General features: G+C 68.8%; 217 protein-coding genes, 1 tRNA gene and 1 pseudogene (2 of these 219 only partly in view). 119 read left to right on the plus strand and 100 right to left on the minus strand.

Translation table 11 applies throughout. The features are described 5' to 3' along the window. From rlmKL to FHW12_RS00805, 6 genes are all read left to right on the plus strand, one after another. A protein-coding gene (gene rlmKL, locus FHW12_RS00780; RefSeq protein WP_182529085.1) for a bifunctional 23S rRNA (guanine(2069)-N(7))-methyltransferase RlmK/23S rRNA (guanine(2445)-N(2))-methyltransferase RlmL crosses the window boundary here: on the plus strand, positions 1-112 show its 3' portion. 2,081 nt of this gene lie to the left of the window's left edge; 112 of the gene's 2,193 nt are visible here — the last part of the coding sequence; the start codon falls outside the window, past its left edge; it ends in the stop codon at positions 110-112. Between the two features lie 77 nt (positions 113-189). After that, positions 190-645, plus strand: a complete 456-nt coding sequence (locus FHW12_RS00785) for a hypothetical protein (protein ID WP_182529086.1) — start codon at positions 190-192, stop codon at positions 643-645. 478 nt (positions 646-1,123) lie between these two features. After that, positions 1,124-1,705, plus strand: a complete 582-nt coding sequence (locus FHW12_RS00790; protein ID WP_182529087.1) for a class I SAM-dependent methyltransferase — start codon at positions 1,124-1,126, stop codon at positions 1,703-1,705. Between the two features lie 118 nt (positions 1,706-1,823). Then, positions 1,824-3,080, plus strand: a complete 1,257-nt coding sequence (gene phaE / locus FHW12_RS00795) for a class III poly(R)-hydroxyalkanoic acid synthase subunit PhaE (RefSeq protein ID WP_220484274.1) — start codon at positions 1,824-1,826, stop codon at positions 3,078-3,080. A 14-nt stretch (positions 3,081-3,094) separates the two neighbouring features. Then, positions 3,095-4,162: a class III poly(R)-hydroxyalkanoic acid synthase subunit PhaC gene (locus FHW12_RS00800; RefSeq protein WP_182529089.1), complete on the plus strand. Its 1,068-nt coding sequence runs from the start codon at positions 3,095-3,097 to the stop codon at positions 4,160-4,162. Between the two features lie 99 nt (positions 4,163-4,261). Then, positions 4,262-4,591: a lipid-A-disaccharide synthase N-terminal domain-containing protein gene (locus FHW12_RS00805; RefSeq protein WP_182529090.1), complete on the plus strand. Its 330-nt coding sequence runs from the start codon at positions 4,262-4,264 to the stop codon at positions 4,589-4,591. Positions 4,592-4,774: 183 nt separating this feature from the next. On the opposite strand, the gene metH is transcribed toward FHW12_RS00805, so the two are convergent. The 3 genes from metH to FHW12_RS00820 are packed head-to-tail and all read right to left on the minus strand — an operon-like array spanning position 4,775 to position 9,542. After that, the gene (metH, locus tag FHW12_RS00810) at positions 4,775-7,468 is read right to left on the minus strand and encodes a methionine synthase (protein WP_182529091.1); all 2,694 of its coding nucleotides are present in this window, start codon (positions 7,466-7,468) and stop codon (positions 4,775-4,777) included. 59 nt (positions 7,469-7,527) lie between these two features. Beyond that, on the minus strand, positions 7,528-8,619 hold the full coding sequence (locus tag FHW12_RS00815) for a homocysteine S-methyltransferase family protein (RefSeq protein ID WP_182529092.1): 1,092 nt from the start codon (positions 8,617-8,619) through the stop codon (positions 7,528-7,530). Further along, the gene (locus tag FHW12_RS00820) at positions 8,616-9,542 is read right to left on the minus strand and encodes an ArsR/SmtB family transcription factor (protein ID WP_182529093.1); all 927 of its coding nucleotides are present in this window, start codon (positions 9,540-9,542) and stop codon (positions 8,616-8,618) included. The genes FHW12_RS00815 and FHW12_RS00820 overlap by 4 nt, the downstream gene beginning before the upstream one ends. Before the next feature lie 252 nt (positions 9,543-9,794). On the opposite strand from FHW12_RS00820, the gene FHW12_RS00825 reads away from it, so the two are divergent. The 3 genes from FHW12_RS00825 to FHW12_RS00835 all read left to right on the plus strand — a co-directional run bounded on the left by FHW12_RS00825 (position 9,795) and on the right by FHW12_RS00835 (position 12,608). Then, the gene (locus FHW12_RS00825) at positions 9,795-10,457 is read left to right on the plus strand and encodes a hypothetical protein (protein ID WP_182529094.1); all 663 of its coding nucleotides are present in this window, start codon (positions 9,795-9,797) and stop codon (positions 10,455-10,457) included. Between the two features lie 178 nt (positions 10,458-10,635). Next, a complete protein-coding gene (locus FHW12_RS00830) occupies positions 10,636-11,796 on the plus strand; it encodes an acyl-CoA dehydrogenase family protein (protein WP_182529095.1) in 1,161 nt (386 codons plus the stop codon). Between the two features lie 11 nt (positions 11,797-11,807). Further along, the gene (locus FHW12_RS00835; protein ID WP_182529096.1) at positions 11,808-12,608 is read left to right on the plus strand and encodes a glycosyltransferase family 2 protein; all 801 of its coding nucleotides are present in this window, start codon (positions 11,808-11,810) and stop codon (positions 12,606-12,608) included. Positions 12,609-13,113: 505 nt separating this feature from the next. Here the strand turns inward: FHW12_RS00835 and FHW12_RS00840 are convergent. From FHW12_RS00840 to FHW12_RS00880, 9 genes are all read right to left on the minus strand, one after another. After that, a complete protein-coding gene (locus FHW12_RS00840; RefSeq protein ID WP_182529097.1) occupies positions 13,114-13,956 on the minus strand; it encodes a glycosyltransferase family 2 protein in 843 nt (280 codons plus the stop codon). A 57-nt stretch (positions 13,957-14,013) separates the two neighbouring features. Beyond that, positions 14,014-15,726, minus strand: coding sequence for a hypothetical protein (locus tag FHW12_RS00845; RefSeq protein WP_182529098.1), 1,713 nt, complete (start codon positions 15,724-15,726; stop codon positions 14,014-14,016). 78 nt (positions 15,727-15,804) lie between these two features. Beyond that, the gene (locus FHW12_RS00850) at positions 15,805-16,155 is read right to left on the minus strand and encodes a GFA family protein (protein ID WP_182529099.1); all 351 of its coding nucleotides are present in this window, start codon (positions 16,153-16,155) and stop codon (positions 15,805-15,807) included. 304 nt (positions 16,156-16,459) lie between these two features. Next, a complete protein-coding gene (locus FHW12_RS00855; protein WP_182529100.1) occupies positions 16,460-16,780 on the minus strand; it encodes a hypothetical protein in 321 nt (106 codons plus the stop codon). A gap of 42 nt (positions 16,781-16,822) precedes the next feature. Continuing rightward, entirely contained in the window at positions 16,823-17,578 is a 756-nt protein-coding gene (locus tag FHW12_RS00860; protein WP_182529101.1) for a class I SAM-dependent methyltransferase, read from the minus strand. 85 nt (positions 17,579-17,663) lie between these two features. Next, the gene (locus FHW12_RS00865) at positions 17,664-18,449 is read right to left on the minus strand and encodes a lytic transglycosylase domain-containing protein (RefSeq protein WP_182529102.1); all 786 of its coding nucleotides are present in this window, start codon (positions 18,447-18,449) and stop codon (positions 17,664-17,666) included. A 1,009-nt stretch (positions 18,450-19,458) separates the two neighbouring features. Beyond that, the gene (locus FHW12_RS00870; protein ID WP_182529103.1) at positions 19,459-20,448 is read right to left on the minus strand and encodes a DUF3187 family protein; all 990 of its coding nucleotides are present in this window, start codon (positions 20,446-20,448) and stop codon (positions 19,459-19,461) included. Beyond that, positions 20,441-23,626 carry an efflux RND transporter permease subunit gene (locus FHW12_RS00875; RefSeq protein WP_182529104.1) on the minus strand — a complete coding sequence of 1,062 codons (3,186 nt, stop codon included), beginning with the start codon at positions 23,624-23,626 and terminating at the stop codon, positions 20,441-20,443. Before FHW12_RS00875 ends, FHW12_RS00870 begins: the two co-directional genes overlap by 8 nt. Before the next feature lie 111 nt (positions 23,627-23,737). Then, entirely contained in the window at positions 23,738-24,928 is a 1,191-nt protein-coding gene (locus tag FHW12_RS00880; protein ID WP_182529105.1) for an efflux RND transporter periplasmic adaptor subunit, read from the minus strand. A 479-nt stretch (positions 24,929-25,407) separates the two neighbouring features. Between FHW12_RS00880 and FHW12_RS00885 the strand changes: the two genes are divergently transcribed. From FHW12_RS00885 to FHW12_RS00900, 4 genes are all read left to right on the plus strand, one after another. Next, the gene (locus tag FHW12_RS00885) at positions 25,408-30,357 is read left to right on the plus strand and encodes an NAD-glutamate dehydrogenase (protein ID WP_182529106.1); all 4,950 of its coding nucleotides are present in this window, start codon (positions 25,408-25,410) and stop codon (positions 30,355-30,357) included. Positions 30,358-30,623: 266 nt separating this feature from the next. Then, positions 30,624-31,388 carry an NAD kinase gene (locus tag FHW12_RS00890; protein WP_182529107.1) on the plus strand — a complete coding sequence of 255 codons (765 nt, stop codon included), beginning with the start codon at positions 30,624-30,626 and terminating at the stop codon, positions 31,386-31,388. Then, positions 31,389-32,492: an aminopeptidase gene (locus FHW12_RS00895; RefSeq protein ID WP_182529108.1), complete on the plus strand. Its 1,104-nt coding sequence runs from the start codon at positions 31,389-31,391 to the stop codon at positions 32,490-32,492. Between the two features lie 112 nt (positions 32,493-32,604). Continuing rightward, positions 32,605-32,922: a YXWGXW repeat-containing protein gene (locus tag FHW12_RS00900; RefSeq protein WP_182529109.1), complete on the plus strand. Its 318-nt coding sequence runs from the start codon at positions 32,605-32,607 to the stop codon at positions 32,920-32,922. Positions 32,923-32,985: 63 nt separating this feature from the next. Here the strand turns inward: FHW12_RS00900 and FHW12_RS00905 are convergent, their stop codons facing one another. Further along, on the minus strand, positions 32,986-33,291 hold the full coding sequence (locus FHW12_RS00905) for a hypothetical protein (RefSeq protein WP_182529110.1): 306 nt from the start codon (positions 33,289-33,291) through the stop codon (positions 32,986-32,988). Positions 33,292-33,451: 160 nt separating this feature from the next. On the opposite strand from FHW12_RS00905, the gene FHW12_RS00910 reads away from it, so the two are divergent. The 7 genes from FHW12_RS00910 to FHW12_RS00940 all read left to right on the plus strand — a co-directional run bounded on the left by FHW12_RS00910 (position 33,452) and on the right by FHW12_RS00940 (position 41,733). Beyond that, the gene (locus FHW12_RS00910; RefSeq protein WP_182529111.1) at positions 33,452-34,624 is read left to right on the plus strand and encodes a DUF4124 domain-containing protein; all 1,173 of its coding nucleotides are present in this window, start codon (positions 33,452-33,454) and stop codon (positions 34,622-34,624) included. A gap of 219 nt (positions 34,625-34,843) precedes the next feature. Beyond that, a complete protein-coding gene (locus FHW12_RS00915) occupies positions 34,844-35,053 on the plus strand; it encodes a cold-shock protein (RefSeq protein ID WP_182529112.1) in 210 nt (69 codons plus the stop codon). Between the two features lie 120 nt (positions 35,054-35,173). After that, positions 35,174-36,049: a pirin family protein gene (locus FHW12_RS00920; RefSeq protein ID WP_182529113.1), complete on the plus strand. Its 876-nt coding sequence runs from the start codon at positions 35,174-35,176 to the stop codon at positions 36,047-36,049. A gap of 136 nt (positions 36,050-36,185) precedes the next feature. Continuing rightward, complete coding sequence (locus FHW12_RS00925; protein ID WP_182529114.1) at positions 36,186-36,488, plus strand: DUF962 domain-containing protein; 303 nt, start codon at positions 36,186-36,188, stop codon at positions 36,486-36,488. A gap of 10 nt (positions 36,489-36,498) precedes the next feature. Then, a complete protein-coding gene (locus FHW12_RS00930; protein ID WP_182529115.1) occupies positions 36,499-37,674 on the plus strand; it encodes an acyltransferase family protein in 1,176 nt (391 codons plus the stop codon). Between the two features lie 112 nt (positions 37,675-37,786). Then, positions 37,787-38,530, plus strand: a complete 744-nt coding sequence (locus FHW12_RS00935; RefSeq protein ID WP_182529116.1) for a hypothetical protein — start codon at positions 37,787-37,789, stop codon at positions 38,528-38,530. Beyond that, entirely contained in the window at positions 38,527-41,733 is a 3,207-nt protein-coding gene (locus FHW12_RS00940) for a VPS10 domain-containing protein (RefSeq protein WP_182529117.1), read from the plus strand. The genes FHW12_RS00935 and FHW12_RS00940 overlap by 4 nt, the downstream gene beginning before the upstream one ends. A 94-nt stretch (positions 41,734-41,827) precedes the next feature. Here FHW12_RS00940 and FHW12_RS00945 read toward each other — a convergent pair whose 3' ends face one another. The 5 genes from FHW12_RS00945 to FHW12_RS00965 all read right to left on the minus strand — a co-directional run bounded on the left by FHW12_RS00945 (position 41,828) and on the right by FHW12_RS00965 (position 46,851). Next, positions 41,828-43,381 carry a DHA2 family efflux MFS transporter permease subunit gene (locus FHW12_RS00945; RefSeq protein ID WP_182529118.1) on the minus strand — a complete coding sequence of 518 codons (1,554 nt, stop codon included), beginning with the start codon at positions 43,379-43,381 and terminating at the stop codon, positions 41,828-41,830. A 9-nt stretch (positions 43,382-43,390) separates the two neighbouring features. Next, on the minus strand, positions 43,391-44,584 hold the full coding sequence (locus FHW12_RS00950) for an HlyD family efflux transporter periplasmic adaptor subunit (RefSeq protein WP_182529119.1): 1,194 nt from the start codon (positions 44,582-44,584) through the stop codon (positions 43,391-43,393). 15 nt (positions 44,585-44,599) lie between these two features. Continuing rightward, positions 44,600-46,069, minus strand: coding sequence for an efflux transporter outer membrane subunit (locus FHW12_RS00955; protein ID WP_182529120.1), 1,470 nt, complete (start codon positions 46,067-46,069; stop codon positions 44,600-44,602). A gap of 186 nt (positions 46,070-46,255) precedes the next feature. Beyond that, positions 46,256-46,648 carry a hypothetical protein gene (locus FHW12_RS00960; RefSeq protein ID WP_182529121.1) on the minus strand — a complete coding sequence of 131 codons (393 nt, stop codon included), beginning with the start codon at positions 46,646-46,648 and terminating at the stop codon, positions 46,256-46,258. A gap of 5 nt (positions 46,649-46,653) precedes the next feature. Continuing rightward, positions 46,654-46,851, minus strand: coding sequence for a DUF6116 family protein (locus FHW12_RS00965; protein ID WP_182529122.1), 198 nt, complete (start codon positions 46,849-46,851; stop codon positions 46,654-46,656). 125 nt (positions 46,852-46,976) lie between these two features. Here FHW12_RS00965 and tcdA point away from each other — a divergent pair, with 125 nt between their 5' ends. Then, the gene (tcdA, locus tag FHW12_RS00970) at positions 46,977-47,771 is read left to right on the plus strand and encodes a tRNA cyclic N6-threonylcarbamoyladenosine(37) synthase TcdA (RefSeq protein WP_182529123.1); all 795 of its coding nucleotides are present in this window, start codon (positions 46,977-46,979) and stop codon (positions 47,769-47,771) included. A gap of 1 nt (position 47,772) precedes the next feature. Here the strand turns inward: tcdA and FHW12_RS00975 are convergent, their stop codons facing one another. The 7 genes from FHW12_RS00975 to FHW12_RS01005 all read right to left on the minus strand — a co-directional run bounded on the left by FHW12_RS00975 (position 47,773) and on the right by FHW12_RS01005 (position 53,807). Further along, the gene (locus tag FHW12_RS00975; RefSeq protein ID WP_182530099.1) at positions 47,773-48,546 is read right to left on the minus strand and encodes a TatD family hydrolase; all 774 of its coding nucleotides are present in this window, start codon (positions 48,544-48,546) and stop codon (positions 47,773-47,775) included. After that, positions 48,543-50,063 (minus strand): trypsin-like serine peptidase, encoded by a 1,521-nt coding sequence (locus tag FHW12_RS00980; RefSeq protein ID WP_182529124.1) that lies wholly within the window; start codon positions 50,061-50,063, stop codon positions 48,543-48,545. Before FHW12_RS00980 ends, FHW12_RS00975 begins: the two co-directional genes overlap by 4 nt. A gap of 126 nt (positions 50,064-50,189) precedes the next feature. After that, the gene (locus FHW12_RS00985; RefSeq protein WP_182529125.1) at positions 50,190-50,537 is read right to left on the minus strand and encodes a hypothetical protein; all 348 of its coding nucleotides are present in this window, start codon (positions 50,535-50,537) and stop codon (positions 50,190-50,192) included. A gap of 41 nt (positions 50,538-50,578) precedes the next feature. Further along, on the minus strand, positions 50,579-50,920 hold the full coding sequence (locus FHW12_RS00990; protein ID WP_182529126.1) for a hypothetical protein: 342 nt from the start codon (positions 50,918-50,920) through the stop codon (positions 50,579-50,581). Between the two features lie 16 nt (positions 50,921-50,936). Next, a complete protein-coding gene (locus FHW12_RS00995; protein ID WP_182529127.1) occupies positions 50,937-52,355 on the minus strand; it encodes a radical SAM protein in 1,419 nt (472 codons plus the stop codon). Further along, positions 52,340-53,071, minus strand: coding sequence for a prolipoprotein diacylglyceryl transferase (locus FHW12_RS01000; RefSeq protein ID WP_182529128.1), 732 nt, complete (start codon positions 53,069-53,071; stop codon positions 52,340-52,342). The genes FHW12_RS00995 and FHW12_RS01000 overlap by 16 nt, the downstream gene beginning before the upstream one ends. A 10-nt stretch (positions 53,072-53,081) precedes the next feature. Further along, on the minus strand, positions 53,082-53,807 hold the full coding sequence (locus FHW12_RS01005) for a 2OG-Fe(II) oxygenase (RefSeq protein WP_182529129.1): 726 nt from the start codon (positions 53,805-53,807) through the stop codon (positions 53,082-53,084). A gap of 204 nt (positions 53,808-54,011) precedes the next feature. Between FHW12_RS01005 and carA the strand changes: the two genes are divergently transcribed. The 6 genes from carA (at position 54,012) to prfB (ending at position 62,374) form a co-directional block, all read left to right on the plus strand. Further along, entirely contained in the window at positions 54,012-55,151 is a 1,140-nt protein-coding gene (carA, locus tag FHW12_RS01010; protein WP_182529130.1) for a glutamine-hydrolyzing carbamoyl-phosphate synthase small subunit, read from the plus strand. 5 nt (positions 55,152-55,156) lie between these two features. Then, positions 55,157-55,609, plus strand: a complete 453-nt coding sequence (locus tag FHW12_RS01015) for a hypothetical protein (RefSeq protein WP_182529131.1) — start codon at positions 55,157-55,159, stop codon at positions 55,607-55,609. Then, entirely contained in the window at positions 55,593-58,832 is a 3,240-nt protein-coding gene (gene carB, locus FHW12_RS01020; RefSeq protein ID WP_182529132.1) for a carbamoyl-phosphate synthase large subunit, read from the plus strand. The genes FHW12_RS01015 and carB overlap by 17 nt, the downstream gene beginning before the upstream one ends. Continuing rightward, positions 58,829-59,308, plus strand: a complete 480-nt coding sequence (gene greA / locus FHW12_RS01025) for a transcription elongation factor GreA (RefSeq protein WP_182529133.1) — start codon at positions 58,829-58,831, stop codon at positions 59,306-59,308. Before carB ends, greA begins: the two co-directional genes overlap by 4 nt. A 15-nt stretch (positions 59,309-59,323) precedes the next feature. Beyond that, on the plus strand, positions 59,324-61,090 hold the full coding sequence (gene recJ / locus FHW12_RS01030) for a single-stranded-DNA-specific exonuclease RecJ (RefSeq protein ID WP_182529134.1): 1,767 nt from the start codon (positions 59,324-59,326) through the stop codon (positions 61,088-61,090). A 180-nt stretch (positions 61,091-61,270) separates the two neighbouring features. Continuing rightward, positions 61,271-62,374, plus strand: coding sequence for a peptide chain release factor 2 (gene prfB / locus FHW12_RS01035; RefSeq protein WP_182529135.1), 1,104 nt, complete (start codon positions 61,271-61,273; stop codon positions 62,372-62,374). Positions 62,375-62,429: 55 nt separating this feature from the next. Here prfB and FHW12_RS01040 read toward each other — a convergent pair whose 3' ends face one another. After that, entirely contained in the window at positions 62,430-63,215 is a 786-nt protein-coding gene (locus FHW12_RS01040) for a hypothetical protein (protein ID WP_182529136.1), read from the minus strand. 209 nt (positions 63,216-63,424) lie between these two features. On the opposite strand from FHW12_RS01040, the gene lysS reads away from it, so the two are divergent. The 3 genes from lysS to FHW12_RS01055 all read left to right on the plus strand — a co-directional run bounded on the left by lysS (position 63,425) and on the right by FHW12_RS01055 (position 68,323). Next, the gene (gene lysS, locus FHW12_RS01045) at positions 63,425-64,942 is read left to right on the plus strand and encodes a lysine--tRNA ligase (protein WP_182529137.1); all 1,518 of its coding nucleotides are present in this window, start codon (positions 63,425-63,427) and stop codon (positions 64,940-64,942) included. A gap of 148 nt (positions 64,943-65,090) precedes the next feature. Continuing rightward, positions 65,091-66,140: a response regulator gene (locus FHW12_RS01050; protein ID WP_182529138.1), complete on the plus strand. Its 1,050-nt coding sequence runs from the start codon at positions 65,091-65,093 to the stop codon at positions 66,138-66,140. Between the two features lie 32 nt (positions 66,141-66,172). Next, positions 66,173-68,323 (plus strand): ATP-binding protein, encoded by a 2,151-nt coding sequence (locus FHW12_RS01055; RefSeq protein WP_182529139.1) that lies wholly within the window; start codon positions 66,173-66,175, stop codon positions 68,321-68,323. Between the two features lie 31 nt (positions 68,324-68,354). Here FHW12_RS01055 and FHW12_RS01060 read toward each other — a convergent pair whose 3' ends face one another. After that, entirely contained in the window at positions 68,355-69,275 is a 921-nt protein-coding gene (locus FHW12_RS01060; protein WP_182529140.1) for a crotonase/enoyl-CoA hydratase family protein, read from the minus strand. A gap of 406 nt (positions 69,276-69,681) precedes the next feature. Between FHW12_RS01060 and FHW12_RS01065 the strand changes: the two genes are divergently transcribed. After that, positions 69,682-69,987 carry a PilZ domain-containing protein gene (locus tag FHW12_RS01065; protein ID WP_259392791.1) on the plus strand — a complete coding sequence of 102 codons (306 nt, stop codon included), beginning with the start codon at positions 69,682-69,684 and terminating at the stop codon, positions 69,985-69,987. A 135-nt stretch (positions 69,988-70,122) separates the two neighbouring features. Here the strand turns inward: FHW12_RS01065 and FHW12_RS01070 are convergent, their stop codons facing one another. Beyond that, positions 70,123-71,805: a long-chain-fatty-acid--CoA ligase gene (locus FHW12_RS01070; RefSeq protein ID WP_182529142.1), complete on the minus strand. Its 1,683-nt coding sequence runs from the start codon at positions 71,803-71,805 to the stop codon at positions 70,123-70,125. A gap of 144 nt (positions 71,806-71,949) precedes the next feature. On the opposite strand from FHW12_RS01070, the gene FHW12_RS01075 reads away from it, so the two are divergent. Continuing rightward, on the plus strand, positions 71,950-72,375 hold the full coding sequence (locus FHW12_RS01075) for a hypothetical protein (protein WP_182529143.1): 426 nt from the start codon (positions 71,950-71,952) through the stop codon (positions 72,373-72,375). Positions 72,376-72,628: 253 nt separating this feature from the next. Here the strand turns inward: FHW12_RS01075 and acnA are convergent, their stop codons facing one another. The 4 genes from acnA to FHW12_RS01095 all read right to left on the minus strand — a co-directional run bounded on the left by acnA (position 72,629) and on the right by FHW12_RS01095 (position 77,922). After that, positions 72,629-75,379, minus strand: a complete 2,751-nt coding sequence (gene acnA / locus FHW12_RS01080; protein WP_182529144.1) for an aconitate hydratase AcnA — start codon at positions 75,377-75,379, stop codon at positions 72,629-72,631. 264 nt (positions 75,380-75,643) lie between these two features. Then, the gene (gene hflD / locus FHW12_RS01085; protein WP_182529145.1) at positions 75,644-76,267 is read right to left on the minus strand and encodes a high frequency lysogenization protein HflD; all 624 of its coding nucleotides are present in this window, start codon (positions 76,265-76,267) and stop codon (positions 75,644-75,646) included. Beyond that, positions 76,260-77,372 (minus strand): tRNA 2-thiouridine(34) synthase MnmA, encoded by a 1,113-nt coding sequence (gene mnmA / locus FHW12_RS01090; protein ID WP_310735107.1) that lies wholly within the window; start codon positions 77,370-77,372, stop codon positions 76,260-76,262. The genes hflD and mnmA overlap by 8 nt, the downstream gene beginning before the upstream one ends. 58 nt (positions 77,373-77,430) lie before the next feature. Further along, positions 77,431-77,922 (minus strand): NUDIX hydrolase, encoded by a 492-nt coding sequence (locus tag FHW12_RS01095; RefSeq protein WP_182529146.1) that lies wholly within the window; start codon positions 77,920-77,922, stop codon positions 77,431-77,433. 122 nt (positions 77,923-78,044) lie between these two features. Here FHW12_RS01095 and clpS point away from each other — a divergent pair, with 122 nt between their 5' ends. Then, the gene (gene clpS, locus FHW12_RS01100) at positions 78,045-78,371 is read left to right on the plus strand and encodes an ATP-dependent Clp protease adapter ClpS (RefSeq protein WP_182530101.1); all 327 of its coding nucleotides are present in this window, start codon (positions 78,045-78,047) and stop codon (positions 78,369-78,371) included. Positions 78,372-78,485: 114 nt separating this feature from the next. After that, entirely contained in the window at positions 78,486-80,765 is a 2,280-nt protein-coding gene (gene clpA, locus FHW12_RS01105) for an ATP-dependent Clp protease ATP-binding subunit ClpA (RefSeq protein WP_182529147.1), read from the plus strand. 73 nt (positions 80,766-80,838) lie between these two features. Here the strand turns inward: clpA and infA are convergent, their stop codons facing one another. Both infA and aat read right to left on the minus strand, forming a co-directional pair. Then, positions 80,839-81,057: a translation initiation factor IF-1 gene (gene infA, locus FHW12_RS01110; protein WP_131997832.1), complete on the minus strand. Its 219-nt coding sequence runs from the start codon at positions 81,055-81,057 to the stop codon at positions 80,839-80,841. A 107-nt stretch (positions 81,058-81,164) separates the two neighbouring features. Then, positions 81,165-81,887 (minus strand): leucyl/phenylalanyl-tRNA--protein transferase, encoded by a 723-nt coding sequence (gene aat / locus FHW12_RS01115; protein WP_182529148.1) that lies wholly within the window; start codon positions 81,885-81,887, stop codon positions 81,165-81,167. Between the two features lie 171 nt (positions 81,888-82,058). On the opposite strand from aat, the gene FHW12_RS01120 reads away from it, so the two are divergent. Continuing rightward, positions 82,059-83,579: a DUF2341 domain-containing protein gene (locus FHW12_RS01120; protein WP_182529149.1), complete on the plus strand. Its 1,521-nt coding sequence runs from the start codon at positions 82,059-82,061 to the stop codon at positions 83,577-83,579. Between the two features lie 44 nt (positions 83,580-83,623). On the opposite strand, the gene FHW12_RS01125 is transcribed toward FHW12_RS01120, so the two are convergent. Next, entirely contained in the window at positions 83,624-84,787 is a 1,164-nt protein-coding gene (locus tag FHW12_RS01125; RefSeq protein ID WP_182529150.1) for a GNAT family N-acetyltransferase, read from the minus strand. 123 nt (positions 84,788-84,910) lie between these two features. Further along, positions 84,911-85,861, minus strand: a complete 951-nt coding sequence (gene trxB / locus FHW12_RS01130; protein ID WP_182529151.1) for a thioredoxin-disulfide reductase — start codon at positions 85,859-85,861, stop codon at positions 84,911-84,913. A gap of 222 nt (positions 85,862-86,083) precedes the next feature. Here trxB and ald point away from each other — a divergent pair, with 222 nt between their 5' ends. The 8 genes from ald to FHW12_RS01170 all read left to right on the plus strand — a co-directional run bounded on the left by ald (position 86,084) and on the right by FHW12_RS01170 (position 93,849). Then, positions 86,084-87,145, plus strand: coding sequence for an alanine dehydrogenase (ald, locus tag FHW12_RS01135; RefSeq protein WP_182529152.1), 1,062 nt, complete (start codon positions 86,084-86,086; stop codon positions 87,143-87,145). 108 nt (positions 87,146-87,253) lie between these two features. After that, entirely contained in the window at positions 87,254-89,581 is a 2,328-nt protein-coding gene (locus FHW12_RS01140; protein ID WP_428993603.1) for a DNA translocase FtsK, read from the plus strand. Positions 89,582-89,645: 64 nt separating this feature from the next. After that, positions 89,646-90,296, plus strand: coding sequence for an outer membrane lipoprotein chaperone LolA (lolA, locus tag FHW12_RS01145; protein WP_182529153.1), 651 nt, complete (start codon positions 89,646-89,648; stop codon positions 90,294-90,296). A 101-nt stretch (positions 90,297-90,397) separates the two neighbouring features. Further along, positions 90,398-90,583 (plus strand): hypothetical protein, encoded by a 186-nt coding sequence (locus FHW12_RS01150; RefSeq protein ID WP_182529154.1) that lies wholly within the window; start codon positions 90,398-90,400, stop codon positions 90,581-90,583. A gap of 137 nt (positions 90,584-90,720) precedes the next feature. Beyond that, on the plus strand, positions 90,721-91,131 hold the full coding sequence (locus FHW12_RS01155) for a ketosteroid isomerase-related protein (protein ID WP_182529155.1): 411 nt from the start codon (positions 90,721-90,723) through the stop codon (positions 91,129-91,131). Beyond that, the gene (locus FHW12_RS01160; RefSeq protein WP_182530103.1) at positions 91,107-92,372 is read left to right on the plus strand and encodes a TIGR03862 family flavoprotein; all 1,266 of its coding nucleotides are present in this window, start codon (positions 91,107-91,109) and stop codon (positions 92,370-92,372) included. Before FHW12_RS01155 ends, FHW12_RS01160 begins: the two co-directional genes overlap by 25 nt. Beyond that, on the plus strand, positions 92,369-92,965 hold the full coding sequence (locus FHW12_RS01165) for a GNAT family N-acetyltransferase (protein WP_182529156.1): 597 nt from the start codon (positions 92,369-92,371) through the stop codon (positions 92,963-92,965). Before FHW12_RS01160 ends, FHW12_RS01165 begins: the two co-directional genes overlap by 4 nt. Before the next feature lie 2 nt (positions 92,966-92,967). After that, positions 92,968-93,849, plus strand: coding sequence for a carbon-nitrogen hydrolase family protein (locus FHW12_RS01170; protein WP_182530104.1), 882 nt, complete (start codon positions 92,968-92,970; stop codon positions 93,847-93,849). 1 nt (position 93,850) lies between these two features. On the opposite strand, the gene FHW12_RS01175 is transcribed toward FHW12_RS01170, so the two are convergent. Beyond that, positions 93,851-94,381, minus strand: coding sequence for a phosphatase PAP2 family protein (locus FHW12_RS01175; protein ID WP_182529157.1), 531 nt, complete (start codon positions 94,379-94,381; stop codon positions 93,851-93,853). Continuing rightward, positions 94,378-95,523 (minus strand): glycosyltransferase family 4 protein, encoded by a 1,146-nt coding sequence (locus FHW12_RS01180; protein ID WP_182529158.1) that lies wholly within the window; start codon positions 95,521-95,523, stop codon positions 94,378-94,380. The genes FHW12_RS01175 and FHW12_RS01180 overlap by 4 nt, the downstream gene beginning before the upstream one ends. Positions 95,524-95,663: 140 nt before the next feature. On the opposite strand from FHW12_RS01180, the gene FHW12_RS01185 reads away from it, so the two are divergent. The 5 genes from FHW12_RS01185 (at position 95,664) to FHW12_RS01205 (ending at position 100,173) form a co-directional block, all read left to right on the plus strand. Further along, positions 95,664-96,743 (plus strand): ABC transporter permease subunit, encoded by a 1,080-nt coding sequence (locus FHW12_RS01185; protein WP_182529159.1) that lies wholly within the window; start codon positions 95,664-95,666, stop codon positions 96,741-96,743. Then, positions 96,740-98,005 carry a PstA family ABC transporter permease gene (locus tag FHW12_RS01190; RefSeq protein WP_182529160.1) on the plus strand — a complete coding sequence of 422 codons (1,266 nt, stop codon included), beginning with the start codon at positions 96,740-96,742 and terminating at the stop codon, positions 98,003-98,005. Before FHW12_RS01185 ends, FHW12_RS01190 begins: the two co-directional genes overlap by 4 nt. Before the next feature lie 4 nt (positions 98,006-98,009). Beyond that, positions 98,010-98,831 carry a phosphate ABC transporter ATP-binding protein PstB gene (pstB, locus tag FHW12_RS01195; protein ID WP_182529161.1) on the plus strand — a complete coding sequence of 274 codons (822 nt, stop codon included), beginning with the start codon at positions 98,010-98,012 and terminating at the stop codon, positions 98,829-98,831. 98 nt (positions 98,832-98,929) lie between these two features. Then, complete coding sequence (gene phoU / locus FHW12_RS01200; RefSeq protein ID WP_182529162.1) at positions 98,930-99,640, plus strand: phosphate signaling complex protein PhoU; 711 nt, start codon at positions 98,930-98,932, stop codon at positions 99,638-99,640. A 47-nt stretch (positions 99,641-99,687) separates the two neighbouring features. After that, positions 99,688-100,173, plus strand: a complete 486-nt coding sequence (locus FHW12_RS01205) for a GNAT family N-acetyltransferase (protein ID WP_182529163.1) — start codon at positions 99,688-99,690, stop codon at positions 100,171-100,173. Positions 100,174-100,186: 13 nt separating this feature from the next. Here the strand turns inward: FHW12_RS01205 and FHW12_RS01210 are convergent, their stop codons facing one another. Beyond that, a complete protein-coding gene (locus tag FHW12_RS01210; RefSeq protein WP_182529164.1) occupies positions 100,187-102,235 on the minus strand; it encodes a 3-hydroxyacyl-CoA dehydrogenase NAD-binding domain-containing protein in 2,049 nt (682 codons plus the stop codon). A gap of 196 nt (positions 102,236-102,431) precedes the next feature. Here FHW12_RS01210 and FHW12_RS01215 point away from each other — a divergent pair, with 196 nt between their 5' ends. From FHW12_RS01215 to recO, 12 genes are all read left to right on the plus strand, one after another. Continuing rightward, a complete protein-coding gene (locus FHW12_RS01215; RefSeq protein ID WP_182529165.1) occupies positions 102,432-102,920 on the plus strand; it encodes a hypothetical protein in 489 nt (162 codons plus the stop codon). Next, positions 102,917-105,505 (plus strand): EAL domain-containing protein, encoded by a 2,589-nt coding sequence (locus FHW12_RS01220; RefSeq protein ID WP_182529166.1) that lies wholly within the window; start codon positions 102,917-102,919, stop codon positions 105,503-105,505. The genes FHW12_RS01215 and FHW12_RS01220 overlap by 4 nt, the downstream gene beginning before the upstream one ends. An 83-nt stretch (positions 105,506-105,588) precedes the next feature. After that, the gene (rpoE, locus tag FHW12_RS01225; protein WP_182529167.1) at positions 105,589-106,182 is read left to right on the plus strand and encodes an RNA polymerase sigma factor RpoE; all 594 of its coding nucleotides are present in this window, start codon (positions 105,589-105,591) and stop codon (positions 106,180-106,182) included. Further along, on the plus strand, positions 106,179-106,856 hold the full coding sequence (locus tag FHW12_RS01230; protein ID WP_182529168.1) for a sigma-E factor negative regulatory protein: 678 nt from the start codon (positions 106,179-106,181) through the stop codon (positions 106,854-106,856). Before rpoE ends, FHW12_RS01230 begins: the two co-directional genes overlap by 4 nt. Positions 106,857-106,890: 34 nt before the next feature. After that, positions 106,891-107,853, plus strand: coding sequence for a MucB/RseB C-terminal domain-containing protein (locus tag FHW12_RS01235; RefSeq protein WP_182529169.1), 963 nt, complete (start codon positions 106,891-106,893; stop codon positions 107,851-107,853). 120 nt (positions 107,854-107,973) lie between these two features. Further along, positions 107,974-109,416, plus strand: a complete 1,443-nt coding sequence (locus FHW12_RS01240) for a DegQ family serine endoprotease (protein ID WP_259392792.1) — start codon at positions 107,974-107,976, stop codon at positions 109,414-109,416. A gap of 148 nt (positions 109,417-109,564) precedes the next feature. Next, positions 109,565-111,355: a translation elongation factor 4 gene (gene lepA, locus FHW12_RS01245; protein ID WP_182529170.1), complete on the plus strand. Its 1,791-nt coding sequence runs from the start codon at positions 109,565-109,567 to the stop codon at positions 111,353-111,355. Between the two features lie 99 nt (positions 111,356-111,454). Beyond that, a complete protein-coding gene (gene lepB / locus FHW12_RS01250) occupies positions 111,455-112,279 on the plus strand; it encodes a signal peptidase I (protein ID WP_182529171.1) in 825 nt (274 codons plus the stop codon). 46 nt (positions 112,280-112,325) lie between these two features. Beyond that, on the plus strand, positions 112,326-112,715 hold the full coding sequence (locus tag FHW12_RS01255; protein ID WP_259392793.1) for a DUF4845 domain-containing protein: 390 nt from the start codon (positions 112,326-112,328) through the stop codon (positions 112,713-112,715). Then, entirely contained in the window at positions 112,708-113,373 is a 666-nt protein-coding gene (gene rnc / locus FHW12_RS01260) for a ribonuclease III (RefSeq protein ID WP_428993604.1), read from the plus strand. The genes FHW12_RS01255 and rnc overlap by 8 nt, the downstream gene beginning before the upstream one ends. Beyond that, positions 113,370-114,272, plus strand: a complete 903-nt coding sequence (era, locus tag FHW12_RS01265; protein WP_182529172.1) for a GTPase Era — start codon at positions 113,370-113,372, stop codon at positions 114,270-114,272. Before rnc ends, era begins: the two co-directional genes overlap by 4 nt. A 15-nt stretch (positions 114,273-114,287) precedes the next feature. Next, the gene (gene recO / locus FHW12_RS01270; RefSeq protein WP_182529173.1) at positions 114,288-115,004 is read left to right on the plus strand and encodes a DNA repair protein RecO; all 717 of its coding nucleotides are present in this window, start codon (positions 114,288-114,290) and stop codon (positions 115,002-115,004) included. On the opposite strand, the gene FHW12_RS01275 is transcribed toward recO, so the two are convergent. Next, entirely contained in the window at positions 114,996-115,763 is a 768-nt protein-coding gene (locus FHW12_RS01275; RefSeq protein ID WP_182529174.1) for a response regulator, read from the minus strand. The genes recO and FHW12_RS01275 overlap by 9 nt on opposite strands. Before the next feature lie 41 nt (positions 115,764-115,804). On the opposite strand from FHW12_RS01275, the gene FHW12_RS01280 reads away from it, so the two are divergent. The 8 genes from FHW12_RS01280 to FHW12_RS01315 all read left to right on the plus strand — a co-directional run bounded on the left by FHW12_RS01280 (position 115,805) and on the right by FHW12_RS01315 (position 124,013). Next, on the plus strand, positions 115,805-118,621 hold the full coding sequence (locus tag FHW12_RS01280) for a hypothetical protein (protein WP_182529175.1): 2,817 nt from the start codon (positions 115,805-115,807) through the stop codon (positions 118,619-118,621). A gap of 28 nt (positions 118,622-118,649) precedes the next feature. After that, positions 118,650-119,240, plus strand: coding sequence for a YdbL family protein (locus tag FHW12_RS01285; RefSeq protein WP_182529176.1), 591 nt, complete (start codon positions 118,650-118,652; stop codon positions 119,238-119,240). Positions 119,241-119,303: 63 nt separating this feature from the next. Beyond that, on the plus strand, positions 119,304-120,599 hold the full coding sequence (gene rlmD, locus FHW12_RS01290) for a 23S rRNA (uracil(1939)-C(5))-methyltransferase RlmD (RefSeq protein ID WP_182529177.1): 1,296 nt from the start codon (positions 119,304-119,306) through the stop codon (positions 120,597-120,599). A gap of 107 nt (positions 120,600-120,706) precedes the next feature. Continuing rightward, entirely contained in the window at positions 120,707-121,210 is a 504-nt protein-coding gene (locus tag FHW12_RS01295) for a CYTH domain-containing protein (protein ID WP_182529178.1), read from the plus strand. A gap of 13 nt (positions 121,211-121,223) precedes the next feature. Next, positions 121,224-122,243, plus strand: a complete 1,020-nt coding sequence (gene nagZ, locus FHW12_RS01300) for a beta-N-acetylhexosaminidase (protein WP_182529179.1) — start codon at positions 121,224-121,226, stop codon at positions 122,241-122,243. Beyond that, a complete protein-coding gene (locus tag FHW12_RS01305; RefSeq protein ID WP_182529180.1) occupies positions 122,240-122,782 on the plus strand; it encodes a hypoxanthine-guanine phosphoribosyltransferase in 543 nt (180 codons plus the stop codon). The genes nagZ and FHW12_RS01305 overlap by 4 nt, the downstream gene beginning before the upstream one ends. Next, entirely contained in the window at positions 122,779-123,525 is a 747-nt protein-coding gene (locus tag FHW12_RS01310; RefSeq protein WP_182529181.1) for an S-methyl-5'-thioinosine phosphorylase, read from the plus strand. The genes FHW12_RS01305 and FHW12_RS01310 overlap by 4 nt, the downstream gene beginning before the upstream one ends. Before the next feature lie 281 nt (positions 123,526-123,806). Continuing rightward, positions 123,807-124,013: a cold-shock protein gene (locus tag FHW12_RS01315; RefSeq protein WP_131997747.1), complete on the plus strand. Its 207-nt coding sequence runs from the start codon at positions 123,807-123,809 to the stop codon at positions 124,011-124,013. Positions 124,014-124,174: 161 nt separating this feature from the next. On the opposite strand, the gene FHW12_RS01320 is transcribed toward FHW12_RS01315, so the two are convergent. The 3 genes from FHW12_RS01320 to FHW12_RS01330 are packed head-to-tail and all read right to left on the minus strand — an operon-like array spanning position 124,175 to position 128,327. After that, on the minus strand, positions 124,175-125,917 hold the full coding sequence (locus tag FHW12_RS01320) for a tetratricopeptide repeat protein (RefSeq protein ID WP_182529182.1): 1,743 nt from the start codon (positions 125,915-125,917) through the stop codon (positions 124,175-124,177). Then, positions 125,917-127,683 (minus strand): ABC transporter transmembrane domain-containing protein, encoded by a 1,767-nt coding sequence (locus FHW12_RS01325; RefSeq protein ID WP_182529183.1) that lies wholly within the window; start codon positions 127,681-127,683, stop codon positions 125,917-125,919. Before FHW12_RS01325 ends, FHW12_RS01320 begins: the two co-directional genes overlap by 1 nt. Positions 127,684-127,736: 53 nt before the next feature. Next, entirely contained in the window at positions 127,737-128,327 is a 591-nt protein-coding gene (locus tag FHW12_RS01330) for an IMPACT family protein (protein ID WP_182529184.1), read from the minus strand. 101 nt (positions 128,328-128,428) lie between these two features. Here FHW12_RS01330 and FHW12_RS01335 point away from each other — a divergent pair, with 101 nt between their 5' ends. Beyond that, positions 128,429-129,466: a choice-of-anchor Q domain-containing protein gene (locus tag FHW12_RS01335; protein WP_182529185.1), complete on the plus strand. Its 1,038-nt coding sequence runs from the start codon at positions 128,429-128,431 to the stop codon at positions 129,464-129,466. A gap of 64 nt (positions 129,467-129,530) precedes the next feature. On the opposite strand, the gene FHW12_RS01340 is transcribed toward FHW12_RS01335, so the two are convergent. Together FHW12_RS01340 and FHW12_RS01345 are read right to left on the minus strand one after the other, a co-directional pair. Further along, complete coding sequence (locus FHW12_RS01340; RefSeq protein ID WP_182529186.1) at positions 129,531-130,403, minus strand: hypothetical protein; 873 nt, start codon at positions 130,401-130,403, stop codon at positions 129,531-129,533. Further along, a complete protein-coding gene (locus tag FHW12_RS01345) occupies positions 130,400-130,951 on the minus strand; it encodes an RNA polymerase sigma factor (protein WP_182529187.1) in 552 nt (183 codons plus the stop codon). The genes FHW12_RS01340 and FHW12_RS01345 overlap by 4 nt, the downstream gene beginning before the upstream one ends. A gap of 162 nt (positions 130,952-131,113) precedes the next feature. Here FHW12_RS01345 and FHW12_RS01350 point away from each other — a divergent pair, with 162 nt between their 5' ends. From FHW12_RS01350 to FHW12_RS01365, 4 genes are read left to right on the plus strand one after another with little or no spacing between them, the layout of a single operon-like run. Further along, positions 131,114-131,674 carry an RNA polymerase sigma factor gene (locus tag FHW12_RS01350; protein WP_182529188.1) on the plus strand — a complete coding sequence of 187 codons (561 nt, stop codon included), beginning with the start codon at positions 131,114-131,116 and terminating at the stop codon, positions 131,672-131,674. A 4-nt stretch (positions 131,675-131,678) separates the two neighbouring features. After that, entirely contained in the window at positions 131,679-132,434 is a 756-nt protein-coding gene (locus FHW12_RS01355) for a hypothetical protein (RefSeq protein WP_182529189.1), read from the plus strand. 23 nt (positions 132,435-132,457) lie between these two features. After that, a complete protein-coding gene (locus tag FHW12_RS01360) occupies positions 132,458-133,696 on the plus strand; it encodes a HEAT repeat domain-containing protein (protein ID WP_182529190.1) in 1,239 nt (412 codons plus the stop codon). Next, entirely contained in the window at positions 133,693-134,706 is a 1,014-nt protein-coding gene (locus FHW12_RS01365; protein WP_182529191.1) for a HEAT repeat domain-containing protein, read from the plus strand. Before FHW12_RS01360 ends, FHW12_RS01365 begins: the two co-directional genes overlap by 4 nt. A gap of 6 nt (positions 134,707-134,712) precedes the next feature. On the opposite strand, the gene FHW12_RS01370 is transcribed toward FHW12_RS01365, so the two are convergent. Further along, positions 134,713-135,567, minus strand: a complete 855-nt coding sequence (locus FHW12_RS01370) for a DoxX family membrane protein (RefSeq protein WP_182529192.1) — start codon at positions 135,565-135,567, stop codon at positions 134,713-134,715. Positions 135,568-135,746: 179 nt separating this feature from the next. Between FHW12_RS01370 and FHW12_RS01375 the strand changes: the two genes are divergently transcribed. From FHW12_RS01375 to FHW12_RS01390, 4 genes are all read left to right on the plus strand, one after another. After that, complete coding sequence (locus FHW12_RS01375) at positions 135,747-138,104, plus strand: winged helix-turn-helix domain-containing protein (RefSeq protein WP_182529193.1); 2,358 nt, start codon at positions 135,747-135,749, stop codon at positions 138,102-138,104. Between the two features lie 207 nt (positions 138,105-138,311). After that, positions 138,312-141,248, plus strand: coding sequence for a DUF4394 domain-containing protein (locus FHW12_RS01380; protein ID WP_182529194.1), 2,937 nt, complete (start codon positions 138,312-138,314; stop codon positions 141,246-141,248). Between the two features lie 132 nt (positions 141,249-141,380). Further along, positions 141,381-145,055 (plus strand): S8 family serine peptidase, encoded by a 3,675-nt coding sequence (locus FHW12_RS01385; protein WP_182529195.1) that lies wholly within the window; start codon positions 141,381-141,383, stop codon positions 145,053-145,055. A 223-nt stretch (positions 145,056-145,278) separates the two neighbouring features. Then, positions 145,279-145,584, plus strand: a complete 306-nt coding sequence (locus FHW12_RS01390; RefSeq protein WP_182529196.1) for a hypothetical protein — start codon at positions 145,279-145,281, stop codon at positions 145,582-145,584. A 33-nt stretch (positions 145,585-145,617) separates the two neighbouring features. Here FHW12_RS01390 and FHW12_RS01395 read toward each other — a convergent pair whose 3' ends face one another. The 3 genes from FHW12_RS01395 to FHW12_RS01405 are packed head-to-tail and all read right to left on the minus strand — an operon-like array spanning position 145,618 to position 146,370. Next, positions 145,618-145,806, minus strand: a complete 189-nt coding sequence (locus tag FHW12_RS01395; protein WP_182529197.1) for a hypothetical protein — start codon at positions 145,804-145,806, stop codon at positions 145,618-145,620. Next, positions 145,803-146,075, minus strand: coding sequence for a hypothetical protein (locus FHW12_RS01400; protein ID WP_182529198.1), 273 nt, complete (start codon positions 146,073-146,075; stop codon positions 145,803-145,805). Before FHW12_RS01400 ends, FHW12_RS01395 begins: the two co-directional genes overlap by 4 nt. Next, positions 146,059-146,370, minus strand: a complete 312-nt coding sequence (locus FHW12_RS01405; RefSeq protein WP_182529199.1) for a hypothetical protein — start codon at positions 146,368-146,370, stop codon at positions 146,059-146,061. The genes FHW12_RS01400 and FHW12_RS01405 overlap by 17 nt, the downstream gene beginning before the upstream one ends. 157 nt (positions 146,371-146,527) lie before the next feature. Here FHW12_RS01405 and FHW12_RS01410 point away from each other — a divergent pair, with 157 nt between their 5' ends. Then, a complete protein-coding gene (locus FHW12_RS01410; RefSeq protein WP_182529200.1) occupies positions 146,528-147,586 on the plus strand; it encodes a DNA topoisomerase IB in 1,059 nt (352 codons plus the stop codon). Here FHW12_RS01410 and FHW12_RS01415 read toward each other — a convergent pair. The 6 genes from FHW12_RS01415 to FHW12_RS01440 all read right to left on the minus strand — a co-directional run bounded on the left by FHW12_RS01415 (position 147,561) and on the right by FHW12_RS01440 (position 160,400). Then, entirely contained in the window at positions 147,561-156,026 is an 8,466-nt protein-coding gene (locus FHW12_RS01415; protein ID WP_182529201.1) for a GH36-type glycosyl hydrolase domain-containing protein, read from the minus strand. The two genes, FHW12_RS01410 and FHW12_RS01415, sit on opposite strands and share 26 nt — an antisense overlap. Positions 156,027-156,162: 136 nt before the next feature. Further along, the gene (locus FHW12_RS01420) at positions 156,163-156,972 is read right to left on the minus strand and encodes an alpha/beta hydrolase family protein (RefSeq protein WP_182529202.1); all 810 of its coding nucleotides are present in this window, start codon (positions 156,970-156,972) and stop codon (positions 156,163-156,165) included. After that, entirely contained in the window at positions 156,956-158,107 is a 1,152-nt protein-coding gene (locus tag FHW12_RS01425; RefSeq protein WP_182529203.1) for a DUF3182 family protein, read from the minus strand. Before FHW12_RS01425 ends, FHW12_RS01420 begins: the two co-directional genes overlap by 17 nt. Positions 158,108-158,122: 15 nt before the next feature. Continuing rightward, positions 158,123-158,497, minus strand: coding sequence for a hypothetical protein (locus tag FHW12_RS01430; protein ID WP_182529204.1), 375 nt, complete (start codon positions 158,495-158,497; stop codon positions 158,123-158,125). Between the two features lie 20 nt (positions 158,498-158,517). Continuing rightward, a complete protein-coding gene (locus FHW12_RS01435; protein WP_182529205.1) occupies positions 158,518-159,432 on the minus strand; it encodes an SDR family oxidoreductase in 915 nt (304 codons plus the stop codon). Positions 159,433-159,770: 338 nt separating this feature from the next. Then, positions 159,771-160,400: a MarR family winged helix-turn-helix transcriptional regulator gene (locus tag FHW12_RS01440; RefSeq protein WP_182529206.1), complete on the minus strand. Its 630-nt coding sequence runs from the start codon at positions 160,398-160,400 to the stop codon at positions 159,771-159,773. A gap of 15 nt (positions 160,401-160,415) precedes the next feature. On the opposite strand from FHW12_RS01440, the gene FHW12_RS01445 reads away from it, so the two are divergent. Together FHW12_RS01445 and FHW12_RS01450 are read left to right on the plus strand one after the other, a co-directional pair. Continuing rightward, positions 160,416-161,309 (plus strand): CPBP family intramembrane glutamic endopeptidase, encoded by an 894-nt coding sequence (locus tag FHW12_RS01445; RefSeq protein WP_182529207.1) that lies wholly within the window; start codon positions 160,416-160,418, stop codon positions 161,307-161,309. Positions 161,310-161,517: 208 nt separating this feature from the next. Continuing rightward, positions 161,518-162,813 carry a tyrosine-type recombinase/integrase gene (locus FHW12_RS01450; protein WP_259392796.1) on the plus strand — a complete coding sequence of 432 codons (1,296 nt, stop codon included), beginning with the start codon at positions 161,518-161,520 and terminating at the stop codon, positions 162,811-162,813. Here FHW12_RS01450 and FHW12_RS21735 read toward each other — a convergent pair. The 31 genes and pseudogenes from FHW12_RS21735 to FHW12_RS01600 form a co-directional block, all read right to left on the minus strand. Next, positions 162,770-162,949: pseudogene (locus FHW12_RS21735) on the minus strand (hypothetical protein); the annotation flags it as partial. The gene FHW12_RS01450 and the pseudogene FHW12_RS21735 overlap by 44 nt on opposite strands. Next, entirely contained in the window at positions 162,877-163,092 is a 216-nt protein-coding gene (locus tag FHW12_RS01455) for a hypothetical protein (RefSeq protein WP_182529209.1), read from the minus strand. The pseudogene FHW12_RS21735 and the gene FHW12_RS01455, both read right to left, overlap by 73 nt. After that, positions 163,061-164,662, minus strand: coding sequence for a DEAD/DEAH box helicase (locus FHW12_RS01460; RefSeq protein WP_182529210.1), 1,602 nt, complete (start codon positions 164,660-164,662; stop codon positions 163,061-163,063). Before FHW12_RS01460 ends, FHW12_RS01455 begins: the two co-directional genes overlap by 32 nt. Beyond that, positions 164,659-164,955, minus strand: coding sequence for a hypothetical protein (locus FHW12_RS01465; RefSeq protein ID WP_182529211.1), 297 nt, complete (start codon positions 164,953-164,955; stop codon positions 164,659-164,661). Before FHW12_RS01465 ends, FHW12_RS01460 begins: the two co-directional genes overlap by 4 nt. A 696-nt stretch (positions 164,956-165,651) precedes the next feature. Beyond that, the gene (locus tag FHW12_RS01470) at positions 165,652-166,203 is read right to left on the minus strand and encodes a hypothetical protein (protein WP_182529212.1); all 552 of its coding nucleotides are present in this window, start codon (positions 166,201-166,203) and stop codon (positions 165,652-165,654) included. Beyond that, positions 166,200-166,454: a hypothetical protein gene (locus tag FHW12_RS01475; RefSeq protein WP_182529213.1), complete on the minus strand. Its 255-nt coding sequence runs from the start codon at positions 166,452-166,454 to the stop codon at positions 166,200-166,202. Before FHW12_RS01475 ends, FHW12_RS01470 begins: the two co-directional genes overlap by 4 nt. Beyond that, positions 166,451-166,642: a hypothetical protein gene (locus FHW12_RS01480; protein WP_182529214.1), complete on the minus strand. Its 192-nt coding sequence runs from the start codon at positions 166,640-166,642 to the stop codon at positions 166,451-166,453. Before FHW12_RS01480 ends, FHW12_RS01475 begins: the two co-directional genes overlap by 4 nt. Then, positions 166,639-167,601, minus strand: coding sequence for a hypothetical protein (locus FHW12_RS01485; RefSeq protein WP_182529215.1), 963 nt, complete (start codon positions 167,599-167,601; stop codon positions 166,639-166,641). The genes FHW12_RS01480 and FHW12_RS01485 overlap by 4 nt, the downstream gene beginning before the upstream one ends. Further along, the gene (locus FHW12_RS01490; protein ID WP_182529216.1) at positions 167,598-167,750 is read right to left on the minus strand and encodes a hypothetical protein; all 153 of its coding nucleotides are present in this window, start codon (positions 167,748-167,750) and stop codon (positions 167,598-167,600) included. The genes FHW12_RS01485 and FHW12_RS01490 overlap by 4 nt, the downstream gene beginning before the upstream one ends. After that, a complete protein-coding gene (locus tag FHW12_RS01495) occupies positions 167,747-168,553 on the minus strand; it encodes a hypothetical protein (RefSeq protein WP_182529217.1) in 807 nt (268 codons plus the stop codon). Before FHW12_RS01495 ends, FHW12_RS01490 begins: the two co-directional genes overlap by 4 nt. After that, the gene (locus FHW12_RS01500) at positions 168,546-168,737 is read right to left on the minus strand and encodes a hypothetical protein (protein ID WP_182529218.1); all 192 of its coding nucleotides are present in this window, start codon (positions 168,735-168,737) and stop codon (positions 168,546-168,548) included. The genes FHW12_RS01495 and FHW12_RS01500 overlap by 8 nt, the downstream gene beginning before the upstream one ends. Next, positions 168,734-169,234: a hypothetical protein gene (locus FHW12_RS01505; protein ID WP_182529219.1), complete on the minus strand. Its 501-nt coding sequence runs from the start codon at positions 169,232-169,234 to the stop codon at positions 168,734-168,736. The genes FHW12_RS01500 and FHW12_RS01505 overlap by 4 nt, the downstream gene beginning before the upstream one ends. Beyond that, complete coding sequence (locus FHW12_RS01510) at positions 169,231-169,500, minus strand: hypothetical protein (protein ID WP_182529220.1); 270 nt, start codon at positions 169,498-169,500, stop codon at positions 169,231-169,233. Before FHW12_RS01510 ends, FHW12_RS01505 begins: the two co-directional genes overlap by 4 nt. 26 nt (positions 169,501-169,526) lie before the next feature. Then, the gene (locus FHW12_RS01515) at positions 169,527-169,697 is read right to left on the minus strand and encodes a hypothetical protein (protein ID WP_182529221.1); all 171 of its coding nucleotides are present in this window, start codon (positions 169,695-169,697) and stop codon (positions 169,527-169,529) included. Next, positions 169,694-171,676 carry a DNA cytosine methyltransferase gene (locus tag FHW12_RS01520; RefSeq protein WP_182529222.1) on the minus strand — a complete coding sequence of 661 codons (1,983 nt, stop codon included), beginning with the start codon at positions 171,674-171,676 and terminating at the stop codon, positions 169,694-169,696. The genes FHW12_RS01515 and FHW12_RS01520 overlap by 4 nt, the downstream gene beginning before the upstream one ends. 287 nt (positions 171,677-171,963) lie before the next feature. After that, positions 171,964-173,040: a hypothetical protein gene (locus tag FHW12_RS01525; protein ID WP_182529223.1), complete on the minus strand. Its 1,077-nt coding sequence runs from the start codon at positions 173,038-173,040 to the stop codon at positions 171,964-171,966. A gap of 6 nt (positions 173,041-173,046) precedes the next feature. Continuing rightward, positions 173,047-173,196 carry a hypothetical protein gene (locus FHW12_RS01530; RefSeq protein ID WP_182529224.1) on the minus strand — a complete coding sequence of 50 codons (150 nt, stop codon included), beginning with the start codon at positions 173,194-173,196 and terminating at the stop codon, positions 173,047-173,049. 118 nt (positions 173,197-173,314) lie between these two features. Then, on the minus strand, positions 173,315-173,803 hold the full coding sequence (locus FHW12_RS01535; protein WP_182529225.1) for a hypothetical protein: 489 nt from the start codon (positions 173,801-173,803) through the stop codon (positions 173,315-173,317). A 63-nt stretch (positions 173,804-173,866) separates the two neighbouring features. Next, positions 173,867-174,418 carry a DUF669 domain-containing protein gene (locus tag FHW12_RS01540; protein ID WP_182529226.1) on the minus strand — a complete coding sequence of 184 codons (552 nt, stop codon included), beginning with the start codon at positions 174,416-174,418 and terminating at the stop codon, positions 173,867-173,869. 41 nt (positions 174,419-174,459) lie between these two features. Beyond that, positions 174,460-175,224, minus strand: coding sequence for an ATP-binding protein (locus FHW12_RS01545; RefSeq protein WP_182529227.1), 765 nt, complete (start codon positions 175,222-175,224; stop codon positions 174,460-174,462). 137 nt (positions 175,225-175,361) lie between these two features. After that, the gene (locus FHW12_RS01550) at positions 175,362-175,586 is read right to left on the minus strand and encodes a hypothetical protein (RefSeq protein ID WP_182529228.1); all 225 of its coding nucleotides are present in this window, start codon (positions 175,584-175,586) and stop codon (positions 175,362-175,364) included. 3 nt (positions 175,587-175,589) lie between these two features. Further along, a complete protein-coding gene (locus FHW12_RS01555) occupies positions 175,590-175,991 on the minus strand; it encodes a DUF7173 family protein (protein WP_182529229.1) in 402 nt (133 codons plus the stop codon). Between the two features lie 328 nt (positions 175,992-176,319). Further along, positions 176,320-176,535 carry a hypothetical protein gene (locus FHW12_RS01560; protein ID WP_182529230.1) on the minus strand — a complete coding sequence of 72 codons (216 nt, stop codon included), beginning with the start codon at positions 176,533-176,535 and terminating at the stop codon, positions 176,320-176,322. Continuing rightward, entirely contained in the window at positions 176,532-176,825 is a 294-nt protein-coding gene (locus FHW12_RS01565; RefSeq protein ID WP_182529231.1) for a hypothetical protein, read from the minus strand. Before FHW12_RS01565 ends, FHW12_RS01560 begins: the two co-directional genes overlap by 4 nt. Positions 176,826-176,848: 23 nt before the next feature. Further along, positions 176,849-177,232, minus strand: a complete 384-nt coding sequence (locus FHW12_RS01570) for a hypothetical protein (RefSeq protein ID WP_182529232.1) — start codon at positions 177,230-177,232, stop codon at positions 176,849-176,851. Beyond that, positions 177,229-177,438, minus strand: coding sequence for a hypothetical protein (locus FHW12_RS01575; protein WP_182529233.1), 210 nt, complete (start codon positions 177,436-177,438; stop codon positions 177,229-177,231). The genes FHW12_RS01570 and FHW12_RS01575 overlap by 4 nt, the downstream gene beginning before the upstream one ends. Before the next feature lie 226 nt (positions 177,439-177,664). Beyond that, positions 177,665-177,898 (minus strand): hypothetical protein, encoded by a 234-nt coding sequence (locus tag FHW12_RS01580; protein ID WP_182529234.1) that lies wholly within the window; start codon positions 177,896-177,898, stop codon positions 177,665-177,667. Next, the gene (locus tag FHW12_RS01585) at positions 177,898-178,191 is read right to left on the minus strand and encodes a hypothetical protein (protein ID WP_182529235.1); all 294 of its coding nucleotides are present in this window, start codon (positions 178,189-178,191) and stop codon (positions 177,898-177,900) included. Before FHW12_RS01585 ends, FHW12_RS01580 begins: the two co-directional genes overlap by 1 nt. Continuing rightward, positions 178,188-178,472, minus strand: coding sequence for a hypothetical protein (locus FHW12_RS01590; protein ID WP_182529236.1), 285 nt, complete (start codon positions 178,470-178,472; stop codon positions 178,188-178,190). The genes FHW12_RS01585 and FHW12_RS01590 overlap by 4 nt, the downstream gene beginning before the upstream one ends. Beyond that, the gene (locus FHW12_RS01595) at positions 178,469-178,750 is read right to left on the minus strand and encodes a hypothetical protein (RefSeq protein WP_182529237.1); all 282 of its coding nucleotides are present in this window, start codon (positions 178,748-178,750) and stop codon (positions 178,469-178,471) included. Before FHW12_RS01595 ends, FHW12_RS01590 begins: the two co-directional genes overlap by 4 nt. Positions 178,751-178,902: 152 nt before the next feature. Then, a complete protein-coding gene (locus FHW12_RS01600) occupies positions 178,903-179,292 on the minus strand; it encodes a helix-turn-helix domain-containing protein (RefSeq protein ID WP_182529238.1) in 390 nt (129 codons plus the stop codon). 109 nt (positions 179,293-179,401) lie between these two features. Here FHW12_RS01600 and FHW12_RS01605 point away from each other — a divergent pair, with 109 nt between their 5' ends. The 20 genes from FHW12_RS01605 (at position 179,402) to FHW12_RS01700 (ending at position 193,342) form a co-directional block, all read left to right on the plus strand. Further along, positions 179,402-179,653, plus strand: coding sequence for an XRE family transcriptional regulator (locus FHW12_RS01605; protein ID WP_182529239.1), 252 nt, complete (start codon positions 179,402-179,404; stop codon positions 179,651-179,653). 49 nt (positions 179,654-179,702) lie between these two features. Next, a complete protein-coding gene (locus tag FHW12_RS01610; RefSeq protein WP_182529240.1) occupies positions 179,703-180,020 on the plus strand; it encodes a helix-turn-helix domain-containing protein in 318 nt (105 codons plus the stop codon). Beyond that, positions 180,017-182,344, plus strand: a complete 2,328-nt coding sequence (locus tag FHW12_RS01615) for a bifunctional DNA primase/polymerase (RefSeq protein ID WP_182529241.1) — start codon at positions 180,017-180,019, stop codon at positions 182,342-182,344. The genes FHW12_RS01610 and FHW12_RS01615 overlap by 4 nt, the downstream gene beginning before the upstream one ends. 231 nt (positions 182,345-182,575) lie before the next feature. Next, positions 182,576-182,971: a RusA family crossover junction endodeoxyribonuclease gene (locus tag FHW12_RS01620; RefSeq protein WP_182529242.1), complete on the plus strand. Its 396-nt coding sequence runs from the start codon at positions 182,576-182,578 to the stop codon at positions 182,969-182,971. After that, entirely contained in the window at positions 182,968-183,318 is a 351-nt protein-coding gene (locus FHW12_RS01625) for a hypothetical protein (RefSeq protein WP_182529243.1), read from the plus strand. Before FHW12_RS01620 ends, FHW12_RS01625 begins: the two co-directional genes overlap by 4 nt. Positions 183,319-183,410: 92 nt before the next feature. Next, positions 183,411-183,782, plus strand: coding sequence for a hypothetical protein (locus FHW12_RS01630; RefSeq protein ID WP_182529244.1), 372 nt, complete (start codon positions 183,411-183,413; stop codon positions 183,780-183,782). Beyond that, a complete protein-coding gene (locus FHW12_RS01635) occupies positions 183,779-184,279 on the plus strand; it encodes a lysozyme (RefSeq protein WP_220484279.1) in 501 nt (166 codons plus the stop codon). The genes FHW12_RS01630 and FHW12_RS01635 overlap by 4 nt, the downstream gene beginning before the upstream one ends. Then, complete coding sequence (locus FHW12_RS01640; RefSeq protein ID WP_182529245.1) at positions 184,276-184,452, plus strand: hypothetical protein; 177 nt, start codon at positions 184,276-184,278, stop codon at positions 184,450-184,452. The genes FHW12_RS01635 and FHW12_RS01640 overlap by 4 nt, the downstream gene beginning before the upstream one ends. 112 nt (positions 184,453-184,564) lie before the next feature. Then, a complete protein-coding gene (locus FHW12_RS01645) occupies positions 184,565-185,434 on the plus strand; it encodes a hypothetical protein (protein ID WP_182529246.1) in 870 nt (289 codons plus the stop codon). Positions 185,435-185,528: 94 nt separating this feature from the next. Further along, a complete protein-coding gene (locus FHW12_RS01650; RefSeq protein ID WP_182529247.1) occupies positions 185,529-185,891 on the plus strand; it encodes a hypothetical protein in 363 nt (120 codons plus the stop codon). Between the two features lie 68 nt (positions 185,892-185,959). Then, positions 185,960-186,139 (plus strand): hypothetical protein, encoded by a 180-nt coding sequence (locus FHW12_RS01655; protein WP_182529248.1) that lies wholly within the window; start codon positions 185,960-185,962, stop codon positions 186,137-186,139. After that, complete coding sequence (locus tag FHW12_RS01660) at positions 186,136-186,312, plus strand: hypothetical protein (protein WP_182529249.1); 177 nt, start codon at positions 186,136-186,138, stop codon at positions 186,310-186,312. Before FHW12_RS01655 ends, FHW12_RS01660 begins: the two co-directional genes overlap by 4 nt. Beyond that, positions 186,309-186,590, plus strand: a complete 282-nt coding sequence (locus FHW12_RS01665; protein ID WP_182529250.1) for a hypothetical protein — start codon at positions 186,309-186,311, stop codon at positions 186,588-186,590. Before FHW12_RS01660 ends, FHW12_RS01665 begins: the two co-directional genes overlap by 4 nt. A gap of 61 nt (positions 186,591-186,651) precedes the next feature. Then, positions 186,652-187,347 carry a phosphoadenosine phosphosulfate reductase gene (locus tag FHW12_RS01670; RefSeq protein WP_182529251.1) on the plus strand — a complete coding sequence of 232 codons (696 nt, stop codon included), beginning with the start codon at positions 186,652-186,654 and terminating at the stop codon, positions 187,345-187,347. 10 nt (positions 187,348-187,357) lie between these two features. Beyond that, positions 187,358-187,804, plus strand: coding sequence for a hypothetical protein (locus tag FHW12_RS01675; protein ID WP_182529252.1), 447 nt, complete (start codon positions 187,358-187,360; stop codon positions 187,802-187,804). Positions 187,805-187,810: 6 nt separating this feature from the next. Continuing rightward, positions 187,811-187,948, plus strand: a complete 138-nt coding sequence (locus FHW12_RS01680; RefSeq protein WP_182529253.1) for a hypothetical protein — start codon at positions 187,811-187,813, stop codon at positions 187,946-187,948. A 47-nt stretch (positions 187,949-187,995) separates the two neighbouring features. After that, positions 187,996-188,514, plus strand: coding sequence for a hypothetical protein (locus tag FHW12_RS01685; protein ID WP_182529254.1), 519 nt, complete (start codon positions 187,996-187,998; stop codon positions 188,512-188,514). Next, positions 188,511-190,943: a hypothetical protein gene (locus FHW12_RS01690; protein ID WP_182529255.1), complete on the plus strand. Its 2,433-nt coding sequence runs from the start codon at positions 188,511-188,513 to the stop codon at positions 190,941-190,943. The genes FHW12_RS01685 and FHW12_RS01690 overlap by 4 nt, the downstream gene beginning before the upstream one ends. A gap of 11 nt (positions 190,944-190,954) precedes the next feature. Then, entirely contained in the window at positions 190,955-192,358 is a 1,404-nt protein-coding gene (locus FHW12_RS01695) for a DUF4055 domain-containing protein (protein WP_182529256.1), read from the plus strand. Between the two features lie 3 nt (positions 192,359-192,361). Further along, the gene (locus tag FHW12_RS01700) at positions 192,362-193,342 is read left to right on the plus strand and encodes a hypothetical protein (protein WP_182529257.1); all 981 of its coding nucleotides are present in this window, start codon (positions 192,362-192,364) and stop codon (positions 193,340-193,342) included. Here FHW12_RS01700 and FHW12_RS01705 read toward each other — a convergent pair. Further along, positions 193,339-193,605, minus strand: a complete 267-nt coding sequence (locus tag FHW12_RS01705; RefSeq protein ID WP_182529258.1) for a hypothetical protein — start codon at positions 193,603-193,605, stop codon at positions 193,339-193,341. The genes FHW12_RS01700 and FHW12_RS01705 overlap by 4 nt on opposite strands. Before the next feature lie 184 nt (positions 193,606-193,789). On the opposite strand from FHW12_RS01705, the gene FHW12_RS01710 reads away from it, so the two are divergent. The 15 genes from FHW12_RS01710 to FHW12_RS01780 all read left to right on the plus strand — a co-directional run bounded on the left by FHW12_RS01710 (position 193,790) and on the right by FHW12_RS01780 (position 210,666). Beyond that, positions 193,790-194,548, plus strand: coding sequence for a DUF6651 domain-containing protein (locus tag FHW12_RS01710; RefSeq protein WP_182529259.1), 759 nt, complete (start codon positions 193,790-193,792; stop codon positions 194,546-194,548). A gap of 59 nt (positions 194,549-194,607) precedes the next feature. Next, complete coding sequence (locus tag FHW12_RS01715) at positions 194,608-195,756, plus strand: P22 phage major capsid protein family protein (protein ID WP_182529260.1); 1,149 nt, start codon at positions 194,608-194,610, stop codon at positions 195,754-195,756. Positions 195,757-195,821: 65 nt separating this feature from the next. After that, positions 195,822-195,998, plus strand: coding sequence for a hypothetical protein (locus FHW12_RS01720; RefSeq protein ID WP_182529261.1), 177 nt, complete (start codon positions 195,822-195,824; stop codon positions 195,996-195,998). 4 nt (positions 195,999-196,002) lie between these two features. Beyond that, complete coding sequence (locus FHW12_RS01725) at positions 196,003-196,506, plus strand: DnaT-like ssDNA-binding protein (RefSeq protein WP_182529262.1); 504 nt, start codon at positions 196,003-196,005, stop codon at positions 196,504-196,506. Then, the gene (locus FHW12_RS01730) at positions 196,503-196,838 is read left to right on the plus strand and encodes a hypothetical protein (protein ID WP_182529263.1); all 336 of its coding nucleotides are present in this window, start codon (positions 196,503-196,505) and stop codon (positions 196,836-196,838) included. Before FHW12_RS01725 ends, FHW12_RS01730 begins: the two co-directional genes overlap by 4 nt. Beyond that, positions 196,835-197,329 carry a phage virion morphogenesis protein gene (locus tag FHW12_RS01735; protein WP_182529264.1) on the plus strand — a complete coding sequence of 165 codons (495 nt, stop codon included), beginning with the start codon at positions 196,835-196,837 and terminating at the stop codon, positions 197,327-197,329. The genes FHW12_RS01730 and FHW12_RS01735 overlap by 4 nt, the downstream gene beginning before the upstream one ends. Further along, the gene (locus FHW12_RS01740) at positions 197,326-197,766 is read left to right on the plus strand and encodes a phage tail terminator protein (protein ID WP_182529265.1); all 441 of its coding nucleotides are present in this window, start codon (positions 197,326-197,328) and stop codon (positions 197,764-197,766) included. The genes FHW12_RS01735 and FHW12_RS01740 overlap by 4 nt, the downstream gene beginning before the upstream one ends. Positions 197,767-197,780: 14 nt before the next feature. Next, positions 197,781-198,008 (plus strand): hypothetical protein, encoded by a 228-nt coding sequence (locus tag FHW12_RS01745; RefSeq protein ID WP_182529266.1) that lies wholly within the window; start codon positions 197,781-197,783, stop codon positions 198,006-198,008. A gap of 43 nt (positions 198,009-198,051) precedes the next feature. Then, positions 198,052-199,308, plus strand: a complete 1,257-nt coding sequence (locus FHW12_RS01750; RefSeq protein WP_182529267.1) for a hypothetical protein — start codon at positions 198,052-198,054, stop codon at positions 199,306-199,308. A gap of 138 nt (positions 199,309-199,446) precedes the next feature. Continuing rightward, complete coding sequence (locus FHW12_RS01755) at positions 199,447-199,794, plus strand: hypothetical protein (protein WP_182529268.1); 348 nt, start codon at positions 199,447-199,449, stop codon at positions 199,792-199,794. Between the two features lie 203 nt (positions 199,795-199,997). Then, on the plus strand, positions 199,998-200,141 hold the full coding sequence (locus FHW12_RS01760) for a hypothetical protein (protein ID WP_182529269.1): 144 nt from the start codon (positions 199,998-200,000) through the stop codon (positions 200,139-200,141). 8 nt (positions 200,142-200,149) lie between these two features. Beyond that, positions 200,150-205,261, plus strand: a complete 5,112-nt coding sequence (locus tag FHW12_RS01765; RefSeq protein WP_182529270.1) for a phage tail length tape measure family protein — start codon at positions 200,150-200,152, stop codon at positions 205,259-205,261. Next, entirely contained in the window at positions 205,261-207,075 is a 1,815-nt protein-coding gene (locus tag FHW12_RS01770) for a hypothetical protein (protein ID WP_182529271.1), read from the plus strand. The genes FHW12_RS01765 and FHW12_RS01770 overlap by 1 nt, the downstream gene beginning before the upstream one ends. 1 nt (position 207,076) lies before the next feature. Next, positions 207,077-209,776 (plus strand): hypothetical protein, encoded by a 2,700-nt coding sequence (locus FHW12_RS01775; protein ID WP_182529272.1) that lies wholly within the window; start codon positions 207,077-207,079, stop codon positions 209,774-209,776. After that, positions 209,776-210,666, plus strand: a complete 891-nt coding sequence (locus tag FHW12_RS01780; protein WP_182529273.1) for a hypothetical protein — start codon at positions 209,776-209,778, stop codon at positions 210,664-210,666. Before FHW12_RS01775 ends, FHW12_RS01780 begins: the two co-directional genes overlap by 1 nt. On the opposite strand, the gene FHW12_RS01785 is transcribed toward FHW12_RS01780, so the two are convergent. From FHW12_RS01785 to FHW12_RS01820, 8 genes are all read right to left on the minus strand, one after another. Then, positions 210,663-210,986 (minus strand): hypothetical protein, encoded by a 324-nt coding sequence (locus FHW12_RS01785; protein ID WP_182529274.1) that lies wholly within the window; start codon positions 210,984-210,986, stop codon positions 210,663-210,665. The genes FHW12_RS01780 and FHW12_RS01785 overlap by 4 nt on opposite strands. 277 nt (positions 210,987-211,263) lie before the next feature. After that, positions 211,264-211,647, minus strand: coding sequence for a hypothetical protein (locus FHW12_RS01790; RefSeq protein WP_182529275.1), 384 nt, complete (start codon positions 211,645-211,647; stop codon positions 211,264-211,266). A gap of 610 nt (positions 211,648-212,257) precedes the next feature. Next, complete coding sequence (locus tag FHW12_RS01795; protein ID WP_182529276.1) at positions 212,258-212,563, minus strand: hypothetical protein; 306 nt, start codon at positions 212,561-212,563, stop codon at positions 212,258-212,260. A gap of 239 nt (positions 212,564-212,802) precedes the next feature. Further along, the gene (locus FHW12_RS01800; protein ID WP_182529277.1) at positions 212,803-213,204 is read right to left on the minus strand and encodes a hypothetical protein; all 402 of its coding nucleotides are present in this window, start codon (positions 213,202-213,204) and stop codon (positions 212,803-212,805) included. A gap of 84 nt (positions 213,205-213,288) precedes the next feature. Then, complete coding sequence (locus FHW12_RS01805) at positions 213,289-213,765, minus strand: hypothetical protein (protein WP_182529278.1); 477 nt, start codon at positions 213,763-213,765, stop codon at positions 213,289-213,291. Beyond that, entirely contained in the window at positions 213,762-214,346 is a 585-nt protein-coding gene (locus tag FHW12_RS01810; RefSeq protein WP_182529279.1) for a hypothetical protein, read from the minus strand. The genes FHW12_RS01805 and FHW12_RS01810 overlap by 4 nt, the downstream gene beginning before the upstream one ends. Before the next feature lie 216 nt (positions 214,347-214,562). Beyond that, positions 214,563-214,979, minus strand: coding sequence for a hypothetical protein (locus FHW12_RS01815; RefSeq protein WP_182529280.1), 417 nt, complete (start codon positions 214,977-214,979; stop codon positions 214,563-214,565). 180 nt (positions 214,980-215,159) lie between these two features. Next, a tRNA-Ser gene (locus FHW12_RS01820) sits at positions 215,160-215,249 on the minus strand. A gap of 753 nt (positions 215,250-216,002) precedes the next feature. Between FHW12_RS01820 and FHW12_RS01825 the strand changes: the two genes are divergently transcribed. Beyond that, positions 216,003-216,656: a response regulator gene (locus FHW12_RS01825; protein ID WP_182529281.1), complete on the plus strand. Its 654-nt coding sequence runs from the start codon at positions 216,003-216,005 to the stop codon at positions 216,654-216,656. A gap of 96 nt (positions 216,657-216,752) precedes the next feature. Here FHW12_RS01825 and FHW12_RS01830 read toward each other — a convergent pair whose 3' ends face one another. Beyond that, complete coding sequence (locus FHW12_RS01830; protein WP_428993612.1) at positions 216,753-219,875, minus strand: Rne/Rng family ribonuclease; 3,123 nt, start codon at positions 219,873-219,875, stop codon at positions 216,753-216,755. Between the two features lie 487 nt (positions 219,876-220,362). Between FHW12_RS01830 and FHW12_RS01835 the strand changes: the two genes are divergently transcribed. After that, on the plus strand, positions 220,363-221,322 hold the full coding sequence (locus FHW12_RS01835) for an RluA family pseudouridine synthase (protein WP_310735112.1): 960 nt from the start codon (positions 220,363-220,365) through the stop codon (positions 221,320-221,322). On the opposite strand, the gene FHW12_RS01840 is transcribed toward FHW12_RS01835, so the two are convergent. After that, positions 221,308-222,213, minus strand: coding sequence for a DMT family transporter (locus FHW12_RS01840; RefSeq protein ID WP_182529284.1), 906 nt, complete (start codon positions 222,211-222,213; stop codon positions 221,308-221,310). The genes FHW12_RS01835 and FHW12_RS01840 overlap by 15 nt on opposite strands. A gap of 97 nt (positions 222,214-222,310) precedes the next feature. On the opposite strand from FHW12_RS01840, the gene FHW12_RS01845 reads away from it, so the two are divergent. After that, positions 222,311-223,759: a PLP-dependent aminotransferase family protein gene (locus FHW12_RS01845; RefSeq protein WP_182529285.1), complete on the plus strand. Its 1,449-nt coding sequence runs from the start codon at positions 222,311-222,313 to the stop codon at positions 223,757-223,759. Further along, complete coding sequence (locus FHW12_RS01850; RefSeq protein ID WP_182529286.1) at positions 223,756-224,472, plus strand: HAD family hydrolase; 717 nt, start codon at positions 223,756-223,758, stop codon at positions 224,470-224,472. Before FHW12_RS01845 ends, FHW12_RS01850 begins: the two co-directional genes overlap by 4 nt. Positions 224,473-224,539: 67 nt before the next feature. On the opposite strand, the gene FHW12_RS01855 is transcribed toward FHW12_RS01850, so the two are convergent. The 3 genes from FHW12_RS01855 to FHW12_RS01865 all read right to left on the minus strand — a co-directional run. Continuing rightward, a complete protein-coding gene (locus FHW12_RS01855; RefSeq protein ID WP_182529287.1) occupies positions 224,540-225,208 on the minus strand; it encodes a ChrR family anti-sigma-E factor in 669 nt (222 codons plus the stop codon). Next, positions 225,205-225,825, minus strand: a complete 621-nt coding sequence (locus FHW12_RS01860; protein WP_428993605.1) for a sigma-70 family RNA polymerase sigma factor — start codon at positions 225,823-225,825, stop codon at positions 225,205-225,207. The genes FHW12_RS01855 and FHW12_RS01860 overlap by 4 nt, the downstream gene beginning before the upstream one ends. A 135-nt stretch (positions 225,826-225,960) precedes the next feature. Beyond that, positions 225,961-226,246: the 3' portion of a lipocalin family protein gene (locus FHW12_RS01865; RefSeq protein ID WP_182529288.1), read on the minus strand. The gene runs 284 nt beyond the window's last position; only the last 286 of its 570 coding nucleotides appear in the window; the start codon falls outside the window, past its right edge; the stop codon is at positions 225,961-225,963.

Below are 226,246 nucleotides of genomic sequence, written 5' to 3' on the forward strand. Positions count from 1 at the left end.
CGAGGTGCGCGACATCACGCCGTCGACGATCCCGTTCGACTTCACCCGCAACGCGCGGATCCACGTTTGTTACGAACTGCGACAGCGCTCCGCGCGGCCAGCGAATTCTTAACGCGGGGTGGAGTAATTTCAGGACCGATTCAGGGGGTGGGCCGCAGCATGCGTCCCATACCTGAGGAGGGTGTGGAGATGCGCAAGTCCATTCGTTCGTTCGTCATGGGTGTCCTGGTCGCCGTGGGTGTGGCGCTGGCGCCGTCGGCGTTCGCTCGCAGCCACTGGAACGTCGGCATCGGCATCGGCCTGCCGGGTATCAGCATCGGCTACTCCGACTGCCGCCACTGCGGTCGCGGCTGGGGCGGCAACTACTATTACGGCGGCGGCTACTACGGCGGCTACAGCTCGTACTACGCACCGGCGTACTACGGCCCGGCCTATTACAGCCCTTCGTACTATGACGCCGGTTACTACGGTCCGTCGTACTACTACCCGAGCTACGGCGTGCGCTACTACGACCGTCCGTCGCACCGTTACTACGGCAATGGCTATCGCGACCACGGCTATCGTGACGGTGGCTACCGCCACCACGACCACGGCGACTACGGTCACCGTGCTTCCTACTACGATCGAGACGGCTATCGTCATTGACGCCTAGTCACGATCACCAGTCAGCGTCGGCGGCCACCCCTCCCCCTTCCTGCCGCCGGCGTCTCCGCCCCGCGACGATTTCCCCTGATCGTCGCGGGGTTTCTTCTTTTTTGATCCCGAAAACGCGGCCGTCCCGGCCTTGTTTCGTGTCGCCGAGTCCGGAGTGAATCCGGACTCGGCTCCGTCGTCCGAGCTCGCGCTCGAACGACGGGCGGCACATCCCTGTGCCGCAGCAGCCGCTGCGGCCGATGCGCTCCTGAGTGCTCGCGAAAACGCGGCCGGGCGGCACATCCCTGTGCCGTAGCAGCCGCTGCGGCCGATGCGCTCCTGAGTTCGCCGCCGGTCGGACTTCCGGTTTGCCGTGCAGCGGGTTCGTCGCGCGACTTTCGGCCTGTCCGTCCGGCGCGGTCGGCAGGTTATGATTGGCCGACATATGGCCGACGAAGCGTGCATGAGCGAGCAGAGCAGACGAACCGGAATGCCGGCGCAACGGCAGGTTCCGGGCGCATGGACGTTCTTTCGCCAGTGGCTGCGCAATCCGCGCGCGATGGCCGCGCTGTCGCCGTCGGGTCGCCAGTTGACCCAGGCGATGATCGCCCAGCTGCCGGCGGGTACGCAGCGCGTGGTCGAACTCGGCGCAGGCACGGGCGTGTTCACGCGAGCGCTGCTCGCGCAGGGCATCCGTGCGCGCGACCTCCTCGTGGTCGAACTCAACGAAGAGCTCCACGGCCTGCTGCAGGCGGAGTTCCCCGAGGCACGTGTCGTGCACGGCAACGCCTGCGACCTCGCGGCGATCGCCGCGCGCACGGGGTTCGAAGGCGCCGACGCGGCAATCAGCGGGCTCGGTTTCCTGGCGATGCCGCGCGAGGTGCAGAAGGGCATCCTGTCCGCGGTGTTCTCGGTGCTCGGGCCGGGGCGGCCGCTGATCCAGTTCACCTACGGCCCCGCGGGCCCGATTCCGCGCGACCTGCTCGACGAGCTCGGCCTGTCGGTCCGCCGCGGCGGCATCGCGCCGATCAACCTGCCGCCTGCATTCGTGTTCGTCTACACGCGCGACTGAGGTGGCACGACGACGGCGCGCGCGTCGTGCGCCGCCATTTCGCAACGACGCTCGCGGTATCATGGTTGCCCCAGACTTGCGAGGCCGCGCCGTGGGCGAATCGTCGATTCCCGATTGGATGAAGCAATGGCAGGCGCTGTCGCAGCAGTCCGTCAATGCCTGGACCGAGGTCGCGCGTGACGCGATGAACCAGGCCGGCAAGGGGCGCGTCGACGGCTTCGAGCAGTGGTCGCGTTCGTTCGCGGCGGGACCGGGCACGGGCGGGCAGGCACAGACGATCGAGCGGCTCGTCGACGGTGCGAAGAACTACGTCGCGTTCATGCAGTCGCTGATCGCCGCCGCTGGCGCGAACGCACCGAACGGCGTGCCGTCGTGGGGCGACGCGTTGCGCCAGGCCTTCACGATGCCGGGCGGTCCCGCGCTGTTCGAGCATCCGCTCACGCGGCTCTGGAAGGAGCACGCGACGGCCGGCAATGCGCAGGCCGCGTTCGGCAAGCTGTTCGGCGCGATGCCGGGCGCCGGCAATCCGGTCGACGAGGTGAAGGCGTGGCTGCAGCTGCCCGCGTTCGGCTACCTGCGCGAGCACCAGGAACACCAGCAGAAGAGCGCGGTCGCCTGGGTCGAATACCAGGAACAGCTCGTGCGCTACAACGCGAAGATGCTCGAGGCCGCGCGCCGCGGGTTCGAATTGTTCGAAGGCAAGCTGACCGAGCGCGAACAGCCGGGGCGGCAGATCGAGTCGCTGCGCGCGCTGTACGACCTCTGGGTCGACGCGGCCGAGGAAGGTTACGCCGAGATCGCGCTGTCGCAGGAATTCCGCGAAATCTACGGCGAGCTCACCAACGCGCAGATGCGCCTGCGTTCGCAGATCCACCAGGAGATCGAGCGCCTCAGCGTCGACCTCGGCATGCCGACGCGCAGCGAACTCAACAACATCGGTGAACGCCTGCAGGCGCTGCGGCGCGAGGTGCGCGCGCAGCGCGGCGGCGACGCGCTCATCGACGAGATCGCGGCGTTGCGCGGCGAACTCGACGAACTGAAGGCGGCCGTCGGCGGTGCCCGCAGGGCCAGCCGCGAAGCGCCGGCGAAGGCGGTCGTCGCCGAGGCGGCCGTGGCGCCGCCCGCGCGCAAGGCTGCTCGCAAGCCGGAAGGCAAGAGCGAGGCGGTCGCGCCGACGCCGGTGAAGGCGAAGGCACCCAAGCGTCACGCGCGCAAGGCGCGCGCAGAGCGCGCGGTGGCCGCGGTTGCACCGGGCAACTTCGCATCGCGCATCGCGAAGTTCGCCGATGCTTCGCTCGGTTCGCGCGGCACGCGCAAGGCGGACGCATCCGGCAAGGCTGAAAAGCCCGGCAAGGCCGACAAGAAGAAGCGCTGAAACGAGGAAGCGACATGGGCCCGATCAAGATCGAACCGACCAAGGCGCTCGACGAGGCGCTGACCACCCAACGCAAGCTCGCCGCGGCGATCGACACGCTGCGCAAGGTCGACGACGTCGACTTCGGCGTGACCAGCAAGGAAGCGATCTACCGCGAGGACAAACTCGTCGTCTATCGCTTCCGCGGCGACCGTCCGCCGACCGCGAAGGTGCCTATCCTCATCGTCTACGCGCTGGTCAACCGGCCTTACATGGTCGACCTGCAGGACGACCGCTCGCTCGTGAAGAACCTGCTCGCGAAGGGCGAGGACGTGTACCTCATCGACTGGGGTTACCCCGACCTCGCCGATCGCTGGCTCACGCTCGACGACTACATCAACGGCTACATCGCACGCTCCGTCGACGCGGTCGCGCGCCACGCGCGCGTGCGCAAGGTGAACCTGCTCGGCATCTGCCAGGGCGGCGCGTTCTCGCTGTGCTTCGCCGCGATGCACCCCCACAAGGTGCAGAACCTCATCACGATGGTCACGCCGGTCGACTTCCAGACGCCGGAGAACATGTTGTCGAACTGGGTGCAGAACCTCGATGTCGACCTCTTCGTCGACACGCTCGGCAACGTGCCCGCCGACCTCATGAACCTCTGCTACCTCATGCTCAAGCCGGTGCGGCTGAACCAGCAGAAGTACATCGGCCTCGTCGACATCCTCGACGACAAGGCCGAGATGGAGAACTTCCTGCGCATGGAGAAGTGGATCTTCGACTCGCCCGACCAGGCCGGCGAGGCGTTCCGCCAGTTCATCAAGGATTTCTACCAGGGCAACAAGCTGGTCAAGGGCGGCCTGAAGATCGGCGAACGCGAAGTGAGCCTCGGCAACGTGACGATGCCCGTGCTCAACGTGTTCGCCGAACAGGACCACCTCGTGCCGCCGTCCGCCTCGCGCGTGCTCGGCGAGCACGTCGGCACCGACGACTACACGCAGATCGCGTTCCGCGGCGGCCACATCGGCATCTACGTGTCGGGCCGCGCGCAGCGCGAGGTGCCGTCGGCGATCCACGACTGGCTCGCCGCGCGCAGTCGCTGAGGAGGCGCCCCGGGGAAGCAGGCTTTTCGGCGTGAAACCACGCCGAAAGCCCGTTTGCGGCATGCTGTCGGCCCTTTCGAGCCGCCGCGCGAGTCCGCCATGAGCGACGTCCTGTTCAACCTGTACGGTCTCACGATCACGCCGTGGAAACTGGTCGGCCTGCTCGGCACGTTCCTGTTCACCGCACGCTGGTTCGTGCAGTTCTACGCGACGAAGAAGTCCAGGCGCGTGGTCATGCCGATGTCGTTCTGGTACCTGTCGATCGTCGGCAGCGTGATGACGCTCGCGTACTTCATCTGGGGCAAGAACGATTCGGTCGGCATCCTGCAGAACGCGTTCCCGATGTTCGTGTCGGTCTACAACGTCTACGTGCACGTGCGCCACCACGAACCGGAAGTCGTGAGCCCCGGCGGATCCGAAGAGACCTGATCGGCGCGGCACTGCCGATGTGGGAGCGGCGGAAGCCGCGATGCTCTTCGCCATGGATAGATAAAGCGTCGCGGCTTCCGCCGCTCCCACAGGGGGGGCTTCTCTCGCCATCCGTACCGGTGCGCGGTAGGGCGGTACGCGCGAAGCGCGTGCCGCCGCTGCCACGCGACGTGGCGCGTGCAACTACTCCGGATCGTAGTCGAGGTTCGGCGCGAGCCAGCGCTCGGCTTCCGCGAGCGACCAGCCCTTGCGCCTGGCGTAGTCCTCGACCTGTTCCTTGGTGAGGCGGCCGACGACGAAGTACTGGCTCTGCGGATGCGCGAAATACCAGCCCGACACCGCTGCGGTCGGGAACATCGCGTAGCCGTCGGTGAGTTCAATGCCGGCGTTCTTCGTCGCGTCGAGCAGGCGGAACAGCGTCGCCTTCTCGGTGTGGTCGGGGCAGGCGGGGTAGCCGGGTGCGGGGCGGATGCCGCGGTACTTCTCGGCGATGAGTTGGTCGTTGCCGAGCGCTTCGTCCGGCGCGTAGCCCCAGAACTCGCGCCGCACGCGTTCGTGCAGGCGTTCGGCGAACGCTTCGGCGAGGCGGTCGGCGAGCGCCTTCAGCATGATCGACGAGTAGTCGTCGTGGTCGCGCTCGAAGCGCTCGATGTGCGCCTCGATGCCGATGCCCGCGGTGACTGCGAATCCGCCGACCCAGTCGGGCCGCCCGGACGCCTTCGGCGCGACGAAATCGGCGAGGCAGAAATCCGGGCGTTCCACCGGCTTGTCCGCCTGCTGGCGCAGGTGATGCAGCGTCGCGATGCGCCGGCCGGCGTCGTCGCGGAGCTCGACGTCGTCGCCGACCGCCTGCGCCGGCCAGAAGCCGATCACGCCGCGCGCAGTGAGCCATTTCCCGGCGACGATACGCTCGAGCATCGCGAGCGCGTCGCGATGGAGTTCCTTCGCCTGCGCGCCGACCACCGCGTCGTCGAGGATCGCCGGGTAGCGTCCCGCGAGTTCCCATGCGTTGAAGAACGGCGACCAGTCGATGCACTCGACCAGTTCGGCGAGCGGGTAGTCGTCGAACACGGTGACGCCGGGCTGCTTCGGCACCGGTGGATCGTAGTCGGCCCAGCCGCCGTCGAAACGCTGCGCACGCGCCTTGTCGAGCGGCACGAGCCGCTTGGCGCCGCTGCGATCCTTGTGCCGCTCGCGGATCTCCGCGTAGTCGGCGCGCACCTTGTCCATGAACGCGTCGACGAGTTCCTTCGAGACGAGCGACTGCGCCACGCCGACCGCGCGCGAGGCGTCCTTCACCCACACGGTCGGCGACTTGTAGTGCGGTTCGATCTTCAGCGCCGTGTGCGCGCGCGAGGTCGTCGCACCGCCGATCAGCAGCGGGATGCGCAGGTCCTGGCGCTGCATTTCCTTCGCGACATGGCTCATCTCCTCGAGCGAGGGGGTGATCAGGCCCGACAGGCCGATCATGTCGGCCTGCTCGGCGACCGCGATGTCGAGGATCTTCTGCGCCGGCACCATCACGCCGAGGTCGATGACGTCGAAGTTGTTGCAGCGGAGCACGACGCCGACGATGTTCTTGCCGATGTCGTGCACGTCGCCCTTGACCGTCGCCATGACGATCTTGCCGTTCGACTTGCCGGTGTCGCCGGTGCGCGCCTTCTCCGCCTCGATGTACGGCAGCAGGTAGGCGACCGCCTTCTTCATCACGCGTGCCGACTTCACCACCTGCGGCAGGAACATCTTGCCGGCGCCGAACAGGTCGCCGACGACGTTCATGCCGTCCATCAGCGGCCCTTCGATGACGTCGAGCGGGCGCGTGCTCTGCGCGCGCACCTCCTCGGTGTCGCCTTCGACGAACGCGTCGATGCCGTGCACGAGCGCGTGCGCGAGCCGTTCGCGCACCGGCAGCGTGCGCCAGGCGAGGTTCTCGACGACGACTTCGCCCTTCTTCGCCTTGTAGCGTTCGGCGATCTCGAGCAGGCGCTCGGTCGCGTCCTTGCGCCGGTTGAGCACGACGTCCTCGACGCGCTCGCGCAGTTCCGGGTCGAGGTCGTCGACGATCGGCAGCGCGCCCGCATTGACGATGCCCATGTCCATGCCGGCGGCGATCGCGTGGAACAGGAACACCGCGTGGATCGCCTGGCGCACGGTCTCGTTGCCGCGGAACGAGAACGACACGTTCGACACGCCGCCCGAGACGTGGCAGCCGGGCAGGGTCGCGCGGATGAGGCGCGTCGCCTCGATGAAGTCGACTGCGTAGTTGTCGTGCTCCTCGATGCCCGTGGCGATCGCGAAGATGTTCGGATCGAAGATGATGTCCTCGGGCGGGAAGCCGACCTGCTCGGTGAGGATGCGGTAGGCGCGCGTGCAGATTTCGACCTTGCGCGCGCAGGTGTCGGCCTGGCCCTGCTCGTCGAACGCCATCACGACCGCGGCGGCGCCGTAGCGCAGCACCTTGCGCGCGTGTTCGACGAACAGCGCCTCGCCTTCCTTGAGCGAGATCGAGTTGACCACGCCCTTGCCCTGCAGGCAGCGCAGGCCGGCCTCGATCACGCTCCACTTCGACGAGTCGACCATCACCGGCACGCGCGCGATGTCCGGCTCGGACGCGATGAGGTTGAGGAAGCGCACCATCGCCGCTTCCGAATCGATGAGACCCTCGTCCATGTTGACGTCGATGATCTGCGCGCCGCTCTCGACCTGCTGGCGCGCGACCTCGACCGCCTCGCCGTAGCGCTCTTCCTTGACCAGCTTGCGGAACTGCGCGCTGCCGGTGACGTTGGTGCGCTCGCCGATGTTGACGAACAACAGCTCGGGCGTGAGGACGAGCGGCTCGAGGCCGGAGAGGCGGGTGTAGCGGGGCGTAGCCGTCATCGTGATCGCAGTCTTTCCGTGTGGCCGTCGTGGCATGCGGGCGACGCGCGCCCGTCGGCTCAGGCGGCGGCGTCGAGGGTGGAACGCAGCGCGCGCGGCGCGACGCCGGCGACCGCGTGCGCGATCGCCTCGATGTGCGCCGGCGTCGTGCCGCAGCAGCCGCCGACGAGGTTGAGCAGGCCGCTGCGCGCGAACTCGCCGATCAGCGTGGCCATGTCCGCGGGCGTCTCGTCGTACTCGCCGAACGCGTTCGGCAGGCCCGCGTTGGGGTGCGCGCTCACCTGGCAGTCGGCGACCTGCGACAGCACGTCGACGTACTGGCGCAGTTCCTTCGCACCGAGCGCGCAGTTGAGGCCGACCGACAGCGGCCGCGCGTGCGCGACCGATGCGTAGAACGCTTCAGCGGTCTGTCCCGACAGCGTGCGACCGGACAGGTCGGTGATCGTGCCCGAGATCATCACCGGCAGGCGCCCGCCGCGTGCGTCGAATTCCTCCTCGATCGCGAACAGCGCGGCCTTCGCATTGAGCGTGTCGAAGATCGTCTCGACCATGAGCGTGTCAGCGCCACCGTCGATGAGGCCGCGCGTCGCTTCGCGATAGGCGAGGCGCAGTTCCTCGAAGCTCGTGTTGCGGAAGCCGGGATCGTTGACGTCCGGGCTGATCGAAGCGGTGCGGCTGGTCGGGCCGAGCACGCCGATGACGAAGCGCGGGCGCGACCGATCCTTCGCCTCGACCGCGTCGCAGCACGTGCGTGCGAGGCGCGCGCCTTCGCGGTTGAGTTCGTACACGATGTGTTCGAGGTGATAGTCGGCCTGGCTGACCGAGGTCGCGTTGAACGTGTTCGTCTCGACCAGGTCCGCGCCGGCGTCAAGGTAGGCCGTGTGGATCGCGCCGATCACGTCCGGACGCGTGAGCACGAGCAGGTCGTTGTTGCCCTTGAGGTCGTGGCCCGGCTGGAGCGCGGGATCGCGTCCTGGTTCGTGCTGCGAATCGAAGCCGTGCACGAAGCGCGTGCCGCGATAGTCGGCCTCGTCGAGCCGGTAGCCTTGCACCATCGTGCCCATCGCGCCGTCGATGACGAGGATGCGCCGCGCGAGCGCGTCTTCGAGCGCGCGCACGCGCGCGGGATTGAGATAGGGAAGATGGCTCATGGCTTCCTCGCGAGCAGGCTCATGACTTCGAAATGCGGCGGTCGGCGTTCGCGCGTGAGGCGTTCGCAGGCGAGCACCTCGAGGCCGGCCGTGCGCGCGAAGCCGGCCAGGTCGTCGGTCGCGAAACCGAGGTTGCGGTGCTCGAACGGCTCGACCGCGGTGCGGTGCGCGTGGCGACCGAGCGTCGCGGCGAGCAGGCGGCCACCCTTGCGCAGCACGCGTGCGGCTTCGGCGACGACCTGCGCCGGGCGCTCGCTGTAGGTGAGCGCATGCATGAGCAGCACGAGGTCGAAGCGTTCGGCCGGGAAGTCGAGCGCGTGCATGTCGCCGATGCGGACATCGACGTTCGCGCAGCCCTTCAGGCGCTGGCGCGCTGCCTCGACCACGCGCGGGCCGGCGTCGACGCAGACGATCGAGCGTGCGCGCGGCGCGAGCAGTTCGGCGAGCACGCCGTCGCCGGACGCGACGTCGAGCACGTCGCCGGTCTCGACGAGCTGGGTCATGCCGCGCGCGAGCGTCTCCCAGGTGCGACCCGGGGAATAGTGGCGCTCCATGTCGCCGGCGACGCTGTCGGCCCAGCCTTCGGCGCGCGCGCGCTTGGCGAGCACGCCGGGCAGGCGGCGTTCGTCGTCGCGCAGCAGCGCGTCGTCGACGTTGTCCTTGAGCGCACGCAGCAGCGCGCCCTCGCGCACGTCGAGCTCGCCGTTGTAGCGGTAGTACGACGACACGCCTGCACGGCGGTCGCGCACGAGATCGGCTTCCTTGAGCTTGGCGAGGTGGGTCGAAACGCGTGGCTGCGCCAGCCGCAGCACGGCGGACAGTTCGGCCACGGTGAGTTCCTCGCGTTCGAGCAGGGCGAGCAGGCGGACCCGGGTCGGGTCGGACAGCAGCCGCAGCAACGCCGAGGTGGCGGCCAGATCCACGATTTATCCTTTCATCTTGATTGAAAGATGGAAGCGGCTAGCGTAGCGGTTGGGGCACGCAGCGTCAATGGAGAGCGGCGCGCCGGGCGGCCGCGCGGTTATGCTTCGCGGATGCCTTTCCGTGATCGTGCGAGGCGTTTCGCCCTCGCGTTGCATGCCTGCTGCGGCGTCGCCTTCGCCGTCCACGCCCCCCGAGCGGTTGCGCTCGAAGATGCCGAGCTCGGCAAGTACTGGAGCGCGGACGCCTCGCGCGTGCCGTACCGCGCCGTGGTCACGGACGGTCGCCGCGACGGCGAGAAGCTGCCGCTGGTCGTGTTCCTGCACGGCGACTGGCAGGACGGCACCGACAACGAATCGCAGCTCGCCGGCGATGGCAACGGTTCGTTCGAGCTCGTCGACGCGGCGCGCGAAGGCGGCATCCCGCTCGTCTACGTCGCGCCGCAGACGACCGGAGCGTACTGGCCGCCCGCGCGCGTCGCTGCGGTCGTGCGCGACGCGTTGCAGCGCTGGCCGATCGATCCGCGCCGGGTCTACCTCACCGGCATTTCCGACGGCGGCACCGGCGTCTGGGACGCGCTCAAGACCTGGCCGCGCTGCTTCGCCGCCGGCGTACCGATGTCGGGCATGACCGAACTCGCCGGGCTCGGCCCGATCCGCGACGTGCCGCAGTGGGTGTTCCACGGCAGCGACGACGACGACACCGACGTCGAGAAGGGATACGACGGCGCGATGGTCGGTTCGCGCGCGGTCGTGCGCGCGCTGCGCGCGATGGGTGGCCGGCCGCGCTACACCGAATACGCGGGCGAGAAGCACGTGATCTGGGCGCGCGCCTACGCCGAGGACGCGCTGCTGCCGTGGATCCTCGACCAGAAGCTGCCCGGCAAACCCTGCGATTTCGCGGCCCCCGCCCGTTGACGCGGTGGACCCGCTAAAATCCCGTCCCTGACCTTTCGCGTCGTCATTCCCGTGCAGGCGGGAATCCATTCGCTCGGACCGGCCAGCGTCGATCCTTGCGAAAGCCGGCCCCGTGGATTCCCGCGTGCGCGGGACTGACGTCCCGATGCCTCATTCGATCGTTTTCCGAGGAGTTTCCATGGACTTCCGCTACACCGACGACCAGTTGTCGATCCAGGCCATCGCGCGCGACTTCGCGCAGAAGCGCATTGCGCCGGTCGCGGCCGAGCTCGACAAGTCCGGCGAGTTCCCGCTCGACAACATCCGCGAGATGGGCCAGCTCGGCCTCATGGGCATCGAGGTGCCGCACGAATACGGCGGCGCCGGCATGGACACGATCGCCTACGCGCTCGCGATGATCGAGATCGCCGCGGCCGACTGCGCGCATTCGACCATCATGTCGGTCAACAACTCGCTCTACTGCAACGGCATCCTCAAGTACGGCACCGAGGAGCAGAAGCAGAAGTACGTGCGCGCGATCGCCACCGGCGAGGCGATCGGCGCGTACGCGCTGACCGAGCCGCAGTCGGGTTCCGACGCGTCGGCGATGCACACGCGCGCGGCGAAGAACGCGAGCGGCGACTGGGTCATCAACGGCAAGAAGAGCTGGATCACCTCCGGTCCGGTCGCCAGGTACATCGTGCTGTTCGCGATCACCACGCCGGGCATCGGTGCGAAAGGCGTGTCGGCGTTCATCGTCGACACGACGCGCCCGGGCTTCCTCGCGGGCAAGACCGAGCCGAAGCTCGGCATCCGCGCGTCGGCGACCTGCGAGATCGAGTTCAGCGACTACGTCTGCCCGGCCGCCGACATGCTCGGCCCGGAAGGCAAGGGCTTCGCGATCGCGATGGGCGTGCTCGACGCGGGCCGCATCGGCATCGCCTCGCAGGCGGTCGGCCTGTCGCGCGCGGCGTACGAGGCGAGCCTCGCCTGGGCGCGCGAGCGCAAGGCGTTCGGCAGCCCGATCGGCTCGTTCCAGATGATCCAGGCGAAGATCGCCGACATGAAGTGCCGCCTCGACGCGGCGACCCTGCTCGTGCTGCGCGCCGCGTTCGCGAAGACGCAGACCGAAGCGAACGGCGGCCGCTTCAGCACGGAAGCGTCGGTCGCCAAGCTGTTCGCGTCGGAAGCGGCGATGTTCATCACGCACCAGGCGGTGCAGATCCACGGCGGCATGGGCTACTCGAAGGAAATGCCGCTCGAGCGCTACTTCCGCGACGCCAAGATCACCGAGATCTACGAAGGCACGAGCGAAATCCAGCGCCTGGTGATCGCGCGCAACGAAACCGGCGTGCGCTGAGCCGCGGACGGATGGCCGCGCCGACGTCCGTGGCGACGCCCGGTCCGCGGCCGTTGCCGCTCGCCGGCGTCGTCATCACGCGCAACGAGGCCGACCGCATCGCGCGGTGCGTGCGCTCGCTCGCCGAGGTGTGCGCCGAAGTGTGGGTGCTCGATTCCGGTTCGACCGATGCGACAGCGGAGCTCGCGCGCGCCGCGGGTGCGCAGGTGCGCGAGCAGGCCTGGCTCGGCTTCGCCGCGCAGAAGAACGCGGCGATCGCACTCGCGACGCAGCCGTGGGTGATCCTGCTCGACGCCGACGAATGGCTCGCTGATGGTGCCGCGGAACGCCTGCGCGCGCTGTTCGCGGGCGAGGTCGAGCGCGCCGACGTGTGGGAATTGCGCCGGCGCACGCACTACCTCGGTGCCGTGCTGCATTTCGGCGGCTGGGGCAACGAGAAGGTGAAGCGCCTGTTCCGCAACGACCTGCGCTTCAAGCCGGGCCACGTGCACGAGAAGATGGACGTCGGCGGCCGCCGCGTGCGCACCAGCGGCGTGCGCATGGAGCACGACACCGCGCGCAGCGGCGCGGAATACCGCGCCAAGCTCGATCGCTACGCGCGCCTGTTCGCCGAACAGGCGCACGCGCAAGGACGCCGCGCGTCGCCGCTCGCGCCGGGCCTGCACGCAGCCGCCTATCTCCTGAAGACCGTGCTGCTGCGCGGCGGGTTCCTCGACGGTCCGGGTGCGTGGCGCTATCACGCAGAACACGTGCGCTACGTGCGGGCCAAGTACCGCTACCTACGCGCACTCGGAAGCGCAGCGGCGCGCTGAAGCCGCCAGCGCGCGGATATCGGGCATCGAGCGCGCGACTCGATGCGCGAGTCGCCGCGATTCAAGCGCCACTGCCGTCGCATGACGCGCGAGTGCGGTCGTTCGCGCCGCGAGTACCAACGCATCGGACGCCAGTAGCCGCGCCTCGGGTGCGAATGCGGCCGACTCGCGCGCCAGCGCCCGGGTGTCGCGCGCGAGTGGTCTTCACTGGCGCTCGAGTGCGGCCGCGTGGCGTGCCGATGCGCCGTGCTGGCGGTCGACAGCGGCGGATTCGCGGCCCGGTCGGCGCGATCGACCGCTCGGGCGGCACGGGCGATCGCCGACGGAGGCGCGCCGGCAGTCCATCAGCGCCCGGTCGCCCGACGGGGAAAATACCGGTTCGCCGAGGCTTCGACGCCTCGCGTTCGAGCGGCAAGCATTGGGCAGCGAGTCCGCGGGCGACACGGGCGGGCTCGCAAGGCTCATGTGGGACGCCTGTCGCCTCGCGACTCCGGCGGCTCGCGCGTCAGTCGGCCCGATTGGTTTCCTGCAGGTGCGTGTCGATGCCGTACGGCGTCCACGCGGCGCGGTCGCGGCGCGTTTCGGCACGGATGCGGTCGTTCTTCTCGCGCATCTCCGGTTTCATGTAGCCGCGCTTGTGTTCGAGGTGCACGCAGATCGCCGAATAGCGGATCGTCTTGCCGCGGATGCCGAGGTGGTTGAGGCGCTCGCCGAGCTCGAGGTCCTGGCCGCCGTACTGCATGCGCTCGTCCCAGCCGTTCACGCGCACGACGTCGTCCTTCCACGCCGACGCGTTGTGGCCGTGCAGGCGCGGCTTCACCGGCGTGATCGCGTCGAACAGGCGGCGCTGCCATTCGCGCTTCACGCGCAGCTTGAGCGTATGGCGTTCGAGGCCGTTGGCGGCGAGCCAGGCGTAGTCGGTCGCGCGGCCTTCGAGGATGTCCTCGCGCGTGATCCGCTGCGACAGTTCCAGCGGAAGCTTGCAGTAGCCGCCCGTGAGGTAACGACCGCGTTCGCGCAGGGCGAGGTGGCGCGCGACGAAGTCCGCGCGCGGGATGCAGTCGCCGTCGGTGAAGATGAGGTAGTCGGATTCGGCGAGCAGGATGCCGCGGTTCATGCCCTTGCACTTCTGGTAGCCCTCGTCGGGCTGCCAGAAATGGCGCAGGCGGTAGGGCATCTGCGGGCGCAGCGCGTCGATGCGCGCGCGCGTGTCTTCGCGCGAGCCGTCGTCGACGACGATGACCTCGAACGCGCGATGCGTCTGCGTCGCGTAGCCCCACAGCACCCACTCGAGCCATTGCGGCTCGTTGTAGGTCGCGAACATCACGGTCACGTCGGGCGCCGCCATCGCATTTCCGTCTCGGGATCCGGGGCGGAATTTTACGGCATGCGGCGCCGGAGCGCGTCAATCGAAGCCGTTGGCGAAGATCGTGTCGGTCGTGCTCAGCTCGACCATGTAACCGGTGGTGCCACCGTGCACGTCGAGGCGCCAGCCCGAGTTGAAGGTCTCGTTCTCGTCGCTCTGCGTGGTCCAGTCGAGCGTGCTGAGGGTCGCGTTCGCGGGCGAGATCACGCGGATCTTCAGCGGCCCCGCCGTCGCGACGAGGCCGTTGACGACCGGCTGCACGGGCGTGTTGACCTGGAACGTCGCGGTCGTGCCGGCGCCGAGCGTGAACGCGTCGGTGACGGTGAGCGTGCGCGCGGCGAAGTCGATCGTGCGATGCCACGCGCCGACGGCGGCGTCGCCGTCGTAGGCGGGCGTGAGGTCGGCGACCGCGTGCACCGCGCCGCCGGCGCCGGGCGTGACGGTCATCGTCGAGGTCGTGCCTTCGCGTTGCGGCACGGTCGCGCCGTCGTGGTCGAAGCGCACGACGTTGTTGGTGTCCGTGCCTTGCTGGATGCCGCTGTGCGTCCACATGTTCTCGGTCGCGGCGAGCCAGTCGCCTTCGAACAAGGTGAACGCGCCCTGGTCCTGGTGCGCGTGGCTCTGCACGTACGGCCCGGCCGAGAACGCGAGCCACATCGCGCCGGTGTCCCAGCCGGTGCGCGCGAACAGCTGGCCGGTGCCGGTCGCGTGGTAGACGAGTTGCGCGGGCGGCGTGCCGGCGGGGCCTGCGGGCAGCAGGTTGTGCCGGTAATTGAAGCCGCTTTCCATGTCCTGGTCGGAAATGGTGTGCAGCCACCACGAGGCGTTCGCCTGCGCGGTCGCGTCGTTCGACACGCGGCGCGCTTCGAGCACGAGGTGGCGGTGGTAGTCGTAGATCACCGGTTCCGACACGCGTGCCTGGTCGCCGATCGGCGCGACGCGGTCGCGCGTCGGCACGGTCGAGTGCAGCCACCACGCGATGCTGTCGGTCACGTGCGCGTTGGCGTTGCCGATGTCGCTGCCGGTCGAGTCGTGCCAGACGCGGTAGAGCATGAACAAGGTGCCGTGCGAGAGGCCGTAGGCGGTGCCTTCCTCGCTGCCGCCGCCGGGAATCGTCGCGGTGTAGGCGAGCTGTTCCGGCCAGCGCACGTTCTGCAGCAGGTCCTTCCAGGTCGTGCTGTTCGAGGCGAGTCCCCAGTACATCGTCGCGCGCAGGAAGCTGTAGTGGTAGTTGTTGGCCGGATCGTCGACACCCCAGCCCGGCCACGCGTGCGGATGGCCGCCCCATTGCGCCTGGTCGTGGTGCCAGACGTTCCAGACGGCCTGTTCGGCGTAGTTGCCCCAGCGCGTGCGCTGCGCGGGCGTCACGTGGCCCGCGCACCAGTCGTAGGTGAGCGCGAGGTCCTCGATCATCGGCCCGACTTCGAGGTACTGGTCGCCCGCGATGTCGGGCGCGTCGCCGCCCGCGATCGCGGCTTCCGCCGCGGCGACCTGCGCCTCGACCGTCTGCACCGCGAGCGTCGCGTACTGCGCCTGCGCGGTGAGCTTGTACATGTAGGCGGCATCGGCTGCGGAGAAGCCGTAGCCGGGATTGCCCGCGACGGCATCGTCGACGAAGCCCTTGAAGCGCTGGTATTCGACCGACTGCAGATCAACGAACGAGAGGTCGACGACGATCGCCGCGTGCGCGTTGCCCGCGAGCAAAGCCGTAGCGAGCGCGACGCCGCGCCAGCGATGGAATCCTTTCATCATGCACGCCTCCCCGTTGCGATGCGGGCGCATCCTACGCCGAGGAACGACGGAGTGTTGCGAATTGCGACACGCAGGGATTCAGAGCGATCGCCCGTCGAAGTGATGTACGGGAATCTTCGACAGATCCAGGCCCTCGATGCAGCGCAGGTTGATCGCGGCCATCGGCTGGCCCTCGCGATTCGTCGCCTCGGCATAGGGGTGGATGCCGCACTCGGGGCAGAAGCGGTGCCGGATCGCGTGCTTGTTGAACACGTACGTCTTCGCGGCGTCTTCGGGCGTCCTGAGTTTCAGGTTCGCGCGCGGAACGAACCAGAGCAGCGACGCCTTGCGCGCGCAGATGGAACAGTTGCAGGCGAGCCCGCCGTCGATTTCGCCTTCGACATCGAAGGACACGTTTCCGCAGTGGCAGCTTCCGGTGTAGATGGTCATGGTCCCAGTCCGTTCGTCGGCGGCGCGAATGCGTTGCCCGTGGAGTCAATCTACCCCGCGCGCATCCGCAGGGGGAGTAACAAGCTCGTCGCGATGCGATTCGATCTTGGCAGGGAGCCCGGGAGCCGGATCAGGCGACCTGCTCGCGATGGAGTTCGTGTTGCCCGCGCGTCGAGTGCGCGGCCTTAGGCAGCTGCGACGCCCTGCGGAACTGGAGATAGGAACGGCTCATACCCTGCACGACGTGACGGGTGATCGACAACCAGCCGAGCGGGGCGAGGAAGGCGCGATATACGACGAACTGCTAGTCGCGTGTCGACAAATGCGGTCCGCGGTCGATCTCCGCATACCGCTGCAATGCGATTTCGAGCGCCTTGGCCGCGATGCCCCGCGCAGTATCCACCGGCAACGAGAACACGGCGAGATAGCCCATCCGCATGAACGAGCACAACTGATGGCCGCGATCGCATTCGGCGACGCAGTTCTCCATCATGATCGGCAAGCGCTCGTGGTAGTCGTGAACCGAAAAGGCCAGCGACTGCACCTGCTGCAGGATCGACGGGAAGGAGTCGGGAAACTCCCGACCCGCGGCGGGCTTTGACAGGCGGTCGTCAAGCAGCGCCATGGGAAGGGATCCGATGTGCCGCTCGAGGCGGCGCCGTCGTCGTCAGTCGACGTAACCCGCCACCATCACGCGCTTGCCGTGGCGCAGCTGCTCGTACGCGTCTTCCGGCGGCGGCACGAGTTCGACGCGGCTGAAGCCGACCTTGCGCATGATCCAGAACAGCGCTTCGAGGCTCGGCACGAGGCAGATGCCGGTCGTGCTCGCTTCGGGGCCGTGCGTGTCGTCGGTTTCGTCGATGATGCCGAACGAGCCCTTGAGCGGGCGCACGAAGCGGTAGCTGCCGTAGTCGACCATGCCGCTCATGCCCGGCACGACCTGCGTCTCGACCACGCACATGTGGCGCGTCAGCGCGCGCGCCTGGCGCAACGCGCCGATCGGGTTCTCGAGGTGGTAGATGAGGCCGAGCATGAGCACGAGGTCGAACTGGCCGAGGCCGCGCTGGTCGAGCACGTGCACGTCCGACTGCAGCACCGACAGCTTCGACAGGCCGAGCGCGTCGCGGATCGTATTCGTGTCGGCGACGTGTTCGGCGCGTGCATCGACCGCGACGACGCGGTCGGCGCCCCATTCGAGCAGCTTGGTCGAGAACCAGCCCTGGTGGCAGGCGATGTCGACCGCATCGTGACCCGCGAGCGAGGCGCCGAAGCGCTCGCCGACGACCCGTCGCAGCATCTCCAGGCGGCTCTCGTGGATCTGGTCGAGCGCGCCGTCGTCGTAGGTGTCGGTGACGCGCCCGCTCGGCAGCGTGAAGCGGTAGAACCAGGTCTTGTCGAGGATGCGTTGTTCGTCGGCGCTCATGGCGGCAGGGTCGCGGAAAAGAACGCGATTCTAGCAGGCCGGGGGCAACGGTCCGTCGCGGCGGTCGCCGCGCGCGACGGCCGCGTCACTGCGCCGGTTGCAGTTGCGCCGGCCGGGGCTTCAGGCCCATCGCCTTGCGATAGCGCGCGTAGAGCGCTTGCACCTTGGCGACGTACTCCCGCGTTTCGACGTACGGCGGCACGCCGGCGTACTGCGTGACTGCGCCGATGCCCGCGTTGTACGCGGCCGCGACGAGGGTCAGGTCGCCTTCGTAGCGGTTCTGCAGCGCGCGCAGGTGGCGTGCACCGGCGAGGATCGACTCGCTCGCCGACAGGGGGTCCTTCACGCCGTAGTCGCCGATCACGTCGGGCATCAGCTGCATCACGCCGCGTGCGCCCTTGTCCGACACCGCCTGCGGATCGTAGTAGCTCTCCGCGTGCGCGATCGCGCGCAACCAGGCTTCCTCGACCCCGGTCTTCTTCGCCGCGCTGCGGAACTCGCGCGGGAATGCATCCATGCGCGGCGCGCCGACCTCGCCGAGGCCCGCGTGCGCAGGCGAACCCGCCGGCGTCGCGACGGTGAACGCGAGCACCGGCGTCGAGCCGGGCAAGTTGCGCGTGCTGTAGACGGTGCGACCGTCCTGCTCGCGCTGGTAGAGCGTGCCGTGGAATACGCCCATCTGCCCCCACAGGTTCGGCAGCGCGGCTGCGTCGTCGTCGAGCTCCTTCGCGAAGCATTGCGAACCCGGCTCGGGTGCGGTCGCGAGGCTCACGGTGCCGTCGCGGATGCAGCGGTAGACGGTGCGTGCGCTCGCGTGTGCGATCGGGAGCAGGGCGATGGCGAGCGCGATGAGGGGGCGCGAGGGGCTCATTCGGGGCGATTGTAGGGGGAAGGGGTGAATGATCGCGGTATCGGGGGCTTTTTCGCTTGCGGGAGAAGGTAGGGTGAGGGCGCTTGTGCGGTGCGCTTATCGTTGATGTTGTTCTTTAGAACGGCAACGCAGAGCTTCCTTCGCGAAAACCGACCCGCGTCCCTGCGTGTTCGTCCCGCATCCCTGCGGGCCGGTCACTTTCTCTTGCTTGCCCAAGAGAAAGTAACCAAAGAGAAGGGCACCCCTGCAGCGGCGCCCTCCGGGCATCCTGCCCTACGGGTGCGTGAACGGCAGCCGGGGTTCGCCGACGGCGCTTCCTGCGCCGACGGCGAACGCGCGCACATCCCTGTGCGCGCCCCCGCGGGCTGATCGGACCGCCGTTCACCGCCGCTGAAGGGGCCCGAAGAGCGGCGCGCTCCTGCGCGCAGAAGCCGAAGCGAGAGCACAGCGATGCGGGCGCATCGTCTCGGTGCTGGCGCTCGAAGAGCATCGCGACTTCCGTCGCTCCCACACCAGCGCGCACGCGCGTCGTCATCGCTTTCTTGTGGGGGCGGCGGAAACCGCGACGCATCTCCTTGATGCTGCGATGTCCTGCCGCTCTTGCTTCTGCGCGCAGGAGCGCGCTGCTTTTTATCCGGGTCCCCGTGCGGCCCGGCGAGCGGGCGGAGGAAAAGCCCGCAGGGGCGCGCGCAGGAAGCGCGCGCGTTCGTTGCCGGTACATGGATGTACCGTCAACGAACCCCGCAGCCCGCTCGCGCAGTCAGCGGGCAAGGAAGCCCGCTGACCGGGCCGCCCGGGGTGCCCTTCTCTTTGGTTACTTTCTCTTGGGCAAGCAAGAGAAAGTAACCCGCTCGCAGGGATGCGAGCGGAAAACGCAGGGATGCGGGTCGGTTATCGCGAAAGAAGAGAAGCGTCGCGCGCCGTCGTTCAAGAAGAACGACGGACACCACGCGCCAGAAGGGCTCCCGCAAGCGGGAGAGGGGAAATGAGCGCGAAGCGCCAATCGCGCTCAAAGGGTCAACGACAGAAAAAACGTCACATCCTGCGCATGTTTCGCGATCGCGTCCTCCACGAGGCCCGCGCGCAGCGTCCACCCGGCCTTCGCGTGCCACGCGGACGAGAGCGCGAGCGTCGCGGCATCGTCGAGCAGCGGGATCGCGCTGTCGTAGAGCGCGCCGTGCCATTGCAGCTGTGCGGCGACGTCCCAGCCGGGACGCAGCACGTAGCCGAACGTCGCGTCGGCGAACGGGACGACGTCGTTCGCGCGGTTGGGCAGCAGCTCGGTGTCGCCGCGGCGCATCGCGCCGGCGCGTACGCCCCACGGCAGGCGCGTCGTCGCGTCGGTCGACTGCGCGGCGAGCCAGAGGCTCGCGTCGACGGCGCGGTCGTCGACGAGCGGGCTCGCGTGCGTGGTCGGCAGCTTCAGGGTCGCGCCGACCTGCCACTCGTGCGTGCCCGTGGGCAGGCGCCAGGCGACGTCGACGAGCAGCGGCGTCGCGGCGTGCAACGTGCGGTCGAGCGTGATGCGGTCGCCCGCACCGTCGTCGTAGGCGATGACGTGGCCGCTGCTCGCGATTTGGCCGCGGTCGCCGTTGTCGAGGCCGAAGGCACGGTGCCAGTCCTCGATGAAGTCGTCGAGGAAGCCGTCGTCGAAGGCGATCGCGCCGATCGTCGCGCGCGCGATCCAGCGGTCGCCGAACGCATGCGTGACCGCGATGCGCGCTTCATGGAACTCGCCGTCGTAGAGCAGGTGCTCGCTGCCGCGGTCGAACGCGAGCTCGGTGTTGCTCGCGCTCGCGACGACGTCGACGCGCCACGCGTCGGCCGCCGCCGACGCCGGCGCGAACGGCAGGCCGCTCGCGGCGGCGAACGGGTTCGCGTCGCGATACAACAGCCAGGGCGCGCCCTCGTCGGCCGCCGCGATCGCGGGCGCGAACGCAGCGAGCAGCGCGAACCGGGCCGCCGTGCGGCGGTCCGGTCGCAACGTCGCGTCAACCATGCGGGTGCGGCGACGAGGTCGCGGCGAGCGTCTCCTCGGGCGGCTCCATCTTGTCGCCGAGCAGGCGACGCACGATCACGTAGAAGATCGGGATGAACAGCACGCCGAGGAAGGTCGCGAAGATCATGCCGCCGATCACGCCGGTGCCGATCGCGTGGCGCGCGTTGGCGCCGGCGCCGGTCGAGATCGCCAGCGGCAGCACGCCGAGGATGAAGCAGAACGAGGTCATCAGGATCGGGCGCAGTCGCAGGCGCGCGGCGTCGACCACCGCGGTCGCGAGCTTGCGCCCGGCGCGTTGCTCCTCGACCGCGAATTCGACGATCAGGATCGCGTTCTTCGCGGCGAGGCCGATGATCGTGATGAGGCCGATCTTGAAGAAGATGTCGTTGTTGAGGTTCGCGTCGAAGGTGTGGCGCATGAGCGTGGCGATCAGCGCGCCCGTGATGCCGACCGGCACCACCAGCATCACCGCGAACGGGATCGACCAGCTCTCGTACAGCGCGGCGAGGCAGAGGAACACGACGAGGATCGACAGCGCGAACAGCAGCGGCGCCTGGTTGCCGGAGATGATCTCCTGCAGCGACTGGCCCGACCACTGGTAGCTGAAGCCGCTCGGGAAGTCCTTGCCGCCGATGATGTCCTGCATCGCCTGCATCGCTTCGCCGGAGCTGTGGCCCGGCGACGGACCACCGTTCATCTGGATCGCGGAATAGCCGTTGTAGCGCGTGAGGCTCGGCGAACCCATGCTCCATTCGGTGCGCACGACGTTCGACAGCGGCACCATCGGGCGCGTGCCGTCGGACGACGCGCCGGCGGCGGCCGCGCTGCTCGGCACGTAGAAGTGGCCGACCGCGTCGGGCGACATGCGGTACGGCGCGTCGGCCTGCATGATCACGCGCTGTACGCGGCCCTGGTGGAAGAAGTCGTCGACGTAGACGGGCGCGAGCATGAGCTGGATCGCCGAGTAGACGTCGGTGAGCGAGATGCCCATCGACTGCGCCTGCACGCGATCGACCGTCATCTTGACCTGGGTGCTGTCCTCGAGGCCGTTCGGGCGCACGCCGGCGAGCTGCGGCGACTTGCCCGCCGCGCCGAGCAGCGCGTTGCGCGCGGCGATCAGCGCGTCGTGGCCGGCACCGCTGCGGTCCTGCAGGTACATCTCGAAGCCACCGAACTGCGACAGGCCCGGGATCGTCGGCAGGTTCAGCACGAACACCTGCGCGTCCTTGATCTGCATGAAGTTCGCGCCGTTGAGCTGCTGCGCGAGCGCGCTCGACACGTGCGGGCGCTCCTTCCATGGCTTGAGCCGGTAGAACGCCATGCCGACGTTCTCGCCCTGGCCGACGAAGCTGAAGCCGGACACGGTGACCACGCCTTCGACGTCGGGGTTCTTGCGGCCGATCGAGCGCACCTGCTCCATGACCTTGTTGGTGCGGTCGATGGTCGCGCCCGGCGGCAGCTGCACGATCGCGAGCAGGTAGCCCTGGTCTTCCTCCGGCACGAAGCTGCCCGGCAGGCGGGTGAACAGGAAGCCGCACAGCACCGCGATCGCGAGGAACACGACGAACCACGACGGCGAATGGCGCACCGCGCTGCGCACGTGGCCGGTGTAGACGTTCTGGGTCCAGTTGAAGCTGTCGTTGAACCAGCGGAACACAACGTTCTTCTTGGTGTCGTGCATCGGCTTGAGCATGCTCGCGCACAGCGCGGGCGTGAAGGCGAGGGCGAGGAACGCCGAGAAGCCCATCGACACCGCGATGGTCAGCGCGAACTGGCGATAGATCGCGCCCGCGCTGCCGCTCTGCATCGCGCTCGGGATGAACACCGCGGCGAGCACGACCGCGATCGCGATGACCGCGCCGGTGATCTGGCTCATCGCCTTGCGCGTCGCCTCCTTCGGCGACAGGCCTTCCTCGGCCATGATGCGTTCGACGTTCTCGATCACCACGATCGCGTCGTCGACGACGATGCCGATCGCGAGCACCATGCCGAACAGGCTCAGCTGGTTGATCGAGAAGCCGAGCATCCACATGCCGAGGAAGCCGCCCATCAGCGCGACCGGGATGACCAGGGTCGGGATCAGCGTGATGCGGAAGTTCTGCAGGAAGATCAGCATGACGAGGAAGACCAGCACGATCGCCTCGAACAGCGTCTTGACCACTTCCTCGATCGAGATCTGGATGAAGTCGGAGGTGTCGTACGGGATGAACCACGACACGCCCTTCGGGAAGCCGGGCTGCAGCTCGGCGAGCTTGGCCTTGACCGCCTTGGCGACGCCGAGCGCGTTCGCGCCGGTGAGCAGCTGCACGCCGAAGCCGGCGGTCGAGGTGTCGTTGTACTTCAGCGCGAAGCCGTAGCTGCCCGGGCCGATCTCGATGCGCGCGACGTCCTTGAGGCGCACGGTGGTGCCGTCGCTGTTCGTGCGCAGCAGGATGTTCTCGAACTGCTCGGGTTCGCTGAAGCGGCCCTCGGCGCGCACGGTCGCGGTGAAGCTCGCGCCGCCCGCGGACGGCTCGGCACCGACAGAACCCGCGGCCACCTGCACGTTCTGGCCGCGCACCGCGGCGAGTACTTCGGTCGCCGACAGGTTGAAGCCGTGCAGCTTGTCCGGGTCGAGCCAGATGCGCATCGCGAACTCGGAGCCGAACTGGAACGCGCTGCCGACGCCGGGGATGCGCTGGATCTGGTCGAGCACCTGGGTCGCGACGACGTTGTTGAGCGCGTAGGTGTCCATCGAGCCGTCGTCGGACTTGAGCATGCCGACCATGAGGAAGCCCGGGTTCACCTTCGACACGGTGATGCCCTGCTGGATCACCTCGGTCGGCAGGCGCGGCTGCGCGAGCGAGACGCGGTTCTGCGTCTGCACCGCGGCGATGTCGGCGTCGGTGCCCGGCTCGAACGTGAGCGTGATCGACGCCGAGCCGCTCGAGCTCGAGCTCGAGCTGAAGTAGAGCAGGTGGTCGACGCCGGTGAGCTGCTGCTCGATGACCTGGGTCACGGTCTTCTCGACCGTGCTCGCGTCCGCACCCGGATAGACCGCATTGACGGCCACCTGCGGCGGCGCGATCGTCGGATACGCCTCGACGCCGAGCTGGCTGATCGCGATCACGCCGCCCAGCGTGATGAGGATCGCGATGACCCAGGCGAAGATCGGACGCTCGATGAAGAAACTGGGCATGGTGATGGTCCCGGAATTGGCTGGAATCGCGAACGCCGGCCACGCGGGCCGCCGTTCGTGTGCCGCATCCCGCCCACGGACCGCGAGGTCCCGAGCGGGAGGCGTGCGTGCCTAGTGCTTCTCGCCCGCGGCGGCGGCCGGCGCGCCGTTCGGCGCCTGGCCGTTCGCCTCCGGCTGCCACGGCACGGCCTTCGCCGGCGCATCCGGATGCACCATCTGCACGCCGGAGACGACGATCTGGTCGCCGTCGGCGATACCGCCGGTGACGATCCAGCTGTCGCCCTTGAGCGTTTCGGTTTCGATGCGCTTCTGCGCGACCTTGCCGTCCTGGCCGACCACGAACACGTACGCGCCCTGGCCGTCGCGCTGCACCGCGCGCTGCGAGACGAGCCATGCGTGCTTGAGTTCGCCGAGGCTGAGGCGAACGTTGACGTACATCCCCGGCAGCAGGCGGTGCTGCGGATTGGGCACGGTGCCGCGCAGGGTGACCGCACCGGTCGCCGCGTCGACCGCGGTGTCGGAGAAATCGAGCGTGCCGGCCTGATCGTAGGCGCTGCCGTCGGACATCGTCAGCTCGATCTTCGCCTTGCCCTGTTCGTACAGTTGCACGTCGCCCTTCGCGGCGGCGCGGCGCATCTCGTCGAGCGAGCCGACCGCCTGGCTGAAGTTGACGTAGACCGGATCGATCTGCTCGACCGTGGTCAGCAGGGTCGCGTCGCCCTGGCCGACGAGCGCGCCTTCGGTCACCTGCTGCTTGCCCGCGCGTCCGGCGATCGGTGCGGTCACGTTGGCGTAGCCGAGGTTGATCTTCGCCGCCTCGACGTTGGCCTGCGCCTGCTTGACCGCGGCGGCGGCGGTGCGTTCGGCCGCGTTGGCGGCGTCGACGTCGGCCTTCGACAGCAAGCCCTTCTGCGCGACCGAGCGCGCGCGTTCGGCGGCGACGTGGTTGTTCTGGTAGGTCGCCTGCGCCGCGGCGAGGTTGGCGAGCTGTGCATTCAAGGTCGCACGCAGCGGAGCCGGGTCGATCTCGAACAGCAATTGGCCTTCCTTGACGTCGGTGCCTTCGGTGTAGACACGCTTCTGCAGCACGCCGGCGACGCGCGCACGCACGTCCGCCGTGCGTACCGCGGTGAGGCGCCCGACGAGTTCCTGCACCAGCGGCACCACGCCCGCCTTGGCGGTGATCACGCCGACTTCGGGCGGTGGCATCTGCTGTTGCTGCTGCGCCGACTTGCCGCAACCGGCGGCCAGGGCGGCGAGGGTTGCGACGGCGACAGGGGTCAATGCGCGATGCAACTTCATCGTGGAGCTTCCTGTTCTCGGATGCGTAGGGGCGGCGGCCGATCGAAGACAACGGCGTGCGCGAGCGTCGCGCGAGCCGCGTCGGCAGCGACCGGACTATACCGCCGGGTACAGGAACATGCATCCTCACCGCGGCGGTTTTCGCCCAGGTCGAATGGCACTGTCGCGATCGCGAGCCTCGTGGGCACATCGCAGCCAGCCGGCTCCGCCACGACATGTCCGCCGTCGCACGGCGCGCGATCGCTGCCGCGCTTCAGCTCGCGTATAGGAAGCTCGGATGCGCCCGGACATTCGCGTTGCGCATGGACGGCGCGGAAACACGCGTGAAAAGGCGAGTCATCGACGTGGCCGCGAAGCCACGCGCAGCGGACCACGACGCATTCGTCGCGAGCCTTCGCCCACGCCCGCGCGTATGGATTCGCCGCGCCCTGCGGCGTATCCTTGCGGACCCGCATTTTTCCCCACTTTCGGACCTTTTCATGACCGCACAAGGCGCCGTGTCCACGCACGTCGATCCGATCCTCGTCCATCTTTCGACCCAGCTCAGCGGCACGGCTCTGGCGGACGCGCAGTCCTTCGCGCGCGAGTTCCTGCGTCGCATCGCCGCGGACGAGATCGCGGAGCGACCCGCGGCGGAATGGTCGGCGCTGGCCCAGGGCTCGTTCGATTTCATGCGCGAACGGCAGCCCGGCGTGGCCAAGGTGCGCGTCTCCAATCCGGTCGTCGGCACCGGCCGTGCCCGCACGGTCGTCGACGTCGTCACCGACGACATGCCGTTCCTCGTCGATTCGGTCGGCATGGCGTTGACTGCGTCGGGGCACGCGATTCATTCCGTGGTGCATCCCGTCTACCGCGTCGAACGCGATGCGAGCGGTCGCCTCGTCGCGCTGGCCGCGGCCGACTCGGACAAGGGCGCCGGCAAGGCCGAATCGATCATGCATTTCGAGATCGATCGCGTCGCCGATGCCGCCGAGCTCGACCGCCTGCAGCAGCAGGTCGCCGACGCGCTCGACGACGTGCGCGCGAGCGTCTCCGACTGGCAGGACATGCGCAAGCGCATGCTCGACCTCGCCGACTCGCTGGCCGCCAAGCCGATGCCGGTCGACGCGGCCGGCGTGGCCGAGGCGCAGGATTTCCTGCGCTGGGCCGCGAACGACAACTTCACGTTCCTCGGCTGCCGCGAATATGCGGTGGTTGATACCGGCAACGACGAGGTGCTGCAGGCGGTCGACGGTTCCGGCCTCGGGATCCTGCACGGCTCCGAGCGCTCGCTCGCGCCGCGCTCGCTGCGCACGCTCGTCGCGAAGGAGCTGCCGCAGTCGGGTTCGATGGACGCGATCATCCTGACCAAGACCAATGCGCGCTCGCACGTGCACCGGCCCGGCTACATGGACTACATCGGCGTGCTCGGCTTCGACAAGAACGGCGTGCCGGTGATCGAGCAGCGCTTCCTCGGCCTGTTCACCACCAACGCGTACATGGCGCGCCCGCAGGACGTGCCGCTGGTCCGGCGCAAGGTCGAGACGGTCATGCAGCGGTCCGGCCTGCGCCGCGACTCCCATTCGGGCAAGGCGCTGCGCCACGTCCTCGAACTGCTGCCGCGCGACGAGCTGTTCCAGGCCAGCGAGGACGAACTGTTCGCGACGGCGACCGGCATCCTCGCGCTCGGCCAGCGGCCGCGCACGCGCGTGTTCATCCGCCGCGACAAGTACGGCCGCTTCTACTCCTGCCTCGTGTTCCTGCCGCGCGACCGCTTCGACACCGAAGTGCGCGAGCGCATCGAGGGCACGTTGAAGGCCGCGCTGCGCGGCGAACGCGTCGATTCGTCGATCCAGCTCGGCGAGTCGCCGCTCGCGCAGCTGCATCTGGTGGTGCGACCGAAGCCGGGCGACCTCGTCGCCTACGACGTCGCCGCGCTCGAGGCGCAGATCGGCCAGATCGTGCGCAACTGGCACGACGAGCTGCGCGACGCGCTGGTCGCGCAGCACGGCGAAGCCGACGGCCTGCGCCTCGCCGCGCGCTACGCGCGCGCGCTACCGGCGTCCTACATCGAGGAGGCGACGCCGCGCGTCGCCGCCGAGGATCTCGCGCTCGCGACGGCGCTGCGCGACGGCAGCGACATCAAGCTGAGCCTCGCGCCGTCGATCCGGCGGCCCGAGACGCTGCAGTTCAAGGTGTTCCGCCAGGGCGGCGCGATCGCGCTGTCGGAAGTGATCCCGCTGCTCGAGAACATGGGCCTCAAGGTGCTCACCGAGCAGCTCAGCGAAATCAAGCTGCCCGAAGCGACCGTCTACGTGCAGGACATCGCGGTGCAGGCGGCGACGCGCTGCGCGTTCGACATCGAACAGGTCGGCGACGCGTTCGAGGACGCATTCGCGAGCATCTGGCGCGGCGACGCCGAGAACGACGCCTTCAACAAGCTCATCCTCGGTGCGCGGCTCGATTGGCGCCAGGTGAGCGTGCTGCGCGGCTACTGCAAGTACCTGCTGCAGACCGGCGTGACCTTCTCGCAGAGCTACATGGAAGAGACGCTCAACCGCTATCCGGCGCTCGCCGGTCTGCTGGTGGAGCTGTTCGAAGCGGGCTTCGATCCGGCACGCGAGAGTGGCGGTGCCGCCGCGGCCAAGGCCGCCGGCGAACGCCTCGGCGGCGAACTCCAGGCGCTGGTGCCGGCCGACGTGCTGAAGAAGCTGACGCCGAAGTTCGTCGACGACCTCGCCGCGATACGCACGAAGGCGCGCATGGACCAGGTCGGCGCGGTCATCGGCGCGATCAAGGCGCTGCTCGAGCACGTCGCGAGCCTCGACGAGGATCGCATCCTGCGCGCCTACCTCGGCGTGATCGGCGCGACCCTGCGCACGAGCTATTTCCAGCGTCGCGACGGCGCGCCGCGCCACACGATCAGCTTCAAGTTCGATTCGGCCAAGGTGCCCGACCTGCCCAAGCCGCGGCCGTACCGCGAGATCTTCGTCTACGGCCCGCGCATCGAAGGCGTGCACCTGCGCTTCGGCCCGGTCGCGCGCGGCGGCCTGCGCTGGTCCGATCGCCGCGAGGACTTCCGTACCGAAGTGCTCGGCCTGGTCAAGGCGCAGATGGTGAAGAACACGGTGATCGTGCCGGTCGGCTCGAAAGGCGGCTTCTTCGTCAAGCATCCGCCTGCGGGCGGCGATCGCGACGCCGTGCTCGCCGAGGGCATCGCCTGCTACAAGATGTTCATCAACGGCCTGCTCGACATCACCGACAACCTCGTCGAAGGCGAGGTCGTGCATCCGCAGGACGTCGTGCGCCACGACGGCGACGATCCCTACCTCGTCGTCGCCGCCGACAAGGGCACGGCGACGTTCTCCGACATCGCCAACGGCGTCAGCGCCGAACACGGCTTCTGGCTCGGCGACGCGTTCGCCTCCGGCGGCTCGGTCGGCTACGACCACAAGAAGATGGGCATCACGGCGAAGGGCGGCTGGGAGTCGGTCAAGCGCCACTTCCGCGCGATGAATCGCGACAGCCAGAACGCCGACTTCACCTGCGTCGGCATCGGCGACATGTCGGGCGACGTGTTCGGCAACGGCATGCTGCTGTCGAAGCACATCCGCCTCGTCGCCGCGTTCGACCATCGCCACATCTTCCTCGACCCGAACCCCGACGCCGCAATTTCGTTCAAGGAACGCGAGCGCATGTTCGCGCTGCCGCGCTCGTCGTGGGACGACTACGACAAGTCGCTGATCTCCGCCGGCGGCGGCGTGTTCGCGCGCGGCGCCAAGACGATCCCGCTGTCGCCGGAAGCCTGTCGCGCGATCGGCATCGCCGAGGGCACGACGCAGCTCACGCCGACCGAACTCATGAGCGCGATCCTCAAGGCGCCGGTCGACCTGCTCTGGAACGGCGGCATCGGCACCTACGTCAAGGCCGAGGCCGAGACCAACGCCGACGTCGGCGACCGCGCCAACAACGCGCTGCGCATCAACGGCCGCGACCTGCGCTGCAAGGTGATCGGCGAGGGCGGCAACCTCGGCTTCACGCAGAAGGGCCGCATCGAGGCGGCTCAGCACGGCGTGCTGCTCAACACCGACTTCATCGACAACTCGGCCGGCGTCGACACCTCCGACCACGAAGTCAACATCAAGATCCTGCTCAACGACGCCGTGCAGCGCGGCGAGCTGTCGCTCGACCAGCGCAACACGCAGCTCGCGGCGATGACCGACGAAGTCGAGCGCCTCGTGCTGTCGGACAACTACCGGCAGAACCAGGCGATCACCGTGATGGAGCACATGTCGGTGCACCGCCTCGGCTCGAACGCGCACTTTATCCGCACGCTCGAAGCGGAAGGCCTGCTCGACCGGCAGATCGAATTTCTGCCGTCGGACGCCGAACTCGCCGAGCGCAAGGCGCGCCGCCAAGGCCTGACGCGTCCGGAACTGTCGGTGCTGCTGTCGTATTCGAAGATCAAGCTGTACCAGCAGCTGCTCGATTCCGACGTGCCGGAAGACCCGTTCCTGTCGAAGGAGCTCGTGCGCTACTTCCCCGAGCCGCTGCGCGACCACTACGCGGCGCACATGCAGCGCCACCGCCTCAAGCGCGAGATCATCGCGACGGTGGTGACCAATTCGATGGTCAACCGCATGGACGCGACCTTCGTGCTGCGCATGCAGGAAGACACCGGCCAGTCGCCGGCGTCGATCGCGAAGGCGTATTCGGCGGTGCGCGAAATCGTCGACGCGCGCGGCATCTGGGCCGAGATCGAGGCGCTCGACGGCAAGGTCGGCGAGACGGTGCAGATCGACGCGCTGCTCAAGCTGTGGGACCTGTTGCGCAACCTCACGCGCTGGCTGCTCAACCAGCGCGGTGCGGGACTCGACATCGCGGGCCTGGTCGAGCGTTACGCGCCGGGCGTCGCGCAGCTGTCGGCGGCGCTGCCGCGCGTGCTGACCGCGAACAGTCGCGCCGACTACGACGTCGACGTCGAGAAATGGCAGGGGCTCGACATTCCCGAGGCGCTCGCGCAGCGCCTCGCCAAGGTCGCCGAGCTCAATGCCGCGTTCGACATCGTCGAGATCGCGCTCGAGACGGGGCAGAAGGTCGAACGCGTCGCCTTGGTGTTCTTCGAACTCGGCCAGGCGCTCGACATCGACGGCCTGCGCCGGCAGATCGAGAACCTGGCGGTCGAGAGCCGCTGGCATGCGCAGGCACGCGGCTCGCTGCGCGACGAACTCGCGGCGCAGCACCGCGCGCTCACGCGCCAGGTGCTCGCGGGTGCGGCCACCGGCGACGCGCACCCGGTCGCGCGCTGGCTCGAACGCGACGATCCGACCCTGAAGTTCACGCTCGGCCTGCTCGAGGAGATCCGCACGCAGTCGGTCGACTACCCGATCGCGTCGGTCGCGCTGCGCCGCTTCGCGCAGCTCGTGCAGGCGGCCGCGAAGGCCTCGTAGGCCCACGCTTCGCCTGCCAGCGCCACGCAGGGTGGGCCTCGGCCCACCGCTTCCTCGTGCCGGTCTCGTACGGTGGGCCTTGGCCCACCGTCCCAATGGCGGGCCAGGCGTGCGCGACGCGGAACGGCGGGCCAGGGCACACCCTGCGATGATGCGATGCGGTGCGGGCGAGGGCGTCGTGTCCGTCGTTCCGGTCACGACCGTGGTTGCGCAGGTCTCGCCGCGCAGCCGAGAATCGCGCTGACGCCCCTTTCCGGCCTGCCCGCATGTCACGACGCATCGCTTTCGTCGCCGCCCAGACCGAAGAAGCGACCAGCGCGCGCGCCGCGCTCGTCGCGCGCTACGGCGACGTGCCGATCGACCAGGCCGACGTCATCGTCGCGCTCGGCGGCGACGGCTTCATGCTGCGTTCGCTGCATCGCCACATGGCGCGCGCGCTGCCCGTGTACGGCATGAAGCTCGGCACGGTCGGTTTCCTCATGAACCAGTACAGCCTCGACGAGCTCGACGCGCGCATCGAGCATGCGCAGCCGACGGTGCTGCGGCCGCTGCTGATGGAAGTGGTGACCGAAGCGGGCAACAGCACGACGTCGCTCGCGTTCAACGAAGTATCGCTGCTGCGCCAGACCAAGCAGGCCGCGCACGTGCGCGTCCTGCTCAACGGCGTGACAAAGATCGACGAGCTCGTCTGCGACGGCGTGCTCGTCTCGACGACGGCCGGCTCGACCGCGTACAACCTGTCGGCGCACGGGCCGATCCTGCCGCTCGGTTCGCAACTGCTCGCGCTCACGCCGATCAGCCCGTTCCGGCCGCGTCGCTGGCGTGGTGCGATCCTGCCGGCGATCACCGAAGTGAAGTTCGAGATCCTCGATCCGTACAAGCGGCCGGTCAGCGCCACCGCGGACTCGCACGAGGTGCGCGACGTCACCGAAGTGCACATCCGCGAATCGCGCGAGCAGACCGTGACGCTGCTGTTCGATCCCGAGCACAACCTCGAGGAGCGCATCCTCAACGAGCAGTTCGAGCTGTAGATGGCGCGGCCGCCGACGGCTGCGCGTCGCTTCGCTGCGCGCGTCGCGCCGGGCCTGGCGCGGCTGCTGCTGCTGTTCGTGGTCGCCGCCGCGGGTGGCTGCGCCTCGCTGCGTTACTACGCGCACGTCGCGCACGGGCAGGTCGCGCTGCTCGCCGGGCGCGAACCGATCGAGCGCGCGATCGGCGACGCGCGCCTCGACGGCACCGTGCGCGAACGCCTGCGCGGTGCGCTCGCGGCGCGCCGTTTCGCGAGCGACCGCCTCGCGCTGCCGCGCAATCGCAGCTACACGAGCTACGTGCAGCTGGATCGGCCGTTCGTGACGTGGAGCGTGTTCGCGGCGGCGGAGTTCTCGGTCGAGCCGCTCACCCACTGCTTTCCGTTCGCGGGCTGCGTCGCCTACCGCGGATATTTCGATCGCGCGCACGCGGACCGCGCGGCGAAGGAACTCGGACGGCAAGGCTACGAAACCGCCGTGCGCGGCGTCGCGGCGTACTCCACGCTCGGCTGGTTCGCCGACCCGATCGTCTCGAGCATGTTGCGCGGCGGCGACGACGAACTGGATCGCGTGGTCTTCCACGAGCTCGCGCACCAGTTGCTCTACGTGCCGGGCGACACCGCGTTCAACGAGTCGTACGCGAGTTTCGTCGCCGACGAGGGCCTGCGCGAATGGCGGCTCGCGAACGGCCGCTCCGCCGCGGACGACGAAGCCGCCCACGACGACGCGTTCACGCGGCTCGTGCTCGGCCTGCGCGAGCAATTGCGGACGCTCTATGCGTCGTCGCAAGACGATGTCGCGAAGCGCCAGGGCAAGGCCGCGGCGATCGACGCATTCCGGCGGCACTACGCCGAGCTGCGTGATCGCGAATGGAACGGCGACCACAGTTACGACGCCTGGGTCGCTGCGCCGATCAACAACGCGAACCTCGTCCCGTTCGGCCTCTACGATCGCTGGCTCGGCGCGTTCGCCGCGCTGTTCGCCGACAGCGGCAATGACTGGACGGCGTTCCATGCGCGCGTGCGCGACCTCGCGCGCGTGCCGCAGAACGAGCGCGATCGGCGGCTCACGGCGTTGCAGGTGCGGCCCGACGAGCGCGTGCACTGAATCCGCTGGACGATCCCTGAATTCACGTGCCGTCCGCGTCAACCGCCGGCGTGCGCCATCGTTCCTCCGCGATGACGGGCAATGTCGCCCGGATCGACGGGAGGAATGCATCATGGGTATCCGCAGACTCGCCGGTGCCTGCTTCGCGGCCGCGCTCGCGTGCGTGGCGGTGTCCGCCACGCCGGCGCGGGCGCGTGCGGTCGTCGGTGTCTCGATCGGTGTCGCGCCGCCGCCCCTGCGCGTCGAACGCTTCGGCGTGCGCGCGGGCTACGTGTGGGCGCCGGGCTATTGGCGCTGGAATGGCGCGCGGCACGTCTGGGTCGGCGGCACGTGGGTCGTCGCACGGCCGGGCCATCGTTACGTCGGGGCAGGCTGGGTCCGGGTCGGACCGGACTGGCGTTTCCATCGCGCTCGCTGGGTGCGCCTGTAAGCGACGCTCGCCGCACGCATCAGGCGACGAGGCCGCGCGAGCGCGGCCTCGTCGCGGCAGGTGTCATTGGTGCGCAGCCCAGCGTTCGTACTCGGCGCGGCTGATGCGGCCGTCGCGATTGAGGTCGGCATGGATGAAGTCGTTCGCGAGCGGCGGGTACGCGGCCGCTTCCGCTTCGCCGAGGACGCCGCGACCGTTGCGGTCCAGGTCGGCGAATGCCGGAGGCGCGCCGTACTGGCGCGCCTGCGGCTGGCCCGACGTCACCGTGACTTCGCCTTGCCGCGTCTGGTAGGTCGTGCTGCTCGTGTCCTGGGCCTGGACGCTGCCGGCCAACCCGAGCAGGCCGAGAGCGAGGATGTAGGGGCGCATGGTTTCCTCCGGCTGATGGTGGTGCGATCGGTGGGCGCAAGGCGCCGACCGTGCCGCCGATCGTCGAACAGCGTGGATTAACCGCGGCGAACTGCAACGCGCACGGGCACAACGCGGCATGAACCGCAGACACGCGCGTGCCGATGCGGAACAATGCGCCATGCCCGCGTATCGAACGTCCTTCCTGCTGCGCCTCCCGATCGCCTGGGCCGCCGCTTTCGTCGCCGCCTGCTCGCAGGGTGACGAACCGGCCACCACGCGCGCCGCGCGCGCGATCCCGACGGCGGCCGCGCCTGCGCCGGTGGCGCCCGCGATCGCCGCGGCGGGGCCGGAAACCGTGCCGCCGGTCGCCGCGGCGCCCGCGCGCGGACTCGCGGACCTGCTGCCTGCGATCGAACTGCCGCAACCGCTGCAGTCGGCTGCTTGCCTCGCGCACACGCAGGCCGCCGCGAAGGCGCGCGCGCCGGTCGCGGTGCATCGCTGGGTCGACGCGGCGGGCATCACGCACTATTCCGACCAGGCGCCTCCCGCGAACGCGCAGGGGCACCGCGTGATCGCGGTCGGCGGCGCGCCTGCGGTCGACGTGCAGGCGAGCGGCTACGACGTGAACCTGCCGGACCAGTTGCAGCAGCGTGCGGTCGCGGACGCGCTCGGCGTGCAGCGCGTGATGCACGACACGCTCGGCGTGCCGGTACCGGAAGGGATGAGCCTGAAGATCGTCTTCATCCGTTCCGACTCCGCCTATGCGCAGCAGGTCGGCGAGCCGTCGCTGGCGAAATCGAGCGGCACCTATTCGACGCTCGACCGCACGATCCGCGTGCGCATGCAGGACCAGGACGAGGTGAACTTCGCCGTGCTCCGCCACGAGATCACCCACGCGCTCGTGCACGAGTCGATCGGCAACCTGCCGGTGTCGCTCAACGAAGGACTCGCCGAATACTTCGGCCGCTACCGCAGCGGCGGCATGGGCGGGCAGGTCGACGTCGGCGAGCAGCGGCAGGGCATGGTCGCCGCGGCACCGGGTGGCGACGGCAGCGAGGCGCTGGTCGACCTGCTCTCGCGTGAAGGAGGGGATTTCTACACGGAGACGGTCGCCGCCGGCGAACGCGAGCGGCGCTACCTGCGGGCGTATTCACTGGTCGCGCTGCTCATGCGCGATCGCGAGGGCCGGCTCGCGTTGCAGGGCGTGCTGTCCGCGCAGGCGCAGGCGCCGTGCACACCGATCGCCGCCGAGCGCGTGCTCGACGCCGGGTATCCAGGCGGCCTCGGCCGCCTCGCGGCCGAATGGACGGCCTTCATGCGCAACCCGCCGAGCGATGTGCGGGCGTACTGAGCGCCCGGCGAACCTCCGCCTCGGGGTCTGTGGCAATTTGCAACAAGTCGGGTAGACTCGCGCCGCTGTGTCTGCACGGTTCACCCGCGTTTGGCGACCCGATGCTGCGCCGATCGTTGATCCGCTTCATCGCTTCACCTGCACACCTGCATACCCAGTGGTCGACATGCCCCTGAAGGGGATGGTTCATTTCAACCTAGTCAAAGAGTGGAGAGTTTCATGTCGGATCGTCAGGTGGGCACCGTCAAGTGGTTCAACGAGAGCAAGGGTTTCGGCTTCATCAGCCGTGAGAACGGCCCGGACGTGTTCGTGCATTTCCGCGCGATCAGCGGCACGGGTTTCAAGACGCTGCAGGAAGGCCAAAAGGTTTCCTTCCGCGTCGTGCAGGGCCAGAAGGGCCTGCAGGCGGAAGAAGTGACGCCGGCCTGAGGCCGCTCGCGTCGCATGAAGGAGGCCGCGGCTCGCACCGCGGCCTTTTTTTTGCGCGGTGCGCGCACGACCGCGCGCATGGCTGGCATGATCGTCGTCCCGCTTTCCGGAGACGGCCGCATGAGCGACACGACCCCCTTGCTGATCGAGCCGCGCCTGCACGATCTCGGTGACGGCTTCACCGTGCGTCGCGTGCTGCCGTTCCGCCTGCGCCGCCATGTCGGGCCGTTCGTGTTCTTCGACCACATCGGGCCGGCCGAACTGCCGCCCGGCCGCGGCCTCGACGTGCGTCCGCACCCGCACATCGGCCTCGCCACGGTCACCTACCTGTTCGAGGGTGCGCTCGGCCATCGCGACAGCCTCGGTTCGGTGCAGGTGATCCGGCCCGGCGACGTCAACTGGATGACGGCCGGCCGCGGTATCGTGCATTCCGAACGCACGCCGCCGGAAGAGCGCGCCGCCGGCCATCGCATGCACGGCATCCAGACCTGGGTGGCACTGCCGCAGGCGCACGAGGAAACCACTCCGGAATTCCTCCACTATGCGGCATCGACCTTGCCGGAAAGCGTGCAGGACGGCGTGCGCGTGCGCGTCATCGCGGGGCGCTCGTTCGGGATGGAATCGCCCGTGCGCGTGTTCGCGCCGACGCTCTATGCCGACGTGCGCTTCGAGCAGGGTGCAGGCCTGCGCGTGCCGACCGAGCACGAGGAGCGCGCGATCTACGTGCTCGACGGCGACGTCCGCGTCGACGGCGAAGCGCTCGCGGCCGAGCGCATGCTCGTGCTCGTGCCGGGCGCCGACGTCGAGGTGACGGCGGTTTCGGCGGCGCACGTGCTCCTCTGCGGCGGTGCTCCGCTCGACGGCGAGCGTACGATCTGGTGGAACTTCGTGTCGTCCGACCGCGCGCGCATCGAGCGCGCCAAGGCCGACTGGCTCGCGCAGCGCATCGGTAGCGTGCCCGGCGAGACGGAATTCATCCCGCTGCCGGAACACTAGTCGCCGGGGCAGGGCGATCCGCAGCGCCTGGCTTTGCGGGATCGCGCGTGCGCGTGTCGTCGCGACGATGACGGAGCACCCGGGGCAGGGCTGCCCGCCGCTCGGGCTGCTATCCTGCACGGCCGAGGCGCCCGTCATGTCCCGATACACGAGTTTCCGTGAGTTCTATCCGTTCTACCTGTCCGAGCATGCGGACCGCAATTGCCGTCGCATGCATTTCGCCGGCAGCAGCCTCGTCCTGCTCGTCGTTGCCGTCGCTTTCGTCGCGCGCGACGCGCGCTGGCTCTGGCTCTCGCCGCTGTTCGGCTACGGCTTCGCCTGGATCGGCCATTTCGCGTTCGAGAAGAACCGCCCGGCGACGTTCCGCCATCCGCTCTACAGCCTCGCCGGCGACTGGGTCATGTACGCCGACATCCTGCGCGGGCGCGTGACGTTGTGACGTTCCGCGCATGAGGGACGAAGCCCTGCCGCGGCCCGCGCAGGCCGACGCGCGCCTGCGCCACATCGACGCGCTGCGCGCTGTCGCGGCACTGCTCGTGCTCTGGCGCCACGTCGCCGACGCCTACGTCGGTCTCGGCGCCGGCGTCGGCGGGCACTGGCTTGCGAGCCTTGCGGGATCGATCGACGTCGGCCGCATCGGCGTCGTCGCGTTCTTCCTCATCAGCGGCTACGTGATTCCGTTCAGCATCCATCCGGAGCGGCCGGCGCCGATCGGCACGTTCCTCATCAAGCGCTTCTTCCGCATCTTTCCCGCCTACTGGCTCTCGATCCCGCTCGGTGCGCTCGCCACCTGCTGGCTATGGGGGCGCCCGTTCGGCCTGTACGAGTTCCTCGTCAACCTCACGCTGCTGCAGGACTTCTTCGGCGTGACACCGGCGGAAGGCCTGTACTGGACGTTGCTGGTCGAGTGGGCGTTCTACCTGCTGTGCGTGCTGCTGCTTCTGGGCGGCAGCCTCGGCCGGCCGCGCCGGCTGCTCGCGTTGTCGATCGTGCTCACACTCGTCTATTCGACCGAGATGCTCGTGCGCTGGTGGAGCGGCGCGACCCTGATCGGCTCGAAGGCCGCCTTCATGCTGCTCAACCTGTCGCTGATGCTCGTCGGCACGCTCTACCGAACCCTCGTCGACGAAGCACGCAGCGACGATCGCGTCGTGCGCGCGGGGCTGTACGGCCTGCTGCTCTGGCACCTGCTCGCACTGCCGGTCGGTGCCGTCTGCGCGATCGGTTTCGAGCAGAACGCCACGATCCCATATGCGCTGGGCCTGCTGCTCTTCATCGTCGGCGCGAGCCTCGTACGCATCCGCTCGCCGCTCACCGACTGGCTCGGTCGCGTCAGTTATTCGATCTACCTGTTCCATCCGGTGGTGTTCATGGTGCTGCTCTGGGGCCTCATGCGCCTGCCGGCGGATTCGCCCTTGCGCGCGCAGCACCTCGGTGTCTACATCCTCGTCAACGCGCTGATCACGATCGCCCTCGCGACGCTCGTGTACCGCTGGGTCGAGCGGCCCGGCATGGAACTCGGGCGCCGCTGCGCGCGGGCGTGGGTGCGACGGCACCCACGTGCGCCCGCGACCGCGGTCGGCGCGACCGTCGTCGGACTCCGAGGTGGCGATCCTCGGCCCTGAGCATGACTTTCGGCCCCGTCGAAGGGCTGAATCTCTCGGCTAGTCTTGTGACGTTTCCCATCTGCGCCTGCGATCGGGGCGATGCAGGCGCGCGTCCAGCCAGGAGAGTCGCATGATCGTCCGATGGAAGTACGGTCTCGCCGCGTTCGCGCTCGCCAGCGCGAGCGTGCAGGCGATGACCGCCGATGAACTCGTTGCGAAGAACCTCGAAGCCCGCGGTGGCGTCGCCAAGCTGCAGGCGATCAAGAGCCTGAAGTCCGAAGGCAAGCTGCTCGTCGGCGGCCAGTTCGAGCTTGCGGTCGTGCAGTACCAGAAGGCGCCCGAGTCGACGCGCTCGGAAGCCAGCATCCAGGGCCTCACCGCCGTGCAGGCGTGGGACGGCAAGGAAGCGTGGCAGATCTCGCCGTTCCAGGGTCGCAAGGACCCCGAGAAGATGAGCGCCGACGACGCCAAAGGCCTCGCCGACGACGCACCGATCGGCGGTCCGCTCGCGGGTTGGAAGGAGCGCGGCAGCAAGCTCGACTACCTCGGCACCGAGGACGTCGACGGCACCGAGGCGCACAAGCTCAAGGTGACCCTGAAGAACGGCGACGTCGAGTACGTCTACCTCGATCCGGACCACTTCCTCGAGATCCGCGTCGCGACCCAGCGCAGCGTGCGTGGCACGCTTGTCGAGAGCGTCAGCGACTACGGCGACTACGAGCAGGTCGACGGCGTCTACTTCCCGTTCTCGGTCGCGACCGAAAGCAGGCCGGACGGCAACCGCCAGCAGCTCACGATCGAGCACGCCGAGGCGAATACCGCGATGGACGACGCGCTGTTCGCGTTTCCGACGACCAAGGGAGCCGGCCGATGAACCGCCTGTTCGTGCAATTCACCCTCGGCGCGCTCGCATCGGCGTGCGCGGCATCCGCCGGCGCCGCCGCGCCGGACGCGAAGGCGCCGCGCTTCGATGCCGGCGTCGTGTCCGGCCTCGGCGCACGCAACATCGGCTCGGCCGCGATGAGCGGTCGCATCGCCGCGCTGGACGCGGTGCCGGGCAAGGACGGCAAGACCACGCTGTTCGTCGGCGCGGCCTCGGGCGGCGTGTGGAAGTCGACCGACGGCGGCACCACGTTCAAGCCGGTGTTCGACAAGCAGCCGGTGCAGTCGATCGGTGCGATCGCGATCGATCCGTCGCACCACGACACGATCTGGGTCGGCAGCGGCGAATCGTGGACGCGCAATTCGGTCTCGATCGGCAACGGCATCTACAAGTCGACCGACGGCGGCGAAACCTGGACGCACATGGGCCTCGACACGTCCGAGCGCATCGCCAAGGTGATCGTCGATCCGCGCAACGGTGACGTCGTCTACGCCTGCGTGCCGGGCAAGCTGTGGAGCGACTCCGCCGACCGCGGCCTGTACCGGACGAGCGACGGCGGCAAGAGCTGGCAGCTCGTGCTGAAGGGGCGCAACCTTTCGACCGGCTGCTCGTCGATCAGCCTCGATCCGAAGAATCCCGACGTCGTGTTCGCGGGCCTGTGGGACTTCCGCCGCAAGGGCTGGACGTTCCGCTCGGGCGGCGAATCGGCGAGCGCGGAATCGGGCAGTGGCCTGTTCCGTTCCGCCGACGGTGGACGCTCCTGGACGGAGGTCACCGACGCCGCGAACAAGGGCTTCCCGAAGAAGCCGTACGGGCGCATCGCGGTCGCGGTGGCGCCGTCGGATGCGAACGTCGTCTACGCGATGGTCGAGTCGACCGACTCGGCGCTGTTCCGCTCCGACGACGGCGGCAAGACCTGGGACAAGCGCGACAAGAGCCAGCTCATGGTCTGGCGCCCGTTCTATTTCGCCAATCTCGTGATCGATCCGAAGAACCCGGATCGCCTGTTCAAGCCCGACTTCGCGCTCATCCAGAGTTTCGATGGCGGCAAGAGCTTCGCCAACACCGGCGGCGGCACGCACGGCGACCACCACGTGATCTGGATCGACCCGACCGACACCGCGCACGTGATCACCGGCGACGACGGCGGCCTGTGGCAGTCGTACGACGGCGGCAACAAATGGTGGAAGCAGAACAACCTGCCGGTGTCGCAGTTCTATCACGTGAGCCTCGACGAGGCTGATCCGTTCCGCGTCTACGGCGGCCTGCAGGACAACAGCTCCTGGGTCGGCGACAGCGCCTACCCCGGCGGCGTGACCAACCAGCGCTGGGAGAACATGTACGGCGGCGACGGCTTCTGGATGTTCGAGGATCCGGCCGATCCCGACTACATCTACGCCGAGTACCAGGGCGGCGCGATCGGTCGCGTCAACCGCAAGACGCACGAACTGCGCACGATCCAGCCGCTCGCCGGCTACCAGGAGAAGCTGCGCTGGAACTGGAACACGCCGATCGCGCTGAGCCCGAACGAGAAGGGCACGATCTACATCGGCTCGCAGTTCCTGTTCCGTTCGCGCGACCACGGCCAGAGCTGGGACCGCATCTCGCCGGACCTCACGACCAACGACCCCGCCAAGCAGAAGCAGGAGGAGTCGGGCGGCATCACGGTCGACAACTCCGCGGCCGAGATGCACACGACGATCTACTCGATCAGCGAGTCGCCGAAGGCGGCCGGCACGATCTGGGTCGGCACCGACGACGGCAACGTGCAGCTCACGCGCGACGGCGGCAAGAACTGGACGAACCTGGTCGGCAACATCAAGGGCGTGCCCGCGCACGCGTGGGTGTCGTGGGTGCAGGCGAGCAACTTCGACGCCGGCAGCGCGCTCGTCGCGTTCGACCGCCATACGTTCGGCGACATGGCGCCGTACGTCTACGAGACGCGCGACTACGGCCGCAGCTGGAACGCGCTGCTGTCGCCGAAGGACGACAAGGGCGTGCGCGGCTACGTGCACGTGATCAAGGAGGATCCGCAGCGCGCGGGCCTGCTGTACGCGGGCAGCGAGTTCGGCCTGTGGATCTCGCCCGACGGCGGCAAGGCCTGGGCGCCGTTCCGCGGCAGCGACTTCCCCGCGGTCGCGGTGCGCGATCTCGCGTTCCAGCAGCGCGACGCCTCGCTCGTGCTGGCGACGCACGGCCGCGGCATCTGGGTCATCGACGACCTCACGCCGCTGCGCGCGCTCGACGCGAAGGCGCTCGCGAGCGAAGCGGCGTTCCTCGGCTCGCGCCCGGTGCAGCAGCGCATCAACGCGTTCGGCGGCTGGTCCGAGGGCGATGCGGCGTTCAGCGGTGCGAATCCGCCCTCGGGCGCCGAGATCGCCTACTACCAGAAGAGCCGTCACCTGTTCGGCAAGCTCAAGATCGAGGTGCTCGACGACAAGGGCACGGTCATCGACACGATCCCGGCGAGCGTGCGGCGCGGCATCAACCGCGTGACCTGGCAGATGCGTGTCAAGCCGCCGCGCGTGCCGCCGGCTGCGCAGGTCGCGTTCAACGCCACGCAGGGTCCGCGCGTGCCGCCCGGCACGTACACGGTGCGCATGACCAAAGGCAAGGACGTCTACGAGACGAAGGTCGATGTCGGCCTCGATCGCCGCTCGAGCTTCGGCGTGGCCGACCGTCGCGCGCAGTACGAAGCGGCGATGCGCGTGCGCGCGTTGTTCGGCGAGATGAGCGACCTCGTGTTCAAGATCAACGCGGTGCGCGCGCAGGCCGACGCCGCGGCGGCGAAGCTTCCCGAAGGCGATGCGAAGCGCAAGCAGCTCGCGAGCCTGTCGGGCCATGCCGATGCCATCCGCAAGCAGATCGTCGCGACCAAGGAAGGCGGCGCGATCACCGGCGAGGAGCGCCTGCGCGAGCACATGGACACGCTGTACGGCGCGATCATGTCCTACGACGGCAAGCCGTCCGACTACCAGCTCGCGCGCGTCGAGGTGCTGCAGCGCGAGCTCGGTGACGTCGCCGACGCATTCTCGAAGCTGCAGGGCGGCGAACTCGCGCAGGTCAACGGCGTGCTGCGCGGCGCGAGCCTGCCCGAGATCGCGGTGCCCGCAGGCGCGCCGCAGGAAGAATCGGGCGGCGGATCGCATGGCGGCGAGCACGAGGACGTGCATGCGCCGTGGGAGCGGGACTGACGAAGGCCGCGCTGCGCCCGTCCGCGCGATGGCGTGGATGGGCGGAGCGTGAAGGAAACCGGCTGCGCGGCATCGACGCCGCGCGGCTTCCCGCTCAGTGGCCTGCGCCCGCGGCGACGTTGCCAAACGGCGGCTTGGCGAACCAGACCACCGGGATCATCGCGAGGAACAGCGCGGTGCAAAGCAGGAAGACGTCGTTCACCGCGAGCGTGAACGCCTGCCGCGTGACGATCGAATCGATGATGCTCCACGCGCGTTCGGCCGGTCCGCCGAGCGCGGACAATCCGTCGACGAAGCCGGTGGCGGCGGCGCTCGCGCCGTTGACGTGCTCGGCGAGCACCGCATGGTGGTACTCGCCGCGGTGCTGCCACAGCGTGACCGACACCGCGGTCGAGATGCTCGCGGCGATCGTGCGGCAGAAATTCGCCAGTCCCGACGCCGAGCCGATCTGGTGCGGCTCGAGTCCCGACAGGAACACCTGATTCAGCGGGATGAAGAAGCACGGGATGCCGATGCCCATGATGAAGCGCGGCCAGATCAGCTGGTCGAACGATGCGTTGTCGGGGAACGAGGCGAACCAGTACGACGTCACCGCGAACACGATGAACGCGAACGTCACGACCGAGCGCAGCTCGAGCTTCTGGATGTTGCGGCCGATGATCGGCGAGACGAGGAAGGCGAGGATGCCGACCGGTGCGGTCGCCAGGCCGGCCCATGACGCGGTGTAGCCGAGCACGGTCTGCAGCCAGAGCGGATAGACGACGTTGATGCCGAAGAAGCCGAACATGCCGAACGACATCGCGGCGACGCCGACGAGGAAGTTGCGCTTGCGGAACAGCGACAGGTCGACGATCGGGTGCTCCTCCATGAGTTCCCAGGCGATGAAGAACGTGAGGCAGACGACCGCGATGATCGCCAGCACGACGATCAACTGCGAGGAGAACCAGTCCTTGTCGTTGCCGTTGTCGAGCATGAACTGCAGGCAGCCGACGCCGAGCACGAGGAGCACGAGACCGACCGTGTCGACCGGCGTCTTGACGATGACCGATTCGCGCTTGTGCAGCAGGCTCCAGGTGATCACGATCGCGAGCAGGCCGACCGGCACGTTGATGTAGAAGATCCACGGCCACGAATAGTTGTCGGTGAGGTAGCCGCCGAGGATCGGGCCGAAGATCGGCGCGACGACGACGGTCATCGCCCACAGCGCGAGCGCGAGTCCCTTCTTGTCGATCGGGTAGTTGTTGAGCAGCAGGCTCAAGGAAAGCGCGACCATCGGGCCGGAACCCGCGCCCTGCAGCAGGCGGCCGACCACCAGCATCGGCATGCTCGTCGCCATGCCGCACAGGGTCGAGCAGAGCACGAACAGCAGCGCGGACACGCAGAACGCGCGCACCTCGCCGAACTGGCGGCCGATCCAGCCGCTGATCGGCTGCATGATCGCGCTGGCGAGCGAGTAGGAACTGATCGCCCAGGTGCCTTCCTGCGGGCTTACGCCGAGGCTGCCGGCGATGTGCGGCACCGAGACGTTGACGATCGTGATGTCGAGCACTTCCATGAACGTCGCGAACGCGATCGCGACGGTCAGCAGCGCGAGCGGCGCGCCGTGCAACGGCGGCAACGGCGGGCGCTGCTCCGGTGAGGCAGCCATCGGGAGTCCTCAGTGCGAGCCGGGCAGGTTGGCGCTGACGACCGCGTCGGCTTCCGCATCCGCCTTGGCGATGTCGCGCGCGTAGACGTCGGTCTGCGCGACCGCGGTATTGGCGCCGGCTTCCGCGAGCATGCGGCCCGAGCGCTCGTGCGTGTCGACCGTCACCGCGGTCGACAGGCCGACGCGCAGCGGGTACTTCTCGAGCTGCCTGCCGTCGAGCGCGATGCGCACGGCCACGCGTTGCACGACCTTGATCCAGTTGCCCGAGGCGTTCTGCGGCGGCAGCAGTGCGAACGACGAGCCGGTGCCGGCGCCGAGGCCGACCACCTTGCCCTCGAACTCGACGTTGCCGCCGTACAGGTCGACCTCGACCTTCGCCGGCTGGCCGATGCGGATGTGGCCGAGCTGGCTTTCCTTGAAGTTCGCGTCGACCCACAGGTCGTGCAGCGGAATGATCGTCAGCAGCGCCTGGCCCGGTTGCACGCGGCTGCCGACCTGTACGCTGCGCTGCGCGACGTAGCCGCCGATCGGCGCGACGATCGCGTTGCGCTCGGCGTTGATCCACGCTTCGCGGAACGCCGCCTTCGCCTGCATCACCGACGCGTTGCGCGCGACGTCGGTGCCGTCGACGAGCGCATGCGACGCGGCGGCCTGGCGCGTGGCGAGGTCGAGCGCGGCCTTCGCGGTGTCGACCGCCTCGCGCGCGTGCGCGACTTCCTCCGGCGCGATCGCCTTGTCGGCGAGCAGCGGCTGGCGGCGCACGAGGTCGGCCTCGGCGCGCGACAGGTCGAGCTTGCGTGCGACGATCGCCGCGTCGTACTGCGACGCCATCTCGGTCTGCTGGCGCACCTGGCGCACCGCGTTGGCCAGCGCGCTCTTCGCCTTCGCGAGCGCGACGTCGGCGTCGGTCGGGTCGAGCTTGACCAGCACCTGGCCGGCCTCGACGCGCTGGGTGTCGTCCGCGAGCACGGCGACGACGGTGCCGGACACCTGCGCCGACAACATCACCTGGTTGCCGGCGACGTAGGCGTCGTCGGTGACCTCGCGCTGCGACCAGACGAACAGCCACAGCAGGTACCAGGCGATGCCGACCGCCACGAACACGAGCGCGATGATCACGAGGACCGTCCGACGCTTGCCGTTGCTGCCGTTCTTCGGGGCGCCGCCGGCTGTGCCGGCGGCGGGGGTCTGCGAATCGCTCATCGTCGAGACTCGTGGTTATTTGATGGGGGAAGCGGCATCGCTCGCCGCGAGCGGATCGCCGTCGAGGCGGTAGCCGCCGCCGAGTGCCTTGGTCAAAGCGATCTGCGCCGACACCGCCTGTGCGTCGAGCGTGAGCAGGGCGTCGCGCTGTTCGAGCACCTGCGCCTGCGCGCCGAGCAGGCTGCGGTCGTCGACGAGGCCCTGGCGCACGCGCGCGGTGGCCGTGCTTTCGAGCGCACGCGTCGCCGCGAGCTGGCCGTTGCGTTCGTTGCGGCGCGCGTCGACCTGGGCGAGCGTGAGCGCCTGCGTGGCGACGTCGCGGGCGGCGTCGACGACGGTCGCGTCGTATTGCGCCGCGGCCGCATCGAGCTGCGCCTGCGACGCGCCGTAGCCGGCCTTGAGCTGGCCGCGGCCGAAGATCGGCAGGTGCAGCGCGGGACCGATCGCGGCGGTGCGGCTGCCTGCGTTGAGCAGCTTGTCGAGGTCGAGCGACTGCAGCCCGACCATCGCGCCGAGGCTGATGTCCGGGTAGAACTCCGCGCGCGCTTCGTCGACGCGGCGCAAGGCCGCTTCGACGCGCCAGCGACTCGCGGCGATGTCGGGGCGGCGCGCGATGAGGTCGAGCCCGACGCTGCCCGGCAGCGCCGCGTCGACGCTCGGCAACGCGCGTGCCTCGAGCTTGGGCAGGTCCGCCGGTGCGACGCCGAGCAGGCCGGCCAGTGCGGCGAGGCGGATCTTCGCGCTGCCGGCGTACGCGGCCTGCATCTCGCGCACCGAAGCGAGCTGCGCGTCGGCCTGATGCACGAGGTCGGGCGAATCGATGCCCCGCGCGACGCGCTTGTCGGCGAGCGTGCGCAGGCGCTGCAGCACGCCGATCGAATCGTCCGCGAGGGCGAGGTGCGCCTGGTCCGCCTGCCACGCGAAATAGGTGTCGGCGACCGCAGCCGTGAGCACGAGGCTCGCCGCGCTGCGCTCGGCCTCGGCCGCGCGTGCGTCGTCGACGGCCGCCGCGACCGCGGCGCGCGTCTTGCCCCAGAAGTCGAAGTCGTACTGGAACTGCAGGCTCAGGTCGCCCTGGTTGTACCAGGTGAAGCCGAGGAACTGCGGCGGGATCAGTCCGTTCTCGCTCAGGCGCAGGCGCTGCACCTGCGCGTTCGCCTGCGAGGAAAGGCCGCCCTGTGCGCGCGCGACCTCGACCGCGGCGAGCGCGGTGCCGAGCCGCTTGTGCGCCTCGTCGAGCGTCGGCGCACCGGCGAGCGCCTGTTCGATCAGGCGATCGAGCTGGGCGTCGGCGTAGTGCTTCCACCACTGCGGGTCGGGCCACTCGGTCGAGCCCGCGCCGATCGCGACGGCGACGCCGGCGAGCGGTGCCTCGTCACGCAGTGCAGGGTGATCGGGTTTGGGCGGGATCGAACAGGCAGCGAGCGCGAGTGCGCAGGCGGCGATCATCGGTCGTATGAGGAGGCGGCTGGCGGATGCGGTCATCGGATCCACGTCGAAGAAACGGATGAGGGGATCGTGCTGGACTGGCGGGTTCCGCTCGCGGCACCGCAGGCTGCTTCGGTCTGCGAATCGCCGGTCCATGGCGCCACGAGCGACCGCAGGTGGCGGTCGGCCATAACAATACTAGCCAGTTCTATATTTGACCGCAACCGGTCTGGCCACGCCCGTTCAGCGATAGTCGCGGTGGCACGCCTCGCATGCATTGGCGAGTGCCGTGAGCGCCTCGGACTGCAGCGGGCACGCCGCGCCCGCGTCCCAGGCGGCGACCGTCTTGCGGAAATCGGCGACGTACTGGCTCAGCACGCGATCCTGCGTGCCGGCAGCGAGCAGCGCGGGCTCGAGGTCGCCGGCGACGAGGCGCAAGTGGTCGGCCGCCAGCCGTTGCGTCGGTTGCGCGCAGCTGCCGTCCTTCGCCGCGGAGCGCGCCGCGCCGAGTTCGTGCTGCATCACGTTCATGAGCGCGCGTGGCCATGCGTTGCGGCGCTGCATCGCGCTCGAGAACATGCCGGCGACGATCGCGCCGGCGAACATGCCGACGACGAGGCAGATCAGATAGCGCATGGGTGTCAGCGGTCTCCGTTCGCGCGTTGCTTGAGGTTGGCGAGCAGCAGCGTGCCGAGGCCGAGCAGGATCTCGTCGACGAACGGGATGAAGTCGGGGATCAGCAGATCGGCGACGAACAGGCCGGCGGTGAACAGCGCGAGGCGCGGGAAACGCAGTCCTTCGGCCCAGCGCAGCAGCGGTCGCGTGATCGGGTTCGGCATGGACGTCTCCTCGGAAGTGTCGCACGCGGTCGGCGGTGGCGGGTCACGTTGCGACGTCGTGCCGCGGCGTCCCGGCGCGCGCCGCGGTCGAGCCGGTCGCGTGGCGATGATACGCTGCGCGCCCCATGGAACATTCCAACCTCGCGGAACGCTTCCGCGGCATCGATCGCCTGTACGGCGTCGGCAGCGTCGAACGCCTCGCGCGCACGCACGTCTGCGTGATCGGCATCGGCGGCGTCGGCTCGTGGGCGGTCGAAGCGCTCGCGCGCAGCGGCGTCGGCCGCCTCACGCTCATCGACGCCGACGAAGTCTGCATCAGCAACACCAACCGCCAGCTGCATGCGCTCGACGGCGAGTTCGGCAAGGCCAAGGTCGCGGTGATGGCCGAGCGCGCGCGCGCGATCCACCCGGGCATCGTGATCGACGCGATCGAGCAGTTCCTCACGCCGTCGAACCTGGTCGAACTGCTCGACCGCGACTACGACCTCGTCATCGATGCCTGCGATGCGTTCCGCGTCAAGGTCGAGACGATCGCGTGGTGCCGGCGGCGCAAGCTGCCGCTGATCACGATCGGCTCCGCCGGCGGCCGCACCGATCCCACGCTCGTGAGCGTGCGCGACCTGTCGAAGACCGAACACGATGCGATGCTCGCGCTCGTGCGCAAGAAGCTGCGCGAGGAGTTCAACTTCCCGCGTGGGCCGAAGCGCTATTTCGGCGTGCAGGCGATCTACTCGCGCGAGAACGTGCGCTACCCGCAGGCGGACGGCAGCGTCTGCGGCACGCGTCCTGCCGGCGGCGACACGCTCAAGCTGGACTGCGGCGGCGGCCTCGGCGCGGCGACGCACGTGACCGCGACGTTCGCGTTCGCGGCCGTGTCGCGCGCGCTCGCGCGGCTGCTCGCGCAGTCGGGCGCCGGATGATTCAGGTGGGCGGGAGTGCGAACAAGCGGCGAGCGTTCGCGGCCGTCGCACGGGCGATGTCGGCGACGTCGCCGCCCCGCAGCGCAGCGACCGTCGCGACGATCTCGCGAAGGTGTGCCGGTTCGTTGCGCTCGCCGCGATGCGTCGCGAGCGGCTGGTCCGGTGCGTCGGTTTCGAGCAGCAGGAATTCGATCGGCATCGTCGCGACGATGCCGCGCAGCTTGTTCGCGCGTTCATAGGTGACCGGTCCGCCGAGTCCGATCATGAAATCGAGGTTCCACAACTGGCGCGCCTGCTCGGCGCTGCCGGAAAAGCTGTGCACGACGCCGCGCAATCCGCCGATGCGGCGGATCGCCGCCACGACTTCGTCGACCGCGCGCCGCGCATGCACGATCACCGGCAGTTCGAACTCGCGCGCGAGCCCGAGCTGACCCGAGAAATAGCGGCGCTGTTCGTCCGCGTCGAGGCCTTCGACGAAGAAGTCGAGGCCACACTCACCGACCGCGACGGGGCGTTCGCGCTCGAGCCAGTCACGCAGCGCGCCGAGGTGGTCGGGCCGATGCTCGGCGAGGTACATTGGGTGCAGCCCGTAGGCCGCGTGCAGGTCCGCATGACCGGCACACAGTTCGCGCAGCTTGCCGAAGCCGGCCAGGGCGATCGCCGGGATCACCTGTGCGGCGACGCCGGCGGCGCGCGCGCGCGCGATGACCGCGTCGCGGTCGGCGTCGAATTCGGGAGCATCGAGATGACAGTGCGAATCGACGAGCACGATCAGCGCTGTGCCCCGGTCGCGCGCGGGCGCTGCAGCAGCTCGGACGGCCAGGCGTGGGTCGAGTGGCCGTCGCCGGTCTGCACGACGTCGTTCTGGTCGATGCCGTCCGCGCTCGTCGCTCCGGTGTGGCCGGGATCGAGCCAGTCGCGCAGGCGCGACGAGGCCGACGCGCCGTTCCATGCGACCGACAGCTTGCCGTAGCAGTCGAAGCCGTCGTTGGGTTGGCCCGGTGCGGCGTCGCTGCACGCCGCCGTTCCGCCGGAGAGCGTGCCGATCAGGTGGTGCGCGATCCCGCCGCTGCCGGCGACGGCGAACAGGCCGGAACCGGACGAGCCGCCTTCGGTCGTGCCCTGCGTGTACGGCCCGGTCATCCAGTGGGTGTTGGCCGTGGTCGTGGTCGCGATGCAGCTGTCCATCGTCGTCGGCGCGGGGCCCGCGGTGATCTTCTTCACGTCACCACTCGGATGGTGGATGCCGACCGTGCCGCCCGGTGCGGTGCCGGACGCGTCCCAGCCGGCGTAGTAGAGGTTCCAGGCCGTATCGGGCGTGCCGCCGAGCTCGACGAGCGTGAAGTCCACGTCCGCACGCGTCGCGCGCAGCGTCGCGCCGTGCTGGTCGTCGGCGAGGAAACCGCCCGCGGGTGCGGCGAGCACGCTGCACTGGGTCGACTGGTAGTTCCAGTAGACCACCATCGACTGCGCTTCCGAGGCGACCGACATGCAATGCGCCGCGGTGAGGAACAGATTGCGTCGAGCGTGCGGTACGTCGGTGACGAGCGTGCCGCTGCAGATGTAGTACTCGCCGTCGTCGGCGGCGACGTATTCGTAGTAGCCGACCGCGCGGATCTCGTCCGGATACGGTGCGCCGAGCGGGCAGGCGACGTTGACGTTGCACGCGCCCGACGCGCCGGGGCCGGTGTCCAGTGCCTGCTTGCGGCCGTACAGGTCGCGGAAGCCGGCCCCGACCGTGCCGAGTTCGAGCGCGGCTCCGTCGAGCGCCGCCCCGGCGGGCACGCGCACCTCGACCGTCGCGATGTCGCCGGGCACGACGGGTGCGTGGAACGTGCCGTTGCTCGCATCGGCGGCCGTGTACGGCCCTTGGTATTCGTCACCCGCACCGATCACGTACAGGGTCGCGCCGCGCGGCAGCGCGAAATGCGCGAAGGCGAGGCGAAGGTCGGTCGCGCCCGCGGCACGCACGCGTACGCGCCAGAGGCGCGAGCCGTCGTCGAGCGTGTCCCAGCGGCCATCGCGCTCGGGCGTGATCGACACCGGCTGCGCGTCCGCACTGCGCAGGCGTTTGCTGCCGGCCGCGCGCGTCGCGCGGTCGCTGTCGACGCGGCGGCGCATCGCGTCGATGCCGGGTACGTCGATGATCGCGACATCGACACCGGCCTTGGCCGGATGCGCGAGGCTGTAGGGCGGTTCGCCCTTGCGCGCCTCGCTCGTGGCGGCGCCGAGCAGCAACGCGACGCCGAGCACCCGGCGCATGAGCGGAAGCAAGCGATGAAGGTGGCGCATGGACTGCTCCCGCTGTTGCGATGGGCCAAGCATAAGCAGGTGAACGCTCCGCGGCGAGCGTCGAGGTGCGCGCGTCATCATTCGTTCAGCCGTTCGTGCGCGCGTTGCCTCGAACGGCGTCGCGGGTCAGAGGTGCAGCAGGCCGAAGAATGCGACGATCGCCACGAGCACGCCCGGTACCCAGGCGAGTGCGAGCAACGCACCCTTGCCGAAGCGCCGGTGACCGCTCCTGTACGCGACCGCGCTCGCCAACGCGAGCACGGCGACGGGCGTCGGCAGCACGATCGCCAGCAGCGTGTAGAACACGTGGTTGTCCGCACTCATGTGCGTCTGCATGATCGCGCTCATGAGCATGCCGAGCACGATCCAGCCGCCGAAGAGGATCGCCAGGCCGCAGCCGACGCCGGCACCGACCCGGCTCGTGTCGGGTGAGGGCGTCGAAGGAGCCGATGCATCGGGAATGGTCGTCGTCATGGAACCTCCTGTTCCTGATGCAGTACGCAGGATCGGCCGCGTCAGTGCCAACCGCCCGACGAGAGCAGCCCGAAACATGCCGCGACCAGCAGCAGCGCGACGGCGACGATCGTGCCGATGCCGAGCAGCACGCCGAGCGCGCTGCGCGGTCGGCCGTTCGCCGCGAACCAGACCATGAGGCCTATCATCCCCAGCCACGGCAGTGCGAGCAGCAGCGTGCCCGTGCCGGAATCGATGCCGTCGAAGGCGCTGAACGCACCGACGACGATCGCGTAACCGAAGATCAGTAGCGCCCAGGCGCAGGCGACGCCCGCCAGCAATGATCCACGCCCGGCGCGGACGTCGGCCGGTCGGTCCGGTATCCGCGGTGACGGATCGCTCATCGCGTTCCTCCTTCGCTCAGGGGTAGGTACCGCGTGCGCGTGCGCGCAGTCGCTCGAGCTGCTGCACGCGATCGTCGCGGTAGAACAGGTTGAACGTGTCGAACGGGATGAGCCGGCCGTCGGGTTGCGCGATGTGCACGCACGACTTCTTCACCGCGCGCAGGTCGAACGAATGCGCGTCGATGAACTGCATGATCAGCACGCGGAACACGTTGCGGTAGTTCCACTCCTGCGGCGCCTGCACCTGAGGCAGGCAGCACAGCAGGTCCGACAGCGAACACGCCTGCGATTCGGGCGAGTGGTTCGTCGCGAACAGCTCGAACACGTGCGCGCGCAGCGCCTCGTCGCGTTCGACCACGATCGTGTTGCGCCCCTTCGCGACGAGCGTCTCGGGTGACACGAAACGCGTGAGCGGCACGGTCGCGTCGCCGAGCTTGAGCGCGTACGCCATCGCGAGGCAGTCGGGATTGCACGGTACCGGGATGAGGTCGTCCGGCTCGAACACGCGCGTCTGCTCGAGGATGCACCGGCGCACTTCGGTGAGCGTGAGGCGATCGCGCGCGGGGTCGTAGTTCTCGAGTCGCCCGGCCGCCTGGATCGGTTGGAAGGTCACGCCGCGCACGCACGGCTGTCCCAGCGCGAACTCGACGATCGCGCCGAGTTCGTGGTCGTTGAGGCCCTTCTTCACGGTCACGACGAGCGTGGTCGAGATGTCGTGGTCGTTGAGTCGTTCGAGCGCGCGGCGGCGCACGTCGGCGAGCTTGGCGCCGCGCAGTTCCTGGTGCACCTCGTCGCGCAGCGAGTCGAACTGCAGGTAGAGCTCGAAGCCGGGCTCGTACTGCTTGAGGCGCGCGGCGAAATCGGCGTCGCGCGCGATGCGCAGGCCGTTGGTGTTGACCATCAGGTGGCGGATCGGGCGCCGGCGCGCGGCGTCGAGGATCGCGAAGAAATCCGGGTGCAGGGTCGGCTCGCCGCCGGAAATCTGCACGACGTCCGGCTCGCCCTCGTTCGCGACGACCGCGTCGAGCATGCGCTCGACCGTCGCGAGGTCGCGGTAGCCCGGTCGATGCGGTCCGGAGTCGGCGTAGCAGATCGGGCAGCGCAGGTTGCAGTGGTCGGTGATCTCGACCAGCGACAGGCAACTGTGCTGCATGTGCTCGGGGCAGAGCCCGCAGTCGTACGGGCAGCCCCAGTGCTGGGCGGTGTTGAAGCGGCGCGGCATCTCCGGTGCCTTGATGAACACCTCGCGCGCCTTGCGGTAGTACGCCGCGTCGTCGGCGATGAGCACGCGTTCGCGGCCGTGCTCCGGGCACCACTTCTCGAGGAAGACCTGCTCGTCCTTGATCAGCACCTTCGCTTCGATGCGCGCGAGGCAAGTCGAGCAGATCGACACCGCGCTGTCGTAGAACAGGTACGGTCTCAGCTTCGCGCCCACAGGCCCCTTCCCAGTCGCGGCAGGTCGCGACAGTAGTAGCACAGGCCGGCGACGCAGAGCAGCTGGATGCCCGACAACCCGCCCGGATACGCGTACGGCACCGGCTTGATCGCGTCGACGAACAGGCGGAACGCGAGGTAGGCGACCATGAACGCGCGGAAGCGGTCGCCCGCGCGCACGAAGGCGTTGCGCCGCGCGTGCAGCACGAGGCCGAGGGCGAGCAGGAACGCGAGCTCGTAGAGCTGGGTCGGATGACGCGGAATGCCGTCGCCGAAGTCGACCGCCCACGGCAGCGTGCTCGGGTTGCCGTAGGTATGGTCAGCGAGGCCGGACAGGTAGCAGCCGATGCGGCCGATCGCGATGCCGACGAGCAACGGCAGTGCGAATGCGTCGCCGCTCGAGCCCTGTGCGCCGACGATGCGCTTGACGAGTTCGACGCCGACGAGTCCTCCGAGCAGCGCGCCGACGATGGTCTTGCCTTCGAGCAGGCGGCGCGCGTCGGGGAAGCCCGCGAACGCGGCGAGCGGGTCCTCGATCCAGTAGCCGAGCTTGGCGCCGATCGCCGCGCCGGCGATCGCCGCAAACGCGATCCAGACGCTGCGGTCGGTGTCGGCGAGCACGGGCAGCGCGAGTCGTCGGCGCTCGCGCACGAACAGGCGGAAGCCGACGAAGTAGGCGGACGCTTCGACGACCGTGTGCAGGCCGGCCGCTTCCATGCGCGGCGCGTCAGTCGCGATGCGCGGCGTTGCGGTCGCGGCCAGCACCGAGGCGCCGGTCGATGCCGCCGAACAGCTTCTTGAACAGGCGCGACAGCTTGCCGCGCTGCGTCTTGCGCAGCTTTTCTTCTTCGCTCGTGAGCCAAGCGACCTGGATCACGCGACGCTCGCCCTCGTGCGGCAGGTGGCCGTGGAAGGAATTGTCGGCACGACGGAACGCGACGAGGTGGCCGTACAGCGGGCGCACCTCGGGTACGACGAGGTCGTCGATGTCGTCGATGCGGTTGAGGAAGCGGAAGCAGCCCTCGCTGATGTCCGGCCAGCTTTCGTTCAGGTAGACGAGGGCGGTCACGACCTTCGAGCGGCTGTCGGTATGGATCGTGCCGTGGCGCTTGTTCAGCGAGCGGCAGATCGTCACGAGGTGCGGCTTGTCGCCGAGGTCGGGGATGCCGAGGCGCGCGCCGATCGCATTCGCGAACGCGGGCGCGGTGAGGTCGTCGACCAGGCGGTTCACGCTCGGCCCGCAATCGCGGGCTTCGTGCGGGAAGAATCCTGCGTTCGGATAGCGCGGGAAGTCGCGCGCGAGTTCCGCCGCCGCCGCTGCCGGCAGCTGTCCACGCGCGATCAGGAACGGGAACGGCTGGTCGCGGACGAGGGTGTCGGCGTGGTCGAGGCGCCGCGGCTCGAGCAGGCTGTCGGCCGCGGGGTCGTTCAGGGTTTCGGCGGCTGCGTTCATGCGGTCAGGGAAGTCGGAACGGCGCCACGGATTGTAGTGCCGCGGCCGTCGCGCAGGTGGACAGGGGAGCGCGCGACCCCTAGAATTTGTGCTCGCCTTGATTCCTCACCACGCCCCACGGACCGGCACGTGCCAGCCCGCGGGTGCTGTCGCACCCGGTGTCGACGCGGTGACGACACCTTTCCCTCATCCTTGGGCGAACGCATGACGATTCCAGCTCTCCTCGCACTCGCCGACGGCAACATCTTCCGCGGCATTTCCATCGGCGCGGAGGGGCGGACCAGTGGCGAAGTCGTGTTCAACACGGCGATGACCGGCTACCAGGAGATCCTCACCGATCCCTCGTACGCGCAGCAGATCGTCACGCTGACCTATCCGCACATCGGCAACACCGGCTGCAACGCCGAGGACGGCGAATCGCCGCGCGTGCACGCGGCCGGCCTGGTCATCCGCGACCTGCCGCTCGCGGCGAGCAACTGGCGCTCGCAGGAACCGCTCGACGCGTACCTCGAGCGCAACGGCATCGTCGCGATCGCGGAGATCGACACGCGCCGCCTGACCCGCATCCTGCGCGACAGCGGTGCACAGAACGGCTGCATTCTCGCCGGCGCGCACGCGTCCGACGAGGATGCGCTCGCCGCGGCACGCGCGTTCCCCGGACTCAAGGGCGCCGATCTCGCCAAGGTCGTGTCCGTGCGCGAGCGCCACGCGTGGCGCGCCGGCAGCTACGATCTCGACAAGGCTGCTTTCACGCAACCGGGCACGCGCTTCCGCGTCGTCGCGTACGACTTCGGCGTCAAGCAGAACATCCTGCGCATGCTCGCCGACCGCGGCTGCGAGATCACCGTGGTGCCGGCGCAGACGCCGGCGAGCGAAGTCTTCGCGCTGCGCCCGGACGGCGTGTTCCTGTCCAACGGCCCGGGCGACCCGGAGCCGTGCGACTACGCGATCGCCGCGATCCGCGAATTCATCCGCGCGAAGGTGCCGACCTTCGGCATCTGCCTCGGCCACCAGCTGCTCGGCCTCGCGGTCGGCGCGCGCACGTTGAAGATGAAGTTCGGTCACCACGGCGCGAACCATCCGGTGATCGACCTCGATACCGGTCGCGTGATGATCTCGAGCCAGAACCACGGCTTCGCGGTCGACGAGGCAACGCTGCCGGCGAACGCGCGGGCGACGCATCGCTCGCTGTTCGACGGTTCGCTGCAAGGCATTGCGCTGGCCGATGCGCCGGCGTTCGGCTTCCAGGGGCACCCGGAAGCAAGTCCCGGCCCGCACGACGTGGCCGGTTTGTTCGATCGGTTCATCCACCTCATGGAGGCGCGCGCGGCTGCCGCGGCGTAGACGACATGCTCAAGCATCGTTCCCTGACCTGTGCTCTCGTGGCTGCCGTGACCCTGTTCGGCGCCGACGTCGCGCTCGCGCGCAAGCCGCACCACGCCACCGCGCAGAAGGACCCGGCGCCCGTCGCCGAGGCGGCCAAGCCTCAGCCGACCGGCAAGCTCGTCGAGTACGCCGAACTCGAACAGCACGTCGGCAGCGACATCATCGTCGAGACCACGCTACACACGGTCCGCCGCGGCAAGCTGATCAAGTACACGAACCCGGGCCTGACCATCCAGCTCGGTCCGGAACACGGCGGCGTCGAACTGTCGGTTCCGCGCGAAACGGTGCGCAACGTGAGCCTCGTCATCGAGCCGGCGCCGGACGCGGAGAAGCCCGCCGAGGCCGCCAAGCCCGCGGATGCGGGCAAGCCGGCGCAGCCGCAGAACACGGGTGCGGGCAGTGCCAAGAAGAACTGACCTCCGTTCGATCCTCATCATCGGCGCGGGCCCGATCGTCATCGGTCAGGCCTGCGAGTTCGACTATTCCGGCGCGCAGGCGTGCAAGGCGCTCAAGGAAGAGGGCTATCGCGTCGTCCTCGTCAACTCGAACCCGGCGACGATCATGACGGACCCCGGCACGGCCGACGCGGTCTACATCGAGCCGATCAACTGGAAGACGGTCGAGAAGATCATCGCCAAGGAGCGCCCGGACGCGCTGCTGCCGACGATGGGCGGACAGACCGCGCTCAACTGCGCGCTCGACCTCGCCGACCACGGCGTGCTCGAGAAGTACGGGGTCAAGCTCATCGGCGCATCGCGCGAGGCGATCCGCATGGCCGAGGATCGCGAGCTGTTCCGCGTCGCGATGGCCCAGATCGGCCTCGAGTGCCCGAAGGCCGAGGTCGCGCGCACGTTCGAACAGGCGGTCGAGATCCAGGCCAAGGTCGGCTATCCGACGATCATCCGCCCGAGCTTCACGCTCGGCGGCAGCGGCGGCGGCATCGCCTACAACCGCGAGGAATTCGAAGAGATCGTCAAGCGTGGCCTCGACCTTTCGCCCGTGCACGAAGTGCTCGTCGAGGAGTCCGTGCTCGGCTGGAAGGAGTTCGAGATGGAAGTGGTCCGCGACACCGCGGACAACTGCATCATCGTCTGCTCGATCGAGAACCTCGATCCGATGGGCGTGCACACCGGCGACTCGATCACCGTCGCGCCGGCGCAGACGCTCACCGACAAGGAATACCAGCGCCTGCGCGACGCCTCGATCGCGGTGCTGCGCAAGATCGGCGTCGACACCGGTGGTTCGAACGTGCAGTTCGGCATCAACGCGCAGGACGGCCGCGTCGTCGTCATCGAGATGAATCCGCGCGTGTCGCGCTCGTCCGCGCTCGCCTCGAAGGCGACCGGTTTCCCGATCGCCAAGGTCGCGGCGAAGCTCGCGGTCGGCTACACGCTCGACGAACTCAGGAACGACATCACCGGCGGCAAGACGCCGGCGTCGTTCGAACCCGCGATCGACTACGTCGTCACGAAGATCCCGCGCTTCGCCTTCGAGAAGTTCCCGGCCGCCGACGCGCGCCTGACCACGCAGATGAAGTCGGTCGGCGAGGTCATGGCGATCGGCCGCACATTCCAGGAATCGCTGCAGAAGGCGCTGCGCGGCCTCGAAACCGGCAAGAACGGCCTCAATCCGAGCAAGCTCGAACTGGGCACGCCGGACGGGCTCTCCGCGCTCAAGCGCGAGCTGAAGGAACCTGGCCCGGACCGCGTGTTCTACGTCGCCGACGCGTTCCGCGCCGGCCTGTCGCAGGCGGACGTGTTCGCGCTCACCCACATCGATCCGTGGTTCCTCGTGCAGATCGAGGATCTCGTGAAGCTCGAAGGCGAGATCAAGGTCGGCGGCCTCGCGGCGCTCGACGCCGCGCGCATGCGCCGGCTCAAGCGCAAGGGCTTTTCCGATGCGCGCCTCGCCGAACTCGTCGGTACCGACGAGAACGCGGTGCGCGCGCTGCGCCGCGCGTTCAACGTGCGCCCGGTATACAAGCGCGTCGACTCCTGCGCGGCGGAATTCGCCACGACCACCGCCTACATGTACTCGACCTACGAGGAAGAGTGCGAGGCCGAACCGAGCGCACGCGACAAGATCGTCGTGCTCGGCGGTGGCCCGAACCGCATCGGCCAGGGCATCGAGTTCGACTACTGCTGCGTGCACGCCGCGCTCGCCCTGCGCGAGGACGGCTACGAAACGATCATGGTCAACTGCAACCCGGAGACGGTATCGACCGACTACGACACGTCCGACCGGTTGTACTTCGAGCCGCTCACGCTCGAGGACGTGCTCGAGATCATCGACAAGGAAAAGCCGAAGGGCGTGATCGTGCAGTACGGCGGGCAGACCCCGCTCAAGCTCGCGCGCGCGCTCGAGGCGGCCGGCGCGCCGATCATCGGGACGAGTCCGGACAGCATCGACCTCGCCGAAGACCGCGAGCGTTTCCAGAAGCTCATCGAGAAGCTCGGCCTGCGCCAGCCGCCGAACCGGACCGCACGCAGCGCCGACGAAGCGCTCGCGCTCGCGCGCGAGATCGGCTACCCGCTGGTCGTGCGCCCGAGCTACGTGCTCGGCGGCCGCGCGATGGAGATCGTGCACGACGACGCCGACCTTGAGCGCTACATCCGCGAAGCAGTGCGCGTGTCCGACGCCTCGCCGGTGCTGCTCGACCGCTTCCTCGACCACGCCGGCGAAGTCGACGTCGACGTCGTCGTCGATGCCGGCGGCCAGGTGTTGATCGGCGGCGTGATGGAGCACATCGAGGAAGCCGGCGTGCATTCGGGCGATTCGTCGTGCTCGCTGCCGCCGTACTCACTGTCGGCCGCGACGCAGGACGAGTTGCGTCGCCAGGTCGGCCTGCTCGCGCGTGAGTTGAAGGTGGTCGGCCTCATGAACACGCAGTTCGCGATCCAGTCGGACGGCAACGGCGGCGACACGATCTACATCCTGGAGGTGAACCCGCGCGCATCGCGCACGGTGCCGTTCGTCGCAAAGGCGACCGGCGTCGCGCTCGCGAAGATCGCTGCGCGCTGCATGGTCGGCCAGACGCTCGCGGCGCAAGGCGCCACGCGCGAAGTCGTGCCCGACTACTACTCGGTCAAGGAAGCGATCTTCCCGTTCCTCAAGTTCCAGAACGTCGACCCGATCCTCGGCCCCGAGATGCGCTCGACCGGCGAGGTCATGGGCGTGGGCCGCAGCTTCGGCGCCGCGTTCGCGCGCGCACACGAGGCGGCCGGCATCGCCGCGCCGGCGGCGGGCAAGGCGTTCCTGTCGGTGCGCGACGCCGACAAGCGGCGCCTGCTCGAGGTCGCGCGCGACCTGATCCGGCGCGGCTTCGGCCTCGTCGCGACGGGCGGCACGCACGCTTACCTCAGCGAACAGGGCATCGCCTGCGAGCGCATCAACAAGGTGCTCGAGGGACGCCCGCACGTCGTCGACCTGATCAAGAACGGCGAGATCGCGTTCATCGTGAACACCACCGAGGGCAAGCAGGCGATCGCCGACTCGTTCTCGATCCGCCGCGAAGCGCTGCAGCAGCGCGTGACCTATTCGACCACCGTCAGCGGTGCGAAGGCACTGCTGCACTCGCTCGATTTCCGCGACAGCACCGACGTGAACAGCCTGCAGGAATTGCACAAGGAACTCGCATGAAGCGACCGCCGATGACGAAGAAGGGCGCCGACCGCCTGCGCACCGAACTGGACCGCCTGAAGTCGGAAGAGCGACCGCGCATCATCGCAGCGATCGCCGAGGCGCGCGCGCACGGCGACCTCAAGGAGAACGCCGAGTACCACGCCGCGCGCGAGATGCAGGGCTTCATCGAAGGACGCATCCAGGAACTCGAAGGCACGCTGTCGCACGCCGAAGTCATCGACGTGACTCGCCTCAACGCCGGCACGCGCATCGTGTTCGGTGCGACCGTCGACCTCTCCGACGAGGATTCCGGCGAGGAGATCAGTTACCAGATCGTCGGCGACCTCGAAGCCGACATCAAGCAGCGCCTGATCTCGGTATCGTCGCCGTTCGCGCGCGCGCTGATCGGCAAGAGCGAAGGCGACAGCTTCGAATTCCAGGCGCCGAACGGCACGCGCAACTACGAAATCACCGGCGTACGCTACGAGGACTGAACGCGCGCCGCCGCGATGAAGCCGATCGTGATCCGCCGCCGCTCGGCGGCGACGCGCGACGACTGGCCGGTCGACCTGCACCCGCTCGTCGCGCGCGTGTACGCCGCGCGCGGCGTCGCCGCCGCGGAGGCCGGTCCCCAACGCCTCTCCGACCTGCTCGCACCCGCTGCGCTCGGTGGCGTCGCGCAAGCGTGCGACCTGCTCGCCGACGCGATCGCGCACGACTGGCGCATCTGCATCGTCGGCGACTTCGATGCCGACGGCGCCACCGGCACCGCGGTCGCCGTGCGCGGTCTGCGCCTGCTCGGCGCGCGCGACGTCTGCTACCGCGTGCCGAATCGCATGGTCGACGGCTACGGCCTCGGTGTCGGCCTCGTCGATGCGCTCGCCGACATCGGGCCCGATCTCGTCGTCACGGTCGACAACGGCATCGCGAGTCATGCCGGCGTCGCCGCCGCGCGCGCACGCGGCATGCGCGTGATCGTGACCGATCATCATCTTCCCGGCCCGACGCTGCCGCCGGCCGACGCGATCGTCAATCCCAACGCGATCGCGCTCGCCGCGTGCCCGCATGCGAGCCCGCCGTGCGCGGACTGTGCCAGCGCCGGCGCGCGTGCGAGCGGCCTCGCCGGCGTTGGCGTGATGTTCTACCTGCTGCTCGCGCTGCGTGCGCGGCTTTTTCCAGGTGATGCGGCCGCGCGTCCCGATCTCGCCTCGCTGCTCGACCTCGTCGCGCTCGGCACGGTTGCCGATCTCGTGCCGCTCGATGCGAACAACCGCATCCTCGTCGCGGCGGGGCTGCACCGGATCCGCAGCGGGCGCGCCTCCGCGGGTGTCGCGGCGCTCTATCGCGCCGCCGGCCGCGATCCGCAGCGCGCGGTCGCGGCCGACCTCGGCTACGCGCTCGGACCACGCATCAACGCGGCGGGGCGCCTCGAGGATATGAGCCTCGGCATCGAATGCCTGCTCAGCGACGACGCCGACGTCGCGTACGGGCTCGCCGAGCGGTTGTCGGCGATTAACGCGGAACGGCGCGAACTGCAGGCGGCGATGGTCGAGCAGGGCGAAGCGATGCTCGCGCGCTTCGTCGAGCGCTACCGCGACGACGCGCTGCCGTGCGGCATCGTGCTGCACGAGGCCGACTGGCATCCGGGCGTGGTCGGCCTGGTCGCGTCCAAACTCAAGGAACGGTTGAACCGTCCGGTCGTCGCGTTCGCGTGCGCGGATGGAAGCGGTGCCGAACTGCGCGGTTCCGCGCGCTCGATCGCCGGCTTCCACCTGCGCGACGCGCTCGCCGAGGTCGACGCCGCGCATCCGGGCCTGATCGGTCGGTTCGGCGGCCATGCGATGGCTGCGGGACTGAGCCTGCCCGCGGCGAACCTCGCGACGTTCGCGGCCGAGTTCGATGCGGTTGCGCGCCGCCGCCTCGACGCGGCCCAGCTCGAACGCTGCCTGTGGAGCGACGGCGAACTCGCCGCGCACGAGTTCACCGCCGACAACGCGCGTGCATTGCGCTACGCGGCACCTTGGGGGCAGGCGTTCCCGGAACCCGCGTTCGACAACGTGTTCGCGGTCGAATCCTGGCGCGCGGTCGGCGAGAAGCACCTGCGCATGCAGCTGCGACCGGAGCAGGGCGGCGACACGATCGAGGCGATCCTGTTCGACGCCGCCGACGCTATGCCGCCGCCGTCGCGCGTGCATGCGCTGTTCCAGCTCGATCTCAACGACTGGAACGGGCGAGAGCGTCTGCAGCTGCTCGTGCGGCATCTCGAACCCGCGTAGGACGGGTCGAGCGGGCAGCGCGAGTCCCGTCGCAGGCCCGGGCGACGCGCCGGTTCGTCATCGGCGTCGGCGGCACGCGCTTTGCGCGTAGGGTCCTGAGATTCCAGGCTCCGAGCCCTTTTGCTACGATGCGCGATTCCGCTTTCCGGACCACACACATGATCGAAACCAATCCGATCCATGCGCGCATCGCCGATCTCAAGGATCGCGTGGCGTCGCTCAGGGGGTATCTTTGACTTCGATGCCAAGGCCGAACGGCTCGAAGAAGTAACGCGCGAACTCGAAAGCCCCGACGTCTGGGACAACCCGCAGCGCGCGCAGGACCTCGGCAAGGAACGCGCGAGCCTAGAGCGCATCGTCGGCGGCATCCGCAGCCTCACCGACAGCCTCGGCGAAGCCGGCGACCTGCTCGACCTCGCGATCGCCGAGAGCGACGAAGGCACGGCGATCGCGGTGTCCGACGACGTCGAAGCGTTGACCACCAAGGTCGAGAAGCTCGAGTTCCAGCGCATGTTCTCCGGAGAGATGGACGGCGCCAACGCGTTCGTCGACATCCAGGCCGGCGCGGGCGGCACCGAGGCGCAGGACTGGGCCGAGATGCTGCTGCGCATGTACCTGCGCTGGGCCGAAGCGAAGGGCTGGAAGACCGAGCTGCTCGAAGCGAGCGCGGGCGAAGTCGCCGGCATCAAGAGCGCGACGTTCCGCGTCGAGGGCGACTACGCCTACGGCTGGCTGAAGACCGAGATCGGCGTGCACCGCCTCGTGCGCAAGTCGCCGTTCGACTCCGACAACCGCCGCCACACGAGCTTCACCTCGGTGTTCGTTTCGCCCGAAGTCGACGACGACATCGACATCGAGATCAACCCGGCGGACCTCAAGACCGACGTCTACCGTTCGTCCGGCGCCGGTGGCCAGCACGTCAACAAGACCGAGTCGGCGGTGCGCATCACGCACGTGCCGAGCGGCGTCGTCGTCGCCTGCCAGACCGAGCGCAGCCAGCATGCGAACCGCGACCGCGCGATGAAGATGCTGAAGGCGAAGCTGTACGAGATCGAGTTGCAGAAGCGCAATGCCGAGAAGGACGCGCTCGAGGCGACCAAGTCCGACATCGGCTGGGGCAGCCAGATCCGCAACTACGTGCTCGACCAGAGCCGCATCAAGGACCTGCGCACCGGCATCGAACGCAGCGACACGCAGAAGGTGCTCGACGGCGACCTCGACGAGTTCATCGAGGGCAGCCTCAAGGCCGGCCTCGAGGCGGGCGCGAAACGCATCGACGCCTGAGGCTAATTGCGCCCCTCCCGTGCAGGAGGGGCGCGGTCCCCATGCTCGTGCGCGATTACTGCGCCGCGAGGTCCGGTCGATACGCGAACACCGTGTACTGCGTGTCTTCGAGCGCGCCGCCGAACTGCTTGAGCGTCGCGCCCGCGGCGTCCTCGGAGCCGAGCGATTTCGCGAGCAACGCGCGCACCGAGGGGTCCGGATCGGCCATCTCGGCGAAGCTCTTCATCGGCATCACCACGCGCAGGCGATCGTCGCCGCCGATGAGCCATGCGAGGCGGTACGGGTACGGCCATTTCGCGTCGGTGATCGCCTTCTGGATCTTCTCGAGCGCGGCCATCAGGTCGCCGCGCGCGCCGGGCTTGAGGCGCCACGACGTCACGCCCACGTACTTGTAATCCGTGCTGTCGATCCAGTGGCTGTGCGCGATATCGGTTTCCTCGTAGTAGTGCTCCTCGCGCGCGACGTGCATGCCGAGCTGCTGCTGGTAAGCCTCTTCGGCCTTGGCCTTGGTCGACCACGCCTCCTCGGCGTCGAAGTCCTTCCAGGCGTGGTTGTCGGAGCGGATCACGTAGTAGGTGAGATCGCTGCCTGCGATCGGCTGGTACATCACCCAGGTGAACGGTTCGCCCGCCTTCTTGCGCCAGGCGGCGTGTTCCCTGACGCCCGCCTCGAACGCCTTGGCCTCGCCCGGCTTGGGCCACAGCACCCATCGGTCGGCGATGTTCCCGGCAGCGGCCTCGGGTGCGGCCTTGTCCGCCGCGATGGCGGCGACCCCCGGTAGCAGCACGAACACCAGCGCCAGCAGTGCAACGAGCGCCGAACGGCAACGTCGAGCTTTCATGGCTTCCCTCCTGGGTGGTTGCGGACCCCGTGGAGCGGCGAACCGCCGATCCGGCGGGGCGTGGAGTATGCGCTTCGTAAACTGGGATCGCGTCGTGGGCGCGCGCCGGCCTGCCTGGATTACACTATCGAGCTTTGCCGTCGCGGCATCGAAAGCGATTTTTCGAGCCGCCCGATACGCGACTTCACCGAGATCGAACCAAGGCCGCCATGAGCGATAGCGACGACATCCTGCCGCCCGACGAGAACAAGCTGATCGCCGAGCGTCGCGAGAAATTGCGCGCATTGCGCACGCAGGGTGTGGCGTTCCCCAATGATTTCCGCGTCGATGCATTCGCGGGCGACCTGCAGGCGGAATTCGCCGACACCGAGCGCTGGAGCGCGGAGGCGATCGACGGCGCGGCGCGTCGTGTCGCCGTCGCCGGTCGCATCGTGCTGAAACGCGTGCAGGGCAAGGTCAGCTTCGTGCAGATCCAGGACCTGTCCGGTCGCATCCAGCTGTTCATCCACCAGGGAACCGTCGGCGACACCTACGACGCGTTCAAGGGCTGGGACGTCGGCGACATCGTCGGCGCCGAAGGCGCGCTCATGCGCACGAAGACCGGCGAGCTGTCGGTCAAGGTCGACGCGCTGCGCCTGCTGACCAAGTCGCTGCGCCCGTTGCCGGACAAGTTCCACGGACTCGCCGACGTCGAGCAGCGCTATCGCCAGCGCTACGTCGACCTCATCGTCACGCCCGAATCGCGCCGCGTGTTCGAGCTGCGCTCGGCGATGATCCGCTTCATGCGCCAGTGGCTCGAAGCGTCGCCGCGCCGCTTCATGGAAGTCGAGACGCCGATGATGCACCCGATCCCCGGCGGCGCGACGGCGAAGCCGTTCGTCACGCACCACAACGCGCTGGACCTGCAGATGTACCTGCGCGTCGCGCCGGAGCTCTACCTCAAGCGCCTCGTCGTCGGTGGTTTCGAACGCGTCTACGAGATCAACCGCAATTTCCGCAACGAGGGCGTGTCGACGCGGCACAACCCCGAATTCACCATGCTCGAGCTGTACCAGGCCTACGCGACCTACACCGAGGTGATGGACCTCACCGAGGCGATGATCCGCGAGACCGCGCAGGCGACGCTCGGCCGCACCGGCCTCGCGTGGGAGGGGCAGGCGATCGACCTCGGGCCGCCGTTCCGCCGCTGGGCGATGGCGGAGGCGGTGCGCCACCACAACCCGGAGATCGGCGAACACGAGCTGCGCGACCGCGAAGCACTCGCGCGCCACTGCGCTCGCCTCGGCATCCACGTCAAGCCGGGCCACGGCTGGGGCAAGCTGCTGCTCGAACTGTTCGAGGCGACCGTCGAAGGCACGCTCGTCCAGCCGACCTTCATCACCGACTACCCGACCGAAGTGTCGCCGCTCGCGCGCGCGAGCGACCATGACCCGGAAGTCACCGACCGCTTCGAGCTGTTCATCGGCGCGAAGGAAATGGCGAACGGCTTCTCCGAGCTCAACGACCCCGAGGACCAGGCCGCGCGCTTCCGCGCCCAGGTCGCCGCCAAGGACGCCGGCGACGACGAGGCGATGCATTTCGACGCCGACTACATCCGCGCGCTCGAGGTCGGCATGCCGCCGACCGGCGGCCTCGGCGTCGGCATCGACCGCCTCGTGATGTTCTTCGCCGACGTGCCGTCGATCCGCGACGTTCTGCTGTTTCCCTACATGCGCCCGGAAGCTTGATCCGCGAGGCTGCCCGTGCCCAAGGGATACTTGTGGACGGGCGGGCGCGCCAGCGTGCTAACCTAGGGAAGAAATCGCCTGCGCCTGAACCGCGCAGCGACGAGTGTTTTTCCCCTGAGCGTCCCGCAACGCGTTCGCGGAGAGTTGCGTGAATGTATTGATCGTCGATGACCAGTCTTCGGCTCGCACCATGCTCCGGCATGTGGTCGAGGCGATCGGCCCGGGCGTCCACACCGCCGATTTCGGCAACCCGGTCGAGGCGCTGCGCTGGTCCGAGGCGCACGCGACCGACCTCGTCCTGCTCGACTACCGCATGCCGGACATGGACGGGCTCGAGTTCGCGCGCCGCTTCCGTCGCTCGCTGTCGCGTCGCGACGTGCCGATCGTGCTGATCAGCGTCGTCGGCGACGAACCGGTGCGGCAGGCCGCGCTCGAGGCGGGCGTCATCGATTTCCTGGTCAAGCCGGTGCGCCCGCGCGAGCTGCGCACGCGCTGCAAGAACCTGCTGCAGCTGCGCCAGCAGGGCGAGTCGGTCAAGGAGCGGGCCCGTTCGCTCGAGGAGCGCGTGCTCGAAGGGGTGCGCGAGGTCGAGCAGCGCGAGCGCGAAACCCTGTACCGCCTCGCCCGCGCGATCGAATACCGCGATTGCGGCACCGGTCTGCACCTGCTGCGCATGTCGCACTACGCCGAGGTGCTCGCCGAGGCACTGGGCATGAGCGAGGACGAGGTCGCGATCCTGACCTCGGCCGCGCCGCTGCACGACATCGGCAAGATCGGCATCCCCGACGCAGTCCTGCTCAAGCACGCGAGCTTGACCGACGAGGAAATGGCGGTCATGCGCCGACACCCGTTGATCGGATACGACATCCTGCGCGACAGCAAGAGCAAGTTCGTGCAGATGGGGGCCCTGATCGCGTTGCGCCACCACGAGCGCTGGGACGGCAGTGGCTATCCGGATGGGCTGAAAGGCGAGGAAATCCCGCTGCCGGCCCGCATCGTGGCCACCGCGGACGTGTTCGACGCGCTCACGTCGGAACGCCCGTACAAGCGTGCCTGGACGTCCGAGGAGGCGTTCGACTACATGAAGGCCCATCGTGGCACGCTTTTTGATCCTTCCTGTGTGGACGCATTGATGGCGAACGAGGTCCGCATCCTCGACATCCTCAGTGCGAAACTCGAACCACCGGGAGAAGGCTGAACGCCGCGACCCGGTCGCCGCCGAGGTAGGGCATGTCCCCTTTGCTGGCCAAGCTCAAGTCGCGCTTCCAGAAGCGCCCCGACAGCGAGCACGAACAAGCGATCGTCCGCATGGCGATCGTCATGGTGTTCCTGGTCTATCTGGCCGGGCTCGTCACCGTATCGGGCTCGCATACGGCGACCGTGCAGATCGCGTTGCGCTACGTCATGCTCGACGCCGTCGTCGGCGCGGCGATCCTCGGCTGGTTGATCCGGCAACCGGGCGTATCGCATCCGCGGCGCGTACTCGGCATGCTCACCGACTACGGCTCGATCGGCGCGATCATGGCGCTGTCCGGACAGGAAGTCGCGCCGCTGTACGTGATCCTCATGTGGGTCACGATCGGCAACGGCCTGCGCTACGGGCCGACCTACCTGCGCGCGGCGATCGCCCTCGCGAGCCTGTCGTTCTTCTCGGTGATCATGACCACGCCGTTCTGGCAGCAGAACAAGGCGCTGTCGTGGGGCTTGCTGTGCGGCCTCATCGCGATCCCGATGTACCTGTCCTCGCTGCTGCGCGCATTGACGCGCGCGACCGAGGAGGCGCGACGGGCGAACGCGGCGAAGAGCACCTTCCTCGCCAACATGAGCCACGAGTTCCGCACGCCGCTGAACGGCATCGTCGGCATGTCCGAGCTGTTGACCACGACGCGCCTGAGCACCGAGCAGCGTGAATGCGCGACGGTGATCCAGACGTCGGCGAAGACGCTGCTCGGGCTGATCGAGGACGTGCTCGACATCTCCGCGATCGAAGTCGGCAAACTACGTCGCGTCGACGTCGATTTCCGCCTCGACGACCTGCTCGACGCCCTGCGCGTGATGCTGCAGCCGCTCGCCAACGGCAAGGGCGTGCTGTTCGAGATCCGCGTCGCGCCGGGCACGCCGACCTCGCTGCACGGCGATGCCAACCACCTGCGCCAGATCCTCATCAACCTCGTTTCCAACGCGATCAAGTTCACCGAGGAAGGCAGCGTCTTCATCGAGGTGTCGCAGCGCAGGCGGAGCGAGTCCGCGGGTACGTCCACGTCGACCCTGCTGTTCTCGGTGCGCGATACCGGCGTCGGCATCCCGGCCGAGGCGCAGGCGCGCATCTTCAACGCGTTCGAGCAGGCCGACAGCGGGCACGGGCGTCGTTTCGGCGGCAGCGGTCTCGGCACGACGATCGCGAAGTCGCTGACCGAACTGCTCGGCGGCCGCATCGGCTTCGAAAGCACGGAAGGCGAGGGTTCGCATTTCTGGGCCGAGCTCCCATTCGCGCTCGTCGCGGCCGAAGCGACCGAGGCGGTCGACCCGCCGAACGTCATCGCGTTCGGCGACCCGTTCGTGCGTCACCGTGCTCGCACGCGCTCGCTGCAACTGCTGATCGCCGACGACCAGCCGACCAACATCACGGTGCTGCAGCGCCTGCTGGAGAAGGCCGGGCACAAGGCGATCGCGGTCAACAGCGGCGAGGAAGTGCTCGACGCGATCGAGCAGGGCGATTTCGACGCGGTCATCATCGACCTGCACATGCCCGGCGTGAGCGGCCTGGACGTGCTCAAGCAGGCGCGCGTGATGCAGGCCGGGCGCACGCCGACGCCGTTCGTGATGCTCAGCGCCGATGCGACGACCAGCACCGTACGTCAGTGCGAGCAGGCCGGCGCGCGCGCGTTCCTGACCAAGCCGGTACAGGTGGCGCGACTGCTCGACACCTTGAGCGACATCGCCAGTGCGCCGGCAGCGACGGAACGACCGGCCGCGGAGCTCGCCGCGGTCGGGCGCGAGAAGCCGCGCGCATCCACGTCGCCGATCGAGCCGGAAGTGCTGCGCGAACTCGAGGAACTGCAGCTCGGCACCGACTTCGTCTCGTTGTTCGTCGACGAATGCCTGCGCGATGCGCTGACCAACATCGGCGAACTCGAGCGCACGGGAGCGGCGGCGCGATGGGACGCCTTCCGCGACGGTTGCCACGCACTCAAGGGCGTGGCGGGCAACATGGGTGCGATACACCTTGCCGAAGCTGCGGCGACGGCGATGAAGCTCGGCAACTGGCAACTGCCGCGCGAGTGGCGCCAGTCGGTACGCGGGCTGCGCGAGCAGCTGGAAGTCGCGCGCGTGGCGCTGAAGGGAAGCCCGGAACACGCCGAGGCCGAGCGGCCGTCCTGACACGGACGCTCGGCCAACGAAAGGGAAAGAATCAACCCATCGCGGACTGCACCACCTCCAATTGCGGCGCCGACAGTTCCTGCGGCCGCTTGCGTTGCGCACGCACGAGGCGCTCCATCGTGCGCAGCGACTTCTCGCCGAGCTGCATCGCGGTATCGACCCAGATCTCGGTGATCTGCATCAGTTCGACGAGGCTCACCGGCGAGCGCATCTGCCGCACGCGGTTCATCGCCGTGCGCGCGTGCGAGATGCGCTGGTTGCGGCGGATGAGTTCATGCACGGCCTGCACGCCTTCGCCCTTCGGTACGAGCACGTCGACGACACCGAGTCGGTGCAGTTCGTCGCTCGAGTAGATCGTGCCGTTGAGCATCATCTCCTCGGCGAAGCGCGGACTGACGCGCTGGCACAGGAACGAGTACGCGCCCATGCCCGGGAACAGGTCGAACAGCACCTCCGGGAAGCCCATGCCGACGCCGCTCTCGGCGACGATCGAATGGCAGGACAGGGCGGCTTCGAATCCGCCGCCGAGCGCGTCGCCTTGGACCAGCGCGACGCTGTGCATGTGGCGATTCAGCTGCTCGTGGAAGCCGTACACGCCTTCGACGCACTGGCGCGCGTAGGCGAGCAGGTGCTCGCGATTGCGCGTCTTGATCAGCCGGCAGAACAGCTCGAGATCCCCACCGAGGTTGAACACGTCTGCGTCGGACGCGAGCACGACGTGCGCGATGCGCTCGTCACCGTTGGTGGACTGCAGGGTCAGGCGGTCCGATACGCGTTTCTGGAACTCGCGTACTTCCTTGATGAGCAGCGTGCTGAAGCACGCGCGGTAACCCGCGTCGCGCGGAAAGCGCGTCGCGTGCATGAAACACCAACTCGTGTTGGCGACGGGATCTTCTTGCGTACGCAGCAGGCGGAAATCGTTGTCACGATGCAGCGATTCGACGGCACTCATGTTGCACCCCTGGAGAGTAAGAGGCCGGTCGTGACCGCCGCCGAACGGCCGACGAATGTTCTGCACATCCTGGTGCCTGATCCGTGCGATCGCGAGCGAGTCTAACGTAAACGCCATGAAGCATTGACAAATCCGATCGGATGTGACATGTCAATATCAATTCTGTCGACTGGTTCACAGAATTGCGTGCGGCAGGGTGCATATCCATACTCCCGCGCGGCGGAATCGGGGATTCACCGGGCTGGTATCTCACGGACGGACGCGCTCGCGCGGCTGACCGGCAGGTACTACCATTTCCGTAATGGTGCGGTTCTTGCAGGACCGTATCGGAAAGTCTGGGGCTGCAAGCGACACGCGAGGAAGCATGACCAACGAAGGGGAAAAGAAGAATCTGCGGCCGGCTCGCATGTCGATCCGTTCCGCGGTGCTGATCAGCAGCGGGCTGAATGCCTGGAGCAGCGAGATCGAAGACATCTCGGCCACGGGCGTTCTCGTCGCGAAGCCGGACAACTGGCGCGGCCGCATCGACGACGTATTCGTGCTCGACATGCTGATCGGCGAAGCGCTCGACATCCACGTCGATGCACGGCTCGCGCGCGTGACCGACACGCAGCTCGGCTTCGCCTACGAGCGCATCCCCGAGAACAAGGAAGCTCCGCTGTGGAACCTGCTCGGCGGCTACGCCGACCGGCTGGAGCCGTATTCCGCCTGAGTCAGCCTGCTTCCGCGATGCGCGGAATGGACGGCCACGACCCGGCCGGCTGCTCCCTGCGGCAAGGGCGAGCCACGCATTGCGGATCGCTCGCCGGCCCCGAAAACCCACCGTTGCCGCGATCGGGCGGCCCCGTCAATGGGCTGCAGCCGCCTCGCGCAGCTCGCGCCGCAGGATCTTGCCGACGTTCGTCTTGGGCAAGGATTCGCGGAATTCGACGTATTTGGGCAGCTTGTAACCCGTCAGGTTGGCCTTGCAGTGCGCGCGCACCGCTTCCTCGGTCAGCGCCGGGTCCTTCTTCACGATCACCAGCTTGACCGCCTCGCCCGATTTCTCGTCCGGCACCCCGACCGCGGCGACTTCGAGCACGCCGGGCATCTGCGCGACGACGTCCTCGACCTCATTCGGGTACACGTTGAAGCCGGACACGAGGATCATGTCCTTCTTGCGGTCGACGATGTAGACGTAGCCGCTCGGATCGATGCGCGCGATGTCGCCGGTGCGCAGCCAGCCGTCCGGCGAGAGCACCTTCGTGGTCTCCTCGGGTCGGTTCCAGTACCCCTTCATGACCTGTGGGCCGCGGATGCACAGCTCGCCGGTTTCGCCGAGCGGCAGCACGCGGCCGTCGTCGTCCTGGATATTGACGTCGGTCGACGGGATCGGCAGGCCGATCGAACCGTTGTATTCCTTGATGTCGAGCGGGTTGATGCACGCGGCGGGGCTGGTCTCGGTGAGGCCATAGGCCTCCGCGAGCGCGCAGCCGGTCACCTTCTTCCAGCGCTCGGCGACCGCACGCTGCACGGCCATGCCGCCGCCGAGGGTAAGGCGCAGCTTCGAGAAATCGACCTGGTCGAAGCCGGGCGTGTTGAGCAGGCCGGCGAACAGCGTGTTGACGCCGGTGAGCGCGGTGAAGCCGATCGAGCGGATCGTCTTGACGAAGCCGGGCATGTCGCGCGGATTCGTGATGAGGTGGTTGAAGCCGCCGACGCGCGCGAACACGAGGAAGTTCGCCGTGAGCGCGAAGATGTGGTACAGCGGCAGCGCGGTGATGACGACTTCTTCGCCTTCGCGCATGTTCGGCCCGATCCACGCGTAGGCCTGCAGCATGTTCGAAACCATGTTGCGATGGGTGAGCATCGCGCCCTTGGCGACGCCGGTGGTGCCGCCCGTGTACTGCAGGAAGGCGAGGTCGTCCGGCCCGATCTCGACCTTCGTGAACCTGGAACGCGTGCCGCGGCCGAGCGCTTCGTTGAAGCGGATCGCATTCGGCAGCGAATACGCCGGCACCATCTTCTTGACGTGGCGCACCACGAAATTGGTGATCGCCGATTTCGGGAAACCGAGCAGGTCGCCGATGGCGGTGCAGATCACGTGCTTGCACGGCGTGCCGCCGATCACCTCGGCGACCGTGTGCGCGAAGTTGTCGAGCACGATGATCGCGCTCGCGCCGGAGTCGTCGAGCTGGTGCTTGAGCTCGCGCGGCGTGTACATCGGATTGACGTTGACCACCGTCAGGCCCGCGCGCAGCACCGCCATGATCGCGATCGGATACTGCAGCAGGTTGGGCATCATGATCGCGACGCGATCGCCCTTGGCCAGCTTGAGGTCGTTGACGAGGAACGCGGCGAAGGTCGCGCTGAGCCGGTCGAGGTCGCCGTAGGTGATGCTGCGGCCCATGTTGGTGAAGGCGGGCCGGTGGCGGAAGCGGTCGCAGCACTCCTCGAGCAGTGCCGCGACGGAGCGGTACTGGTTCGGGTCGATCTCGGCCGGTGTCCCCGGCGGATAGCTGGCCAGCCAGGGACGGTTCGTGTTCGCCATGCGGTTCCCCTGTGGGCGGCGTCGATCGCGCCGACGCTTCGCTTTCGTTTACCCTTGCGACGATTCGCACGGGTACGGTCGATTGCAGCACAAGGCCGGAACGAGCGGCAAGCCGCATTGCAACGTGGCGCGAGCGAGGTCTTCGTGCGTCCGATCCTGATCATCCTGTGGTGCCTGCTGTCCGTCGCTTGCTCGCGCCAGCCCGACGACGAGGCGATCCGCGCAGCGATCGCCGCGGGCGCCGCGTCCGTCGAGGCACATCGCGGCAAGGAAGTGCTCGATCTCGTCGCCGACGATTTCGTCGGCAACGACGACATCGATCGGGCCGGGCTCGCAAGCCTGTTGCGCGCACAGATGCTCGGCGCGAACGCGATCGGCGTGCGCATCGGCTCGGTCGCGGTGGACCTGCACGGCGATCGCGCGGTGGCGCGCTTCGACGCCGACATCACCGACTCGAGCGGCCGCTGGATCGCCGATCGCGCGGTGACGGTGCATTTCGAGACGGGTTGGCGCCGCGAAGGGCGCCAGTGGCGTTGCTACAACGCGAAATGGTCGAGCGACGCGCGCTGACGCGATGCCGCCGGGCATCGCGCGCGCCCAGCCACAACGGCGGCGCGTAGGCTGGACGTCAGCAGTTCGTCCCGTTGCTCGCCGGCCGCGCTGTGCGCGACCGGCCCACGACGCTGTTCGGAATGCACTTCCCCGATGCGATGCCCGTCGGCGTCGCGAACGCCGGGCGGCGGCCGAGTGGGTGGATCGAGGCAAAGAAAACGGCGCGGTTTCCCGCGCCGTTCTCCTTACGCCTTCGAGCGCACGACGCGCCTTACGCGGCCTTTCTCGCCGCGAGCTGGCGCAGCACGTACTGCAGGATGCCGCCGTGGCGGAAGAACTCGCGCTCTTTCGGCGTGAGCAGCAGCACTCGGACCTTGAACGCCTTGCGACTACCATCGGGCCCGGTCGCGACGACATCGGCGACCTTCGCTTCGCCGTCGTGCAGGCCGGTGACGTCGAAGGTTTCCCTGCCGGTCAGGCCGAGCGTCTGCGCGTTTTCACCGTCCATGAACTGGCACGGCAGCACGCCCATGCCGACGAGGTTCGAGCGATGGATGCGCTCGAAGCTCTCGGCGATGACCGCCTTCACGCCGAGCAGCAACGTGCCCTTCGCGGCCCAGTCACGCGACGAGCCGGTGCCGTATTCCTTGCCCGCGAGCACGACCAAGGGCGTGCCGTCCGCCTTGTACTTCATCGCCGCGTCGTAGATCGCCATCTGCTCGCCGCTCGGCACGTGCAGCGTGTAGCCGCCTTCGACGCCGGACAGCATGAGGTTCTTGATGCGGATGTTGGCGAACGTGCCGCGCACCATCACGTCGTCGTTGCCGCGGCGCGAACCGTAGGAGTTGAAGTCCTTCGGATCGACGCCCTTGGAAATCAGGAAGCGGCCCGCCGGACTGTCCTTCTTGATCGAGCCGGCGGGCGAGATGTGGTCGGTCGTGATCGAGTCGCCGAACACGCCGAGCGCGCGCGCGCGGTGGATGTCCTCGATGCGGCCGGCTTCCTTGCCCATGCCTTCGAAGTACGGCGGGTTCTTGATGTAGGTCGAATCGTCCCAGCGGTAGACCGAACCGTCGGGCGAGGCGATCTGGTTCCAGCGGCTGTCGCCCTTGAACACGTCGGCATAGTTCTTGGTGAACATCGCCGGATTGATCGCGCCGGCGATCGTGTCGGAGATTTCCTTGTTGCTCGGCCAGATGTCCTTGAGGTAGACCGGCTGGCCGTCGCTGCCGGTGCCGATCGGATCCTTCGTGAGGTCGATGTCGAGCGTGCCCGCGAGTGCGTAGGCGACCACGAGCGGCGGCGAGGCGAGGTAGTTCATCTTCACTTCGGGGTGCACGCGACCCTCGAAGTTGCGGTTGCCGGACAGCACCGAGGCGACCGCCAGGTCGCCCTCGGCGATGCCCTTGCTGATCTCGATCGGCAGCGGACCCGAGTTGCCGATGCACGTCGTGCAGCCGTAGCCGACGACGTAGAAGCCGACCTTCTCGAGTTCCTTGAGCAGGCCGGTCTTCTCGAGGTAGTCGGTCACGACGAGGGAGCCTGGGCCGAGCGACGGCTTCACCCAGGGCTTCGACGTGAGGCCCTTCGCAGCAGCTTTCTTGGCGAGCAGGCCCGCGCCGAGCATGACCGCCGGGTTCGACGTGTTCGTGCACGAGGTGATCGCGGCGATCACGACCGCGCCGTCGGCCAGCTTGAACGTCTTGCCGTCCTTCTCGACCACGACGCCACCGTTGAGGATCGCGTTGGCCGGGTTGCCGATCGCCGCACTGCCGCCTTCAGCGATGAAGTCGGCCGTCGCTTGCGTGCGCGGCTTGCGGTTCGCAGTGAGCGGCCCGACTGCGTCGAGGAAGCTCTTCCGCACGCCTTCGAGCAGCACGCGATCCTGCGGGCGCTTCGGACCGGCCAGCGACGGCTTGACGTCGGCGAGCTCGAGTTCGAGCGTCGCGCTGAACTCCGCGGCCGGCGTCGATTCGTCGTGCCACAGGCCCTGCGCCTTCGCGTACGCCTCGACGAGGCGGATCTGCGCTTCGTCGCGACCGGACAGGCGCATGTAGTTGAGCGCTTCGGCGTCGACCGGGAAGATGCCGCAGGTCGCGCCGTATTCGGGCGCCATGTTGGCGATCGTCGCGCGGTCGGCGAGCGCGAGGTTGGCGAGGCCGGGGCCGAAGAACTCGACGAACTTGCCGACCACGCCGAGCTTGCGCAGCATCTGCGTCACGGTCAGCACGAGGTCGGTCGCGGTCACGCCTTCGGCGAGCTTGCCGGTCAGCTTGAAGCCGACCACCTGCGGGATGAGCATCGACGACGGTTGGCCGAGCATCGCGGCTTCGGCTTCGATGCCGCCGACGCCCCAGCCGAGCACGCCGATGCCGTTGATCATCGTCGTGTGCGAGTCGGTGCCGAACACGGTGTCCGGATAGGCCCAGCTCTCGCCGTCCTTGTCCGCGGTGAACACCACGCGCGCAAGGTGCTCGAGGTTCACCTGGTGCACGATGCCGGTGCGCGGCGGCACCACCTTGAAGTTGTTGAACGCCTTCTGGCCCCAGCGCAGGAACGAATAGCGCTCCTGGTTTCGTTCGAACTCGATCTCGACGTTCGTCTCGAGCGCCTTCGGTGAGCCGAAGGCGTCGACCTGCACGGAATGGTCGATCACGAGTTCGGCCGGCGCGAGCGGATTGATCTGCGTCGCGTCGCCGCCGAGCTTGACCACGGCGTCGCGCATCGCGGCGAGGTCGACCACGCACGGCACGCCGGTGAAGTCCTGCAGCACGACGCGCGCCGGCATGAAGGAGATCTCGGTGTCCGGTTCCTTCTTCGCGTCCCAGTTCGCGACCGCCTCGATTTCCTTCGAAGTGACGTTCAGACCGTCCTCGTGACGCAGCAGGTTTTCGAGGAGGATCTTCATCGAGTAGGGCAGGCGCTTGAGGTCGAAGCGCTGGCCGAGCTTGACCAGGCTGGAATAGTGGTAGCGCTTGCCGTTGACCTCGAGCACGTCCCGGGTCGAGAACGAATCTGTCATCTGCATCTCCTGCTGGCTGGCGTTTCGCTTGGCGCAAGGCCGCGGCGGGCGCCGCGGGCGCGGTCCCGGGGACGGACCGGCGAATGGGCCCGCCATTATCGCGCAAACCTTGGTCTTCGCCAAAGCGGCGCTCGACGGCAACACCTGAAATACGAAGGACGCGAAGAACACGAAGGAAAGAAGGGCATCCCGGACGAACGCGCCTCCGGTTCGTCGGTGACGTCCCACGCATCCCTCTTGCCTTCGCGTTCGGGTTCTTCCTGATCAGCCGCGGTCGAGGGTGCTGCGGGCGAGCAGTCCGCGCGCGAGCATCGCGTATTCGCGCCGGCGCAGCAGCAGGCGCAGCTGGCCGCCGCCGACCTGGCGCCAGAGCACGGCCGCGCGTACCGCGGCGAGCAGCAGCGCGCGGATCTGCGCGACGACCTGCGGATTGGACAGTTGCACGGGGTTGCCGTGCACGACCACGCGCGGGCGCAGTTGCGACAGGGTAGCGACGTAGAGGTCGGCCAGGCGCGCCTGCACGGTCGGATGGGCGAGGCCGAAATGGTCGGCCTGGCGCTGGATCCCCTCGATGCCGTCGCGCAGAGCGCGCTGCATGCGCGGGTTGCGCGCGAGGCGCTTCTGCAGGCGCAAGGTGCCGAGCACGAGGCGGGTCAGGGCGAGGTTGCGTTCGCGGCTCTCGAACTGGTGCAGCAGCGTCTCGAGGCCGAGGCGCACGCCGCCGAGGCCGCCGAACACCGCGGCGGCGCTGTCGGCGTCGATGCGGAACACGCTGGCGAGGCTTGCCTCGACACTGGCGGCGTCGGCGCGTCCGCGCGTCGCGACCTCGTGCACGAGACGGCAGGCCTGCAGCACGCCAGCGAGTGCGATCACGCGGGCCTCACGCATCGCGCGCCTCCCAGCCGCCGTACGCTGCATCGCTGCATTCGATCACGGCGCCGCCGAGGCAGGCGTCGCCGTCGTAGAAGACCACCGACTGTCCGGGAGTGACCGCGCGCTGCGCCTCGTCGAACGTGACCGTACAACCGCTTCCGTCGAGTTCGACCGTGCATGCCTGAGGCACCTGCCGGTAGCGCGTCATCGCCGTGCAGCGGAACGACGCCGCCGGCGCGGTGCCCGCGACCCACGTCGTCGCGCTCGCCGCGAGGCGACGCGACTGCAGCCAGTGGTTGGCATTGCCTTGCGCGACGTAGAGCACGTTGTCCGCCACGTTCTTGCCGATCACGTACCAGGGTTCGCCTTCGGCGCCGCGACGTCCGCCGATGCCGAGACCGCTGCGCTGGCCGAGCGTGTAGTAGAACACGCCCGCGTGCTCGCCGACCGTGACGTCGTCCGGCGTGCGCATCGGGCCCGGTTGCGCGGGGATGTAGTCGGACAGGAACGCCCTGAAGTCGCGCTCGCCGATGAAGCAGATGCCGGTCGAGTCCTTCTTGTCGTGCGTGGCGAGGCCGGCGTCGCGCGCGATGCCGCGCACGTCCGCCTTCTCGACCCCGCCGAGCGGGAACAGCGTCGAGGCGAGCGCGTGCTGGCCGAGCGCGTGCAGGAAATAGGTCTGGTCCTTGCCGGTGTCGCGCGCGCGCAGCAGACGCCAGCGGCCGTCCACGCAGTCGACGCGCGCGTAGTGGCCGGTGGCGATCCGCTCCGCGCCGAGCGCGTGCGCATGATCGAGGAAGGTCTTGAATTTGATCTCGCGGTTGCACAGCACGTCGGGGTTCGGCGTGCGCCCGCGGCGGTACTCGGCGAGGAAGTGCTCGAACACCTGGTCCCAGTACGCGTCGGCGAAGTTGCGCAGGTAGAGCGGGATGCCGAGCTTCGCGCACACCGCGACGGCATCCTTGCGGTCCTCGTCGGCGCGGCACGGCCCGCGGCGTTCGTCCTCTTCCCAGTTCTGCATGAACAGGCCGGCGATGGATTCGCCTGCGCGCTGCAGCAGCAGTGCAGCGACCGACGAATCGACGCCGCCGGACATGCCGACGATGACGCGTGCCGTCACTGTGAGGGGCGTCCGTGCAGGCGTCCGGTGCCCGCGCGCGGTCCGCGGGAGTGCGCGCTCATGGCCGGACGCTGAACGAACGCACGCTGTCGAGGGGCAGGCGGCGGCCGCCGAGCCAGTCGTCGATGCTCGCGAGCACCATCGGGCTGCGCAGGCGCGCCGCGTCGGCCGCGATCTCCTCGCGCGAGAGCCACAGCGCGCGCAGGATGCCCGCGTCGAGCGGGCGCCCGGCCTCGTGGCGCAGCGCGTCGGCGCCGAACGTGAAGCGGACGAACTGGCTGCCGGACGGCGACCGCCACTGCTGCACGCCGAGCAGGCAGGTCAAGGCGACGTCCCAGCCGGTCTCTTCGAGCGTTTCGCGCACGGCGGCATCGAGCAGGGATTCGTCCGGCTCGAGGTGTCCGGCCGGCTGGTTGAGGACGGTGCGGCCACGCACGTCTTCTTCGACGAGGAGAAAACGTCCCTCGCGCGGGACGACGGTGGCCACCGTCACATGTGGACGCCAGACGTCCTCTTCAAGCTCGGTCACGACGGTTGAAATCCGGGTCATCCCGCCAGTGTAACAGTCCGCGCCGAGCCGGCCTTGTGCATGAAGCCGACGTCACCATCTGCGCAGGCGAGCCGACATGGTGCGGCGCTATACTCGAGGCCGACGAAATCGAACCGTTGCCGATGGCGAACCAACCCGACCAACATCCCGAACGTGGCCCCGGCCTGGCCGTCGAGGAGGCGCGCCCCGAGGTGGTGCGTCCCCCGCTGTACCAGGTGGTCCTGCTCAACGACGACTTCACCCCGATGGACTTCGTGGTCGTCGTCCTCGAAACCTTCTTCAGCATGGATCGCGAACGCGCGACCCAGGTCATGCTGCACGTCCACACGCGCGGCAAGGGCGTTTGCGGCGTCTTTACACGCGAGGTGGCCGAGACCAAGGTGACCCAGGTCAACGAGTTTTCGCGCAGCCACCAGCACCCGCTGCTGTGTACGATGGAGAAGGCGTGACCCTCGCCTTGGCCAAGTCGAGGAGATTCCGGAGCGACGTGCACGATTGAAGCCGCATCATCGGTCCATATATTGCAAGCCATTCACCCAGGCAGGCAGTCCGGAGCACCCTGAATGTTCAGCAAGGATCTCGAGGTCACCATCGGCCAGTGCTACAAGGAGGCACGCGAACAACGTCATGAGTTCATGACGGTGGAGCACCTCCTGCTCGCGCTGCTCGACAACGCGTCGGCGATCGCCGTGTTGCGCGCCTGCGGCGTCGACACCGCCAAGCTAGCCCGCGACCTCCGTTCGATCATCACCGAAACCGTCCCCGTGTTGCCGCCGAACGACGAGCGCGACACGCAGCCGACGCTCGGCTTCCAGCGCGTGCTGCAGCGCGCGGTCTACCACGTGCAGTCGTCGGGCCGGAAGGAAGTCACGGGCGCGAACGTGCTCGTCGCGATCTTCGGCGAAAAGGATTCGCACGCGGTGTACTTCCTCGGCCAGCAGGAAGTGTCGCGCCTCGACGTCGTCAATTACATCTCGCACGGCATCGCCAAGATCGGCCACGAGCCGAACGGCACGCAGCCCGCAGGCGGCGAAGCCGGGCGCGACACCGAAGGCGGCGACGAGCCGCGCGGCAACCCGCTCGCCGAGTTCGCCAACAACCTCAACGAGCTCGCGCGCCAGGGCAAGATCGATCCGCTGATCGGGCGCAACGAGGAGATCGAGCGCACGATCCAGGTGCTGTGCCGCCGTCGCAAGAACAACCCGCTCTATGTCGGTGAAGCCGGCGTCGGCAAGACCGCGCTCGCCGAAGGCCTCGCCAAGCGCATCGTCGAAGGCGAAGTGCCCGAAGTGCTCGCGCACTGCACGATCTGGGCGCTCGACCTCGGCGCGCTCGTTGCCGGCACCAAGTACCGCGGCGACTTCGAGAAGCGCCTCAAGGGCGTGATCGGCCAGCTCAAGAAGGAGCCGGGCGCGATCCTGTTCATCGACGAGATCCACACGATCATCGGCGCCGGTTCCGCCTCGGGCGGCACGATGGACGCGTCCAACCTGATCAAGCCCGTGCTCGCCAGCGGCGAGCTGCGCTGCATCGGCTCGACCACGTTCCAGGAATACCGCGGCGTGTTCGAGAAGGATCGCGCGCTCGCGCGCCGTTTCCAGAAGATCGACGTGGTCGAACCCTCGATCGCCGACAGCATCGAGATCCTCAAGGGCCTGAAGACGCGCTTCGAGGAGCATCACAAGGTCGAATACACCAACGACGCGCTGAAGGCCGCGGTCGACCTGTCGGTCAAGCACATCGCCGACCGGCTGCTGCCGGACAAGGCGATCGACGTGATCGACGAGGCCGGCGCGCGCCAGCACCTGCTGCCCGAGAAGGATCGCAGCGGGCTCGTCGACGTGCCCGACATCGAGTTCATCGTCGCGCGCATGGCGCGCATCCCGCCCAAGCAGGTGTCGGCGTCGGACCGCGACGTGCTGCGCAACCTCGACCGCAACCTCAAGATGGTCGTGTTCGGCCAGGACGAGGCGATCGACAAGCTCGCCGCCTCCATCAAGATGGCGCGCTCGGGCCTCGGCAACCCGGCCAAGCCGATCGGCTGCTTCCTGCTGACCGGCCCGACCGGCGTCGGCAAGACCGAGGTCACGCGTCAGCTGGCGATGCAGCTGGGCATCGAACTCGTCCGCTTCGACATGTCCGAGTACATGGAGGCGCATTCGGTGTCGCGCCTGATCGGCGCGCCCCCGGGCTACGTCGGCTTCGACCAGGGCGGCCTCTTGACCGAGCAGATCGTCAAGCATCCGCACTGCGTGCTGCTGCTCGACGAGATCGAGAAGGCGCACCCGGACGTCTACAACGTGCTGCTGCAGATCATGGACCGCGGTGCACTGACCGACACCAACGGCCGCGAGGCGAACTTCAAGAACGTGATCGTCGTGATGACCACGAACATCGGCGCGCAGCAGGCATCGCGGCGCACGATCGGCTTCGTCGAACAGAACCACACGACCGACGCGATGGAAGCGCTCAAGCGCGCGTTCACGCCGGAGTTCCGCAATCGCCTCGACGCGATCGTGCAGTTCAACTCGCTCGACTTCGAGCACATCCTGCGCGTCGTCGACAAGTTCCTGATCGAACTCGAGACGCAGCTGCAGGAAAAGCACGTCGTGCTGCACGTCGACGCCGACGCGCGGCGCTGGCTCGCCGAGCACGGTTTCGACCCGCAGATGGGCGCGCGGCCGATGTCGCGCGTGATCCAGGAGAGCGTCAAGCGCCTGCTCGCCGACGAACTGCTGTTCGGCAAGCTCGCCGAGGGCGGCAAGGTGCTGCTGTCGGTCAAGGAAGGCAAGCTCGCTGTCGACTGCGAGGCGGCGGAAAAGCTGCCGGCCGTGGTCGAGTGACGCGATCGAGTCGCCGGAATGGAAAAGGCCGCGCACTGCGCGGCCTTTTTTTTGTGCTCGAAGGTTCCGTCACCTACTTCATGCGGTAGGTGATGCGACCCTTGGTCAGGTCGTACGGTGTCATCTCGACCTTGACCTTGTCGCCGGTGAGGATGCGGATGTAGTTCTTGCGCATGCGGCCGGAGATGTGCGCGGTCACCACGTGGCCGTTCTCGAGCTTCACGCGGAACATCGTGTTCGGAAGGGTCTCGAGGATCGAGCCTTCCATTTCGATGACGTCGTCTTTGGACATTGGTTCCCGATATGGCCGGGCGTCAGGCCCGGAAAGGCGCGCGATTCTGCCACGATCGGGCGGCTGCGGGAAGCGAAAATGTCGACAAACCGCAAGAACGGCCCGGATCAGCAGCCCAGATCCGCCGGATCCAGCCGTGGAAACCGCTCGCGCCACGAGCCGTCATGGGCAGGCAGGCGGACCAGCGCATCGACCTTGGCGCAGAAGCCGGCGCGCGGCATTTCGCGTGCGCCGAGCGTGAACAGGTGGTCGGAGGCGACCTGCGCGTCGAGCAACGGCCAGCCCCAATCGCGCATCGCGCGACACAGCGCGAGCAAGGCGACCTTCGAGCCGTTCGTCGCGCCGCTGAACATCGACTCGCCGTAGAACATGCGGCCGATCGCCACACCGTAGATGCCGCCGACGAGCTGATCGCCGTCCCACGCCTCGACCGAGTGCGCGTGGCCGAGCGCATGCAAGGTGGCGTAGGCGGCGAGCATGTCGTCGGTGATCCAGGTGCCGTGTTCGTGCCGACGCGGTGCGGCGCAGGCGCGCATGACATCGACGAACGCGGTGTCCGCGTGGATGCGCCAATCGCACGAACGCAACCAGCGCGCGAGCCGGCGCGGAATATGCATCGCTTCCGTGTCGAACACCGTGCGCGACGAGGGTGACCACCAGAGGATCGGCTGGCCGTCGGAGTACCACGGGAAGATGCCGCGGCGATAGGCCGACAGCAGGCGGGCAGGCGCGAGATCGCCGCCGGCAGCGAGCAGGCCGTCAGGTTCGGCGAGTGCGCGCTCGACGGCGGGGAACGTCGTGTCGCCGGCGTGCAGCCAGTGGATTCTCATGCGGGCTCGCCGCCGACCGGCGTCAAAATGTGACGTGGTTCACAAATTACGGACACGTGTGTTAGCTTTCCGGCCGCTCAAACAGGGGGTTCTCCAATGTACAACCATGCATCGTCGTACCGGGTCCGGTGCGCTGCGTTCCCGCGTGCCCGAACAATGGCTGCCGGCCTCATGCTCGCATTGGCCCCGCTCGTGGCCGCCGCGAATCCGCCGGGCTGGAGCACGGCGATTCCGGTCACGATCACCGAAGGCAGCGGCACCGCCCTGACCGACTACCAGGTGCGGTTCGTCGTCGACACCGCGAGCATCATCGCGGCCGGCAACATGAACGCGGACGCGAGCGACCTGCGCTTCGCCACGGATTTCGAAGGCACCGACGCGATCAGCTACTGGATCGAGAGCGGTGTCGATACGGCCTCGACCGTCGTCTGGCTCAAGGTGCCGTCGCTGCCGGCATCGAGCGATACCGGCATCTGGCTGTTCAGCGGCAATGCGGCCGCGGCCAGCGAGAGCACGCTCGACGTGTTCGATTTCACCGGCGTGCCCGAGAACTCGGCGACCAACCAGGTTTTCGGCGGCGGCGCCGGCGGCGTCGGCAACAGCCAGCGCGGTTTTCGCTTCAGTCCCAACGAGGACATCCTCGTGACCCAGTTCGGCAAGGCCGAACCGACGGGCACGACGCGATACATCACCTTGTTCGACTACGCGACGCAGGCGTTGCTCGCGCAGACCCAGGTCGGCGGCCCGGCCGCACAGTACTCGTACGTCGACCTGCCGCAGCCGATGTGGCTCAACCCGGGTCAGCAGTACGTGCTCGAGATGTACCAGGAAGCCAGCGACGGCTACTACTTCGGGAATTCGTCGCAGATCAATCCGCGCCTGACGTACTACGACATGCGCTACTGCAACAGTTGCACGAAGGATTCCTTCCCGCCGAATGTGCTGACCAACTACCACTACGGCTATCCGGATTTCGAATTCCGCACGCGCCAGCACGCGGGCGTCGAGCCGGTCGCGACGCCGGGCCCGGGACCGACGCAGACGTCCCTGCAGAGCGACAGCGCAACCCCCGTGCTCGGCACGACGGTGACGTTCACCGCGTCCGTCGACGGCATCTTCGCGCCCGGCGGCGTCGTCGACTTCACTTCGGATGGTTCGCCGATCGCGGGCTGCACCGCCGTCGCGCTCAGCACCGACGTTCCGCCGATCGCCAGTTGCGCGACCAGCGCATTGTCGGCGGGCGACCACGCGATCGTCGCGGCCTATGCCGGCGACGCCAACAACGCCGGTTCCAGCTCGGATACGTTGACGCAGACGATCCTGCGCCTGACCAGCGCGACCACGCTCGCCACCGCATGCCAGACGACGTTCGTCGAGGGCCAGCCGATCACGTTCCAGTCGAATACGACGAGCAGCCAGGCGCCGACGGGCGCGGTCACGTTCGACAAGGGCGGCGCGGCGATGTGCACGGACGTGCCGCTCGCCGCCGGTGCGGCCACGTGCACCGTGACCGATCTCGCGGTGGTGGGCGGCGGTCCACTCAGCAGCTACGACATCACGGCGATCTACGGCGGCGACGCGGACAACCTGCCGAGCACGTCGGCGATCCTTCCGGTTACCGTGCTGAGCGCGACCGAAGTATTGCTGCGCGACGGCTTCGATCTCGGCGGCGTGATCTGCCCGACGCAATGATCGGTCGTTCGGTGGCACCCGCAGCGACGGGTGCCGCCGGCGGATCAGCCGGACGTGCGCGCGGCAACGTACGGCGAATGTGCGAGCAGGTCGGCGCGATAGTCGTCGAGCGCGGTCGCCTCGCGCCGTAGTGCGGAGGCGATCGCGCTGCGGAAGCGCGGATCGGCGATCCAGTGGAACGAACGCGTGCGCGTCGGCAGGAAGCCTCGCGCGAGCTTGTGTTCGCCCTGCGCGCCGGGCTCGAACGTGTGCAGTCCCTCGCGCAGGCAGTAGTCGATGCCCTGGTAGTAGCAGGCTTCGAAATGCAGGCCGGCAACCTGTTCGCGGCATCCCCAGTAGCGTCCGTACAGCGTGTCTGTGCTGCGCAGCATGAAGCTGCCGGCGACGAGCCGGCTTGCACGGCGACACAGCACCGCGACGACGTTGCGTGGCATCGTCGTCCCGAGGTGGCGGAAGAACGCGAGCGTCAGGGCAGGGTAGTTGCCCTTGTCCTCGAACGTCGCGAGATAGAAATCGTGCAATGCCTGCCAGTCCGCGTCGTCGAGTTCGTCGCCGTGGCGGATCTCGCAGGAGACGCCCGCGCGCACGACCTGCGCGCGCTCCTGGCGGATGTTCTTGCGCTTCTTGTGGCTGAGTGCGGCGAGGAAGTCGTCGAAGTCGCGCCAACCGCCGTCACCGTCGGTACTCGGGTTGCGCCAGTGGAATTGCCAGTCGAAGCGCGGCAGCCACGCATTGCCGCTGAAGGCGCCTGCGTCCGCGTCCGAGGCGAAGTTGAGGTGTGCGGACGACAGCGCGAGCCGTTCGGCTTCGCTGCGCATCGTGTCGACGAGCGCGCGACGCAGCATGTCCGCGTCGCCGCCGGTGCCGACCAGCAGGCGTGCGCCGCCGACCGGCGAATACGGCACCGCGCAGAGGAGCTTGGGGTAGTACTCGAGGCCGTGGGTCGCGTACGCGTGCGCCCAGCTCCAGTCGAACACGAACTCGCCGTGCGAATCGTGCTTGAGGTAGAGCGGTGCCGACGCGACGAGGCGTTCGCCATCGTACAGGCCCAGATGATGCGGCTGCCAGCCGTTGCGCAGGTTCGCGCAACCGTGCTCCTCGAGGCCGGAAAGGAACGCATGTGCGAGGAACGGATTGTCGTCGTCGCGCAGCGCGTCCCACTGCGCGGCCGGGATGTCCCGCAGCCGGGCATGGAAACGCGCTTTCATGTCCGTGAGTTCAGGCAAAAGGCAAAAGCCGAAGATCGAAACACGAAGGACACGAAGAAAGATATGGAAATGCTCTTCCTTCGTGCCCTTCGTGGTTCATTCTTTTCCTTCACGCGCAGACGATCAGCCCTTGTCGAGGTACTTCTCGGCATCGAGCGCGGCCATGCAGCCGAACCCAGCCGAGGTGACGGCCTGGCGATATACCTGGTCGGCGACGTCGCCCGCGGCGAACACGCCCGGCACGCTGGTCGCGGTGGCTGCACCGTCGAGGCCGGTACGGATCACGATGTAGCCGTTCTTCATCTCGAGCTGGCCGTCGAAGATCGACGTGTTCGGCGTGTGGCCGATCGCGATGAACGCGCCGCTGACCGCGATCTCGCGCGTGCTGTCGTCGAGCGTGCTGCGCAGGCGCACGCCGGTGACGCCGGCGTCGTCGCCGAGCACCTCGGCGACCGCGTGGTTCCAGACGATCTCGACCTTGCCTGCGCGTTCCTTCTCGAACAGCTTGTCCTGCATGATCTTCTCGGCGCGCAGCTTGTCGCGGCGATGCACGAGGGTGACCTTGCGGCAGATGTTGGACAGGTACAGCGCTTCCTCCACGGCGGTGTTGCCGCCGCCGATCACCGCGACGTCCTGTTCGCGGAAGAAGAAGCCGTCGCAGGTCGCGCAGGCGGACACGCCCTTGCCCTTGTAGTGTTCCTCCGAGCGGATGCCGAGGTACTTCGCGGTCGCGCCGGTCGCGATGACGAGCGCGTCGCAGGTGTATTCGCCGCCATCGCCCTTGAGGCGGAACGGCCGCTGCGTGAGATCGGTGCTGTGGATGTGGTCGAACACCATCTCGGTGTTGAAGCGTTCGGCGTGTTCGGCCATGCGACGCATGAGATCGGGGCCTTGCAGGCCCTCGACGTCGCCGGGCCAGTTGTCGACGTCGGTCGTCGTCATGAGCTGGCCGCCCTGGGCGAGGCCGGTGATGAGGGTCGGCTTGAGGTTCGCGCGCGCGGCGTACACCGCCGCGGTGTAACCGGCGGGGCCGGAGCCGAGAATGATCAGTCGCGAGTGCTTGGCAGTGCTCATGTATAATCCGGGCCGCTTTCGAGGCGACCGACTCGTGGCGTTTTTCCGTACACCGGCGCATAGATCCGACGCCGCCGGCGAATCCGATTCCCTTGCTGTCCGACGCGCCGCCATGCGGCGACGGTCGCGCGGGAGACCGGAGAATGGAGGGAACGCGTGCACGATTCAAGGCGCCCGGCGTCCCGCAACGATCCTGGCAACACTTCTTTCGAGGAACCTGCAATGCGTATCGGTGTGCCTTCGGAAACCAAGACCCTGGAAGGGCGCGTCGCGCTCGTGCCGGCTGCCTGCGCCGATCTCGTGCGCCGTGGCCACGAGGTGTACGTGCAGGCCGGGGCCGGCCTGAAGAGCGGCTTCAAGGACGAGGACTACACGCGCGTCGGCGTGAAGATCGCCGCGACAGCGAAGAAGCTGTACGAAGTGGGTGAGCTCATCGTAAAGGTGAAGGAGCCGATCGCCGGCGATCTCAAGCTGCTGCGCAAGGACCACCTGCTGTTCTGCTACCTGCACCTCGCGCCGGAGCCGAAGCTGACCAAGGCGCTGCTCGACATCGGCCTCACCGGCATCGCGTTCGAGAGCGTGCAGGAAGACGACGGTTCGCTGCCGCTGCTCGCGCCGATGTCGATCATCGCAGGCCGCATCGCCACGCAGATCGGTACGCACCTGCTGCACCAGCCGGCCGGCGGCAAGGGCAAGCTGCTCGGCGGCCTGCCGTCGACCGAACGCGGCAAGGTCGTCGTGCTGGGTGCCGGCGCCGCGGGTGGCAACTCCGCCGCGCTCGCCGCCGCGATGGGCGCGAACGTGGTCGTGTTCGACAAACGCCAGGATCGCCTCGCGCAGATGATGGCGCTCGGCAGCAACGTCACCGCGCTGTACCCGTACGAGGAATACGTCGCGCGCGAAGTGCGCGACGCCGACCTCGTCATCGGTGCCGTGCTGATCCCGAGCGCGAAGGCGCCGCACGTCGTCACGCGCAAGATGGTGAAGTCGATGGAGCCGGGCTCGGTGCTCGTCGACATCTCGATCGACCAGGGCGGCTGCTTCGAAACCTCTAAGCCGACGACGTACGCCGAGCCGACCTACCAGGTCGACGGCGTCACCCATTTCTGCGTGACCAACATGCCGGGCGCGGTGCCGCAGACGTCGTCGCAGGCGATCTGCGCGGCGATCCTGCCGTACGTGCAGCGCCTCGCCTCGGACAAGAACTGGAAGAAGTTCGAGCCGCTCAAGCGCGGCATCAACGTCGAGGGCGGCAAGATCGTCCATCCGGCGCTGAAGGGCTGAGCAGGCCTGCTATCCTGCGCGGGCGGTGAGCCCGCGCAGGGTGCGCCGTCACTGAATTTTCCAGTTAAAACAGTGGCCTGTTATAGCAACTTCAGGTAAATTATCCTGGTGGCGCGCACAACCAAACCCGCAAAACCGACCCCGCGACTCGACGAGCACTGGCACAAGCGCCTGCGCGAAGCCGGCTTCCTGCTGTTGCTGCCGGTCGCGATCTACCTGTTCGCGTGCCTGGCGTCCTACGACAAGGACGATCGAGCGTGGTCGCATGCAGGCGACCCGAACCGCGCGATCCACAATTTCGGCGGCGCGTTCGGCGCGTGGATCGCCGACCTCGTGTTCTATCTGATCGGACTCGTCGCGTACGCGTTCCCGCTGCTGCTGCTCGTGGTCGGCTGGATCGTGCTGCGCGGCGCGGCGCGCGAAGAGCGCTCGCCGCTCGAGCCGACCTTGCGCCTGATCGGCTTCGTGACGTTCTTCATCGCCGCGCCCGGCCTCGCGTTCCTGCAGGGCAGCGGCCCGACCATGCTGCCCGCCGGACGCGGCGGGATCCTCGGCCATCTCGTCGGCGGCAGCCTCGTCGGCAGCTTCGGTCCGCTCGGTGCCGGGCTGTTCCTGCTCGCGCTGCTGCTCATCGCGATCACGCTCGCGACCGGACTGTCGTGGTTCAAGCTCATGGACGCGATCGGCCGCTTCCTGCTCGGCGCGGGCGCCGGCGTGGCCGACCGCATGAAGCGCGCCGAGGACTGGAACGCCGCGCGCGAGGCGCGCGCCGAACGCGAGGTCGTGCGCAAGATCGAAACGGTCAAGCAGGCCAAGCGCGATCCGATCCGCATCGAACCCGTCGTCGCGCCGATCGAGAAGAGCGAGCGCGCGCAGCGCGAGACGCAGATCCCGCTGTTCTCGGGCGCGTCCGATTCGGGCCAGTTGCCGCCGCTGTCGCTGCTCGACGAGCCGCGCCAGCAGGTCAAGGGCTATTCGGAGGAGACGCTCGAAGCGTTGTCGCGCCAGGTCGAGCTCAAGCTCAAGGATTTCCGCATCGAAGCACAAGTCGTCGGCGTGTTCCCAGGCCCGGTCATCACGCGCTTCGAGATGCAGCCCGCCCCCGGCATCAAGGGCAGCCAGATCTCGACGCTCGACAAGGACATCGCGCGTGGCCTGTCGGTGACGAGCGTGCGCGTGGTCGACGTGATCCCGGGCAAGTCGGTGATCGGCCTGGAGATCCCGAACGCGAACCGCGAGATCGTCTATCTCTCGGAGATCCTGCGCTCGGACAAGTACGACACGCTGAAGTCGCCGCTGGCGCTCGCGCTCGGCAAGGACATCGGCGGCAAGCCGGTCGTCGTCGACCTCGCGAAGATGCCGCACCTGCTCGTCGCCGGCACGACCGGTTCGGGCAAGTCGGTCGCGGTCAACGCGATGGTGCTGAGCCTCTTGTACAAGTCGAGCGCGCAGGACGTGCGCCTGATCATGATCGATCCGAAGATGCTCGAGCTGTCGGTCTACCAGGGCATTCCGCACCTGCTCGCGCCGGTCGTGACCGACATGAAGGAGGCCGCCAACGCGCTGCGCTGGTGCGTCGCCGAGATGGAGCGGCGCTACAAGGTGATGTCCGCGGTCGGCGTGCGCAACCTCGCCGGCTTCAACAAGAAGGTGAAGGACGCCGAGGACGCCGGCCACCCGCTGCTCGACCCGCTGTTCCGCCCGGACGCGTCGCAGCCGTCGCGCGTCGCCGAGCCGTTGCAGCCGTTGCCGTACATCGTCGTCATCATCGATGAATTCGCCGACATGATGATGATCGTCGGCAAGAAGGTCGAAGAACTCATCGCGCGGCTAGCGCAGAAGGCGCGCGCCGCGGGCGTGCACCTGATCCTCGCCACGCAGCGCCCGTCGGTCGACGTGATCACCGGCCTGATCAAGGCGAACATCCCGACGCGCATCGCGTTCCAGGTGTCGAGCAAGATCGACTCGCGCACGATTCTCGACCAGTCCGGCGCCGAGACGCTGCTCGGCCACGGCGACATGCTCTACCTGCCGCCGGGCACGGCGATGCCCGAGCGCGTGCACGGCGCGTTCGTCGACGACCACGAAGTGCACAAGGTGGTCGACTGGCTGCGCCAGCAGGGCGCGCCGGACTACATCGAGGGCGTGCTCGAGGAAGTGCAGTCGCTCGGCAACGGCCAGGTGATCAGCGAAACGGGCTTGCCGCAGGACGCGGGAGACGGCGAGGGCGGCGAGGACGCGCAGCTCTACGACAAGGCGGTCGCGATCGTCACGAAGACGCGGCGCGCATCGATCTCCGGCGTGCAGCGCCACCTGCGCATCGGCTACAACCGCGCGGCCCGCCTGATCGAGCAGATGGAGCGAGACGGCGTCGTCAGCGGTCCCGAGCACAATGGCAACCGCACCGTGCTCGCGCCGCCGCCGCCGGAAGACTGAGCCGGCCGCGATTCATCCGCAGCGCGCATAATCGCGCGCCGTATCCTTTACGACGACGACACCCATGCGCCTGATCGCCGCCCTCGTTGCCCTCGCTTTCGCCACCCACGCGGTCGCTGCCGACAGCGCGCGCGCGCGCATGGAGGCGTTCTCGAAAGGCCTGCATGCGGTCAGCGGCAGCTTCAGCCAGTCGGTCACCGACGCCAACGGCCATCGCGGCGACGCGTCGCGTGGCACGCTCGCGCTCGAGGCGCCGCGCCAGTTCCGCTGGGAGACGACGGCGCCGTACCAGCAGACGATCGTCGCCGACGGCAGCAAGGTGTGGGTCTACGAACCCGACCTCGAGCAGGTGTCCGTGCGCGGCCAGAGCGCAGCCGAGGCGCACAGTCCGCTGACCGTGCTGACCAACCTGTCTCAGCTCGACAGCCAGTTCAAGGCCAGCGAAGGCGGCGAGCACGACGGCTTCGCCTGGCTGCGCCTGACTTCGAAGGCGAAGGAGCCCGAGTTCGAATACGCCGAACTCGGCTTCGACGCGGCGTCGTTGCAGCGCATGCGCTTCAAGGACCAGCTCGGCAATCTCACCGAGATCCGTTTCGCCGACTGGAAGCGCAACCCGTCGCTGCCGGCGGGCACGTTCACGTTCACGCCGCCCAAAGGCGTCGACGTCGTCGGTGACGTCAAACCGGACGCCGAGGTGTTCCCGGTCCGCGACTGACGTGACAGGCGTCACTCGCGATCCTTGACGACTGCGCCTGCCGCGGCGCGGCGCGCATCGCGATGATCTCCTCGCACCGACGCGGTGCGGAGGAGATCGCCATGAACAACGTTCCGCTTTCGAATCTGTCGCAGGCGCAGCGCGAGACGCTGGAGAAGCTGCTGCCGATCGTGCTCGTCTTCGGCCTCGCCTGGCTTGCCGCGCGTGGCGTGAAGAAGCTCGCCTGGTCGCTGTTCGGCCTCTACTGGGCGTTCCATTGGGCGCATCCGTGGCGCCTGTTCCACTGACGCCGCCGATGGCCGACCCGTGGGAGCGTCGGAGCGCGCGACGCTCCTGCCACGCACGTTCGCCGGGTGATCGCCGCTGCTACGATAACCGGCCCTGACCGCGCCCGATCCGGCACGGCGATCACACGGAACACGCCATGACGCAAGACACCGCGCGCGCATTGATCGAAACCTACTACGCGGCGTTCAACCGCGCCGACTGGAACGCGATGCTCGAATGCCTCGCCGGCGACGTCGTGCACGATCTCAACCAGGGCGGGCGCGAACACGGGCGCGATGCGTTCCGCGCATTCCTCGCGCGCATGGATCGCTGCTACGAGGAACAACTGCGCGACATCGCCGTGTTCGCTGCCGCGGACGGCACGCGCGCGGCGGCCGAGTACGTCGTCCATGGCCGCTACAAGGCGACCGACGAGGGCCTTCCTCCTGCGCGGGATCAGCGCTACGCATTGCCGGGTGGCGCCTTCTTCGACCTGCGTGACGGGCGCATCGCGCGCGTGACGAACTACTACAACCTGCAGGACTGGCTGCACCAGGTCGGCGCTTGACTCGGGTACACATCATAGGGGGAGGGCCTGCAGGATTGATGGCCGCCGAAGCCGCGCGCGCCACCGGCGCCGAGGTCGACGTCTACGATCGCATGGGGTCGGTCGGCCGCAAGTTCCTCGTCGCCGGCAAGGGCGGACTCAATCTCACCCATTCCGATCCGTTCGAGCGCTTCGCGTCGCGCTATCGCGGGCGCGCCGACGAAATCCGCGCGTGGCTGCGCGAGTTCGACGCCGATGCGCTGCGCGCGTGGGCGCGCGGGCTCGGCGTGGACACCTTCGTCGGTACCTCGGGGCGCGTGTTTCCGCTCGACCTCAAGGCCGCGCCGCTGCTGCGCGGCTGGGTGCGGCGCCTGCGCGCGAGCGACGTGCGCTTCCACGTCGGCCACGATTGGATCGGCTGGGACGAACACGGTGCGCTGCGCTTCGCGAGCGGCGACGGCGAACGCAAGGTCAAGGCCGACGCGGTCGTGCTCGCCTGCGGCGGCGGCAGCTGGCCGGTGCTCGGATCCGACGGGCGCTGGGTCGCGCCGCTCGCCGCGCGCGGCGTCGCGATCGCGCCGCTGCAACCGTCGAACTGCGGCTTCGACGTCGCCTGGAGCGCGCACTTCGCCGGACGCCACGCCGGCGAGCCGGTCAAGCCGGTCGTGCTCGAATGCCACGACGCCGACGGCACGGCGCACCGGCGCCAAGGCGAATTCGTCGTCGGCGCGCACGGCATCGAAGGCAGCCTCGTCTACGCCTACAGCGGCATCCTGCGCGATGCGATCGCCGCGCGCGGCAGCGCGACGATCCGCCTCGACCTCGTGCCCGGTCGCGACGTCGAGCGCCTCGCGCGCGAACTCGCCCGCCCGCGTGGGCGCCGTTCCTTCGGCGAGCACCTGCGCCGCGCCGCCGGCATCGACAGCGTGAAGGCGGGGCTCCTCTACGAAGTGCTCGGCAAGGACGGCCTCGCCGACGCAGGGAAGGTCGCCGCGACCTTGAAAGCGCTGCCGTTGAAGCTGTTGCGTGCGCGTCCGATCGACGAAGCGATCAGCAGCGCAGGTGGCGTCCGCTTCGACGCGCTCGATGCACACCTCATGTTGCGCGATCTTCCTGGCGTGTTCTGCGCGGGCGAGATGATCGACTGGGAAGCGCCGACCGGCGGCTATCTGCTGACCGCCTGCTTCGCGAGCGGACGCATCGCGGGCGCCGCGGCCGCGGGCTGGCATGCGCGCGCGGCCGGCGCTACCGTTCCGGCATGATCGAAGTCCATCCGTTGAGCGGCCCGGAAGCCGCCCGTCACGTCGATGCGGTCGCCGCGTTGCGCATCGCCGTGTTTCGCGACTGGCCGTACCTCTACGAGGGGGACTTCGACTACGAGGCGAAGTACCTCGCCACCTACGCAGCGTCGGCCGAGAGCCTGTTCGTGCTCGCGTTCGACGGCGCGCGCATCGTCGGCGCGTCGACGGGCATTCCGCTCGCCCACGAGACCGCCGCGTTCGTCGAACCGTTCTCCGCGCGCGGGATCCCGAGTGCGGACGTGTTCTACTTCGGCGAATCCGTGCTGCTGCCCGAGTACCGCGGGCGAGGCCTCGGCCACCGCTTCTTCGACGAGCGCGAGCGCTACGCGCGGCGCCTCGGCCGCTTCCGCATGACCGCGTTCTGCGCGGTCGAGCGCGACGCCGACGACCCGCGCCGTCCGCCCGGGCATCGGCCCAACGACGCGTTCTGGAGCAGGCGCGGCTACCGCCGCCAGGACGACATGTTCTGCCGCATCGACTGGCCCGAGGTCGGCGACGGCGTGCCGCTGTCGCACCGGCTGCGCTTCTGGCTGCGCCCGCTGGATCCCGCATGAGCGTGCGCGTCGCGGTCGCCCGTTACGCGATCGGCGAACCGGCCGATTTCGCCGCGTTCGCCGATCGCGTCGCCGCGCGCGTCGATGCCGCCGCGCGAGCGGGCGCGCAGTGCGTCGTGTTGCCCGAGTACCTCGCGCTCGAAGCCGCGGCCGCGCAGGAGCACGCGGTGCGCGCCGATTTCGTGCGCTCGCTCGATGCGCTGCAGGACCAGCGTGGCGACTACGAGGCATTCGCACGCGAACTCGCGCGCCGGCATTCGATCTACCTCGTCGCGGGTACCTTCCTCGCCGCGCACGGCGACGGCCGCTATCGCAATCGCGCCTGGCTCGCGACGCCCGAGGGCGCGCTCGCGTTCCAGGACAAGCTCACCCTGACCGGCTTCGAGCGCGCGAGCGGCGTGATCGAGCCCGGCGATGCGATCAAGGTGTTCGACACAGCGATCGGCCGTATCGCGATCGATGTCTGCTACGACATCGAATTCCCGCTGTACGCGCGTGCGCAGGCCGAGGCCGGCGCGAACCTGCTGCTCGTGCCCAGTTGCACCGACACCGAAGCCGGAGCGAGCCGCGTGCGCATCGGCTGCCAGGCGCGCGCGCTGGAGAACCAGGCGTTCGTCGCATGCGCGGTGACCGCGGGCGTCGCCGACTGGAGTCCGGCGCTCGATCGCAATACCGGATCGGCCGCGATCTATACGCCGGTCGATCGCGGCTTCCCGGCCGACGGCATCGCCGCGGCGACGGGCGAACGCGACGACTGGGCCTGGGCCGACGTCGACCTCGACGCGCTCGCGGCCGCGCGCCGCGAGGGCCAGGTCGCGAACGCCGCCGACTGGCCCGCGCAGCAGCGGCCCGCGCTCGCGCGTGCGCGCGTCGAACGCGCCTGAATCAGCCGATCAGCCAGAGCGACGAGCCGGCCAGCGCGCACGCGATGACCGTCGCCGCGAGCACGTCGCTCGGATAGTGCAGGCCGAGCACGACGCGCGACATCGCGACGAGCAGGGTGAACGGCAGCAGCAACGGCGCGAGCCACGGGAAGTACGCGAGTGCGATGAGTGTGAAGCTCACCGCGTGCAGCGTGTGGCCCGACGGAAAGCTGAACTCGTCGAGCGGCGCGATGTACGGGGTGATGTCCGCGTGCGTGCGGAACGGGCGCGGACGCCGCGTCCAGCGCTTGAGCGTGCGATAGAGCAGGGCGGCGACGATGCCGACGCAGGCCATGTGCAGCGCGGCCTGCAGGCCGCGCCGTCCGGCGAACAGCGCGAGCACGAGCATGAGCGCGTACCAGAACGCGCCGTCGCCGAGCCGGCTGACCAGGCGGAACAGGCGTATGAGCGCGCGCCTTGCGCCCCAGCGGTTCATCGCCAGGCACAGGCGGCGTTCGCCGCTGCCGATTTCGATGCGTTGCCAGGTGGTCATGCCGCGTTCCTCCTGCCGAGGGCGCCGAGCAGGTCGGCGAAGTGTTCGGCGACGCTGGACGGACTCAGCATCGCCACGGTCGAACGCGCCGCGTCGCGCGGATGCGGTGCGCCGGCCTGCGCGGTGGCCACGCGCGCGGCGAGGGAGACGGCCGCGTCGACGAACGCGTCGTCGTCGCCGAGCGCGACGCGCGCGCCGGCCTGCGTGTCGCGCACGTGCTCGCGCGCGGCGCCGTAGTCGAATGCGACGACGGGCACGCCGCTCGCGAGCGCTTCGAGAGTCACGTTGCCGAAGGTCTCGGTGCGGCTCGGGAACAGGAACAGGTCGCCGCACGCGTAGTGCCGCGCGAGTTCGTCGCCGCGGCGCACGCCGGCGAACAGCACGTGCGGATGCTGCGCCGCGAGTGCTTCCCGCGCGGGTCCGTCGCCGACGACGACGAAGCGCGCGCGCGGGTGCGCGGCGCGGATCGCCTCGAATGCGCGCACCGCGAGGCCGAGGTTCTTTTCCGGCGCGATGCGGCCGACGTGCACGACCGCGAGGTCATCGGGCGCGAGGCCCCATTCGGCGCGCAGCGCGGGATCGCGGCGTCGCGGGTGGAACAGGTGGGTGTCGACCGCGCGACGCAGCAGGCGCACGTTGCGGAAACCGGTCGAGCCGAGGAATTCGACCAGTTCGGCGGTCGGCACGAGGGTCGCCGCGGCGCGATTGTGGAAGCGGCGCAGGTAGGCGAACACGATCGGCGTGAGCAGGCCGAGGCCGTAGTGGTTCACGAAATCGTCGAAGCGCGTGTGGAATCCCGTGCACGCGGGGATGTCGAGCCGGCGCGCGGTGCCGAGGGCGGACCAGCCGAGCGGGCCTTCGGTCGCGATGTAGAGCGCGTCGGGGCGACGCTCGGACCAGTGGCGATGCAGGTGCCGGTGTGCGGGCAGGCCGAAGCGCAGGCCCGGGTAGCGCGGCAGCGCCGCGCCGGGCAGCAGCAACTGTTCGAACTCGGCGCCGTCGCCGACGTCGGCGTCCTGGCGCGGGCGCACGAGTTCGACGTCGTGGCCGAGCGCGACCAGCCCGCGCGCGAGCGACTGCACCGTCAACGCGACGCCGTTGATTTCGGGTGGCCAGGTTTCGGTGACGATCGCAACGCGCATGCAGGGATCCGCATCGGGCATGCGGCAAGGCTCGCGCGTGGCCTTGAAGTGCGTGTTGCATCGCGGTGGCGGATCGATGACAGTGCGGCCATGCCTGTAACAAGGCTGTCACATCGACCGCCTAGCGTGCGTGAATGCCCGTGAATCCAGTGACTTGCGACCCGTTGTCGAGTTCCGGTCTCGTGCGCGCCTCGGCGCGCCGGCGGTACTGGCGCGGGCGCGTGCAACGCGTGCTCGTCGCCGCGGGGGCGTCGTTCGTCCTGCTCGGGCTGTTCGCGATCCCGGTCTACCTGGCCGCCGCGGTCGCCGCGTCGCGCGCGCCGGTCGGTGTCGACTGGGCGCATCTCGGCCTGCTGTTCGCGGGCAGCCTGCGCGCGACCGCGTGCGCGATCGCGGTCGCATTGCCGCTCGGCTTCGCGACCGCGATGTTCAGCGCGCATTTCTGCGCGCCACGCCTGCGCGCGTGGCTCAAGCCCGCGCTGGAGATGCTCGAGGCGGTGCCGACGGTGATCCTCGGCCTCGTCGCCGCGACGTCGTTCGCGCCCTGGCTCAAGTCGCATGCCGCGACGCTGCTCGCGCTGCTCGTCGCGTTGCCGGCGCTGCTGCTCGCGGCCGGCTTCGCGTTCGGCCGCCCGTCGCGCCACGACGGTTGGCTGCCGCTGAGCGTGCTGCCGCTGCTGTGCGCGATCGTCGCGTTCGGCCTGTGGCTGTCGTCGCGCGCGCAGGCGCCGTGGATCGTTCCGGCGAGTCCGTGGAATGCGACCCTCGTCGGCCTCGCGCTCGGCGTCGCGGCGCTGCCGCTCGTGTTCTCGGTCGCCGAGGATGCGCTGTTCCTCGTTCCACGCGAGCAGACCCAGGCTGCGTTCGCGCTGGGCGCGACGCGCTGGCAGGCGCTCACGACCGTCGTGCTGCCGGCTGCGGGCGCCGGCCTGTTCGCTGCGGCGCTGCTCGGCATCGCCCGCTGTTTCGGCGAGACGATGATCGTGCTGATGGCGAGCGGCAATACCGCGATCGGCGGTTTCGATCCGTTGATCGGCCTGCGTTCGCTCGGTGCCGACATCGCGCTCGGCATGCCCGATGCGGCGCCCGCGAGCGCGGTCTGGCGCGACCTGCTCGTCGCCACGCTCGCGCTGCTCGCTTCGACGGTGCTGCTGAGCCTCGCCGCCGGTTTCGTTCGCGCGCGCCTGCGGCGCCGGCTGCACGCAGGCGCAGCGGCATGAACGGCACGCGTGCCGCGACCGCGGCGACCTGGATGCTCGGCGGCCTCGTCGGCCTGTGCATCGCGGCGATGCTCGGCCTGCTGTTCTTCACGCTCGGCAGCGGGCTCGCTTCGCTGCGACCCGGCACGATCGAGCGCATCACCCTCGCCGACGGATCGTCGCGTCTCGCCGAGGTCGTCGCCGACGACGGCCACGCGCTGCTGCTGCGCACGAGCGAGACGCGTCGCCTCGGCGAAGGCTACGAACGCGTGCGCCGTGGCGACGTCGTCGCTCGCAGCGAACCCGTCGACGCCTTCATGATCGGTCTGGGCGACGGCCGGCGCGTGCTCGGCGTCGGCGACGATGCCGCGCTCGCCGCGGCCGTGGGAAGCATCGGCGCGCTCGCGCGCGTGGTCGAGGTGCTGCGGCCGAACGCGCTCGGCGCGTTCGAAGGCGCCGGCATCTTCCTGCGCCGGCTCGCGCGTTTCGTCGCGACGCCGCCCGACGCATCCAACCTCGCCGGCGGGGTGCTGCCGGCGCTGGTCGGTACGGTCACCCTCGTGCTGCTCATGAGCGTGCTCGTGATGCCGTTCGGCGTCGCGGCCGCGGTCTACCTGCACGAGCGCCGCGGCGTCGGCGCACGCATCGTGCGCACCGCGATCGACACGCTCGCCGGCGTGCCCGCGATCGTCTACGGCGTGCTCGGCCTCGGCCTGTTCGTGCACGGTATCGGCGCCGGCATCGACCGCTGGTTCTACGCCGATCGCCTGCCGGTGCCGACCTTCGGCGGCGGCGGCCTGCTGTGGGCAGCGCTCACGCTCGCGCTGCTGACCTTGCCGGTCGTCGTGGTCAGCGTCGAGCAGGGACTCGCGCGCATTCCGTCGAGCCTGCGCGACGGTTCCCTCGCGCTCGGCGCGACGCGCGAAGAGACCCTTCGGCGCCTGCTGCTGCCGGCCGCGCGTCCCGCGGTACTGACCGGGTTCGTGCTGGCGATCGCGCGCGCGGCCGGGTCGGTGGCGCCGCTCATGCTCGTCGGCATGGTCAAGCTCGCACCGGCGTCGCCGCTCGACGGTGCATTCCCGTACCTGCACCCGTCGCGCCAGTTCATGCATCTCGGTTTCGCCGTCTACGACGCGGCGCTCGCGAGCCCCGACGCGATCCGCGGCGTGCCGCGCGCCTACGCCTGTGCGATGCTGCTCGTGTGCGTGGTGATCGTGCTGAACCTGTCGGCGATCCTGTTGCGCAATCGCCTGCGCGACCGTTATCGCGCCCTGGAATCCTGAGTACATGTCGAACAGCGTGACTCCTGCCATCGATGGCGGCGCGAGCGTGTCGCGCGAGCAAGCCGCCGGTGCCGCGCCGGCACTGCGCACGCGTGCGCTGAGCCTATGGTACGGCGCGCGCCGCGCGCTCGATGCGGTCGACCTCGACGTGCCGGCGCGACGCATCACCGCGCTGATCGGCCCGAGCGGGTGCGGCAAGTCGAGCCTGCTGCGCTGCCTCAACCGCCTCACCGACGAGATCGAAGGCACGCGCGTCGAGGGCGAGGTGCGCCTCGGCGAAGCCGACGTCTATGCGCCGGACGCGTTCGTGCACGAACTGCGCCGGCGCGTCGGCATCGTGTTCCAGCGGCCGAATCCGTTCCCGTTGTCGATCCACGACAACGTCGCCTACGGCCTGCGCCTGCTCGGCATCCGCAGCCGGCGCGAACTCGACGAGCGCGTCGAGGCGGCGCTGAAGGCAGCCGCGTTGTGGGATGAAGTCGCGAGCCGGCTCGACGACGGCGCGCTCGGCCTTTCGCTCGGCCAGCAGCAACGCCTCGTCATCGCGCGCGCGATCGCGGTCGAGCCCGAGGTGCTCATGCTCGACGAGCCTGCGTCCGCGCTCGATCCCGCCGCGACGCTGCGCTTCGAGGAACTGCTGCACGAGCTCGCCGGGCGCTACACGCTGCTGCTCGTCACGCACAACATGCAGCAGGCGGCGCGGGTGTCCGATTTCACCGCGTTCATGCACGCGGGCCGCCTGATCGAATTCGGCGACACCGACGCGCTGTTCACCAATCCGCGCGAACGGCAGACCGAGGATTTCATCACCGGCCGCTACGGCTGAGCCGCCGCCGCCCGCGCCCACCGGACGCAATCGCGTCACGACGCGTCCGCTATAGTGCCTTCCCGTCCACGCACCACGACCATCCGCCCGGTTCCATCATGGATCGCCTGCATCTCACCCAGCACATTTCCCGCCAGTTCAACAGCGAAATCGAGGACGTGCGGCGGCAGGTGCTCGCGATGGGCGGCATCGTCGAGGAGCAGATCGCCGCGGCGGTCCGCGTGCTGGTCGCGCGCGAGGCGGGCGCGCTCGGCGAGATCCGCGAGCGCGAGCAGCGCATCAACGCGGCCGAGCTCGCGATCGACGAGCAGTGCGCGTTCATCCTCGCCCGGCGCCAGCCGGCCGCGTCGGACCTGCGCCTCGTGCTCTCGGTCATGAAGATGCTCGCGGACCTCGAGCGCATCGGCGACGAGGCCAAGCGCATTGCGCGGCTCGGCGAACACCTGCTCAACGAGGAAAGCGGAGCCGACGTCACCGCGGCACTGGCCGAACTCGGCCACGTCGCGCGCGACATGCTGCGCGGCGCGCTCGACGCGTTCGCGCGCCTCGACGAACAGCTCGCGCTCGACGTCATGCACCGCGACCGCCGCCTCGACGGCAGCTTCCGCTCGGTGTCGGCGACGCTCGTCGCGCGCATGCAGCAGGTGCCCGAGCAGATCCCCGTCGAACTCGACCGCCTCTGGTGCGCGCGCTCGTTCGAGCGGATCGGCGACCGCTGCAAGAACCTGTGCGAGTTCGTGCTCTACCTCGTGCGCGGCAAGGACGTGCGCCACTCGGGTCTCGCCAAGGGCGACGCGCCACGCGGCTGACCGCGCCGACCCTTGCGGAACGCGCGCCGCGCCACCATCACGCGGACGTGGACAGCGCCATCGACATCGGTCTCGCACGACCCGACGAAGCGCCGGTGATCGCCGCGCAATCGCGCGAACTCATCGAGCACGGACTCGACTGGCGCTGGACGCCGGGTCGGTTGCGGCGCGCGATCGCCTCGAACGACACGAACGTCGCGGCCGCGCGCTTCGACGGCCAGCTCGTCGGCTTCGGCGTCATGCAGTACCTCGACGAGGAGGCGCACCTGTGCCTGCTCGCAGTGCTGCCGGGCTGGCAGCGCCGCGGCGTCGGCGCGCGCCTCGTGCGCTGGCTCGAGGCGGCGGCGCTCGAAGCAGGTATCGGCGTGATCCGTCTCGAGGCGCGTCGGCGCAATGCCGTGGCGCGCGCGTTCTACCGCCGGCTCGGTTACGAGGAGATCATGCTCTCGACCGGCTACTACGCACCGCACGAGGATGCGGTGCGCTTCGCCAAGGACCTCTGGCTCGCGCCGCCGGCGTTGCCGCCGGCCTAGCGGACGCCGGGCGTCAACTGCGCAGCGCGGGCGAGTCCCAGCCCGGGCGCGGTGCGAAGCGCGCGCCGTACGTCTTCGCGAGCGCGTCGAGGCGCGCCCTCAGTGCGTCGGCGCCGGTGTCGCGCACGTGCTTGATCGGGCCGCCGCGGAACGGCGCGAAGCCGGTGCCGAAGATGACGCCCGCGTCGAGCAGGTCGGCGTCGTCGACGACCGAGTCGTGCAGGCAGGCGACGGCCTCGTTGAGCAGGGGCAGGACCAGGCGATCCTCGAGGTCGTCCGGGGCGACGTAGTTCGGATCGACTTCGGGCTTCTGCGGCCTGCCGTCCTGCCAGGTGTAGAAGCCCTGGCCGTCCTTCTTGCCGCGCTTGCCGCCCTTGACGAGTTCGTCGAGGCCGGGCGGGATGTCGAGGCCGAGGAACGGCCCGAGTTCGGCGCCGACCGATGCGGCGACGTCGAGGCCGACCGTGTCGATGAGCTCGATCGGTCCCATCGGCATGCCGAACTTCTTCGCCGCGCGATCGATCACCGGCCCCGGCACGCCCTCGCTGTACGCGCGTGCGGCTTCGAGCATGTACGGCATGAGGATGCGGTTGACGAGGAAGCCCGGCGTGCCGGCGACCGGCACCGGCAGCTTGTCGAGCGCCTTGCAGAATGCGAGCGCGCGCTTCTCCACCGCGGCATCGAGCTGGTCGTGGCGCACGATCTCGACCAGCGGCATCAACGCGACCGGATTGAAATAGTGCAGGCCGAGGAAGCGCGCGGGCTTCTGCACGGTCGTGCGCAGTTCGGCGAGCGGAATGCTCGAGGTGTTGGTCGCGAGCAGCGCGTCGGACTTCATCTTCGGCTCGGTCGCGCGGTAGAGCGTTTCCTTCGCCTCGGCATTCTCGTAGATCGCCTCGATCGCGAGATCGGCGTCGGGGATGCCGGTGCCGTCGACGTCGGCCTTGAGGCGCGCGAGCACGGGTGCGACGCGCTCGGCGGTCTTCAGCTTCTTCGTGAACAGCTCCTTCGCGCGGTCGAGCGCGGGCTGCACGTATTTCATCTCGCGATCCTGCAGGGTCACGTCGAAGCCGCGCAGCGCGCACCACGCGGCGATGTCGCCGCCCATGACGCCGGCGCCGACGACGTGCACGTGCTTGATGCCGTGTTCGGCGCCGCCGCCGAGTCCCTTCAGGCGCTCCTGCAGGAAGAACACGCGGATCAGGTTGTGCGCAGTCGGCGTCGCGGCGAGCTTCGCGACCGCGCGCGCCTCGAGCTTGAGGCGCTGCACGAGGCTCGAGCCGCCGCGGCGCCAGGTTTCGATCAGCGCGAACGGTGCCGGGTAGTGTTCCTTGCGCACCTTCGCCGCGGTCTGCTTGACGAGGATCGGCGCGAGCACCTGCCGCACCGGCCAGAGGTTGGTCGCCCACGCGGTCGCGCGCTGCGCGAGCGGGCGGCTGCGCGGATGGCGGATGAGTTCCTTCGCCGCTTCGACGAGCAGCTCGGGCGAGGTCAGCGCATCGACGAGGCCGAGCGCCTTGGCGTTCTCGGCCGAGGCGTTGCGGCCGGTGAGCATGAGTTCGAGCGCGGCCGGTGCGCCGATCAGGCGCGGCAGGCGCGCCGACCCGCCCCAGCCGGGGAAGATGCCGAGCTTGACTTCCGGCAGCGCGATGCGCGTCGAGGCGTCGCGCGAGGCGACGCGGTAGCGGCAGGCGAGGGAGAGTTCGGTGCCGCCACCCATGCAGACGCCGTGGATCGCCGCGACGGTCGGGCAGGGCAGCCGGCCCAGGCGCAGGAAGATGCGCTGGCCGTTCTCGAGCGCGTCCTGCACCGTGCCGTTCTTCTCGAAGCTCTCGAATTCCTTGATATCGGCGCCGACGATGAAGCCGTTCGCCTTGCCCGAGCGGACGATCACGCCCTTCGGCGGCTCGATCGCGAGGCGTTGGATGATCTCGGACAGCTCGTCGAGCACCGCGCGCGAGAGCGCGTTGACCGAGCTGCCGGCACGGTCCAGCGTCAGCACCACGATGCCGTCGGCGTCACTGGTCGTCTGCCAATGCTGGAAACGCAGGCCTTCGAACATGACCGGCTCCGGGAGCGTGCTGGGGGACGGCTATAATCCGGGCAAGCCGTGCGTCGGGTCAATGCAGTACCGGCAAGGAGTTGCGGAACACACTTGCGGTACGATCGCAGCAGGGAGCGCCGCGGACACCGCATCGGCCGGATCGCCTCGTGCGCAGCCGGGGCGGCGTGCGCCGGACGCGTCTTCAGGGGAGCGTGTGATCGACAACAAAGCTGAATTGCCGGTCATCCAGAAGCTGCTCGACCGCATCGTGCAGTCGGCGCAGCACATCGTGGCCCTGCAGACGTCGAGCGTCGCGGACACGGTGGCGCAGATGCGCGTGCTGGCGATGCGCGGCGGCACGTCGATCTACGCCTGGGATCCGGACGGCGGCCTCGCCTCGCTGCGCGAGAGCGGCATGCACGTGCCCGGTTCCAAGCGCATGTCCGACGCACTGCGCTACGTGCTGCAGAGCATGCACTTCGGCATCTACCTCTTCGTCGACTACGAGGCGCACCTCAAGCCCGCGGACGTGCTGCTGCTGCGACGCATTTCGCGCACGCCGACCAGCAACGAGCGCAAACTCGTGTTCGTCAGCGGCCGCGGCGAGTTGCCGGAGGAACTGGACGGGATGTACGACCGCCTCGCGGTGGAGAGCGAGTTGCACCGCCAGCTGCGCTTGCGCGACGGGCGCTGGGTCACATGAGCAATCCGGCCCCCGAAGCGCGTGGTGGGGCACTGATCGTCGCGGCCGATCGCGAAGACCGGCGCGTGCTGTTCGACGCGCTCGACGCGCAGGCGTTCGAGGAAATCTATTCGGCCAGGGACATCGAACAGGCGCGCGGCTTCCTCGTGCCCGACCTCGACATCGATCTCGTACTGCTCGAGTTCGGCGAGGACCCGGCCGAAGCGCTCACCTTCTGCGACGAACTGCGCAAGCACGCGCGACACGACCTGCCGGTCATCGGCATCCTCGGCAGCCGCGGCGGCAGTTGGCGCGACGGTCGCCTGCCGGCCGGGCTCATCGAGTGGATCGCACGGCCGGTCAAGCCCGACGACGCGCTCGCGCGGATCAAGGTCGCGCTCGCCGCGCGCAGCGCCGGCACCGTGCGCAGCCAGCACGCGACCGGCGGCGAGCGCTACCAGTTCGCGTTCGACGGCAGCCTCGACGAACTGGCGATCGTCGACCCGGCGAGCGGACGCATCCTCGAGGTCAATGCGACCTTCGTGCAGCGTTCCGGCTATCCACGCGCGCAGATCCTCGCCGGCCGCATCGACGGCTTCGATCTGGTGCTGACCGCCGAGCGGCGCGAGGAGATCGCGCGCAAGCTCGAGCGTGACGGCAGCGTGCACGTGCGAGCGCGCAAGCCGCGCGCCGACGGCGGCAGCTATCCGGTCGACCTGCACGTGCGCCTCGCGGTGCAGGAGGGACGCGTCGTCCACTTCTACCTGTTCCGCGAGATCGAGGAACTGAGCCGCCACCAGGAGGCGCTCGTCGCGCTGCTGCGCATGGCGCAGGGCGGGTCTCACGACCCGGCGGAAACCACGCTGCGCTGCCTGGTCGACTGGCTCGCACTCGACTACGCGGTGTTCGTCGAGGCGCCGGCGGAACAGGCGCCGGAGCCGCAGGCGCTCGCCGTTTTCCGCCGCATGGAGGACAGCGAGGGTCCCGACCCGCTGCGCGAGGTGAACCTGCGCCACGTGCTCGACGGCAACGAGATCCTGCAGGCGTCCGGCGCGTGGCGCAGTCCCGGCGCGGATGCGTCCGTGCGCGAACATCGCTACGAATGCGTGATCGGCCTGCCGCTGTACGGCGAACGCCAGACCTGCCTCGGTGCACTGATGATGGCGCGCCACGACCCGCTCGTGCTCGACGCCGCGGTGATCGCCGGCGTGCGCGTGGTCGCCCATTCGCTCGCGAGCGAACTCGACCTGCGCCACGCGCGTGCGCAGGGACGCGCGATCGGCCTGCGCGACCCGCTGACCGGGCTGCCGAACCGCCTGCTGTTCAACGACCGCCTGAACTCCGCGATCAGCGAGGCGCACCGCACGAGCGAGATGTTCGCGGTCGTATTCGTCGACCTCGACCGCTTCAAGAACATCAACGATTCACTCGGCCACGCGGTCGGCGACCAGGTGCTCGCCGCGGTCGCCAAGCGCCTGCGTGCGAGCGTGCGCAGTTCCGACACGGTCGCGCGCTACGCCGGCGACGAGTTCACGTTGATCCTGCGCCACATCGTGCAGCGCGAGGACGTCGTGCGCATCGCCGAGAAGATCGTCCGCGCGATGGAGGCGCCGCTGCAGCTGACCGGCGGGCTCGAGCTGAGCATGACCGCGTCGCTCGGCCTCAGCTTCTACCCGGACGACGCGACCGACGCCGAGCGCCTGCTCAAGCACGCCGACGTCGCGATGTATTCGGCCAAGGGCATGGGGCGCAACAACTTCCAGGCCTACGTGGCGGTGCCCGAGGAGTCGCACCAGCAGCGCCTCGCGCTCGAGGCGAAGCTGCGCCAGGCCGAGCGCAACGGCGAGCTGCGCGTGTTCTACCAGCCGCAGCTCGACGGGCAGACCGAAGACATCGTCGGCATGGAGGCGCTGATCCGCTGGGAGCACCCCGAACTCGGCATGATCAGTCCCGGCTTCTTCATCCCGTTGGCCGAGGAGTCGGGACTGATCATCCCGATCGGCGAGTGGATCCTGCGCGCAGCCTGCCGTGACACGCACCGCTGGCAGGTGCAGCACGGCCTGCCGTTACGCATCGGCGTGAACCTGTCGCCGTTGCAGCTGCGCCAGCCGAACCTCGTCCAGGTCGTCGCCGACGTGCTCAAGGAAACCGGGCTCGATCCGCGCCTGCTCGACCTCGAGGTGACCGAGAGCATCAACGTCAAGTCGATCCCGAACCTGCTCGAGACGCTGCACGGACTGCGTGGCCTCGGCTGCGGCATCTCGATCGACGATTTCGGCACCGGGCAGTCTTCCCTCGACTACATCAAGCGCTTCCCGGCCGACCGCATCAAGATCGACCAGGCCTTCGTGCGCAACATCGGCGTCGACCCCGACGACGAGGCGATCGTGCGCGCGACGATCTCGATGGCGCACAATCTCAACCGCGAGGTCGTTGCCGAAGGCGTCGAGATCGAGCAGCATCTGGATTTCCTCCGCGCCGAGGGGTGCGAGGTGCTGCAAGGGTTCCTGTTCTGCCGCCCGCTGCCCGCGGCCAGCTTCGAGGCCCTGCTGCAGGAACGTGCCCGGCTCCTCGGCCGGGTTGCCGTGCCGACCGCGCGCGCCTGAGGTCGCGGCGGCGGAACTATTCGCGCCGGACGTGGTCGAGGTGGTATGCCCGAACGCGCCGGCAAACAGGGAGTAAGGCCCGGATGGGCGAAAGCGACTCGGATCAGGCGCTCGTCGAACGCGTCCAGAATGGCGACAAGCGCGCGTTCGACCTTCTGGTCAGGAAGTACCAGCACAAGCTGGTCAGCGTCATTTCCCGCTATGTCAACGACTGGAGCGAATGCCAGGACGTGGCGCAGGAGGCGTTCGTGCGCGCGTATCGAGCGATCGGCTCGTTCCGCGGCGACGCCCAGTTCTACACGTGGATCTATCGCATCGCGATCAATACCGCCAAGAACTGGCTCGTCTCGCAGGGACGGCGTCCGCCGACCGAGGACGTGGCGGTCGAGGACGCGGTCCAGTACGACGGCGCGGCGCGCCTGCACGAATCGGCCACGCCCGAACGTGAACTCATGCGCCAGGAAATTGAACGAACCGTGTTCGCCACGGTCGAACAGTTGCCGGAAGAGCTGCGCACGGCGATCACGCTGCGCGAGGTCGACGGTTTGAGTTACGAGGAAATCGCGGAAGCGATGAATTGCCCGATCGGTACGGTCAGGTCGCGCATCTTCCGAGCCCGCGAAGCGATCGACGAGCAATTGCGTCCGTTGTTGTCGGAGGAAAACAGAGCCTCATGAACGAGCACATCGACGAACAAGTGTCGGCCCTCATGGACGGCGAGCTCGAACGCGACCAGACGCGCTTCGTGCTGCGTCGGATTTCGGCCGACAGTGCGCTGCCACTGCGCTGGGAGCGCTACCACATCGCGCGCCAGACCCTGCGCCGGCAGGACATCGTCGTGCTGCGCCACGGCTTCGCCGATGGCGTGATGGCGCGGCTGGAGGCCGAGACGGCGGTGCGCGCCCATGCCGGCGGCCAATGGCTGCGCTGGGGTGCGGGCGGTGCGATCGCTGCCTCGGTCGCGGTCGCGGCGCTCGTCATGACGCGCCCGGCCTCGACGCCGGGCGAGACGTCGACCGTCGCGAGCACGCGTTCGGCGACGCTGTCGGGGCCGACGATCGCCGCCGCTCCGGCCGCGGCGAGCACGGCTCCCGCGGTCACCGGCTTGCCCGACGTGCGTCCGCCGCTGCTGTTGCCGAACGCCCCCGCGGACGCGTCGCCCGTGAGCTTCGGCGGCGAAGGCGGCCAGGTCGTCGTGCTGGATCCGCGCCTGCAGTCCTACCTCGTGCGCCATTACCAGTCCGTCGGCCCGGGCGGGCAGTCCGGCTTCGTGCCGTACGTGCTGCTCGCGACCCCGCAGAATCCCGGCGATGCCGCGCAGCCGGGCACGGCAGGCGCGCAGAACCGTTGAGTCGAAGCCTCGGGACGGAGCACGGTCCGGCGCCATGGTCGACCAAGGCCAGCGCGTGACGACCGCCCGTTCGTTGCCGATGGCCTTCCTCGTCGCGCTCGTTCTCGCCGCCGGCGTGGCGCGCGCGGAAGCGCCGGTGCCGCCGCAGGCGCTCGTGCGGATGTACGACGCGATCCGCCGCCTCGACTACCAGGGTTCGTTCGTCTACGCGCGCGGCGCCCAGGTCGATGCGCTGCGCATCTTCCATGCCGGCGGCATCGCCGAGCGCGAGCGGCTGGTCGGGTTGAACGGTGCGCGCAGCGAAGTCGTGCGCGACGGTGCGACCGTCACCTGCATGCAGGGCGCGGCGCCGACGATGCTGTTCCGCAGCTCGGGCACGCACCTGCTGCCGCTGCTGCCGGACGTGGGCGCGGCGGCGACCGGACGCTACTACGCGGTGGTCGCAGCGGGGACCGATCGTGTCGCGGGTTACCAGGCGCATCGCGTCGACGTCGTCCCGCGCGACGGCTACCGCTACGGCTACCGGCTCTGGCTCGAGGACGACAGCGGCTTTCCGCTGCGCTCGGCGGTGATCGACGCGAACCATCGGTCGCTCGAGGAATACATGTTCGTGACCCTCGACATCGGCGCCAGGCCGCGCGACAGCGATCTCGCGGCGAGCGCGGGGACGACGGTCGCGGCGCCCGCGGACGAACCAACGCTCGGCGCGCCCCGCTGGCGCGTCGGCGACCCGCCGCCCGGATTCGTGTTGAGCCGCACGCACGCGCCGGTCGGCGGTGCCGAGCACCAGCTGTACACCGACGGCGTCGCCAACGTGTCGATCTACATCGAGCCTGCCGGTGGCGGCGCGCGCGCCGACCAGCGCCTCAGCCGTGGCATGCTCGGCATCTATTCGCACGAGGCCGGCAACGTGCGTTTCACCGCGATCGGCGACGTGCCGCGCATCACGCTCGAGCGCATGGTGCGGTCGTTGCAGCCGGTCGCGCCGGCGCGCTGAAGCGATGCTGAAAACGCGGCCGGTCGCACCGGAACTTTGGCGCGCCGCACGCGTCAATAGCGGAAATCGGCTGCCCCTCCAGGGGCACCGGAATCGAATTCCCAGGAGGCAATTGACACCATGACGATGATTTCAAGGAGTGAACGACGCTCCCTGTCGCGCTGGGCCGTGGCGCCGCTGCTCGTGTTCGCGTTCGCCGCGAACGTGCCGGCGGTCGAGCTGCCCGATTTCTCGGGCCTGGTCGAACGCTACGGCCCGGCCGTGGTCAACGTGCAGGCGAGCGGCAACCCGGACGCGCAGGCGCAGGACCCGTCGAACGACCAGCAGGACGTGCCGGAGATCTTCAAGCGCTTCTTCGGGCCGATGCCGCAGCCGCGCGAGCGCGGCATGCGCGTGTCGATGGGCTCGGGTTTCATCATCTCGCAGGACGGCTACGTGCTGACCAACAACCACGTCGTCGACGGCGCCGACGAAGTGACCGTGCGCCTGTCCGACCGGCGCGAGCTCGACGCGAAGGTGGTCGGCACCGACGCGCAGTACGACATCGCGCTGCTCAAGCTCAACGCGACCGACCTCCCGGTGGTCAGCCTCGGCGATTCCAAGGTCGTCAAGGCCGGCCAGTGGGTCGTCGCGATCGGCTCGCCGTTCGGCTTCGACCACTCGGTCACCGCCGGCATCATCAGCGCAGTCGGTCGCCAGTTCGGCGGTGCCGACCAGCAGTACGTGCCGTTCATCCAGACCGACGTGCCGATCAACCGCGGCAATTCCGGCGGGCCGTTGTTCAACCTGAGCGGCCAGGTGGTCGGCATCAACTCGCAGATCTTCTCGAACACCGGCGGCTTCATGGGCGTGTCGTTCGCCATTCCGATCGACATCGCGATGAACGCGGTCGAGCAGATCAAGGCGACCGGTCGCGTGAGCCGCGGCATGATCGGCGTGCAGATCCAGAACGTCGATCGCGAGCAGGCGAAGGCTCTCGGCCTGCCGCGCAGCGGCGGCGCGCTCGTCAACAAGGTCACGCCGGGCAGTTCGGCCGACAAGGCGGGCGTGCAGGTCGGTGACGTCATCCTCGGTTTCGCCGGCCACGAGATCGCGATGTCGGCGGACCTGCCGCCACTGGTCGGATCGAGCAAGCCGGGCAGCAAGGCGGACCTGTCGGTCTGGCGCGAAGGCAAGACCCTGACGATCCCCGTCACGGTCGGCGAACTGCCGGCGGACAAGGAGGCGCTCGCGGGCGCGCGCAGCACCGCCCCCGCGGCGGCGGCCGGCAATCCGCTCGGCATCGTCGTCGAGGACCTCACGGCCGACCAGCGCAAGCAGCTCGGCATCACCGACGGCCAGGGCGTCGTCGTCACGCGCATCACCGGCAACGCCGCGCGGCGCGCGGCGCTCGAGCCGGGCGACGTGATCCTCATGGTCGGCCGCAAGCCGGTGAAATCGGTCGGCGACTTCAATGCGAGCCTGAAGGACGCCAAGCCCGGTGAATCGGTGATGCTCCTCGTGCGTCGCGACGAGCAGACGCAGTTCCTCGCGCTGACGGTACCGACGCCCGGCAAGGGCTGAGCGCGTTCGACCGCTCCACCACGGACGGGGCCGCACGGCCCCGTCCGCACGTCCGGACCTGGGATCCGGATCGCGGCGGGACGCGGGGGGAGACTTTCTGCGATAATCCGGCTCTTGTGCCGATCGCTCGCCCGCAGCCGCAATCCGAATGCAACACATCCGCAATTTCTCGATCATCGCCCATGTCGACCACGGCAAGTCCACGCTCGCGGACCGCATCATCCAGCTCTGCGGAGGACTGACCGAGCGCGAGATGGAAGCGCAGGTGCTCGACAACAATCCGATCGAGCGTGAGCGCGGCATCACGATCAAGGCACAGTCCGTCTCTCTGCCGTACAAGGCGAAGGACGGCAACACCTACCAGCTCAACTTCATCGACACGCCGGGCCACGTCGACTTCAGCTACGAGGTCAGCCGCTCGCTCGCCGCGTGCGAAGGCGCGCTGCTCGTCGTCGACGCGGCCCAGGGCGTCGAGGCGCAGTCGGTCGCGAACTGCTACACCGCGGTGGAGATGGGGCTCGAGGTCGTGCCGGTGCTCAACAAGATCGACCTGCCGACCGCCGACATCGACAAGGTGAAGGAGGAGATCGAAGCGGTCATCGGCATCGACGCGACCGACGCGATCGCGATCAGCGCGAAGACCGGCCTCAACGTCGGCGACGTGCTCGAGGCGATCGTCGCGCGCATCCCCGCGCCGAAACCGCTCGACACCGACCGCCTGCAGGCGCTCATCATCGATTCGTGGTTCGACAACTACCTCGGCGTCGTCTCGCTCGTGCGCGTGATGCAGGGCGAGATCCTGCCGGGCGACAAGCTGCTCGTGATGTCGACCGGGCGCAGCCACGAGGTCGACCAGGTCGGCGTGTTCACGCCCAAGCGGCTGGTCAAGGACGCGCTGCGCGCTGGCGAGGTCGGTTGGGTCACCGCGTCGATCAAGGACGTGCACGGCGCACCGGTCGGCGACACGCTGACCCAGGCCGGAAAGCCGGCCGCGAAGCCGCTGCCGGGGTTTCGCGAAATGCAGCCGCGCGTGTTCGCCGGCCTGTTCCCGACCGCCGCGGACGACTATCCGAAGCTGCGCGAGGCGCTCGAGAAGCTCAAGCTCAACGACGCCGCGCTGCGCTTCGAGCCGGAGAATTCCGAAGCGATGGGCTTCGGCTTCCGTTGCGGCTTCCTCGGCCTGCTGCACATGGAGATCATCCAGGAACGCCTTGAGCGCGAGTACGACCTCGATCTCGTGACGACCGCGCCGACCGTGATCTACGAGGTGCTGAAGACCGACGGCTCGATCCTGTCGCTGGACAATCCGGCGAAGCTGCCTCCGACGCAGTACGTGGAAGAGGTCCGCGAGCCGATCATCGTCGCCAACATCCTCACGCCACCCGACCACATCGGCAACGTGATCAAGCTGTGCGAGGAAAAGCGCGGCATCCAGCGCGCGATCCACTACATGGCGAGCCAGGTGCAGATCAGCTACGAGCTGCCGCTGGCCGAGGTCGTGCTGGACTTCTTCGACAAGCTGAAATCGGTCTCGCGCGGCTACGCCTCGATGGAATACCACTTCGAGCGCTTCCAGGCCGGTCCGCTCGTGCGCGTCGACGTCCTCATCAACGGCGACCGCGTCGATGCCCTGAGCCTGATCCTGCACCGTTCCAGCGCGGATCGGCGCGGGCGCGAGCTGGTCGAGAAGATGAAGGAGCTGATCCCGCGCCAGCAGTTCGACGTGGCGATCCAGGCGGCGATCGGCGCGCAGATCATCGCGCGTTCGACCGTGAAGGCACTGCGCAAGAACGTGCTCGCCAAGTGCTACGGCGGCGACGTCACGCGCAAGCGCAAGCTGCTGGAGAAGCAGAAGGAAGGCAAGAAGCGCATGAAGCAGGTGGGCAGCGTGGAGATCCCGCAGGAAGCCTTCCTCGCCGTGCTGCAGATGGACAAATAGAATCGCCAGGATTGGAGATTCGGGATTCGGGATTCGGCGGGCTCGCCTCGTCGAATTACGAATCCCGAATCTCGCGTCCCGGCTCCGAAGGAGCCCCAGATGGATTTCGATTTCGCATTGCTGCTCGTCGTGTTGACCACCGTGACCGGTGTGGTCTGGCTGTTCGACTGGCTGCTGCTCGCGCGGCGCCGCGCCCACCGCGCCGAGGCGATCAAGGCGATGACCGCGCTGACCGAAGAGGAGCGCGAAGCACGTGCGCGCACTGCGATGCAGGAGTCGGTACCGGTCGAGTACGCGCGCTCGTTCTTCCCGGTGCTGCTGGTGATCCTGCTGTTCCGCTCGTTCATCGCCGAGCCGTTCAAGATCCCCTCGGGGTCGATGATGCCGACCCTGCTGGTCGGCGATTTCATCCTCGTGAACAAGTTCGCATACGGCTTGCGCCTGCCGGTGTTGAATACGAAGATCCTGGATGTCGGCGAACCCAAGCGTGGCGACGTCTTCGTGTTCCGCTACCCGCAGAACCCGAAAGAGGACTACATCAAGCGCGTGATCGGCCTTCCGGGTGACGAAATCACCTATCGCAACAAGGTGTTGTCGGTCAACGGCAAGCCGGTCGAGGAGACCGACCTCGGTGCCTACACCGGCCCGACCGAGCCGGGGCGCCGCAAGGACGATGCGCAGGTGAAGCGCGAGAACCTCGAGGGCGTCGAGCACCGTATCCTCGAGATCCCGCAAGCCTGGAGCGCGAAGGAAGGAACCTGGGTCGTACCGGCCGGGCACTATTTCGCGATGGGCGACAATCGCGACAATAGTGCCGACAGCCGCTTCTGGGGTTTCGTGCCGGAGGCGAACCTGGTCGGCAAGGCGTTCGTGATCTGGATGAACTTCGACGGCCTCAGCCGCATCGGGACGATGATCAAGTAGAGTCGGCTTCCGCAACACTGGGCGCGATCGCGCGAGGGGAGGGCAGATGAGCATGCAGCATCGAAAGAGCAGGGGCATCACGTTGATCGGATTCGCGATCATGCTTTGCGTCGTGGGCTTCTTCGCCTATCTGGCGATGCGCCTGGTCCCCGCGTACACGGAGTACTACGGGGTCGTGAAGTCGATGGAGCTGGAACGCAAGGAGGCGGGCGCGGTGAACAAGACGCTCGAGGACGTCCGGCGCGAACTCGCCTTCAAGTTCACGACGCAATACGTCGACGAGAGGAACGTACCGCCGCAGTCGATTACCCTCAAGCGCGAAGGCGGTGGGTCGACGTTGCGTGTCAACTACGAGCGCCGGATTCCCTTCATGTACAACATCGACCTGCTGGTGACGTTCGACAAGTCGGTGAGCATGACCGGGGCCGGTGAATAGACACCTGCTGCTGGGACACGAATTCGTCGATACGACGCTGCTCGAGCGTGCGCTCACGCACCGCAGCGCGGGTCACGAGAACAACGAACGCCTCGAGTTCCTCGGCGACGCGCTGCTCAACCTGCTCGTCGCCGAACTCGTGTACGAGTTGCATCCGCGTGCGACCGAGGGCGAGATGACGCGCTTGCGCGCGGCACTCGTCAACGGCTCGGCGCTGGCCGAGATGGCGCGGGCCGAGGAACTCGGTGATCGCCTCCGCCTCGGCGCGGGCGAGCTCAAGAGCGGCGGTTTCCGCCGCGACTCCATTCTCGCGGACGCAATCGAGGCGGTGATCGCCGCGATCTACCTGGATGCGGGATGGGCCAGCTGTCGCGACTGCGTGCGCCGCCTGTTCGCCGCGCGCGTCGAGGCGGGGGCGCACACGCCGAAGGACGCCAAGACACGCCTGCAGGAATTCCTGCAGGCACACAACCTGCCGTTGCCGGCCTACGAACTCGTCGCCGCGCAAGGCGAGGACCATGCGCGCGTGTTCGAAGTGAGCTGCACGATCGACGCGCTGTCGATCCGCACCGGCGGGACCGGTTCGAGTCGCCGCGCGGCCGAGCAGGTCGCCGCGGAGCAGGCGTTCGAGGCGGCCATCGCGAGAACCGGAACATGAATACCGCAACGATCCCCCACCGCTTCGGGCGCGTCGCGCTCGTCGGCCGGCCCAACGTCGGCAAGTCCACGCTGCTCAATGCGATCCTCGGCACCAAGCTCAGCATCGTCACGCCCAAGCCGCAGACGACGCGACACCGCATCCTCGGCGTCGAAACGCGCGACGACGCGCAGATCGTGTTCATCGACACGCCCGGCCTGCATCACGGCGGCAAGCGCGCGCTGAACCGCCAGCTCAATCGCGTCGCGCGCCAGGTGCCCGAGGAGGCCGACCTGCTCGTGCACGTGATCGACGGCGTTCGTTGGCGCGACGAGGACGAGGCGGTCTGGCAGCTCGTCTCGAAGCAGTCGGCGCCGTGCCTGCTCGTCGTCAACAAGGTCGACAAGCTCGCCGACAAGAAGGCGCTGCTGCCGTTCGCGGCCGAGGTCACGCGCGAGCGTCGCTACGCGGCGGTGCATTTCCTGGCAGCCCGACGCGGCGACGGCGTGCCGGCCCTGCTCGACGAGATCGTCGCCCTGCTGCCGGAAGGGCCGGCCGAGTTTCCCGCCGACGAATTCACCGATCGCAGCGAACGCTTCCTCGCCGCCGAACTCGTGCGCGAGCAGCTCATGCTGCAGCTCGCCGCCGAACTGCCCTACGCGGCGGCGGTCGAGATCGAACGGTTCGAGGACACGCCCGAGCTGACCCGCATCGGCGCGGTGATCTGGGTCGAGCGCGAAGGACAGAAGGGCATCGTCATCGGTGCCGGCGGCGCCCAGCTCAAGAAGATCGGCAGCGCGGCGCGACGCACGATGGAGCGCGTGTTCGACCGCAAGGTGTTCCTCGAAGTCTGGGTGCGCGTGCGCGAGTCGTGGAGCGACGATGCCGCGGCGCTCAAGCAGTTCGGCTACAGCGAGTAGCCGCCGCACACGCGGATGCGCGTAGACCAGCAGCCGGGCTACATCCTGCACGCGCGGCCGTACCGCGAGACGTCGCTGCTGCTCGAGGTATTCAGCCGCGACCACGGCCGCGTCGGCCTCGTCGCGCGCGGCGTGCGGCGCGAACGCAGCCGCCTGCCGCGCGGCGTCCTGCAGCCGTTGCAGCCGCTGTTGTTCGACTGGATCGCACGGGGTGAACTCGGTGCGCTGGTCGCGGCGGAAATCGCCAGCGCGCCGTTCGCGCTGGCTGGCGACCTGCTGTTCTCGGCGATGTACGTCAACGAACTCGTGTCGCGCCTGTGCGCGCGCAACGATGCGCATCCGCTCGCCTTCGCCGCGTACGCACAGTGCCTCGACCGCCTGGCGGCCGACGAGCCGGCCGGCTGGACGCTGCGTCGTTTCGAACGTGAACTGCTCGCCGACCTCGGCTACGCGTTGCTGCTCGATCGCGACGCGGCCGACGCTGCGCTGCTGCCGGAGCAGGACTATGCCTACGACCCGGAATCCGGTGCGCGTACGTGGACAGCGGGCGACGGTCGCATGCCCCGCGTATCCGGCGCCGCGTTGCTCGCCCTCGGCGCCGACCGGACGCCGGATGCCGCGCAGCTGGCGCAGTTGCGGCGGCTCATGCGCAGCGTGATCCGCCACCATCTCGACGGTGAGCTCAACGCCTGGACGTGGGCGCGACCTGCGGCGCCGCCGACGTCAGGCTGACAGGCGCCGGCGCGCGCGCTCGCCGGCGGCGAGGAAATCCGCCACGCCCTGCGCCGGCCATGCCGCGCCGTCGAGCAGGTTGCGCAGGCGCGCCGACGCGGCGACGAGCGCCGGAACACCGCAGAAACCCGCCGACGCGTCGAGGCGATGCAGGCGATCGCGCAGCGCCTCGCGGTCGTCACGCGCGGCGAACGCTTCCACTTCCGCGGGCAATGCTTCGAGCTCGCCGACGAACAATCCGCGCAGCGCGGCGACGATAGCCTCGTCGCCGCCGGCCGCGCGACGGGCCTGCTCGTCGTCGAGCGCGGCGTCGTCGTGCGGGTCGACGTCGCGAACCGCGTGAACGGACCCACCGCGTCGCGACGGCGTCGCGGCGAAGGCGGTGCCGGCCGGCAGGTGGCGCGCGACCGCTTCACGCAGCGTGTCGATGCGCAGCGGCTTGGGCAGTACCGCGGCGAAGCCGCACTCGCGCAGGGCGGCGGCAGTCGCGGCACCGTCGTCCGCGGTCGTCGCGAGCGCGATCGCGTGCCGCGACGGACCCTCGTCTGCGCGGATGCGCGCGAGTGCCGCCGCACCGTCGAGGCCGGGCATGCGCGCATCCAGCAGCAACAGGTCGAAGGCTGACGCGTTCGCGCATCGCACCGCCGCGAGCCCGTCGACCGCTTCGCCGATGTCGGCACCCGCGTCGGCGAGGGCGTCGGCGAGGAAACGCAGGCTCAGCGGGTTGTCGTCGGCGACGAGGATGCGTGGTGCATTCACGGGACTGTTGTATCTGCGGCGATGAGGCAGAATGGACGGCGATGCGCCGCCCGTCAACGCAGACGCTGCTGATCCCACTGCTCGCCGCCTCGTTCGCGCCGGCGGCGACCGCGCGCAGCCTGTCGGTCGACGTGGCGCGCGCGGCCAATGCGCACGTCGACGCGCGCGGCGTGCACCTGCGCCTCGCGCCGGGCGCCGCGGGAGACGCGCTGATGGTGGTCGTCGACGAGTTGCACAGCGCCCCGCTCGGGCTCGACGGTCGCCTCGCATGGTCGTGCACCTTGCAGCGCGGCGGCGACGACGGATCTGCCTGTGCAGGCCCCGTGACGCTGCATTCCACGCGCGACGAGGCGCGCGCCGACCTGCACGTGCGCGTCACGCGCGCGCAGGTCGAGCTCGCGCTCGTACAGGGCGAACGCAGCGCCGCGCTCGACCTCCCGCTCGGTGGTGACGTCGCCGCAGTTGCGCGCCTGCAGCGCGTGCCGGCGGCGTGGCTGCAGGCGCCGCTCGCGACGGTTTGGAAAGGCGGCGAACTGCGCGCAGGCACGTTCGACGCACAGGCCCGCTGGCGCAATGACGGTGGGCTCGAAGCGACGTACGCGGCCGACGGCGTCCAGTTCAACACGTTCGACGGCAGCTTTGCCGGCGACGGGCTTGCGCTGCGCGGCACGCTCGCGAGCGCGGCGAGCGCGGCGAGCGCGCAGGCGCGTCGCGTCACGGCCGACCTGCAGGCCAGCGGCGGCAACCTGCAGGCGGGCACGATGCGCTTCGCGTTCCCGCCGACGCCGGTTGGCGTGGCGCTCGACGCGCGCGTCGGGAACGACGGCCGCTGGGCGGTCGACCGCTTCGCCTGGCACGATCCGGAGGCCCTCGAATTCGAAGCACGCGGCGAGTTCGAGCCGGCCGCGACCGTGCCGCTGCGTGCGCTCTCGGTGACCGCCGCGCGGCTGGTGTTCCCTGCGGCCAAGCAACGTTATGCTGCAGGCTTCTTGGCCGCTCACGGTCTCGGCGACCTCGTGCTCGACGGCAGCGTGACCGGCAGCGTCGACGTCGATGCGGATGGATTGCAGCGCATCACGCTCGCGACCGAGGCACTGGACCTGCGCGACCCCGCGCACGCGCTCGTACTCGACGGCCTCGCCGGCGGCATCGACTGGAGCGCGCGCGGGGCAGGTGAGCCGACCCCGCTCGCATGGCGCAAGGCGCGCATCGGCGGCGTCGCGATCGGCCCGGCGCGATCGCGCTGGCAGTCGCGCGACGGCTCACTCGTGCTGCTCGGCGCGCTGCGCACGAAACTGTTCGGCGGTACGCTCGAGCTCGGGCAGACCGTACTGCATCCGTTCGCCGACGCCGGCGAGCGCGTGCGCACGCGTTTCGGCCTCGACGGCCTCGGCTACGACGGTGCCGACGGCACCCTTGCGGCCGCGCACGTCAGCGCCGACGGCGAACTGCGCCTCGATGTCGATGCGGGCGAGCCGCGCATCCGGCTCGACGCTCGCCTGCGCGGTGGCGAGGCGCTCGTCGGCGCGTTCTACGTGAAGCTGCCGGAACAACCGGTTTCCGTCGTGGCCGACGTCGCGGCGGGCACGGATCGCTGGCGCCTCGAACGGCTCGAATGGAACGACCCGGATGTGCTCGCCTTCAGCGCGAGCGGCGAGTACGTGCCGCTGGGCACGCCGTCCGTGCAGGCCTTGCGCTTCGACCTGCGCGAAGCGCACCTCGCGCCCGCGCTGCATCGTTATGCGCAGAGCTGGCTCGCGACGCGCGGCTACGCCGAAATCGCGGCGAGCGGCCGCATCGAAGGCCAGCTCGAACTCGACCAGGGCAAGCCGCGGCGATTCGCGGTCGCCGCGCACGACGTGTCGGTGCGCGACGGCGGCGGCCGCTTCGCGGTGGACGGCCTCGACGGCGCGATCGATTGGGATCTCGCGGAGGATCGGCCGGCGACAACGTTCGGCTGGCGCTCGCTCGAGCTGTTCCGCCTGCCGTTCGGCGTCGCGCGCGCACGGCTCGCATCGCGCGATGGCACGATCACGCTCGCCGAACCGCTCGCGCTCGACGTGCTCGGCGGCCAGCTGCGGCTCGAACGCTTCACCGCGCAACCGCGGTCGCCGCGCGGCGACCGCTACGCCGGTTCGTTCGCGCTCGGCGGCATCGAGATGGCGAGCCTGTCCGACGTGCTCGGCTGGCCGCGATTCCCGGGCAAGCTTTCAGGCGGCATTCCCGAGATCGAATTCGTCGGCGAGCGCATCGAGTTCCGCGGCGGCCTCGACCTGTACGCGTTCGACGGCCATCTCGGCCTCAGTGGGCTCGCGCTCGAACGTCCGTTCGGCGTCGCGCCGTCGCTGTCGGCCGACGCGCACTTCGAGAACCTCGACCTCGAACAGGTCACCCGTGCGTTCTCGTTCGGCGGCATGAGCGGGCGCCTGTTCGGCACGATCGGCGGCGTGCGCCTGGTCGACTGGAGCCCGGTCGCGTTCGATGCATGGCTGCGCACGGACGGCGGCGGTCGCATGAGCTACAAGGCGGTCGACGATCTCACCGCGATCGGCGGCGGTGGCGGGCTGTCGTCCAACCTGCAGACGATGGCGCTGAAGATCTTCGATACGTTCGGCTATCGCCGGCTCGGCATCCGCTGCATCCTGCGCGACGACGTCTGCGCGATGGGTGGCATCGATCCGATCCCGCCGGCGCCCGCCGCCGGCGGCGTCGATTCATCGACCGCCGGCTACACTATCGTCGAAGGATCGGGCCTGCCGCGCATCACGATCGTCGGCCACCGTCGCCGGGTGGACTGGCCGACGCTCGTACGGCGCCTCGTCGAAGCCACGCGCGGCAGCGGTCCGGTCATCGAGTGATCGAGCGTCCGCCACTGGAGAAGCACCGATGCGCCACGTCCTCAGCTGGTCCGTCCTCGCCGCCGCGCTCGCGCTGCTGGCCGCCTGCGTCACGATCAACGTCTATTTCCCGGAAGCCGCCGCGCAGAAGGCGGCCGAGCAGTTCGTCGACAAGGTGATCGGGCCCGCCGCGGAACAGGTGCAGCCGCCGGCCGAGCCACCGCCGGGTCATTCGCCCGGCGCGATGCTGCTCGATCTCGTCGTGCCGAGCGCGCACGCGCAAGGCGCGGACATCACGATCCAGACGCCGCAGATCCAGGCGATCCAGGCGCGCATGCGCCAGCGCTTCGCTTCGACGCTCGCGAAGTACTGCGCGAGCGGCGCGGTCGGCTTCACGCGCGACGGCTTCGTCGCGCTGCGCGACGCCGCGAGCGTGCCGCTGCCCGAGCGCGCCGCGGCCACGGCTGCGGTCGCCGACGAGAACCGCGACCGCCAGGCGGTGTACCGCGAGATCGCGCTCGCCAACGGCCATGCCGAGTGGGAAGGGCAGATCCGCGACACGTTCGCCAAGCAGTGGATCCAGCAGGCGAGGCCGGGCTGGTATTATCAGGACCCTTCCGGCGCCTGGAAGCAGAAATAGCCGGCGTCGCCACCCGCATCAGTCACGCGCCCGCCTCGACGGCGGGCGCTTCGTTTGGACCCCATGCAGAACCACGACGTCGAGATCACCGACCTTTCCCACGACGGCCGCGGCGTCGCCCGCATCGACGGCAAGACCGTGTTCGTCGCGGGAGCGCTGCCGGGCGAGCGCGTGCGGCTTGGCCGCGTGCAGCGCCACCGCAACTACGACGAGGCCAAGGTCGAGGAGATCCTCGTGCGGTCGCCGCAGCGGATCGAACCGCGCTGTGCTCACTTCGGTACCTGCAGCGGCTGCAGCCTGCAGCACCTTTCGCCCGAGGCGCAGATCGCCGCGAAGCAACACGTGCTGGTCGAGAACTTCGAGCGCATCGGCAAGGTATCGCCCGAGCGCTGGATCGAGCCGCTGACCGGCGAACCGTGGGGCTATCGCCGCAAGGGCCGCCTTTCGGTCAAGTGGGTTGCGAAGAAGGACAAGGCGCTGGTCGGTTTCCGCGAGGACAATCCGCGCTTCGTCGCCGACCTCGCGCACTGCCACACGCTGCTGCCCGAAGTCGGCGAACGCCTCGCCGACCTCGGCGCGCTGGTCGGCGCACTCGATGCGCGCGCGGAGATCGCGCAGATCGAAATCGCCGCGGGCGACGACGCGGTCGCGCTGACGTTCCGCAACCTGCGTCCACTGTCGGACGGGGACCGTGACGCGCTGGTCGCGTTCGGCCAGCATCACGGCCTCGCGATCCTGCTGCAGCCGGGTGGACCGGACAGCGTGACACCGCTGTGGCCCGAGCGCGTGTCGCTGTCGTTCCGCATCCCGGCGTCCGACATCGACATCGCATTCCGCCCGCTCGACTTCATCCAGGTCAACGCGGGCATGAACCAGCGCATGATCGCGCGGACGCTCGAACTGCTCGACTTGCGCGCGGGCGACCGCGTGCTCGACCTGTTCTGCGGCCTCGGCAACTTCACCTTGCCGATCGCCCGCATCGCCGCCGAGGTCGTCGGCGTCGAAGGCGAGGCGGCGCTCGTCGCGCGTTCGCGCGAGAACGCCGTGCGCAACGGCATCGCCAACGCCGAGTTCCATGCCGCCGACCTCGCCGCGGACCAGCGCGGCACGGGCTGGGCGCAGGCGCGCTACGACAAGCTGCTGCTCGACCCGCCGCGCTCGGGCGCGGCCGCCGTGCTCGACTACCTGCCGCGCAAGGGCACCGATCGCGTCGTCTACGTGTCGTGCCACCCGGGGTCGCTCGCGCGCGACGCCGGCACGCTCGTCACGCAGCACGGTTTCAAGCTCGTCGCCGCGGGCGTGATGGACATGTTCCCGCACACCGCCCACGTCGAGTCGATCGCACTGTTCGAACGCTGAGCGAGCAGAAGCTTTCGACACGAAGGACACGAAGAAGAGCAGCGAGGAAAATCTTTTGCTTCACTTCGCGTCCTTCGTGTTTCAATCTTTCGCTTTGGCCCTGACAGATGGCAATCGAAATCGAACGGAAATTCCTCGTCGACGGCGCCGCGTGGCGCGAAGGCGTCTCGCGCAGCGAGCCGATGCGGCAGGGCTACCTCGCGGGGCCGCCGGCGGCTCGCTGCTCGGTGCGCGCGCGCATCGAAGGCGAACACGCATTCCTCAACATCAAGTCGGCGACGGCGGGCGTGCAGCGTGACGAATACGAGTACGCAGTTCCCGTCGACGACGCGCGGCGCATGCTTGCGACGCTCGCCGGCGATCTCGTCGAGAAGGTGCGCCACCACGTCGTCGTCGACGGCCACCTGTTCGAGATCGACGAGTTCGGCGGCGCCAACACGGGCCTGGTCGTCGCGGAAATCGAACTCGACGCCGTCGATGCGCCGTTCCCGCGACCGCCCTGGCTCGGGCGCGAAGTGAGCCACCTCGCACGCTACTACAACCTCCATCTCGCGACGCATCCGTATGCGCGCTGGAGCGAGGCCGAGCGCAACGCCGACGACGCGGCCTGATACGATCCACGCCATGCTCATCATCGGACTTCCCGGCAAGACCCTCACCGACGCCGACCGGCGCCAGCTCGCTGCACCGCAGGTCAGCGGCGTGATCCTGTTCTCGCGCAACTTCGCCAGCCGCGACCAGGTCGTCGACCTCATCGACGACATCCGCGTCGAGCGCCCCGAGCCGTTCCTCGTCTGCGTCGACCAGGAAGGCGGACCGGTGCAGCGTTTCCGCGACGGCTTCACGCGCCTGCCGGCGCTCGCGCGCATCGGCGAACTGTACGGGCGCGATGCCGCGGCGGCGATCCGCGCGGCCGAAGAACACGCCTGGCTCATGGCAAGCGAGATGCGCGCGATCGGCATCGACCTCAGCTTCGCGCCGGTGGTCGATCTCGCACGCGGCAATCGCGCGGTCGGTGAACGCGCGTTCCATGCCGATCCGCAGATCACCTCCGAGCTTTCGCAGGCGTACCTGCGCGGCATGCGCCTCGCCGGCATGGCGGCGACGATCAAGCATTTCCCCGGGCACGGCACGGTGGCCGAGGACACGCATTTCGACGCGGCGGTCGATCCACGCCCGCTCGACGAACTGCTCGCGACCGACCTCGTGCCGTTCGCCGATGCGATCGCGAGCGGCGCCGAGGCGGTCATGATGGCGCACGTCACGTATCCCGCGGTCGATGCGCGCGCGGCCGGCTATTCGCGCGCGTGGATCGAGGACGTGCTGCGCGGCGAGCTCGGCTTTCGTGGCAGCGTGATCGGCGACGACATCGGTATGGCTGCGGCTGAGCAGGTCGGCAGCATCGCCGCGCGCATCGAAGCCCACCTGCTCGCGGGATGCGACCTGCTGCTCGCCTGCAGCCCGGCGATCGTCGACGAGTCGATCGCCGCGAGCGCGCACGCGCCGCCGTGCGACGCCGGTCGCGTCGCCGCGTTGCAGGGTGCGGTCGCGCAGACCTGGGACGCGCTCGTGAGCAACCCGCAGCGCGACGCTTTCATCGCGCGCCTCGCCGAACTCGACGGCGCCGCACGGACCACGACATGAGCACAGCCAACCTCGCCGACGCGCTCGCGCGCGCCGACCTCGTCCACGAGCACGCCACGCTCGCCGCCGCGATCGAACGCGTCGGCCGGGAGATCGACGCCACGCTCGACGGCACGCCCGCGGTCTTCCTCACCGTCATGCAGGGCGCGCTCGCGTTCGCGGGCCAGCTCGCGACGACGATCCGGGCGCCGCTCGCGTTCGACTACGTGCATGCGACGCGCTACCGCGGCGCGACCAGCGGCGGCGCGCTGCTGTGGATCAAGCAGCCGGCGATCTCGCTCGCCGGCGCTACCGTGCTGCTCGTCGACGACATCCTCGACGAAGGCCACACGCTGAAGGCGATCCGCGATTTCTGCCTCGAGCAGGGCGCCGCGCGGGTGCTGCTCGTCGTGCTCTGCGAGAAGCGCCACGGTCGCGGTGCCGGCCTGCGCGCCGACTTCGTCGGCGTCGAGGTGCCGGACCGCTACGTGTTCGGCTACGGCATGGACTATCACGAACAGGGCCGCAACCTCGCGGCGATCTACGCGGTGGACGCATGAGCCGGCACATCGACCTCGCCCTGATCGGCGGCACCGGCCTGTACCGCTTCCCCGGTCTCGAAGCGGCCGAACGCCATGCGGTCGACACGCCGTACGGGCATCCATCCGACAGCGTCGTCGTCGGCCGGCTCGGTGGCAAGCGCGTCGCGTTCCTCGCGCGCCACGGCGAATCGCACACGATCCCGCCGCATCGCGTGAACTACCGCGCGAACGTCTGGGCGCTGCACCACCTCGGCGCGCGCCGGGTGATCGGCGTGAACGCGGTCGGCGGCATCCGCGCCGACATGGGGCCGCGCGTCGTCGCGCTGCCCGACCAGATCATCGACTACACGAGCGAGCGCCTGACCAGTTTCTGCGACGTCGCCGGTGCCGAGGTCAAGCACATCGATTTCAGCGAGCCGTACACGGCCGCGCTCCGCAAGGACCTGCTCGCCGCGGCGACGCGGGTCGGCGTCGCCGTCGTCGACGGCGGTTGCTACGGCGCGACGCAGGGGCCTCGCCTCGAGACGCGCGCCGAGATCGCGCGCATGCGCCGCGACGGCTGCGATCTCGTCGGCATGACGGGGATGCCCGAGGCTGCGCTCGCGCGCGAACTCGAACTCGAGTACGCGTGCATCGCGCTGGTCGCGAACTGGGCGGCGGGCTGCGGCGACGAAGCCGAGATCAGTCTGCCCGAGATCTTCGCCAACCTCGAAGCCGCGACCGCGGCGGTACCGCGTATCGTGACCGCGATGCTCGACTGACGGTCGAAGCAAGAACTTTCGACACGAAGCACACGGAGCACACGGAGAAGGCAGAAGAGGAATCTGCTGGACGCCCTTCGTGTGCTCCGCGTGCTTCGTGTTTCAGGCCTTCTGCGCCGCATCGATCGTAGGGTGACCCTAGCGCCCACGGCGTCCGGGACTTGCGCACTGCAACTTGATTCGATCCGTTAAGCAATTGTTATACTCGGTACGCACCTGTTCGTTGCGCCGAGGGGAGGGCAGCGCTGCATGGGGTGCGATCCAATCAGCGAGAGGCATCGATGCTTACCGGTACAGTGAAGTGGTTCAACGACGCGAAGGGCTTCGGCTTCATCGCGCCCGAGGACGGCGGGGAGGACGTGTTCGTTCACTACTCGGCCATCAATTCGCAGGGCTTTCGCACGCTGCAACAGGGGCAGCGCGTCAATTTCGAAATCGTGCAGGGGCCGAAGGGTTCCCAGGCATCGGGCGTGCAACCGGTCAAGTAGCGCTCCCGACGGCACCCGCAAACGAAGCCCCGCAACCGCGGGGCTTTTTTTTGCCGCGTGATCGCCCTCGATCGCCTCTCGCGGCTGCGCCGGCGCGATCCACGCGTAAACGGCGATCGAGAGCAGCGCGCCCTGTCATGCGGCACGTTCCAGGACAACGCTTACGCCGGATGGTGGGCACGCCAGCGCGCCTGGATCATTCTCGCGAACTCGTCGGCGTGATGGCGTGCATCGCAGAGTGCGACCAGCGTGCGCTCGCGCAACGTGGCGCGAGCAGCGCGCAACGCGTCGACTCCGCCCGCCAGGTGGAGCGCACGGGCGACGTAATCGTCCGCGCCGGTCGCGATCCAGTCCGTCGCGCCGAGCCGGTGCAGCAGGCTCGCGCTCTGCCGGCCGACGTAGGTGCGGCCTTCCAGTGTGACGACCGGGCAGCCCATCCAGAGCGCGTCGCAAGTCGTCGTGCAGCCGGAGAACGGGAACGGATCGAGCGCGACGTCGACGCGACGATAGGCCTCGAGCAGGTCGCGGTACGACAGCGCTCCGCCGAGCTCGAGCCGGCGTTCGTCGATGCCACGCGTGGCGAAGCGTGCGGCGACGTGCGCGCGTGTCGCGGCTTCGCCGAAATGCCGCGCACGCAGCACGAGGCGTGCGTCGTCGCACTGGAGCAGGATACGTGCCCAGGCATCGAGCACGCCGTCGTTGAGCTTGGCGAGCCGGTTGAACGAGGCGAACACCACGGGGCCGTCGCCGGCGCGCGACACCTCGACGGCGTCGCGCGGCGGCGTGTAGCAGAAGCGCCCGGACGGCAGCATGGCGATCGTCTCGCTGAAATCGGCGGCCGAGCCGGGCGGCGTGAGCCAGGGGTCGCCGACGAAGGCATCGATCGCCGCGACGCCGGTCGTGTCGAACCAGTCGAGCCAGGTCAGTTGCAGCGGCGCCGCGCGGCGCGCGAGCACGCGCAGTCGGTTCGTGGTCGAGTGGCCCGCGAGGTCGACGAGCACGTCGAGCTGCAGCGCGCGCAGGCGCTGCAGCAGGGCGCCGTCGTCGAGGTGGCTCGCGTCGACCCAGGTGTCGCCCTGGGAAAGCATCGAGCGCGCGACGCGCGTGTGCGTGCCGGCGAGATCGATGAGCACGTGCTCGTGCCGTTCACGATCGAACGCGCGCAGCAGGCCGGCAAGGAACGTCGGCACCGGGCCGTCGCCGAGGCGCGGCGACACCCAGCCGATGCGCAAGCGCTGCCCCGGCGCGCGCGAGCGCGGCTCGATCCGTTCCGGCGGCGGCAGGAAGCGCCGTGCATAGGCACGGATCGCTGCCGACATCGCTGCTGCGTCGAGCGCCGGGTCGTAGTGCATGAGTACGAGCTGGCGCGCGGCGTGCTCGGCGTCGCCCTCCTGCATCGGCAGGGCGCGATAGTCGGCGAGCCCCGCTTCGACGTCGCCGCGGTCGACCAGCGCGGTTGCAGCGATCGCGCGCGGCATCGGTTCGGACGGCCGCAACGCGCTCGCATGCCGGGCCCAGTGCAGCGCGGCACTCGGGCAGCCGAGCGCATGCAGCGCCGCGGCGAGTGCGAGCACGGCCTCGTAGTCGGCCGGGTCGTGGCGCGCGACGGCCTCGAGCAGCGCCGCGTGCTCCTGCCAGGCGCCGGCGCCCGCGAAATCGGCGACCACCGCATACAGCGTCGCGCGGTCCGCGATCAGCGACGGATGCGTGACGACCGCGAGCGCCGCGTCGCGGTCGCCCGCGCGCAGGTGGCAGCGCGCGAGCAACTGGCGTAGCGCCGTGACTTGCGGGCGGTCGAGCAGCAGCGCGTGCAGGTGTTCGATCGCCGCAGGCAGCGCGCCGCGATCGGCGAGCGCGACCGCCTCGTGCAGGCGCCGCTCGAACGCGTCGTCGGCCGCGTTCATCACGCAGCGAATTGCAGGCGCGCGAGTTCGGCGTAGAGGCCGCCCGCGCGCACGAGTTCGGCGTGCGTGCCCTGCGCGACGATGCGCCCGCCGTCCAGGACGACGATGCGGTCGGCGCGCTGCACCGTGGCGAGGCGGTGCGCGATCACGAGCGTCGTGCGCCCGGCTTCGAGGCGCTCGAGCGCCTGCTGGATCAGGTGCTCCGATTGCGCATCGAGGCTCGAGGTCGCTTCGTCGAGCAGCAGCACGGGCGCGTCGCGCAGCAACGCGCGCGCGATCGCGACGCGTTGCTGTTGGCCGCCGGACAGGCGCACGCCGCGTTCGCCGAGGTAGGTCTCGTACGCTTCGGGCAGGGTTTCGACGAAGTCGTGCGCCTCGGCCGAGCGCGCGGCGGCGACGACGTCGTCGCGGCTCGCGCCGGTGCGGCCGAAGCCGATGTTGTCGGCGGCGCTCGCACCGAACAGGACCGGATCCTGTGGCACCAGTGCGTAGCTGCCGCGCAGCTCGGGCAACGCGAGCGCACGAAGGTCGACGCCGTCGAGCAGGATGCGGCCGCTGCCCGGATCGTAGAAGCGCAGCAGCAGCTGGAACACGGTGGTCTTGCCCGCGCCCGACGGGCCGACCAGGGCGATCGTCTGGCCCGGTTGCACATCGAGCGTGAAATCGTGCAGCGCGGCGCGATCGGGGCGCGACGGATAGTGGAACTCGACGTGTTCGAAGCGGATCGCGCCACGCACCGGCTGCGCGAGCGGCACGGCGGGCATGGGCGAGACGATGCCCGCGCGCGTGTCGAGCAGGTCGCCGATGCGGCCGAGCGCGCCGACGGCGCGCAGCACCTGGCCCCACACTTCGCTGAGCGCGCCGACCGAGCCCGCGGCGAACACCGCGTACAGCACGAACTGGCTGAGCACACCCGGCGCCATCGTGCCGGCCATGACCGCCTTCGCGCCGGCCCACAGCACGAGCGTGATCGCACCGAATACGAGCAGGATCACCATCGCGGTCAGGCTGCCGGTCATCGCGATGCGCCGGCGCGCGACGTCGAGCGCGCGGCGGATCGCGTCGGCGTAGCGGCGCGACTCTTCCGGCTCGCGCGTGTACGCCTGCACCGTGTGCACCGCGTTGAGCGCCTCGCTCGCCGTCGCCGACGCGTCGGCGATGCGGTCCTGGCTCTCGCGCGAGAGCTTCGACACGCGCCGGCCGAACACGACGATCGGCAGCACCACCGCCGGGATTACCAGCACGGTGAAGCCGGCAAGGCGCGGACTCGTCCAGATCATCGCGGCGGCGCCGCCGATCAGGGTCACGACGCTGCGCAGCGCGACCGACAGGGTCGAGCCGACGACCGTCTGCACGAGTTCGGTGTCGGCGGCGAGGCGCGACACGAGTTCGCCCGTGCGCGTGCTCTCGTAGAACGCCTGGTCGAGCGTGAGCAGGTGGTCGTACAGGCGCCGGCGCAGGTCCGCCGCGACACGCTCGCCGAGCAGGGTCACGAAGAAGAAGCGAGCCGCGGTCGCGATCGCGAGCACCGCGGCCACCGCGAACAGGCCGAGGAAGCTCGCGTTGATCGCCGCCGCGTTCGACTGCGTGAAGCCGTGGTCGATCATCACCCGCACGGCTTGCGGCAGGGTCAGTGTCGCCGCGGACGATACGGCGAGGAAGCCGAGCCAGCCCGTGAGCAGGCCGCGGTACGGCCTGAGGTAAGGCAGCAAGCGGGTCAGCGAGCGGAGCTTGCGCGGCGGGTCGGTGGCAGGCTGGTCGGGCATCGGCGCGTCGGAAGCGGGAAGGTCGGGACGAGGTGCGGGCGGCGTTCGCGGGTTCAAGCGCGTTCGAGCGCGCCGCGGCCGCGCGTGAGGTCGCGCACGTAGGCGGCGAGGGCGTCGACGCGTTCGGCCGGCAGCTCGATGTCGAGCTCGATGCCGTCGGCATCGGCGCGTTCCGCGCGCTTGGCCGCGCCGAACTCGCGCAGCCGCGCGTGCAGCACCGGCAAGGTCGCGTAATCGCAGCGGATGCGTGCACGGCGCAGGTCGACGATCGGTTCGCGCTCGGCGCGCCGCAGGCATTCGGCGGCGCAGCCGCCGTACGCGCGCGCGAGTCCGCCGACGCCGAGCTTGATGCCGCCGTACCAGCGCGTGACGACGACCGCCACCCGATCGACCGACTGCCCATCGATCGCCATGAGGATCGGCTTGCCCGCGCTGCCACCGGGTTCGCCGTCGTCGCTGAAGCGGTAGCTCGCGCCGATGCGCCAGGCCCAGCAGTTGTGGGTGGCCGCGGCGTCGCCGACGCGCGCGACGAACGCGGCGGCCGCCTCGGGCGTGTCGGCCGGCACGGCGCGCGCGAGAAAGCGGCTCTTCCTGACGTCCAGCTGCAGGCTCGCTTCGCCGCGCAAGGTGCATGCTTCGCTCATCGATGCGAGTGTATCGCCTGCACCGGGCGACCGCGTGCCCGGTTCCGCCGTCGTTCGGCGTGTAACAGGGAAATCGCGGCGATCCGCGAGCGGAGGCTCCCATGAACCGATCGAAGGCATCGTCCATCGCGACGACCCTGAGCATCGCGGCGGCGCTGGTGCCGGCCTGTGCCGCGGCGGCGACGTGGTGCGTGAGTACGGCCGGCGACCTGCGCGCGAAGCTGCAGGTCGCGGCGAGCAACGGCGAGGACGACGTCATCCGCCTCGTCCGCGGCAACTATCTCACCGGCGGCAACGGCTTCTCGTTCAACTCGACCCAGGTCTTCGCATTGACGATCAACGGCGGCTTCGACGCGTCCTGCACGAGTGGATCGCAGGACCCGCGCGACACCGTGCTCGACGGCGGCGGCGTGTCGCAGGTGCTCGCGATCAACGGGCCGGGCAGCGTCGCGATACGCCACCTGACGATACGCAACGGGCTGCGCAGCGGATCCTCGGGCGGCGGGCTGCAGATGAGCGGCAGCCTTTCGACGAGCCAGGTCGTGCTCGCCGCGTGCATCCTGCGCGACAACAGCTCCGACTACGCGGTCGGCGGCGCGATCATCGACGGCGATGGCGAGATCCACGTCGACGGCAACCTCGTCACCGGCAACAGCGCGCCGAACAACGGCGCGCTCTACCTGTACGGCGGCACCACGACGAACGTGTACATGACCAACAACACGATCACCGGCAACAGCGCGAGCGGCGCCGCGCCGACGATGGTGTTCATCAATTACCGCAACGGCGCCGTGCCGAGCTCGTACCTCGCGAACAACGTGTTCTGGGGCAACACGGGCGGCACCGACCTGCAGTTCTACGATGGTCGCACGCTGCTCGACCACAACGACTACGCGGCGATCACCGGCTCGCCGGCTGCCGGTAGCAACGGCAACCTCGGCGTCGATCCGCAGTTCGCCGCCGCGGGCAACTTCCACCTGTCGGCCGCGTCGCCGCTGCTCGGCGCAGGGACGCCGGCACCTGCCGGCGGCCTGCCGACCATGGACCTCGAAGGCAATCCGCGCACCTATGCGGGCACCGTCGACCTCGGCGCGTACGAGCGCGGCGACGTGATCTTCGCCGACGACTTCGAAACCTAGGGCATCGGCACACGACGTTCGCACACCCCGCGCGACGCTGGCCCTTGTGATGGCTCGGCGGCTTTCAGTCGAGCAGCGCGCGCAGCTCGTCCGGCAGCGGATGGCGCGGATGCGCTTTGCGGAACAGGCGCAAGCTCTCGATCGCCTGCTGACGCCGACCCTGGTGCAGCAACTGGCGGACGTGCGCGAGCCAGTCCTCCGGCGCGAGCTGCATGTCGCGGCGCAGTTCGACCGAACTGCTCGGCGGCGCCGGTGCGGCGCGCGTGCGCAAGGCCTTGTCGTCGAGGCGCTCCTTCGCCATCAGGTCGGATTCGGCGGCGGCGCCGGCGCGCGCCGCACCCGTGGCCGCCTCGGCTTCCTGGCGCTGCGTCTGGGCGGGGAACGCTTCCGCTGCGGGCGCTGCCGCAGCCGCCGCGGGCGGCGGGGCGACGGGCGGTGTGGCCGGTTGGGCGAGCGGAGGCGCGACGTCCTTCGCGCGCGCCCCGGCCTTGCGCGGCACGGGCTTGGCCGCTGCAGGTGGCGGCGCCGCAGCAGGCGCGGCCGCGCCGACCGCGTCCTGCGCCATCGGCGGCGCGTGTTTGGCGGCAGGCTCGCTGAGCGGCTGCACCGGTACGTAGTTCTGGTTGCGCGAGGGTGCCGCCGGCGCGCTCTGCACGGGCATTTCGCCTTGGGCCTCGTGCCGCACCGCATCCTGGCCGACGTGCCAGGCGATGCCCGCTGCGAGCACGATGCCCGCAGCGGAGCCGACGCCGAGCAGCCAGCGCTGCCGGCGCGGCGTGTAGCCGCGCACCGCGCGCGCGGCTTCGCCGAGCACGCTGCGGTCGAGCCGGCGCGGCGGCTCGGCCTTCGGCAGGCGCCGATACAGCGCAGTCAGTTCGCCGCCGTCGTCGGCGAGCAGGCGGTCGAGATCGTGGTCGGGGTCGCGCGGCAGGCTCATGTCTGGAACCTTGCGCGGATGCGCGCGAGCGCGTAGCGCAGGCGCGACTTCACGGTCTCGCGGCCGGCGCCGGTGATCTCGCCGATCTCCTCGAGGCCGAGGCCGCCTTCGACGCGCAGCAGGAACGCGACGCGCTGCTCCTCGGGCAGGTCCTCGAGCGCCAGCTGCAGGCGTCGGCGCTGCTCGAACTCGCTCAGCGCGCGTTCGGGCTGCTCGCTGTCGGGCGCGTCGAGGTTGCGCAGCACGGTCTCCGTCTCTTCGGGCGATGCCTGCGGTCGTTGGCGGCGGAAGCGGTCGATGACGAGGTTGTGCGCGATCTGCAGCAGCCACGTCGTGAACTTCGCATCCGGCCGGTAGCGCTCCCGTGCCGCGACGAGCCGGCTCCAGCACTCCTGGAACAGCTCGTCGGCGTCGGCGCGATGGCGCAGGCTGCGCAGCAGGAAGCGGTACAGCGTGCCGCGGTGGCGCCGATAGAGCGTCTCGAAGGCGAGCAGGTCGCCTCCGGCGTATGCGAGCATCAATTCCTCGTCGGTTCTTTCGTCCCCCATTGGCCGAGGGTACGGCATAGGGACCGGAAACGTCACGATCCGGGTCGGACCGCCTCATGCAACGCGGCCGACCCGGCCGCGGGGTTGCCGCTGCGGCGCTGCCGTTCAGGCAAGCGCCCGGACCTTGCTAACCACCGCCACCGATCGCGCATCCTATGCAGCATGACCGACGACGAAGCGCGCTGGATCGCCAGCGCAGGCGCAGGGGATGCCGTCGCGTTTCGACGCCTCGTCGATGCGCACGCGGGCGCGTTGTACCGCGTCTGCGCGCGCATCACCGGCGACAAGGCCATCGCCGAAGATGCGGTGCAGGAGGCGTTCTTCAATGCCTGGAGGCATTTGCGTGATTTCGACGGGCGCGCCGCGTTCTCGACCTGGCTGCACCGCATCGGGGTGAACGCGGCGCTCGAGCAGATGCGTCGACGCGGGCGCGTCGAGTCCGCACTGCCCGAGGGCGAGGAGGGCGAAGACCTGCTCGCGCGCGCGCTCGAGGCGCGTCCCGGCCCCGAGCGGCTCGCGCGCAGTGCGGAGCTGCGCCGCGGCATCGAGGCCGAACTCGCGCGCATGAGCGTGCTCGAGCGCAGCGCGTTCGTGCTGCGCCATCACGAGGGCCAGTCGCTCGAGGACATCTCGGCGGCGCTGTCGCTCAACGTCGGCGCCTGCAAGCAGGCGATCTTCCGCGCGGTGCGCAAGCTGCGCAGCGTGCTCGAACCCAGCGGGTGAAGCCATGAACACGATCAGCGACGAAGACCTCGTCCTGCACCACTACCGCGACGGCCTCGAGCCCGGCGAACTCGCGCGCATCGACGCGGCGCTCGCCGCATCGGCGGAGCTGCGCGCGCGGCGCGACGCGCTGTTGCGCGTGCTCGCCGAGGTCGACGCGCTGCCCGCGCCGGTCGCCGACGCCGGCTTCGAGCGGCGCCTGTGGCGCGGGCTCGAGCCGCGCCTCGCCGTCCGCGCGCCGCGCGCGGCGTGGCTCGACCGCGTGCGCGACTGGCTCGATCCGCCGCGCCTCGCCTGGGCCGGCGCGTTCGCGCTCGCGCTCGTCGTCGGCGCGGCGTTCTACGCGGGCCGGCAAAGCGCGCCAGGACCCGACGAGGTCGCGCAGGCGCGCGCGGACGCGACCGCGATGCGCGTGCTGGACGCCTACGTCGCGGCGCACCTGCGCGCGACCGAAGGCGTGCTGCTCACCGCGAGCAACAGCGACAGCCGCGAGCTGCTCGACGGCAACCGCGAACTCGCCGCCTCCCTCGTCGACGCGAATCGACTGTACGCACGCGCGGCCGCGCGCGCCGGCAACGGCCAGCTCGCCGATTTCCTGCGCCAGCTCGAACCCGTGCTGATCTCCCTCGCTAACCAGCCCGCGTCGACGCCCGTCAAAGGCAATGAAGGCCTGCGCGACTACCTTCGCTCGACCGACCTGTTGTTCCAGGTGCGCGCGACGCAGGCCCGCCTCGACCGTAACGGCGAACGCCGCACGTAAGACGACCACGGAGCATGCCCCGAATGAAAACGATCACCGTCCGCCTCCTCGCCGCCGCCGTCGCGCTCGCCGCGAACGTCGCGTTCGCCGCGAGCGAAGGCGACATGGCGCCGAACGACAAGGCGTCGAACCAGCTGTATTGGCAGGGCCAGGCGGCATTGAAGAAATCGGACTGGAGCACGGCGCTGAAGCGCTTCACCGAGCTCGAGGCGCAGCTGCGCGAGAAGGAACCGCAGAGCGCCGACGCTGCGCTGTACTGGGAAGCGTACGCGCTCGTGCAGGCCAAGCGCACGAACGAGGCGAAGAACGTGCTCGACAAGCTCCGGCGCGAATTCCCGCAGAGCCGCTGGAGCAAGGACGCCGATGCGCTCGTGCAAAAGGCCTCGCCGGCGACGGCGAAGCCCGCCGCGACGGACATCGGCAACGAGGAACTCGCCGAAGTCGCGCTCGAGGGCCTCATGAGCGCGCCGGCCGAGCGCGCGATGCCGCTGCTCAAGAAGGTGCTGAAAGGGCCGTATTCGGTCAAGTTGAAGAAGCGCGCGCTGTTCGTGATGAGCCAGCTCGACGACAGCCACGGCCTCGACGACGTGGTGGAGGCGGCGAAGGGTGCGAGCGATCCGGAGTTGCGCGAGGAAGCCGTGCGCATCCTCGGCGTGAGCGGCGAGGACCGCGCGATCGAGCGCCTGCGCGAGCTCTACGCGGGCAGCAAGGACGCGCGCGAAAAGCGGCAGATCCTCGACGCCTACCTCGTCGCCGACCGCAAGGACCTCGTGCTCGCCGCCGCGCGCGGCGAGACGGACCCGGCCGTGCGCGCGCACGCGATCCAGACGCTCGGCGCGCTCGACGCCTCGGCCGAACTCAAGCAGCTTTACGACGTCACGCAGGACCTGCCGAACCGGCACGCGATCGTCGACGCGCTCGGCGTCGCCGGCAACAGCGACGCCCTCGCGGTGATCGCCGCGGACGCGACGCAGCCCGAGGAAATCCGCATCGCCGCGCTGCACGCTCTCGGCGTCGCCGGCGACCGCGGCGGTGCCGCGGAGCTGCGCAGGTTGTACGCGAGCGCGAACACGCCGGCGTTGCGCGATGCGGTGCTGCAGGGCCTGCTCGTCGCCGACGACAGCGACGCCGTGCTCGAGCTGTACCGCAATGCGAAGACGGTCGACGAGAAGAAGACACTGCTGCGCACGCTGACGACGATGGGCGACGACGCCGCGATCGACGCCATCGAATCCGAACTCGACAAGGCGGGCAAGCCATGACCAGGACCTTGCTGTTGTGCATGCTGGCTGCGCTCGGCGCGCACGCGACGCCGGCGAAGGCGGCCGATTTCGCCGCCGACGTCGCGCGCAGCGACGGTTGGGTCGGCTGGCGCGTCCCGCTCGTCGACGGCGCCCGCGCACCGTGCTGCTACAGCACCCGTCGCGGCGTGCCGCTCGAGGTCGGCTGCGATCTCGATGCGCGCGTCGGGATCTTCGGCACCAGCGACGGCGACCCGCGCCACGACACCGAGCTCGCCGTCTACGCGCGCGTCGTGAAAGGTCGCATCGGCGATGTGCGCGCGGTGGGTGCGTCGTGTCCGGTGCGCGGCGCGAAACCAATCCGCGAGATCGACGCGGTCGTGCCCGCGCGCAGCGTCGAGCTGCTCGCGGCGTGGGCAACCGAACCACGCTCGGCCAAGGCGGACATCGATTCCGCGCTCTCGGCGATCGCGTACCACGCGGAACCCGCCGCGACGCGCGCGCTCGCGACGCTCGCCGAGCCGAAGCATGCGCAGGAGACGCGCGAGCAGGCGCTGTTCTGGCTCGGCCAGGCGCGCGGCGCCGACGGCGCCGGGATCGTCGAGCACTACGCGACGACCGACGCCGATCCGGACCTGCGCGAACACGCGATCTTCGCGCTGTCGCAGGCCTCGGGCGTCGACGCCTATGCGCGCATCCTCGCGATCTCGCGTAGCGATCGCAGCGACCATGTACGCAGCCAGGCATTGTTCTGGATGGCGCAGATGGGCGATCCACGCGCGGCGGCCGACATCACCGCGGCGGTCGCCGGCGACACCTCCGCCGATGTGCGTGAGCAAGCCGTGTTCGCGCTGTCGCAGCTCGGCGACGACAAGGCCGAGGACGCGCTCATCGCGATCCTGCGCGGCACATATCCGCGAGACGCGAAGAAGCAGGCGCTGTTCTGGCTCGGCCAGTCCGGTTCGCCGCGTGCGCTGCAGGCGCTCGACGACGTGCTCGCGAAGGCGGGCGCGGCGTCGCCATCGCGCTGAAGCGCCTCAGGAACCCGTGACCGCGGCGCGGCGTGCGAGCCAGCCGCGGTCGCGATAACCGTCGGCGACGATCCATGCACCGCAGGCGATCGCGCTCGAGATGAAGAAACCGGTCCAGTTCGTCCGATCGAGCACGAGCAGTTTCGGTCCCCAGACGAGCAGGGTGATGACCCCGAGCATGGCCGCCTCGAGCGTCGCGGCGAGGCGCGGCCAGACGCCGAGCAGCAGGGCGAGGCTCGCGGCGAGGCTGCCGGTGCCGGTCAGGTAGGCCCAGAACAGCGGATACGGCAGCCATGCGGGCACGAAGGCGGCGGTCTGCTCCGCGTAGAAGAAGTGCGACAGGCCGATCATCGGCAACGTGGCGACGAACAACGCACGCGCACCGCGCAGGCCACGCTCGCCGACCGCGAACGGAACGTGCGCGCGCTCCCAATCGCCGGGCCGCTGCGCGAGCAGGGTCCACGTACCGGCGAACATGACCGCGATCTCGCCGAAGCCGAGCCAGGTCGCTTCCATCTGCGGCACGACCACGACCGCCGGCAGCTTCAACAGCACGAGCCAGAGCAGCAGGAACACGGCGAGCACGCGGGTTGCGCCGCGCGTCGTCGCCGCAGGCAGCAGGGCGAGGCCGCCGCCGAGTTCGACCAGCGCGCACGCATAGGCGATCGCAGTGCGGCCGGGCAGATGCTCGATCGGGATGCGTTGCCAGACGAGCGCAAAGTCGCCGTGGACGAGGCCGAGCACGCCGAGGGCGATCATCGTCACCGCGAAGGCGATCCGCGAGGCGGCCGGGCGGTCCGCTTCGGCGGGAGTGGAGGCGGCGGCCGGTGCGCCGGATGCGGCTGCGAGCGAAGAGGCCATCGTCGGGTCCTGCGTTGCAGTGGCCCGTTTTACCACGCGTGACCGCGGTCGGTGCCGCGGATGGGCATGCGCGCACCGCTCGTCCGCGATGCACGGATTGCGCGCGACGGCCGCCATCCCGCGTCGCCGCGCGCCCGCACGCAGCGCTGGCGGGTGGACGAAGGCGATAAGCTATCGCCATGTCGTTGCCCATCTATCGCTTCCGCAATTTCCGTCTCGACCCGCAGGCACGCGAGCTGTACAAGGACGACGAACTGGTCGCGCTACCGGTCAGCACGATCGATTGCCTCGTCTACCTGATCCGCAACCGCGAGCGCTCGGTCGGCCGCGACGAACTCGTCGCCGCCGTATGGGGGCGCGCGGACAGCAGCGACGTCTCGCTCAGCCACGCGATCATGCGGCTGCGCCGGCTGCTCGGCGACACCGGTAACGAACAGAACAGCATCCGCACCTTGCCCAGGCTCGGCTATCGATGGATCGTCGAGCCGACCGTCGAAGCATCCGAGGGACGATCGGCGGAGCCAATGGCCGCGGCGCCAGGGCCGGTCGACGCACCGATGCCGGCACCCACGCCGGCGAGCGCGACGCGCGCGCCTGGCGGACGCCCGCGGATTCGCGCGCTGCTCGCGTTCGCTGGCGCGCTGGTCGCGCTGGTCGCGATCGGATTCTTCCTCGTCGAACGTCGACCCGCCCCGCGCGCGACCGTGCCGATGGTCGCGGAGCGGCGCGCGCCGGCGATGGTGTTGCCGGCGCAGGTCGAAGCGAGCGGCGAATGGGCATGGCTGCGCCTCGGCTTCATGGATCTCGTCGCCAACCGGTTGCGCAAGGGCAACTTGGTCACCACGCCGAGCGAGAGCGTGCTCGGACTCGTCAACGCGCACCAGCTCGATGCGGGCATCGCCAGCCACACCGGCTCGAAGGCCCTGCTGATCCAGCCGCGCGTCGTGCTCGCGAACGCGACCTGGAGCGTGAGCCTCGAAGCGCGCGGCGACGGTCGCACCGTGCTCGCCGAAGGCCAGGCCACCGACGTGCTCGCGGCCGGCCGTGCGGCCGCGGACCAGCTTCTCGTGAAGCTCGGCCTGTCGCCGCCGCCGAGCGAGGAGACCGATCAGTCGCGCGCCGCCGAAGAGCTCGATCGCCGGGTCAGTGCCGCGGTGTTGTCGGGGCAGCTCGACTTGGCGCGCGCACTGATCAAGGACGCGCCTGCCACGGTGCAGGCGAGTCCCGAGATCGCGTTGAGCACGTCCGTGATCGAGTTCTTCGCGGGCGAGTACGAAGCGAGCCGGAAGCTCGCCGAGTCGGTGCTGGATCGCGTGCCGGCCGACCGCAACCCGCGCTTGCGCGCGCGCGCGTTGAACCGGCTCGGCGTCGCTCTGGTCCGGCTCGACCGCGATACCGAGGCCGACGCCGCGTTCGTCGAGGTCATTCAGTTGTTGCGCCTGCAGAATGATCCCGACCTGCTCGCGGCCGCCTACACCGGTCGCGGCGTCGTCGCCGGGCAGGCGCAGCGCCTCGACGAGGCCGCCGCGTTCTTCGGCCAGGCGCGCATGCTGCACGAAATGAGCAACGATGCATTCGGCGTCGCGCGCGTGGATCTCAACCTCGGCGCCGTCGCGATGGATCGGGGACAGCCGGCGATCGCGGCGCCGATCTTCAGCGATGCAGCCGACCGCTTCCGCGTCCTAGCCACGCCCGAGGCGCTGAATTCGGCGTTGCGTTCGCTCGCCGACGCGCAGTCGATGCTGCTCGAGCACGACAAGGCGCTCGCGACGACCGACCGCTTCTGGCCGGTGGACACCCATAGCCGCAACCCGCGCGAGGGCTGGTGGCTCACGCTCAGCCGCGCGGTCGCGCTCGCCGGCGCGGGCCGGCTGCGCGACGCGGATGACCTCGTCGCGCGCATCCGCGCGTCGAGCGATCCGACCACCGACGCGGTCGTGCGCATCGAAGCCGACGCGCTCGCCGCCGACCTCGCCCTCCTGCGTGGCGACCATGCGCACGCCGTGGCGTTGGCAGGGAAGGCGTTGACGCCCGAACTCGAAAGCACGAACTGGCTCGACTACGAGGGCGCCTGGACCACGCGCATCCGCGCGCTCCAGCGCGCCGGCGACGTGACCTCCGCCGCGGCCGAGATCAAGCGGCTGCGGGCGTGGGCAGACGCCGCATCCGGAGATCGGCGCTCGCTCTACGTCGAACTGCTCGAAGCGGACCAGGCGCGCCTCGAAGGCAGCGTGGAGCCCGCGCTGCAGGGGTACGCGGCGGCGATGACGCGAGCGGAGCGCCTCGGCATCCCCGAAGACATCGTCGTCGTCGGCCAGTCGTACGTCGAAGCGCTGCTCGCTGCGGGACGCGTCGAGCAGGCCAGCGCGATCGGCGGTCGCCTCGCACCGTGGTCGAACCAGGACATGCGGGCGAGCTGGGTGCAGGCCCAGGTCTACCAGGCCTTGCGCAAGGACGATGCTGCGCGCGCGGCGCTCGAGCGGGCGCGCCAGCTCGCGGGCGAGCGCGTCCTTCCCGCAACGACGGCAAGCCACTGATTCCCGCGCCGGCAACGCGTTCTACAAGCGCCGCTCAAGCCTCCTACAAGACTTCTACAAGCGCACCGCGCCGGCTGCGTCCACCCTGCATCGACCGCCGACATGCGGCGGACATGCGCAGGCCCGACCGGAGCGTCGAGCCCGAAAGAAGGTCAGGCGTCGCGGTCCTGGGCGGGCCGTGGACGACATCTGCAGTGGGGTACGTTGATGAAAGTCCTGCCATATCTCGGCCGCGTGCTGCCGGCTGCCGCGCTCACGCTGCTCGCTGCAGGCGTGACGGCGCAGCCGCTGCCGCGCACGAGCATGAACAAGGCGAGCGCCGGGCACGCGTTCACGCTCGGCACCGCACCCGTGAAGCAACCCGGCGGCGTCGCCGGCGGCAGCTGCGCGCCGGACGGACTCTGCCTCGCCGTCACGCTTGCCCTGGCCGATCCGGGCGATCCGAACCTGTGCGGAACAGCGACCGATCTCGCGGTCGACGTCGGCGACGAGGTCGACGTCTGTTACACCGTGACCAACCAGTCCGCGACGACGCTCAACTACCACACCCTCGTCGACGATCATGTCGGGCAGCTGCTGACCAATTCGAACGTCGTGCTCGCGCCGGGCGCGACCTACCGCTACCACCGCGTGATCGTCGCGAGCGCGAGTCCGGGCCACGACAACGGCACGTTCACGTCGACCTGGACCGCGAGCGACGCCCTCGCCGGCTACAGCGCGAACGCATCGGCGCCGTACGCTTTCGTCGACGTCAGCGCGAGCGGCACCGCGCTCAACCTCAGCGACGACGGCGCCGCGGCGGTCACGATGCCGTTCGCCTTTCCGTTCTACGGAACCGCGTCGAGCGACCTGTGCATCGGCAACAACGGCGGCCTCTACTTCGGGCTGTCGTCCTGCTCCGCGTTCCCGTACAACAACACCGCGCTGCCGTCGTCCGGACTGAACAACCCGGCGATCCTGCCGTACTGGGACGACATGCTGCCGAACGGCACGATCTACTACGCCACGCTCGGCAGCGCGCCGAACCGGCAGTTCGTGGTCGAGTACAAGAACAAGTTCAGCTACGGCGACAACGGCGACCCGACCGGTCAGACCGGCGCGACGTTCGAGGTCATCCTCGACGAGGCCGACGGCTCGATCGATTTCGAATACCAGACGACGAGCTTCGGCGGCGCCGGCGCGGGGTACGACAACGGCGTCTCGGCCACGGTCGGCCTGCAGTCGAACGGCTCGTTCGCGAACCAGTACTCCTACGACAGCGCGAGCCTGCACGACGGCCTCGCGATCGCGTGGACACCGGCCAATCCGACCAGCTACAGCGCGACGGCGGCGGCGACGCTCGACGTCGGCACGCCGACGATGATCACGACGCCCAATGCTGCCACCGGCTTCACGCCGAGCGTGCCCGCGGGCAGCAGCACGAGCGCGCCCCTGTCGATCGACAACATCGGCAACCGCGACCTCGTCTGGAGCATGACGCCGCCGGCCGCGAACGCGCACTTCCCGAAGACGCCGCGCACGAGCGTGCCGTTCCACGGCCCGTGGGACGGTGTCGGCGTGTCGCCGGACAGCGCCCGCCGCGCGTCGAAGTCGAAGGTGCACGCGCCCGCGGGCACGATGCAGGTGCCGGTCTACGCGACGCAGGTCACCGTGAACGGGGCCGACTACGTGAGCTTCGACGCGGCGGCACCGTCGACGTCGAACGTCATCCTCGCCGACAGCCCCCCGCTGTTCGGCATCACTTTCGTCGACAACGACTTCAGCAAGCAATACGGCGTCGACTACTTCGAAGGCAAGCTCTACACGATCAGCACGCTCGACGGCAGCACGACGGTCGTCGGCAGCACAGGGCTCGTGAGCTGCTGCATCGTCGAGCCGGGCGGCATGCGCTGGGATCCGACCAGCGGAACGACCTATCTCGTCATCGACGACTTCCGCAGCGCGTCGCGCTCGAGCACCCTCTACACGATCGACCTCGCGACGGCCGCCACCACGCTGGTCGGCACGCTCGGCGGCATGATCCGCGACATCACGTTCGACCGCAGTGGCCTCATGTACGGCATCGATTCGGACGGCGACGCGCTCGTCGCGATCGACAAGACCAACGCCGCGACCCAGGTGATCGGCTCGCTCGGCTTCGACGCGGTGTTCGGCCAGGGGCTCGATTTCGACGCCGAAACCGGAGTGCTCTATCTCGCCAGCGCGGACGAGACGAGCCGCGTCATGTACACGGTCGATCCGCTGACCGGCGCGGCGACCGCGATCAGCGACATGGCGAGCGAAGTCGACAGCATGGCGATCGCGAAGTCGGGTGCGGTGTGCGCGACGCCGGCGGACACGCCGTGGCTCGGCTACGACATCGCCGGCGGCACGGTCACGCCGGACCCGGAACAGGCGCATCCCACGACGGTCAACGTCACGTTCGATGCGGCAGCGCTCGCCCCGGGTGACTACGACGCGAACCTCTGCGTCTACAGCAACGACCTCTCGCACAGCCGCGTCGCGATCCCGGTGCACCTGACCGTCGGGCCGGCGCAACCGGTCGACACGATCTTCGCGGACGGCTTCGACGGGGCCGGTGGCGGCGGGGCGACGACGCTCGCGCAGACCGCAGCCAGCACGCCGATCGCGCAGAACTCCGCCGCCTGCGGCGACAGCGCGAGCGGCACGACCGCGGACAACCAGTACTGGCGCCGCTATTACTTCAGCGAGTATGCGCTGACCTCGCCGGTGCACGTGTCGAGCGTCGACGTTTCGGTCGAACAGACGAACGGAGCGCCCGGCGTCACCGTCACGCTGTACACGATCCCGCACGGCGTCGCGGTCGACACCATCGACACCGCGCAGTTGACCCAGGTCGGCCAGGCGGCGACGACCGCGCCGGCCGGCTCGGCGCTGACCAGCATCAACGTGCCGGTCTCGGGCACGGTGGCCGACACGGTCGCGAACGACCTCGTCGTCGAAGTCTCGACCGAGGATGGCAGCGGTGACGGCACGGCGTTCTACATCGGCTCGACGACGGCGGCGGAAACGCACCCGAGCTTCCTGAGCTCGACCGCGTGCGGCCTCGCCGCGCCGGCGACGACGGCATCGATCGGCTTCCCGGGGATGCACGTCATCCAGGGCGTCAACATCGACGGCTGATCCCGCGGTCGATCCGTTCAACCTCCTGCGCCGCGCCCGTTCTCTTTCCTCCCTTGAGGGAGCGGGCGCAGGCGCAGGAGTCACGACGAGCTCGCGCGCCGTGCGCGCGACCACGCTTCGAGGACCATGACCATGCGCAACTCCCTCGCGACGGCGATCGCCGTCGTGCTGTGCGCCGCGAGCGACGCGTCCGTTTTCGCTCCTGCGTCGGCGACCACGCCGACGCCGGCGACCCGCAAGCTGCTGGTGCCTGCCGATGCGCCGATGTCCGGCGCTGGCGTGCGCCTGCTGCAGGATTACGGCAGCTTCGCGCTGTACGACGTCGCGGGCACGCAGGCGACCGTGGACGGCGCGGTCGTCGCCTCGGACGTGCTGCGGTTCACCGCGCACCCGTTCGACACGCGCGACGGAACGCCCGCGGCACCGGCGCCGTTCTCGCTGCAGGCGCCGGCCGGAGCGTCGCTGCAGGTCGTGCAGTTCGTCGGCCCCGTGCGCAAGGCCTGGCTCGACGCGCTCGCTGCACGCGGCATCGTGCCGGTGCAGTACGTCGCCGATCACGGCTACCTCGTCTGGGCCGACGCGCAGGCGCAGGCGCGGCTCGCGCGGCTGCGCGACACGACGAGCTGGCTGCAGTACGCGGCGCCGTACTACGGTTTCCTCAAAGTCGATCCGCGACTGCAGCAGCGCCTCGACGCGAACGCGGCGTCGAACGACGAAGTCGACGTGACGGTGCAGGTGTATCGCCACGCCGGCGTCGACGCCACCCGTCGCTTCGTGCAGGAGCGGGCGCTGCTGCCGCCGGCGCGGCAGGCGCCGCTCGGTGCGGGCATGTCCGACGTCCGCTGGACGCCGATCCTCGCGTTCGAGAACGCATCGCTGCGCGTGCGCGTCGCCGACGTCGCGGCGATCGCCGAACGGTCCGACGTGACCTTCGTCGGCGAGACGCCGGCGTTCAAGCTCATGGACGAGAAGCAGGACGTGATCCTCGCCGGCGATCTCGCGCCGACGCCGGCATCGGTCGGCTACCTGCAGTTCCTGCTCGATCGCGGCTTCAGCCGGGACCCGGGCGCGTATCCTGTCGTCGATCTCACCGACAGCACGATCGACGAAGGCGGCAGCGGCGTGACGGTGCTGAACACCGCGGACGTCAAGCTGCACGTCGATGGCGACGCCGCACAGCCGTCGCGCGTCGCGTACTTCCACAATTGCTCGTCGACGCCGGACGCGCAGGTCGGCGCGATCGACGGGCACGGTTCGCTCAACGCCGGCATCGTCGTCGGCTACGACCAGCGCGGCGGATCGCCGTACCAGGACGCGTCGGGCTTCCAGCTCGGACTGGGCGTGAATCCGTTCGGTCGCATCGGCTCGACCGCGATCTTCGTGCCGGGCTTCGACACGAGCGCGTGCGGCGACAGCGCGCAAGGCCTCATTGCCGCGAACGCGCAGAACGGCGCGAAGATCAGCAGCAACTCGTGGGGTGCCAACCCGCCGCCGCTCACCTACGACGCGGTCGACCAGGCCTACGACGCGGGCGTGCGCGATGCCGACGCCACCCGCGCGGGCAACCAGGAAATGATCTACGTCGTCGCCGCGGCGAACTCCGGCCCGAATGCGGCGACGATCTCGTCGCCGGCCGCAGGCAAGAACGTCATCACCGTAGGCGCGTCGGAGAACGTGCGTCCCGACTGGACCGACGGCTGCGGCGCCGGGCCGTCCGACGCGAACGACGCGAACGATGTCGCGCGCTTTTCGAGCCGTGGTCCGGCGCCCGGCAACCGCGTGAAGCCCGAGCTCATCGCGCCGGGCTCGCACGTCCAGTCCGGCGCGAGCAACTATGCGGGTTACACCGGCGAAGGCGTGTGCGACCCGTACCATCCCGCGGGGCAGACCGAGTTCGCCGCGTCGTCGGGTACGAGCCATTCGACGCCGGCGGTGTCGGGTATCGCGTCGCTCGCGTACTGGTGGATCGAGCAGGGCGGTGCCGGTGCAGGCGCCGGCAGCGTCGTCGAGGTCGGCGACGCACGCGCACCGAGTCCGGCGCTGATGAAAGCGTGGCTGATGGCGCACCCGAGCTACCTCACCGGTGTCGACGCGAACGACGACCTGCCGAGCAACGCGCAGGGTTTCGGTATGCCGAACCTGCGCGACATGTTCGACGCGACGCCGAAGATCGTGCTCGACCAGAGCGACCTCGTCACCGCCAGCGGCGAGACGCGCAGCTACATCTGGGGCGTCGCCGATCCCGCGCGGCCGCTGCGCGTCGCACTCGCCTACACCGACGCGCCGGGCGCGCTCGGTACAAGCCCGCAGGTCAACGATCTCGACCTCGCGGTCGCGGTGGGCGGGCAGGCGTATCTCGGCAACCATTTCGACCACCAGTGGAGCACGACCGGCGGCGTTCCCGACGCGCTGGACAACTACGAAGCCGTGTTCCTGCCGCCGGGACGTTCCGGCGAAGTCGCGGTGACCGTGCTCGCGCGCAACATCGCCGGCGACGCGACCAACAGCGGCACGGGTCCGAACCAGGACTACGCGCTCGTCTGCAGCAATTGCCGCACCGTGTCGACGTTCACGCTGGCCGCGGCGCAGCCTTCGCTGCAGGTGTGCGCGGGCAGCGCGACCGGCACGACGGTCCACGTCGGCCAGGTCGGCGGCTTCAGCGATCCGGTCGCGTTCGCCGCGAGCGGCAATCCTGCGGCAACGACGGTCACGTTCGATCCGAACCCGGTCGTCGCGCCGGACGACGCCGCGATGCACGTGGTCGCGCAGGCGTCCGCGGCGGCGGGCACGTATGCGATGACGGCGACCGGCTCCGCAGCGTCCATCACGAAATCGATCGGTTTCGAGTTCAGTGTCTACGACAGCACTCCGGCCGTGCCGTCGCTCGACGGCCCTGCCGACGGCGGTACCGATGTTCCGCTGCAGCCGACGCTCGCGTGGCAGGCCACGGCGCAGGGATATCGCTACCTCGTGCAGGTCGCGACCGATGCGGCGTTCACCCATGTCGTCGCGTCGACCGAGACGCTGCAGACCGCGTGGACGATCGAAGAGCCGCAGATGCTCGCCTCCAGCACGCGTTACTGGTGGCGCGTGATCGCGCGCAATGCGTGCGGCGACAGCGCCCCGGTCGTCGCCGCGGACGCGATCTTCGTCGACGGCTTCGATCCTGCCGCGGTCGTCGTCGGTGCGCGGCAATTCGTCACCGTCGCGCGCGCCGGTGATTGCGCGGTGGACGTCGCGCCGACGATCGTGTTCGACGACGGCATGGAGCAGGGTGACGGTGCGTGGACGCATGGCGCGGCCGCGGGCAGCGTCGACGGATGGGTCCTCGGCGACGTCGCGCACCGCGGAGCGAACGCCTGGCAAGCCGCGGCGCCGCCGGCGGGAGCCGTCAACGACCAGTGGTTGATCTCGCCGACGATCGTGCTGCCGACCGGGCTGTCACCGCTGAACCTGTCGTTCTGGAACCAGCAGTCGTTGAAGACCGGAGCCGGCGGTGGCTGCCAGGACGGCGCATTGCTGGAGATCTCGAGCAACGGCGGCTCCGGCTGGACGCAGATGCCGTCGAGCGTGCTGTTGACGACGCCGTACGACGGAGCGATCAGCGGCAGTTTCGGCAACCCGCTCGGCAACCGGCAAGGTTGGTGCGGCGACCCGCGACCGTACACGGATTCGGTCGTCGATCTGTCGGCCTACGCGGGCCAGTCGGTGAAGTTCCGCTTCCGCCTCGGGCACGACCGCTTCGCGCATCGCGGCGGCGCGAACTGGGCGATCGACGACGTCGTCGTGAAGGGCTGTGCCCCATGAGTGGCGCGCCGGCCGCCGTGGCACCGGCGTGCAATCCGCGACGCGAGTGCTCGATACCGATGGAACCCACGAAATCCTCGGCGTGCTGCGCGAGGCGGGCAGCGCTACATCTACGCGCGACGCGTCGCCGCCATCACGCCGGCTTAACGGGGGCAGGGCTATCGTCGGGTTCCCGAAGCTCTGGAGACTCGCCCATGAGCGTCGTCATGAACCCGGCTGTCGGGTGGCAGCAGGTCTCCTCGTGTTCGAGGCGGACGGTGAAGCCGCCGGCGCAGTCGATGCGTTCATCGCCGGCTTCCGGCCGAACCACGACCCGGGTGCGTGCCGCATCGAACCGTCGTCGAAGTCGCCGACCGGCTACCGGTGGTACGACGGTTACGTCGACTTCGGCATCGGCGAACGGCGTGCGATCCATCTCGCGTCGAGCCTCGTCGACGCGCTCGAACGCGCGGAACTGCCATGCTACCGGCTCGTGGCGGGCAAGGAATGGCTCGATCTCGCCGCTTCCCAGCGCTCGCTCGAAACCTGAAACCGCGCACCGGCGCCGAGTGGACGGCACCGGTCATCGGGTGAACGCATGCAGGTAGCCGTGCTTGCCTTGCTCGCGCGCGTCCTCGTCTTCCTGCGTCCGTTCACGTGATCCACGCTCCCCGCCATCCGTGCGTTCGCGCGGTTCGCCACGCGTGCGGGCCTTGTCCTCGTCGGTACGCGGCAGCACGGGCTCGCGCGGCGGATGTCGTTCGCGGCTCATCGGGATTCTCCTTCGTTCGTGCCGGCCCGCGCGCCATGCGTGCGCGCGCGTTCGTGCCGTCGCGGTTCGCGGTCGCCGTCGTCGTCATGTCGACGCACGATGCCGTCGATGCGCTCCTGCACGCGCTGCCATTCGTCATCGACCGGTCGCGGCAGGCCGAGCGAATCGCGGCGCGCCGGCGAAGGCGGTCCGGCGCGGCGTTCGCGCGCTACGGCGAGGCGGAAGCCGGGCGCGGCGATGTTCGTCCTGGACTCACTTCTCGTGCGCATCGCCATGTCCCCAGGCCTTCCATTCCGCCGGCGAGATCTTCATGTCGTGATCGGCGTCGATCCGCTCGAAGTGGGTCAGCAGGGCCGGATCGCCCTTGAGCTCTTCCTTCGTGATGTAGCCGTCCTTGTTCGTGTCCTTCGCGTCCCACGATGCGTCCGACGTCATCGCGCGGCCCTGCGTCGGCTGGTCCTTGCCGTCCGCCGCGGGCGGGTTACTCGGTGACACCTGCGCGGCGCACGTGCCGGCAGCGAGCACGAGCGACAGCATCGACAGGCTCGTGTTGATGGTCTTCATCGCTTCCTCTCCTCGTTCGCGCCGTGGCTGGCGGCTTCCGAGAACCAGCCTGCGCGCGCGCGCCGAAGCCGGAGGTGAACCGCCTCCGTCGCGGTTCAGCTGCGGATGCGCACGGGTGGGGATGCATTGATCGCCCGCATGCGGCAATGCGCCGACCATGAAGCCGCCGCGACGCATGCCGTTCACCTGGCCGCGTGGCCGCCTCGTCTACGTCGCGGACACGCAGCCGGGCCTGCGTCGCCGGCGTAGCGGTGGCGGCTTCGCCTACGTCGATGCGCGTGGGCGCCCGGTCACCGACGAGCGCGTGCTCGCGCGCATCCGCGCACTGGCGATACCGCCCGCGTACCGCGACGTCTGGATCTGTCGCGACGCGCACGGCCACCTGCAGGCGACCGCGCGCGATGCGCGCGGCAGGAAACAATACCGATATCACCCGGCCTGGCGAGCGCGGCGCGACGAGGTGAAGTTCCGACGCACGATCGAATTCGCGGCGCGCCTGCCCGCGCTGCGCCGCCGCGTCGCGCGCGACCTGCGCGCCGACGGCCTCGTGCGCGAACGCGTACTCGCCGCGATCGTGCGCCTGCTCGATCGGACCCGCATGCGCATCGGCAACGAGGAGTACGCGAAGGCGAACGGCTCGTTCGGCGTGAGCACCTTGCGCAACCACCATGTGCGCGTGCACGGCGATCACGTGCGCATCGCGTTCCGCGGCAAGTCCGGTCAGCGCCACGAGCGCCTGCTCGAGGATCCGCGTCTCGCGCGCACGGTCAGGCGCTGCCAGGACCTGCCGGGGCAATGCCTGTTCCAGTACGTCGAGGACGGTCGCCGTCATCGCGTCACGTCGGGCGACGTCAATGCCTACCTGCGTTCGATCATGGGCGACGACTACACGGCGAAGGACTTCCGCACCTGGGCGGCGAGCGTGATCGTCGCCGATGCATTGTTCGGTCCGGACGGCGCATCGGCGTCGACGGTGCAGGCGGCGATCACCGCAGCGGCCGAGGACCTCGGCAACACGCCCACGGTGTGCCGCAAGACCTACGTCCATCCCGCGGTGCTCGCCGCCGCGGACGATGCTGCCAGGCATGCGCGCGCACGCGCGGCGTTCCAGCGCATCCGGCGCGCGGAACGCGGCCTCGGCCGTGCGGAACGCGCGCTGCTGCGCTACCTGCGCGGCGAGCAGCGCAGCGCTAGCCCGCGGGCGATTCGCGGGTGACGCGGATGCTCCATGCGTCCCACTCGAAGGCTTGCAGCTCGGGCGCGTCGGCGGCGAGCGACGCGCTGGCTGCCGATGCGGCCGCGTCGCCTGCGTCACCGGCGTGCCGGCTCACGACGATCGCGTAGCGTCGTTCTTCGAACGCGTACCATGCGCGGAACCCCGGCCACGCGGCAGGGACGCGAGGTCGCACGACGAGGCGCATGCCTTCGCGGCGGAGGCCGAGCATCGACTCGACGACGAGCCGGTACATCCAACCGGCCGACCCGGTGTACCAGCTCCAGCCGCCGCGCCCGGTGTGCGGCGCGATCGACAGCACGTCGGCGGCGACGACGTAGGGCTCGGTCTTCCAGCGCGCGATCGCCTCGGCGTCGCCGCCGCGGCGCAACGGGTTGACCAGATCGAACAGCGCCCAGGCTCGCTCGACGCGACCGGCTTGGAGGAATGCCATGATCGTCCACACCGCCGCGTGCGTGTACTGGCCACCGTTCTCGCGCACGCCGGGCAGGTAGCCGCGGATGTAGCCGGGATCGGGTTCGCTGACGTCGAACGGCGGATCGAGCAGGCGGACGAGCCCGGCGGATTCGTCGACGAGTTCGGCATCGACCGCGTCGAGCGCCTGTTCGACGCGGTCGCGCGAACCGAGCCCGGACAGCACGGCCCAGCTCTGCGACAGCCCGTCGATGCGGCATTCGCGGTTGTTGGCCGAGCCGAGCGGCGTGCCGTCGTCGAAGTACGCGCGCAGGTACCAGGCACCGTCCCACGCGTGCCGCTCGACCGCGTCCGCGAGGCGTGCCCTCTCGTCCGCACAGCGCCGCGCGAACGCCTCGTCGCCGCGCGCGCGCGCGAGCGGTTCGAACCGGCGCAGCACGTCGTGCAGGAAGAACGCGAGCCAGACGCTCTCGCCGCGACCGTCGCGGCCGACGTTGTTCATGCCGTCGTTCCAGTCGCCGCTGCCGATCAGCGGCAGGCCGTGCACGCCGTAGCGCATGCCGCGCACGAGCGCGCGCCGGCAGTGCTCGTAGACGTCGGCCGACTGCGGCGAACGCATCGGCATGTCGTAGTACGACTCTTCGCCTTCGGCGAGCGCGCGACCTTCGAGAAAACTCGCCTGCCGCGCGAGGATCGCCTCGTCGCCGGTCGTCTCCACGTAACGCGCGACGGCCAGCGGCAGCCACAGGTAGTCGTCGGAACAGCGCGTGCGCACGCCGCGCCCGGCCGGCGGATGCCACCAGTGCTGCACGTCGCCTTCGACGAACTGGTGTTCGGCACATTGCAGGATCTGCGCATGCAGCAGCGAAGGGTCCGCGTGCACGGCGGCCATCGCGTCCTGCAGCTGGTCGCGGAAGCCGAACGCGCCACCGGACTGGTAGAAGCCGCTGCGCGCCCACAGGCGGCAAGCGACGACCTGGTACAGCAGCCAGCCGTTGGCGAGCAGGTCGAGCGCAGGATCGGGGGTCTCGACGCGTACTGCGCCGAGCAGCGACCGCCATTGCGCGTGCACCGCGTCGATCGACGCGCGCGCGCTGCCGTTGCGGCGGAAGCGCTGCACGAGCGCGACGGCCTCGGCGCGATCGCGACCGACGCCGAGACGGAAGATGAGGTCGCGCGATTCACCCGGTGCGAGTTCGAGCGGCGCCTGGATCGCGCCGCACGGGTCCATGCCGGCGCCGAGCCGGCCGCTGAGTGTCTGCCGGCGCATCGCCGCGGGCTCGCGCAGCGAGCCGTTGCGGCCGATGAATTCCGCGCGGTCGCCGCTCAGCGTGCGCTGCGCGTGCTCGATGTCGAAGAACGCGACGAAGGCGGGGAACTCGAGGCTGTAGGCGTTGCGGGCGAGCAGGGCGCCGCTGTCGTCGAGTTCGGTGACGACGTGCATCGCGGTCTTCTGGCGCAGGTCGCCGAGCACCCATTCGACGTAGCCGGTCGCGGAAACGCGGCGTGGCCGCTCGCTGTCGTTGCGCAGGCGCAGCATGTAGAACTTGACCGGCGCTTCGGCGTCGACGTGGACGCGCAACGCGCTCGTGATTCCGTGCGCCTGGTGCTCGACGATCGTGTAGCCGAAGCCGTGGCGAACCACGTACTCGCCATCGTCGGGCACGGGCAGCGGCGTCGGCGACCAGAACGCGCCGGTGTCCTCGTCGCGCAGGTAGATCGCTTCGCCGTTCGCATCCGACACCGGATCGTTGCTCCAGGTCGAGAGCCGGTACTCGTGCGCGTTCTCGGCCCAGGTGTAGCCGGCGCCGGCGGTCGAGACGATGCAACCGAAGCGCGGATTCGCGATCACGTTGATCCACGGCAGCGGTGGCGCGCGCCCGGCGCCGACGCGGACCACGTACTCGCGCCCGTCCGCGCCGAAGCCGCCGAAGCCGTTGTCGAATGCGAGCGCCGGCGGCGCGCGTGGCGCGGTCGGACGTACCGCGGCGGGCGTTTCCCCGATGCCGGCGGGCGCGAAGCGCGGCACGACGCTGTCGACGCCGACGTTGCGATCGCGCGCGAGCTGCTCGGCGAGCGAACCGTCGGCGTCGTTGAACACCGCGCGCGCGACCGCGAGCATGAGCACGCGGTCCTCGTGGTCGAGCTGGTCGACGTTGCGCACGTAGACGCCGCCCGGGCGTTCGAGCATCGTCGCGTCGGCGCTGGTCGACACCACGGCGAGGATCTCGTCGCCGAGCGCGGTGCGATAGCCGATGCGTTCCTCGTTCCAGATGACGAGGTCGAACACGAGGCCTTTCATGCGGCAGTAAGCGTGCGCGCTCACGAGCTGGCGCACGAGGTCCACGTGACGCCCGCTCGCGATCTGCAGCAGCACGATCGGGTGGTCGCCTGAGATCGCGAACGGCCACAGTCCGCGCTGCGCGAGGCGGTTCGCCGCTATCGTCGACGGTGGCGCGCGGCGCGACGGGTCGGCGAACAGGATCGCGCCGGCGAGGCGGTTGCAGGTCTGGCCGTCGACTTCGCTGATCGCGAGCTGGCCGAGCGCGAGGCGGCTGTGCGTCCAGGCGATCTCGATCGCGCGGTCGGCGAGGTGGCGGTCGCGGTACTTGTCGACGAGCAGCAGGGCGTCTTCGCGGTTCTGCGCGATGCCGATGATGAGGTCGATCGTCGCGCCCTGATCGGGCGCGAGGCGCACGCGCTGGCGACCCGCGGCGATCGGGTCGAGCACGGCACCGGCGTGGCCTTCGAGCGGCGCGTCGCGCGTGACCGCGAGCGGCGTCCGCGGCGAGCGCTCGCGGCCGACGAACGCCATGCGGTCGGTCTCGAACGAATGCGCGACGCTCTCGCCGTCGTGCACCGCGAGCGCGTGCAGCAGCCAGTGTTGCGCCTGCTCGCCCGACGAGCGCCGGCGCGTCGCGAGGATCGCCTCGCGCTCCGGCACCAGTTCGGTCTGTACGAACAGGTTGCTGAAGGCCGGATGCAGCGCGTCGGCGATCGCCGGCGCGAGCACGACCTCGGCGTAGCTGGTGACGTCGATCGTGCGCATCGTGCGCGAGCGGTTGGAGATGCGCAGGCGGCGCAGCTCGATGTCGTCCTCCGGCGAGACGACGACCTGCAGGTGCGTCTCGATGCCGTCGAGGCTTCGCTTGAACTCCGCGGTCGCCTCGGTGAACACGATCTCCGATTCGTCGACCGGCGTCGCGCACGGTTGCGGCGTCGCCGACCAGACCTTGCCGCTGTCGGCGTCGCGCAGGTAGACGTGCACGCCCTGGTCGTCGCGCGTGGCGTCCTCGTGCCAGCGCGTCAGCGCGAGATCCTGCCACCGGCTGTAGCCGCCGCCACCGGTCGTGACCATGAGGTGGTAGCGGCCGTTGCCGAGCAGCTGCACCGCGGGTCGCGGCGGAGTGGCTTCACCGAATACGCGCATCGCCGACTGCGGCGTGTCGCTCGACATGCGCACGTCGACCATCGCCGGATCGCGCGCCCAGTCGATCGCGCCGTGCGGCACGCGCTCCTGCAGCAGCAGCAAGGTCGCCTGCAGCTCGACGTCGGCCTCGAAGCGCCGTTGCATCGGCCGCGAGCCGAGCACCGACAGCAGCGCGAGCAGGCTCATGCCTTGGTGGTGCGCCATGTAGGAGCGCACGATCACGCGGTTCGCGCCGTGCGGCATGCGCGCGGGCGTGTAGTCGACCGCCTCGTAGAAGCCGTAATCGGTGAGCCAGCCGAGGGCTTCCATCGCGACGAGATTGTCGAACGCCTCGCGCGGTGCCGTGGGCGCGGCGAGCACGCTCGCGTAGGGCGCCACCACGAGTTCCTGCGACAGTCCGCGCTCGAGCCCGAGCCCGGGAACGCCGAAGGCGCGGTACTGATAGTTCTGCGCGGCGTCCGTGAGGTTGTAACCCGACTCCGAGACGCCCCACGGCACGCCGCGGGAGCGCCCGTAGGCGATCTGCTGGCGCACGGCCGCGTGGTTGGATTCCTCCAGCAGCGTGCCGCGGTAGGTAGGCATGACGAGCTGCGGCATGAGGTACTCGAACATCGAGCCGCTCCACGACAGCAGCACGCGGCGACCCGAGGCGGATGTGAGCAGGCGGCCGAGCGCGAACCACGCGTCCTGCGGCACGGTGCCCTGCGCGATCGCGACGAACACGGCGAGGCGGGCCTCAGATGCGAGCAGGTCGTAGTAGCCCGAGTCCATGCGCCGCTCGCTCGCGTTGTAGCCGATCGAGAACAGCGAACGCGCCGGGTCGTAGAGGAAGGCGAAGTCGGGGCGCGCGAAGTCCATGCAGCGCTCGGCGAGCGCGTGCAGGCGCGCGATCGTCGCCTTCGCCGCGCTCGCGCTGTGGCCGTCGTCGTCGGCGACGTCGCGCAGCGTCGGCACGTCGCCGGTCGCGCCGTCGACGAAGGCAACGACATCGGCGACGTGCGCGGCAACCTGGCGTCGCGCGGCGGCGATCCACGCATTGGCGGGTTCGTCGGCACCAACGGCCTCGAGCGTCGCTGCAGCGTCGGCGAACATCGTGCGCAGAGGCAGGCTGGCGCCGGCAGCCGATGGGACGAGGCGTTCGGCGAGCGCACCGAGCGCGATCTTCGTCTCGGTGCGTGCGCCGGCCGCGGCGAGCGCGAGCGTGTCGCGCAGGCCTTCGATCGCGGCGGCACCGATGACGGGCGTATCGAGCGCCTCGAGCAGGCCGATGCGCAAGGTCAGCAGGTGCGCCGTGAAGTTGCCGCTGTCGACGGTCGACACGTACGCCGGCGCAAGCGGTTGCAGGGTCGAGGTGTCGTACCAGTTGTAGAAATGACCACGATGGCGCGCGAGGCGATCGAGCGTGCGCAGCGTGTGTTCGGTCCGATCGATCCAGTCGCCGAGGGCGAGGTAGCCGAGGTCGCGAGCGGCGAGGCAACTCAGCAGGTACAGGCCGATGTTGGTCGGCGAAGTGCGATGCGCGGTGCGCTCGATCGGCTGCTCCTGGTGATTGTCCGGCGGCAGCCAGTGGTCTTCCGCGGTGACGTAGCGCTCGAAGAAGTGCCAGGTGCGTCGCGCGATGCCGCGCAGGTACGCCTGCTGGCGCGCGTCGAGGCGGCATTCTTCGCGACGCGGCGCGCGGCTGAGGCGCCAGGCGAACAGCGGTGCGAATGCCCACAGGCCCTGCCACGGCAGGCTGCCGGCGTCGAGCGCGATCGCCAGCGAGGACACGGCCGCGACGATGCACGGCCACATCGCGGTCGCGCTCGCGGCGAGCGAGTCGCGGTTGGCGCTTTCGACTGCGCTCGAGGTCGTCCATTCGAGCAGGTGGCGATGCGACACGTGCAGGCGCCAGAGCGTGCGCACGATCGCGTCGGCCGACAGCCATGCCTCGAACGGCAGGCAGGCGATGCCGAACAGCACGCGCGCGGCGCGGCGCCCGGCCTGTGCGCCGCTGCGACGCAGGTGTTGCGGCCCGATTGCGCCGGCCGGTGGCGCCAGCAGTTCCTGCACGACGTCGAGCGACGCGGGCAGCACGAACACCGCGGTCACGAACGCGACGAGTGCCGCGCGCCACGGTGGCGTGCTCCAGGCCACGAACAGCAGCGCCACCAGGGCGATCGGCAGCAGGCTGCGGCGCAGGTTGTCGAGGACCTTCCAGCGCGACAATGCATCGAGCGGATTGCGGCGCACCGTGCCGTGGGCGTCGCGCGTGCGCGGCAGCAGCCAGGCGGCGAGCTGCCAGTCGCCGCGGATCCAGCGATGGCGCCGGCGCGCATCGACGAGATAGCTTTGCGGATAGTGCTCGAACAGCTCGACGTCGCTCGCGAGCCCGGCGCGCGCGTAGCAGCCTTCGAGCAGGTCGTGGCTGAGGATGCGGTTGTCGGGCAGGCGGTCGGCGAGTGCGCGTTCGAACGCAGCGACGTCGTAGATGCCCTTGCCGATGAACGAGCCCTCGCCGAACAGGTCCTGGTAGGTGTCGGAGACGAGGCGCGTGTACGGATCGATGCCACCTTCGCCGCCGAACAGGTGCGCATAGGGCGAAGGCCCGTTCACGGGCATCGAGTGGCCGACACGCGGCTGCAGAATCGCGTAGCCCGCGCGTTTCGCGCCGGCGTCGCCGATGGGCCGGTTCAGCGGGTGCGCCATCGTCGCGACGAGTTCGCTCGCGGCGCCGCGCGGCAGCTGCGTGTCCACGTCGAGCGTGATCACGTAGCGCACGCCGCCGAGCCAGGCCACGTCGCCTTCGATCGTCGCGAACGGCGAGCGGTCGCCGTCGATGATGAGTCGGTTCAGCGCGACGAGCTTTCCGCGCTTGCGTTCGTGTCCCATCCACGCGTGCTGGGTCGCGTTCCATCGCCGTGGCCGGTGCAGCAACAGGAACGGCGCGGACGCATGGCGCCGGTTGAGTTCGTGGATGGCGAGGCGGGCGGCGTCGAGGATCGCGACGTCGCGCGCCTCGTGCGCGGCGTGCGCGTCGGGGAAGTCGGTGAGCAGGGCGAAATGCAGTTCGGCATCGCGGTTGCCCATGTAGCGGACTTCGAGGTCGGCCGCGAGCTCGGCGACTGCATCGACGGAGGACAGCAGCGACGGGACGACGACGAGCGTGCGCGAGGCGACGGGGATGCCCGCGGAAAAGTCGAGGCGCGGCAGTTGCGTCGGCTGCGCGAGGCGTGCCGCCGCGTGGTTGACGACGGTCACCGCGAGCTCGCTCGCCGCGATTGCGGCTGCGCACAGTGCGGCGACGCGCGGCCACCACGGCGCCGGCGTCGCGGAGGCTAGGGCCGGCGCGACGGTCGCGAGGAACGCGAGCGTGAGCACCACCAGTGCAGCGAGGTAGAGCGTCACGCGCGCGCGCTGCGACGCCGGCACGCCGCCTGGCCACGAGCGCAGGCCGATGCGCGCCTCGAGTTGCGCGCGGCCCGCGTCGACGAGGTAGTAGCCTACGTGCGAGCGGCGTGCGTCGGTTTCGTCGCGGTGCGCGCCCGCGAGCGCGACGGCGGTCGCGGCGAGCCCGTGCTCGTCGTGCCCGCTGCGGCGGGCGAGGTGCTCGACCACGCGGCGGTAGTGGTTGCGCGTGGCGAAGTCCATGTGCGCATAGACGGCGGCCGGATCGCCGCGCAATACATGCTCGACCTGGCTCACGGCCTCGACGAACGCTTTCCAGTCGAGTGCGTCGAGCAGGCGCAGGCTGCCGATGCAGTTGCTCGCCGAGACCTGGTCGATGACCTGTTCGTGCTGCGCGCCCTGCACGAGCTGCGCGCTGGTGAGGCCGGATTCGGCGAGGCGCTGTTCGATCCATGTCATCGGCAGCGACATCGCGTCGCCGAGCGGCTTGAGGCGCTGGGTCAGCTCGGAGACGAATGCCTGCGACATCGGCGGCTCCTCGCGCGCCATGTCCGCGGCGACGAGGATGAGGCGCGTCGGATCCGCCCGCGTGGCGCCGACCATCGCGTCGGCCCAGCGTGCCGCGAGGTCACGGTCGATGCGGCCCTGGCGCACGCGCACGGCGACGCGACGCAGGTTTTCGACCAGCGCGAGGCGCAGCATGATCGGCACCGCCCACAGTTCGCCGAGCGTCAGCGGCGTGCGCTCCTGGTACGCCATAAGGAAGCGCCGCAGCGATGCCTCGTCGAAGCGGCCGTCGCCGTGCGAGATCGCCTTCAGCATGAGGTCGTAGATGCGCGGCAGCCCCGCGCTCGGTCCTTCCGCGAGTGCCGGCAACTGTTCGCTGTAGCGACGCGGCAGGTGCGTGCGCGCGAGGCGAATCTGCTCGTCGATGAGATAGAGGTTGTCGAGCAGCCATTCGCCCGCGGGCGTGACGCGGTGGCCGGCCTTGACTGCGTCGGCGAGGACGAGGCATGCCTCGCGTATGAGCGTTTCGTTCGCGCGGAGGCGATCGAGCAGGTGGCTCGTGCGCAACTGGGCGACACCGGTGTCGGCGTGCTCCCCGCTGAGTTCGCGACCGCGTTCCTCGAGTTGTTCGGCGTTGAGCAGTTCGGCCGAGAGCGGCGACTCGCCGAACACGGGCGGGACCATCGATCTGCGCGTCCGGGGGAAGGAAAACATCATTCCGCTGCGCCGTCGACGCCGGCGAGCGCCGACCGCACGAGTGTGCGCGAAGGCGATGAATGCGCGCTGACACCGGAGGTCTTCCGCTGCAGCCTGGAGCGCGTCACGACGAGCGTCGCCGCGTTTCGGCGCGCGCGATGTCGCGCTTGTGCCGCTCGACCTTGCGCGCAGCCGCGCTCGCGCGCGCACCTGCGATCATTTCGGTGAGCCAGTTGATCAACGCGCCAGTGTACTCGCTTTGCATCGTCTTGCTCGAGAATGCGTGGTTCGCGTCGGCGACGACGCGTGCAGTGAGCGAACGCGCGTGGGTGAATGCGGCGACGTAGTTCTCGATGACCGCGTGCGGGATGATCTCGTCACGCGCGGCCTCGACCAGCAACACGTCGCCGCGATACGCCTCGCACGCGCGCAGCGCGCGGTTGTCGCTCGCCGCGATGCGCCGGCGTCGCCATGCGGGCAGGTCCGGGTCGGCGTGCAGCGAGAGCTTGGGCTGGTCCCAGTCGGCATCCTTGTACAAGGCGGGCGAGCGCAGCGCGAGCCAGCGCACCGCGCGTTCCGCGCTGAGCAGCGCGGCGAGGTATCCGCCGTAGCTGATGCCGACGACGGCGATGGCATCGCGGTCGACCGTCGGGCGCGACGCGATCCAGTCGTACGCGGCAACGAGGTCGGCCAAGTTCTGCGCGCGACTGACCGTGGTCGAGATGTCGCGCGTACCGTGGCCGCGCAGATCGAAGGTGACGCAGACGCAGCCGAGCCCGGCGACGTCGCGCGCACGTGAAAGGTCCTGGATCTGGCTGCCGCCCCATCCGTGCACGAACAGCACCCCGGGCAGCTCGCGCGCGGGCATGAGCATAGCCCCCGGCATCGATTCGCCGGCGACGCCGATGTGGACGCGGTCAAGCCGGATATCCATCGGTCCTCATCGTCGCGTACTTGACGAGGCCGCCGAAGCGCCCGCTGTCGTCCGCGAAGTAGACGATCGCGTCGGTGGGCGGCACCGGGCGTCCGTACGCCTCGTGCGTCGCGACGCGGATGCAGGCGAGATGCGGGTCCGCGGCGAACGCGCGCAACGCGAGCAGCTCCGCCGCGCTCGCGCCGCCGATGCGCCACGACTGCTCGAGCACGCCGATCCGCGGCAGGCCGTCGGCGTCATGGCCGTGCACGACGTCGTAGTTGCGACGCGAGGCGTAGAACGCCGGATAGGCCGCGGCGACCGCGGCGTCGTAATGGAGTGCCTTGGCGAGCGCCGCCGCGGCGACCACGGGCATGCCGACCGACGCGAGCGCATCGAAGTCGCCGCGCACCGCGACGAGATCGCTGCCGCCGTAGACCTCGTGGCCGTGGTGATTGACGACGCCGCGCTGCCGCCCGAAGTAGCTGATGCGCGACGCACCGACGCGCGTCGTGCCGATGCTGTACGTGCGCGCATCGGTGAGGTCGCGTTCGACGACGACGCCGAGGCGCCCGACCTCGTCGTCGTCGATCGTCGCGAGCGCGGCGTCGAAGCGCTCGAGCGTCGCGCACACGGCCTGGCCTTGCCCGCCGCACGCGGCGGCGGCCTTCAAGCGCAGCGGCCCGCGTGCGAGCAGGCACGTGGCCGCGATGCGCGCGTCGTCGCGCGAGAACGCGGCGTAGCCGTCGAGCACGGCGTCGCCGAGGTCGCGCGCGAGCGGGAAGGACCATCCTTCCGGTGCGGTCGCCTCGCGCGAAACGAGGCCATGGCTGATCGCCTTGCCGGCGACGAACGCATGCGGCACGACGCCGCCGAGCAGGTCGGCTTCGGAACGGATGCCGAGTGCGACGGCTTCGTCATGGAGCAGCGTGCGCTGCGGCACCGCATAGCTCGGCCATTCGAGCGGCCCGCCCGCGTGATCGCCGGCGTATGCATAGCCGAGCAGCGCCGCGGTTTCGCGCGCCACGTGGCGTTGCGTCGCCGTCTCGTGATGGTCGACGTCGCGACCGGGCTCGGCCAGCAGCACGACGCGGCCGCGCAGCGCGGAACGTCGCGGGATGGCTTCGACGATCGTGTCGGTTGTGGTGGTACGCATGGGCGATCGCGGCGGTCACGCGGCCGGTGCCGCGGCGCTCGAATGCAGGCACGTCGCGTGCCCGCAGTGGCAGGTGGCGTGCGCATGGCCGTAGCCCTGCTGCTGGTCGCGGCATGCGTCGGAACACCAGACGTCGGGTGTCGATACCGTGCACGTGCAAGCCGGATGCGCGCAGCGGTGGCGGTGGTCGGGCGCCGGCTCGCTGCTCGAGCGCACCGCAGGCACGAACGGCGACACCGGGTCGCTGGTCGGGAAGGTCTCCTGCAGCGCTTCGTCGAGCGCGTGGCTCTCGTGCGCCTTGCGCGCTTCGCGCTCGTGCTCGGTTTCCGCCGCGGGCGACGCGGGCTTCTCGTTCGCATGCGGGAGGTCCTTTCGGTCTCGGCTGGTCATGGGCGGGTCCTCCGTTTCGATCAGGGATTGCCTTCGCCACCGGACGCGCCGTAGACCTGGCCGGTCACGTACGACGCGTCGTTGGCGGCGAGGGCGACGTAGACCGCGGCGATCTCCGCGGGTTGGCCCGGGCGTCCGAGTGGCGTGTCGGCACCGAATTCCCGCAGGCGCTCGCGCGTCTGTCCACCGGTGACTTGCAGTGCGGTCCAGAACGGTCCTGGCGCGACCGCATTGACGCGGATGCCGTGCTTCGCGAGTTGCTTGGCGAGTCCTTTCGTGAAGTTCGCGATCGCAGCCTTGGTCATCGCGTAGTCGAGCAGGTGCGCGGACGGGTCGTACGAGTTCACCGATGCGGTGTTGATGATCCCGGCGCCGGGCGGCATGCAGGCGATCGCGGCCTTGGTGATCCAGAACATCGCGTAGACGTTGGTCTTGAACGTCCAGTCGAACGCATCCGTCGAAATGTCGAGGATCGATTCCGCACTCTGCTGGCGTCCTGCGTTGTTGACGAGGAGGTCGAGGCCGCCGAGCGCCTGCGCGGCGCGGCCGACGAGCATCTGGCAGAAGCCTTCGTCGCGGATGTCGCCCGGCAGGCAGATGACGCGTCGCCCCGCGTCGCGGATCAATGCGGCGACTTCCTGCGCGTCGGGCTCTTCCGCCTCGAGGTAGGACAGCGCGACGTCCGCACCTTCACGCGCGAACGCGATCGCGACTGCGCGGCCGATGCCCGAATCGCCGCCCGTGATGAGCGCCTTGCGCCCGGTCAGGCGCGCACGGCCGACGTAGCTGGTCTCACCGTGATCGGGGCGAGGCTCCATCTTCGATGCAAGCCCGGGCCAGGGTTGCGCCTGCATCGGGAACGGCGGTCGCGTGTGCAGCGACACCGGGTCTTTCAGTGACGTCGATGGATCGCTGCCGGGGAGATGCTGCTGCATGTCCACGTCGAAGTCCTCGTCGCGGCGGATGCAGGCACCCTAGGCGTGCGCGACGTGCTCCAGCATGAACGGTGCGGCTGCGCGCTTTAGGAACAATTCATGCGCTGGCCTCGCGATGCGCGGTCATCCGCGCATCGCGTTCGCGCTTCGATCCAGTGGAGGACGTTCAGTGGGCGGGGAGCAGCGCCGGCTTGCCCGCATCCTTGATGCAGGAACACGAGGAACTTCGCCGGCTTCTCGCGGCTCGCGTTGCGTCCGATCGTGTGCACGTCGCCTGGCCCTTCGGATGATCGTCTCGGCATCGGCCCGCACGCGCGCGGGGGTGCGCTTGGCGAGCGTCAGGATTCGCCGGTGCCCTCGCCAGCAGGTGCACCCAACGTCCTGCCCAGCTTCTTCAGCAGTACCGCAAGGCGCGCACCGTCCGCCGCGGACAGGCCTGAAAGCGCGTCCGCGGCTTCCGCGAAGCGGACCGCGATCGCCTTGTCGATCAACGCGCGTCCTTCGCGGGTGAGTGCGGCGGCACTGGAGCGGCGATCCTTCGGATCGGCGATGCGCGTGATCAGGCCGTTGCGTTCGAGGCGGTCGAGGCAGGCGGTCATCGCGCCCGACGTGATCAGCACCGAATCGCGCAGCTCGGTCGGCGTGCGTCGGTAGGGTCGTCCGCCGCGACGCAGCGTCGCCAGCACGTCGAGATCCGTGTAGTGCAGGCCGAGCGGCCGCAGTGCGGCGTTGGCGCGCGCTTCGAGCTGGCGCCCGATGCTGAGCAGCCGGCCGACGACGGCCATCGCGGCCGCGTCGAGTTCCGGTCGCTCGGCCCGCCACTCGGCGAGCAGCCGGTCGATCCTGTCGTCGTTTTCCGTCCTGCGGGCCATCGGGCCTCCGGGGCGATCTTCCGCGCTTAGCTTGACATCGAGTATCTTGATGTCAAGATGAATCGGAATGCCCGACGCCCGGCCCGACCCTCCCACTTCGCAGGGGTACCCTTGAACAAGATCCTTTTCGGTTCCGACGGACGCCTGCGCAACGGCTGGTGGATCCTCGCTTTCATCGCGCTGCTGCTCGCGAGCCGGCTCGTGTACACGCCGGTGAGCCACGCCCTGCAACAACTGGGCGTGTCCAAGGACGGCCTCGAGCCGTTGCGCCTGGGCTTCCTGCTGCTGGTCACCTGGATCTGCGTGCGCCTGCGCAGGGAACCGTTGTCGAGCATCGGCTTCGCGCTCGATCGCCGCTGGGCGCGCGAGCTCGGCGTCGGCACGTTCTTCGGCCTCGCGACGGCATTGCTCGCGGTGGTGATGATCTGGGGCGTCGGTGGCGTACGCCTGGAACTGGATCCCGCGCGCAGCCTGGCGACGCTGGCGCACGGTGCCTACGTGTTCGCGTTCGTCGCGCTGTTCGAGGAAACGCTGTTCCGCGGCTTCGTGTTCCAGCGCCTCGTCGCAGGCGCGGGCCCATGGTTCGCATCGATCGCGATGGGCTTGCTGTTCGCGACGGGCCATTGGGACAACCCCGGCATGCAAGGCGCGACGCTGGCCTGGGCTACCATCGAACTCTTCCTCGGCGCGGTGCTGCTCGGCCTGGCTTATCTGCGCACGCGCAGCCTCGCGATGCCGATCGGCATCCACCTCGGCTGGAACTGGACGCTCGGCCAGCTGTTCGGCTTCGACGTGAGCGGTTTCGGCCAGGCGGGCTGGTTCCATCCGCTGCTGCAGGACAGGCCCGAATGGGTCACCGGCGGGCCGTTCGGGCCCGAAGCGAGCATCTTCGCAGTGGTCGTCGACGTGCTGTTGATCGTCGTGTTGTGGAAATGGAAAGGTGCGTCTGCGCAGCCGGATGCGCGTGGCGCTCCAATGCCGGCGACGGATGTCGCGCGGAACTAGGGATTGCTACGTCCGCGACGTTCCGGGACAGAAGCGGCATCGAAGCACTGAAAGTGGCGGAGAGAGTGTCCGGTCGGACCCTGTCTCAACTTGTGCGATGCCGTCGCGCGACCCTTTGTTTTTAGGCTACTGGCTCGGTGAGGCTGTCTCAGCTGGTCCCACCGAATGCCAGTCAATCCCGCCTCGGATTGCGGGTAGGGACATGGGTATGCGCCAACTTCAACGACTCAGCGCACGAACCGTCGCCACCGCGACGCAACCTGGCTACCTGTCCGACGGCGGCGGCCTGTACTTGCAGGTTACCGCAACCGGCTCGCGAAGTTGGGTTCTGCGCTTCACGCTGCGAGGCCGCGCACGCGAAATGGGTCTCGGCTCCGCGACCATGGTCGGGCTCGCTGAGGCCCGCGCGCGCGCCGCCGAGTGCAGACGGCAGCTGGCGGAAGGCATCGACCCGATCGATGCCCGGGTGCGCGTGCGCGCGCAGAATGCCCACACCTTCGAGACCGTCGCAACGGAGTTCATCGAAGCGAACGCGGGCGGCTGGCGCAGCGCAAAGCATGCCGAGCAATGGCGGCAGTCGCTCGGGACGTACGCCTTCCCCGTGCTCGGCCGCATGCCGGTCGAGGCGATCGATCTCGCGCACGTGCTGCGCGTGCTGGAGCCCATCTGGACGACCAAGACCGAAACGGCAACGCGCGTGCGCCAGCGCATCGAAGCCGTGCTCGACTATGCCGGTGTGAAGCGCTACATCGCGCCAGGCAACGAGAACCCGGCGCGCTGGCGAGGACACCTGCAGAGGATCCTGCCGAAGCCGTCGCGCGTGTCACGCGTGCAGCACATGGCCGCGCTGCATTACACGGCGCTGCCGGCGTTCATGGCCGCGTTGCGCGCGATCTCCGGCCCGGCCGCGCTCGCGCTGCGCTTCACGATCCTCACGTGCGCGCGTACCGGTGAGGCGCGGCGGGCGACGATGGGCGAGCTCGACCTGGCCGATGCGCGATGGACTGTGCCGGCGGCGCGGATGAAGGCGGGAAGGGAGCACGTCGTGCCGCTGTCGGCGGCCGCGATCGACGTCGTGCGTGAGACGGGCGTCACCGAAGGGCCGTTGTTCAGCTATCGGCGGGCGGCGATCTCGAACAACGCGATGCTCATGCTGCTGCGTCGCATGGGCCGAGACGACGTCACCGTGCACGGCTTCCGCTCGACCTTCAAGGACTGGGCGACCGAGCAGACCGACTTCCCAGCCGATGCGATCGAGATCGCGCTGGCGCATACCGTCGGCGACAAGACCGAGCAGGCGTACCGCCGCGGCAACCTGCTCGCGAAGCGGCGGGCGCTCGCGGAAGCGTGGGCCGCGCACTGCTGCAGCGTTACGCCGCTCGAGCTTCCAGTCGCGTCTTCCACGCCGCCACCTCGTGCGCCGGCCAGCGGGACATATAGCCGATCTTCACGGGGGCGGGGAACGCGTCCCGTTCGATCAGGCGGTAAAGCGTCGACCGGCTGATGCTCAGGTCGGCCATGACCTCGCGCGCGCTCATCCACGCGGTCGCGGGCTTCGTCGTCGTGTTCAAAACGGAACTCCTTCGCGCCATTCGGCGCATCCTGCCGCGCGCGCGTCGGCGGGCACGATCTGCCCCCATTGCGCGCACTTGCCGCTGATCTGATCGAAGTGGTCGCACTCGGCGCATGTGGTGCGCACGGGTGCGTCGCGCATCACGCGGATGGTCAACTCGAGGTGATGGATTGCGCGGTCACGCTGCGCGGGCGTCATCGTCGAATGCATGATCGAGGATCTCCGGGAACTTGGCGTGCTCGCGCACGAGGATGTCGGTGGGCTTGCGGAGCGTCTCGACGAGGGTCAGCGCATGGTCGACGGTGCGCGGCACCATCATTTGCCCGGTGCGCAGGAACCACCAGGCGCACGCGCGGGCGCGCGCCTCGCCGCCGTGCTCCAGGCAAACCCACTCGCTGAAAAATCGAATGCCGCAGGTGTACGTCACCTTGAGGCTCGGCGGCTTGCCGGGCTTCTCGTGCTTGCTGTAGCGCACGGCGTCCACGGCGAACGCTTTCGGCTTGACGACCTCGGTCGACAGAATCGGCGAGTCGCCGGCCGTCGCGCTGTGCCGCGGTCCGGTCTCCAGCAACGAGAACTGGTGCCCGCATTCGCAGGTGCGCGTCTGCACGGGCACGAACGCATGGCACTTCGAGCATTCCTTGACCGGCGCTGCGCTCGTCGCTTTCTGGCCCGGCTTCTTCGGCGGGCGTATCGCATCCACCGGGCCGTGTTCTTCGACGTTACCGGCGAAGTCGAGCACGAGGAAATCGTCCTTGCTGGGGAACAGGCGGAACCCGCGGCCGACCTGCTGGTAGTAGAGCGGGGCGGACATGGTCGATCGCATGAGCACGACGAGATCGACCATCGGCGCGTCGAACCCTTCGGATAGGATGTTCACGTTCACCAGGCAGCGCAGCGTGCCGCGCTGGAAAGCGTCGATGCTGGCCTCGCGTTCGCCCGCAGGGGTCTTATCCGTGATGCACGCGCAGGCGATGCCGCGGCGACGGAGCGCGTCGGTGACGAGTGCGGCATGCTTGGAGCCGGCCGCGAACACGATCCATGCACGCCGGTTCGCGCCGTACGCGACGATCTCGTCGCACGCGGCCTCGACGAGTTCATGCTTGCTGCTCGCGGCATCCAGTTCGCTCTCGATGTAGTCGCCGTTGCGCTTGTGCATCTGCGACAGATCGATGCGCGACATGCCGGCCTTGCTGACCGGGCGGCAGAGGAACCCTTCGCGGATCAGGTCGCCGACGCGCGCCTCGTAGGCGACTTCGTTGAGCACGTAGTCGGGACCGCACACCGGGCCGCCGCCGAGTCGGTAGGGCGTCGCAGTGAGACCTGCGATGCGCACGTGCGGATTCGCGCGGCGCGCGCCCTCGATGAACGTGCGATAGCGACCTTCACCGCGGAGCGGGATGCGATGCGCCTCGTCCACGAGTATCAGGTCGAACGAGCCGAGCTGCATCGCCTTGTCGGCGACGGACTGGATGCCGGCGAAGATCACCGGCTCGAAGCGATCGCGACGCTTGAGCGCGGCCGAGTAGATCCCGGTCGGCGCATCGGGCCAGTGCCGGCGCAACTTGTCCTCGTTCTGCGCGACAAGCTCCTGCGTGTGCGCGAGAACGGCGACACGCAGCGCCGGCCACTGCTCCATGCCGCCGCGGATCAGCTCGGCCATGACGAGCGTTTTGCCTGCCCCGGTCGGGAGCACGATGCACGGGCTCTCGGCGCGCGCGGCGAGGAAGTTCCAGGTCGTGTCGACGGCCGCGCGTTGGTAGTGACGTAGCTGCATCATCTGTCAGCGATCCGCAGCTCATTGATAGCGGCGCGGTCCGGATACCGATAGTTCGAGATCCATCCCGGACCCTTGACAAACTTACCGGCGCACTTAAACGAGACGTGCGGAACTACATCCGGTTGATTCGGCCATGCATCGCTCCACTCGTTCAACAGCTCCGCCATGCGCCGCTGCCAGTCGTCCGGCATTTCGTGCAGTAGCACGCGCGGCATCGTCAGCCATCCAGCGCGGCTCAGGCCGAACCACAGCCAGAGCGCGGCGTATCCGCTGTTGTCGTCGATGTCTTTCACAACCCCTCCTTCCAATCCGGGCTACCCATAGCAGCCCTTACGTTGTTGAGTGCGGTGCGGCCGGCAGGAAATATGCAGACGATTTGCAAGTAATCTCCGTCTACTTCGTAACCTATATAACCTGCGTCACGTAACGCTTTCCACGACTTTAGACTTCCCGCCCTCTGGAGAATTAAATCGACGTGTTTGTCAATGCACAACTCCAACACTTTGTACTCCGCCTGCGTCATCCTCGGCGCAGCGAGGGCGGCGTGGCCGCGGGGTGTGAGCTGACCGCCACCGGGCGTGCACAACCCTCTATCGTGAAGTCGGCCGAAGGTAGCCGCGGTTGGCATGCACTCGTGATCGCCGCGAATGTACTGCAATCCGCTCATTTCCGCCTTCGTCAGCCCTACCGTGCTCATCGCGGCTTCTCCTGTGCAGCGCACTCTCTGCATTTGGTGACACCGATACCGAAATCGTACGCGAGCGACGCATCGAACAGCGCGCAGCGGAATGCGTGAATTCTTCCGCCGCTTAAACCAAGCCCCGCTGACTGCGCAACACTAGCGCTAATGTCCATCGATTCGTCGCGAAGCTCAGAACACCTGAAATTCTGCTCGATCGGCATGCCGAATCGGTAAGCCCAATTCACGCACAGAGGGCCTTGCGGAACGTCCGCTGTTCGTTCGCAAATCACACGGATCGAAAGGCCGCTCATCCTTCCCCCTTCGCCGCTGCGCTGCGGGCGAGTTCGCGAGCGCGCCGCTCCAGGTCGTTGAAGTCCGTCGTGCAGTCAGCATCGCCGATCCGGTCGTATTGTTCGGCGAACGCCATCATCCAGTGGCCGGACGTAGGCTCTCCGTTGGAAACGGCTGGCGGCGTGGGGGCAGCGGCGAGCATTTGCGACCACAGCAGTTTGGCATCGACCATGTACGGCGCAGCGCCCTCGTTGCCGGCATCGCACATCGCCTCGGTAGCCTCGCGCGGCACCAGCACGAACCCATCCGGCACGCTCCCTCGGCTCTCGCTTGCGCCGGGAGCGGTGGATTCGATGAGCACGAAACGGCCATCTTCCATTTCGGCGGCGGGTCGAATCCACGTACGGCCGTCCGATCCTCGGTACATGTAGCAATCGGCCAGCGTCGCCTCGATGATGCAGCGGCCGAGCACGCGATAGGTGTGCTGCGTTTTCTTGTGCAACACGATGTCATCACGCGCGAACGATAGCGCGGCGGGGGATTCGTTGTTCGTGCTCTTGCTGTTCATGGCAGCACCCGGTGGGGATGGACGGCGGGGGAGAATGGATGCTGCTCGAAGTCCGAAACGATCACGAACAGTTCCGGATTCACATACGTGCGTCTCGTTGTGAGTCCGACATAGCTAACTCTTCCGGTAACGCGCTCGCCGTCGATCATCGCTTCAACCCGAGTCCCGTTCGGATAGCACGCCTGAATGCGCCTGCTCGCCTCCAACAGGATGCGCTGCGGTTCGTCGTTGGTGCGGAGTTCGTTGGTCATGGCTTGCCTCGCTGGAATAGCAGTTCGTCGAACCGGCGGCGCCATTCGGCCGCTTCCTGCTCGGCCTTCGTCGCGCGAGCACGGTACGCGCCGGATGCGCGCAACGATTCGGCCAAGCGCTTCTCGATATCGCTCGCGTGGCGTTTCAGGTTGCGCAGTTGGGTCTCTGCGCTCGGAGTGCGGCTCACGGTGCACCACCCTGCCGCTGTTGGGCGGCGATGGCTGCGTCGATGGCTGCGTCGAGTTCTTCGCCATGCTTGAGCTGACGCGTTGGCGGGTGGCAGTCGTCGCTAACCGTGTGGTGGAAGCGGTCGCAGTGGACGTCGTTTCGGCGGATATGCCGATACCTCGCCGCATCCCGCGCATCCTGCCCGCAGGACGGCTGTTCTGCGGTGGCGGTACGGCGCTCTGCGACGGCGCGGTCGTATCCGCGTTGCTCGGCGGCTTCGATGATGGCTCGCTGCGTGTCCGCCAGCTTCGCATCGCTCCCGGCAGGCAGGCCGCGCGGCCGCCGCTCCGGCTGCATCGAATCGTACAAGCGGCGCAGACGCGCGACGTTCGGATTGTCGACGTCGTTGCGCCACAGCGGCCAATCGCGATCCATCCACGCCTCGAACGAAGCGCGCTCCACCACCTCATCCGCTATCGGCCGCCGCTCCGATCCTTCGCAGCTACGCTGCTCGCGTTCGCCCTGCGCGAATTGACTGCGCCAGAGGGCACCGATTTCGTCGGCTGTCACGAACGTTGTGCATCGCCGACCTTCAGTATCACGCCACTTTGCGCAGACATGCTGCTGACCTTCAACGACAGTACCGCAAAACCTTTCCGGTTCGCCCTGCGCGGGCTGCGGGCGGGCGTAGAGAGGCATGAGCGGATAGCTCGGCAACCGCTCCGCGTTCGGCTCGGGCGTCGTATTCGCCCACAGCGGCCCATTGCGCGGATGCACCGGCACGTACGCAACCGCCTCCGCCCCTTCGCTGCTCGCGCTTCCTTCGGCGAGGAGGGCGTCATAGGCGGCGAGGGCAGGGCCGATATCGCAACTGCACGACTCGCATTCCGCCGCCTGCATGTATGTCTCGGCAGGGCATTTGCTGGTTCGCAACGCCGCCGCCAGCGCATCCATCACTTCCCGCTCCCGCGTGTTCATGCCTTGGACTCCCGTGGCGATAGGTAGATGGCGAGCGCAACGAAGAATGTCGCCTTGTCAAAGTGGTCGGCGTAGGCGATAACCATGCCGATCCAGAACAACGCGGCTGTGAGCAGCGTTTCCAGCGTTCGCCACCATCGCGTGTTCATGCCTCGATCCTCTTGAACGAAACGACCCATACCCACGGGTTCGCGTCCCAAGAGCAGGCGCCGTTGATGGATTCCCAAAGGGCGACGAACGAGGGACGAGCATCCTCGAACGTCGTGCCGAGGCGCCGCGCCGCGGCATAGATCGCCTGATCCGGCAGATGGTCGACTCCATGCTCGACACCTTCCGCCCAAGCATCCGCCTCGCTGATCGCCTGCAGCCGCTCGACGCGCACGTCGGTGACTTCGAGCGTGATGCGCGAGGCCCAGCGGGGCATGTGGATGCCGGGGATCTTCCGCTTCCACCAACGATCCAGGCGATCCATGTAGGTGTTATCGCCGGTGTAGACGAAGTCGGCCGGCGCATCGCGAAGGGAGTACACCTCGCCGTCGCGGCGCGGCGGTTGCTTCGGAACGGGAAGCACGCGACCTCCCGTCTCGATCGTGCGCTTGGCGCCGTCGGCTGCATAGCGCACGGAGAGTTCGTCGTACGCTCCCGCAGGAAGCGGCGCGTCGTGCGGATGGTTGAGCGAGCCGCCTGTCCACGTCCACGTCTCGCGCACCCATAGGCTGTCGCCAGGCACGCCATAGGGGCAACCGAATGTCTCCCCTGTGCGGGTATGCCAGATCGCGGCCTGTTCGTCGTGCTCGATGCCGCGCGCATCGGTGCCGCCGAACGTTGTCGGTTCCCACTCGCCGAGCGGGTGCGCATGCGGCAGCTTCACCGCGCGCCGCGTCTGCGACTTCGTGCCAGCGAGGATCGCTCGCACCATCGGAGCCGACATCAAGATCGGACGCTCACGCATCGCCGCGCTCCTTCGCGCGCTCGTGCTCCGCCATCAGCGCAGCGTGCGTCTCCGGCGACATGCTCAGCGGCGACTTCCCGCAGTCCGGGCAATCGCCCCAGTGCGGTCCCGCGTCGTCGATCGTCACGGTCAGCTTCCCGGTGCCGCAGCAGGTGCAGATGGCGTGGTGGGTGGTCGTGGTCATGCGTCGCAGCCTCGTCCGATTGTTGAACCGCCGTCGGCGGGATTCATGAACTGCTCCCAGTGCACCCACCCTCGGTCCGGGCAATGGAAGCCCCAGTCGCGGATCACTGCGCCGGTGAGGAAAAGGGTGATCGGCGGGGGATCGCCGTCGATTAGTTCGATGCGATGCGCATCTGTCGGTCCGCGGAACACAACATCGCCGGCGGCACGCATGACCTGGTGGCGGACGCCGCCAGCAGCGATCGTGTGCTCGATGTAGCGGCCGCGCAGGAAGATGCTGCAGCTTTCCCACGGGTGATCGTGCAGCGCGCGGTCGTCATCTGATCGGCGAAACTCGTGCGCGTACGCGTTCCCCTGACGGTTCCGCTCGGTGAGGTGCCACCGGAGCAAGTAGGGATCGTCGTCGCCACCGATGATCCGGTCAGGCGCGCGCGATGCCATCATGGCGAGCACGTTCTGGCGCAGCGGATCCAGCAGGAACGGCGGCAACGCGATCATTCGGGCTTCCCCTGCAGCTGGATCGCGTACGCGTTGAAGACCCGATAGCTGTTCGACACGAGCACGACCGCATGGCCCAGGCGGCGCGCGGTATGGATGGCCGCGAAGCGGTCGTCGGCCTGCGCCGTCTCGAAGCTCGCGACGTGCGTTCCGCCGACCCATTCGCGCACCCATGCGTTGCGCTGGCCTTCCAGCACGTCTTCCAACTCGCGGACGCGCTTCCGCAGAGCATGCGCCTCGCGCTGTGTGATCGCCTTGCGTTTCATCGATTCGTCCTCTTGGTGATCCGCGGTCAGGCCGCGACCGATAGGGTTTCGAGCGCGCTGGCCGTGCACTCGTCGAGGTACCGTCGCCGCGCCGCCTGGACTCGCGGATCGCGCAGCGCGGCATCGCGACCGCGCAGGTAGGCGATCGCCTCGAAGGCGCCGACGAACTCGGTGGCGGCGAGCTGGCGCGGGGTCATGCGGCGGCCCTCGACTCGGCAGCGTTATCGAGGTTCGCTCGCGCGAGCGCAGCGAGTGGATGCGGGCTCACGCTGTTGCCGACCATCTTCACGGCGCGCGTGCCGTTGATCGCGCGACCGTCGGCGGTGCGGTCGATGATGTAGTCGGCCGGAAAGCCCTGCGCCGCGTACAGCTCGTGCGGCTTGAGCATGCGCAGGCCGATGTCGACGATCACGTACGGGACGCCGCGGACGTGCACGGTGACGAGTGCGAGGCGGTCGCGCGTGGTGATCGTGTCGGCGGGCTCGGCGAGGTCGAGCGCCTGGCCGTTTCCGTAGTAGTTCACGAGGAACGCGGCGACCCGGAGCGCGCCGGCCTCGGCTTCCGGCGACAGCTCGCACTCGATGATGGCGTTGTGCTCGCCGCCGGCGAGGATCGTGCGGAGCGGCAGATCCGGTCGACCACGCCCGCCGTTCACGTTCGACGTCGATGCGTGCATGAGGTGCGCCATCGCGAGGCGCTGCGTGCAGCCCTTGCCGACGATCGTGCTCAGCGGCTCATCCGCGGCGCGCGGCGGTGACGTGTTGCTGTTCGGTCCGCCGGCGGCCTGCTCGATGAAGGCGGTCACGATGCCGAGCGCATGCGCATGACCAGCCGGGCGCGCTGCTCCGGCGCCAGACGTGATCGTCGGCACTGGTTCTGTCGCGGCGCTGCCGGCGCTATCGCCGCGGAACTTCGCAAGATGTGCGGCGACGACCGCATGCTTCACCCCGTCGACGGCGGTTCCGAGCGGCTTGTCGAGGCCCGGGACGCGCGGCGCCTGCCCCTCGCGCTCGCCGTAGCCGGTCTGCACCAGCGTCGCGGCGGCGACGCCTATGCTGTTTCCGGTGCGGTCGATGGTCGGCAGCGGCGCCTGCGTGTCGTGGTGACCACCGCCGCGGCGCTTCGTCGTGCCGTCGCCGTCGCCGTGCGCCGTCTGCACGAGCGTCGCTGTCGCGACTGCGAAGTGTCCGCCCTTCACGTTCGCGCACTGCGTTCGCAGCGGCTCGTCGGCGCGCCAGCTCGCGGCGCGCGACGCGTTCGCGTGCTCGGTGAGCACCGGCGCGCAGTACTCGACGATGAAGGGCTGCGCCGCGTCGAGCACGAACTTGCGGATGCCCCGCGCGATGCGGCGCATCGTCGCCTCCGCGAGCGGCTTCGGCCGATCGAAGATCGATCGCGTCGGCAGCGACCAGTCGATGCAGTCGGCTGCGGTCACGAACGGCACGAGCCCGGGTCCGTGCGTCGGCTCCGGCCACCGAATCGGCTCGCCGTCGAGGCGTGCGATCAGGAACAGGCGCGTACGGCTGGTCCCGGCACCGTAGTCGCATGCGCGGAGCTTGCGCCACTCGACGACGTAGCCGAGATGGCAGAGCGACGCAATGAACGCGCACCAGGTGCGGCCCTCGTGTCGCTTATCGGGGACCAGGAACTGCTCGCCGATTGGCACGCGCTCGCCGCGCGCCGCGACGGTGCCGTCGAGCCTGACGACGCGACCGGTCGCGCGATCGCGCTTCGCCCTCAGCGGCCCCCACTTCCGGATCTGCTCGACGTTCTCGAGGCTGATGATCCGCGGGCGCACCGCGCCGGCCCATTTCGTCACGACCCACGAGAGCGAGCGCGTCGCGCGCGATCGCGGCTGCCCGCCCTTCGCCTGCGAGAAGTGCGTGCAGTCGGGCGACGCGTGCAGCCAGCCGACCGGCCGGCCTCCGCACTCGACGCGCGCATCCGCTTCCCAGACGTCCTCGCACATGTGCCGTGTGAACGGATGGTTCGCCGCGTGCATGCCGATCGCCCATTCGTCATGGTTGATCGCGATGTCGGGATCGCGGCCGAGCGCCTGGCGCAGCGCCTCGCTCGCCCCGCCGCCGCCGGCGAATAGGTCGACCACGATCTCGCCAGGGCGCAACGCTGATGCGAGTACGCGGCGAGGGAAGTGGAAACCACGCTGCTCGCGCATCACGGCGCATCCTTCATCGCAGCGGCCGGCGTCGTACCGCCATCGACCGGCCTGCGCCGGCGACAGCGCCGCGGGCGCTCGATCAAGGAGGCCGGCGCGCCCAGGTAGGCAACGCCCGCCCGGCGTTCCGTGCGGCGCGAAGCGCGCGCGCGGCGATGCGGTATTGCGTGCCGATGCATGGTCATGATGTCCAACTCCGTTCGTGCTGCGTAGCCGTAAGTGGCAGAATCCAATCTACTGTGCGCAGTAGTTTGTGTCAAGCCGTCCCAAGGGGCGAAATCGCTGCCTTAGACGTGGCGGCCGTCGAATGCCGTGCGCAGGAGGTCGGCGCCGGCGTCACCGATCATCGCGGGGTCGATCACGCGCAACTCGTCCGAGGTGTAGCAGTTCGCCGCGGGATCGCCGTTGCGGAACGTGCGGCCGTCCGGCATGCGGTACTCGACCCAGTTCGCTACCGGGTCAGCATCGACCGCCTCGGCGAACGGGATCAGCTTCGGGATGTAGCGATGGCCGGCGCAGCCCTTGAGCTGTTCGGCCTTCGTGATGTCGCGCTTGCGCCGCGCGCACGACCATCGCCCGTCGCCGTCCATCTCGGGCGTCGCGTGCGCGCAGGTGCGGCAGTTGACCGCGGGCATCGCGCGACCGTGGCAGAGCGAGTAGAGCTGGCACATCTTGCACTGGTACCAGCCGGGATTGTCCGACAGCTTCGGCGGCGGCTCGGCCGCGGTGATGATCCGCTCCGCGCGATCGCGCAGCGTGCGCGCGAGGTCAAGATTCGCGTCGGTGCGCACGCCGACCATCGCTCGCGCGCCGGGGCTCGAGCACGTGAGGTAGTGCCGCGGCGCCTCCGCGTACGCCATGTACATCACAGCCTGGGCATAGTACGTGTAGTCCCATTCGTGCAGCGCGTTCTTCTCGCCGACCTTCTGCTTGAGCTTGATGAGGTCGGCGTGCTTCTTCTCGTTCGTCGCCTTGCCTTCCCACACGTGCAGCGCCTTCGGCGCCTGCAGGAGGCCCGTGACCATGCCGTCGCAGTGGCCGCGAAAATGGCCGCCGAGGTCGGCGAAGCCGAACTGCTGCCCGGTCCGCGGATCCACGGTGCGAAGGTGCACGCCGGGCACGAGTCGCAGGCGCGCGGCCATGACTTCCTCGCTGCGGTGGCCGTCCTCGAAGCGCCAGAGCGCGTCGACGGAGTAGGGCGACGGCATGGCCCATCGGAACGTCAGCCACAACTCGCGATCGCACGGTCGCCCGATCGACGACATGCCCAGGTACGTGCGCGGTTCCTCGGCCGCTGCGCGCGCCTCGACGGCGGCGCGCAGGGCATCGATGGTCGGATCGGCGATGGCGGGGATCGCGACCATGGGCGTCTACTCGCTCTTGCCGAACGAGTGCTCGTAGCCAGCCGGCGGCGCCGCGTTCGCCGCATCCTGCAGCGCGCGCGCCACCGCGGCATCCTCGACCTTCATGCCGCGACCGACGAGGTCGACGAGTTCGTTCTGGCTCGCGACATCGGCCACGAGCAGGTCGTCGGCGACATGGCGAATCGCCTGCGCCTGCTGCAGGCGCGGACGAGTCGCGGCGTGCCGCTGTCCGTCCAGCGCGCGCCCGTTCCCTTCACGATGTAGATGCGGTCGCTCATGCCGGCTCGCTCCCGTCACCCTTCGACTTCGCGGCCTTGCCGATCTTGTCGATCTTGTCGAGCACGAGCGCGCCCTGGTCCGGCTCCGGCTTCACGTCGCTGCCGCCGCCGGAGAACGCCTCGACGTCCGCGACGACGATGTAGACGCGGGAGCCCTGCGCATCCATGAGTTCGTGCCGCTTCGGATCGAACTGCGGCAACGACAGCACGGCCTTGATGCCGTCCTTGACCGTGATGCTCTCCAGCGTGCCGCGGATGCGCGCGTAGCCCTGCGTCGCGATGATCCGCACCGATTCCTCGACGGCGTTGCGGACGCGCTCGCGCACGCGGTCGATGACGTTCTGCTGTTCGGCCTCGCCGAGCTTCTGCCACACGTCGGGCGCGGCCTTCATCTCGTCGATGCACAGCTTCATGAGGTCGCCGAGCATTGTTTCGGCGGCGACCTCGGTCGCGACGGTTGCCGTCGCGTTCGCTTCGTTGTCCATGGGTACTCCGGGGTGATCGCGAAAAAGCCCGGCGCCCGTGCGGGCGCGCCGGGGCGGAGTGAATCAGGCCGCGGCGTCGCCGGCCGGGCGCGGCTGAGCCCACGACGGCTTGCCGGCCGGCGCGGCGGGTGCGGCGTTGCCGACGACGCCGCGCGTAGCCGGTGCCGGAGGAAGGCCAGCGGCAGCCGTCGCCGCGCCATCGATGCGCTTCCAGCCGCGGACCTCGTTGCCGTCTTTCTGCTGCACGCGGCCGCGCCGGTCGGTCGTGCCGGCCGGGATGAACTCGACGCGGATGATGTGCGGGATGTTGTGCAGCATTGCGGAGTCCGGCGACTCACGCAGCCCGCAGGCGGCGCGGATCGACGCCAGGTGCTCGTTCGCGATACGCACGGTGTCGGCGTTCAGATTGTCGAGGTTCAGGCGAGCCCACACCTGACGACCGGTCATCGGCCCTTCGACGATGCGATAGGTGAGTTCGAGATACTGACCGTCGTTCGTGCGCGTCGGCTTGAGATCCGAGTCGATGATCTGTGCGACGTACTCGCCGGACGGGACGGGCGAGAAATCGGTGGCCGGCTGAGCGTTGGGATCGACGTACTGACCGATGAAAGCCATGATGGTGTCCTCTTGCGGGTTGGTGTTGGGGTTGCGGGGGATCAGGCGGCGGCCGGTTCGGCCGGCGCCGGCGGGGTGATGGCCTGCACCAGCGCAGACCAGTCGAGCGGCAGCGGATCGGGAAGGCCGAAGCGGTTCTTCGCGATGTACGCCGGCGATTCGTTGACGCGCAGCACGCGGCGACCGGTGGCGATGCCGCGCGTGCGGTTCTGGAAGCCCTGCGCTTCCTTCTTGATGGCGGTTTCGACCTGGGCGAGCCCGACGATGTCGGCCCATTCGACGACGAGCGCCGCGGCGCCGCGGTGCAGCTTGAGCACGTAGCGATCGAACGCATCCATGTCGGGCGCGTCGAACCGCTTCACTTCGGTGTGCGCGATCAGGATGGTGGCCATGCCGCGCGCGCGGACCGCGTTGAGCTTTTCGAGCACAACGCGCCAGTACGACGTCGCCTCGATGTACCCCTTGCCGTACGGGATCGCCTCGATCGAGTCCTTGCCGGCGTCGCGTGCGACGCGATTCCAGATCAGCGGTTCCAGCCAGTCGACCGAGTCGAGCACGGCCGTGCCGAACTCGTGCGGCTCGTTGGCGAGACTGTCGAGCGCCTGCACGGCCTGCTCGAACGTGGTCAGGAGCGGGAACGCGTCCGTCTCGATGCCGGTCAGTCCATCCTCGAACGGCAGGAAGATCGGCTTGTACGCGTTCGCGGCGAACGTGCTCTTGCCGACACCTTGGACGCCGTGCACGACGATCCGAGGCGGCGCGCTGGCGCGCGTCGTGCGAGCGATGCTGGAAAGGGAAATGGCCATGTTCGGGTTACTCCGTGATGGGATTCATGTTGGGAGGAGCGGGCCGGCGCTGATCTCCGGCTTCGCGGGCACTATTCCTCTCCCGCCGACTCCCTTTCGGGCTGCGCATCAGCCTGCGCATTCCGCTCCGTGATCTGTCAGGCGTCGAGCATCACGTGGACGTTGTCCGCATGCGATTCGCACTGGACGCGTTCGGCGCAGCCAGCGAGGGCCTCGTCGCCCTGACGCCGGATATGCCATCCGTCGGCGGTGCCGCACGGGTTCTCCTGCTCGGCGAACGCGAGAACTTGGTCATCGGTCCAGTCGCGCGGCACGCAAACCTGCATGTCGAGGAATCCGCGGCGGGTAACTTCGGCGTTCATGTCTCACTCCGTCAGGTTGATGGGTTCGATCGACACGGCCGCCTTCGCCGGCGTGACCGTGATCGCGGCGGCGATGCGGTGGTGCAACTCGGGGTCGTTGCGCTCGACGTAGCGCAGCTCGGACAGGCACACGGCCGGCTTGAACTGGAACACGCGGTCGCGGATCGCGTCCGGCAGGTGCTGCCAGATCGTTTTCAGCACGGCCTCGTCCACGCTGCGATTGAGCTTGCCGGTCGTCGTGACCTTGAAGCGGTCGCTGCGAAACGTGGTCGCGCCTTCGTCCTTCACGCCGACGAGCGCGATCAGCTCGCCTTCCGCCGCGATGCGCGCGTCACGCGCTGCATTCTCGGCGGCCTTGCACTGCTGCAGCCGGTCGGCGGCCGCGTTGATGTTCTCGAAAGCCATGGCTCCTCACTCGCCGCGTCGCGCGGCAAACGTCAGTGGTTCGGGCGCGCCGTCCAGGCACTCAGCGAGTGCGTATGCGTCGGCCTCGGAAAGGTCGCGGCGTTGCTCCAGCGCGCCGCGCGCTCCTGCTGTAGTGGCGGGGGAACTCGCCACGGAAACCAGGCGCCGGACTGGGGTCGGGCGGGATGCGCTGCCTCGCGGCAGTGCGGATGTCGTGGTCCGCTTCATGCGGGCCACCGCAGGGAAAGGCCGAACGTGAGCCCGAGCATCACGACTACGAGAGTCGCGATCGTGAGTTCCCACAAGAACGCGAGTGCGCGGCGCGCGGTCATGGCTTGCGCTCCGTCGTCGGCGCGTAGCCGTCCAGCGCCGCACGGATCTCGTCCGTGGTCCACATGCCAGCGAAGCGCCCGTCGACCGTCTCGCAGTCGTGCATCCCCGCAGCGACTCGGCGCGAGTGCTTCCATTCACGGCCCTTGCGATCGCGCCAGCGCGTGTCGCGCGTGATCGCTGACTTGCGGCGGCGAGCGGCGAGGGCGGTCACAGCGCACCGACCTGCACGAGCGCGGCGCGCAGACGCTTCGCCGCTTCGTGCTGTTCCGCGCTGCATCCGGTGATGCGGCCGCGACGCTTGCCGTCTGGATCGGTCACGAGTTCGTCGCGCGACTCGTCAACGCAGAAGTCGCGGAAGTAGGCCGCGCTCACCGCGATAACGCTTTCGACGCGAGCCCGCGCAACTCGAAGTTCGCGCGCAGCCCCGCGGTGATCGATGCTGCTGACCTCGTTTGTGGCGTGGTCCGCAGCGATGTCGAGCCGCGTCGCGCAGTGGCGCATGACGGACAGGATGGGAAGCACGCTCACGGCTGCGATCCTTGGATGGCGGCGAGGGCGGCGACGATGCGGTTGTAATGCGCTTGCGTTGGTTTGTCGCGCAGGCCGAAATGGCGTTCGTCCCTCACGCGATCGGAGTGCGTCAGCGCCTTCTTGACCGCCTCCACCAGCTCTGCCACAGCGGCATCACGCGCCCGGCGCTCGATGACCTCGGCGAGGATAGAAGCGATTGAATCGCGCGCTCTGCGAACCTCTCCGACCCATCGCACGACGGTCGGGTCAGGTTCGTATCCCCTGCGTGCCGGAGCGTCGCACCATTCCGCATAGTGAACGGACGCGCAATTCACGATGTCCGGCATGCGGTCAATCGCGGCAAGCAACGCTTCCACGTCGATGCGTTCGGTGCTCATGCGGCACCTGCCTTGATGCGACGAGCGCGTCGCAGATAGAAGTCACGATGCCAGCGCGAATGGCAGGCCGTGCGCTCATTCATCCCGGCGAACACGCGCATTAGCTCGCGGTGGTGCTCGATCGCCGAACAAACCGCACGCTTGATACTCTCCGCGGCGCCGTAGTCCTCTTGGTTTTCCGGGTGCGTCCAGTCGCGTGCGTTCATGCCGCACCTGCCTTCGCCAGCGCGGCGCTTCCGGCACCCGTCAGCCTCACACACGCATGCGGGCCGTCTGTGCGGTCGCCGACACGGCAATATTCCGCCCATCCGCGCGCCACAAGTTTCGAGTACATATGCGCGAGTCGGCCGCGCGTCATTCGTGGAATTGGCTCTCGCGTCTTGATGCAATGCATCGCATGCGCCTGCGCGGGCGTCGGCGTGTGCTGCGCGCTCATGCGACCGCCTTGAGCGCCGGGCGCTCGTGCAGCATTTCCATGAGTTCCATCGGCAGGCACACGTCGATGTTGTAGTCGCGTTCGATTCGGTCGAGCGCGTCGCGGTAGCGCAGCGGACTGGCGAGGTCGAAGCGAAGCGATGCGGTGTCGAGCGAGTAGTTGCGGCGCAAGATGCGCAGCTCGTACTCGACGGCGATGATGGCAGCGTCGATGAGAGCTTCGCGATTCATCACGGCGCGTGCTCCATGTAGTTGCCGGTCACGATCGCGGCGGCCGCCTTCGCAAGCGCCTCGTCCGTGGTCGCGTACTGGAGTTCGCCGGCATACGCCTCGACGCGCGGGTCGTGCACGAACAGGACGATGCGGCCGTGGCGACCGAACCCGATGTGGCGCATGCGCACCGTCACGGTATGCGCGTCGAACTGGAACGCGCGCCATGCCTTCGGTCCGGAGTTCTCGACGCCGCTGCGCAGGTCGCGCAGTTCGTCGAGGATCGAGGCTTGATCGTGGGCGGCGGCGGTCATGGCGCACCTGCCTTCGCCAGCGCGGCGCGGGCGTCAGCGAGGAACGTCGCGTTCGGCATCCGAGCCTCAGCCGCCTCCACGGCGCGGCGCAGTGCCGCGACCAGCTCGTCATGCGCATTGCAGGCGCGGACGATGAAGGCGGCGTTGTTCGCCGGCGATTCCACGTGACGGCCGTGAAATACGGCCGCGTCCGCCACTGCGAAACCGTCGTCGGCGTAAATGATCCGCTCGGCTTTTCCCTCGCCGGTATGCCACGGCGTCGGCGTGTGCTGCGCGCTCATGCCTCGGCCTGCTGCGCGTCAGCCGCGTCGAGTTCGTCGGAAACCTGATTGAGGAGCGCGGCGAGTTCGCGGGCGCGGGTCGTGTTGAGCCCGACCATCGCCAAGCCGCTGAGCATCGCGAGCATCACCAGCGGGGGATTCGGGCGGCGCAGGCCGGGGACCGGGTGCGCGGGCATGGCGATGACTTCGATCGCGCGAGCGCCCCAATGGTCGGGGATCGCGGCGCAGTGCGTTGCCTTCGGGTTCGCGTTCGGGTTCGCGTTCGGGTTCGTGCTCATGGGTTCCGTTCTCCGCCGGTCTATCGCCGGCAGTAGAAAGGTATCACCCAAGAGCAGGCATGTCTACCGTGTGCAGTAGATGTGCGTCATGAAAATTACCTATCGGAACTGGTATTCCGATAGGTGCTGTCAATGGTAGGCGATGGCGCCCGCTATTTCAGGGTCTTTCGGGTCAGCTGCGCCAGCGATTCGGCATGCTGCAGGATGACATCGCGCACCGACTCCGGGGCGGTGCGGAAAATCGCGATCAGCCGCGACTCGCGGTCATCGCCCGACGAGATTTCCGAGAGGGAGACCGGCGCCTTCGATGCACGCTGGCCGCGCCCTGTTTCGAGCCACAGCGAATTCACCCCGTACACGGCCGCCAGTTTCGGCAACTGCATCGAACGCGCGACCGTGCCCTTTTCGAGGTTCACGAGCGTGTTGTAGGGGATGCCGGCCAGGTTCGCGGCCTGCGGGCGCGTGAGCTGCGCCGCCTCACGGGCAGCGCGAATACGGGCGGCCATGGCCGTCGCGGGCTTGACGATCGGTTTGTTAGGCATGGCGGGATGATGCCGGCTCTCAGCTACTACGGCGCATGGATCGTCACTACCGCCGGCGGGGACCGCACACGGTTGCGCACGACCTACCGCCGGCGGTAGACTGGAATCCATGAGGCATGAAAAGGACGAAAACGACTGGTCGGCCCGAGTAATCGAACTCGAGCGTTTCGGCCTGTCGCTGACGCTCATCGGTGAATCGGTCGGACTCAGCATCCAAGGTATCTCCGATCTCAAGCACGGTCGCCGACGCGAACCGCGCGGGATGGTCGCCGTGCGCCTCTGGAATCTCCACCGGCGCACGCTCTGCCGCCGTCGCCACGGATCAGCCGCGGCCGACGACACGACGCAGGCTGCCGCATGAGCCGCGCAAACGCTCGCAAGATCGCCGCCGCCGCCATGCGGAGCGCCCGATGAGCGAGCCCGGCGCGCAGGCGATCCAAACCGCGATCCTTCGTGCGCTTGCCGAGCGCGGGCAGTCCGCCGTCGCCGCTGAAACCGGGATCTCCGATACGCGGGTCTCCCGCTGGAAGTCCTGCGCGCCCGACGGCGGCGGACTCGACATCCTCGAAACCGCGCGCGTGCTCTCGGCCCTCGGGCTCACCGTCGTTCCGCTCGATCCCGACGGCATGGTCGTCGTCCCTGTGAGCACGCATTCCGCGCTGCATGTCCTGCTCCGCGACTACGCGGACACGATGCTGAGCGGCAAGGGCCGCCCGGAATGCAAATGATCGACGCATCGGGGGATGGGCGCAGCCGAGCCGACTATGCCTTGGCGTACGCCGCGCGCGGATGGGCAGTCGTTCCGCTCTACTGGGTCGACGAGCGTGGCGAATGCGGTTGCGGCCTCGCCCATGATGGCCAGACCGCGCATCGCCGCGCCGACGGCACCGAGTTCGTGCTGTCGCCGAACTCGCGCGGCAAGCATCCGCACTCGCTGTTCGCGCCGCACGGCGCGCTGTCCGCGTCGAAGGACGCCGCCACGCTGCGCCGCTGGTTCGCCACCGAGCCGCGCCTGAACATCGGCGTCGCGACCGGCGAGATCAGCGGCATCGTCGTCGTCGACATCGACCCGCGCGACGGCGGCGACACGACCTGGGCCGACTTCGTCGACCGCAATGGCGGGCAAATGCCCGATACCATCATTGCGGGTACCGGTGGCGGCGGCCAGCACGTCGTGTTCCAGTACGTCGCCGATCAGGTCATCCGCTCGCCCGGCAAGGGCGTGCAGGTCAAGGGCAACGGCGGCTACATCGTCGCCGAGCCGTCTCGCCATCACAGCGGCGGCACCTACGTCTGGCTCGCCGACGCCGACCCGCTCGAGGGCGCGACGCCTGCGCCCGCGCCGGAATGGCTCGTCACGCCGAAGTCCGCCGACACGCTCGTGCTCCGCGGCGCGGGCGTGCGCGCGGCCGGCTACCTCTCGCCGCAACGCGTGGTCGACCTGCAGGCTGCGATGCAGCACCTCGACCCGGACCCGTACGAGACGTGGTTCCAGGTCGGCATGGCGCTGCACTCCACCGACGCGCCCGAGGCGTTCGAGCTGTGGGACGCGTGGTCGCAGCGGAGCCTCAAGTACAACGTCAACGCGACGCGGCGGAAGTGGGCCAGCTTCGGCCAGCGCGAAGGCCTGCACGTCGAGTCGATCTTCGCGTGGGCGGCGCAGGCCGGCTGGACCGGCGAATCGCCGCGCGTCGCGGTGCCGGCGGAATCGGTGCGCGTCGCGCGCCCGGTCGCCGACGTCCAGAGCGCCGGCGACATGGGTTTGCACGAGCTGCCCGGCGCGCTCGGCGAAGTCATCCGCTACACCCTGGCCACCGCAGCGAAGCCGCAACCCGATTTCGCGGTCGCGTCCGCGCTCGCGCTCGGATCGGTCATCGCGGGCAGGCGCTACGTCGCGCAGCCGTTCGGCAACTTCACGTCGCTGTACTTCGTGCTCGTCGGCAAGTCCGGCTGCGGCAAGGAGCACGGACGCACCGCGATCGAAACGATCCTCGCCGAGGCCGAATGGCCCGAGCTGCTCGGCCAATCCGGCTACGCCAGCGACAGCGCCGTGTTCTCGTCGCTGCTGCTGCAGCCGACGCACATCGCCTTCATCGACGAACTCGGCGCGCTGCTCGGCAACGCGCAGTCCGAGGGCATGCACTACGCGCGCGCGGCGATGACCGCGCTCGTCGAGTCCTGGGGCAACTGCCACGGCATCATGCGCCCGAAGGCCTACAGCACCGCCAACCTCGCGCCGCAGATCGCCGAGGCGATGCTGAAGCGCGTCGTCTACAACCCGGCCATCACGTTGCTCGGCATGACCACGCCGGCGACGTTCTATGGCTCGCTCACCGGATCCGCAATCGAGGGCGGCTTCCTGCCGCGCCTCCTCTGCGTGCAGACCGACATCGGCCGTCAGCCGATGGGCGAGAAGTTCGCGACGCCCGTCCCGCCCTCGGTGGTCGACTGGATCAACGCGTCGCGCAACCACGCTTCCGACCGCGGCAACCTCGCGGCGCGCGGCCATGGCGCCGGCGAGCGCCCGACCACGACGAACGTGCCCATGGACCTCGCCTCGATGCGCGCGATCCGCGCCTACGAGGCTGACGTGCTCCAGTCCATGGACGCGCTCGACGACGAGGGCATCGCCGAACTCGAGGGCCGCAGCGTCGAGAAGGTGCTGCGGCTCGCCTGCATCCTGGCCGTGTCGGTCGATCCGGCCACTCCGCGCATCACCGCCGACCTCGTCGACCATGCCGTGCGCTACGTGCGCCACTGGACCGGCCGGACCGTGCAGGCCGTGCGTGAGCACATGCACGGGTCGCGCTTCGCCCAGTGGCAGGCCGATGTCCTGCGCTCGATCGCGAAGGGCGGCGAGAAGGGACGCACCGAGCGCGAGCTCGCCCGCGCCAATGCGCTCTACAACGGCCTCGACTTGCGCCAGCGCCGCACCGTGCTCGACGCGCTCGTCGCGAAGGGCGACATCGCATTCGTGGAGTCCGCGGGCCTCTCCGGCCGTGGCCGGAAGCGGCAGGCATGGGTCGCGGTCGAGGCCGGCGACGAGGAATAAACGTCTAAACCGTCTGAAACCGTCGAAACCTGATCGACGGTTATAGGCGGCACCACAACTCGCTGAGAGCTAAATCGTCGAAATCGCGGCGGGGGCTATTTCTATGTGAAGTCCAGAGAGACATAGAAAAGTATCGACGATTTTAATTTTTACCTTCTAACCCTTGATACAGCTTGCTCATAACCGTCGATCGCGTTTCGACACAAATCGACGAAATAGACGGAAATCACGATGCCCGACCTCACCCTCCATCTGCCGTTCCCGCCATCGGTGAACCACTACTGGCGGACCGCCGTACGGCAGGGCAAGGCGTCGCCGTACGTGTCCGCCCAGGGCAAGGCGTATCGGAAGGCGGTCAAGCGCGCGCTCGGCAAGGAGCGCATGGCAGGGCGCCTGGCTGAACCGCTGCGTAGTCGGCTCGCGGTCACCGTCGGGCTGTTCGCGCCGACAGGTGCGCGTTACGACATCGACAACCGCATGAAGGGCCTGCTCGACGCGCTCACCGACGCTGAGGTCTGGGAGGACGACTCGCAGGTCGACCGGCTCGTCATCGAGCGCGGCGAGGTCATCGAAGGCGGCGGGTGCGTCGTGGTGATCCGCACGAGGGCAGGGGAGACGACACCGTGAGCAGCGACCGCGCGAAGCTGATCCACACGATCCACAACGCGGGTCTGCGCCTCGACGACGCCGGCGTCGCCGCCGACATCGCGATTCGGTGCCAGCGCGAGGCGCGCGACCGGCTCATGGTCGCTGCCCGCGAGGCCCAGCTGTCCATGCGGGCGATCGCGAAGATCTTCGACGTGGACGTCGCGCTCGTGCACCGCGTGTTGACCCGCGTTCGTGGCAAGTCAACGAACAGCGCGCCGAAAGTCGACTCCGGACCAGCAGGGGGTGTCCACGCCGTAGGTACGAAACAACCCTCAGCAGGACGTGCCGGGCCTGGCGCGTCGCGCACCGCATTCGGGGGCTCGTGAGTGGGTTGATCGAGCCAACGCTTGCGGACTCCGCAGGCCCGGCAGTCCACCCATTCCCTGACCCTGACCACGACTCGCAAACGAGGTCACGCATGAACGAGAACACCGACATGCTCCAGCAGAAAAAGGAACGAAGCGTCGCGCGCGAGCGACGGTTCCAATCGATCGTTCTCGGCGCCGTGATCCCTGCGCTCCTGTGGTGGGTCGGGTCAACGCTGCTCCGCGTCGACAAGAGCAACGCGCTCATCGATGCCCGCCTGCAGAACATCGAGATCCAAGCCGCCGGCACGTATTCCAAGGCCGACGCGAAGGTCGCCAACGACATGCTCAAGGAGCGCATCAGCAGCACCGAGCGCGCCATCGGCGCCATCGACGACCGCGTGCGCGCGATCGAGATCGACCACGCGCTCGAGAAGCGCACCCGCATGCCCACCATGCAGGCCACCCCGAAGGGGCGCCCGTGAAGCAGAAGCTCACCGCCGGCGTGATGAGCGCGGTCCTCGCGGTCGCGAGTCCGTGCGTCATGTGGTTCGAGGGCATGGTCCCTCACACGTACCGCGACCCGGTCGGCATCCCGACTGCGTGCTACGGCCACACCGGCCCGGACGTGACGCTCGGACGATCGTACTCGGCTGACGAGTGCCGCCGCCTGCTCGATGGCGACCTCGCCGAGGCGTACGCCGCGGTCGCGCAGTGCGTGCGCGTGCCGGTCGAGCCGTACGAGGCCGCGGCGATGGTGTCGTTCGCGTTCAATGCGGGCGGCCACGCGTTCTGCGGCTCCACGATGCTGCGGCTCGTCAATGCCGGCGCGGACGGTGCGGTGTTCTGCCAGCAGCTCATGCGCTGGACGAAGGCGACCGTGCCCGTGATCGGCGTCAAGGTCGAACTGCCCGGGCTCGTGAAGCGGCGCACCGCGGAGCGCGAAATGTGTCTCGGCCACGACTGGAAGCCGACCGCGTGAAGGACACGACCGCGCGCGCGAAAGCGATGACCGATGCGCAGTTGCGCGACGGCATCCGCCAGCTCGCGCACGAGGTCAAGGCGAAGCACGCCGCGCTCGACGCGATGCGCAAGGAATGGAACCGCCGCGCGCGGACGACCAACGCGATCAACCTGGTGGAGAAGCCGCAATGAAACGCAACCTGCTATGGGAATCCATCCGCGCCGCGATCCTGTTCCCGCGCCAGCCGATGCTCGCGTGCACATGGCGCTTCGACGAGCGCGGCCGTATGTGGGCGACGCCGCTATGAACGACACCGACCGCAGCAAGCTGGGGCTCGCGATCCTCGTGATCGTGCTGGCCACGCTCCTGCGTTGGCAGGGCGGACTTATCGACGGCGCGCAATGGGTCGCCGTCGTATCGGCGACGACGTGGGCATTCATGGTCGGTCAGGTCGGCGCGATCGTCGCCCAGGGCTACGCGGTGCAGACGGCAGCGAAGGCTGTAGCGATCGCGAAGGGCGTCGCGGCAGCGGGTCTGCTGCTGATCTCCGCGACCGCGTTCGCGCAGCAGCTGGAGCCAAACGGGCTGTTCTCCGACGGGTTCGACGTCAACGCATGGGCGTGCAGCGATCCGATCGCCCCCGATGGCGTGCCGCGTACGCGCCTCGTGCTCTCCGACGTCGACTACAGCGCGCAGCATTGGCCCGTGCGCTACCGCGTCGCCATGACCGAGTGGGACAACGTCTGGGGGCACAACAGCGCGACCGATGCCGTTACGCCGTGGCCCGGCGTCGCCGGCTCCGCGCCTACGCTGCGATGGTTCCGGCGCACCAGCTACGTCGCGCTGCACTTCCGCACGCCCGTCGATCCGTTCCCCGGGCTCGCGAGCCGGTTTGTCGCACCGAGCGCGAACGCGGGTCCAAACCTCACGATGGCGATCAGCCGCGGGTGCGGTGACTTCAGGCTCTACCTGCCGACGCCTGGCTGCCTCGCCGAGAACGTCCCGACCGCGGATGTGCCGATGGTGTACTGGCAGTTCGCCGATACGAGTCCCGCGACCGCCTGCAACCTGCAGCCCGACACGGACTACTTCGTCAACATCATGCAGACCGATCCGACATCGACGCTCGAGTGCACGACCGTGCTGTGTCCCGCGGCCGCATGGAGGAACTGACCATGTTCCTGCTCGGCTACGTGCTCGGCTCCATCGCCACTGCCGCGGTCGCGCTCGTGATCCTGTGGTGCGCACTGCGCAAAGGAGGTTCCACGTGAAGCTCGGACTGACGCAGTACCTCGCGATCGCGCTTGCGCTGTCGCTGATCGGCAACGCCTGGCAACTGCACCATTCCGGCGTGAAGTCGGGCGAGCGCGCCGGCGACATCGCTGTCGTCGAGAACGCGAACGCGGGCGGGCAGGCCGCGGTGAAGGCGCTACAGGACGCGGTCGCCGAGTCGTACGTCGGCCGCATCTTCGACCGCGCCGAGGCCGCGAAGGCGACGGCCGTGCGTGATGCGGAGCGCACGACGCTGCAGCGGCAACATGACCGCGACGTCGCCAGCCTCGCAGCGCGCCTCGCTGGCGAGTGCCGCGACTGGGCAGCGCAGCCAGCGTGCGGCGTGCGCGTGCGATGAGCGCGACCGTCACGGCGCTGCGCACGTCAACGTGCCATTCGCCCGGCAACGCGGCGATCGCGGAACGCTTGCGCGCGCTCGCCGATGCAATCGACCGGCCGGACGCCGAGCCGATTGGCAACGTCATCTCCGTGGTCATCACCGAGCCCGGCGAGATCACGCTGCACGTCGCCGGGCGGTCGATGAACTACGCGCAGCTCGTCGGCTCGCTCGCCTTCGCGCAGCAGAAAGCGATGCTGCCGAAATGAGCGCGCCAGCCATATCCCGCCAGCCCGAGGTCGGCCCGACGCACGACGGCCGCATCGGGATCTATGTGGGCGGTGCGTACCGCCTGCTGCCGCCGGACGAGGCGCGTGCGTTCGCGCAGCGCGTGCTCGCGACGGCTGATGAAGTCGAACAACGGATAGGAGCCGCACGATGAAGCGCAACACCATCCTCGCCGCCGCGCTCGTCGCCGGTTGCGCGCACCAGCCGCCCATCGTGAAGCACGAGGTGGTGCGCGTGCCCGTCGAGGTCCGCGTGCCGCTCGACCCCGTGCTCACGGCCGACACACTGGCCGATCCGCCACCGGCGCCCGCGTGCACGCGGAAGGGGCAGCCCGCGTACTGCAATGGCCAGGTCGCGGCCATGCTTGACGACGCGCGGCTCGCGCTCGGTCTCTGCAACGCGGACAAGCGGGCGCTGCGCAGCAAACCCTGACGCGTTGGAACTGCCGTATGTAGTAGGATATGCTCTACCGAGCACAGTAGAGCACCGATCCATGCCGCTTTCCGGCGCCGAAACCATCGCCCGAGTTCGACAGCACCAGCGGGAAACCCTGCTGGCGTTCTCGTGCGGGAAGGATGCCATCGCCGCGTGGATCGCGATCCGCCCGCACTTCGACCGCGTGATCCCGTTCTACCTGTACTCGGTGCCCGGACTCGAGTTCGTCGAGGAATCGCTGGACTACTACGAGCGGTTCTTCGGCACGAAGATCATCCGCCTGCCGCATCCGGCGCTGCACACCTGGCTCAACGGCTTCATGTTCCAGCCGCCGGAGCACTGCGCGGTGATCGAGCAGGCCGAACTCGGCGAGCACAGCTACAACGACATCCACGACGCGATCGTCGAGGACCATGGGTTGCAGGAGGACATCCTGTATGCGACTGGGGTGCGCGCCGCCGATTCGCCGCTGCGCCGCGTCGCGATCAACAAGCACGGGCCCATCACCTGGTCGCAGCACAAGTACCACCCGGTGTGGGACTGGAACAAGCAGGCACTCGTCGACTGCTTCCGCCGCGAGGGCGTGAAGCTGCCGGTCGACTACGCGATGTTCGGGCGCACGTTCGACGGACTCGATCTGCGGTTCCTGCTGCCGCTCAAGCGGCACCGCCCGCGCGACTACCGGCGCGTTCTCGAGTTCTTTCCGCTGTGCGAACTCGAAATCAAACGATGGGAGTACGCACGTGCCAGTTGATCGGAGCGCCATGCGTGCGCAAGCCGATGCGAAGCGCAGCGAGGCGCGGCAGAAGGCCGCGGCCGCTCTCATCGAGGCAGCTGCTGCGAAGGAGCGCAGGCGCAATCCGCCGCCGAAGCTCGTCGCGATGCCTGAGCCGACCGGCAACACCGAGGCCGATGCGAAAGCGGACCTCGATGCGCTTGTCGGCGGTTTCCGCGAGCGCGCCAAGGCCGAGTCGCGTCGCTTCGAACTCGCCACCGACTCCGAGTATTGGTGCTGCCTGTGCTTCCAGACGCGTGAGCAGAAGGAAGCCTTCCTCGGCGCACTGAACCTGCTGCTGCACGGCGACAAGTACATCGACGGCCGTGTCGTGGCGAAACAGCTTGGCATCTCGTTGCCAGCGGCCGACGTGCCCTACAACACGAGCGCCAAGGTTGACCCGACGTGGGTCGAATTCATCGACAAGAAGAGGTAATACGACATGGCAACGCGAATCGGCAAGAAGAAGGGCGCGGCGAAGGGCAAGCCGAAGCGGAAGGCGGCGAAGATCACGGCACAGCGCCGTGGCGGCGCGCGTCGCGCCGGTTCCGCTGCGGCGTCCCGCACGTCCGGCAGCTGAGGGCTACGGACGGCAGCGACCACTATGGCGCTGTCGTCCCTTCCGCCATGACCAAGCGCAAGAGCACGCCGGGCAAGAAGCGCCGTCTGAGCAACGGCGCGTCGACCGCGCCCGAGACGATCGCATGCCGCGAGCGCAACGCGAAGGCGCTGCAGCTCCGCAAGGAGGGCATGAACTTCGAGGACATCGCGCGCGAGTGCGGCTTCACGTCGCGCCAGCGCGCGCACGAGGCCGTCACCGCGGAGATAAAGCGCATCACGCGCGAGCCTGCCGAGGACGTGCTGGTGCTCGAGCTGGAGCGCCTGGACGCGATGTTCACGACGCCCTATCTCAACGCGCAGGCCGGCGATCTGAACGCGATCAACGCGTGCCTGCGCATCATGGATCGCCGCGCCGCGCTCCTCGGCATCGACGCGCCGAAGAAGGTCGAGGCGAAGGTCGAACAGCGCGGCGGCGTGCTCATGGTCCCCGCGGCGGTCACGCCGGAGGAATGGGCGAAGGCGGCCGAGGCGCAGCAGCGTGCTCTCGCGGAGAGCGAGAAGGATTCGGAGTTGCCGGACGCATGACCTCGCTCGCCGCCCAGTCGTTGACGCAGGCGGTGCGCGGCGAGATCGTGTGGGCGCCGCACCCGGGCTCGCAGGTTATCTTCCTGTCGTGCCCGATCTACGAATGCCTGCTGCAGGGGACGCGTGGCGGCGGGAAAACCGATGCTCTGCTCATGGACTACGCGCAGCACGTCGGCCGCGGGTTCGGCGCGGCGTGGCGCGGCATCCTGTTCCGCCAGACCTACCCGCAGCTCGCCGACGTCGTCGCGAAGTCGAAGAAGCTGTTCTATCGCATCTTCCCCGGCGCGAAGTTCAACGCCAGCGACTACACCTGGACGTTCCCAGGCGGCGAACAGCTCTTGCTTCGGCACATGAAAACGCCGGACGACTACTGGAACTACCACGGCCACGAGTATCCGTGGATCGGGTTCGAGGAGCTGACGAACTGGCCGACTGCCGAGTGCTACGAGAGCATGTTCGCGTGCTCGCGCTCGTCGCATCCCGGCATGCCGCGCAAGTACCGCGCGACGTGCAACCCGTACGGCCGCGGGCACTGCGTTCCCTATGGCGATGTGCTCACTCCGAACGGCTGGCGTGACATCAAGGACATCAAGATCGGGGACACGGTGTATTCGGTCGATTCTGCTGGCGCGATCGTCGAGAAAACGGTCGAGCAGCTATACCGCGGAAAATACATCGGCGACATGGTGTACCGCGAGGGTCGCGGGATATTCATGGCGATGACGCCGAATCATTCGCTTCCGAAAATTGGAGGAAAGAATGGCCAAGCGTACACGCTCGTTCCGTTCGAGGAATTGCCTGGTCAGGCTGACATTCTTCGCACGGCCGAGTTCGATGGGGAGCCGATCAGGATTTTTGAGTGCCCTGTGTATCCGACGCGTTCGCGTCGCGTGAAGCAGCCAGCGCGAATCAGCGGAATGCAGTTCGCCGAGCTGATGGGTTGGTTCCTGTCGGAGGGGAGTACGATCGATCGCGACAAGGCTTTCAATATCGCACAGATGAAGCCCAAGAATCGCGAACGCATCGCCGCGCTACTGGACGAATGCGGCTTCAAGCAGAGCTGGAATGCGAACGACGTGACGGTGTACGCGCCCGATTGGTGGGCGTACCTGCGGCAGTTCGGGAAGTGTCGCGACAAGTACGTCCCGGCAGAGATAAAGAACGCTTCGCGCGAGCAGATCACCGCGTTCTGCACAGCGGCAATGAATGGCGACGGGCATTGGTCAGGAACGGGGGGCTGCTACTACACGACGTCGCAGCGGCTAGCTGACGACATGGCAGAGCTGTTCGTGAAGCTCGGATACGCGGTCAACGTCAGCAGCCGAGCGCGAAAGAATCGCGACGGGTTGTCGTACACCGTTCACTTCAAGCGCGGTCGAACCATTCAGCTCGTTACCGGACAGCATCGGTACAACGTCAAGTCGAGCTGCGCGTCAGTTAACGTTCGTCGCGAGTCGTTCGACGGCGAGGTGTATTGCATCGGTGTCGCTGACACGCATTCGTTCTTCATCCGTCAGAACGGCAGCGTTTGGCTTTCTGGCAACACGTGGGTCAAGCAACGCTTCATCGACCCGGCCCCGTCTGGAACGGTAATCCGAGAGCCGGGGAAGCCCGAGCGCGTCAATATCCACAGTTCGCTGCTCGAGAACACGCACCTGCTCGCCGCGGATCCCGAGTACCTGACCAAGCTGCGCGCGATCAGCGACCCGAACAAGCGCAAGGCATGGCTGTTCGGCTCGTGGGAGATTACGAGCGGCGGTATGTTCGACGACCTGTGGAAGCCCGAGGCGCACATCGTGCCGGTGTTCGACATCCCGGCCGGCTGGCGCATCGACCGCTCGCTCGACTGGGGCAGCTCGCGGCCGTTCTCCGTCGGCTGGTGGGCGGAGTCCGACGGGTCGCCGGCGATCATCGCCGGCCGCCAGCGCACGCTTCCGCGCGGCACGCTCGTTCGGCTCGCCGAGTGGTACGGCAGCACGGGCAAGGCGAACGAAGGCCTGCGCCTGACCGCGGGCAAGGTCGCCGAGGGCATCAAGCAGCGCCAGGTCGATCTCGCGATCGCGCAGCGCGTGAAGCCGGGCCCGGCCGACTCGTCGATCTTCGACGTCACGGACGAGGCCAGCATCGCCGACAACATGGCCAAGATCGGCATTCGGTGGGAGCCGGCCGACAAGCGCGCGGGCAGCCGCAAGAACGGGTGGGAGCTGATGCGCGAGCGCATGGAGGCATCGCTGCACGACAACGGCAAGCCCGGGTTCCTCGTCATGGACCGCTGCCGCGACTTCATCCGCCTCGTGCCGTCGACCTCGAGGGACGAGGACGACCCGGACGACATCGACACCGAGTCCGAGGACCACATCCACGACGAGACGCGCTACCGCGTGCTCGCCACCGCGCGCTCCGTGCGCACGCAAGCCCTTCCGTTCTGAGGCACACAACAATGACCGACGTCAGCACCCCGCATTACAGCATCGCAACGATGCAGGACGACTGGGATCTCATCGACGCGCTCCGCGGCGGCACGCAGGGCATGCGCCAGGCAGGCAAGCGATACCTGCCGCAGCGCAAGCTCGAGGTCGACCAGGACTACAAGTGCCGCCTTGCGGTCGCCACGCTGTTCCCGGCCTTCACCGAGACCGTGCAGTCCATGGTCGGGCGCGTGTTCGCGAAGCAAACAGTGGTCGACGAGGGCAAGACGCCGGAGTGGATTCGCAACGAAGTCCTGCCGAACATCGACCTACAGGGGCGCAACCTGCACGTGTTCTGCTACGACTGGTTCCGCGAGGCGTTCGAGTACGGCTTGTCGCACGTGCTCATCGACTCGCCGCCGGCCGAAGGCGTGCGCACGGTCGCCGATCAGAAGGCGAAGGGCGTGCGCCCGTACGCGGTCAAGATTTCGCCGCGCAACATCATCGGCTGGCGCACGAACAGCAAGGGCGAGCTCGTGCAGCTGCGCGTGCGGTTCTGCGTCGAGCGCGAGGAAGGCGAGTTCGGCGTCGGCACGGTGGAACAGGTGCGCGTCTACACGATGGCCGGCAACGGCACGGTCGTCGTGACGTACGAGAAGTCCGGCGAGAAGTGGGTCGAGCTGACGGACAGCCGCGCGACGCTTCCGCTCAAGCGCATTCCGCTCGTCACTTACTACACCGGCCGCGTCGGCTACATGCTAGCGCGTCCGCCGCTGCGCGAGCTGGCGTACCTCAACGCGAAGCACTGGGCGATGCAGTCGAGCAACGACGGGCTCGTCGACACGGCGTCGGTGCCGATCCTGTGCGTGATCGGCGTGCAGGATGGCGACGATATCGTCATCGGCGCGAAGCATGCGGTGAAGCTGCCTGTAGGCGGCGATATGAAGTACGTCGAGCATTCGGGCGCCGCGATCGGAGCCGGCCGCGAGGCGCTGCGCGAGCTGAAGGCCGAAATGCGCGAGGCCGGTGCGAAGCTCCTGCGCACGAACGACGTCGCGAAGAACGAGCTGCAGGCGGGCGAGGAAGCCGCGCGCGAGAACTCGGACCTTGGCCAGATGACGCGGGCATTCGAGGACGCGGTCGCGGACATGCTCGACCTCATCGCGGAATGGCGCGGCGAGACCGAGGGCGGCGCGGTGAAGCTGCAACCGAACCTCGACGCCGATCTCGCGCCGGTCGACAGCATGGGCATCGTCACGAACCTGCGCGATGCGGCGATCCTTTCCGACGAGACCGCGTTTAACGAGGCCAAGCGCCGCGGGCTGATCGACGAGTCTCTGACCTGGGCGGAAGAACAGGAGCGCATCGCCGCGCAGCCGCCGCCGGCCGTGGCGCCCGCGCCGGTCGTGAAGAAGCCGCCCGCGGCGGCCGCGTAAGCCATGGCCGCCGACAGCGCCGACGCCGATCGCTACACGCGCCGCGCGCTCGCGCTGCTGCGCGCCGTCAACGGCATGGAGGCCGAGAACGCGCGCGAGCTGCGATCGCTCGCCGCGGAGATCCGCGCCATCCTCGGCACGGCTGCGCTCGATGCGCTCAACCGACGCGCGCTGGCGGCGCTCGTGCGCGAGATCGCGGCCGCCGTGACCGAGTCCTACGTCGCGATGTACGAGACGCAGGCGGCGTCGCTGGTCGAGCTCGCCGAGATCGAGGCGAAGTGGGCGAGCGGGGCAGGGGCGGCGCCACGCGTTGCGAGCGCGACCGCGATCGACGAGGCGATGTCCGGCCTGCTCGTGCAGGGCGCGCCGCTGCGCGACCAGTGGGTGCGGCAGGGCGAGGAACTGGCCTGGCGCATGGCGAGCGCGGTGCGGACGGCCGCGACCACGCCGCAGCCCGCGCAGGCGGCCGCGAAGGCCATCGTGGGCAACCCGCGCACGCTGCGCGGGGGGCTGATCGAGAAGGCGCGCAACGACGCCGCAGCGCTGATCGACACGGCCGCGCACACGGCCGCCTACGCGGGCCGGCTCGCCACGTTCGCGGCGTCCGGCGTCAACGCGCTCGAGTGGTTCTCGATCCTCGACAGCCGGACGACCATCGGCTGCGCGGTGCGCGCTGGCAAGCTCTACACGCTCGATTTCGAGCCGATGGGGCACACGATCCCGATCGAGCGCCCGCCGCCGCGGCACTGGCGCTGCCGGTCGATCCTGCTGCCGCACAAGTACCCGGACGGCCCGCCGCCCGATGGCGGCCCGCAGCGCGACAGCTTCGCGACGTGGCTCGCGAAGCAGCCGAAGGCGACGCAGGACGAGCTGCTCGGGCGCGGTCGCGCGGATCTCTGGCGCGGCGGCAAGATCACGCTGTCGGACCTCATCGGCCAGCGCGGGCAGACGCTCACGCTGGCGGAGTTGCGCGAGCGCGGCTAGCGGTAGTTCGTATTGCGCCAGACTGCAAGCCACATCGCCAGCAGGTCGCGATCGACATAGTGCTTTTCCGGGAATGCAGCCAAGAGCGAATCTGCAAGACCTTCGATCTCGGCGTCGTCTCCGCTGCGCATGATCGTATCGACTTGCTTCGCGGGAATTTTCACCACGCTCTGTCCTTGCCACTGTGCGTCGACGTCTTGCCCTTCGCGCAAGTAGAAGCTCGCCTCGCCGGCACTGTAGTTGCTGTTCTTCAACGGGAACATGTGACCTCCGCAGCATTCGGCGCAATTGCCGAGCCGAAGGATAGTCCCGCGCGTTGACTACGCGCAGTAGCTTGTCAACACCCATGGGAGACACAGTGCCGCTCACAAAGCCGCGGCAGTGCAGACGCGCGCGCGGGTTCCGGCCGGAATGGCCACGCAAACGGCGGATGCCGAGAGGGTTTCCATGAAGCTCAAGCTGGACGACAAGGGTAATGCGGTGCTGCAGGACGGGAAGCCGGTGTACGTCCACGAGGACGGCTCCGAACATCCGTTCGACGCGGCCGCAACGGTCGAGACGATCAAGGCGCGCAACGCGGAAGCCAAGGCGAACCGGCAACGGTACGAGGCGGCGGAAGCGAAGCTCAAGGCGTTCGAGGGCATCGAGCCCGAGGCCGCCCGCACTGCGATCGAGACCGTCAAGAACTACGACTCGTCGAAGTCGAAGGACGCCGCCGAGTTCGAGCGTCGCCTCAGCGAGAGCAACAAGACCTGGCAGGAAAAGCTGGACGCGGCGAACAAGGCTGCGACCGAGGCGAGCCGCAAGCTCGACGAGAAGATCGTCGGCGACGCGTTCCTCCGGTCGAAGTTCATCGCGGACAAGCTCGCCGTGCCGGCGGACATGGTGCAGGCCACGTTCGGACGCAACTTCAAGGTCGAGAACGGCCAGCTCGTCGCGATCGATGCCAATGGCAATCCGATCATGTCGAAGGCCAACCCCGGCACGAATGCAACGTTCGACGAAGCCTGCGAAATCCTCGTGAACGGCTATGCGCACAAGGACTCGATCCTCAAGGCCACCAACGGCGGCGGCAGCGGGACTCCCGCGGGCGGCGGCAGCGGTGGCGGCGGGGGCGGCAAGACCCTGACGCGCGCGCAGTTCGATGCACTCGATCCGAAGGCGAGGGCGGATCACTTCGCCGGCGGCGGAAAGATCACCGATTGATCCAAGGCAGCCGGCACCAGTCGGCGTCAACGTCCATCTGAAACTGAGGTCCACGAGTCATGGCAAACACGCTGACTGGCATCATCCCGACCCTGTACGAGGCGATGAACGTCGTCTCGCGCGAAATGGTCGGCTTCATTCCCGCCGTGCGTTCGGACAGCAACGCCGAGCGCGCAGCGGTCAACCAGGCCGTGCGCGTTCCGCTCGGTGTCGCCGGCGCGCTCGAGGACATCACGCCCGGCGTCAACCCGGCCGATTCTGGCGACACGACCGTCGGCTACGTCGACGTCACCATCACGAAGTCCAAGGCGGCGCCGGTTCGCTGGAACGGCGAAGAAGAGCGCGGCGTCGGCGCGACGGGAACCTACAACCGCGTGCTCGCCGACCAGTTCGCCGACGCGATGCGCAAGCTCGTGAACGCGGTGGAAGTCGACCTCGCCGCGTGTGCCAAGGTGGGCGCTTCGCGCGCGTACGGCACCGCGGGCACCGCGCCGTTCGGGACCGCCGGCGACCTGTCCGACTTCGCCGGCGTGCTCAAGATCCTCGAGGACAACGGCGCGCCGAAGTCCGACCTGCAGCTCGCGCTCGGCTCGGCCGCGATGATGAACCTGCGCGGCAAACAGTCCGTGCTGTTCAAGGTCAACGAGGCCGGGTCCAATGACATGCTGCGCAACGGCATGACCGACCGCGTGCAGGGCTTCGCGCTGCGCAACTCGGCCGGCATCACTCTGCACACCAAGGGTACCGGCGCCAGCTACGTGACCTCGGGCTCGACCGCCGCGGGCGTGACGGACATCGCGCTCGTCACCGGCACGGGCACCGTACTTGCCGGCGACGTCGTGACCTTCGCCGCGGATTCGGCGAACAAGTACGTCGTGGGCACCGGTGTCGCGGCTCCTGGCACGATCTCGCTGAACAAGCCCGGCGCGCTCGTGACGATTCCGACGGGCAACGCGCTGACGATCGGCAACAGCTACACGCCGAACGTCGGATTCGCGCGTTCCGCGATCATCCTCGCCGCGCGTGCTCCGGCCGTTCCGACCGGCGGTGACTCGGCCGACGATGCCACCACGATCACGGACCCGATCACGGGCCTGACGTTCGAGGTGCGCGTGTACCGCCAGTACCGCCAGGTGAAGTACGAAGTCTGCCTCGCCTGGGGCTGCAAGGCCATCAAGCCCGAGCACATCGCGCTGCTCATCGGCTGACGCATCACCTGCGCGCCTGCGGGAGACCCGGGCGCGCAGTTTCCAAAGGGCAACGGAGCACGATCATGGCGAAGAACACCAAGGCGCACGACGACAAGATCGAGGACGGGAACGCGCAGCCGGAGCAGGCCGTGCACGACGACGTCGATCTCGTCGCGATGTTCAAGGACGGCACGACGCTGCACGTCCATCCGACGACCGTCGAGGCGCACGAGCGCGTCGGCTGGAAGCGCGTGGGCTAACCCCATGACACTCATCGTCGAAGATGGTACCGGGCTCCCGAACGCCGAGACGTACGTCTCGGTGGCGGACGCCGACGCGTACCACCTGGCGATGAGCAACGCCGCGTGGGCCGCTGCGCCCACGCCCGCAAAGGAAGGCGCCCTTCGCCGCGCCGCGCAGTACATCGACTCGTTCTACCGCTTCCGCGGCAATCGCCTGTCCGAGATCGCCGTGCCCGCGCCGGCAGAGCAGCAGGCGCTGCAGTGGCCGCGCGACATCGTCGACGCATGGCCGATCCGCGAACTTGTCGCCGCGACCTGCGAGCTGGCGTTGCGCGCGCTCTCGGGCGCGCTGTTCGCCGACCAGTCCGGCGGCGATGTCGTGAGCGAGACGGTCGGCCCGATCAGCGTGACGTACAGCAGCAGCGGCCTTGGCGGCCAGACGCGCTACGCGGTGGCCGATGCGCTGCTCGCGCCGTTCACCGCCGGCGGCGCGCGCAGTAGCCTGCGCATCGAGCGTGCGTCGTGACGGCCTTCTACGACCGCGCCGCCGCGACGGCCCTGCGCATGCTGACGAAGTACGGCAAGGGCGTGCGCGTCACGAGCACGAACATGGCCGGCGCCGTCACCGCGCGCGAGGGCAAGGCGGTGCTCGTGTCCGTCGTGAAGCACGACCTCGGCAACTCCGGTATCTCGATCGGTGACCACAAGCTGCTCGTGGAAGCATCGCTCGCCCCGAAGCCGGGCGACCGCATCCTCGACCTGGCCGACGGCGCCTCGCGCGTGATCGTCGATCCCGTCAACCCGATCAAGCCGGCCGACACGCTCATCGCGTTCGAGTGCTACGCGAGGCTCGGATGAGCGTGCGCATCGACATCGATTCGGCTGCCGCGCAGCGCCAGTACGACGCGCTGCGTCAGCTCGCCGAGAATCCTCAGCGGCCGCTCGAGCTCGCGCGCGACGTGCTGGAACAGCGCGTCCGGCAGACCTTCCGCGACGAAGCCGACCCGTGGGGCAGCCCGTGGGCGCCGCATTCGCCGGTCACGACGGGCCTGCGCGCGCGCCGCGGCAACACGCGCGTGTCCCTGCTGATCGACACCGGCAAGATGTTCTCGACCATTCGCAGCGGCGTCGAGGGCAACGAAGCGTTCGTCGCGATCGGTGGCGAGGGCACGTTCCCCGAGGTGCACCAGCGCGGAAATCCCGACAACAAGGCGTGGGGCCGCGGGCGCGCGCCGATCCCGGCCCGGCCGATGTTCCCGCTGCGCGGCGACGAGGTCGAGCTGCCCGACGCATGGGCGAACGACCTGTTCGCGCCGTTCGACGAAGCGATCGCGGAGGCTCTGGCATGAACCAGCGCATCCCGCTCAAGACGATCGCCGATCACATCCGTCCGCTCGTGCCGCTCGCTGCTCGCGTGGGCACCGCGTACGACCGCGACTACATCCAGGCCGTGCAGGGCGCCCCGGCCGCTGTCGTGTGGGTAATCGGTCAGCGGCACACGCCGCGCGATGACGGCGGCGGCGGCGCGGGCTGCTACTTCCAGCGGATGAAGGTCGAAATCGCGATGCGGCTCGTGGTGCCGCGCTACCTCGACGGCGAGATCGACGCCGAGGCGCGCATGAACGCGCTGCACGACCAGGTGACGGCCGCGATGCGCAAGTACCAGCCCGGCGAAGCATGGACGCAGTTCGTGCTCGGGACGTCGCAGGACGGCCCTGCCAACGAATCCGTGTGCACGGTCGACGTGTTCTTCACGGCCGACGTGCTCTACACCGAACGACCCTGACGAGGAACAGCGCCATGGAGCCGAAGATTTTCACCGAACACCCGCGCGACGGTGGCAGCTACATCGCCAACCCCGACGGCACCTTCACGCAGCGCGAGCCGACGACCGGCGAGCGTCCGTGTCGCTGCCGGCCGGAATCGATGCAGCCCGCCGTGGCGAAAGAACCCGAGGCGATCGCGGATGCGGCGCCGGAGGCCGAGGCAGCGCCGACGCAGCGCAAGGCACGCACCCGGGTCGAGTGACCTGGGGCGCACGTAACGAACCACACGCAAGAGGGCACACACCATGGCACTGCGCTCCACCAAGGACCGCGTTGCGCTCCTCAAGATCGAATCGACGTACGGAACCGATGCGAGTCCGGGCGCAGCGCAGGCGATCCTGCTGATGAACAGCACGATCAATCCGCTCGCCGACAAGCTCGAACGTCAGACCGACCGCCCGTTCTTCGGCGGCGATCCGTTCGTACTCATCAACAAGCGCATCGAGCTCGAGGCCGAGTGCGACCTGATCGGCAACGCCACGGCTGGCACGGCCGCGCCGCTCGGCGCGCTCTACCGCGCGTGCTGCCACAGTGAAACGCTGGTGGCAGCAGAGCTGTCGGCGCCGGGCACGCTCACGCCGACGACGAACACGACCGGCGGCACGCTCGCCGCGGCGACGTACTACTACAAGCTGACCGCCATCAACGCGATCGGCGAAACCATCGCGAGCGCGGAGGCGTCGCAGGCGACGACTGGCGCGACCTCGACCGTCGGGCTGTCGTGGTCGGCGGTGGTCGGTGCGACCGGCTACAAGCTCTACCGCTCGACCTCGAGTGGCGCGGAAACGTACCTGACCACGCTCGGCGCGGTGACGTCGTACACCGACACCGGCGCGATCTCGCCGGGCACGCAGCCGCCGCCGTCCGTGAACACGACCGTGGGCGCAATCTACCGCCCGATCTCGACGAGCTTCGCCTCGGCCACGGTGTACTTCTACCAGGCCGGCGTGCTCTACAAGATGACGGGCGTCCGCGGCTACATCGACTTCGACCAGTCGATCAACAACTACTCGAAGGGCAAGGTGAAGCTCACGGGCCTGCTCACCGCGCCGACCGACGGCGAGGCACCCGGCGGCATCGATTTCTCGGCGTTCCAGACGCCGGCGGCGATCCAGACCGAGACCTGGGAGGTCATCTGCGGCGGCGTGAACGTGTGCGCCAAGGCGCTGACGCTGAACCAGAACGCGACCATCGGCCTGCAGGAATGCAGCGAGAGTCGCGAAGTGGCTGTGTCGGACCGTAAGCCGACCGGCACCCTGCGCGTGCTCAAGGATTCCGCGCTCGCAACGTGGGACCCGTTCGCGCTGGCCGACCAGCAGCAGGTCGTGACGCTGATCTCGCGCGTGACGAAGGCGTCGGGCCTGAACGTGGAGATCCCGATCCGCGCGCAGCTCGAGTACCCGAAGCCGGCCGACGTCGACGGGTTCGCGGGCTACGAGATCAATTTCACCGCCGTCCCGAGCGGAAGCGGTGGGGACGAGTACGCGCTGATCGTCCGCTGATCCTCTGGAGCCGAACGGGCTCCCTTCCTCAAGCCCCGGCAGGTCGTCGCCGGGGCTTTTCTTTGGCATACCTCGCACGGTATTTTCTGCCATACTACGCATGGCAGATCGCCGTCAACCGAGGACAGGGGTACCCCAATGCTCACGCTCAAGCGCGACATGACCTTCAAGCAGACCGTGCACGTGCAGCTTCCGACCGAGAAGCCGGACGTGTTCCGCACCGGCAGCTTCACGGCCGAGTACAAGCTGATCTCGAACGATGAGGTTCGCGCGATGGCCGACGAGAAGCTGACGGTGCAGCAGCAGCTCGACCGCGTGCTCGTCTCCGTCGACGGTGTCGGCCCGATCGAAGGCGACGAGAAGTATTCGCCGGCCGAACAGCTGCAGCTCGTGAAGGAAAACACGATCACGTCGCTGGCCGCGCTGCACGCGTTCAACAAGGCGTGCGCGAAGGACATCGTGGGAAAAACCTCGAAGGCGCCGTAACCCGCTTTCTCGGGATACGACGCGGGCCAGACCGCGAGGACGTTGCAGACCAGCTCCGGCAGTTTGGCGCACCGGCTGGCGTGTTGAAGGGGTGGGAGGCGGATGCCGACGACGACCGGGACGGCGACACGATTAGTGTGCTCGAGCCGAACTGGAACGCATTCGAGGTATGGCGAAGGTGCCGGCCCGTGATGGTATCGACGATGACCGCGGTACTCACCTCAGGAATCGAGGCAACGGAGATCGAGGCGGTATGCCGCGCTGTCGGCGTGCCGTTCGACACCGACCTGCTCGACAAGGTCCATCACGCGTCCGCCGTCGCTGACCGCCTGCGCAACACGAAGTAGGACGCCGCATGGCCGATCAATCCATCACCCTGCGACTGCGCGCCGACGGCTCCGAGCTGTCGGCCGCAGCGTCCAAGGCATCGAGCGACATCAAGTCCATCGGAGCGGCGGCGGAGAGCGCGTCGCGGCAGGCGGACCAGCTCGGCGAATCCGAGGAACAGGCGGCGGCCCGCATCCGCGACGTCGTGCGCGCATCGGGCGAAGCCAAGTCCGCGCTCGGAGGCGTGGCCGAGTCGCAGCGGTCGGTTGCAGAGCGCGGGCGAGAGGCTGCGCAGGCCGCGACGCAGCAGGCGAGCGCCTACGACAGCATCGCGACGACGCAGGCGCAGATGCGCGCGCAAGTGGACGCGCTGAACGCTGCCGAGGAACGCCAGGCGCGCGCCGCGAAGGCCGCCGGCGCCGCGGCGAAGGGCGAGGCGGGCGACCTGACCGACCTGCTCGGGCGCATCGACCCGGTCGTGAAGAAGCTCGGCGAGCTGGACGTGCTCGAGTCGCGACTGCGTGCCGCGCGCAAGGCCGGCAAGATCGGCGGCGAGGACTACGACACCTATCTCGCGAAGCTCGAACGCACGCGCAAGTCGCTTTCTGACGTCGAGGGTGGCGTTCACAAGTTCTCGCTCGCCAACGCGGGCGCGGTGCGCGAACTCGGGGTGCTCGCCGGCGAAATGTCGCGCGGCGACTTCGATCGCTTCGGCTCGTCGCTGCTCGTGCTCGCGAACCGCACGAACTCGTTGCCGGCGCTGTTCACGGGCGTCGGCGCAGCGATCGGCGGCGTGCTCGTCGTGGTCGGTCTGCTCGGCGCGGCCTACCTCAAGGGCGCCGAGGAGAGCGCGGCGCTGAATCGCGCGCTGACCTCGACCGGGAACATCGCCGGCACGACCGCCGGGCAGGTCGAGGTGATGGCGCAGCGGATCGGCGCAATCGACGGCCGCGCAGGCGAAGCGCGCGCCGCGCTGACGCAACTCATCGCGACCGGCAAGATCACCGGCGACTCGCTGGAGAACGCGGCGCGCGCCGCGAAGGCGTTCGCTGACGTGACCGGCGGCGAACTCGCCGAGGGCGTGAAGGAGATCGCGAAGCTCGCCGATGACCCGTCGAAGGGCGTGCTTGAGCTGAACGAGAAGTTCCATTTCCTGACCGCGACGGTGTTCGAGCACATCCACGCTCTGCAGCAGCAGGGCGACCAGGAGGGCGCGACCGCAGCGGCGATGAAGGCGGCAGCCGACGCGCTGGAGGATCGCCGCGCGACGATCGTCGAGAACGCGGGCTACATCGAACGCGCATGGACGTCGGCGAAGAACGCGGTGTCGGGGTTCGTCGACTCGCTGGCGTCCATCGGCCGCGACTCGACCGTCGACGAGCAGATCGCCGGGATCAAGAACGAACTGCAGGGTATCGACGAGCTGCGGGCGAAGTACGCGAAGGGCGGTTTCCTCGCGTCCATCGGCTCCGCGCTCGGTGCTACCGATCGCCTCGACACGCGGTCGGAGGGCTTGATCGCGCAGCTAAAGGCACTGGAGGACACGAAGTCGGCGACGGACGCGCTCGCGAAGTCGCAGGCCGATCAGCAGAAGGTGCAGGACGCCGGTGCGCGTGCGTATGCCGACCAGGCGAAGGCGCTGACCGACAACGCATCGAAGCAGGAGAAGCTCGCCGCGGCCGTCGCGCAGGTGCACGCGCAGTTCGAGAAGATCCGCGCGTCGGGCGTGACCGAGATCAACGGCCTTAGTCTCGTCGACGCGGAGCAAAAGCGAATTGAGCAACTGAATCAGCAGTATCGCGAGCACACGGTGGCGGCTACTACTCGCGCCAGCCTTATGCAGCGGATTTCGGAGCTGCAGGAAAAGCTCGCTACGATCGACGACAGCGCATCGAATTCGCTCGACGCGCTCACGAAGGAGACGAATCGTTATAACGCTGAACTGCGCTCAATCGGATCTACCGAAGCGCAGCTTGTGTTGGATATGCAAAAGGCAAAGCTCGGCCTCGAAGCCGAGGCTTCTGCGCACGCCGACGCAAACGCCGCGCGCGAGCGCGCCGCGCAGACGCACCAGGCGAACGCCGATGCGATCAAGCGCGAGCAGGCGGCCATCGTCTCCAAACTAGCGAGCGATGCGCGATACGAGCAGTCGTTGCTGCGCATGACCGATCGCGAGCGCGCGGTCGCCGAGGCGCAGCGCCACGCAACGGAGTATTACAAGCAGAATGAGGCGGCCTTCAAGGCGCAGGGCGTCACGCTCGAACAGCTCACGGCCCAACAGGCGAAGGCCGCCGGGGTTACGTTCGACCTTGCCGAGCAGGCGGCGAACCTCAATCAGGTGCTTTCGCAGTTCGGAGAAGTGGACCCGTTTACAAAACTGGTCGAATCCATCAAGCAGGTCGGCGAAGAGCTGACGACCGCGACAGACCCGAAGCGCGTCGAGGCCTTGCAGCGCGCGCTCGGCAACATGCGGCAGTCGATGGTTGTCGGCGTCGTGCAGACCTCGCAGGAGGCGTTGCGCGGCATCCAGTCGTTGACGGAAGAGGGCTCGCGCTCGTTCCAAGCGCTGCAGATCGCGATCGACGCGCTCACCGTCGTGCAGGGCATCGCCGCCATCGTAAACCAGGGCATGGGCGACCCGTACACGGCAATCCCGCGCATGATCGCGATGGCCGCGATGATCGCCAAGCTCGGCGTCAACATCAAAGGATTCACGGGCGGCGGCAGTAATCCGGCGCACTCCGCGGAATACCGGCAGGCTTTGCAGGGCACCGGCTCCGTGCTCGGGGATGAGAAGGCGAAGTCGGAATCGATCGCGAAGGCGACCGAGATCACGGCGAACGCGACCGAGCAGCTCGTGGGCATCAACCGCGGCATGCTCGATGCGCTGCGCTCGCTGCAGCGCGCACTCGGCGCGGCCGGCAACCAGCTCGCGCGTGGCGCGGCGAACGCCGAGTTCCCGGGTCTGCAGGACAGCACGCGCGGCCTGCTTGGCCTTGACCCGCTCGGCAGCGCGCTCACCAGCGATCCGATCGGCGGCGCCATCGGCAGCTTCCTCTGGGGCGGCTCGCAGAAGGTCATCGATCAGGGCATTCAGATCGCAGGCGGGCGCCTGACCGACATGCTGAACAGCATCGTCGTCGGCGCCTACCAGACGGTCAAGACCGACGGCGGCCTGTTCGGAAGCGACAGCACGAAGGATCAGTTCGGCGCGGTGTCCGCCGACTTCTCACGCCAGTTCCAGCTCGTGATCGGCAGCATCGTCGACACGGTGCGCGAGGGCGCCAAGGCGCTGGGCGTGCTGCCGGCGGACGTCGAGGCGGCCATCGCGGCGTACAACGTGGAGGCCACGAAGATCAGCCTCGAAGGGCTCTCTGCCGAGGATCAGCAGAAAGCGCTGGAGGCCGTGTTCTCGAAGATCTTCGACGGCCTCGCCGGCGCGGTCGTGCCGTTCATCGATCAGTTCCAGAAGGTCGGCGAGGGCTTGGGCGAAACGCTCGTGCGCGTCGCGACCGAAGTGCAGGTGACGCAGGAGGCGTTCAAGCAGCTCGGCATCGCAGTTGCCGAGACGGACCCGGAGAAGTTCGCGCAGATCGCCGACGGGCTCGTCGAGGCGACGGGCGGCATCGACGCGTTCATCAGTGGCCTCAACAGCTTTGTGTCGAAGTTCTCGTCCGACGCGCACCAGTTGGACGTCAACTCGCAGGCGCTGGTGTCGGCGTTCGGACAAGCCAACCTCACGCTGCCGCAGACGCGCGAAGGCATGCTGGCGCTCATGCAGTCGCTCGACGCGACGACCGAGCAGGGCCGCGAGCAAATCGCGACTCTGTTGCGTCTGTCCGACGTGGCCGACCAGTATTACAGCCAGCTCGATGCGTTCTCCAAGCAGCTCGGGCTATCGCAAAGCGGCGAACTCAAGCGGCAGTTGACGTCAATCCATGATTCCGCGGTGGCGCTCTCGCAGGCGCTGCAGCGCGCTGGCGCGTCCTCGGACCAGTTGCAGCGCATCGCGACCGCTGCGTTCGATCGCATGCGGGAGGCGATCGAGGCCGTGCGCTCGGCGGCTCAGGAGAGCGCGTTCGAGTTGGGCCTGACCAATGCCGGCTCGCTGGATCAGGTCAATGCAGAGGTCGACCGGCTCAAGGGCATCGCCGACGCGGCGAAGGGCTCGATGCATGGCTTCGGCTCGGCGATCGAGGACGCGGCCAATCGCGCGCGCGACGCGATCAATCTATTGCTCGGCGACAAGAGCCCGCTGAACGACCAGCGCAAGCTCGAGGTCGCGCGGCAGGGACTCGTCGCCGGCACGGTGACGCAGGACCAGTTCTTGGAGATCGCGCGCCGGCTGTACGCGACGACTTCGCAGTTCACGCGCGAGTTCGAGTTTGCGCAGCGCTACCCAGGCGCAGGACAGGCGCGATCGCCTGGCGGCGGTGGCGGCGGCTCGCCGGGCCTGACGGGCGAGCAGCAGGCGCGTCTCACGGACCTGTTGAAGCAGCAGCAGGAACTGCAGGCGCAGTCCGACCTGGTGCGCTACCGCGAACTCGCGCAGCAGTATGCGCAGCTCGCTGACGTGGACAAAAAGTCCTTCATCGACGAGTTGAAGGGCGCCGGCATCGACCTCACGAAGTTCGCGCAGGGCCTCGGGCTGCAGGGCGAGGAAGCGCTCAAGGCCTATGGCGACAACCTCAAGGCGCAGATCGAGGCGCAGGGCAATGGCGCGGCATCCATCGTGGACGCCATCCGCGAACTCGGCGATCGCATCACCGGCGTCGACACGACTCCGGTAAACGCAGGGTCGCCGATCGACAATCCCGGAACGCACGCTGGCGGGCACGACCTGCCGATCGCGCAAGATCCGCGCGGGCATGGCGGTCGCGGATTGCCGACCGTGGACGAGGGGAGCTCGCCGGCCGCCGCCAACGGCGCAGCCCTCGCGACCAAGGCTGCGAAGGCATCGCAGGACAGCGCGGACGAACTCAAGGCGATGCGCGCGCTCCTGCAGGCGTTGGTCGAGGAAGCGCGCAAGGGATCGCCTGACGTCGTCGCGGCCGTCGCCGGAACGACGGACGAGGTTCGGCAGCTCGGCAGCGCTGCCGGCGGCCGTGCGCTCGAACAGCGCATCAAGGAGCGCCGCTGATGGGCCGCGCCGTTCTCATCGCGACGATCACGACGAACCCGCAGAGCGCGGACGCGCTCACCCTGCGACCGTCGTTCCCGACGCAGCCGGTCGCAGGCGTCGCGGCGACGAACTGTGCGATCGTCGCGTCGGGCGGCACTGGCGGCTACGTCTATGCGCTCGTCAATCACCCGCCGGCGTGGATCACTGTCGACTCGACCACGGGCGCGCTGACGTTCACGGCGCCGGACACGGGCAAGTACACGATCGATGCCGAAGTTCAGGACTCGTCGTCGACGGTGGCGTACCTGCAGTTCTCGATCGAGGCGACGTCGCCGGTCGTGTTCACGGGTGGCACGCCGCCTATTGGCGAGATCGGCATCGCGTACGAGTTCGCGCTGACCGCCAGTGGCGCGACGGGGACGATGTCCTGGGCGCACAGCGCGGGCACGCTGCCGGCTGGCCTCAGCATCGCTGGCTCGGACGTCACCGGCACGCCGACGGCGCCGTACGGCATCAGCTACGCGACGATCACTGGCACCGATTCTGGAACGGGTGCGACGTGCGTCGTGCAGCTCGCGTTCGACATCCGCGACGTGCTCGACGACACGCCGCCTTCTGACCCGGTCGAGATATTCGTCAACACGCCAGTTTCAATCGACCTGTCGACGTACTGGTCCGCCGGCGTTCCTCCGTATCGGGTTGTGCCAGCAGGCACGTTTCCGACCGGGCTGCAGTTGGTGCGGAATAGGCTCGGATTCGGATGGTTGATCACGGGAACGACGCCGGCGAGCTTTTCCGGCGACGACACCGACTGGTCGATGGGCGTGGAGGTCTACGACTCGCTCGGCGCGCACGTCACGGTCGCCTGGCTGTTGATCGCTCGCGAGAATCGCAATATCGGGTTCGCACAGCTCAACGGCGTCGACGTCGGTGCGTCAGGCGCCGTGCCGCGGTACGACTTCTCTGGGCTATGCGTCGGCTCAGTGACGCGCGCTTTCGACGGATCGAAGTTCACGATCGACTTCACGCCGCAGCTCGCCGCATGCACCGTCATGGGCAACGCGACGGGATCGACCGCGGCAGCGACCGCGATCCAAGCGACGACGAACAATCGCGTGCTCGCCAGAACGAGTGGCGGCGTGCTGGCATGGACGCAGATCACGATGCCGATGATCTCGGCTTCCGGCACCGCGGGCTCAACGAACTTCCTGCGCGGCGATGGCTCGTGGGCGAGCGTCACCATGGGCACGATCTCCGCAACTGGCACGCCAAGCAGCGCGACATTTCTTCGTGGCGATGGATCGTGGAGCACGCCGACAATAAGCCTCAACGGAAACGCAGGCTCCTCCTTCACGCTCAACGGATCGTCGCAGATAACCGTTGCATTCTTCTCAGGGACATTCACGTTTTCGCACGCCACGTCAGGCGTGTCGGCAGCAACGTACGACAACCTGACATTCAACGGCACCGGCCATTGCACTGCGGCTGCGGTCCAATATTCGACGGAGATCAGCATTGCAGTTACGAACGGCAGCAGTCTAACTAACACAGCATTTTCATCGGCCGCCGCAGGTACGGACGTCGTGCGCCTTACTGGATCCGGCGGCGGAACCGCCAACATCCATGGGTTCATCAATGGCGCATCGAACGCGCGCAAAGTGATGCTTTTGAATCAGAGCAACACGACTGTGACTATCGTCAACAACTCCGGCACCGAGACTACCGCCGCGAATCGATTTGCGCTCGACGCTAACTTTGTTGTCCCGGCGGAGCGATTTGCGTTGCTATGGAAAGACGGAACCATCGGACGATGGCGCGTGCAGGTGGGATGACGTGACCTCCCGCATCTACAGCTACCTCGATCGCAACCGCGTCGGCGAGTTCCTGCTGCTCGACGATGAGGATCTGAGTTTCACCACGTCGGCGGACTGCGACTTCAACCGCAAGATCGTCGGCACGCTGCCTGCCATGTCGGGCGACTTCGCATACGAGGGCTACTTCTGGTCGACATCCCGCGATCCGCTCGTCGACCTTACCTCGTTCGGGATCACGACCGACGACAGCGCGAACCTCGCGACCTACACCGGCGGCGACCTGCGCAGCTATGGGTTGGTGTGCGCAAATGGCGAAATCCACAACAACGGAGGCGCGATCGCCGCGTTGAGCGCGACGATCGACGAACGCATTCCGGTTGGACTGCATCTGCACCTCGAGCCGTCGCTGGCGTACGTCGAATGGCTGCGCAGCGGCAGCGTCATCGCGACAACGTCGTTGCCGGTCGGAAAGGCGTGGTACCCGAGTTTCAGCATCGGCAGCTCGGCGCCCGGCGATGTGTCAGGCAAGTTCAACTTCGGGCAGTGGCGCATGGACCGCGCGCGCCAATGGCGTAACGGATGGTCGCAGCAGACCGCTGGCTTCAACGTAATCCGCATCGCCATGGTGCAGGAGGCGTTTCACACGCTTCCGACCGATACGCCTGCGAGCACGCCGTACGGACCGTTCATGGTTGGCGCCGATAAGGTGCTCGTGAAAAAGGGGCCGCGGCCGTGGCACCTTCGCGACAGCGACGGCGATGGCTCGACGTCCCTGTCCGTGCTCGTGCTCGACAACTCGACCGGCGAATTCAACTCGCTTCTTTCGGCCGACGTGCGCGACTCGACGCTCGTGCTGCAGCGCGTGCGCTCGCCCGGCGGCGTCGCCGGCTCGCTCGCGGCCGCTGTGACGATCCTGACGGGCGTGGTCGAGTCGATATCGCTCGCGCGCGGACTGATTCAGGTCGTGCTTCGCGGCACGCTCGCGCGACTCGACCGTCCGATGAAGATGCGGCGCATCCCGCCGTTCTACGATGCCGCGTCGGCAGGCTCGGTCGTCCCGTTCGGGCGCGGCGCGCAGCGCAACGTCCGACCCAAGCTGCTCAGCGAGCCCGACCGCCTGTTCCTGCTCGCTGACGCGCCGCAGACCAACATCACGCTCGCGAGCGACAGCGGCGCGCCGCTCGACCCGAATGCGCTTCCGCCTCAGTACACGCCCGCGCTCGACCATGAGGGGATCCAGTTCGAGGTCATGCCGGAAGGTCGCATTGGCGTCGACTGCTCGAGCGTGGGCGAGCAATACGACATTCCCGGAGCGTCCGACGTGCTCGCCAGCATTGGCGACTTCGCGACCTGGGCCGTCACCGCGAACACGCAGACTTCGACCCCGCCGAGCGGGTGGACGTTCTCGAACAACGCGAGCGCATGGATCATGCGCATTGCCGCCGGCGGCGGGAAGAACGTCTTGCGACTCAAGACGATCGTGCCGTGGTACCCGGAGCACCCGACCACGCCGAAGTACGGCGACTGGATCAAGGTCACGACGCCGCCGCTGCTCGCTGGCCGATCCTACCGCCTGAAAATTGGGATTCTCACGGCGCAGTCCGATCCTCCACTCGTCGGCAGCTCTCATCGCACCGGCGGCCTGATGTTGCGCACCGACCTGTCGAACGATCCGCTCGACGCGGTCAGCGCGCACGGCGTCGCCATTTCGACGAACGGGCAGGGGTCGAACGGATTCGGTTACTTCCAGACGTTCGACTTCACCGTACCAACCGGCGGCGGCTCCAAGTCGCTCTACATCATCGGCACTGCCAGCAGCGGCAGCACGGCCGGATCGGCGACTGGTATTGGCCTGATCGAGGTGCACGAAGTCAGCATCGAATTGCTCGGGCAGTTCCAGAGCCTGCCGCTCGCCGACATCCTGCCGAAGGACGCTGTGCACGACATCCTTGTCGAGATCGAGGGCGAGGATCCCGGCATCTACAGCGCGACCGACCTCGATGCACTCGCCACCGAGACGGGGCAGGCCACGCACGGCGTGAGCTTGCGCTACGAGGACACGCCCAACGTGCGCGACGTGCTGCAGGACATTGTCGACCAGTACGGCGCCATCATGTTCGAGGACGAGTTCGGGGTGATCCGCTTCAAACGGTGGCGCATGCCGGACTCGCCGCTGGCTCCGCCCCCGGTTGCGCGTTTCACGTATGCGAATGTCAATGTCGACACGCTCGCAATTGATCCTGTCGCTGCAGATGGCTTCACGACTCAGTTCTGGAGCCGTCCGAACTGCGAGCCGTTCGCCGACGGCGATTTCGTCAGCGACACAACACTCGTAACCGCGGCGATTCGCAATGCTTACACGGGCGAGGGGCAGTATCAGTTCTCGTCGACGCTCGCGCCCGCGCAGGAATACTTGAAGCGCAGCGGCAACGGCCGCCGCATGATCCGCGTCGACAACCTCGCCGCCGCTCGGCATGAGACCGACAACGTGTGCGGCCAAATGCAGGTCAAGCGCATGGCCGTGACCTTCGATGCGCTATATGACGGCGGCGGCGATTCCATCGGCGACGGCATCGCGGTCGCGCCACAGCAGCTCTACCCGGGCGACGTGGTGATCCTGCACCTGCCCGATCATGGGTTCGACGAGAAGGCCGTAACCGTCGGCGACACCGCGCTCTACGACGCCGACGGCAAGCTGCAGATCAAGGGGGTGTACTGATGTTGCTCGGATACGGCAGGCCGCAGGGCGGCACCTGGAGCGTGAACACGGCGAACGGCGCTGCGATCGTGTCGGACACCGCGCAGCTCGGCGATGGCCGCCCCGACACGCTGACCTCGTTCACATGGATCACCGGCACGCAAAACACGTCGTCGATCTTCCGCCTGCGCTACGACTGGTCGACTGCGATTGTGCCGGGGCTCGTCGGACTCATGGGCATGTCGCTTCCCGCGGGGACGAAGGTCAGCGTAGCCTTTCGCCGGCCGTCCGATACGGCGGGCACCTACCCGTATTCGCCGAGCATGGCAGCGGCGTCGCAGCGTGCGATTGCCGGCATCCACGGCGGACGCAACGCCTGGCTGCGCGTGAATACAGGCGCGTCGGCGGTGTCGGGTTGCGAGATTCAGATCTGGAACGACGTGAACGGCGTTGCGGCGATCGCGGCGGCCGCGCCCTTCACGACCGGCGAGGCCGTCATCGCGCAGGCGGCGGAAGTGCAGGTCGCGGCCGGATGGACGCTGACCTGGGGCGACCCTCCGCAGCCGAACATGAGCAGCAGCGGGCAGGGCTATTCGGCCTATGTGCCGCCGCCGCGGCGCACGTTCTCGTTTCGCTTCCCGGTCGACGATCAGAACGCCTACTTCGGCAACACGTCGGCGAGCGCGCTCGACTACGAGCAGGTGATCGCGCTGATGGATCGCGCGCAGCCGTGCGTCTACGTGCCGCGCTACCTCGACGACAGCGGCGCATTCAGCGCGCAGCTCATGCACCGCACGGCGATCATTGGTGTCGCGACGAAGGTGCCGCAGCTCGGGCAGAAGTCGGGGCCATACTTCGACGGTGGCGGCGGAGTGGTGCTCGAGTATCCGGTACCGGCGCCGGCGGTTTAGGGCTTCGTCGGGCAGAAGGTGCTGTACATATGAACGATCATGTCGTCGCCTGGCGTGCCGTCGCCTTTGACGAGTGTGACGTCATCATCGACGACGAAAAATGGCATGAAGCCAGTATATGCGCCGAACGAGTTTTTGGAGTTCGCCTCGCCGCATACAACCTTGTCGGTAGTGCCGAAGCGAATCTTGCGGAACTGCACCGAGCTTGGGTCTTTCATCAGGTCCGCGACGGCCTTCTTGGCCGCCGCGATCCGCGGCTTGTCGGTCGCGTGTGCCGCAATCGGCGCGGCCAGTAGCAGGGCGAGGGCGAGGTAACGCATGCGCGGCTCCGTTCGTCGAGGACGCCGCGGATTGTGCGACAGCGGGGCGCGCGTGCGCTATGGGCGATTTCCTACGTGGGCCTACGCGTTCCGCTCGCTCGAGCGCCAGCCCGAGCTGCGCCCGCGCGCGTAGACATAGGACTCTGGGTACTGAGGCCAGCGCGGCGCCGGCCTCGCTTTGCGTTTGCCGCCCGGCGTCGCCGGGGCCTTCTTCGTGGTCGCCTTCGTCGTGTCCATGGGCCGCATTCTCTGCGGCCCATGTCGCACCGATCGAGACTCAGACCTTGCCTTCCATCGTCGCCTCGATCTCGGTGAAGAACCCGACGATCTGGCCGCGCAGGAGCGGCGTGCGCTCGGCCGCGAACATTTCGAGCGCGATGCGTTGCAGCCATCCGCCGCAGTCGTCGATCGGGCTGCTCCGGCGCATGGCAGTGAGGTACTCGTGCGCCGCGGCCGCGCCCTGCTGGCAGCCGATGTTGTAGAGCGCGTCGTCGCGCTCGAGCTTGTCGCCGTCGGGGCAGATGCGCTGCGCCTCGATGTAGCTCTCGGACGGCGCTGGAATGTTCCAGGTGCTCGCCGGTCGCTTGCCGCGCTTGACGCGGGTGATGAACGAAAGGCTCAGGAAGGCGGGAAGTGCGGAAACGGCAGCGGCTGCGGACATGGCTGGATCCTCATGGGTCGAGAGAGTCCGCCACATCGCGACCAAGCGGGGTGACGGACGACGCAAGGTTGGTCGACCGGCATGAGGACCGGCAGGGCTTGCGCCCTCCCTGCGCCGCCCGCCGCAAAGCAGGTGCGCTGTGCGCATGACCCGCCGCAGCGATGGCGGCAGGCATGAAAAAAGCGCCGTCATCGGAGCGATGGGCGCTTGCGCGCCTCATGGTTCGGGCGACCAAGCCCGACTCCCCCTTTTGTCGGGGAGCGGAATCAGCCTGCCACAAGGCGCTATAGAAATCAAGTGGATGCGGGAAGGGCCTCCCGCGGCGCCCCGTTGGGGCGCAGGACCACACCGTGCCAGTTGCAGGCGGAGCAGCACGCACCGCGCCCGCTGCATGCTCGGCACCACTGCCAGCGATCGGCGGGCAACCGCGCAACCACGCCGACGCCGCAACCACCGCACACGCGCCCAAGCTGGTGGCGCCCATGCACCGCGCCGCAGTGCGCGCATGCCGCGTCCGGCACGCGCGACTCACGCACCGGCTCGTCGACGCTGGCCGGTGGCGTATAGCGATCGATGATGCGCTGGCGCGCTCGTTCGCTCGGGTAGAGACTCACTTCACCCTCCGCAGCGGCACCACGCTTGCCGGCTCCGTGCGGCCGGCCTCGACCGCGGCATCGATCGCGAGCACCGCCGCGCCGTACTCGGCGGCGAGCCCGATCTCGGCGAGGTAGCTGTCGAACGCGGATTGCAGATCGCGCTTGCCGACGTTGCGCTCGCGCAGCCACCGATGGAAGTTCGGGCCGTCGATCTTGCACACGATCGCGTCGAGGGCTCGCATCAGGGTCGATTCTGCGAGGGCCGGCGCGTCCATCTTCTTTTGCATGGGGCATCCCCTTTCGTTGCGGGCGAGGGTCACAACGCCGCCATCGCCGACGGCACTTCCTGAATGTGCGGGACGGCCATGTGCTGCATGCCGGCGCGCGATCTCAGGCGGCAGCTCGCAAGGCGGCGCGCATGCCCGAGTTCCCGGCCCACGATCGCCCGACAGCAGTTCGACCCACTGCGGCAGGGCGGCTCGATGGCCGGGGAGGGGAGCGTGCGGGGATGGTTTCGCATAGATTGAGACGAGCCGGCCGAGGCGGCCGACTCGCGCACTCAGGTGCAGTCGAGCGTGAACGTCACGATCGCGCCGCCGGACGAGCCGGAGCCGGCCACGCCCTGCACGAGGCAGCTGGTGAGCGCGATGGACGAGCCGTCGTTCATGGCGAACATGGCGTTGACCTGCGCGCCGCCGGTGCCCGCCTGGCTCGTAATCGGGCCGGTCGTCGTGCACTTCGACCCCGAGAAGTTGCCCATCTGGTGGAAGTCGAACGTCTCGGACCACGTCTCGCACGTGACCGTTTCGACCCGCAGGTACTCGAGCACGGTGAACTCGATGATGCGCGCCGCCGGCGGCGACTTCTCGAAGCCGGAAGCGAAGATCGTGTCGCACGAGCCCGCCGCGGCGAACGTGCCGAACAGGAGCGACAGCATGAAGGGAAGGCGACTCTTGTTCATTCGATGATTCCTCAATTGGGAAAATGGAAAATCGATGAGTTCGAGTTCGTGCTCTGGGTTCGTGTTCGAGTTGGAGTTCGTGTTCTACTTCGGCTTCGCGATCAAGCGCGAATGCTCGATCGCTCGCAATGCGTCGACGCGCTGCGCGATGCGCACCTGTGCGTCGGTGTTCTCTTTCTGCTGCGCCGGCGTGAGTCGGTCATACGCGACGTTGGAAATTCGATCGCGGTGCGCGCGCAGCGACCGCGTGAGTTCCTTGCGCAGTGTCCGCTCGGCAGCGCCGGTCTGCTCGGACGGAAGCAGGATGCGAATGCCGACGCCATTCTCGGTTTCGAGCATCATCGCGTGCTGTTTCAGCATGTGCTCGACGAGCGAAGCGCGCTCTTGCAGAACGGACAGCCGCCACGACTCCATTGCGTCGGCGCGATCGCTCAATTCCGGCTTGGGCATGCCGAGCATCGCAAAAAGTTCGCCGTACGGGATGAGATCGCCGTACGTGTACGTGCCGCTAAGGATTGCGTCCTCGACGTTTCGCCATGCGGGAAGGCGCTGGATGCTCATTGGCGCGTCTCGACGATGTCGAAGCGACCGAAGCGCGGCCGGTAGTCGCCGATCCCGCAGAAGCGACCAGCGTCGGCGATGAATCCGATCAGCGTGTCGGCATCCTTGATGACAGCGGTGTCGAAGCTCACCGTGAATGTGGCTGCCCACTGCAGGAAGATCGGTCGGCAACGGATCACGCGCGATGCCTGGTTGCGAACGCCACGCGCATCGATGAAGCGGGAATCGCCGCCGTTGTAGAGCGCCTTGATGTCGCGCGGACCGTCGTAGTCCAGGCGCACGCGATCCTCGAGCACGGACACGCCGCGCTTCACGTCGCGCCCGCCCTTCGAGAGCTTGGCGCCTTCGACAATGGCAGCCTCGATGTTCTCGGCGGGGAGGTAGGGGCCGAGCTCGTCGTCGTGGTAGAGCGCGCCGAGCCAGTCGATACGCTGGATTTCGACTTCGTCGGCATCGGTCTTTTTCTTGATTGACGTGTAGCGCGAACGCTCTTTCGTGAGCGGGTCCATCTTGTTCAAGAGCCGCAGCGAATGCATCAGCATCGGTCGCGTTCCCTTGATCATTACGGTCATCGTTGCCATTGGAATTTCTCCTGTTTGAAGTGCCGTTGTCGGCCCATGCCTTGCCTCGCCATGCCTTGCCGGGCCGCGCCTAGCCCCGCCTCGCCTAGCCTCGCTGGCGCTCTCGCACCCCACAACGCGCCGTCACCGATGCGCTGTAGGCTGTTTTCAGCCCATGCCGTGCCTCGCCTGGCCATGCCATGCCCGGCCTTGCCACGCCCTGCCGCAAAATCGAAATCAGCCGCAAGCGACTCGATCGAACTCGATCATCGCCGCGTTGAAGTGGTCCGCGTCGCCGTCATCGAACGCCCACGCGCCGACGATGTCCGCGCCGTTGCCGGGGACGATGAAGATGCCGTGCGGGTTGCCGTGCTCGGCCTGCACCATGAGCGTGGATTGCTCGGCGGCCAAGAGCAGATCGATCGCGCGCGCGTTCGTCGTGAAGGGGACGACGTCGACGCCGTTGAAGATCGACAGCGGCGCGAAGCCGCGCGCGCTCAGATGTGCGAGCAGCGCGGTGAGTGCGATGTGCTCGATGTCGACAGGCGTCGGTGCGTTGTTCGGTTTGACGATCGTGAGCTTCGCGCGCACCGTGCGCGGCCGCTGCTTCGTCGCCGGTTGCTTGCTGTCGAGTTCGCGAACTACCGCATGCATGACTTGCTCTCCGTGCACCGCCTATCGGTGCGTGGAAAGCAATCTACTGTGCAAGGTAGATGTATGTCAACTACTCATGATAGGTAGTCAAGCGTACAGTGCGTCGCGGGTACAGGGCGGGGTAGGCGGCATCTATTCGGGCTCTTTCGCCTGCGAAATCAACAGGTTGCGCCTAGGTAATGGCGGAGAGAGTGGGATTCGAACCCACGGTGGTATCGCTACCACGCCGGTTTTCAAGACCGGTGCCTTAAACCGCTCGGCCATCTCTCCGCTGTTCGAAACGTCGTTCGCTTCGTTGCTGCCGGCGACGCCGGTTTTACTCGGGACATCCTGTCCCGCGCCCTGCGGGCCAGCGGCTGCGCCGCTGTTGGCTCCGGCATCCTGCCTTCGCGCTCAAGACCGGTGCCTTAAACCGCTCGGCCATCTCTCCGCTGTTCGAAACGTCGTTCGCTTCGTTGCTGCCGGCGACGCCGGTTTTACTCGGGACATCCTGTCCCTCGCCCTGCGGGCCAGCGGCTGAGCCGCTGTTGGCTACGGCATCCTGCCTTCGCGCTCAAGACCGGTGCCTTAAACCGCTCGGCCATCTCTCCGCTGCTCGAAACGTCGTTCGCTTCGTTGCTGCCGGCGACGCCGGTTTTACTCGGGACATCCTGTCCCTCGCCCTGCGGGCCAGCGGCTGAGCCGCTGTTGGCTCCGGCATCCTGCCTTCGCGCTCAAGACCGGTGCCTTAAACCGCTCGGCCATCTCTCCGCTGTTCGAAACGTCGTTCGCTTCGTTGCTGCCGGCGACGCCGGTTTTACTCGGGACATCCTGTCCCTCGCCCTGCGGGCCAGGCGCTGCGCCGCTGTTGGCTCGGCACCCTGCCGGCCTTCGTTCCCGGATGTAATCGTTTCCCTATCGCAACGCTGCAGGTATCGCAAATCTACTACAGCGCGCGTCGTGAAATTCGGCGCATTATATGCGGACGCGATGGCTCATCTCGGGTATCGTCGGAGCACGTCAGGGAGAGGCGATGGGGGTTGCATGATCCGAGTGGTTCTGGTCGACGATCACGAGCTGGTGCGTACAGGCTTCCGCATGATCCTCGCGCAGCAGGCAGGCATCGAGGTGATCGGTGAGGCGGCCGACGGCGAGCACGGGCTCGCGTTGATTCGCAGCGAAATGCCGGACGTCGCGCTCGTCGACGTCCACATGCCGCGCCTGAGTGGCATCGAACTCACCGATCGCGTGCGCAAGCACAAGCTGTCGACGCGCATCGTCATCCTCAGCGTCGTGAGCGAAGCGCCGTTCCCGCGTCGCCTCATCGAGGCGGGCGCGAGCGGTTACCTGACCAAGGGTTGCGCCGCGGACGAGCTCGTGCGCGCAGTGCGCCAGGTCGCCGACGGTCGTCGTTATCTGTCGCCGGACATCGCCGAGGTGCTCGCGCTCGGTGCGCTCGACGGCGGGGAATCGCCGTTCGAGGTGCTGTCGGCGCGCGAACTCGATGTCGCGATGATGCTCGCGCGCGGACAGGACATGCAGCTCATCGCCGACAAGCTGAAGCTCAGTGCGAAGACGGTAGCGACCTACAAGTACCGCCTGTTCGACAAGCTCGGCGTCGACAATCCGGTCGCGCTCGCGCATCTCGCACACACTCACGGCCTGCTCGACGACCGCACGCGCGCGCTCAGCGACTGAGGCTTCGCGCGCGCCACGTCGCACGCCCCGTTCGTTCTTCGATCGCTGAATTCCAAGCCGCGCGGCACGGGCATGGTGCCCGTGCCGCGAACGGACTCAGTCGGTCTTCGCGTCGTCGTTCGTGCGAGCCGGTTCGGTGCGTACGGGCTCGTCGGCCTGCGACGACGGCTTGCGCTCGTCGGCGGCCGGCGTCGACAAGGGCAGGTCGAGCGTCTGTCCGCGATCCGTCGACGCCGGCGCGGGACTGCTCGACGGAGCAACGCTCGCCGGAATCTCACGCGGCGGCGGCGCCGTCGAAGGAGCGCTCATCGTCGGAGCCGCCGTTGCTGACGGTCCCGCTGCCGGCGTGGATGCCGGCACCGGCGCAGGCTTCGGCGGCTCCGTCGGAGCGCGCAGGTCGACTGGCGTCGGACGCGGCATCGGCGGCGTCGCGGCTTCGACCGGCGCGAGCGTGTGCGTCGTGCCGAGCGCAGCGGCGACTTCGCGTTGCAGCGAACGTTCGTGCAGGCCGTGCGGCCCCGCCGGCACCACGGGCTTCGGCGCCACAGGTGTCGGCAGCGGCTGCGTCGCCGCAGCGGGCACGGGCGCAGCCGGCGCATCGGCGCGCGGTGCAGGTGCCGGTGTCGACGGGGCGGGCGTCGCGACCGGCGTTACCGCCGGTGTCACCGGTGCGGGTTCAACGGCCTGGGGCTTCGGCGAGCGGTCCTCGACCGGCGTCGGAGCGGGCGTGTGCGGTTGTACCGTCACGGCGGGCGACGTGTTCGGCATGGCCGAAGACGCTTCGGGCTTCGCGGCAACCGGTGCAGCGACGGGTGGCGTCGCCTTGCGCTGCTCGTCGCCACCGTCCTCGTCGTCGAAATCATGGTCGAGTTCCGCGTCCGCGTGCATCGCCGATCCGGTGTCGGTCGCGCCTTCCTTGCGACGGCGACGGCCACCGCGACGACCGCGGCGACGCGAGCGCATTTCGTCGCGCGACGCCTCGCCTTCGGCCTTCGGAGCATCGGCCGGCGCGCCGGGGGTGACGACGCGCTCGATGTTCTCGGCGGGCGCGGGGCCACCGATCAGCGGGGGTTGGATCGAGGGGTCGGCGGGTTTCGGCGTGGGCTGCTGCGGAGCGGGGCGCGCTTCATTCGCCGGCTTCACTTCGTTCGGCGCGCGCTGTTCGCGCTGCTGCGGACGTCCATCGCCGCCCGCGACCGGCTGCTCGCCGCTGCGGTTGCCGGGGCGTTCGTCGCGGCGATTGCCGCGCTGCTGTTGTTGTTGCTGCTTCTGGTTCGAGCTCTGACCGCGCTGCTCGTTGCCCGGCCGGCCGTCGCGACGGCCGTCACGTTGCTGCTGGCCCTGCTGCTGCTGCGCGCCACCCTGGCGCGGCTGTTGCTGCTGCGGCCGGTTGCCTTGCTGCGGCTGTGCAGCGGGACGCTGCTGCGCACGCGCGGACTGAGGACGCGCGCCGTTCTGCGCCGGGCGTGGCGTGCTCGTCGCCGGCGCCGCCGGCTCGCTGCCGCCACGGAACCAGCCGATGAAGCGTGCGATGAGGCCACCGCTCGGCATCGCCGGCGCTGGAGCCGGCGCGGGCACGGCGACGGGTGCAGCGGCGACCGGTGCGGCCGGTTCGGGGCGCTCCGGGGCCGGGGTCGCGCGTACGACGCCCGCGACGGCCGGCTGTTCCGGCTCTTCGCTCGGGCGAAGCATCTGGGGCAGCGGCGTCGTCGCGACCGGCGTGGTGCGCTGGTAGCTCGGCTTGATGTCCTCGCCGATGTCGGCGGCACGCAGGCGCTGGATCTCCAGGTGCGGCGTCTCGAGCTTTTCGTCGGCGACGACGATGACGTTGACGTCGTGGCGCGCCTCGATCTCGGTGAGCTGGCGGCGCTTTTCGTTGAGCAGGAAGTTCGCCACGCTCGGCGGCGCCTGCACGAGCACCTGGCCCGTGCTGTCCTTCATCGCATGCTCCTCGACCAGGCGCAGCGCGGACAGCGACAGCGATTCGACGCCGCGGATGCGACCGTGGCCTTCGCAGCGCGGACAGACGATCTGCGTCGCCTCGCCGAGGCTCGGACGCAGGCGCTGGCGCGACATCTCGAGCAGGCCGAAGCGCGAGATGCGGCCGACCTGCACGCGCGCGCGGTCGAGCTTGAGCGCGTCCTTGAGCTTCTCCTCGACGTCGCGCTGGTGGCGCGGCGAATCCATGTCGATGAAGTCGATGACGATGAGGCCACCGGCGTCGCGGATGCGCAGCTGGCGCGCGATCTCGACCGCGGCCTCGCAGTTCGTGTTGAACGCGGTCTCCTCGATGTCGCCGCCCTTGGTCGCCTTCGCCGAGTTGATGTCGATCGCGGTGAGCGCTTCGGTCTGGTCGATCACGATCGAGCCGCCGGAAGGCAGACGCACGCTGCGCTCGAACGCGTTCTCGATCTGCGTCTCGATCTGGAAGCGCGAGAACAGCGGCGTGGTGTCCTGGTACAGCTTGAGCTTGCGCAGGTTGTTCGGCATCACCTGCTGCACGAACTCGCGCGCGTCGGCGTAGAGTTCCTCGTTGTCGATGAGGATCTCGCCGATGTCGTTGCGCAGGTAGTCGCGCAGCGCGCGGATGATGAGCTTGGATTCCTGGTAGATCAGGAACGGCGCCGCGCGCGACTGGGCGGCATCGGAGATCGCCTTCCACAGCTGCAGCAGGTAGTCGAGGTCCCACTGCAGTTCTTCGGCGTCGCGGCCGAGGCCCGCGGTGCGCACGATCAGGCCCATCTCGTCCGGGACCTGCAGGCTGTCGAGGGCCTCCTTGATGTTCTGCCGGTCCTCGCCCTCGATCCGGCGGGACACGCCGCCGGCCTTCGGGTTGTTCGGCATCAGCACCATGTAGCGGCCGGCGAGGCTGATGAACGTGGTCAGCGCCGCGCCCTTGTTGCCGCGCTCTTCCTTCTCGACCTGGACGACGATCTCCTGGCCTTCCTTGAGGAGTTCGCGGATGCCCGCCTTGTTCGGGTTGAGGCCCGGCGTGAAGTACAGGCTGGAGATTTCCTTGAGCGGCAGGAAACCGTGGCGGTCCGCGCCGTAGTCGACGAAGCAGGCTTCGAGGGACGGTTCGACGCGGGTGATGCGCGCCTTGTAGATGTTGGCCTTCTTCTGTTCCTTGGACGGGATCTCGATGTCGAGGTCGTAAAGGTTCTGGCCGTCCACGATCGCCACGCGCAACTCTTCCCGCTGAGTCGCGTTGATCAACATGCGTTTCATTGTCGTATTTCCTTCTCGGCGCTCGACTGCCGTCGGCGCTGCGCGATGTCGCGCTGCGCGATGCCCGCGTTTCACGGGCCGACGGCGGCAGGTGCGCCTCGTGTTTCCAACCAGCGCTTCCGCGCGCCGGCATCATTAGGGTTGCTGCGCATCCGCGAATCCCCGCCCTCGTTGCGACGGCGAGCAATCCGCGACCCGAGCCATTACGATGGCCTCCCGCTCCTGCGCAGCGCTCCGATGGAGTGATCGAATGCGCAGGGCGCGAAAGGACGCGATGGACGGGGGCGTCATAGCTGTCCCGGACTCCCGCGGATGGGGCCCGGCACGGCGCGACACGCCGGTTCAGCATAGCAGTTTCCGGAAGATTTTTTCAATGAAGACACGCACTTCGGCGACAAATCGCGACGCCGACTCCAACCGTCGACGCGGCGCCGCAGAGCGCCCGCCGCGGCCTGCCGCCGCGCTGCCGGCGGCTCCCGTGGACGCCACGCCGCGGGTGCAGACCGTCCCCGTACCGGAGGACCGTGAAGGCCAGCGCCTCGACAATTTCCTCGCTGGCCGGCTCAAGGGCGCGCCCAAGAGCCTGATCTACCGCATCTGCCGCACCGGCGAGGTCCGCGTGAACGGCCGCCGCGCCAAGCCCGACCATCGGCTCGCGGCGGGCGACGAGGTGCGCATCCCGCCGGTCCGCCTCGCCGAGAAGGGCGACGCTGGGCCCCCGCCGAGTGCCCAGCTGAACAGGATCGAGGCGGCGATCGTCTACGAGGACCGCGATTTCCTCGTCATCGACAAGCCGGCCGGCGTCGCCAGCCACGGCGGCAGCGGGGTCAGCTTCGGTGCGATCGAGCTGCTGCGCGCAGCGCGCCCGCGCGACACGCTCGAGCTCGCCCACCGGCTCGACCGCGACACCAGCGGCGTCCTCGTCCTCACGCGCAAGCGCTCGGCGCTCACCGCGCTGCAGGCGGCGATCCGCGAAGGCCACGTCGAGAAGCGCTATCTCGCGCTCGTCGAAGGCGCATTGCCGAAGACGCGCCTCACCGTCGACGCGCCGCTGCGCAAGTCGGTGCTGCAGGGCGGCGAGCGCATGGTGCGCGTCGATCCCGAAGGCAAGCCGTCTCGCTCGCACTTCAGCGAGGTCGAGCGTTACGCCGGCGCGAGTCTCGTCGAAGTCGCGCTCGAGACCGGCCGCACGCACCAGATCCGCGTGCACGCGCAGCACCTCGGCCACCCGCTCGCGGGCGACGAGAAGTACGGCGACCGGGAATTCAACAAGACGATGCGCGAACAGGGCCTCAAGCGCCTGTTCCTGCACGCGGCGCGCTTCGAGTTCTCGCTCGGCGAGCGCAGCTACAGTTTCAGCGCGCCGCTCGCGCCCGAACTCGCCGCGACGCTCGACGTGCTGCAGGGACGGCGCGCGGTGCGCTCAACCCCGCGCTGAGACCGGCTGCGACCAGCGCCACTTGAGGTTCACGCCGAGCGTACCCAGCACGATCAGCGCGATGCCGGCGAGTTGCACCGGCTGCAGCGTGCGACCGTACAGCACGTAGTCGAGCAGCAGGGTGACGACGGGGTAGATGAATGCCATCACCGCGATCATCGTCACCGGCAGCCGCGGATAGGCGGAATAGAACAGCACGTAGCAGATGCCGCTGTGGACCAGCCCGAGCCCGGCCAGCCACAGCCAGTGCGGGCCCACGTGTGCGACCGCGCCGACGTCGGCGAACGGGGCGAGCATCGCGGCGCCGGTGAGGCACTGCACGAGCACGACGAGGAACGGTCGCTCGCGGCTGATGCGTCGCGACAGCAGCAGCGAGGCGCCGCAGAGGATCGCCGCGACGAACGTGAGGGCGATGCCGAGCATGTAGGCAGGCCCGGCGCCGGCGAACAGTTTGAGCGGATCGGCCGCGAACGCGACACCGACGAACGCGAGCGCGGTCCAGGCGAGGTCGGCCGCATGCGCCCGCTCGCCGAAGAACACGGCCGCGATCACGATCATCGCGAACGGGAAGAAGTGATAGACCAGCGTCGCCACGCCGATCGACGAACGCGCCATTCCGGCGAACAGCGCGACCCAGTTGAGCACGAGCAGCACGCCGCTGAGCACCGCGGCGCGCAGCAGCGCGCGATCGCCCAGGACGTCGCGAAGGTGGCCCCGCGCGACGCCCCACAGGACGAGGAACACGCTGCCGAACACGCAGCGGAAGAACACGGTCGTGATCGGATCCTGGCCGCCCTCGTGGGCGAACACGCCGACCGAGCCGATCAGGATCTCGGCGACGAACAGTTGCAGCATCGCGCCGCGCGCGTCGTGCGGATTCGGGGAAGGCATGCGGACGTCACCGGTCGGGAGAGGCGAACGCAGCGTAGGCGCGGCGGAGCGACCGGTACAGAATCAGATATCATCGAAATGGACCGGTACAGATCGCATGGCCTCGACCTTGCTCTACGAAGACCTCGCAGGACGCCTCGGCGCGCAGATCCGCCGTGGCCTGCTGCGCCCCGGCGAGCGCCTGCCGTCGCTGCGGCGGCTCGGCCGGCAGGAGCGGGTGAGCATCGCGACAGCGGTCGAGGCGTACCTGCGGCTCGAGCGCGAAGGACTCGTCGAGGCGCGCGAGCGCTCCGGCTACTTCGTGCGCGCGCAACGCGTGGCGGTGCCGGCGGCGCGCTTGCCACGCGTGCAGGCGCGTGCGCCGCAGGCCTTGCGCAACCCGGCGCTGCTCGGCGTGCTCGACGTGCTGTCGCGCGAAGACCTGTTGCCGCTGCACGTGACCACGCCCGCGCCGGAGCTGCTGCCGGGCAGGGCGATCGCCGCGGCGACCACGCACGTGCTGCGACGCGACCCCGGCGTCGCGCTCGCCTACGGCGCGCCGCAGGGGCTGCCTGCGTTGCGCGAGCAGATCGCGCGGCGCTACCTGCGTTGCGGCGTCGAGGTCGATCCCGGCGAAATCGTCGTCACCGCGGGCGCGATGGAAGCGATCACGCTCGCCCTGCGCAGCGTCACGCGCGCGGGCGACGTCGTCCTGCTCGAAACACCGACCTACTACGGCATCCTGCAGGCGATCTCCGCGCTCGGCCTGCGCGCGATCGAGGTGCCCAACCGCGTCGGCAGCGGCATCGATGCGGCGGCCTTGCGCGCGCTGCTCGCGCGCCACGCGGTGCGCGCGGCGGTGCTCGTGCCGAACTTCAACAACCCGACCGGCAGCCTCACCGGCGACGACGACAAGCGCGAGATCGTCGCCGCGTGCGGTGAGCACGGCGTGACGGTGATCGAAGACGATCTCTACGGGGAGCTCGCGTACTCGGGTGAACGGCCGGCGCCGCTGCGCCGCTACGCAGGCCGGACGAGCGTGATTACCTGCAGCTCCTATTCGAAGACCCTCGCGCCCGGCCTGCGCATCGGCTGGGCGCTCGCCGGCACGCACGTCGACGACCTCGTGCGCGCGAAGTGCTTTTCGTCGGTCGCGACGGCGGGCCTGCCGCAGCGCGCGATCACCGAATACCTCGTGCGCCACGACTTCGATCGCGCGTTGCGCCGCCTGCGCCGCGAACTCGCGACGAACGCGCAGCGCTGGCGCGACGCGATCCGCCGCGGCTGGCCCGAGGGCACGCGCGTGTCGGACCCGGCCGGCGGCACGACGCTGTGGCTCGAACTCGCCGGCGGCGTCGACGCGCAGGCCTTGTTCGAGGCTGCGGTCGCACGCGGCATCGGTTGCCTGCCGGGGCACCTGTTTTCGCTCCGCGGCGACTACCGCACGCACCTGCGCCTCGGCCTCGGGCTCGCGTGGAGTCCGCCGGTCGAAGCGGCATTGCGCGAACTCGGTCGCCTCGCTGGCAGGTTCGCGCGGCGACGCACCCCGAAGGAAGGACACGAATGATCGAACTGGTCGGTTTCGACGGCGACGACACGCTCTGGCACAGCGAAGGCTACTACCAGCATGCGGGCGCCGAATTCGAGCGCATCGTCGGTGCCTACATCGACGTCGCCGACGCATCCGTGCGCGGCCGGCTGCACGCGGTCGAACGGCGCAACCTCGCCTTGTTCGGCTACGGCGCGAAAGGCATGGCGCTGTCGATGGTCGAGGCCGCGATCGAACTCACCGACGACGCGATCAGCGCGCGCGACATCCATCGCATCGTCGAACTCGGTCGCGCGATCCTCGATCATCCAGTCGAACTGCTCGACGGCATCCGCGCCGCGGTAGAGGACGTCGCGTCGCGCCACCGCATCGTGCTGATCACCAAGGGCGACCTGTTCCACCAGGAGCGCAAGGTCGAGCAGAGCGGCCTCGCCGGGCTGTTCCACCGCATCGAGATCGTCTCCGAGAAGAACGAGCGCAGCTATGCGCGCGTGCTGGCCGAATGCGCGGTGGCCGCGCCGGCGTTCGCGATGGTCGGCAATTCGCTGCGTTCCGACATCGAGCCGGTCATCGGCCTCGGCGGCTGGGGCATCCACATGCCGTACCACGTGACCTGGGAACACGAACTGCAGCACGGCGTCGAAAGCGGCCATCCGCGCGTCGCGACCGTCGACGGTCCCGCGGGCATCGCCTTGGCGCTCGCGCAGTTCGCGGAGGCGGGGCGTCGGTAGCCGTGGCGTATCGTCCGGTCCCGGTCGTGCTCCGCTCCCACGCGCGAGGAGCGTGCACGCGTCGTGGCTACAAGCCGACCAGCGGCTGCAGCATGCGAGCGAACCAGCCGGGGAAGCGCAACGGTGCGTCCAGCGCCGCCACGCACACGCAAGGACCGCCTGCCGAAGTGACCGGTCGATGCAGTGTTTCGGGACCGAGATCGGCAGCGTCCCCCACACCGAAATGGCCAAGTTCGTCGTCATACGATCCCGCGAGCACCTGCGTGAGTTCGATCCCGCCATGGCTGTGGAGGGGCATGCTCATTCCTGGATCGATCCGCAACAGGATCAACGCATGGCCACTCGTTCGCAGCGCCCGAATCATGCGCACGCCCGGAGCGAGCCAGCGCCAGCGCAACGATCGCCACGACGTGCCGAAGTAGGGATGCAGTGCGCGCGGCAGGTTGTCGGGCCCGGCCGTCGCTTCCTCGCGGCGCGGCGGAACACGTCGGTTCGGATGGGCGTCCAGCGCGGCGAGCATATGCTCCCGGAGGTGCGGCATCCTCATCGCGTCGTCGGTGGATGGCTGCTGTTGTTCCAGCAGGGTTCCACCGATACCTTCCGCGGTGGCGAGGCGCGAACGACAATGGCGACATACGTCGAGATGGGTGGCGGCGACCGCGGCCATTTCCGGCGACAGTGCGCCGGACGCCCAGCCGAGCACGGTGGTCTCGTCGAGGTGGTGGCGCGGGCTCATGGGAATTCCTTCAGGCCTGACTGCAGTTTGAGGAACGCGCGCCGCAAGTGCGATTTCACGGTACCCAACGGCATGACCAGTTCATCGGCGATTTCCTGGTGCGATTTGGCCTCGAAGTACGACATGCGCAGCAATCGCGCCTGTACCGCCGGCAGCGTGTCGATGCGCGCGGCCAGATCCGTTTGTTCGACGTGTCGTTCCGTCGTGTTCGCCGGCGGAATGTCTTCATCGATCCATTCCTCGCCGATCGATTGCCACAACGGCTCGCGCCGAACACGATCGATGTGGAGATTGCGGGCGATGCGGAACAGCCAGGTCGACACGCTGCCGCGCATCGCGTCGAATCGATCGGCGCGTTGCCAAAGGCGCAACAGCGCCTCCTGCGCCAGTTCCTCGGCTTGCGACTCGGTCGAACCCAGGCCCCGGAGGTAAAGGCGCACGCGCGGTGCGAAGTGGTCGTAGATCCGCATGAAACTGTCACGGTCGCGCCGCTCGGACACGGCCGCCATCTGCCACGACCAGTAGCCAGCATCTTCCGTTGGATGGGCGCCGCTGCTGGACATCGCTCTGGTCTGGTCGAACGGCGATACGCCGATGGGCAAGGTTCGTATGTTCATGCGGGACCGACATGGGTTACAAGGTCCAATCCACGCCTCCGCGTACGGACGACGGCGCGACACGGATGCACGCCCGCGAAGCCTGCGTGGCGTGGCGCGCTCGATCGCTCGGCCGGACATGGACGGCGCGCCGGTTCAGCGAGCGGTGGACGACCGCTGGTCGTCGCGCGGTTCCGGCCACTGTTGCGGCACGCGGCGGACGCGCGACGGTGCGTAGCCGAGTCCCTCGAGGCGCGCCAGCAGGCGAGCGTAGTCCGCTTCCGGAATGGTCGGCGTGCGCGCCATGATCCACGCGTAATCACGCGCGCTGCGCGCGACGATCGTCTGCTGATAGTCGGGGTCGACATAAGCGATCACGTACTCGGCGCGGATCGGCCAGATGAACTGCATGCCCCATACCGCGTTGCCGCTGCCGGCGCGC

The sequence above is a fragment of the Dokdonella fugitiva genome, from assembly GCF_014138265.1.
Classification (GTDB): Bacteria; Pseudomonadota; Gammaproteobacteria; order Xanthomonadales; family Rhodanobacteraceae; genus Dokdonella_A; species Dokdonella_A fugitiva_A.

Excerpts from the sequence above, each read along its gene's own strand:
- FHW12_RS00785 (WP_182529086.1), top strand. The coding sequence starts at position 190 with ATGCGCAAGTCCATTCGTTCGTTCGTCATGGGTGTCCTGGTCGCCGTG.
- FHW12_RS00790 (WP_182529087.1), top strand. The coding sequence starts at position 1,124 with ATGCCGGCGCAACGGCAGGTTCCGGGCGCATGGACGTTCTTTCGCCAG.
- phaE (WP_220484274.1), top strand. The coding sequence starts at position 1,824 with ATGAAGCAATGGCAGGCGCTGTCGCAGCAGTCCGTCAATGCCTGGACC.
- FHW12_RS00800 (WP_182529089.1), top strand. The coding sequence starts at position 3,095 with ATGGGCCCGATCAAGATCGAACCGACCAAGGCGCTCGACGAGGCGCTG.
- FHW12_RS00805 (WP_182529090.1), top strand. The coding sequence starts at position 4,262 with ATGAGCGACGTCCTGTTCAACCTGTACGGTCTCACGATCACGCCGTGG.
- metH (WP_182529091.1), bottom strand. The coding sequence starts at position 7,468 with ATGACGGCTACGCCCCGCTACACCCGCCTCTCCGGCCTCGAGCCGCTC.
- FHW12_RS00815 (WP_182529092.1), bottom strand. The coding sequence starts at position 8,619 with ATGAGCCATCTTCCCTATCTCAATCCCGCGCGCGTGCGCGCGCTCGAA.
- FHW12_RS00830 (WP_182529095.1), top strand. The coding sequence starts at position 10,636 with ATGGACTTCCGCTACACCGACGACCAGTTGTCGATCCAGGCCATCGCG.
- FHW12_RS00835 (WP_182529096.1), top strand. The coding sequence starts at position 11,808 with ATGGCCGCGCCGACGTCCGTGGCGACGCCCGGTCCGCGGCCGTTGCCG.
- FHW12_RS00840 (WP_182529097.1), bottom strand. The coding sequence starts at position 13,956 with ATGGCGGCGCCCGACGTGACCGTGATGTTCGCGACCTACAACGAGCCG.
- FHW12_RS00845 (WP_182529098.1), bottom strand. The coding sequence starts at position 15,726 with ATGATGAAAGGATTCCATCGCTGGCGCGGCGTCGCGCTCGCTACGGCT.
- FHW12_RS00850 (WP_182529099.1), bottom strand. The coding sequence starts at position 16,155 with ATGACCATCTACACCGGAAGCTGCCACTGCGGAAACGTGTCCTTCGAT.
- FHW12_RS00855 (WP_182529100.1), bottom strand. The coding sequence starts at position 16,780 with ATGGCGCTGCTTGACGACCGCCTGTCAAAGCCCGCCGCGGGTCGGGAG.
- FHW12_RS00860 (WP_182529101.1), bottom strand. The coding sequence starts at position 17,578 with ATGAGCGCCGACGAACAACGCATCCTCGACAAGACCTGGTTCTACCGC.
- FHW12_RS00865 (WP_182529102.1), bottom strand. The coding sequence starts at position 18,449 with ATGAGCCCCTCGCGCCCCCTCATCGCGCTCGCCATCGCCCTGCTCCCG.
- FHW12_RS00870 (WP_182529103.1), bottom strand. The coding sequence starts at position 20,448 with ATGGTTGACGCGACGTTGCGACCGGACCGCCGCACGGCGGCCCGGTTC.
- FHW12_RS00875 (WP_182529104.1), bottom strand. The coding sequence starts at position 23,626 with ATGCCCAGTTTCTTCATCGAGCGTCCGATCTTCGCCTGGGTCATCGCG.
- FHW12_RS00880 (WP_182529105.1), bottom strand. The coding sequence starts at position 24,928 with ATGAAGTTGCATCGCGCATTGACCCCTGTCGCCGTCGCAACCCTCGCC.
- FHW12_RS00885 (WP_182529106.1), top strand. The coding sequence starts at position 25,408 with ATGACCGCACAAGGCGCCGTGTCCACGCACGTCGATCCGATCCTCGTC.
- FHW12_RS00890 (WP_182529107.1), top strand. The coding sequence starts at position 30,624 with ATGTCACGACGCATCGCTTTCGTCGCCGCCCAGACCGAAGAAGCGACC.
- FHW12_RS00895 (WP_182529108.1), top strand. The coding sequence starts at position 31,389 with ATGGCGCGGCCGCCGACGGCTGCGCGTCGCTTCGCTGCGCGCGTCGCG.
- FHW12_RS00900 (WP_182529109.1), top strand. The coding sequence starts at position 32,605 with ATGGGTATCCGCAGACTCGCCGGTGCCTGCTTCGCGGCCGCGCTCGCG.
- FHW12_RS00905 (WP_182529110.1), bottom strand. The coding sequence starts at position 33,291 with ATGCGCCCCTACATCCTCGCTCTCGGCCTGCTCGGGTTGGCCGGCAGC.
- FHW12_RS00910 (WP_182529111.1), top strand. The coding sequence starts at position 33,452 with ATGCCCGCGTATCGAACGTCCTTCCTGCTGCGCCTCCCGATCGCCTGG.
- FHW12_RS00915 (WP_182529112.1), top strand. The coding sequence starts at position 34,844 with ATGTCGGATCGTCAGGTGGGCACCGTCAAGTGGTTCAACGAGAGCAAG.
- FHW12_RS00920 (WP_182529113.1), top strand. The coding sequence starts at position 35,174 with ATGAGCGACACGACCCCCTTGCTGATCGAGCCGCGCCTGCACGATCTC.
- FHW12_RS00925 (WP_182529114.1), top strand. The coding sequence starts at position 36,186 with ATGTCCCGATACACGAGTTTCCGTGAGTTCTATCCGTTCTACCTGTCC.
- FHW12_RS00930 (WP_182529115.1), top strand. The coding sequence starts at position 36,499 with ATGAGGGACGAAGCCCTGCCGCGGCCCGCGCAGGCCGACGCGCGCCTG.
- FHW12_RS00935 (WP_182529116.1), top strand. The coding sequence starts at position 37,787 with ATGATCGTCCGATGGAAGTACGGTCTCGCCGCGTTCGCGCTCGCCAGC.
- FHW12_RS00940 (WP_182529117.1), top strand. The coding sequence starts at position 38,527 with ATGAACCGCCTGTTCGTGCAATTCACCCTCGGCGCGCTCGCATCGGCG.
- FHW12_RS00945 (WP_182529118.1), bottom strand. The coding sequence starts at position 43,381 with ATGGCTGCCTCACCGGAGCAGCGCCCGCCGTTGCCGCCGTTGCACGGC.
- FHW12_RS00950 (WP_182529119.1), bottom strand. The coding sequence starts at position 44,584 with ATGAGCGATTCGCAGACCCCCGCCGCCGGCACAGCCGGCGGCGCCCCG.
- FHW12_RS00955 (WP_182529120.1), bottom strand. The coding sequence starts at position 46,069 with ATGACCGCATCCGCCAGCCGCCTCCTCATACGACCGATGATCGCCGCC.
- FHW12_RS00960 (WP_182529121.1), bottom strand. The coding sequence starts at position 46,648 with ATGCGCTATCTGATCTGCCTCGTCGTCGGCATGTTCGCCGGCGCGATC.
- FHW12_RS00965 (WP_182529122.1), bottom strand. The coding sequence starts at position 46,851 with ATGCCGAACCCGATCACGCGACCGCTGCTGCGCTGGGCCGAAGGACTG.
- tcdA (WP_182529123.1), top strand. The coding sequence starts at position 46,977 with ATGGAACATTCCAACCTCGCGGAACGCTTCCGCGGCATCGATCGCCTG.
- FHW12_RS00980 (WP_182529124.1), bottom strand. The coding sequence starts at position 50,063 with ATGCGCCACCTTCATCGCTTGCTTCCGCTCATGCGCCGGGTGCTCGGC.
- FHW12_RS00985 (WP_182529125.1), bottom strand. The coding sequence starts at position 50,537 with ATGACGACGACCATTCCCGATGCATCGGCTCCTTCGACGCCCTCACCC.
- FHW12_RS00990 (WP_182529126.1), bottom strand. The coding sequence starts at position 50,920 with ATGAGCGATCCGTCACCGCGGATACCGGACCGACCGGCCGACGTCCGC.
- FHW12_RS01000 (WP_182529128.1), bottom strand. The coding sequence starts at position 53,071 with ATGGAAGCGGCCGGCCTGCACACGGTCGTCGAAGCGTCCGCCTACTTC.
- FHW12_RS01005 (WP_182529129.1), bottom strand. The coding sequence starts at position 53,807 with ATGAACGCAGCCGCCGAAACCCTGAACGACCCCGCGGCCGACAGCCTG.
- carA (WP_182529130.1), top strand. The coding sequence starts at position 54,012 with ATGACGATTCCAGCTCTCCTCGCACTCGCCGACGGCAACATCTTCCGC.
- FHW12_RS01015 (WP_182529131.1), top strand. The coding sequence starts at position 55,157 with ATGCTCAAGCATCGTTCCCTGACCTGTGCTCTCGTGGCTGCCGTGACC.
- greA (WP_182529133.1), top strand. The coding sequence starts at position 58,829 with ATGAAGCGACCGCCGATGACGAAGAAGGGCGCCGACCGCCTGCGCACC.
- recJ (WP_182529134.1), top strand. The coding sequence starts at position 59,324 with ATGAAGCCGATCGTGATCCGCCGCCGCTCGGCGGCGACGCGCGACGAC.
- prfB (WP_182529135.1), top strand. The coding sequence starts at position 61,271 with ATGCGCGCATCGCCGATCTCAAGGATCGCGTGGCGTCGCTCAGGGGGT.
- FHW12_RS01040 (WP_182529136.1), bottom strand. The coding sequence starts at position 63,215 with ATGAAAGCTCGACGTTGCCGTTCGGCGCTCGTTGCACTGCTGGCGCTG.
- lysS (WP_182529137.1), top strand. The coding sequence starts at position 63,425 with ATGAGCGATAGCGACGACATCCTGCCGCCCGACGAGAACAAGCTGATC.
- FHW12_RS01055 (WP_182529139.1), top strand. The coding sequence starts at position 66,173 with ATGTCCCCTTTGCTGGCCAAGCTCAAGTCGCGCTTCCAGAAGCGCCCC.
- FHW12_RS01060 (WP_182529140.1), bottom strand. The coding sequence starts at position 69,275 with ATGAGTGCCGTCGAATCGCTGCATCGTGACAACGATTTCCGCCTGCTG.
- FHW12_RS01065 (WP_259392791.1), top strand. The coding sequence starts at position 69,682 with ATGTCGATCCGTTCCGCGGTGCTGATCAGCAGCGGGCTGAATGCCTGG.
- FHW12_RS01070 (WP_182529142.1), bottom strand. The coding sequence starts at position 71,805 with ATGGCGAACACGAACCGTCCCTGGCTGGCCAGCTATCCGCCGGGGACA.
- acnA (WP_182529144.1), bottom strand. The coding sequence starts at position 75,379 with ATGACAGATTCGTTCTCGACCCGGGACGTGCTCGAGGTCAACGGCAAG.
- hflD (WP_182529145.1), bottom strand. The coding sequence starts at position 76,267 with ATGCGTGAGGCCCGCGTGATCGCACTCGCTGGCGTGCTGCAGGCCTGC.
- FHW12_RS01095 (WP_182529146.1), bottom strand. The coding sequence starts at position 77,922 with ATGACCCGGATTTCAACCGTCGTGACCGAGCTTGAAGAGGACGTCTGG.
- clpS (WP_182530101.1), top strand. The coding sequence starts at position 78,045 with ATGGCGAACCAACCCGACCAACATCCCGAACGTGGCCCCGGCCTGGCC.
- clpA (WP_182529147.1), top strand. The coding sequence starts at position 78,486 with ATGTTCAGCAAGGATCTCGAGGTCACCATCGGCCAGTGCTACAAGGAG.
- infA (WP_131997832.1), bottom strand. The coding sequence starts at position 81,057 with ATGTCCAAAGACGACGTCATCGAAATGGAAGGCTCGATCCTCGAGACC.
- aat (WP_182529148.1), bottom strand. The coding sequence starts at position 81,887 with ATGAGAATCCACTGGCTGCACGCCGGCGACACGACGTTCCCCGCCGTC.
- FHW12_RS01120 (WP_182529149.1), top strand. The coding sequence starts at position 82,059 with ATGCTCGCATTGGCCCCGCTCGTGGCCGCCGCGAATCCGCCGGGCTGG.
- FHW12_RS01125 (WP_182529150.1), bottom strand. The coding sequence starts at position 84,787 with ATGAAAGCGCGTTTCCATGCCCGGCTGCGGGACATCCCGGCCGCGCAG.
- trxB (WP_182529151.1), bottom strand. The coding sequence starts at position 85,861 with ATGAGCACTGCCAAGCACTCGCGACTGATCATTCTCGGCTCCGGCCCC.
- ald (WP_182529152.1), top strand. The coding sequence starts at position 86,084 with ATGCGTATCGGTGTGCCTTCGGAAACCAAGACCCTGGAAGGGCGCGTC.
- lolA (WP_182529153.1), top strand. The coding sequence starts at position 89,646 with ATGCGCCTGATCGCCGCCCTCGTTGCCCTCGCTTTCGCCACCCACGCG.
- FHW12_RS01150 (WP_182529154.1), top strand. The coding sequence starts at position 90,398 with ATGAACAACGTTCCGCTTTCGAATCTGTCGCAGGCGCAGCGCGAGACG.
- FHW12_RS01155 (WP_182529155.1), top strand. The coding sequence starts at position 90,721 with ATGACGCAAGACACCGCGCGCGCATTGATCGAAACCTACTACGCGGCG.
- FHW12_RS01165 (WP_182529156.1), top strand. The coding sequence starts at position 92,369 with ATGATCGAAGTCCATCCGTTGAGCGGCCCGGAAGCCGCCCGTCACGTC.
- FHW12_RS01175 (WP_182529157.1), bottom strand. The coding sequence starts at position 94,381 with ATGACCACCTGGCAACGCATCGAAATCGGCAGCGGCGAACGCCGCCTG.
- FHW12_RS01180 (WP_182529158.1), bottom strand. The coding sequence starts at position 95,523 with ATGCGCGTTGCGATCGTCACCGAAACCTGGCCACCCGAAATCAACGGC.
- FHW12_RS01190 (WP_182529160.1), top strand. The coding sequence starts at position 96,740 with ATGAACGGCACGCGTGCCGCGACCGCGGCGACCTGGATGCTCGGCGGC.
- pstB (WP_182529161.1), top strand. The coding sequence starts at position 98,010 with ATGTCGAACAGCGTGACTCCTGCCATCGATGGCGGCGCGAGCGTGTCG.
- phoU (WP_182529162.1), top strand. The coding sequence starts at position 98,930 with ATGGATCGCCTGCATCTCACCCAGCACATTTCCCGCCAGTTCAACAGC.
- FHW12_RS01210 (WP_182529164.1), bottom strand. The coding sequence starts at position 102,235 with ATGTTCGAAGGCCTGCGTTTCCAGCATTGGCAGACGACCAGTGACGCC.
- FHW12_RS01220 (WP_182529166.1), top strand. The coding sequence starts at position 102,917 with ATGAGCAATCCGGCCCCCGAAGCGCGTGGTGGGGCACTGATCGTCGCG.
- rpoE (WP_182529167.1), top strand. The coding sequence starts at position 105,589 with ATGGGCGAAAGCGACTCGGATCAGGCGCTCGTCGAACGCGTCCAGAAT.
- FHW12_RS01230 (WP_182529168.1), top strand. The coding sequence starts at position 106,179 with ATGAACGAGCACATCGACGAACAAGTGTCGGCCCTCATGGACGGCGAG.
- FHW12_RS01235 (WP_182529169.1), top strand. The coding sequence starts at position 106,891 with ATGGTCGACCAAGGCCAGCGCGTGACGACCGCCCGTTCGTTGCCGATG.
- FHW12_RS01240 (WP_259392792.1), top strand. The coding sequence starts at position 107,974 with ATGACGATGATTTCAAGGAGTGAACGACGCTCCCTGTCGCGCTGGGCC.
- lepA (WP_182529170.1), top strand. The coding sequence starts at position 109,565 with ATGCAACACATCCGCAATTTCTCGATCATCGCCCATGTCGACCACGGC.
- lepB (WP_182529171.1), top strand. The coding sequence starts at position 111,455 with ATGGATTTCGATTTCGCATTGCTGCTCGTCGTGTTGACCACCGTGACC.
- FHW12_RS01255 (WP_259392793.1), top strand. The coding sequence starts at position 112,326 with ATGAGCATGCAGCATCGAAAGAGCAGGGGCATCACGTTGATCGGATTC.
- era (WP_182529172.1), top strand. The coding sequence starts at position 113,370 with ATGAATACCGCAACGATCCCCCACCGCTTCGGGCGCGTCGCGCTCGTC.
- recO (WP_182529173.1), top strand. The coding sequence starts at position 114,288 with ATGCGCGTAGACCAGCAGCCGGGCTACATCCTGCACGCGCGGCCGTAC.
- FHW12_RS01280 (WP_182529175.1), top strand. The coding sequence starts at position 115,805 with ATGCGCCGCCCGTCAACGCAGACGCTGCTGATCCCACTGCTCGCCGCC.
- FHW12_RS01285 (WP_182529176.1), top strand. The coding sequence starts at position 118,650 with ATGCGCCACGTCCTCAGCTGGTCCGTCCTCGCCGCCGCGCTCGCGCTG.
- rlmD (WP_182529177.1), top strand. The coding sequence starts at position 119,304 with ATGCAGAACCACGACGTCGAGATCACCGACCTTTCCCACGACGGCCGC.
- FHW12_RS01295 (WP_182529178.1), top strand. The coding sequence starts at position 120,707 with ATGGCAATCGAAATCGAACGGAAATTCCTCGTCGACGGCGCCGCGTGG.
- nagZ (WP_182529179.1), top strand. The coding sequence starts at position 121,224 with ATGCTCATCATCGGACTTCCCGGCAAGACCCTCACCGACGCCGACCGG.
- FHW12_RS01305 (WP_182529180.1), top strand. The coding sequence starts at position 122,240 with ATGAGCACAGCCAACCTCGCCGACGCGCTCGCGCGCGCCGACCTCGTC.
- FHW12_RS01310 (WP_182529181.1), top strand. The coding sequence starts at position 122,779 with ATGAGCCGGCACATCGACCTCGCCCTGATCGGCGGCACCGGCCTGTAC.
- FHW12_RS01315 (WP_131997747.1), top strand. The coding sequence starts at position 123,807 with ATGCTTACCGGTACAGTGAAGTGGTTCAACGACGCGAAGGGCTTCGGC.
- FHW12_RS01320 (WP_182529182.1), bottom strand. The coding sequence starts at position 125,917 with ATGAACGCGGCCGACGACGCGTTCGAGCGGCGCCTGCACGAGGCGGTC.
- FHW12_RS01325 (WP_182529183.1), bottom strand. The coding sequence starts at position 127,683 with ATGCCCGACCAGCCTGCCACCGACCCGCCGCGCAAGCTCCGCTCGCTG.
- FHW12_RS01330 (WP_182529184.1), bottom strand. The coding sequence starts at position 128,327 with ATGAGCGAAGCATGCACCTTGCGCGGCGAAGCGAGCCTGCAGCTGGAC.
- FHW12_RS01335 (WP_182529185.1), top strand. The coding sequence starts at position 128,429 with ATGAACCGATCGAAGGCATCGTCCATCGCGACGACCCTGAGCATCGCG.
- FHW12_RS01340 (WP_182529186.1), bottom strand. The coding sequence starts at position 130,403 with ATGAGCCTGCCGCGCGACCCCGACCACGATCTCGACCGCCTGCTCGCC.
- FHW12_RS01345 (WP_182529187.1), bottom strand. The coding sequence starts at position 130,951 with ATGGGGGACGAAAGAACCGACGAGGAATTGATGCTCGCATACGCCGGA.
- FHW12_RS01350 (WP_182529188.1), top strand. The coding sequence starts at position 131,114 with ATGACCGACGACGAAGCGCGCTGGATCGCCAGCGCAGGCGCAGGGGAT.
- FHW12_RS01355 (WP_182529189.1), top strand. The coding sequence starts at position 131,679 with ATGAACACGATCAGCGACGAAGACCTCGTCCTGCACCACTACCGCGAC.
- FHW12_RS01360 (WP_182529190.1), top strand. The coding sequence starts at position 132,458 with ATGAAAACGATCACCGTCCGCCTCCTCGCCGCCGCCGTCGCGCTCGCC.
- FHW12_RS01365 (WP_182529191.1), top strand. The coding sequence starts at position 133,693 with ATGACCAGGACCTTGCTGTTGTGCATGCTGGCTGCGCTCGGCGCGCAC.
- FHW12_RS01370 (WP_182529192.1), bottom strand. The coding sequence starts at position 135,567 with ATGGCCTCTTCGCTCGCAGCCGCATCCGGCGCACCGGCCGCCGCCTCC.
- FHW12_RS01375 (WP_182529193.1), top strand. The coding sequence starts at position 135,747 with ATGTCGTTGCCCATCTATCGCTTCCGCAATTTCCGTCTCGACCCGCAG.
- FHW12_RS01380 (WP_182529194.1), top strand. The coding sequence starts at position 138,312 with ATGAAAGTCCTGCCATATCTCGGCCGCGTGCTGCCGGCTGCCGCGCTC.
- FHW12_RS01385 (WP_182529195.1), top strand. The coding sequence starts at position 141,381 with ATGCGCAACTCCCTCGCGACGGCGATCGCCGTCGTGCTGTGCGCCGCG.
- FHW12_RS01395 (WP_182529197.1), bottom strand. The coding sequence starts at position 145,806 with ATGAGCCGCGAACGACATCCGCCGCGCGAGCCCGTGCTGCCGCGTACC.
- FHW12_RS01400 (WP_182529198.1), bottom strand. The coding sequence starts at position 146,075 with ATGCGCACGAGAAGTGAGTCCAGGACGAACATCGCCGCGCCCGGCTTC.
- FHW12_RS01405 (WP_182529199.1), bottom strand. The coding sequence starts at position 146,370 with ATGAAGACCATCAACACGAGCCTGTCGATGCTGTCGCTCGTGCTCGCT.
- FHW12_RS01410 (WP_182529200.1), top strand. The coding sequence starts at position 146,528 with ATGAAGCCGCCGCGACGCATGCCGTTCACCTGGCCGCGTGGCCGCCTC.
- FHW12_RS01415 (WP_182529201.1), bottom strand. The coding sequence starts at position 156,026 with ATGGTCCCGCCCGTGTTCGGCGAGTCGCCGCTCTCGGCCGAACTGCTC.
- FHW12_RS01420 (WP_182529202.1), bottom strand. The coding sequence starts at position 156,972 with ATGGATATCCGGCTTGACCGCGTCCACATCGGCGTCGCCGGCGAATCG.
- FHW12_RS01425 (WP_182529203.1), bottom strand. The coding sequence starts at position 158,107 with ATGCGTACCACCACAACCGACACGATCGTCGAAGCCATCCCGCGACGT.
- FHW12_RS01430 (WP_182529204.1), bottom strand. The coding sequence starts at position 158,497 with ATGACCAGCCGAGACCGAAAGGACCTCCCGCATGCGAACGAGAAGCCC.
- FHW12_RS01435 (WP_182529205.1), bottom strand. The coding sequence starts at position 159,432 with ATGCAGCAGCATCTCCCCGGCAGCGATCCATCGACGTCACTGAAAGAC.
- FHW12_RS01450 (WP_259392796.1), top strand. The coding sequence starts at position 161,518 with ATGCGCCAACTTCAACGACTCAGCGCACGAACCGTCGCCACCGCGACG.
- FHW12_RS01455 (WP_182529209.1), bottom strand. The coding sequence starts at position 163,092 with ATGCATTCGACGATGACGCCCGCGCAGCGTGACCGCGCAATCCATCAC.
- FHW12_RS01460 (WP_182529210.1), bottom strand. The coding sequence starts at position 164,662 with ATGATGCAGCTACGTCACTACCAACGCGCGGCCGTCGACACGACCTGG.
- FHW12_RS01470 (WP_182529212.1), bottom strand. The coding sequence starts at position 166,203 with ATGAACAGCAAGAGCACGAACAACGAATCCCCCGCCGCGCTATCGTTC.
- FHW12_RS01475 (WP_182529213.1), bottom strand. The coding sequence starts at position 166,454 with ATGACCAACGAACTCCGCACCAACGACGAACCGCAGCGCATCCTGTTG.
- FHW12_RS01485 (WP_182529215.1), bottom strand. The coding sequence starts at position 167,601 with ATGAACACGCGGGAGCGGGAAGTGATGGATGCGCTGGCGGCGGCGTTG.
- FHW12_RS01490 (WP_182529216.1), bottom strand. The coding sequence starts at position 167,750 with ATGAACACGCGATGGTGGCGAACGCTGGAAACGCTGCTCACAGCCGCG.
- FHW12_RS01495 (WP_182529217.1), bottom strand. The coding sequence starts at position 168,553 with ATGCGTGAGCGTCCGATCTTGATGTCGGCTCCGATGGTGCGAGCGATC.
- FHW12_RS01500 (WP_182529218.1), bottom strand. The coding sequence starts at position 168,737 with ATGACCACGACCACCCACCACGCCATCTGCACCTGCTGCGGCACCGGG.
- FHW12_RS01505 (WP_182529219.1), bottom strand. The coding sequence starts at position 169,234 with ATGATCGCGTTGCCGCCGTTCCTGCTGGATCCGCTGCGCCAGAACGTG.
- FHW12_RS01510 (WP_182529220.1), bottom strand. The coding sequence starts at position 169,500 with ATGAAACGCAAGGCGATCACACAGCGCGAGGCGCATGCTCTGCGGAAG.
- FHW12_RS01515 (WP_182529221.1), bottom strand. The coding sequence starts at position 169,697 with ATGACCCCGCGCCAGCTCGCCGCCACCGAGTTCGTCGGCGCCTTCGAG.
- FHW12_RS01520 (WP_182529222.1), bottom strand. The coding sequence starts at position 171,676 with ATGCGCGAGCAGCGTGGTTTCCACTTCCCTCGCCGCGTACTCGCATCA.
- FHW12_RS01525 (WP_182529223.1), bottom strand. The coding sequence starts at position 173,040 with ATGGTCGCGATCCCCGCCATCGCCGATCCGACCATCGATGCCCTGCGC.
- FHW12_RS01535 (WP_182529225.1), bottom strand. The coding sequence starts at position 173,803 with ATGGACAACGAAGCGAACGCGACGGCAACCGTCGCGACCGAGGTCGCC.
- FHW12_RS01540 (WP_182529226.1), bottom strand. The coding sequence starts at position 174,418 with ATGGCTTTCATCGGTCAGTACGTCGATCCCAACGCTCAGCCGGCCACC.
- FHW12_RS01545 (WP_182529227.1), bottom strand. The coding sequence starts at position 175,224 with ATGGCCATTTCCCTTTCCAGCATCGCTCGCACGACGCGCGCCAGCGCG.
- FHW12_RS01550 (WP_182529228.1), bottom strand. The coding sequence starts at position 175,586 with ATGAACGCCGAAGTTACCCGCCGCGGATTCCTCGACATGCAGGTTTGC.
- FHW12_RS01555 (WP_182529229.1), bottom strand. The coding sequence starts at position 175,991 with ATGGCTTTCGAGAACATCAACGCGGCCGCCGACCGGCTGCAGCAGTGC.
- FHW12_RS01565 (WP_182529231.1), bottom strand. The coding sequence starts at position 176,825 with ATGCGCCACTGCGCGACGCGGCTCGACATCGCTGCGGACCACGCCACA.
- FHW12_RS01570 (WP_182529232.1), bottom strand. The coding sequence starts at position 177,232 with ATGAGCACCGAACGCATCGACGTGGAAGCGTTGCTTGCCGCGATTGAC.
- FHW12_RS01575 (WP_182529233.1), bottom strand. The coding sequence starts at position 177,438 with ATGAACGCACGCGACTGGACGCACCCGGAAAACCAAGAGGACTACGGC.
- FHW12_RS01580 (WP_182529234.1), bottom strand. The coding sequence starts at position 177,898 with ATGAATCGCGAAGCTCTCATCGACGCTGCCATCATCGCCGTCGAGTAC.
- FHW12_RS01585 (WP_182529235.1), bottom strand. The coding sequence starts at position 178,191 with ATGACCGCCGCCGCCCACGATCAAGCCTCGATCCTCGACGAACTGCGC.
- FHW12_RS01590 (WP_182529236.1), bottom strand. The coding sequence starts at position 178,472 with ATGAGCGCGCAGCACACGCCGACGCCGTGGCATACCGGCGAGGGAAAA.
- FHW12_RS01595 (WP_182529237.1), bottom strand. The coding sequence starts at position 178,750 with ATGAGCACGAACCCGAACGCGAACCCGAACGCGAACCCGAAGGCAACG.
- FHW12_RS01600 (WP_182529238.1), bottom strand. The coding sequence starts at position 179,292 with ATGCCTAACAAACCGATCGTCAAGCCCGCGACGGCCATGGCCGCCCGT.
- FHW12_RS01605 (WP_182529239.1), top strand. The coding sequence starts at position 179,402 with ATGAGGCATGAAAAGGACGAAAACGACTGGTCGGCCCGAGTAATCGAA.
- FHW12_RS01610 (WP_182529240.1), top strand. The coding sequence starts at position 179,703 with ATGAGCGAGCCCGGCGCGCAGGCGATCCAAACCGCGATCCTTCGTGCG.
- FHW12_RS01615 (WP_182529241.1), top strand. The coding sequence starts at position 180,017 with ATGATCGACGCATCGGGGGATGGGCGCAGCCGAGCCGACTATGCCTTG.
- FHW12_RS01620 (WP_182529242.1), top strand. The coding sequence starts at position 182,576 with ATGCCCGACCTCACCCTCCATCTGCCGTTCCCGCCATCGGTGAACCAC.
- FHW12_RS01630 (WP_182529244.1), top strand. The coding sequence starts at position 183,411 with ATGAACGAGAACACCGACATGCTCCAGCAGAAAAAGGAACGAAGCGTC.
- FHW12_RS01645 (WP_182529246.1), top strand. The coding sequence starts at position 184,565 with ATGAACGACACCGACCGCAGCAAGCTGGGGCTCGCGATCCTCGTGATC.
- FHW12_RS01660 (WP_182529249.1), top strand. The coding sequence starts at position 186,136 with ATGAGCGCGCCAGCCATATCCCGCCAGCCCGAGGTCGGCCCGACGCAC.
- FHW12_RS01665 (WP_182529250.1), top strand. The coding sequence starts at position 186,309 with ATGAAGCGCAACACCATCCTCGCCGCCGCGCTCGTCGCCGGTTGCGCG.
- FHW12_RS01670 (WP_182529251.1), top strand. The coding sequence starts at position 186,652 with ATGCCGCTTTCCGGCGCCGAAACCATCGCCCGAGTTCGACAGCACCAG.
- FHW12_RS01675 (WP_182529252.1), top strand. The coding sequence starts at position 187,358 with ATGCGTGCGCAAGCCGATGCGAAGCGCAGCGAGGCGCGGCAGAAGGCC.
- FHW12_RS01680 (WP_182529253.1), top strand. The coding sequence starts at position 187,811 with ATGGCAACGCGAATCGGCAAGAAGAAGGGCGCGGCGAAGGGCAAGCCG.
- FHW12_RS01685 (WP_182529254.1), top strand. The coding sequence starts at position 187,996 with ATGACCAAGCGCAAGAGCACGCCGGGCAAGAAGCGCCGTCTGAGCAAC.
- FHW12_RS01690 (WP_182529255.1), top strand. The coding sequence starts at position 188,511 with ATGACCTCGCTCGCCGCCCAGTCGTTGACGCAGGCGGTGCGCGGCGAG.
- FHW12_RS01695 (WP_182529256.1), top strand. The coding sequence starts at position 190,955 with ATGACCGACGTCAGCACCCCGCATTACAGCATCGCAACGATGCAGGAC.
- FHW12_RS01700 (WP_182529257.1), top strand. The coding sequence starts at position 192,362 with ATGGCCGCCGACAGCGCCGACGCCGATCGCTACACGCGCCGCGCGCTC.
- FHW12_RS01705 (WP_182529258.1), bottom strand. The coding sequence starts at position 193,605 with ATGTTCCCGTTGAAGAACAGCAACTACAGTGCCGGCGAGGCGAGCTTC.
- FHW12_RS01710 (WP_182529259.1), top strand. The coding sequence starts at position 193,790 with ATGAAGCTCAAGCTGGACGACAAGGGTAATGCGGTGCTGCAGGACGGG.
- FHW12_RS01715 (WP_182529260.1), top strand. The coding sequence starts at position 194,608 with ATGGCAAACACGCTGACTGGCATCATCCCGACCCTGTACGAGGCGATG.
- FHW12_RS01720 (WP_182529261.1), top strand. The coding sequence starts at position 195,822 with ATGGCGAAGAACACCAAGGCGCACGACGACAAGATCGAGGACGGGAAC.
- FHW12_RS01725 (WP_182529262.1), top strand. The coding sequence starts at position 196,003 with ATGACACTCATCGTCGAAGATGGTACCGGGCTCCCGAACGCCGAGACG.
- FHW12_RS01735 (WP_182529264.1), top strand. The coding sequence starts at position 196,835 with ATGAGCGTGCGCATCGACATCGATTCGGCTGCCGCGCAGCGCCAGTAC.
- FHW12_RS01740 (WP_182529265.1), top strand. The coding sequence starts at position 197,326 with ATGAACCAGCGCATCCCGCTCAAGACGATCGCCGATCACATCCGTCCG.
- FHW12_RS01745 (WP_182529266.1), top strand. The coding sequence starts at position 197,781 with ATGGAGCCGAAGATTTTCACCGAACACCCGCGCGACGGTGGCAGCTAC.
- FHW12_RS01750 (WP_182529267.1), top strand. The coding sequence starts at position 198,052 with ATGGCACTGCGCTCCACCAAGGACCGCGTTGCGCTCCTCAAGATCGAA.
- FHW12_RS01755 (WP_182529268.1), top strand. The coding sequence starts at position 199,447 with ATGCTCACGCTCAAGCGCGACATGACCTTCAAGCAGACCGTGCACGTG.
- FHW12_RS01760 (WP_182529269.1), top strand. The coding sequence starts at position 199,998 with ATGACCGCGGTACTCACCTCAGGAATCGAGGCAACGGAGATCGAGGCG.
- FHW12_RS01765 (WP_182529270.1), top strand. The coding sequence starts at position 200,150 with ATGGCCGATCAATCCATCACCCTGCGACTGCGCGCCGACGGCTCCGAG.
- FHW12_RS01770 (WP_182529271.1), top strand. The coding sequence starts at position 205,261 with ATGGGCCGCGCCGTTCTCATCGCGACGATCACGACGAACCCGCAGAGC.
- FHW12_RS01780 (WP_182529273.1), top strand. The coding sequence starts at position 209,776 with ATGTTGCTCGGATACGGCAGGCCGCAGGGCGGCACCTGGAGCGTGAAC.
- FHW12_RS01785 (WP_182529274.1), bottom strand. The coding sequence starts at position 210,986 with ATGCGTTACCTCGCCCTCGCCCTGCTACTGGCCGCGCCGATTGCGGCA.
- FHW12_RS01790 (WP_182529275.1), bottom strand. The coding sequence starts at position 211,647 with ATGTCCGCAGCCGCTGCCGTTTCCGCACTTCCCGCCTTCCTGAGCCTT.
- FHW12_RS01800 (WP_182529277.1), bottom strand. The coding sequence starts at position 213,204 with ATGAACAAGAGTCGCCTTCCCTTCATGCTGTCGCTCCTGTTCGGCACG.
- FHW12_RS01805 (WP_182529278.1), bottom strand. The coding sequence starts at position 213,765 with ATGAGCATCCAGCGCCTTCCCGCATGGCGAAACGTCGAGGACGCAATC.
- FHW12_RS01810 (WP_182529279.1), bottom strand. The coding sequence starts at position 214,346 with ATGGCAACGATGACCGTAATGATCAAGGGAACGCGACCGATGCTGATG.
- FHW12_RS01815 (WP_182529280.1), bottom strand. The coding sequence starts at position 214,979 with ATGCATGCGGTAGTTCGCGAACTCGACAGCAAGCAACCGGCGACGAAG.
- FHW12_RS01825 (WP_182529281.1), top strand. The coding sequence starts at position 216,003 with ATGATCCGAGTGGTTCTGGTCGACGATCACGAGCTGGTGCGTACAGGC.
- FHW12_RS01830 (WP_428993612.1), bottom strand. The coding sequence starts at position 219,875 with ATGTTGATCAACGCGACTCAGCGGGAAGAGTTGCGCGTGGCGATCGTG.
- FHW12_RS01840 (WP_182529284.1), bottom strand. The coding sequence starts at position 222,213 with ATGCCTTCCCCGAATCCGCACGACGCGCGCGGCGCGATGCTGCAACTG.
- FHW12_RS01845 (WP_182529285.1), top strand. The coding sequence starts at position 222,311 with ATGGCCTCGACCTTGCTCTACGAAGACCTCGCAGGACGCCTCGGCGCG.
- FHW12_RS01850 (WP_182529286.1), top strand. The coding sequence starts at position 223,756 with ATGATCGAACTGGTCGGTTTCGACGGCGACGACACGCTCTGGCACAGC.
- FHW12_RS01855 (WP_182529287.1), bottom strand. The coding sequence starts at position 225,208 with ATGAGCCCGCGCCACCACCTCGACGAGACCACCGTGCTCGGCTGGGCG.
- FHW12_RS01860 (WP_428993605.1), bottom strand. The coding sequence starts at position 225,825 with ATGAACATACGAACCTTGCCCATCGGCGTATCGCCGTTCGACCAGACC.